This is a genomic window from Streptomyces sp. NPDC048171 (assembly GCF_043202655.1).
In the GTDB taxonomy this organism is placed as follows: domain Bacteria; phylum Actinomycetota; class Actinomycetes; order Streptomycetales; family Streptomycetaceae; genus Streptomyces.
This window is the reverse complement of sequence record NZ_JBIDAU010000009.1, coordinates 55,464-278,043: the sequence shown is the minus strand read 5'-3', so window position 1 is coordinate 278,043 and position 222,580 is coordinate 55,464. Positions and strand designations below refer to the sequence as shown.

The following is a 222,580-nucleotide window of genomic DNA, read 5'->3' as shown; positions in this document are numbered from 1 at the left end:
CCAGGCCCACCAGGTGCCACTGGACGAACTCGTCGGCGCCCCGCCGGTGGGCGACCCCCGCGTGCGGTCCGAGCCGATCGTCCGCCACGGCCGCACGCACTGGCCGCTCACCCGCCAGCCGGGCGGGCTCCAGGCGTTCAAGGTGCTGGAGCCCGCGCGCAAGGAGGAACCGGACCCGCGCACCCACGAGGGGTACGAGTGGCTCTACGTCCTCTCGGGGCGGCTCCGGCTCGTGCTCGGGGACCACGACGTGGTGCTGTCGGCGGGGGAGGCCGCCGAGTTCGACACCCGGGTGCCGCACTGGTTCGGGTCGACGGGGGAGGGGCCCGCCGAGTTCCTCAGCCTCTTCGGCCCGCAGGGCGAGCGGATGCACGTACGGGCACGGCCCGCCGCCCGCACGTGAGGGCTTGCCCGGCGCGTGGGCCGTGGTGCGTGACGTACGGGTGTGCCCGGACATGACGTACGGACGCGCCCGGGCTGTTCCCCGATCGGCAAGCGACCGCTTAGTATGCGAGTGACCGGTCGGACGACGCAGTCGGTGGAGGCCCCGCATGCAGGCATGGCAGGTGCACGAGAACGGCGAGCCGGGCGAGGTGATGCGCCTCGAGGACGTGGCCCCGCCCACGCCCGGCGACGGCCAGGTCCTGCTGAGGGTCCGCGCCGCCAACATCAACTTCCCGGACGCCCTGCTCTGCCGGGGCCAGTACCAGATCAGGCCGCCGCTGCCCTTCACGCCGGGCGTGGAGATCTGCGGCGAGACCGAGGACGGGCGCCGCGTCATCGCCAATCCCGCGCTGCCCCACGGCGGCTTCGCCGAGTACGCCCTCGCGGACGCCCGGGCCCTGCTGCCCGCGCCGGACGCGCTGGACGACGCCGAGGCCGCGGCCCTGCACATCGGCTACCAGACCGGCTGGTTCGGCCTGCACCGCCGGGCCCGGCTAGAGGCCGGCGAGACCCTGCTGGTGCATGCCGCCGCCGGAGGGGTCGGCAGCGCCGCCGTACAGCTCGGCAAGGCCGCCGGCGCCACCGTCATCGGTGTCGTGGGCGGCCCGGAGAAGGCGGCCGTCGCCCGGGAACAGGGCTGCGACGTGGTCGTCGACCGGCACGCCGAGGACGTCGTCGCCGCCGTCAAGGAGGCCACCGGCGGCCGGGGCGCGGACGTGATCTACGACCCGGTGGGCGGCCAGGCCTACACCCAGTCCGCCAAGACCGTCGCCTTCGAGGGACGGATCGTCGTCGTCGGCTTCGCGAGCGGCACCATCCCCAGCCCCGCGCTCAACCACGCCCTGGTGAAGAACTACGCGATCCTCGGCCTGCACTGGGGCCTCTACAACACCAAGGACCCCAAGCTGGTCCAGCACTGCCACGAACAGCTCACCGGCCTGGCCGCGCGGGGCGCGATCAAGCCGCTGGTGAGCGAACGGGTCCCGCTCGGCGGGGCGGCGGACGCCGTGCAGCGCGTCGCCGACGGCAGGACGACCGGCCGGGTGGCCGTCGTACCCCAGACGCTGGAGAAGGGAGCCACCGCATGACCGACGCGACCGAACTGCGCACCCGCACCAAGGAGTTGCTGGCCGCACATCCACCGGCCACCACGGAACGCCTGGACTTCCTGAGGGCCCGCTTCGACGCCGGACTCGCCTGGGTGCACTACCCGCAGGGCCTCGGCGGACTCGGCGTCCCCCGCTCCCTCCAGGCCGTCGTGGACGCCGAGTTGGCGGCGGCGGGCGCTCCCGACAACGACCCCCGGCGGATCGGCATCGGCCTCGGCATGGCCGCCCCGACGATCCTCCAGTACGGCACCGAGGAGCAGAAGCGCCGGCTGCTGCGCCCGCTGTGGACCGGCGAGGAGGTGTGGTGCCAGCTGTTCAGCGAACCGGGCGCCGGGTCCGACCTCGCCGCGCTCGGCACCCGGGCCGTCCGCGAGGGCGACCACTGGGTCGTCGACGGGCAGAAGGTGTGGACCTCCAGCGCGCACCTGGCCCGCTGGGCCATCCTCATCGCCCGCACCGACCCGGACCTGCCCAAGCACCGGGGTATCACCTACTTCGTCTGCGACATGACCGACCCCGGCGTCGAGGTCCGGCCGCTGCGCCAGATCACCGGCGAGGCCGAGTTCAACGAGGTGTTCCTCACCGGCGTCCGCATCCCCGACTCCCGGCGCCTCGGCGATGTCGGCGACGGCTGGCGGGTCGCGCAGACCACACTGAACAACGAGCGCGTCGCCATCGGCGGTACCCCGATCCCCCGCGAGGGCGGCATGATCGGCAAGATCGCCGGCACCTGGCGCGAACGCCCGGACCTGCGCACCCACGATCTGCACCAGCGGCTGCTCGGCCTGTGGGTCGAGGCCGAGGTCGCCCGGCTCACCGGCGTACGGCTGCGCCAGCAGCTGGTGGCCGGCCAGCCCGGACCCGAGGGCGCCGGCATGAAGCTGAACTTCGCCCGGCTCAACCAGGAGATCAGCGGTCTGGAGGTCGAACTCCTCGGCGAGGAGGGCCTGCTGTACGACGACTGGACGATGCGCCGCCCCGAGCTGGTGGACTTCACCGGCCGCGACGCCGGGTACCGCTACCTGCGCTCCAAGGGCAACAGCATCGAGGGCGGGACCAGCGAGGTCCTGCTCAACATCGTCGCCGAACGCGTCCTGGGCCTGCCCGCCGAGCCGCGCACCGACAAGGACGTCGCATGGAAGGACCTCGCCCGATGAGCGCACAGCCGGAACCCGCTCTGCTCTACTCGGAGGAGGAAGAGGCGCTGCGCGCCGCCGTCCGGGACCTGCTCACCGATCACTGCGACCCGGCCGGCGTCATCACCCGCACCGAATCGGCCACCCCGCAGGACCTGTCGCTGTGGAAGGCGCTCGCCGACTCCATGGGCCTCGCCGGCCTGCTGATCCCGGAGGAACTGGGCGGTCAGGGCGCCACCCACCGGGAAACCGCCGTGGTGCTGGAGGAGTTGGGGCGCGCGGTCGCGCCGGTGCCCTACCTGACGAGCGCCGTCGTCGCCACCGAGGCGCTGCTGGCCTGCGCGGCCGACGACCTGCTCACCGAGCTGGCGTCCGCGACCTCCGTCGCCGCGCTCGCCGTCGGACTGCACGTCGCACCGGGCGGCCCCGTGCCTGACGTGCGGCTCGAAGCGGGCACCCTGCACGGTGAACTGACCGGCATCGCCGACGCGGCCGTGGCCGACATCCTTCTGGTGCCCGCGGACGACGGGGGACTGTACGCGGTCCGCGCCGCCGACGTGACCGTCACCCCGCAGACCTCACTGGACCTCACCCGGCCCCTCGCCCGAGTCACCCTCGAAGGCGCCCCCGGTCGCCGGCTCGGCGACTCCGGACCCGCCGTGCGGCGCGCCCTGCGGGCCGGTGCCGGGCTGCTCGCCTCCGAGCAGCTGGGCCTCGCCGACTGGCTGCTCACCGAGACCGTCGGCTACCTGAAGGAACGCAAGCAGTTCAACCGCCAGGTCGGCGGCTTCCAGGCGCTCAAGCACCGGCTCGCCGGGCTGTGGCTGGAGGTGGCCGGGCTGCGCGCCGCGGCCCGCAACGCGGCCGACGCCCTGGCCACCGGCGAGGACACCGACGTGGCCGTCGCCGTGGCCCAGGCGTACGCGGCACGGGTGGCCGTCCACGCCGCCGAGGAGGCGTTGCAACTGCACGGCGGTATCGGCATGACCTGGGAGCACCCGGTCCACCTGTACCTGAAGCGGGCCAAGGCCGACTCGATCGCCTACGGCGCGGCGGGCACCCACCGGGCGGCCCTGGCCGACCTGGTCGACCTGCGAGCCCCCTGACGGCTCTCCGTCCCGCCCGCGCGTGCCCGTCCCCTCCGGGGGGGGGCGGGCACGTTCCGTGCGACCGGCTCCGTCGAGGTGAACGACCAGGGTCGGTCCGGCCAACTCCCCGCACGGATCTGCTCCCTGAGGGCACCGGGACCGCATACTCACAGGCGTCCCGTACGGCACATCCAGGGAGGCAGAGCATGGCCCTCACCACCCGACGCAGAGCCCTCACCACCCTCGGCGCCGCCTTCGCCGGCGCGGTCGCCCTGCCCGCAGCCAACGCGCTGGCGAGCGAAGGCGGGCGCGGGCCGCGCCCGTTGTGGCGCGCGCACGCCCACAACGACTACGAGCACCCCCGCCCACTCCTCGACGCCCTCGACCACCGCTTCGGCAGCGTCGAAGCGGACATCTACCTGGTCGACGGCCAACTCCTCGTCGCCCACGACCCCGAGGACCTCGACCCGGCCCGCACCCTGGAATCCCTCTACCTCGCCCCCCTCGCCGCCCGGGTCCGCGCCAACCACGGCCGTGTCTACCGGCAGGAGAGCCGCGCCCTGCAACTCCTCGTCGACATCAAGACCGAGGGTGCGTCGACGTACCTCGAACTCGACCGGCAGCTGCGCCGCCACCGGCACCTGTTCACCACCTACACCCACGGACGGGTCCTGCCCGGCGCGGTCACCGCGGTGGTCTCCGGCGACCGGGCGGCCCGCGCCCCCATGGAGGCCCAGCGCACCCGCCGCGCCTTCTACGACGGCCGGCTCACCGACCTCGGCACCCCCGCACCCGCCTCCTTCGTCCCGCTGATCAGCGACAACTGGACGCTCAACTTCACCTGGCAGGGCGTGGGCGCCTTCCCACCCGCCGAGCGGCGCAGACTGCGGGGCATCGTCGGCGCGGCGCACGCCTGCGGGCAGCGGGTCCGGTTCTGGGCCACGCCCGACATCGCGGGCCCCGCGAGGGACGCCGTGTGGACCGAACTGGTCGCCGCCGGCGTCGACCACCTCAACACCGACGACCTCGCGGGCCTGGAGGCGTTCCTCGACGCCCACCGGGGCGCGTAGGGCTCCGGCGGGAACACCACTCGTTCGGAGGACAGGTCAGCCGCCCGGACGAACCCTCCGCTACGCCACACTTGCGGCCGAACGCCGCGAAGTGGACGTGGCGGAGGAGGTTGACCATGGCCGTTTCCATCTCTGTGGTGCTGTTGCTGTTCGTCCTCGCGGTGATCTTCCTGCGCAACGGCGGGCTGAAGATCTCGCACGCGCTGGTGTGCCTGCTGCTCGGCTTCTACCTGGCGAGCACGAGCATCGCCCCGACCATCAACAGCGGCCTGACCGCGACGGCGGACATCGTGAGCAGCCTCAGACCGTAGACCGCAGGCCGTAGACCGGGCCGCGGGCGGGCTCAGGCCTCGACGACTCGTGAGCGGATGAGGAAGCGCACCCCCTCGGGCGCCTCCAGGGAGAAGCCGCTGCCGCGGCCCGCGACGACGTCCACGGTCAGCCGGGTGTGGCTCCAGACCTCGTACTGGCTGCGTGACATCCAGAACTCCACCGGCTCCCCGACGCCGTCGACCACCAGTTCGCCGAGCAGGACGTCCGAACCGCCGGTGCGGAACTCGCCCGCGGGGTAGCACATGGGGGCGCTGCCGTCGCAGCAGCCGCCGGACTGGTGGAACATCAGCGGGCCGTGTGCCTCGCGGAGGCGCCGCAGCAGTACGGCGGCCTCTGCGGTCAGCTCGACGCGGGGGGTCTCCTCGTATGTGTCGCCCATGGGGCGCATCCCAGCACGGGGAAGGTTGCGAGTGCGTTGCGCGGCTGGTGCCGCGGGCTCGGGCTTTGGTCTTTTGACATACCTATATGGCTATACCTATTATCCGCGGGTGACCGACTCCAGCACCCCCCGCCGGGACATCGACCGCGTGGCCTCCGGGCTCGCGGCGTGCCTTCCCGCGCTGCACCGGGCGCTGGACCGGCAGGTCGCCGCCGCATACCCGCGCCCCAAGCCCCCGGAGGGCCAGCTCGCCCTGCTGCGCTTCGTCGCGCAGCGCGAGGGCGCCACGGTGCGCGAGGCCGCCGAGGCCCTGCTGATGAAGCCGAACAACGTCAGCGCCCTGGTCTCCCAGCTCACCGAGCGGGGAGATCTGGAGCGCCGGCAGGACAGCGCGGACAAGCGGGTCGCCCACCTCCACCTCACGGCCACGGCCCGTCACCGGGTGTCCGAGGTGCGGGAACTCGAGACCGCGTTCATCCGCCAGGCCCTGACCTCCCTCACCGAGGGGCAGCAGGGCGCGCTCGGCTCCGCCCTCGACGCGCTCGACGCGTTGGCGCGCCACCTCCACCCCACCACCCGCTGACCGGGCGGAACCCGCGCGTTCCCGCAGGCCGCAGGCGCACCGTCGTGCCCGCGGCCGCTCCGCCCTGCTCCCGCGGACCGCCACGTCCTGGCGCACCACCCTCACGAACCTGGAAGCGAAGGCCCGTTCATGCCCTCCACCTCCGTGGCCGACCCCACCGCGCCCGCGGCCGAAACCGCCCCGCCGGCGGCCGCCGGTCGAGGGTCCAACCCGTGGCTGACCCTGCTCGCCGTCGCGTTCGGACTCTTCATGGTCCAGCTCGACGGCTCCGTCGTCGCCATCGCCAACCCCGCGATCGGCAGCGACCTGCACGCGTCGACTGCCCAACTCCAGTGGGTCACCAACGCCTACCTGCTCGCCCTGGCCGCCACCCTCATCCTGGGCGGCAGACTCGGCGACCGGTTCGGGCGGCGCACCTACTACCTCGTGGGCGTCGCCGGCTTCACCCTCACCTCCGTCGCCATCGGCCTCGCCGGCTCGGTCGAGGGCGTGGTCGCCTTCCGCGCGCTCCAGGGCGCCTTCGGCGGACTGCTGATGCCCAACACCCTCGGCCTGCTCCGCTCCGTGTTCCCGCCGAGGAAGTTCGGCATGGCCGTGGGCATCTGGGCCATGGTCTCCGCGGTGGCGACCGCCCTCGGGCCCATCGTCGGCGGGCTCCTCGTGGAGCACGTCGACTGGGAGTCCGTCTTCTACATCAACGCCCCCATAGGCGTCGCCGCCATCGTCTTCGGCGTCCTCGTCCTCCCGGAGAGCCGCGGGGCCGCCGGCCGGGAACGCTTCGACCTCCCCGGTCTCGTCCTGCTCGCCCTCGGTCTGCTGGCCGTGGTCTTCGGTGTCGTCAAGGGCGAGACCTGGGGCTGGACCTCCGCCGGAACGCTGGGCGCCGTCCCCGCCGGACTGGTCCTGCTGCTCGTGTTCGGGCGGCACGAGACCCGGACCGCGCACCCGCTGCTGCCGATGAGCCTGTTCCGCAGCCGGGCACTGACGATCGGCGCGATCATCACCGCGCTGAACTTCTTCGTCATGCTCGGAGTGATCTTCTTCGTGATGCTGTACCTCCAGAACGTGCGCGGCTTCACGCCGGTCGAGGCGGGCGTGCGCACGCTCCCGCTCAGTCTCGCCTCGCTGGTCGCCTCACCGCTGGGCGCGGCCCTGACCCAGCGCTTCGGGCCGCGGCTGACCATGCCGGTGGGCATGCTGCTCCAGGCGGCATCCTGCTTCGGCATGCTCAGCTGGCAGACCGACTCCGCCTACGCCGCGATGTGGCCGCCGTTCATCGCGCTCGGCCTCGGCGTCGGCATGGTGATGTCGGCCTCCTCGGACGCCATCGTGGGCAACGCCCCCGTCCGGTACGCCGGTGTGGCCGGCGGCCTCCAGGCGACCACCCTGCAGATCGGCGGGGCGCTCGGTACGTCCGTCCTGGTCTCGCTGATCAGCGCCAGGGTCGGCGCCACGCTCACCGGGGAGCTGACCGGTGCGGGTGCGCCGGCCGCCGTGGCCCACGGGTTGCGGGAGGCCGAGGACGCCGTGGAGATGGGCGTGGCACCCGTCTCCGGCGACCTGCCGGCCGGCCTGCGGGCCGCCGTGGTGGAGGGCAGCGGGCAGGCGTTCATGAACGGCGTCCACCTGGCCGTGGCCGTGACCGGCGTCCTCTGCCTGTTGGGCGCGGTCCTCGCCGCGGCCGGTGTCCGGCGCGCCCCGGAGGGCCCGGCGGACCACTGACGTCGGGACACGGCGGTGTTCCCACGGCGGGCGCACCGCCGTCGGCGTCCTCAGACCTCCTCGGCCACCGTGCGGGGCAGCACCGTGACCCGGCGGAAGTTGCACCCCGAGGGCGGGTCGCCGGCCGGACGGGACTGATGGGCCTTGAGCGCGATGCTCACCAGGCTCAGCAACAGATCGACGTCGGCGTCGCAGTCCAGGTGCACGGTCACCCAGCGTGAGCCGGCGACCAGCCGGATGGCGCTCGATCCGCTGAAGTCGTACTGGAAGCGCTGGATGGCCCGGTGGGTGAGGTGGAGGTCCACGTCCCGGTCCGAATGGAAGTGGACGATCTCGTCGCGGACGGAGCACAGCGCCCGTCCGGTTCCACAACTGGCCGAACCCGCGGTGAGGTCGGGCCAGGCTTGCAGCCGCTCAAAGGCGTGCTGGGCCGGAGTCATGCCCCCATCGTCGCCCGATCACCGCTTCGCAACCAGAGGTTGAGCGATTCGTAACCGGTACGTGAGGTCGGCGGGGCCCGGGGCGGGGCCACCGCCGACCTCACTCGAAAGGGGTCAGGGTGCGACGCAGCCGATCGTCCCCGAGGGGAAGTCGTTGCCCGTGGACGTGGCCGTGAAGCCGAAGCTCACGCTGGAGTCCGGTGGGATGACGCGGTTGTGGTCCACGTTCCGGACCGTCACCGTGCCGTCGCCACCTCTGGACACCGAACCGTTCCACACCCCGCCCAGCGTGGTCCCGCTGCCCGGCCGCCACTGCACCGCCCAGCCGTTGAGCGGCTCGCTGCTGTGGTTCATCACCTCCACGGAGCCTTGGAAGCCACCGCTCCAGGAGTTCTCCACGCTGTACACCGCCATGCAGGAACCGGAGTGCGTGGGCGGAGTCGTCGGGGTCGGCGTGGGCGTCGGGTCCGGGCCGGGAGTGCTTCCCGAACCGCGGATACCGGTGACCTCGCCGTTGCCGCCGTCGAAGACGACGTCCGAGCAGGAGAAGAAGTTCTCCTGGCTGTCCGAACGCACCCACTGCATGAAGATCAGCGCGTCGCCCGAGCGGCCCGAGGGCAGCGCGAGATCCCAGAAGTAGTGGCCGCCGTCGGTACCCGGCGAGCCCTGCTGCGGCGGATCGGTCACCGTCTCGATCAGCTCCAGGTCGTCCCAGCCCAGCTCGGACGTGGGCGACCAGCCCGGCTTGGTCAGATAGACCCGGAAGTCACCCGGGTGGGCCGCCCAGTTGCTGTACTGCACCTTGATCGTCTTGCCGGACGTCAGATGCGTCCGGGGCCAGTCCGCGCGGGCCGCGTTGTAGGCGGAGAAGTCGTACGGGGAACGGTCCCCGGCGCTGCACAGGGTGCCGTCCGGCACGTAACCCGCGCCGCGTCCGCCCGCGTTGGAGTCGAGTACGGCGAACCAGTTGTACAGCGGCGTCCCGCCGCTCTCGTCGAGGGCTGCCCGGCAGGCCGGGTTCGTCGGGTCGAGGGCGCCTGTGCCGGTCTTGGCGTCCAGTTGGCAGAGGTAGGTGCGGGAGCCGGGCATCATCGCCACGCCGTGCGCCTCGGCGCGCCCCTGCCCGAGCAGGAGGGTCACGCCGAGCGCGCTGAGCAGGGTGGCCAGCACCGCCGCGAGGGAGAGGAGTCTGCTGCGTCGAGCCATGGGGTCTCCTGATTCCACCGGGTTTCATGATCGGTTCATGACAATCGAGGTCGGTTCATGGCAATCAAGCAAGCGGGGGCGGGGGAGAGGAGGCGGGACGGTGGAGCCCCCGCCCGTCCGGGGGCGGGGTTTCGACCGGACGGGCGGGGGAGTGCTTACGCCGTGGTGCAGGCGGCGTCGTTCAGGCGGAAGCCGTCCGGCTCCGCGAACGTCCCGCCGTGCGCCCCCTGGAAGCCGAACGACAGGCTGCCGCCGGGAGCGATCCGGGCGTTGTGTGCCACGCCGGTGGCCGTGACCGTCCCCGAGGACGGGGTGACCGAGGCGTTCCAGGCGTTGGTGATCCGCTGACCGGAGGGCAGGGTGAAGGCGAGCCGCCAGCCGTCCACGGGCGCCGTTCCGGTGTTGGTGACGGTGACGTCCGCGGTGAAGCCGTTCTGCCAGACGTTCGTGCCGTACGACACCTCGCACGCCGTCCCGCCCGGCTCGCCGGGGTCGGGGTCCGGACCGGGGCCGGTGCCGGTCTGCACAGTGGAGGAGAAGGAGTTCACGGCCAGGCCCGCGCCGTTCTGCCAGGGCTCGAAGCCCGCCTGAACGCTCGTCAGGTACCAGTCGTCCTCGGCCAGACCGCGCGCGACGGTCGCCCGGACGAAGTCCATGACGTCGAAGCTCCAGCTGCTGATCGCCGACGGAGCCACGAAGGACAGCACGTCGTTGGAGCCGTTGCCGCCGCTCCACACCTCCCAGGTCCGGCCACCCACGGTGGCCGTGCCGACCGGGGAACCGATGGGCTGGATCGGGCCCACCCGGTTGAACCAGATCATGATCTCGGTCCGGTTGACGCCGTCGGTCCGGGGTGTCGGGTCCAGCCATATGTCGTAGGAGGCGTTGTAGACGGCGTCGCCCACGAAGCCGTACGAGATGCTGGACGGCGCGCTGGACACGGTGTTCAGCCGGGCGGGCAGGCTGGTGCCCGGCGAACAGGTGGTGTAGTGGCAGCCGTTGAAGACCGACGGATACGACTTCGGTGCCCCGTTGGTCGGCACCGCGCCGTCGGCCTGGGTGACCCGGAAGCCGCTGTCGGTCGCGGTGACGCACTGGGTGGCGCTGGAGCCCCAGCGGTTGTTCTGGACGACGTACCGTCCCTGGATCGTCGTCGTTCCGAAGGGTTCGCAGATCGTGGTGTCCGCCCGGGCCGGCGGGGCCGCGGTCACCAAGGCCGCGACGGCCGCGAAGCTCGCGAGCGTCGCGATCAGGGCCGACAAGAGGCCGCGTAAGGCGCGGACTTGGAGCGGTGGCGTTCGCATGGGGGGCCTCTCCGGGAGAGTGCGGGGGGAGGGCCGGAGCGGGAGCGCTCCCAACTCCCCACTGATGGGAGCGCTCCCAACTACCGGTTGACTGGGGACTGTAGGAGTCGTTCATGTTCCTGACAAGACTGTGCGCAACGGAGCCGTCGCACGAATCTCGAAGCCCCAGGTGAGAGCCGAGCCCTCACCGGGAGCGCTCCCGGCGACGGCCTCGGTCAGGCGGAGTCCCGGAGTACCAGCTCGGTACGGAGGATGACGTGCCGCCAGGCGACGGGCGACTCCTCCATCTCCTCCAGCAGCAGCCGCACCATGGTCCGGCCGATCTCCTCCAGCGGCTGTCGGACGGTCGTCAGCGGCGGGTCAGTGGGCCGGGCCGGCTGGAAGTCGTCGAAGCCGATCACCGCCACGTCCTGGGGCACCCGCCGGCCCGCGGCGCGCAGCGCGCCGAGTGCCCCGGCGGCCAGGGTGTCCGAGGCGGCGAAGACCGCGTCCAGCTCCGGGTGACGGCCGATCAGGCCGGTCATCGCCCGGCGCCCGCTCTCCTCCGTGAAGTCGGCGCCCTCGACGACCAGTGAGGGGTCCGGCGTCACCCCGGCCAGCTCCAGAGCCTCCCGGTATCCGCGCAGCCGGCACTGGGCGACGTACATGTCCAGCGGCCCGCTGATGGCCCCGATCGCCCTCCGGCCCCCGTCCAGCAGATACGTGACCGCGCCGCGCGCACCCCCGGCGTTGTCGGCGTCGACGTAGGTGACGCTCTCGTCGCCGGAACGCCGCCCGAGCATCACGGTGGGCAGCCCCGCCTTGGCCAGCATGTCCGGCAGCGGGTCCGCGGCGTGCACGGACATCAGCAGCACACCGTCGACCCGCCCGCCTCGCGCGTACTCCACGAACCGCCGGCGCTCGGTGTCCGTACGGACCAGCGTGAGCAGCAGCTGCACCGGTGTGTCGGTCAGGGCGTCGCCGACGGCATGCACGATCTCGGTGAAGAACGGCTCCCCGAACAGCCGCCAGTCCGTCTCCGTCATCACCAGCGCGACGGCGTCCGCACGGTGCCCCGCCAGCGAACGCGCCGCGAGGTTCGGGACGTACCCCAGCTCCGCGATGGCCCGCTGCACGGCGCGGCGCGTCGAGTCCCGCACGCCGGCCGCGTTGTTGATGACCCTTGAGACGGTGCCCCGCCCCACGCCGGCGAGGGCGGCCACCTCCTCCAGCGTCGGCGTACCGGGACGCTGTCTGCCCATGTCCGCCCGCCTTCCCCCACGAGATCATCCGATACTACGGCGACCCGCGCCGCTCAGCGGGCGGATCGGGTGGGTGGTGCCGCTGAGCGGGGCGCCTCACTGTCGTCCGGTCCTCGTGCCCGACCCCGGTGCCTGGTCCGTGGGCTTGGCCGGGGCGGCCCTGGGCGCGGATTCGTCCGGCCCGGAGGGGGCCGTGGTGGGGCTCGCGGTCTGGTCCGTGGTGGGGGCCGCGGCGGGGCTCGCGGTCTGGTCGGTGGTGGGGTCCGTGGTCTGGTTCGTGGTGGGGTCCGCGGTCTGGTCCGTGGTGGGGTCCGCGCCCCACGCGGCGGCGCACAGGGTGCGGTCGAGGGACTCCGTGTACACGGCGGCGCCGAGCCAGGCGCGGACGAAGCGGCCGGTGTCGGCCGGGAGCAGCCGGCCGAAGGAGTCGCGTGCGCGGTCCGCCGCGGTGGTGTGCAGTTCGGCGAGAAGCTCACCCGCGGTGCCCAGGCCGTACCGCCGCAGCCGTGCGACCTCGGCATCCCGGTCGCCGGGGAACGCCAGCACCCGGCGCCCTCCGGAGACGGCCTGCATGACCCGGCGTCGCAGCAGGTGGACCGGGGCGTCGTCGACGGCGGGCGGGGGTTCGTGAGGCGGGGGGTTGTGCGGGGGAGGGGGCGGGGGTGACGGCTCGTGCGACGGCTGATGCGACGGCTGGGTCTGCTGGAGCGGCACGGTGGGCAGGTCGGCGCGGCGGAGACGGTCCAGGCCGAGATCGACGCGTCTGCCGGAGTCGGTGGGATGGCTCACGGCCAGCAGCGTGGCGCGGGGGAGCGGGCCGGGGCTGAGCCGGGCGACGACGCGAAGCCGCATGCCCGGCACGGAGGCGAGGAGGCGCAGGTTCTCGCGGTGAGGCAGCGCCGGATGGTCGTGGGCGGCGGCGAGCCGGAGCCGGAGGCCGCCGCAGTCCGCGACCAGACACTCACCCGCCGCCTCCCGGACGGTGCCGACAAGTGTGACGTCGAGGAAGAGCAGGTCACGGTCTTCCCGCGCTTCCCTTCCGTCCGGGGCGTCCCTCAGGGAGCGGGAGATCTGCTCCGGCACAGGTACCGCCCACAGGCGGTCCAGGGGTTCGCTGTCCCAGCCGACGCCGGACGCGCGCACGGCCCTTACGCCCGCGCCCGCGCCGAGGCGGCCCGTCGGGGAGACGGTCGCCCCGGACACGGCGAGTCCCGCGCGGGAGAGCTCACGGTGCGTCAGGGCCGTGTCGCCGAGGCGCACGGCCCGGTCCGCCGCGCCCGTGGCCCGCTCGGCGCCGCCCGGCGCCACGTCCGAGACCGTGTAGAGACGGCCCGCAGCATCGGCGGTCCACGTGACCGCGCCCGCGTAGCCGGTCGCCGAGAGGACCGGCTCGGCGAAGACCCCGTACAGACGCAGGGAACCGTCCGGGCTGTACGGCTGCCGTACGCTGCCGCGCAGTGCGGCGAGTTCGGGACCGGTGGCGTCGGGGAGGCGGTGCGCGAGGGCGAGTACGTCGCGCAGGGCCGCCGTGAGATCGGTGAGCCGGTAGTCGGGGTCGCCGCCGCGCGCCGCGCGCAACGCCGTGACCACGGCGACGGCCCGGCTCGCGGCCCTGGGCAGCCCCGCGAGCCGCGCGGTGTGCGCAGCCCGCAGCAACTCGGCCTGGAGCACGGCACCGGCTCCGTCGGTACCGGCCTCCAGCACCGCGGCGGCCGCGTCGTGCAGGGCGGCCGAGGCCGTGCGCTGGGCTGGGGTGGCCGCTTCGGGAGGGGCGGAGTCCTGACTGGAGGGAGCGGGCTCCTTGAGGCCCGTCGCGGGGTTTTCCGTGGGGGGCGGGGCCGTGGGGTCGGCGACCGGGGCCACGGATGCCGCGGCGGCGCGGTGCAGGCAGTCGGGCGCGAGCAGGCACCCGCAGCGGATCCCCTCGGCGCTGGTCACGACCCCGTCGGGGGCGTGCAGCTCGAGGGCGGTGTCGTCGTCCAGGGCGATCCGCACCATGTCGCCCTCCCGGGCCACAGGCCGTGCCGCCACCTTCGCGGCACCCGCGTTCAGCCGCTTGCGCAGCCTGGGCGTCAGTGCCGCGACGAGCTGGGCCGTCACCGAGGGAGCGACCTTCGGAAGGTGGGCGTTCATCCGATCTTCTCCCCTACCCAGCCGGCGAGTTCGAGGGGGCTGAGGGCGGCGACCGGCATGCCCGCCGCGACGAGCTGCCCGGCGACCGCGGTGGAGTACCGGGGCCGGCCGGTGTCGTCGAGGCTCGCGCAGCCCAGGACGTGGCAGCCGCTCCCGGCCAGGGCGCGTACCTCGGCGAGCAGGCCACCGACGGGATAGCCCTCCTCGAAGTCGCTGATGACCACCACGAGTGTGCGGGACGGCACCGTGACTAGTTCGCGGGCGTGCCGCAGTCCCGCGGCGATGTGGGTGCCGCCGCCCACGCTCACCTCGAGCAGCAGGGACAGCGGGTCGTGGACGTGGTCCGTGAGGTCCATGACCTCCGTGGAGAAGGCCAGGAAATGCGTGGACAGGGTGGGCACTCCGGCCAGGACCGACGCGGTGAGGGCGGCCCAGACCGTGGACGCCTCCATCGACCCCGACACGTCCGTCACGAGGATCAGCCGCCAGTCGGAGGCCCTTCTGGCCCGGGTACGGAAGACGGGGTGTTCCGGAACGACCAGCACCTTGCCGTCCGGTCCACGGCGTGCGGAGGCCAGGTTGGCCCGCAGGGTGCGGGGCAGGTCGAGGCCGCCTCCCGGACGGCGGCTGGGCCGCGGCAGGACGGCGCCGTGCAGCGCGGGGCGCAGCCGCGTGGCCAACTGCCTGGTCAACGCCTCCACCAGACGCCGTACCAGTGGCCGCAGCGCGGCCAGCCGTGCCTCGGGCAGACCACCCGCGTGCCGCAGGACCGTGCGCAGCAGATCGACGGACGGCCGCACACTGTCCGGGTCGAGTTCCGCCAGGACGTCCGGTCGGCCCGCCGCCGCCAGCACCTCCTCGCGGACCCCCGGCCCGAACAGCGCCCTCAGCTCCTCCGACCATTCCCTCACGCTCGGATAGGAGACTTCCCGGCCGCCACCGCCGCCGTCGCGCCCGGGGCCGTTCAGCTCACCCCGGCTGCCCTCGCCCCGTCCGCTGCCGTACAACTCGTCGAGCGCGGTGGCCGGTGCGCCGGCCGACGGGGGCAACTTGTCGGTGCGGCGGCCGAGTACGAGCCGCCAGCGGTCGACGGGAGCGAGGTGGTGGAGCGCGGGGTCGTAGGTCTCGTCCGTCGGGGAAGGGGGCGGGGTCGGGGGCCGGATCGAGAGCGGGGTGGAAGTGCGGGCCGGCGTCGAGGCCGGCGCTGAGGGCCGGCGGGACGGCGGTGCCGGGTCCGCGGGCTGGGTGGGCGAGGGCAATAGGCCGAGGCCGCCCAGCGTGGCCCGCGCCGTGAGGTCCGCTCGGGTCCACACGGCGAGGGCGGCGGGGTCCATGCGACCCAGGTCGGCCAAGTGGCCCCGCTTCGCCCTGCCGGCCGGACCTTCGATGTCCAAGCGCTCCTCGACAGCCGAGAGAAGCCGGTCGCGGGCGGCCGGGCTCAGCGTGTCGAAGCCGCCGCGCAAGGCGGGCAGCCGGTGCAGGAAGTCCCGGTCGGACAGCCCGGACACCCGGTCGAGCAGCGGCTCCAGCGCCGGTGCCGCCGATTCCAGCAGGGTGCCCGCGGCCGTGAGCAGACCAGTGAGCCGCGCGGTGAGCGCGGAGCGGGACTCGCGGTCGGTCGCCGTGTCGACCCAGGAGGCGACCCGGCGGCCGAGGACGTCCGGGTCCTCGTGCCCCAGGAGGACCCGGACCGCACCCGCGGCGCCACGCATCAAGGGCGATCCCTCCCCCGCGAGCCGGGCAAGGGCGCCGGTCAGGCGGACACCGCCGAGGACGTCCGCGCGGTGCGCGAGTTGCAGCAGCGCGTGCGCGTCCGCCGGGTCCTCGGCACCGGCGAGACCGTCCACCTGGCGCACCGCGGCTGCGGTGAGGACATCGGCCACGGCATAGGCCCGGACGGCACGGTCCTTGTCGAGGCCGAGCCCCGCGACGTGCCCCGCGCGCAGACGGTCCAGCAGGCCCAGCCCGGTGAGGAGTTCGGGCAGCGTGGCCGAGGCGGGCAGCACGTCGGCGGCCTCCGCCAGGCGGGCGTCCGTCAGCTCGGGCAGGCCGCACTCCGCCGCCTGCCGGAGTCCGTCCAGCGTCTGCGCCGCCATGGGACCGCCCTCGTCGAGCTCCGTCCGCCGGCGCTCGCGCAGGACACCCTCGGCGGCCTGGGCGGGCGTGACGCCGTGCACACCGGCCGCTGACAGCACGGCCTCGGTCGCCGGGGTCCAACGCACCTCCCACCGCGTCGTCAATGCCTCGGCGCCGCCCGTACCGACGACGGCCCTCAGCTCGCCGTACGGTACCCCGCACACCGTCAGGCGCCGCAGCAGCAGGTCGCGGTCACGGTCGAGGTCGGAGCGCAGGGGATCCAGCCGCAGCTCCTTGGCTGTCGCATGCGGTCCACTCGTCCCACCGGTTGCCCCAGGGGCCGTACCACCGGGCCTCGGGCCGGGCAGTCCCAGTCTCGACAGCTCGGTCTCGACCGCCGGGGCGAGTCCGCTGCGCGGCGCGCCCGGCGCCGGACGTCCGCCGCGGTTGCCGACGAGGACGCGCTCCATCGCGCGGGCGACGGCCCGCCCCCTGCCGTACGGCTCGCCCTGCGCGAGCACCGTCTGCACCGCCTCGACCAGTTCGCCCCGGCCCGCCGCGGGCAGCCCTCGCAACCGGGCCAGGTCCGAGGCCAACCTCGTGATCTCGCGCGCGTCCGCGGGCCCCGACGGATGCCCGAGGCCGCGCAGCTCCGCGCACACCCGTACGGCCGCGCGCGTCAGCGCCTCCTCCAGCGCGTCCGGGTCGCCCGCCGCCCGCACCACCAGGTGCTGCCACTCGGGGTCCCGGATGCCCGCCGGGTACCCGGACCGTTCGTCCAGGAGGGCGTAGGTGTACGGGATCAGGGACGTGGTCCACTCGGACTGCTCGGCGTCGCCGGGAGCACCCGGCACGGCACCGGCAGCACCCGGCACGGCACCGGCCGCACCGGTCGCCTCGGCCGCACCGGTCACCTCGGCCTCACCGGCCGGGGACAGCAGCGCCGGGGCGTGGAAGGCGCCGACGACCACGGCGGCCCGCGCGCCGTCGGCGGTGGCGGCGCCCAGACGGGACCGCATCCAGCCCTCACGCCGCAGATCCAGTTCGGGCACCCCTCCCGAGGACACGGCCTCCTCGCGCAGTGCCCACCCCGTGAGGAGCGCGGCGCGACGCAGCGCCTCCGGCTCGGATCCCGGAGCGGTGGCCTCGACGAGACGGTCCCACAGGTCCTCACCGGGGCGACCGGTGAGCCGGGCCCGGAGGGCGGTGGTGAGCCCGGAGCAGGGGGCCTCCGGTGCCGTGGGTGAGGCAGGCGCGCCCGGCCGCCTCCCCGCACGCCACGCGCGGTCGGCCAACGGCAGGTCGCACGCGACGACCGGGACACCGCGCCGGTAGGCCCAGCGCACGGCGGCCAGTTCGGGTGAGAAGTCGGCGAACGGGTAGAAGGCCGGCCCTCCGCCCTCCCGCGGACCGGCGGCGGCGAGGGCCACCGGCGCCCGTGTCTCCTCGTGTCCCAGCCACGGCAGCCAGTCCTGCATCTCGGTGGGCAGCTCGACCAGGAGGATGTCCGGTGCGGCCGCGTCCAGCAGCGCGGGCACGGCCGCGGCCAGCGACGGCGCGTGGTGCCGTACGCCGATGAGGTAGGGCGCGTCCGGGCCGGTGAGCGCGGCCACCGCTTCGTCCGGGGACGGCGACGCGGCGAGCGGGGTGGGCGGAGAGACTGACACGGGTGTCAGCCCTCCAGAACCGTGCGCAGGTCCCACAGGGTGCGCCAAGTGGCCGAACCCTGCTCCGCGCGGCGCCGGACCGGACCGTCCCAGTAGCCGCGCAGCCGGGCCGCGTCGGCCGGGTCGTCCTTGCGGACCACTCCGAGGAGGTGTCCCGGGAGCAGCCCGAGCACGTCCCGGTCCCCGGGGAAGTAGGCCGCCGCCAACCCGAGCGCGCCCGCGACGGACACGGCCTCGGCGGTGCTCATCACGGTGGACGGCCGCTCGACCTCCCAGCCCTCCGCCGAACGGCCCTCACGCAGGTCACGGAAGGCGACGACAAGCGCCTCCAGGACGGCCTCGTCCACCTGGAACGGCGCTCCGGCACGCTCGACCGAGGCCCGCGCCTGACTGCGGACCAGCGCCGTCTCGGCGTCGAGGTCCGGAATGGGGCCGACCGTCTCGAAGTTGAACCGGCGCTTGAGGGCCGCCGACATCTCGGAGACTCCCTTGTCGCGCAGGTTGGCGGTGGCGATCAGGTTGAAACCGGGCGTGGCGTGCGCCAGGGCGTCGTCCGTGCCCGAGAGTTCGGGGACGGCGATGCGCCGTTCGGAGAGCAGGGAGACCAGGGCGTCCTGCACCTCCGGCAGGCAGCGGGTCACCTCCTCGACACGGGCGATGCCGCCCCGGGACATGGCGGTCAGGACGGGGGAGGGGACGAGGGCAGTGCGGCTGGGGCCCTGGGCCAGCAGCAAGGCGTAGTTCCAGCCGTACTTGAGCTGGTCCTCGGTCGTACCCGCCGTGCCCTGCACGACCAGCCCGCTCGTGCCGCAGACGGCCGCCGACAGCAACTCGGACAGCATGGACTTGGCGGTACCGGGCTCGCCCACCAGCAGCAGTCCGCGCTCCCCGGCGAGCGTGACGACACACCGCTCCACCAGGGCCCGGTCGCCGACGAACTTGCCCTCAACCACCAGCCGGCGGGGTACGCCCACGGGTGCCCGGGCGTCATCGGGCAGCCGCAGGGCACGGCCGTCGCTGCCCATGACGAACGTGACCACGGCCCGGGGCGTGAGCCGCCAGGCGGGCGGGCGCGGGCCGTCGTCGTAGGCGGCGAGGAAGGCCAGTTCGGTGGCGTACCGGTCCTCGGGCGGGACGATCTGGCGGGTGGTGTCCGGGGAGAGCGTGGCGGTCATCGAGGGGTCTTCCGGTGGGCTCGGACAGAGGGAGTGGAGCGGTCGCGTGGCGGGCGCGAGCACATCGCCGCTGCGGCTGCGGCCGCGGCTGCGGGCGCGGGGGTGGGTGCCTGGCCGGGCGCGTGCACGGTCGTCATCGGCGACGGCCCTTCCGCGTGGCACGGGTGGTCAGTTCCTCGTAGGCGGGCGCGTCCTGGGCCCGCACCCGGTCCCAGGCACGGGCGAACAGCTCGGGTACCGGGAGCGGCGGAACCGCCCGCAGCCCTTCGCGAACCGGGTAGAGACCCTCCTTCCACGTCTCCACCGGCAGGGCGGGCGCCTTGAGGTCGCGCCAGCCGCACGGCAGGAAGAGGGAACGGCCGGCCCGCGACCGCTTGGCCTCGACCACCAGCGCCGTGGCCGCGAGTTCGGCCCGGGCCTTCTTCATCCGGGCGGGCCGCCACCCGGTCCACCGGGCGACGTTGCGGTCCGTCGGGTCGGGCAGCGCGAGCAGTTGCAGGTACAGCGCCGCAGCGTCCTCGCTCAGGCCGTGCTCCGAGGCGACCTCCGCGACGAGCGCCGGAACGCTGACCGTGGGGTCCTGCGCGGGTCCGGCGGGCCCCGCGGGGTCCTGACCGGCGGACAGGGCCCGGGCCAGTTCCTCACCCAGGACGGCCCGCAAGGCCCGCGCACCGGAACCGCGCGCGGCACCCACCAGCCCCTCCAACAGCCCGAACACGGCGTCGTCCGGCCCGGTGAGGCCCGCCGGACGCACCAGCACGGTCTCGTTGTCGCCGTGCCAGGGGCGCAGGACGAGAGCCTCACCGACCCGCGTCGTCCCGTCCGCGTCGGCGCCTCCCGAGGTGGGCAGACCGTAGGCCTTCCGCAGCTCGGCGGCGGTGGTTCCGCCCTTCTCGGTCCACCCGACGTCCAGGTCGAGCAGCAGTCCCGGGTCGGCGAGGCGGCGGCGCAGCGCGGCCAGGCCCTCCGGCAGGGCCGCGCGCAGCGGATGGCCCCAGGGCAGGGCATAGGCGAGTGAGGTGAGGGATGCGACCGCACCGGTCAGGGCGTGGCGTCCGGGTACCGCGGCGGGGTCCTCCGCGACGAGCCGGCCGTCGTTGTCGGGGCGCTGGACCGTGGTGCGACTGAGCCACGCGGTGCGTGCCGGGTTGAGGACCGCCTCCGCGGATCCGGTCGGCAGACCGTCGAGCGCGGAAGCCAGGTCCTCGGGCACACGGACGAGGGAGCCGAGGCGCGCGGCCCACGTCCGGCCCGCGGCACCCGTGTCCGGCCCGGTCGTCCACAGCTCGGCCGGGTCGTCGGGCAGCAGGGCGCCGACGAGCGCGGCCCGCTCCGTGGCGGGGAGCGTGTTCAGCATGGCATTGCCCGCGTCCAGTTGACGGGGCTTGAGCCCTACCGCGGCCAGCGTCCCGGCGTCGAGCTTCTCCGGCTGTCCGGCGAGCAGGATCGTGGCCTGGAGCGGTCCCACCCCGGCGTGCGTCGACGTGGCCAGTGCGGTGGGTGCCTCCGGCTGCCAGGGCGCGGCCCCCTTGTCCCGGACCAACCGGGTGACGGCAGCGAGGGTGTCGGCTGTGAGCGCCGGAGTGTGCCGCGTCTCGCGCTCCAGCGTGAAGTGGGCGACGGCCCCGAACACGCCCGCCGGATCGTGGTCGAGAGCCAGCCAGTTGACCCGCTCGCGTCCGTAGTCGATGTTCTGGCAGCCGAGGACGACCACGGCCCGGCCGTCCCGGCGCAGTACCTGCCCGGCCCGCTCCCGCTGGCTGCGCTTGTCGTGCGGCTCGCTCAGGACGATCTCCCGGAGCCCGTGCCCGGGTGCGGCGAGCGGCCCTTCGCCGAGGGCCTCGAACAGCAGGAGCAGCGCCTCCCTTTCGGCCGTGGGGACGGTCGGCGCCGCCGCGCGGTAGGCCAGCGGTCGCAGCACGGTCAGCAGGGACGGCCACACCAGGCCGATGCGCGGGACGGTGTGCTCGTCGCTGTGCCAGCCGTCGCGGAGGGTGTCCAGACGGGTGCGCTCGGGCAACGGCCTGCCGTCGGCGGGATGTCCCGAGAGCACGTGGTTCACGGCGCGGATCTGGCGTAGTGCCGTCCACTGGTGGTCGCCGCCCCAGGCCCCCCACATGTGGGACAGGCCCCGGGTGGCCGTGCGCAGGGTGTGGTCGTCGCCGTGCTCGGGGCGGTAGTCCGCGAACATGCCCTCGGTCCGCTTCCGTTCCCGCTTCGGCTGTTCGACGGGAGGCGTCACGAACCGGTCGACCGTGTCGGCGATCTGGAGCGTCGTGCGGACCAGGGCCGTCACACCGGCCAGGATCCGCTCGTCCGTGAGGCCGGGCAGAGACCGGGAGACGGCCTGCCGCACGACCTCCTCGGCGGACGGCACGGTGGGCTTGACCGCGGTGGTGCCGCCGTCCGGCCCGTCGCCCTCGCCCGCGGCCTTCACCAGCGCCTGCCGGTCGACCAGTGCACGTGCCGCCTCGCTCAGTACCTGGGCGGCCTGCTCGTCGGTGCAGGCCCGCAGTACCCTCGACGCGCCCTCGTCCCGCGGGCGCAGGGCGTGCCAGAAGGCGACCGGCGGCACCAGCGGGGTACCGGCGGCGAACTCACCGCCGCGCTCGTGCGGTGTCACCCGGCCGAGTTCACCGGCCCGCGTACCTTCGTCCTGCGCGAACAGCGTGATCTGGCGTCGCGTCCGGGCGACGACGGGGGCGGCGCCACCGGGCAGCCGCAGCGCACCGAGCGGGACGAGACGTTCGCTGTGCCGGGCGGCGGTGAGCGTGACGGTGCGTCCGTCGGGTGTCCCCGTGGTCGTGCGCGCCTCGTCGGCCTCGTCCTCGGCACGCACCCAGCGGCCGAGTACGGTGCCATCGGTGCCGAACGGGCTCTGCTCCAAACCGGGTTGCAGGGGCAGCACCTCGCACCGGTCCTGCAACAGCGACGCGCCGTCCCGGATGCCGGAGCGCAGGAGGACGGGCAGGGACGCGCGCCCGTGTGAGCCCGTCGCCGGGTCGTACTCCAGCCACACGTGCTGCCGTCCGTGCCGGCCCTGGCGCCAGTACGAGGTGCCGTCCCCGATCACCGGACGGGTGGTGGGCAGGACGGTGTCCCCGGCGTGCAGGGTGCGACCGCCGGTGGCGCGGCCCCCACCGGGCAGCGGGACGGACGGGGCGACCGCGTCGTCGTTGCGCCACCAGTGCGAGATCCGCTCACCGGTGAGGGTGACCACCTCGGACGGCCGGTTGGACCAGTAGCCGCGCTGCTTGCCGTCGTGCCACCACACCACCAGCAGCTCGCCGTCGCTGTAGCGGAACTGCGGGCGTTGCCAGCGGTCCAGGTCGGCAGGGAGGCGCGCGTCGTGTTCGAGGAGAATCGCGTCCGGGCCCACGACGACCGCCTTGTGCCCGCGGCTGAGGATCAGGCAGGGCCACGCCTCGTTCACGATGAGCGTGTTGTCGCGATCCTTGCTCTGGCGGGTCTCGGTGTCGAGGATCCGCAGGGCTTCTTCGAGGGCGGGCCAGCCGAGTTCGTCGAGGATGCCGGCCCGCAGGGTACGGGCGAGCAGCGGGGCCGTCTCGCAGGCGGCGGCTCGGGCGACGGCTGCCGGGTTGACCCGGGGCGCGACCGGCCGGAAGGGGCTCAGCCGGTGCAGTGCCTCGCGGGCGCCGGGCAGTCCCCTCGCGTCGGCCAGTTGCCCGACCGCGCCGTCCAGCCACTCCCGCAGTACGTCGCGGAGTACGGGGTGGTCGGCGAGGTGCTCCAGTACCGAGCCCGACTGCCGGTGGTGGCTCGTGGCACCGACCGCCCTCAGCAGGAGGGGCCGAAGCCTCGGGTCCGCCGCGAGGGCTGCCAGATCGCGTCGTCCGGGATCGGTGTCGCGCACCCAGCGGTCCAGCCCGAGGTGGACCTCGGTGCCGGGATCCGGGAGCGCGAGAGGGATGTCCAACGCCACGCACAGGTCCAGCAGGCCGATGTCGGCACCCACCTGCCGACGGCCGGTGAAGAGGTCGACGGTCCGCCCGTCGGCCCTCAGCCGGGCCGCCATCCGGGAGACGAGAGCGAGCGTGGTGGGGGAGCTGTCGCACGTCGTGGCACCGTGCTTGCGATGGGCGGCCCAACGGCCGAGCCAGGCCGCGGCGTCAACGGCGACCGTCGTGTCCTCCCCGGTGAGCAGCCGGTCGGCGCCGCACTCGGTGAGCAGCGCCAGCCAGAACTCGTCGCTCTTGGCACCGCGATCGAGCCCGGCAGGCATGATCTCCAGCAGCCGCTCACGGACGGCCGGCCGCCGCTCGGCCAGGGCGGTCAGGGTCGTGCGGTAGGCGGTCCAGAAGGAGGCGGGTGCCCGGACGGCGGCGGGCGAGGCGACCAGGTCGGCGACGAGATCGCCCTCCGTCTCCACCTTGGGCAGTCCGGCCGCCTTGATCAGCACACGCGCGTCCTGCGGGAGAGACGCGTACGGCGGCATGCCGGCCGCGCAGCGCTCCACCGCCAACTGCCGGAACTGGGCCCACGCCTCGGCGGCGTCCAGCCGGTCGGCGAGATCCTTCACATGCTGCTTCAGCGCCTTGACCGTGAGCGCCCCGGCGAAGGCGAACTCCAGGAAGACCGCCCGCTGCCGGTCCTCGTCGACGGTGAGCGCGTGCACCCGCTCGGCGTCACGGGCCTTGCCGAAGAAGGCCGCGGCGTACGTGGTGTTGTCGTACTGGAGGAAGATCCGCGCGGCCTGCTCGTAGAAGGTGGGCAGGAAGTGGGGCACGGCCCGGCCGAGCCGTTCGCCGAGCTGCTCGAAGCCCTCCTTGGCGGTGCCGGGGCGGGACTTGGCCTGGCGCGCGAGCCGCTCGACGTCCTTGACCAGGGCGAGCGCGTGGTGCCCGTTGGCCGGGTCGTTGACCAGCGCCCAGGCGGGGAAGCCGAGGGTCTCCCGCCTGATCTGCCCGACCTCCTCGGTCTCCGCGTCCCGCACGAGTCCGAGGAAGTCCAGGGCGAGGTCCTCCGCCTCACCGAGGGTGCCGGGCACGAGCCGGACGACGCTCCGGTCGCCGAGCGCGGCATGGCTGTAGGTGCGCACAGTGAGCGTGTCGGCGTCCTCCCGCCGCGTACTGCCCGGCGGCAGGAGGGCCCCGGCGTCGAGCAGGCCGGCGATGGTGGCGTCGTCGTGGGCGGTGCCCCCATCCGCGGCGGTGCCCCCGCGTGCGGTGGTGTGGGCGTCGGCCGCCCCGGTGGCGTTCACGGTGTTCACGCGGCGCGCTCCTCGTCCTCGATGTCGCGGCCCGCGTACAGCGCGGCGGCCATGCGCATGCCCTCCGACCAGGCCACCGGCCCGATCCGGCCCAGCCTCAGCTCGCGTCCCGCGGCGTCGGCCCAGGTCAGCGGGCCCGTCTCGGTCTCCTCATAGCTGTCGTAGTCGCCGACCCACACCCGGGCCTCCACGCTCCGGCCGTCCTCCCAGGCGGAGCAGACGGCGTACCCGCCGCGCACGCGGTGGCCCAGCTGGGTGACCCGCCCGTGCAGGAAGCGCAGTTCCTTGAACGTGCCGCCCGCGTACTGCTCGACGGACGTGGCGTCGGCGTCCAGCGCCGCGGGGCGGTGCCACACCTCGCGGAAGAGCTGCTGGGCCCGCTGCTCGACGCCGAGTTCGACGGCGAACTCCCGCAGATCCTCCAGGTCTTCGAGGAGCACGGGGTGCGGCAGACGGACGAGGGAGGGGGAGATGCGCACCGTGTCCCCGTCGAGGTCGACGAGGCCGAGACCTCGCTCGGGGTCGGCGTCCCGCAGGAAGCCCGCGACCTCGCCGTCGGCGCCGGTGACGACGAGATCGCGCAGCGCGGACCGCCAGGCGGGGTCGGCCCACACCCGGGTGAGGACGTCGAGGGGAACGGGCAGCGACCGCACCATCCATCGCTCGACGTCGGTGAGGCACTGGCGTTCGTGCCGCTCCAGCCACTCGACGAGCTGCCGCAGCCCGACCACGGCCGGATCGTCCGCGAGCTTGGCCGGCACCGACTTCAGCCGTCGCCCCGCCGCGTTGTGGCAGACCACCTTCCCGTCGTCCAGGGCGACCTCGTAGTCCCCGGCCGTCACCCACCCCATGAGTGCCTCCCCGCACCGCAGTGATCAACTGCTGAAAACTGTAGGCGAGACCACTGACAACGCGGTCGGCGCAGGGGACGGCCGGGGCGGAGAGGCGGGCCTGGGCTGCCCTCAGTCGTCCAGGCGGACCGGCATCAGCAGCGAGAACGTGTCCTCCTCGTCGGTCCGCCGGATCGCGAGCGGCGCGGTGGGGGCGCCCAGCTCCAGCACGAGCTGGTCCCGCCCCGCGGCGGCGAGCGCGTCCAGCAGGAACCCGCGGTCCACGGCGACGACGTCCCGGCCCTCGTCGCCCTCCCCGCACACGGCCACGGTTCCGTCCTCGGCCACGTCGAGCACACTCATCTCCCGCGCGGTACCGCCCTCTTCGCGCACCTCACCGGCGCGGACGGGCCCGTCCTCCAGGGCCGTCCGGAAGGCGGCCACGTCGACGACGGCGCGCCGTCCGGCCGGCAGTCGCACCAGCCGCCGGTAGTCGGGGAAGTCGTACGCGAGGCGCGGCCCGGCCGCCTGGCGGTCCCCGGCCTCCACCGTGACCCGGTCACCCTGCACGCCCAGGTGGACGGGCCCGTCGCCGCCCAGCAGGGCGCGCATGGCGTCCACGAGCGGGGCGGGCACGATGACCTGGTCACGTGGCCCGCCGTGCCCGGTGGCACTCGTGCGCGCGACGGCCATCCGGTACCGGTCGGTGGCCACGACGTGCAGCGTGTCGCCCTCCATGTCGAACAGGACCCCGCCGAGCATCGGCAGCTCGGGGTCGGCGCCGACGGCGAACCGGACCGCGTCGAGCGCGGCGGCCAGCCCGTCGGCGGGGACGGACAGCCGGACGGTGTCGGTACGGGGCGAAGCGGTCATGGGATTCTCCCTCTGGTCGAGCAGGACTCGGAGTGCGGAGAACTCGCTGCGGGCATCGGCCAGCCCACGTTCGAGCCGGCGCAGGTGCGCCTGGAGGAGCCCGCGCACGAGGTCCGTGTCCGAGCCGGACCAGCCGGCCAGCACCAGCCGGATGTCCGCCAACGGCATCCCGGCCCGCCGCAGCCGCGCCAGCAGCCGGGCCTCCTCCAACTGCCCCGGCGCGTACCAGCGGTAGCCGCTCACCGGATCCACCCAGGCCGGCACCAGTACACCGGCGCGGTCGTAGAACCGCAGGGCGCTCACGCCCAGTCCGCTGTCGCGGGCCATCTCCCCAATGCTGCGCATCTCGCTCTCCACGTCCGGAACCCTGGGCCCTTGACCAGGTCGAGGGTCAATCCCGGACCGGATGCACCGGGCCCCCCTCAGGACGCGCCCTCGCGTCTGCCATTCTTGCGCCGTGCAGAAGCCCAGCGCCGTCACTCCCGACGCTCCCGCACCGATACGCATGCCACTCCTCACCCAGGAGTGGCTCGACCTCGCCTTCGTCCACTGGGCCGTGGATCCCGCCGACGTGGCGGGACTCATGCCGCGCGGCACCGTCCCCGACACGCACGACGGGCTCACGTACGTCGGGCTGGTCGCCTTCCGGATGCACAGGGTCGGCTGGTTCCGGTTGCCCGGGGTCCCGTACCTGGGCTCGTTCCCGGAGACCAACGTCCGCCTGTACAGCGTGGACGCCCATGGCCGTCGCGGCGTGGTCTTCCGGTCGATGGACGCCTCGCGGCTGATCCCGGTGGTGATGGGGCGCGTCGCCTTCCGGCTGCCCTACCTGTGGTCCCGGATGAGCGTCCGCACCGTCGGCGACACCGTGTCCTACACCAGCTCCCGCCGCTGGCCCGGCCCGCGTGGGGCCCACAGCCGGATCACCGTACGGCCCGGCGAACGCATCCACGAGCCGACCGCCCTGGAGCACTTCCTCACCGCCCGCTGGGGCATGCACAACATGTTCTTCGGCGGGGCGGCGTACCTGCCCAACCATCACCCCCGCTGGCCTCTGCACCGGGCCCGGCTCGTCAGGTGCGACGAGGACCTGGTCGCGGGCGCCGGGATCGAGCCCCCCACCGGTGCCCCGGTGAGCGTCCTGTACTCGCCCGGCGTCCCCGTCCGCCTGGGCCGCCCCGCCCTCGCGGCGAAATCGTGACCCCCACCGATTCCTACGTCGACGCGGGCGGGCCCGGGGAGCGGAGCACCAGCAGGGTGATCTCGCTGGGGGCGAAGACGCGGAACGGCGGGCCCCAGAAGCCGGTGCCGCGGCTGGTGTAGAGGAGCGTGCGGGAGCCGTGCTCACTGAGGCCGGCGAGGGCGGGCTGGTCGAGGCGGACGAGGTGGTGGAAGGGCCAGATCTGCCCGCCATGGGTGTGACCGGAGAGCTGGAGGTCGATGCCGGCGGCTGCCGCGCGGTCGACGAACTTGGGCTGGTGCGCCAGGAGCAGGACGGGCAGGTCGGGGTCGGCGCCGTCCAGGGCCCCGGCGAGGTGGGCGCGGTGGCCCGCCAGGCCGGAGGACTCGGCGGTGACGTCGTCCACCCCCGCGACCACGAGGGTGTCGCCTCCGCGTTCGAGCAGCACATGGCGGTTGCGCAGCGGCTCCCAGCCCAGCTCGTCCATCAGGTCGACCCAGCCCTGCGCCTCGCTGTAGTACTCGTGGTTGCCGGTGACGTAGACCCTGGCATGGGTTGCCCGGACGGTCCCGAGCGGGGCGGCCTGGGCGCGGCGGCGTTCGGCCGTGCCGTCCGCGATGTCACCGGTGTGGCAGACCAGGTCGGCCTCCAGGGTGTTCACCGTCTCGCACACCCGCGCCGACCAGCGGGCGCGATCGAGGGGACCGTAGTGCGTGTCGGTGATGAGGGCGACGCGAGTGCCGTCCAACCCGGTTCCCAGCCTGGGGAGTTGCACGTCGAGCCGGCGCACGCGTGGCACGCGGCGGGCCTCGGCGTACCCCCAGGCGAGCAGTACGGCGGTCACGCCGAGAACGGCCCAGGTGACGATGCGGGCCCGGTCCTGCCCCTCGCCGACGCCCGCCACGGTCAGGGCGAGCCGCAGGAGGACGCCGAGCAGGACGGACCACGTGAACAGAACCCAGCCGACGCCCAGCAGGGTGTCTCCGACGATCGCCGCCCGGTCCTGCTGACGCCGGCCGTGGCCGCGCGCCATCGCGAGCGGCATCCCGACGAGGCCGAGCACGAACAGTGCGCTGGCGACCAGCGTGACGGACAGCGGCCAGTGCTGCCCGGCGTACAGGAGCACCCAGCAGGGCACGGCCCACAGGAGAACGGGGGCGACCAGCGGGAGGTAGCGCATCAGGCGGTGCAGTCGGCTCTGCCGCGCAGTTCCCGCTTCGCTGTCGGCGGGTCGGGTGTCGCTGGTGTCGCTGGTGTCGGTCACGCTGCCCCTCTCTGACCATGGCGGCCGTCTCGCGCACTGTATCCGGTCGCCCTCGGGCAGACCGGACCGGCGGTGAGGGGCACCGCACGTCGGGAACCCGACCCCGGGCTCTGGAAGAATCCGAGTTTCCGAGCGCTGCAAGAACAGAGAAGGATCTTCGTCTGCCGGTGCGCGGCGGGCCCCGTGCTAGCGTTGAGCGTTTGCAGGGTCGCTGTGTCGGTACTCCGTCCGGTGTTCCTTGCTGTTGACCGCGTCCCCGCCGCGCCTTCCTCGGTACGGTCCCTTCGGAGGAAGGCTCTCTGTGAGCGAATCAGCACGTGTCGATGCCCGGCGGCAGGACAGTGTGTCCGAGGCGGCGAGCGCCGCTTCGACGCAGCCCACGGTGGCGTCCTTCGCACAGCTGGGGCTACCGGCCGAGCTTCTGCGGACGCTGGACGAGCACGGTGTGACTGTGCCCTTTCCCATCCAGGCGGCGGCGCTGCCGAACGCGCTCGCGGGACAGGACGTCCTGGGCCGGGGCCGTACAGGTTCCGGCAAGACACTCGCCTTCGGCCTGGGGATGCTCGCCCGGACGGCCGGGCAGCGCGCGCAGCCCAAGGAGCCGCTGGCGCTCGTTCTGGTGCCCACCAGGGAGCTGGCACAGCAGGTCGGTGAGGCACTCACCCCATACGCCGAGGCGCTGCGGCTACGGCTCGCGACCGTGGTGGGTGGAGTGTCCATCGGACGGCAGACCGCCGCGCTGCGGGACGGCGCCGAGATCGTCGTCGCAACGCCCGGCCGGCTGCACGACCTCATCGAGCGCAAGGGCTGCCGACTGGGACGAGTCCGCATCACGGTCCTGGACGAGGCCGACCAGATGTGTGACATGGGTTTCCTGCCGCAGGTCACCGAGATCCTGGACCAGGTGCGTTCCGACGGGCAGCGGATGCTGTTCTCCGCCACCCTCGACCATGACGTCGACCACCTGGTGCAGCAGTACCTGCGCGCCCCCGCCGTCCACTCCGTGGACCCCTCGTGCAGCGCGGTGTCCGCGATCGAGCACCACGTCTTCGTCGTGCACGACCCGGACCGGTACGCCGTGGCCACGGAGATCGCCGCCCGGGACGGGCGCGTCCTGATGTTCCTGGACACCAAGCACGGCGTCGACCAGCTCACGCGGCATCTCCGCGCCAGCGGCGTGGCCGCCGCCGCACTGCACAGCGGGAAGTCCCAGCCGCAGCGCACCCGGACCTTGGCCCAGTTCAGGAACGGGCAGGTCACCTCACTGGTGGCGACGAACGTCGCCGCACGCGGCCTGCACGTCGACGACCTCGACCTCGTGGTCAACGTCGACCCGGCCACCGACCCCAAGGACTATCTGCACCGCGCCGGCCGCACGGCTCGGGCCGGTCGCTTCGGCACCGTCGTGACACTCGTACTGTCGGGGCAGCGCCGCGAGACGAGCCAGGTCATGACGGACGCCGACGTCGCTCCCAAGGTCACCAAAGTGCGGTCGGGCGAGGCGGAACTGAGCCGGATCACCGGCGCAAGGGCTCCCTCCGGAGAGCCTCTCGACGGCGGGTCGCCTGCATCGCGCCCCAAGAACCACAACGCCCCGTTCCGCGGCCTGGGCAGCGCCAAGGACGCGAAGAGCGGATCCGGTGGCAGGTCGTCGCGCAAAAGCAGCGAGGCCCGCAAGCTCGCGGAGGCCCGCAAGGCGGCTCGGGTGCGGCGCGGCGGCTGAGCCCGGCTTCCCGGAGGCCGAGAGGTGTGTTCGTCTGCGCTGCTGGACGGACCTGCGGGACGGGATACCGGCCGGGGGATCAGCCGCAGTCGTCCCGCTTGTCGAGGGGACGGCCAGGCGAGGACACCGACCTTGCGCGGCGCACGGCCGGCGTCCTGGAAGCGCACCGACCTTGCGCGGCGCACGGTCGGCGTCCTGGAAGCGGTCCATGCCGGCTCGACCACGGACCAGCCCGGCTCGTGCTCCGGGCTGTGGCTCAGGCGTCGATGATGACCGGGATGATGAGGGGCTTTCGGCGGTGGGTGCGGAACGCCCAGTTCGCCACGGCGCGAGCGAGGAGCTGTTCGAGTTGGCGCGCGTCCCCGACGCCTTCCTCGGCCGCGGTCGCCAGGGTCTTCTCGATGACGGGGATGACCGGTTCGAAGGTGGTGTCGTCGTGGACGAAGCCGCGGGCCAGGAAGTCGGGGGCCTCGGCGAGGGCGCCGGTGTCCGCGTCGACGATCGCCACCACTGTGACGACGCCTTCCTCCGCGAGGGTGAGGCGGTCCTTGAGGGACGCCTCGGTGGCGCCGCCGACTTCCATGCCGTCCACGTAGACGTTGCCGGCGGGCACCTTGCCGGTGATGGAGGCCCGCCCGGCGACGAGGTCGACGACGACGCCGTCCTCGGCGATCACGACACGGTCGGGATCGACGCCGGTACGGACGGCGAGGTCGCCGTTGGCCTGCAGGTGGCGCCATTCGCCGTGCACGGGCATGACGTTGCGCGGTTTGACGATGTTGTAGCAGTAGACGAGTTCGCCGGCGCTGGCGTGCCCGGAGACGTGCACCTTGGCGTTGCCCTTGTGGACCACGTGGGCGCCCCACCGGGTGAGTCCGTTGATCACCCGGTAGATGGCGTTCTCGTTGCCGGGGATGAGGGAGCTGGCGAGCAGGACGGTATCGCCCTTGCCGATGCGGATCATGTGGTCGCGGTTTGCCATCCGTGACAGCGCGGCCATCGGTTCGCCCTGGGAGCCGGTACACACCAGAGTGATCTTGTGGTCCGGGAGCTTCTCCAGCTCCTTCGTGCTGACGACCAGACCGGACGGGACCTTCAGATAGCCCAGGTCGCGGGCGATTCCCATGTTGCGGACCATCGACCGGCCGACGAAGGCGACCTTGCGGCCGTGCTGGTGGGCGGCGTCCAGGACCTGCTGGATGCGGTGCACATGGCTGGCGAAGCTGGAGACGATGACCCGGCGCGGCGCGGTTCGCATCACCTGCTCGATCGCCGGGTTCAGCTCACGCTCAGAGGTGGTGAAGCCGGGTACTTCGGCATTGGTGGAGTCGGTGAGGAACAGATCGACGCCCTCCTCGCCGAGGCGGGCGAAGGCGCGCAGGTCGGTGATGCGGTCGTCGAGAGGGAACTGGTCCATCTTGAAGTCGCCGGTGTGCAGCACCATGCCGGCGCCGGTGCGGATCGCGACCGCGAGGCTGTCCGGGATGGAGTGGTTGACCGCCACGAACTCGAGGTCGAAGGGTCCGAAGCCGCGCCGGTCGCTCTCCCGCACCCGTTTTGTGCGCGGCCGGATGCCGTGTTCCTTGAGCTTGGCCTCCAGGAACGCGAGCGTCAGCTTGGAGCCGACGACGGGAATGTCGGACCGCTCGCGCAGCAGATACGGCAGACCGCCGATGTGGTCCTCGTGGCCGTGGGTGAGCACCACGGCCACGATGTCGTCCAGCCGGTCCCGAATCGAGGTGAAGTCCGGCAGGATCACGTCCACGCCTGGCTGGGTCTCCTCGGGGAACAGCACGCCGCAGTCTACAATGAGCAGCTTGCCGGCGTACTCGAACACGGTCATGTTGCGGCCGATCTCACCCAGGCCGCCCAGGGCGATGACCCGCAGCCCTCCTTCGGGAAGGGGCGGCGCGGCTTTCAGCTCGGGGTGTGGATGGCTCATACCTTGACGGTACCCGGAGAGCGGGACGAGGTGATCCATTGCCTGTGCGATCTCTCCGTCCCGCGGGGCGCGGCACCCTCACCGGCTGTCCCGGGACGACCGCGTCACGTCGGCAGCCGGTACAGCGACTGGTGAAGGCGGGACCGCCTTCCGTGGGTGAACCGGCGGGGCATCCGATCGCTGTCTCACCGAAAGGACCACTCGATGCGGAGCGGCAGCAGGATGGTCGAGCCTGTGCACCCGAGCGGTTCTGCGCGGAGGCCGCCCGCAGAGCGCGTGTCCGGGTCCTTCAGCGAGCGGTGCGGGCCAGGAGCCCGCGGCTGAACCGCCCCGAGGGGCGACGCGAAATCGTCCGATGCCTCGAACGATACGCTGCCCGGGAGGTCCTCCACCTGGTCAGGCCCGCGCAGCCATGCCCGACCTCAGGGGAACATTCTGACGGGACCGCGGTGCGGCATACTTTCCCGATGGGTTCACGCACTTCCCCGATCAGCGGGCCGATCACGATACGGAGGGCAGTCGCGCGGGATGCCAAACGGCTCACGCGGCTGGTACGTGGCTCCGGCGCCTACGAGGGCAAGTACGCGGCCGCAGTGGCGGGCTACCGGGTCGGTCCTGATTACATCGAAGCCCACCGCGCCTTCGTAGCCGTCGGTGCCGACGAGCATGAAGGCCGGGTCCTCGGGTTCTACTCGCTCGTCCTTGCACCGCCGGAGCTCGATCTGCTGTTCGTCGCCGACGAAGCGCAAGGCCGCGGTATTGGACGGCTGCTCGTCGAGCACATGCAGTCCGAGGCCCGTGCGGCCGGGATCGACCGTGTCAAGGTCGTGTCGCATCTTCCCGCCGAAGACTTCTACCACCGCGTGGGTGCGGTGCGGACCGGGACCGCGCGCGCGAACCCGCCCGCCGTGCCGTGGGATCGTCCCGAGTTCGAGTTCTGCCTTGCTTCGGCATGACGCGGTATGCCGGTTCGCGGAACACCGGCTTCGTCTGCATGGCTGCTGCCAGAGTTCGGCGCGCGGCTGCGGACCGTCATGACGACGCTGCCCAGGTCGATGTCGAACGCACACACGTCGTAGCCGGCGTGCGCCGGACGGCGGCACGAGGGTCGCGAAGCGCACCGCCTTGGCGCAGCCGTTCTCAAGTGCCGTCAGATCGGCGGGCGTGACCCCTACGTGGTCCACGAGCTCGCCCACGGACATCTTCCGTCTGGCCGACATCACGTTGATGTCGGCAGCGATCGGCATCAGATCACCTCGTTCAGCTCAGCCTGCATCTGCGACGCTTCGACGTCGCGCGCGACGGCCTGGGCGAGCAGCATCCGCAGCACGAGGACGATGAGCGCGACCCCCAGGATGGCCACACCGATCCCGCCCATGATGACGGTGACGCCCGGGTCGTCCCGTTGGCCCGGCGCATTGATGATCGTGACCGCGAACCACAGGAGGGCAGCCCCGACGAACGCGCCGATCACGCCGTCCACGTACCGGAAGGCGGCGTGGGAGAACACCGTTCCGCGTCTCACCATCGTCGCCAGCCGCCACAGGCAGATCAGGGCGACCTGGGCCGACAGCATGCCCAGGACCGTGATGACCCGCAGCGGGGTCAGCGGGAGTGACCCGTCCTCGGGGTCGCTCCCGCTGGCCAATGTCCACACCATCAGTGCCTGCACGAACACGGTGCCGACGAGCAACAGCACGAGCACGGCGCCCAGTGCACGCACGGCCAGCTTTCCCATGACCCACCTTCCCATCGAAACGCGATGGGAATCTATCGAAAGTCGATAGATGCAGCAAGAGCTGAGAAAGGTGAGCGGCACATCGCGCGACGACATGCCGTTGCCGCCCCCTGTGGTGTGGCGCGGTCGCACGAACCATCTTGATCTAACTCCGGGAGGGGCGTTGCTCGCCCACCGCGGATCCGACTGGGCGGCTTCGCCGCCCGTTCCTCGACCGTGCTTTTAGGGCAACTCAGCTATATAGGCGTTGACTTCGGCCCCCAGGGCCGTCGCAAGCATCCGCCGGCCCTCTCCCGGACGATCTAGAAGAAGCCCAGCTTCTTGGCCGAGTACGACACCAGCAGATTCTTCGTCTGCTGGTAGTGCTCCAGCATCATCTTGTGGTTCTCCCGGCCGATGCCCGACTGCTTGTACCCGCCGAAGGCGGCGTGCGCCGGGTACGCGTGGTAGCAGTTGGTCCACACGCGTCCCGCCTGGATCGCGCGTCCCGCGCGGTAGGCGGTGTTCATGTCGCGGGTCCACACCCCGGCGCCGAGGCCGTACAGCGTGTCGTTGGCGGTCTTGATCGCGTCGTCGAAGTCGTCGAAGGACGTGACCGAGACCACCGGGCCGAAGATCTCCTCCTGGAAGATCCGCATGCGGTTGTGGCCCTCGAAGATGGTCGGCTGGACGTAGTAGCCGCCCTTCAGCTCGCCGTCGTGCTCGATGCGCTCGCCGCCGGTGAGCACCTTGGCGCCCTCCTGCCGGCCGACGTCCAGGTAGGAAAGGATCTTCTCCAACTGGTCGTTGGACGCCTGCGCGCCGATCATCGTGTCCGTGTCCAGCGGGTGACCCGGCTTGATCGACCGGGTGCGGGCGACGGCGGCCTCCATGAACTCGGCGTAGTTGCCGCGCTGGATCAGGGCCCGGGACGGGCAGGTGCAGACCTCGCCCTGGTTGAGCGCGAACATCGTGAAGCCCTCGAGCGCCTTGTCGCGGAAGTCGTCGTCCCGCGCCCAGACGTCGTCGAAGAAGATGTTCGGCGACTTGCCGCCCAGCTCCAGCGTGACCGGCTTGATGTTCTCCGAGGCGTACTGCATGATCAGCCGCCCGGTGGTGGTCTCCCCGGTGAACGCCACCTTCGCCACCCGAGGGCTGGACGCGAGCGGTTTGCCCGCCTCCACGCCGAAGCCGTTGACGACGTTGAGGACACCGGGCGGCAGCAGGTCGGCCACCAGGCTCAGCCAGTAGTGGATCGACGCCGGGGTCTGCTCGGCGGGCTTGAGCACCACCGCGTTCCCGGCCGCGAGTGCGGGGGCGAGCTTCCAGGCCGCCATCAGGATCGGGAAGTTCCACGGGATGATCTGGGCGACGACACCGAGTGGCTCGTGGAAGTGGTACGCCACGGTGTCGTCGTCGACCTCGCTGAGCGAGCCCTCCTGGGCGCGGACCGCTCCGGCGAAGTAGCGGAAGTGGTCGATGGCCAGCGGGATGTCGGCCGCCAGTGTCTCGCGCACCGGCTTGCCGTTCTCCCAGCTCTCGGCGACCGCCAGACGCTCCAGATTCGCCTCCATGCGGTCGGCGATCTTCAGGAGGATGTCGGAACGCTCGGTCACCGAGGTGCGGCCCCAGCCCGGCGCGGCCTCGTGTGCCGCGTCGAGCGCCCGCTCCACGTCCTCCGCCGTTCCCCGCGCGATCTCCGTGAACGGCTGGCCGTTCACCGGTGACGGGTTCTCGAAGTACTGTCCGCGGGCCGGGGGCACGTACTCGCCGCCGATGAAGTGGTCGTAGCGGGACTGGTAGGAGACGATCGCGCCCTCGGTGCCGGGCGCCGTGTAACGGGTCATCCTGAATGCCTCCTCGTCGGGCGCTGCCCGCCGTTGGACAGCTCTGCGCTTGAGGCTAGGCAGCGGGACGTTGCAGTCACGTTGCGTCGGCGGCGGTCACCACGGGCCCGGCGCCGTCAAATCCGACTCCAGCGCGGCGAGCCGCGACCGGGTCGCCGCCGTGGGCCGGACCGTGGCGAGTGCGCGCCAGACGTCGAGATCGTCCTCACCCCACGCCGCGTGCGCCCAGTCGGCCAGCAGGTCGGGATCACGGCGGGCGATCAGCGCGGCCCGCAGCCCGTCGGCGAGGCGGCGCCGGAGCCGCACCACCGCCGGAGCCTGGGACCCGGGCAGCAGCGGACCGGCGTACGCCGTCGCCGCCCCGGTGACCGCTCCCGCCCGCAGACGACGCTCGACGACGGCCGCGTCGGACTCCACGGGCAGCGTGAGCCGGTACGGCCGGGACGCCAGCCGTCCCGGCCCCACGATGCCGCGCAGCCGGGCCAGCTCGGCCCGCAGGGTCACCGGCGGCACCGTCTCGTCCTCGTACAACGCGCACAGCAACTCGTCACCGGTCAGGCCCTCCGGATGCTGGGCCAGCAGCACGATGATCTCGCTGTGCCGTCGGCTCAGCCGGACCCTGCGACCGTCCGCGCTCAGCAGGGCCTCGTCACGGCCCAGCGCGGTCAGCTCGGCGGCCTCGCCCGCGGGTGCCTCCGGAGCGAGCAGCGCCAGCTGTGTCTCGGCGGCACGCGCCACCGCCTGTACGAAGCCCAGGCTGTGCGGGTGTGCCAGCCCGTCCCCGCCGGTGATGTCCACGGCGCCCAGTACCCGCCCGGTGCGCGGATCGTGGACCGGAGCCGCCGCGCACGTCCACGGCTGCACCCGGCGTATGAAGTGCTCGGCCGTGAAGACCTGGACCGGACGGCCCACCGATATCGCCGTGCCCGGCGCGTTCGTCCCGACCGCGGACTCCGCCCACCGGGCACCCGGCACGAAGTTCATCCGTCCCGCCCGGCGCCGAGTGGCCGGATGCCCTTCCACCCAGAGCAGTCTGCCGTGCGCGTCGCACACGGCGAGCAGATGCTCGCCGTCGGCGGCGAAGGTGCCCAGGAGTTCCCGGATCAGCGGCATCACGCGCGCCAGCGGATGCTCGGCACGGTAGGCACCGAGGTCGCCGTCCATCAGCTCCACGCTCGCCGTGCCGTCCGGCCCCACCCCCGCCCGCACCGACCGCCGCCAGGACTCCGCCACCACGGCGCGCACGGGTCGCGACACCGTGCCCGCCGCGGTGAACGTCTCGTGCGCGCGGCGCAGTGTCCGGGCACGTTCGGCGGGGTCGGCCCCCGGTTCCAGAGCGAGCCATGAATCAGTCAACTCGGCCTCCCCGGACAGTGATGGGATGGGTGACATCGTCACTCCGCCGATACGCGCCGACAACCTCTTCGACCGGCTCGATCAGCGCGACGTGGGATCTGCCGGGGTCGAGGCCAGGTTGACCAGTCTGATGTAGCGGGTCCAGTCCCAGTAGGGGCCCGGGTCCGTGTGGTCGCTGCCGGGAACCTCGTGGTGCGCGATGATGTGCGTGCGGTCCATGGGGATGCCGTACGTGCTGCAGATCGCCGCGGTGAGCCGGGCCGACTGCTCGTACATCGCGTCCGTGAAGTACGCCGGCTGGTCCACCCACCCCTCGTGTTCGATGCCGATGCTGCGGGTGTTGTAGTCCCAGTTGCCCGCGTGCCAGGCGATGTCCACCTCACGGACGCACTGCGCCACGTGTCCGTCGGCGGACCGGACGACGTAGTGCGCGGACACCTGCCTCTCGGGGTCGCGGAAGATGGAGAGTGTGTCGGCGTACGTTTCCTGCGTGACGTGGATGACGACGTAGTCGACGGGATAGGCCGTGGGCCTGCTGGACCGGCTGTAGTTGGATGTCGTCGCGGGCTGCCACTCGGCGGAGGGGTAGTCGACCGCCCGGGGCCGTGCGGCGGCCGGCGTACCGGAGAGCAGGGTGAACGGGACGGCGGCGAGCGCGGCGCCCATCAGAATCCGCCGCCTGGTCGGAACCGGAGCTGTCCTTTCCCTGTCCATGGATGCCCTTTCGTCGGTGGGCCCTGGAGCCCGGTGGGGGGAGTGGGTGCTCAGCTGTTCGGTCTTGCCGAGGAGAAGTCCGGCCCTGCCGAGGAATGCAACGCCGACGGTCCGTCCACCCCGTCTGCGGGGTGCGTCCGCGCAATCACCGTACGGGGGACGGGGATTGCGCAGAAGAACGCCGCGCCGTTCCGTGGACGGCCACCGCCTTGTGGACAACTCGGTCACTCGATCGAGTGAAAGAGGGGCGTGACTGGACCCCTCGCCGAGCCCCCTGAACGGCTCAGGCGCGCTCCGCCACCACCGCCGGGTCGTCCAGGACCGCCCGCACCACCGAGTGCGCCGCGCCGAGCAACGGCCCCTGCGGGCCCAGGTCCGACACCGAGACAGGGCATGCCGGGCCGGCCGTGCGCCGGGCCAGCTCGTCGCGCAACGACGGCAGCAGCCACGGCGCGAGCCCGGCCAGCGCGCCGCCCAGCACCACGCTCTCGGGATCCAGCAGGTTGACCGCCCCGGTCAGCGCGATGCCGAGCGCCGTGCCCGCCTCGCGCAGGGCGCGCCGCACGGCCTCGTCGCCCTCCGCGGCCCGTCCGGCGAGCAGCCCGACGCGGTCCTCGCCCGGCTCCACGCCGGCGGCGCGCAGCACCGCCTTCTCGCCCGCGTACTGCTCCAGACACCCGCGCCCGCCGCAGGGGCACGCCGGGCCGTCGGGCCGGACCGGCACATGCCCCAGCTCGCCCGCGAATCCGCGCGTACCGCGCAGCAGCCGTCCGTCGAAGACCACGCCCGCGCCGATGCCGATCTCGGCCGAGACGTGCAGGAAGTCGCGGGGCGTCCCGTCGCCGAGCCAGAGTTCGGCGAGCGCCCCGAAGTTGGCCTCGTTGTCCACGGTCAGCGGGAGGTCCGCCGGCAGCAGCGCGCCGAGGTCGGCGTCGTGCCAGTCCAGGTTCGGGGCGCGTACGACGGTACGGCCGTCGCGCGCCACGAGACCCGGCACGGCCACCGCCAGCCCCGCCGGCCACAGCCCTTCGGACTCGGCCTCCGCGACGACCTGCCGCACCAGAGCGGTGAGCCGTTCGGTCACCGGCTCGATGGAGCTGTCCCGGTTGCTGCCGTATCGCACGGCACGAGAGCGCACCCGGCCGCGCAGATCGACCGCACAGACCGCGAGGTGGTCGACGCCGACCTCCGCCCCGATGCCCGCCGGGCCCCGCGCGCTGACGGCGAGCGCCGACCCGGGCCGCCCCACCCGGCCCGGCCGCTCGGGACCCAGCTCTTCCAGCAGGCCCGAACGGATGAGCTCGTCGACGAGGGTCGAGACCGCCGCGCGTGTCAGCCCGATCCGTGAGGCGACGGCGGCCCGGGACAGCGGTCCCTCCGCGCTGACGGTGTGCATCACCCGGGCGAGATTCCGGCGGCGCATCCCCTGCTGGGTGTCCGGAAGCGTGCGCCCGTGCCGGGCCGGTTCGGCTTCGTGCGGCGGTGCGGTCATGCCTCCGTCATTCCTCGGTCGGTCGTCACCCGGGCCACCGCGTCCTCAGCGGGAATCCGTGGACCGCTCCAGCAGCGGTGCCGCGTCGGAGAGTACCCCGGTGATCCTCGCCAGCGTCGCCTCGTCCCGTTCCACGGCGTCGAGTACCGGTCCGGCCGCCGTGCCCCAGCGCCGGGCGACCGCGGCGGCGTCCTCGCCGGTCAGCAGGCCGGCGGCCTGTGCCGCGGCGCCGAGCGCGACCAGCTCCTTCGCCTCGGGGATCTGGACGGGACGCCCCGACAGCCGCCGTACCGTCTCCTGCCAGGCGCCCCCACGCGCCCCGCCGCCGATCAGGAGCAGCGGCGCCGACGGGTCGGCGTCGGCGTCGAGCACCAGGTCGAGGGCGTTGAGCAGCGAGTGGACGGCGCCGTCGTACGCGGACTGGAGCAGCTGGCCGGCGGTCGTGTCGTGCCGCAGTCCGTGCAGGAGGCCGGAGGAGTGCGGAAGATTCGGGGTGCGTTCGCCGTCCAGGAAGGGCAGGATCGTCGCCTCGGTGCCGGGTTCGACAGCCTCCCGGTCCAGACCCAGCAGGGACGCCACGCGGTCCACGGCGAGCGTGCAGTTCAGGGTGCAGGCGAGCGGCAGCCAGTCACCGCGCGCGTCGGCGAATCCCGCCACCGTGCCGGTCGGGTCGGCGGGGCGCTGCCGCGAGACGGCGTACACGGTGCCGGAGGTGCCGAGGCTCATCACCGGCACACCGGGAGGGAGCCCGAGTCCCAGAGCGGCCGCCGCGTTGTCACCGGTGCCCGCGGCGACCAGGGTGCCCTTCGTGAACGGCAGGCCGTGGCCGTCGCGGACGGTGCCGGCCACCTCGCCGGGCCGGACCACCCGGGGCAGCAGTGCCGGGTCGAGTCCCACGCGCGCGAGGATGTCCTCGTCGTACGCCTCCGTGCCGGACGCCCACCAGCCGGTGCCGGACGCGTCGCCCCGGTCGGTGGTCGCCTCGCCGGTGAGCCGCTCCGTGAGGTAGTCGTGCGGGAGGCGTACGGCCTTCGCCGCACGGACCGCGTCCGGCTCGTGTTCGGCCAGCCAGGCCCACTTGGTGACCGTGAAGGACGCGCTGGGCACGCTGCCCGTGCGCTCCGCCCAGGACTTGGGCCCGCCCAGCTCCTCGATCAGACGCCGGGCCTGCGGGGCGGAACGCACGTCGTTCCACAACAGCGCCGGGCGCACCGGCTCGCCCTGGGCGTCCAGGGTGACGAGCCCGTGCTGCTGCCCGCCGACCGACACCGCGGAGGCCTCGCGGGCGGCGTCGCCGCACTGGCGCAGCGCCTCACCCAGCGCGTCCCACCACTGGCGCGGGTCGCTCTCCCGGCCGGCTCCGGAGGACACGGTGTGGGGGGCCTGGCCGCTCGCCACGACCCGGCCGGTGGCCGCGTCGACGACCAAAGCCTTCGTGGACTGAGTGGATGTGTCCACACCGACGACGAGCGGACCCTCGGCTGCTGACATCGGTCTACTCCCTCTTCCCGGACTTCACTGCTTCGGGCACTGGCACACCTTGTCCCTTCCCAGGACCGTGTGTGCATACTAATTTGTAAAGCGCCATGACGAAATAGTCGGCAGCGAGTGATCGGCAGCGAGTGAGGAGCCGCGGAATGAACTACCAGCCCACTCCCGAGGACAGGTTCACGTTCGGTTTGTGGACGGTCGGCTGGCAGGGCCGTGATCCGTTCGGCGACGCCACCCGGCGAGCCCTGGACCCGGCTGAATCGGTGCGTCGCCTGGCCGAGCTGGGCGCCCACGGCGTCACGTTCCACGACGACGACCTGATCCCGTTCGGGTCGAGCGACTCGGAGCGGGAGGCGCACGTCAAGCGTTTCCGGCAGGCCCTGGACGCCACCGGCATGAAGGTGCCGATGGCGACGACGAACCTGTTCACGCACCCGGTGTTCAAGGACGGCGCCTTCACGGCGAACGACCGGGACGTGCGCCGGTACGCACTGCGCAAGACGATCCGCAACATCGACCTCGCGGTCGAGCTGGGCGCGAGCGTGTACGTCGCGTGGGGCGGCCGGGAGGGCGCGGAGTCCGGTGCGGCCAAGGACGTACGGGACGCTCTCGAGCGGATGAAGGAGGCCTTCGACCTGCTGGGCGAGTACGTCACCGAGCAGGGCTACGACCTGAGGTTCGCGATCGAACCGAAGCCCAACGAGCCCCGCGGTGACATCCTGCTGCCGACGGTGGGCCACGCGCTGGCGTTCATCGAGCGCCTCGAGCGGCCGGAGCTGTACGGCGTCAACCCGGAGGTCGGCCACGAGCAGATGGCGGGGCTGAACTTCCCGCACGGGATCGCGCAGGCGCTGTGGGCGGGCAAGCTGTTCCACATCGACCTCAACGGCCAGTCCGGCATCAAGTACGACCAGGACCTGCGGTTCGGCGCGGGCGACCTGCGGTCGGCGTTCTGGCTCGTCGACCTGCTGGAGCGGGCCGGATACGCGGGCCCGCGGCACTTCGACTTCAAGCCGCCCCGCACCGAGGACCTCGACGGCGTGTGGGCGTCCGCGGCCGGCTGCATGCGGAACTACCTGATCCTCAAGGACCGCGCGGCCTCCTTCCGCGCCGACCCGCAGGTGCGGGAGGCCCTCGCCGCGGCCCGCCTGGACGAGCTGGCCCGCCCGACCGCCGAGGACGGCCTGGCGGCACTGCTGGCCGACCCGACCGCGTACGACACCTTCGACGTGGACGCGGCCGCCGCACGCGGCATGGCGTTCGAGCACCTCGACCAGCTCGCCATGGATCACCTCCTCGGCGCCCGCTGAGGCACCACGGAGGGCCCGTCGCGTACAGGTCGGCTCCGGCCTCCCTCCGTGTGCCGGAAGGAGGCCGGAGCCCCGGCCCGTGAAGTGCCCCGCCGCGCGGGCCGGGACGTCAGGGCTGGTCCACCGTCCCCAGGGCGGCCGAGGCAAGCGCGGTAGCCGGGTCCTGGACCGGCCCGCCCACGGGCACCCAACGGCCACGCTCCTTGCGGTACGGCCACCAGCGGCCGCCGTGGTCCAGGCGGAGTTGCCGCGGTTGCCCGACGACGGTCCACCGGTTGGCCCGCGCCCGCAATGACGGGCGTTCGTCGTCCTCCCAGGCCGACTCGAGCGCGGCACGCGCGCGTGCGAGGGCCTCGCCCTCCGGCGCCCACTCCTCCTCGAGCACGGACAGAGCGGTCACGCCGCCGAGCCGCCACGCGCCTACGGCGACCGCCAGCGCCTCCGGTGTGCGTCCCGAACCCTCGCCGAGGCGTCGCAGCACATCGGGGCCCGGCTCGCCCACGGCCAGTCGTACCGCGTCCTGCGATGCCGTCGCCTCCCTGCCCGCGGCCTGCCGCTCGTGCCCGCCGCGCAGGGCCTCGGCGAGCAGGCGATGAGCGTCCGCGGCCGCCCTGGAGGCCAGATGGGTCACGGCGGACGGATCGATGCCGTACGGGGCTGCCGACTCGGTGTCCAAGGACGGCGGCGCACCTGGGCCGTCCCCGAGGCCGGGCGGCGCGGGCAGTGGAGGCAGTACGTCCCCCGCCGCGTACGCCTCGCCGGCGTCCACGCCCTCCCCTCGGGACGCGGACTCCCGCGTGGGTGCGCTGCCCTGCGCCTGGAGTGCTTCGAGCAGGGCGCCCTCCGCGCGGCCTCGCACCAGCAGCAGGATGAAGGGGTCCTGGTCCAGCAGCCTGGCCACCTGGTAGCAGAGGGCGGCGGTGTGCCCGCAGTGGTCCCAGGCGCCGCAGTCGCACTCCGGCTCCAAGTCGCCCATGCCGGGCAGCAGATCGATGCCGGCGGTCGCCGCGTCCTCCACCAGGTGCGGGGGCATGTCCCGGTCCAGCAGTGCCGCGACGTGCCCGGAGCGCTCGATCGCCATGTCGACAAAACGATCCCACTGCGCGTCGGACAGCTGCTCCAGGAGGACGTCGGCCCGATGTGGCGTGCGATCGCGGTCCTGGACGACGGCCGTGATGCGCCCCGGCCGCACCGACACGGCGCCGACCGCTCCCGCGCGCGCGAGACGGCGGCCCGACTTCACCTGGGCCGTGTCCATCGCCGCGTCCTCCAGCGCCTTCAGCCAGGCCAGGCCCCACCAGGTCTGGGCGAAGCCCCGCCCGTGCGCGGGTGGCAGCGCGGTGAACGTCCGCTCCGTGTCCTCGTCGTACCGGGTCATCGGGTACCCCCTCGCAGTTCGACCAGGTCGGCCAGTTGCGCGTCCGTCAGCTCCGTGAACGCCGCCTCGCCGGTGCCCAGTACCGCCTCGGCGAGTTCCCTCTTGCGGTGCAGCAGGGCGGCGATGCGGTCCTCGATCGTCCCCTCGGCGACCAGTCGGTGCACCTGCACGGGGCGGGTCTGGCCGATGCGGTAGGCGCGATCGGTGGCCTGCGCTTCGACCGCAGGATTCCACCAGCGGTCGTAGTGGACGACGTGCTCCGCGCGTGTCAGGTTCAGCCCGGTGCCCGCCGCCTTCAGTGACAGCAGGAAGACCGGCACCTCCCCCTCCTGGAACCGGCGGACCATCGACTCGCGGGCCGTGACGGACGTGCCGCCGTGCAGGAACAGCGACGTCACGCCGCGGGCGGCCAGGTGCCGTTCGAGGAGACGGGCCATCTGCACGTACTGCGTGAAGACCAGCACGCTCGCCTCTTCGGCGAGGATCGTGTCGAGCAACTCGTCGAGCAGTTCCAGCTTCCCCGACCGGCCGCCGATCCTCGGCCGGTCCTCCTTGAGGAACTGCGCCGGGTGGTTGCAGATCTGCTTGAGGCTTGTCAGCAGCTTCACGATCATGCCGCGTCGCGCCATGCTGTCGGCTCCGGCGATCTCCGCGAGCGCCTCGCGCACCACCGCCTCGTACAGGCCCGTCTGTTCCGCCGTCAGTGACACGGGACGGTCGGTCTCGGTCTTCGGCGGCAGCTCGGGTGCGATGCCCGGATCCGACTTGCGGCGTCGCAGCAGGAAGGGCCGCACGAGCCGGGCGAGTCGCTCCGCCGCGGCAGGGTCCTCCCCGCTCTCGACGGCCTGGGCGTACTGACGGCGGAAGGTGCCGAGCCGGCCCAGCAGGCCAGGGGTGGCCCAGTCGATGATCGCCCACAACTCCGAGAGGTTGTTCTCCACCGGAGTGCCGGTGAGCGCCACACGCGCGCGTGCGCCGAGGGAGCGCAGTTGGCGCGCGGTCTCCGAGTACGGGTTCTTCACGTGCTGGGCCTCGTCCGCCACGACCATGCCCCACGGCACGGCGGAGAGACGTTCGGTGTCCAGGCGCATGGTCCCGTAGGTGGTCAGCACGAACTCGCCGTCCGCGAGGCCGTTCAGGTCACGTCGGGTGCCGTGGAAGCGGCGAACCGGTGTGCCGGGCGCGAACCGCTCGACCTCCCGCTGCCAGTTGCCCATCAGGGAGGTCGGGCAGACCACCAGGGTGGGCCCGGCTGTGGCCGGGTCGGTCTGCCGGTGCAGGTGCAGCGCGATCAGCGTGATGGTCTTGCCGAGGCCCATGTCGTCGGCGAGGCAGCAGCCGAGGCCCAGTGACGTCATGCGGACCAGCCAGTTGAGCCCTCGCCGTTGGTAGTCGCGCAGTGTGGCGTCGAGCGCGGCGGGTTGCGGGACCGCCTCCTGGCCCTCGGGGTCGGCCAGCCGCTCCCGCAGCGTTGCCAGCCAGCCCGTGGGTCGTACCTCGACACGGTGGCCGTCGACGTCCGTCGAGCCGGTGAGAACGGCCGCGAGCGCGTCCACCGGTGCGACCTCGTGGTCCCGCCGGGCGCGGGCGCGGTGGACCTCCCCGGGGTCGACCAGCACCCATTGGTCACGCAGGCGCACGAGCGGCCGGCCTGCCTCGGCGAGCACGTCCAGCTCCTCGCGCGTGAGCCTCTTGTCGCCAAGGGCGAACGTCCAGTTGAAGGCGAGCAGCGCGTCGGCGGACAGCAGTGAAGGGCCGCCGTCTGTGGCAGTCGCGAGGGGCGCCCGCGTGTCGTCCGGCGGTCCGACCTCCGCGCGTGCGGTCAGATCGCGGGCCAGCTCCCTCGGCCAGTGCACGTCGACCCCCGCGCCCACGAGTGCCTTGGCCCCCGTGCCGAGCAACTCGGTCACGTCAGCGTCCGCGAGCTCGACGGCGTCCGGCACCGCGGCCGACAGCAGCGGCGTGAGTGCCGGCCAGGCCCGTGCCGCGCGGCGCAGGGCGAGCAGGGCGTCCATACGCGCGCGCGTGCCGAACGCCTCGCCCACCGTGCCCGCCCACACGTCGGCGGCGTCGGCGACGAGCGCGGGGTCGCTGACGCTGTGCACCTGGAGCACCGCCCGGAACGTCGGCTTCTCCTCAGCGGGAGCCTCGGCCGACAGGCCCCGCACCTCGACGCGCAGGGACAGCCGCACACCCGCGTCGTGTCCGGCGGCGACGTCGGCGGCCCACTCGCGCAGCTCGGGCATCCGCCGTGGTTCCCGCGAGGCGTAGGCGGGCCCGGCCGTCACCAGTGCGGCGGCGGGAGAGCGGGGCAACGTGTCCGCCACGGCGTCCAGGAAGGCGCGTACCAGCCGTTCCGGGTCGTGCAGCCGCGGTGGGCCGGTGGCGTCGACCGGGACCGCGTGCGCCTCTGGCGGCATGGCGGCGGCGAGATGGCGGACCCGCTCGGTGTCCTCCGCGCCCAGCGGGCCGGCCCGCCAGGCATCGTGGTCCGCCGAGGACAGGCCGGGCAGCAGCAGCCCGCGCGCGACCAGGTGCAGTGCCTCCACGGCGACGGCGCCCCAGAGCACCGACGACCGGTGGGCGTGCGCGGAGGTACGCGCGCGTGTCAGGACCGGCAGGGCCGCCCGCAGCGGCAGCACCACCGCGGGAACGCTCACCCGTCGCACACCGTCGCCGTCGGGCAGGACGACGGTCAGGTCCTCGGCGGTCGGGTTCTCCTGGCCGCCCGGGGTGATTCCGGGGGTGGCACCGTCGGGCCGCCAGAACGCCACGGCGCCGGTGCGGCCGGGGTCACCGGGCAGGAAGACAGCGCAGCAGCCGACGAGTGCGGAGATCTCGGAGGGGGTTTCCGGGAGAGCGGTCTGCACGGTGATGATGGATTCCTCAAATTTGACTAGTCGGTATGCGGCGGCCGACTGTACACCACTCCTGAGGTCGCGGGGTGTGGATGATCTGTGGCATGGGTCACTATTCAAGGGGAGAGGCTTTCTCTCCCCGGATGGACGGATGGATGAGCCGACGAGCGGGGCGGCCACGCCGGCGGGCCCCTCAGGGTTGTCGGGGTCCCGACTCAGGGACGTCTCAGGGTCGCGGTACGGAACCGCCGGGAGCGCGGGCCCGTTTTCAGGACAGAGAGCGGCAGTGGCCGCGAAGGAGGCGACACCATGTCGAAGAACGCCAAGGTCGCAGCAGGGGGTGTGGCGGTCGGGCTCATCCTGCTGATCTGGCTGCCCTGGTGGGCCGCCCTGCTGATAGTTCTGGGAGTCCCGGCCGCCGCTTACCTCACCCTGGACCCCTCCCAGCGGCGCAGGCTGCGTCGGACCACGCGCAGGGAGATAGGGCGCTGACGCGCCGGCGCCGCTGCGTGCCCGGCTAGCGCAAGGGGCAGGAGTCGATCACGTCGCCGTCCGCGGGTTCGCCGACCGTGTGGTCCGCGGGCGGCGGCGTGCCCCGCTCCACCCACGCGGTCAGGGCGTCGAAGGCCGACCGGAAGCAGGGCAGGATCGGCCGCAACCGGTCGGGATAGGTGTCGTACAGCCCGTCGACATGGGTCCCGCCCCGGACCGTGTAGTAGCGGTGCAGCACGCCCCGACCGCGCGCGTCGATCATGCGCGCGTACACGTCGGAGTCGGCGGCCTTGGGCAGTAGTGCGTCCAGATCGCCGTGCAGCGTGATCAACGGCTTCCCGATGCGTCCGGTCAGTGCCACCCGGTCCACCGCGCGATGGACGGAGGCAGGACGCGCGGCGTAGTCATAGGCGGCGTCGGAGGCGCACGGCGCGAGAACCTCCTCCAAGGAGGATCCTGCCGAACTGCCCGGGCAGCTCGGGTCGTACGACGGATCGAACTCGGCCCGGTAGATCTTCTGCGTCACGCCCCAGTAGGCGTTCTCGTGGTACGGCCAGAGAAACTCGGAGCCACGGGCGAACCCGGCCGCGTACAGGTCCTCGTCCCGGGCCGAGCCGAGTGCCCGGGCGACCGCGGTCGGCAGCGAAGTGAGCAGGTTGGGCCCGTCCGCCGTCCACAAGGCTCCCTCCCAGTCCACGCCGCCGTCGTAGAGACCGGGGTGGTTCTCCAACTGCCAGCGGGTGAGATAGCCGCCGTTGGAGATGCCGGTGATGTACGTGCGGCGTGGCGCGTGGCCGTAACGCTGGGCCGCCACCCGCTTGGCGGCCCGGGTCAGCTGGGTGGTGCGTGCGTTCCACTCGGCGACCGCGTCTCCGGGACGGACACCGTCCCGGTAGAAGTCGGTTCCGTTGTTCCCCTTGTCGGTCGCGGCGTACGCGTACCCCTGCGCGAGGACCCGGTCGGAGATCGCCTTGTCCGTGGCGTACTGCTTGCGGTTCCCGGGCGCTCCCGTCACGACCAGTCCACCGTTCCAGTGGTCCGGCAGCCGGATCACGAACTGCGCGTCGTGCCGCCAGCCGTGCGTCGTGTTGAAGCGGGAGGAGTCCGGGAAGTACCCGTCGATCTGGATGCCCGGAACGCCGGACGGCGTCCTGGTGCCGGCGGCCGTCAGTCCGGCCTGGTCGGCCGGGTCGGTGTACCGGGTGCCCGCCAGCCCGGTGGTGGTCAGATCCTCCAGGCAGGCGCCGCGCTGCAGGGCCGCACCCGGGACTCGCACGCGCTCCAGCCGGGCACAGTGTCCGCCCGTCTCCGCCGCGGCGGTGGCCGCTGGAGCCGGCCCGGTGAGCGTGACGGCAGTCAAGGCGGCGGCGAGGAACGGGACACCACGGGACAGACGCATCAGGGCCTCCGGGCACGACAGGGGAGTGAGGTCGAGGGCTGCCCCATGGTGCGGGTCGGTCACGACCCCTTCCATGGGCTGGAGCCACATGGAGAGGAGGCCGATCATGGAGGTTGAAGACAGTCGGGACCTCTGCGCCCCTGGTCAGCTCGGACGTACTGCCATCTTGTCGAGCGCCTCCAGGAGGCCGGGCAGCGACGGCCCCCGGCCCACCGGCAGGACCTCACCGGGTTCCTCGTCGAGCAGGATGAAGGCGATGTCGTCGGTCCGGGCGACGAGCGACCAACCGGGGCCGTCGGCCCGCAGCGTCCGCGCGTCCCCCGGCGCGAACGACGACCGGACCCGGCCGAGCGGCGGGGGAGTGTCGACGTAGGAGCGGGCCTCCGCGAGCACCCTCCGGACCCCGCCGTGCCCCGAGGAGGCCGAGTCGTCCGCGACGCCGGTCGAGGCCGGCGCTTCGTCGCGCGTGCCCTCCCCGGTACTCGGGTCGGCCTCCACGTCGCCGGAAGGCGTGTCGGACGAGGCGCGGGCACCACCCGCCGCCGGGAACTCCGCGTCGTCGATCTGCTCCCGCCACTGCGCCCACTGCAGGGCGATCTCGTCGGCCCCCAGGCGCCGCTGGGCCGGCCCCCACACCGTGGTGTCCGGCGGACACAGCGCGGGCTGGTCGGCGGACTCGGGCCCGGGGTCGTGCGGCGCGGGTACGCCGGGTGCCGCCACGGCGACCGCCAGGGGCCAGCCCGGCAGCGCCGCGACGACCGTGCGCTCGTCCGGCGACAGGTCGTACTCCATCCCGCAGTCCCAGGAGGCCACGGCCACGGCCACCAGCGACACGTCGTCGACGACGACGGTCCACCGGGCACCGTCGCCGTCCTGGCCGAGCACCAGTCCGTAGCCGTCGGCCAGTGGCGGGAGACCGAGTGCGGCGCACGCCTCCGGGTAGTCGTCGCCCAGCACACTCGGAAACTTCGCCGGCGTCAGCAGCACCGCCGTGAGCACATAGAGCGCGTCGTCCGCGGCGGCGACGGCGTCCTCATCCGTCCCGGCCATCCCAGCCTCCCCATCGGTTCGTCCAATGGCGCGCACCCTAGTGCGCCCGGGAACGCCTTGTCACGACTCCCAGACGCACCCGAGCTGCAGTTTTCCGGCTGGACGGGGGCGAATCGACCACGCCCCGGGGGGAACCGACGGTCAGGTCGCGGGCAGCCCCAGGAGCGCGCGGGCGACCTCCCGCGGCGACTGGTCGCGCTCCCGCGCGAGCGCGACCACGGCGCGGCACGCCAACTCGTTCACCCCGAACGACAGGGCCTCCGGCGACACCCACCCCGCCGCCTCGTCGATCCGGTCCTGATCGTCGTCCGCGCACGCGGAGACATACGCGGCCGCGGCCTCGAACAGATTGTGCGACCTCGGTTCCCTTCCCGCCTTGCCCTCCGTGCGCCGGGCGGCGCGAGATCTGTCCCAAGCCTCGAGGATCCTGCCGAACAAGCGGACCACCCTCCCCTGCCGATCACCATGGCCGATCGTGCATCTTCTGCTACTCAACGTAGAGTCGAAGCCTCGGCGGCAGAAGGGTATGGCCACGGTGAAGCGCTTCCAACGACTGGCAGAGATCCGGCGTATGGATCCCATCGAGGACGCCTCCGAGATCTACCGGCTGTCCTCGGCCTACGAGTTCCCCTGGGACTTCAGCCGCGCCCTCGAGCTGGCCCTCTTCCGCACCTACGCCGTACCGGCCATCGGCCGACTGCTGGCCGAGACTGCGGAGTTCACCGACCGGACGCAGAAGCGCTACGACGACACGGCACTGCTGCTCGACGCCGTCGTCGAGCACGGATTCGGCAGCGAGCAGGGCCGCACCGCCATCCGGAGCATCAACCGGATGCACCGCAGCTACGACATCGCCAACGACGACATGCGGTACGTCCTGTGCACGTTCGTCGTGACGCCGAAACGCTGGATCGACGCCTACGCATGGCGCAGGATGTCGCGGCACGAGACCGTCGCCTCCGCCGTCCACTACCGCACGCTGGGACGGCACATGGGGATCCGGGACATCCCCGGGTCCTACGAGGAGTTCGAAGACTGCCTCGACGCCTACGAGGCAGCCCACTTCGCCTGGGACGAGAGCGCCCGCAGGGTCTCCGACGCCACCCTCGACCTCATGGCCTCCTGGTACCCGCGCCCTCTCGCGCCCCTCCTGCGCGCCGGGACACTCGCCCTGCTCGACGAGCCCCTGCTGCGCGCCTTCCGGTACACCCCGCCGAACCCCACCACGCGTGCGATCGTGCGCCGCGCGGTGCGGCTGCGCGGGCGCGCCGTCAGGCTGATGCCCCCGAGGCGCGCCCCGCACCACGCCCGGCAGAACCGGGAGATCAAGGGCTACCCGAAGGGCTACCGGCTGGCCGAGTTGGGCACCCGCCCGGTCCCCGGCGTTCGGGGCTGCCCGGTGCGCCACATCGACACGTCGTCGGCCGAGTGAGCCGATCGACTCGCCCAGCGGGCCGAGGCCGATCCGGGAGACTCCCGAAACCGCGGGCGTGCGCGGCGGCTGTCAGCTCTCGCGCACGGCCAGGGCCAGGAAGCGGTCGTCCTCGTCGACGTACGACGTCATGCGCCACCCCGATCCGGCCAGTAGCGGCCGGAGGTTGGCCTGCGCGCGCAGGTCGTCCGGTGTGAGCCGCCGCCCCTGCCGTGCTGCGAGCGCCGCCCGGCCGATCGGATGGAACAGCGCCAGCACCCCGCCGGGACGCACGACGCGCGCCAGTTCCCGCAGGTTCTCGCCGGGCTCGGGGAGGTGTGCGACGAGGCCCGCCGCGAACACGGCGTCGAGCGACCGCGGGCGCAACGGCAGCGCGGCGACATCGGTCAGCACCAACCGTCCGTCACGGTCCCTCCCCGCCCTTACGGCGGCCTGGAGCATGGCCGGTGTCAGATCGGCCCCGAGGACCAGACCCGACGGCCCCACGGCCGCCCGCAGCGGCGGCAGGGCACGTCCGGTGCCGCAACCCGCGTCGAGCACCCGGTCACCCTCCCGCAACCCCATCGCGGCGACCGCGGCCGCGTAGGCGGGCCCGTCGTCGGGGAAGCGGCTGTCCCAGTCCGCCGCGCGGGCGCCGAAGAACTCCTGGACGTGCGTGTGGTCGTCGCTCATGGTCCGCATGATTCACCAAACGCGCGGGGGATGCCGAGGCGCACACGTTCGAGCGTGACGCGATCGTTCCAGCGCTTCTCTGTGTCAGATAGCAACACCTTTCGAAATGCGCCCCCGTTGTGCGCCCTGCCCGGTACTAGCGTCCCGGGGTCATGGGACACCTGGACCACGCCGCCCTCGGCTGGCTGACCCCCGCGCTGTCGTACGCGATGGCCTGCACCGGCGCGGCCCTCGGACTGCGCTGCACCGTGCGCGCCCTCGCCACCACCGGGCGTTCGCGCCGCAACTGGCTGCTGACCGCGGCCTCGGCCATCGGCACCGGCATCTGGACGATGCACTTCGTCGCCATGCTCGGCTTCCGGGTCAGCGGCACCGACATCCGCTACGACGTGGCGCTCACCCTCGCCAGCCTGCTCGTCGCGATGCTCGTCGTCTGCGCCGGCGTCTTCGCGGTCGGGTACGGCCGCGACCGCGCGCGGGCACTCCTGCTCGGCGGTCTCACCACCGGGATCGGCGTCGCGAGCATGCACTATCTGGGAATGGCGGCCGTGCGCCTGCACGGAGCCGTGAGCTACGACCCGGTACGCGTGGCACTCTCCGTCCTCATCGCCGTCGCCGCGGCCACCGCGGCACTCTGGGCCGCGCTCAACATCAGGTCGCCCCGAGCGGTCACCGTCGCCTCGCTGATCATGGGGGCGGCGGTGAGCAGCATGCACTACACCGGCATGCTCGCGGTGAGCGTGCGGGTCACACCCTCGGGCGAGACGCTTCCCGGGGCCACGGCGATGCAGTTCATCTTCCCCCTCGCCGTCGGCCTCGGGTCCTACCTCTTTCTGACCTCGGCCTTCGTCGCGCTGTCCCCGACGGCGGGGGAACGCGACGCGTCCGCCGCGGCCCGCCGCCCCGTCGGCAGCGCCGCCCGGTGACGGAGGACCCGCGCCAACGGCCCGGCGACCACGCCCCGATCCCCGTCCCGAGCGAGGAGGCCATGCGTACACCCCGTACGACCCCCGCAAACGGCGCCGACACGCCGTCCCGGCGACCCGCGCGCGGACGTCGCGCGCACGCCGGACCACCTGCCGACGAGGGCCCGACGGAGCCCATGGGCGAGGCACCCGAATCGGCCGCCACGCGCGCGTGGCGCGGCCGAGTCCAGCCCCGCACCGTGCGCGCCAGGATCGTCTGCCTGCTGATGGTGCCCGTCGTCTCCCTGCTGGCCCTGTGGGCGTACGCCACCGTCACCACCGCCCAGGACATCTCCCGCCTGAGGCAGGTGCAGCGCGTGGACGCCGGTGTCCGGGCCCCCGTCAGCGCGGCCGTGGCCGCCCTGCAGGCCGAGCGCCTCGCGGCCGTGCGCCACGCCACCGACCCGTCGGCGGTGCCGGACGCCGACTACCGCGAGCTGTCGGAGCGCACCGACCTCGCCGTGGCGAAGCTGCGGCTCGGCGACCGCCACACGGTCGCCGACGCCGAGGAACTGCCCGCCGGAGTGGCACGGCGGCTCGACGCGTTCGTGACCGGCGCCGAACGGCTGGGACCGCTGCGCACCGCCGTCCTGGACCGCCGCACCGGCTGGGAGGAGACCTACCACCGGTACACGACGGCCATCTCGGCCGCCTTCCGGGTGGGCGGCGCACTGAGCGGGATCCAGGACGCGGATCTGGGCTCCGACGCGCGCGTGCTGGTCGAGTTCGCCCGCGCGGGCGAGGCCCTGGCCCAGGAGAACACCCTGCTCGCCGCCGCTCGCCTCGCCGGCCGCCTCGACGGCGAGCGACTGCGCCTGTTCACCGGCGCCGTCGACACGCGACGGAGTCTCACCGAGTCCGCCGTCACCGACCTGCGCGGCACCGAACGCGCGGCCTGGCAGGACCTCGCCCGAGACGCCGCCCATACGACCGTGGGGAAGGCCGAGGACGGCCTCCTGGACTCCTCGGCACAGGACCGCCCGGTCGAGGCGGTGGCACCCCTCGCCGCCTGGGACGGGGCCCACGCGCGCCTGCGGGACGGCATGCGGACCATCGAGCGGGACGCCGCGCGGGGAGTGGCCGACCAGGCGGATCCGTTCACCCGCGGTGCGTTCACCCCGGCCGGGGCCGCGGTCCTCCTCGGACTTCTCGCCGTCGTCGCCTCGCTCGTCATCTCCGTCCGCATCGGCCGTGGCCTGGTGGTCGAGCTGGTGAACCTGCGCAACAGCGCCCTGGAGATCGCCCGGCACAAGCTCCCGGAAGCCATGCGCAGACTGCGTGCGGGGGAGGAGATCGACATCCGGTCCGAGGCGCCACCCGAACCGGCCGCCGAGGACGAGGCCGGCCAGGTGGCCGAAGCTCTGGGCACCGTGCACCGGGCGGCGCTGCGGGCCGCGGTGGAACGCGCCGAACTCGCCAGCGGCATCTCAGGCGTCTTCGTGAACCTCGCCCGCCGCAGCCAGGTCCTCGTCCACCGCCAACTGAGCCTCCTGGACAGCATGGAACGCCGCTCAGACGACCCGAACGAACTGAGCGACCTGTTCCGCCTCGACCACCTCACCACCCGCATGCGCCGCCACGCCGAGAGCCTGATCATCCTCTCCGGCGCGGCGCCCGGACGGGCCTGGCGGATGCCGGTCTCCCTCACCGACGTGATCCGTGCGGCAGTCTCCGAAGTGGAGGACTACGCGCGCGTGGAGGTACGGCAGCTCCCCGAGGCGTCCGTCGTCGGCGCGGCCGTCGCCGACCTCACGCACCTCTTGGCCGAGATCATCGAGAACGCCGCGCAGTTCTCCCCACCCCACACGCGCGTGCGTGTCACCGGAGAACCCGTCGGCAACGGCTACGCGATCGAGGTCGAGGACCGCGGTCTCGGCATGGGCAAGGACAGTCTCGCCGAGGCCAACCACCGCATCACCCGCTCCGAGGCACTCGACCTGTTCGACAGCGACCGGCTCGGCCTGTTCGTCGTCAGCCGTCTCGCCGCCCGGCAGGACATCAAGGTCCACCTCAAGACCTCTCCCTACGGCGGTACCACCGCCGTCGTCCTGTTGCCGACCGCGCTCCTGCACAGCGAAACCGCGGAACGCTCCCCAGGGGCGTCACACGAGGCTGCCCCGCCCGCGGAGCGCCTGTACGCGCGCGTGCCGCACGCCGCCGCAGACCGGGAGACCGTGCCCGCACCGTCCGGCCGCCCGGCACTGACGTCCGCCGCACCGGTGACTGTGGAGACGACGGCGCCGAACCGGCCCCCAGGAGCACCCGCCTTGCGACTGCACCGATCCCCCGACTTCCCGGACGACTCCGCCGACTCCACTGACGGCGACGGCGACGGCGTCGGACACGGCACACCGGATCCGGCCGAGGAGTCCGACAACCTGCCCCGGCGCGTACGCCAGGCCAGCCTCGCACCCCAACTGCGGGACGGGCGCCCCGCGGAAGCCGCTCGGCCACCCCAGGCGCGCGGCGACGAAGAGCGCACGCCCGAAGTGGTGCGGGACCGCATGACCGCCTACCGCGACGGCTGGACGCGCGGCGGTGGACGCCGGCCCGGCCACGCGGAGCAGCCGGCCCCGCCGGCCGGCCACAGCAGCGAAGGAGACCTCGCATGATCCACGACCCCGGCACGGGGACCGCCCGGCGGACCCGCGAACTCGACTGGCTGCTGGACGACCTCGTCGGCTGCGTACACGAAGTACGGCATGCCGTCGTCCTGTCGAACGACGGGCTCGCCGTGGGCGCGTCGGCCGGCCTCGGGCGGGAGGACGCCGAACATTTGGCCGCGGTCGCCTCCGGTTTCCACAGCCTGGCCAAGGGTGCGGGCCGTCACTTCGGCGCCGGGGGCGTGCGCCAGACCATGGTCGAGATGGACGACGGCTTCCTGTTCGTGGCCGCAGCGGGCGACGGCTCCTGCCTGGCCGTCCTCACCGCCGTGAGCGCCGACATCGGCCTCGTGGCTTACGAGATGGCGCGACTGGTCAGACGCGTCGGCGAGCACCTCCACACCGCGCCGCGCGCCGCCGCACGGCCACCCTTCGGCGGATGACCCGGAAGGGCCGCACGGATGACCGACGAGAGCACGGACGGCGGCCGGGAACAGCCGGGCAGCCAGTGGTACGACAACGAGGCGGGGCCCCTGGTCCGCCCCTACGCGATGACCGGCGGGCGCACCCGGCCCGGACCCACGGGCATGCGGTTCGACCTCATCGCCCTCGTGACGCGGGTCCCAGGCGCGCCGGGCAGCGACGTCACCGTGCTCGGACCGGAACACCGAACGCTGATCGAGCTGTGCCGCATCGAGACCCAGTCGGTCGCCGAACTCGCGGCGGACGCCGATCTCCCGGTGGGCGTCGTCAGGGTGCTCCTCGGAGACCTGGTGGAACTGGGCTGCGTGACCGTCAGCCGTCCGGTGCCGCCTGCCCAGTTGCCCGACGAACGGATTCTGCGCGAAGTGATCGACGGACTGCGCGCACTGTAGAGAAGGCCGACGACCGTGACCGGCACGCACGCGTGCGACCGCCCGGACCGAGAGAAGTGATCAATGGTCTCCGAACACGCCGAACACGCCGAACACGCCGAACGCACCGCACACTCCGATCCCACGGACGACGAGTCGGCCGCGCTGGCGCTGAAGATCCTCGTCGCCGGAGGATTCGGCGTGGGCAAGACCACCCTGGTGGGCGCGGTCAGCGAGATCAGGCCGCTGCGTACGGAAGAACTGCTCAGCGAGGCCGGTCGGTTGGTGGACGACACAGGCGGCATCGACCGCAAGGTCACCACCACCGTCGCGATGGACTTCGGGCGGATCACCATCCGGTCCGGCCTCTCGCTCTACCTCTTCGGCACACCGGGGCAGGACCGCTTCTGGTTCCTCTGGGACGAGTTGTCGCAGGGCGCGCTCGGGGCCGTCATCCTCGCGGACACCCGGCGACTGGCGGACTGCTTCCCGGCGGTCGACTACTTCGAGCACCGGCACATCCCGTTCGTGGTGGCCGTCAACTGCTTCACCGGAGCACGCCGGCACGAGGCCCAGGACGTACTGCGCGCCCTCGACCTGGACTCCGGAACACCCGTGGTGCTGTGCGACGCCCGGGACCGCGACTCGGGCAAGGAGGTCCTGATCCGCCTCGTCGAGTACGCCGGGCGGATGCACACCGCCCGGCTGCTCGACTCCGTGCGCTGACGTGCCTCAGTCCGCGACGGACTTCTGGGCGAGGACCTTGTCCACGGCGACACGGACGAGGAGTTCGCCCGGGACGCCGTTGCGCGCTCCGAACTCCTCGGCGCGTTCCTCACCCATGTACCGCGCCCCGATACGGCCGGCCCAGTGCCGGAGTTCGTCGAGATCCTCCGAGATCCGTGCACGCCCCTGCAGCACCACGAAGTGGAACGGCGGCCGGTCGTCGTCCACGCACAGGGCGATCCGGCCGTCGCGGGCCAGATTGCGCCCCTTCACCGTGTCCTTGCCGGTGTTGAACACGATGTCGTCGCCGTCCAGCAGGAACCAGATCGGCGCCACATGCGGACTGCCGTCCGCCCGCACGGTCGAGAGCTTTCCGGTGCGGGTGCCGTCCGAGACGAACGCCCGCCATTCCTCATCGGTCATCTTCTGTGCCATGCCCCCCATCCTCCTTGCCCGGAGCACGGGCGTGGGGAAGGCTGGCGGACAGATCCCCCGGCCAGGGGGAGGCAAGGCATACGGGGACGACACGGGGAGTTCGGATCAATGGTGCAGAACCAGGGACTCGGCTGGCTGCTGGACGACCTGACCGCGCGCGTCGAGCACGTCCGGCACGCGCTGGTCCTGTCCAACGACGGCCTGGTGACCGGAGCCAGTACGGGACTGCGACGCGAGGACGCCGAGCACCTCGCGGCCGTCTCGTCCGGGCTGCACAGTCTGGCCAAGGGCTCGGGCCGGCACTTCGGTGCCGGCCAGGTACGGCAGACGATGGTCGAGTTCGACGACGCCGTGCTGTTCGTGACGGCCGCGGGCTCGGGCAGTTGCCTGTGCGTGCTCAGCGGGGCGGAGGTCGACATCGGGCAGATCGCGTACGAGATGACTCTGCTCGTGAACCGGGTCGGCGAGCACCTCGACGTCGACGCACGGCAGCCGGGACGAATATCGCCCACAGACCTCTGACCTGCGCATTCAATACCGTCGTGGGGTGGGCGGCGGAGTTGTCCACAGGCCGGACGCGGATGCCGTCGCAGCGGCTACGGTCTTTCGTGTCAGGCAGGCACGCACGGTGCCGGCCGAACACTCCACGGGGGAGACGAGCATGTCCGGCAACACCGTCACGCGCGAATTCACAGCGGCCACCGAACAGACCGGCAGCACCCGAGACGCCCCTCTCGCGCCGGGGCGCGCGGCGCGAGTACTGGGCCTCAAACGAAGCGAGTTCGACCTCGCCGTCCACCTCGGCCGCGTCCGCACCGTGCCCGACGACGCTGGAGGTGGCGGGCGCGTCACCCGCGACGAGATCGAGCGAATCCGGGCGGCGGAGGGTTTCCCCGAGACCCTGAGGGCGGGTGTCCGGACCTTGGGGACCACGGAGGGCGCGGCCCTCATGGACGTGACCAAAGTCCGGTTCACCCGCCTCGCACGGCTGGGGCTGCTGGTCCCCGTGAAGTTCTACGTCAACCGGTATCGAGCCGTCGTCTGGTTGTACCTCGCCGACGAACTGCGGCAGTTCGCCGCCGACGAGCGGAACGTTCCACTTCTCAAGGGCCGCACGCCCGAGGGGCTGCGAGGCCAGCTGGGGGAGGGGCTGGACTTGCGCCCCCGCAACTGGCGGGGGCGGCACCTGGGATTTCTGCTCCGCCAGGCCGACGATCCCTGGGCCCGGGCGGCGGCCGTGGCGTCGCTGCTCGACGCGGCCGAGGTCGCCGAGGTCGTCAGGGATCCCTACGAGCGTTCGTACCTGCGCCGGTTCCACCCCGTGCGGCCGGCCCACGGCTCGCCCGGTTCCCCCACCGCACAACTCGCCGAGGAGATCATGACGGCGGCGGACCAGGACGAGATCGACTGGTTGCGCGCCGACCTGGCGGACGCGGTGGCGGCCGCCCGCGAGCAGCGCCCCGCGCCCGGACCGGCCCTTCGCACCGCTCCTGTCCCGCCGGGACCGGAGTCCACACCGGGCGACACCGAGGAGCCCGGGAGGCTGCGCGGACTGCTCGGCAGGCTGTGGCGAAGAGACGCCTGACCCGTGGCCTGCCCGATGACCTACAGGGCCCGGAAGAGCCCCTCCTGGACGACGGACACCAGCATGCGTCCTTCGGTGTCGTAGATCCGGCCGCGCGCCAGGCCCCGTCCGCCGGTCGCGATCGGTGACTCCTGGTCGTACAGGAACCACTCGTCCGCGCGGAACGGCCGGTGGAACCACATGGCGTGGTCCAGCGACGCCATGTCGAAGCCCCTGGGACCCCACAGCGGTTCCACCGGGATGCGTACGGCGTCCAGCAGGGTCATGTCGCTGGCGTAGGTCAGTGCACAGGTGTGCACGAGCGGATCGTCGCCGAGCGGCCCGACCGCCCGCATCCACACCGCACTGCGCGGCTCGGCGCCCTTGACCTCCTCGGCGCTCCACCGCAGCCGGTCGACGTAGCGGATGTCGAAGGGCTGGCGGCGGGCCATCCGCTCCAACTGCTCGGGCAGCTCGCCCAAGTGCTCCCGCACCTCGTCGGCCACCGTCGGCAGCGACTCCGGGTGCGGGACCTCACGGGCCGGCGGCAGCTGGTGCTCGAAACTCCCCTGTTCAGGCTTGTGGAAGGAGGCGGTGAGCGTGAAGATCGTGCGGCCCTGCTGTACGGCGGTGACCCGCCGGGTCGTGAAGGACCGTCCGTCCCTGTCCCGTTCGACCTGGTACACGATCGGCACGCCCGGACGTCCGGGACGCAGGAAGTACGCGTGCAGCGAGTGCACCAGGCGGTCGCCGTCCGTGGTGCGGCCGGCGGCGACCAGCGCCTGGCCCGCCACCTGTCCGCCGAAGACCCGCTGCAGCGACTCCTCGGGGCTGCGGCCACGAAAGATGTTGACCTCGATCTGCTCCAGGTCGAGCAGGGCGACGAGGCTCTCGGCCGGATTCGTCATGGGTGGGGTTCTCCTGTGCTCACAGCTGGCCGACATCGGTGACGCGGACGACAGCCCGGCCCTCCGCGTCGGAGGCCGTGAGGTCGACCTGAGCGCTGATGCCCCAGTCGTGGTCGTCATTCGGGTCGTCGAAGATCTGTCGCACGCGCCACAGACCGTTCTGCGGCTCCTCCTCGATCACCAGCAGCTTCGGGCCGCGGGCGTCGGGGCCGGTGCCGAGGTCGTCGTACTCGTCCCAGTACTTGTCCATCGCCTCGCCCCACGCGTCCGCGTCCCAGCCCGCCTCCGCGTCCATCTCGCCCAGCTCGTCGACATGGTCGAGGGCGGCGAGTTCGACCCGGCGGAACATGGCGTTGCGGACCAGGACCCGGAAGGCCCGCGCGTTGGCGGTGACCGGCCGCACCTGGTCGGCCTTCTCCTGCGCCTCCTCGGCGGTCATCTCCGCCGGGTTGGCGAGTTGCTCCCACTCGTCCAGCAGGCTGGAGTCGACCTGGCGCACCATCTCGCCGAGCCACTCGATCAGATCCTGAAGGTCCTCGGACTTCAGGTCGTCCGGGACGGTGTGGTCCAGGGCCTTGTAGGCGCTCGCCAGGTAGCGCAGCACGATGCCCTCGGTGCGTGCCAGTTCGTAGTGGGAGACCAGCTCCGTGAACGTCAGCGCCCGCTCGTACATGTCACGGATGACCGACTTGGGCGACAGCGGATGGTCACCGACCCAGGGGTGGCTCCTGCGGTACGTGTCGTAGGCGTGGAAGAGCAGCTCCTCCAGAGGCTTCGGGTACGTGATGTCCTGGAGGCGCTCCATGCGCTCCTCGTACTCGACACCGTCGGCCTTCATCGCGGCCACGGCCTCACCGCGCGCCTTGTTCTGCTGGGCGGCGAGGATCTGCCGCGGTTCGTCCAGCGTGGACTCCACGACGGACACCATGTCCAGCGCGTACGACGGCGATTCCGGGTCCAGCAGCTCGAAGGCCGCCAGGGCGAACGTGGACAGCGGCTGGTTCAGCGCGAAGTCCTGCTGGAGATCCACGGTGAGGCGCACGTCGCGCCCCTCGGCGTCCGGCCGGTCGAGCTTCTCGACGATGCCGCCGTCCAGCAGCGAGCGGTAGATGGCGATGGCCCGCCGGATGTGCCTCAGCTGCTGCTTGCGCGGCTCGTGATTGTCCTCCAGCAGGTGCCGCATCGCGGCGAAGGCATCACCCGGGCGGGCGATCACCGACAGCAGCATGGTGTGCGTGACCCGGAACCGGGACGTCAGCGGCTCCGGATCGGAGCCGATGAGCTTGTCGAACGTGCTCTCCGACCAGGCCACGAAGCCCTCGGGAGCCTTCTTGCGGACGACCTTCCGCCGCTTCTTCGGGTCCTCGCCGGCCTTGGCGAGCGCCTTCTCGTTCTCGACGACGTGCTCCGGCGCCTGGGCGACGACGAAACCCTCCGTGTCGAACCCGGCTCGGCCCGCCCGGCCCGCGATCTGGTGGAACTCCCGGGCCCGCAGCGTGCGCACCCGGGTGCCGTCGTACTTGGTCAGCGCCGTGAACAGCACCGTCCGGATGGGGACGTTGACACCCACACCCAGGGTGTCAGTCCCGCAGATCACCTTGAGCAGACCGGCCTGCGCGAGCTTCTCCACCAGCCGCCGGTACTTGGGCAGCATGCCGGCGTGGTGGACGCCGATGCCGTGCCGGACGTAGCGGGAGAGGTTGCGGCCGAACTTCGTGGTGAAGCGGAAGTTGCCGATCAGGTCGGCGATCCGTTCCTTCTCCTCCCGCGTGCACATGTTGATGCTCATCAGCGCCTGCGCCCGCTCCACGGCCTGCGCCTGCGTGAAGTGCACGATGTAGACGGGCGCCTGCCGGGCGGCCAGCAGTTCGGTGAGCGTCTCGGTCAGCGGCGTGTAGCGGTACTCGTAGGAGAGCGGCACCGGGCGGGTGGCCGAGCGGACCACCGCGGTGGGCCGGCCGGTGCGGCGGGCCAGGTCCTTCTCGAAGAAGGAGACGTCCCCGAGGGTTGCCGACATCAGGACGAACTGGGCCTGCGGCAGTTCCAGCAGCGGAATCTGCCAGGCCCAGCCGCGGTCCGGCTCCGCGTAGAAGTGGAACTCGTCCATGACGACCTGGCCGATGTCCGCGTGCTTCCCGTCGCGCAGCGCGATCGACGCCAGGACCTCGGCGGTGCAGCAGATGACGGGCGCGTCCGCGTTCACGGACGCGTCGCCGGTCAGCATGCCGACGTTCTCGGTACCGAAGATCTTGCACAGTTCGAAGAACTTCTCCGACACCAGTGCCTTGATCGGAGCCGTGTAGAAGGTGACCTCGTCCCGCGCCAGGGCCGCGAAGTGGGCACCCGCCGCGATCATGCTCTTGCCGGAGCCGGTGGGCGTCGACACGATCACGTTCGCCCCGGAGACCACCTCGATCAGCGCCTCCTCCTGATGAGGGTAGAGCGTGAGACCGCGCTCCTGGGCCCAGGCCTCGAAGGCTTCGTACAGGGCATCGGGGTCGGCGGTCCGCGGCAGCTGATCGATGAGGGTCACGCCCCCATCTTGCCTGCCCCGCGTCGCGATGGGGGAATCGGCTGTCCGCATGAAGATCACGAACGCTACGCTGGGTCGCCGACGAGGCATCAGTGGACCCGGACAACTGCACAGCGGCACACGAGGAATGGGGCGGGCAACGGCGATGATGGGACCAGCACACTCACTCTCGGGCGCCGCGGCGTGGCTCGGCGTCGGGGCGGCGGCGGCCGCCGCGGGACACCCGATGCCGTGGCCGGTGCTGCTCGCGGGGGCTCTCATCTGTGCGGGCGCGGCGCTGGCCCCGGACCTCGACCACAAGGCGGCCACCATCTCCCGGGCCTTCGGGCCGCTCTCCCGGGGGCTCTGCGAGATCGTGGACAAGCTGTCCTACGCCGTCTACAAGGCCACGAAGAAGCCGGCCGACCCGCGCCGCTCGGGCGGGCACCGCACCCTCACGCACACCTGGCTGTGGGCCGTCCTGATCGGCGCGGGCACGTCGGTGCTGGCCATCACGGGTGGCCGCTGGGCGCTCCTGGCGATCCTCTTCGTGCACATGGTGCTCGCCATCGAGGGCCTGCTGTGGAGGGCCACCCGGGGCTCCAGCAGCGATGTGCTGGTCTGGCTGCTGGCCGGGACGAGCGCGTGGATCATCGCCGGGATACTGGACAAGCCGGACGGCGGCGCGGACTGGCTGTTCACCGCGCCGGGCCAGGAGTACCTGTGGCTGGGGCTGCCGGTCGTCCTCGGTGCGCTGGTGCACGACATCGGGGACGCGCTGACCGTCTCGGGCTGCCCCATACTCTGGCCGATACCGGTGGGCCGGAAGCGCTGGTATCCGATCGGGCCGCCGAAGCCCATGCGGTTCCGGGCGGGAAGCTGGGTGGAGCTGAAGGTGCTCATGCCCGCGTTCATGCTGCTCGGGGGAGTGGGCTGCGCTTCGGCGCTCAACTTCATCTGAGGGAAGCGGGCCCTGTCACCTCAGCCGGAGGCCCCGGTGCCCTGCCCCTCGTCGACGCCCTCGCCACCGTAGCGCCGCTCGAAGCGGGCCACCCGCCCCTCCGAGTCCACGGTTCGCGCCTTGCCCGTGTAGAAGGGGTGGCTCTCCGAGGAGATCTCCACCTCCACCACCGGGTAGGTCTCCCCGTCGTCCCACGCGATGGTCTGGTCGCTGCTGGCGGTGGACCGGGTCAGGAAGGCGTAGCCGGCACTGCGGTCGCGGAAGACCACGGGCCGGTACTCGGGATGCTTGTCCTGCTGCATGGCTGCTCCTCGTGCCGCGCGGATCATGGAGCGGACGACGTGGATGTGCCGCCCCGGGGGGTGTCAGCCGGGCAGCGAGTCCTCGTCGACGACGTGCATCGCGGCCTCCTCGGCGGAGGCCGCCGCGCCGTCGATGCCCACGTCCAGGGCCACCAGTGCCGGCTCCTCGTCCTCGTGCGCCCCCTCGTCGGGTGCCACGAGCCGGCCGGAACGGTCGGCGCCCACCTCGCCGTCCAGCAGTTCTCCATCGGTGCCGTCGGCGTCCCCCAGCCCGTCGCCCTCGGGCGCGAGCACGTCGGGCCGCTCCTCGGCGAGCCGCTGGTCGAGGGTCTCGCCCTCATGACGTTCGGCTGCCGTCACGCCGGTGTGTTCCACCGCCCAGGGGCGCTCCGGCGGGGACCAGCCGCGATCGAGGGGATCGCCCACGCCGTCGTTCTCGAGCGTGTCCTCGCTGTCGAGCAGCCCGGTGTCCTCCCGCTGCTCCGATCCGTCCGGCTGGTAGACGTCGTCTCCCCATCCGTCGGCGCTGTTCACGGGTACCTCCAGGGGGTGGGGACCGGCCCCTTCTCGCCGCGCACCGCGGCGGGCCGCCGCTGCACGGGGCACAGGCTTCGCCCGTCGCGGAACCGCACGGTTCCCGGGCTCACCTCGAGCCGGTGCCTACCTCCAGCCTTCCACTCCGGTTCGGGACCGCGCAACGGCACGGACCCCGCCCGGGTGCCGGCCCTCCCCGTCCACCTCGCTCCTCGCCGCATCGCAGCTCTGTCCGGCACCCCCGTCTCGGTCCGGCCCGCGGCCACCCGGTCCGGCACGGGTGAGCCGCGGTCCTGGGACGAGGGGCTGCCCTCAAGCACCGAGGGGCTGCCCACGAGCACCCCCGAGGGCCGGCCGGGCCGGAGCGATGCCCCTGCCCGGCCGCACCCGAACCCGAATCCGCCCCCACCCCCGGAGGGCGCCGCGGGCTCACCCGTGCCAGGACCGCCACAGTGCCGCGTAGGCGCCGTCCGCCGCCACCAGCTCGTCGTGGCTGCCAAGCTCGCTGATCCTGCCGTTCTCAACCACGGCGATGACGTCCGCGTCATGGGCGGTGTGCAGCCGGTGGGCGATCGCGATCACCGTGCGACCGTCCAGGACCCGGGCCAGGGACCGTTCGAGATGACGTGCCGCCCGCGGGTCGAGCAGCGACGTCGCCTCGTCCAGGACCAGGGTGTGCGGGTCGGCCAGCACCAGCCGGGCCAGGGCGATCTGCTGGGCCTGCGCGGGAGTGAGAGCGAAGCCTCCCGAGCCGACCTCGGTGTCCAGGCCGTTGTCGAGCGCGCGGGACCAGTCGTCCGCGTCGACCGCGCCCAGCGCCGCCCACAGCTCGGCGTCGGTGGCGCCGGTCCTGGCCAGCCGGAGGTTGTCCCGCAGGGAACCCACGAAGACGTGGTGTTCCTGGTTGACGAGGGCGACGTGGGAACGGACCCGCTCCGCGGACATCCGGGACAGTTCGGCGCCACCCAGGGTGATCCGGCCGTCACGCGGGCCGTAGATGCCGGCGAGCAGCCTGCCCAGCGTGGACTTGCCGGCGCCCGAGGGCCCGACCAGGGCGAGCCTCGTGCCGGGGGCGACCTCCAGCGACACCTTGCGCAGGACGTCCACGCCCTCGACGTAGCCGAAGTGCACGCGGTCGGCGTGCACGTCCCGCCCCTCGGGGGACAGGGCGCCGTCACCGGCGTCCGGCTCGATGTCCCGCACGCCCACCAGCCGTGCCAGGGAGACCTGGGCCACCTGGAGCTCGTCGTACCAGCGCAGGATGAGGCCGACCGGGTCGACCAGCATCTGCGCGATCAGGGCGGCCGTGGTCATCTGCCCGACCCCGATCCAGCCCTGCAGGACGAACACACCCCCGACCAGCAGGACGGAGGCGAGCACGGTCACATGGGTGACGTTGATGACCGGGAAGAGCACCGACCGCAGCCAGAGCGTGTAGCGCTCCCAGGCCGTCCACTCCCTGATCCGCTGCTCCGACAGCTCGATGCGCCGGGCGTCCAGACGGTGCGACTCGACGGTGCGTCCGGCGTCCACCGTCTCGGCGAGCGCGGCGGCCACCGCGGCGTACCCGGCGGCCTCGGACCGGTAGGCGGAGGGCGCCCGCCGGAAGTACCAGCGGCAGCCGATCACCAGAAGCGGCACCGCGATCAGCACCACCGGTGCCAGCGGCGGAGCGGTGACCACCAGTCCGCCGAGCAGCAGCACCACCCACACGGCACCGATCGCCAGCTGGGGCACCGCCTCGCGCATGGCGTTGGCGAGCCGGTCGATGTCCGTGGTGATCCGGGAGAGCAGATCCCCGGTACCGGCCCGTTCCAGCACGCCGGGCGGCAGTCCGACCGACCGCACGAGGAAGTCCTCGCGCAGATCGGCCAGCATCCGTTCGCCGAGCATGGCCCCGCGCAGCCGCACCTCGCGGACGAACAGCGCCTGCACGGCGAGCGCGATCACGAAGAACGTGGCCGTGAGGCCGAGATGCAGCTCGCGGGCGCCGTCCGACACCCGTTCCACGAGCCCGCCCAGCAGGTAGGGGCCTGCCATCGAGGCGATCACGGCGACGGTGTTGACGGTGACGAGGAGCAGGAACGCCCGGCGGTGCCGGCGCAGCAGTTCGCCCGTGTAGGCGCGGACGGTCGCGGGAGCGCCGACGGGGAGGGTGTTCGCCGTCGTGGGGGCCGCCGGGTCGTACGACGGTGGTGCGACGCCGATCATGCCTTCTCCTCGATCTCTTCCAGTCGGTGCAGTACGTCGCCGTCGTGGCGCGGTACGTCGTCCGCGCCCAGGACGTCGTCGTCCGGGGTCTTCGCTGGGCGGCCGTCGGCCGTGCGCCCGCCGACCGCGGTCACGTCCGTGCGGGCCGTCGTCTCCTCGTCGGTCTCGCGGGTCACCACCGACCGGTACCGCGGCTCGGTGTGCAGCAGGTCCCGGTGCGTGCCGGTCGCGGCGACCTCGCCCTCGTGCAGGAACACGGTCCGGTCCGCGCGGTCCAGCAGCAGTGGCGACGAGGTGAACACCACCGTGGTGCGCCCCGCGCGCAGCGCCCGTACGCCTTCCGCGATCCGTGCCTCGGTGTGCGAGTCCACTGCGGAGGTCGGTTCGTCCAGGACGAGCGCTCCCGGGTCCGTGATCAGGGACCGGGCCAGGGCGAGCCGCTGGCGCTGGCCGCCCGACAGCGAGCGGCCCCGCTCGGTGATGCGAACGTCCATGGGGTCTTCCGCATCGAGCGAGCCCTGCGCGAGGGCGGCCAGCACGTCGCCGCACTGGGCGGCGGCCAGCGCGTCCTCCGCGCTCACCGCGCCGGAAGCGGGTACGTCGAGCAGTTCGCGCAGGGTGCCGGAGAGCAGCACCGGGTCCTTGTCCTGCACCAGGACGGCCGTGCGGGCTGATCCGAGGGGCAGCTCGTCGAGCGGCACCCCGCCCAGCAGGGCCGACGTGCCCTCCTCCGAGGGGTGTCCGCCGAGTCGTTCCGCCAGACGACCGGCCGTGTCCGGGTCGCCGCACACCACGGCGGTGAACCGGCCCGACAGGGCGAGGAGACCGGTGGCCGGGTCGTACAGATCACCGGTCGGGATCTCGGCGGCGCGCGTCCCCGCGGTGTCCGTGGCCCGTTCCAGCGCCAGCACCCGCGCGGCCCGCTTGGCCGAGGGCTTGGAGAAGGAGTACGCCATGGCGATCTCCTCGAAGTGCCGCAGCGGGTAGGTGAGGAGCATGACGGAGCTGTAGACGGTGACGAGTTCGCCGATGCCGATGCGGCCGTCCCGGGCGAGGTGGACGCCGTGCCAGACCACCGCGATCAGCAGCAGGCCCGGCAGCAGCACCTGGATCGCGGAGATCAGGGACCACATGCGCGCGCTGCGCACGGCCGCGTGGCGCACCTCCTGGGAGGCGCTCCGGTAGCGGTCGAGGAAGAGCGCCTCGCCGCCGATGCCGCGCAGCACACGCAGGCCGGCGACGGTGTCGGAGGCGAGTTCGGTGGCCCGGCCGGCCTTCTCGCGCTGGACGTCGGCCCGCCGGGTGGCCCGGGGCAGCAGCGGCAGTACCGCGAGGGCCAGCACCGGCAGGCCCACGATCACGACGACGCCGAGGGCCGGCTGGTAGACGACCAGCGCGACGCAGACCAGCACGATGGTGAGCGCGGCCGCGGTGAAGCGGGAGACGGCCTCCACGAACCAGCCGATCTTCTCGACGTCGCCGGTGGACACGGCCACGACCTCGCCGGCCGCGACGCGCCGGGTCAGTGCCGAGCCGAGCAGTGCGGCCTTCCGGGCGAGCAGTTGCTGGACTCGGGCCGCGGAGGTGATCCAGTTGGTGACGGCGGCGCGGTGCAGGAAGGTGTCGCCGAGCGCGTTGCCGGCGCAGCACAGCGCCATGAGGCCGCCCGCGAGGGCGAGCCGGCTGCCGGACCGGTCGACGACGGCCTGGATGGCGAACCCGACACAGAAGGGCAGGGCGGAGACGGAGGCGAAGTGCAGCATGCCCCAGGCCAGTGACTTGAGTTGGCCGCCCAGCTGGTTGCGGAACAGCCACCACAGGAAGCGAGAGCCCGAGCGTGCGTCCGGCACACCCGGGTCGGGATACGGAAGGTCTTGGATCTGCATGACGTCCCAGTGGCTCGTGTCAGGGGGTGCCGTTGCCACACGGCATCGAGAGGCTGCAAACCGTGAAAGGTTCGCGTCGCGGCATGCCCAAAATCAAGCGGTTTTCCGCGGTGGGGAACGGATCAGGCTGCTTCCGCCGCACTCGCGCCGGGCCTTGGGAACGCAGGTGTGGACGCTGGTGCGACCATGGACCGATGGGAAGTGGTGGCGCACGGCGTACGGCGGTCGCGATGGCGGCCCTGGGATCCCTCACGGTGGCGGCGCTGGCCGGCTGCGGTGGCCCTTCCGGGGGCGGCGCGGAGGACCGGGGGAGCCGACCGGCCGACGGGGCCGGGCACGCGAGTGCCACGGCCGACCCGACGCGGCTCCCCGGCGTCGGCGACCGGTACCAGCGGCTGGTGCCGGCCGGCTCCCGGCAGGTCGTGGCGGTGTACGGCGACGGCCCGGACTCCGCCGACGCCACCGTCGTGCTCTACACGAAGCAGGGCTCCGCCTGGCACCGCGCCCGCAGTTGGGCCGCGCACAACGGCACGAAGGGGTGGACGACCGACCACCGCGAGAACGACAAGCGCAGCCCCGTAGGCGTCTTCACGCTGAGCGATGCCGGCGGAGTGCTCCCGGACCCGGATCCCACTCCGGGTACCGGGCTGCCGTACACCCGTTCCGCGTCCTTCGCGGCGCCGAGGTGGTGGGCGAAGTCGTACTGGCACGACTTCGACTACGTGATCGCCATCGACTACAACCGCGTCAAGGGCACCTCACCGAACGATCCGACCCGTCCACAGGGCGCGTCCAAGGGTGGCGGGATCTGGCTGCACATGGACCACGGGAGCGGCACGTCGGCCTGTGTCAGCCTGCCCAAGCCGGCGATGGAGTACCTGCTGCGCACGCTGGATCCAAACGCACGTCCCGTGGTGGTGATGGGGGACAAGGCGCGGCTGAGGGCCTGACAGCGCCGGGGAGCGCCTCAGCTCCGGGGGGCGCCCCGGTCCGGTCCGCAGCCGGGGCCGTCGACCAGCGTGTCCAGCAGGCCGCCGAGCACCGCGCGTTGCTCGTCCGACAGCGGCGCGAGGATCTCGTCCGCGGCCGAGCGGCGGGCGCCGCGCAGTTCGCTGAGGGCCGTGCGTCCGTCGTCGGTGAGCTCGATCCGGATGACCCTGCGATTGGCCGGATCCGGGGCACGCCGCACCTTTCCGGCCGCCTCCAGCCCGTCGACCAGCGTCGTCACCGCACGGGGGACCACCTCGAGACGCTCGGCCAGGTCGGCCATGCGCGGCGGCGAGCCGTAGTGCGCCAGGGTGCGCAGGAGCCGGGACTGGGCCGGAGTGATGCCGAGGGCACGGTGCTCCAGGTGGCGCTTCTGGATGCGGTGCACCCGGCGGGTGAGCCGCAGCAACTGCTCGGCGAGCAGGCCGTCGGGATCGGGGGCGGTCATGCGGGAACAATATCAGGACAATATTCATTGTGAGTATAGGTAACAATGACCTATGCTCCGCAAGGCCGGCGATCCGAGGGATCCGCCGGCCCCCCACTGCCGACACCCGTAGGAGCCCATGCAACCCGAACGCGCGTCCGCCTGGACCGCACCCGCCGACGCCGAGGAACAGCCCCGGCAGGTGCGACGCATCCTGAAGCTGTTCCGTCCCTACCGGGGCCGCCTCGCGGTCGTCGGACTTCTGGTCGGTGCCGCCTCGCTCGTCTCGGTCGCCACACCCTTCCTCCTGAAGGAGATCCTGGATGTCGCGATCCCCGAGGGGCGCACCGGCCTGCTGAGCCTGCTCGCCCTCGGCATGATCCTGGGCGCCGTCCTCACCAGCGTCTTCGGCGTGCTGCAGACGCTGATCTCCACGACCGTGGGCCAGCGGGTCATGCACGACCTGCGCACCGCCGTCTACGGCCGGCTCCAGCAGATGTCCCTCGCCTTCTTCACCCGCACCCGCACGGGCGAGGTCCAGTCCCGCATCGCCAACGACATCGGCGGCATGCAGGCGACCGTCACCTCCACGGCGACCTCCCTGGTCTCCAACCTCACCAGCGTGGTCGCCACCGTCGCCGCCATGGTCGTCCTCGACTGGCGCCTGACCGTTGTCTCGCTGCTCCTGCTCCCGGTGTTCGTGTGGATCAGCCGCCGCGTCGGCAAGGAGCGCCGGAAGATCACCACCCGGCGCCAGAAGCAGATGGCCGCGATGGCCGCCACGGTCACCGAGTCGCTCTCCGTCAGCGGCATCCTGCTCGGCCGCACCATGGGCCGCTCGGACTCGCTCACCCGCGCCTTCGCGGACGAGTCCGAGGGGCTGGTCGACCTCGAGGTGCGGTCGAACATGGCGGGCCGCTGGCGGATGGCCGTCATCACCATCGTCATGGCCGCCATGCCGGCCGTCATCTACTGGACCGCCGGCATCGCCCTCCAGCTGGGCGGGCCGGAGGTCTCCCTCGGCACGATCGTCGCCTTCGTCTCGCTCCAGCAGGGCCTGTTCCGTCCGGCCGTGAGCCTGCTGTCGACCGGTGTCCAGATCCAGGCGTCGCTCGCGCTCTTCCAGCGCATCTTCGAGTACCTGGACCTGCCCATCGACATCACCGAACGCGACGAGCCCGTCCACCTCGACCACATCAAGGGCGAGCTCCGCTTCGAGGGCGTCGGGTTCCGCTACGACGGCAAGGGCTCCGCGGTTCTCGACGGCATCGACGTCACCGTCCCGGCGGGCAGCAGCCTCGCCGTCGTCGGCCCGACCGGCGCCGGCAAGTCCACCCTCGGCCACCTGGTGCCGCGCCTGTACGACGCGACGGACGGCCGGGTCACCCTCGACGGGGTCGACGTACGCGACCTGGACTTCGACACCCTCGCCCGGGGAATCGGCGTGGTCTCGCAGGAGACGTACCTCTTCCACGCCTCGGTCGCCGAGAACCTGCGCTTCGCCAAGCCGGACGCCACCGACGCCGAACTGGAGGCGGCCGCGCGGGCGGCCCAGATCCACGACCACATCGCCGCCCTGCCCGACGGCTACGACACGGTGGTCGGTGAACGCGGCCACCGCTTCTCCGGCGGGGAGAAGCAACGTCTGGCCATCGCGCGCACCATCCTGCGCGACCCGCCCGTCCTGGTCCTCGACGAGGCGACCAGCGCGCTGGACACCCGTACCGAGGCCGCCGTGCAGGACGCCATCGACGCGCTGTCCGCCAACCGCACCACGGTCACCATCGCCCACCGCCTGTCCACCGTCCGCGACGCCGACCGCATCGTCGTCCTCGACTCCGGGCGCCTGGCCGAACAGGGCACGCACGAGGAACTCCTGGAGCGGGACGGACGCTACGCGGCACTGGTCCGCAGGGACGCCCGACTGGAGCCGACAAGATGATGATATGCCGGGTTTGTGACCAAATTAGGGTTACCGTGCCCGCATGCAGACGAACACTCCGCGACGAAGCGCGAGGCGCGCGAGGAGCGCCAGCAGCACCAGGAGCCCGAGGAGCCCGAGGCGGACGATTCGGCTGACGCGCCGGGGCCGTGTCGCCCTGATCGCGGCCGGCGCCGTCGTGGCCGCCACCGCGGTGGCGGTGCCACTGCTGACGACGGACGAGGAGGGCGAGTCCCGCCCCACCTCGCTCGTGATCCCCGAGGGCTGGCGGGCGACGCAGGTCTACGCGGCCGTCGACAAGACGCTCGGCCTGCCGGCGGGCAGCACCAAGAAGTCCCTGGCCAAGGCCGACCTCAAGCTGCCGAACGACGCCGAGGGAAATCCCGAGGGCTATCTCTTCCCGGCGACCTATCCGCTCGGTGAGTCCCCGACGCCGGACAAGCTGCTGCAGGCCATGGTCGACGCGGCGAACAAGAAGTTCACCGGCGCGCCGGTCGCCGCGGGCGCCCAGCGCAACGCGCTGAACGTCTATCAGGCCGTCACCATCGCCAGCATCGTGCAGGCGGAGGCCGCCGCGAAGGAGGACATGGGCAAGGTGGCCCGGGTGGTCTTCAACCGGCTGGAGCGCGGGATGCCGCTCCAGATGGACTCCACCATCAACTACGCCCTGGGCCGTTCCACGCTGAACACCAGCACCAAGGACACCCGGATCGACAGCCCCTACAACTCGTACCAGCGCATGGGCCTGCCGCCCACGCCCATCGCCAACCCGGGCGACGTCGCGATGACCGCCGCGATCAATCCGACCCCCGGGGACTGGCTGTACTTCGTCACGGTCAAGCCGGGCGACACCCGCTTCACCGCCGACTACGCCGAACACCAGCGCAACGTCGCCGAGTTCAACCGGGTCCGGGAGAGCGCCTCGAAGACGGCCGGGGCCGGGTGACCGGGGGGGCGTCATGCGGCCACCGGTGCCTCCTCGGCCAGCAGTCGCCTGATGTCCCGCACAGCCGAGCGTCCCGCCCGGTTGGCGCCGATGGTGCTGGCAGACGGCCCGTAGCCGACGAGGTGGACCCGCGGATCGGCGAACGCGCGCGTCCCCTCGACCCGGATACCGCCGCCCGCCTCCCGCAGTCGCAGCGGCCGCAGATGATCGATGGCGGGCCGGAACCCGGTCGCCCACAGGATGACGTCCGCGGGCACGCGCCGCCCGTCGCCCCACTCGATCCCCTCGGGCGTGATCCGGTCGAACATGGGCTGCCGGTCCAGCACACCCGACTCCAGACCCGCCCGGATCGCGTCGTTGAGCGGCAGCCCCGTCACCGACACCACGCTCTTCGGCGGCAGCCCCTGACGCACCCGTTCCTCCACGAGCGCCACCGCCGCCCGGCCCGCCTCCTCGTCGAAGGGCCCCTCGCGGAAGACGGGGGGCCGCCTGGTCACCCAGGTGGTGGAAGCGGCGTACGAGGCGATCTCCAGCAGATGCTGAGTCCCCGAGGCACCGCCTCCCACCACGACCACGCGCTGTCCGGCGAACTCCTCGGGCCCCGCGTACTGGGCGGTGTGCAGTTGCCGGCCCCGGAAGGACTCCTGTCCGGGGTAGCGCGGCCAGAAGGGCCGGTCCCAGGTGCCGGTCGCGTTGATCAGGGCCCGCGTGGACCAGGGTCCGTCCGAGGTCTCCACGAGCAGCCGCCCGCCCGTCCCCTCGCGCACCGCGCGCACGTCGACGGGCCGCCGCACCCGCAGGTCGAAGGTCCGCTCGTAGTCGGCGAAGTACGCGCCCACCACCTCGGCGGACGGCCGCGCCGGATCCGCGCCGGTCAGCTCCATCCCCGGCAGCGAGTGCATGCCGTGCACCTTGCCGTACGTCAGTGACGGCCAGCGGAACTGCCAGGCGCCCCCGGGGCCGGGCGCGTGATCCAGCACCACGAAGTCGCGTTCCGGCTCGAAGCCGGTGCGCCGCAGGTGAAAGGCGGCGGCGAGTCCCGCCTGACCGGCCCCGATGACGACGACCTCGACCTCGCGTGTGTAGTTCACGCTTCTACCAACGGCGCCGGGGGTCCGGATCTTCCCGCGGTGTCAGGATGGTGCCATGTCAGATGCCTTCACCACCCGCGTCCTGAACCTCGCCACCGGCTCGGCGGAGCGTGTCGCCGACATCACCGGTGACTGCGAGTCCTTCCTGCGCGAGGCGGCGGCCGGCCGCGACGGCCTCCTCAACGTCTTCGTGCCGCACGCCACCGCCGGGATCGCGATCATCGAGACCGGCGCCGGCAGCGACGACGACCTGCTGGCCGCACTGCACGCCCTGCTCCCGGCCGACGACCGCTGGCAGCACCGCCACGGCAGCCCGGGCCACGGCCGCGACCACGTCCTGCCTGCCTTCGTACCCCCGCACGCGACCCTGCCGGTGATCGACGGCCGCCTGGAGCTGGGCACCTGGCAGTCGGTGTGCCTGGTGGACACCAACAGGGACAACCCCGACCGCCAGGTTCGGTTGAGCTTCGTCGGTGGGTGAGCCGATCTGGTTGCACGATAGGCGGGAAGTCCGGCCGCACTTACCAGTCGCTCGGACGGTGTATTCGAACCATGATCCGCTGGGTAATGATCGGCATCACGGTCCGGCGGCTCACGCGCACTGGCCCGCCACTCGGCCAGGGCCCCGACCGCTCACCCCAATCCTGGTATCGGGGCATACGACCGGCTCATAGGTGATCGGCTGGCTCAGTCCGCATCATTGCCGAGAAGGAGCGCCTCCAGCGCGAGCAGAACACCGTCATCGAGCTGCGGGACCGTCAAGCCGCTTGCCTGAGCATGTGCCGACGATCTTCTTGGCGCCGTATGTGCTCTGACTGGGCACGGGTACGTCGTGGAGGTTTTGATGCTCTGGGTGTCGATGAAGGAGCCCGTGGGTTCGGGCTTGGTGCGGTACCGGTCATGCAGTGGGCGAGTAGAGGCCAGACTCGGGTGCCGACGAGTAACCTGCCTCGCCCACCATCAGGAAAGATCACTCAAGGTACCGAAGCACTACTTGCGCAGAATGTCGGAGGCGACGTTCCACAGGCGCTCAGCGTTCGCAGGGTCGACGGCATATGCAGCCACTGCGTTCATGCCGAACTCGGTGGGTCGGGCGTCAACGATGGGCGCCTCATTGACATCCTCGAAGTAGCGGCCGCCGATGTCTTCGACCAGCGGGGAGGCGGCGAGGAACACAGAGGTCGCGGCGCCCTGCTCGATCGTCTTGCGGTAGGGCTCAGGGGTTCGCAGACCGCCGGTGTGCTTCTGAAGGCCCGTGGCGATGGCGCCGGGGTTGAGTGTGTAGGCCCTGATGCCGTCGCCGGCCCAGCGGCGGTCGGCCTCGACGGCAAGCAGAGCCTCGGCGGTCTTGGACTGCCCATACGCGGCCAGTGCGTCATAGGGGCGGAAGCGGAAATCGAGGTCGTCGAAAACGACCGGCGAGAACAGGTGGCCACTTGAAGAGACGGAGACCACGCGCGCGCCTTGGGCCTCAGCAAGTGCCGAGTGCAGACCAAGAGTTAGAGCGAAGTGACCCAAGTAGTTCGTAGCGAACTGCTGCTCCTGACCGCGGATGCCGCGCTCAAGCTCAGGCGGCATCATGATGCCGGCGTTGTTGACCAGAATATTCAGCGGTCCGTCCCATGAGGCGGAAAAGGAGTTCACCGAGTCGAGGTCCGCGACGTCGAGGTGCGCCGCCCGGACAGCATCGTTTCCCGTTTGCGTCCGCAGATCCGCTGCTATCTGTTCGCCCGCGTCCGGGCGCCGCACCGCCAGGGTCACCTCGGCGCCAGCGGCCAGAAGTGCCCGAGCTGTTTCCACTCCGATACCGGAAGTGGCCCCGGTGATAATTGCGCGCCTGCCGGAAAGATCCACGTCCTTGATCACGTCACTCGCAGTGGAGTCACTGTCGAAAGGGCTGCGGAAAAGCTGAGACATAGGTTTTTCCAATGCTCGATCCTTGTCCGCACTGACTTCGAAACCTGTATCCATACCTACTCCGGGCTCCTTCGAGCAAATTTCCATCTTTAGGGGTACGGGCGCGATCATGGGCGACTCGTCTTGAGGCGCGTGGACATCGACGGCGTGATCAACCGCGAGTCCGACGAACAGGGTCGATTCATCGGTGTCGCCGTCTCTATGGAGTCAGCTCAGAATTCTCGCCAAGGTCCTGATCCCACGAGGACCGCGCCCTCGGAGGGCGCGCGGCCGCTGAACTCCGATAACCTGGGCGCAACCCTGAAGCGGATCACTCTCGATCTAGAGGAGATCGCCGACGTCACAGGTGTAGCCCTGATCCACAACTGAATTTTGGAGAAATCACTTGAAAATCTCAGTCGCTGAGTGCCCAATACGTCAGCTTCATGGGATTCAGCATCATCCACACATTCGTGATGAAGTCATCACCCACGTCGAAAGTAACCACTCCATACATATGCTGCTCATTACGCAGAATATATCCTAGCCCGTCAGCTGTTGCGCGCCGCTCGAAGCGAAGGGCGGGCTGCTTGCGCATCACGCCCATGAGCCACCGACTTACGTGGTCGGGCCCACGAATGACCTGTGGTGCGGCATTGACGAAGCCACCTCCGTCTACTCGGAGTTCAATATTTGGAGCCAGTACGCGAAGTAGTTCCTCGATGTCGCCTCCGACAGCTGCATCAAGGAATGCCTGCACAACTCTGTCGTGCTGGTGCGTAGACACCTGCGCGTGCCTTCCTCGTCGGACGTGGCGGCGCGCGGACGCAGCCAGTTGCCTTGTCGCTGCGGCTGAACGGCCTACGATGTCCGCTATCTCGTCGAATGGGACACCGAATACGTCGTGCAGCACGAACGCGACTCGCTCTGCTGGTGTCATGGCTTCGAGAACCGTCAGCAACGCCATGCTGACTGAATCATCAAGCGTGATGCGATCGAGCGGATCAGTAGCGAGATCCGTTGAACCTAGTGGCGCCGTCGCTGTGCCTGCGAAGAGGTCGGCCGGGACGGGCTCCGGTAGCCATTGGCCGACGTAGCTTTCCCGCCGCGCCCGCGCGGAGCCCAGCAGGTCGAGTGAGATACGGCTCGCAACGCGCATCAGCCATGCTGCCGGTGCGGCGACTTTCTCACGCTCCTCAGACTCAAGCCGGTACCACCTAACGTATGTCTCTTGCACGACATCTTCGGCGTCGGCCAGGGTGCCCGTCATGCGAAAGGCAAGCGACAGCAGACGTTTTCGCTCCGCCATGACCAAGTCCGGAGGCCATGATTCATTGCACTCTGCTCTTGCGAGCTCTGTGGACTTGGCGGGAATATCTTCCGGCATGGGGCACCCTTCCGATTGGAGTGCAGAACGCCCGAGCTGACATCGCCTAGCACTCGGGCGCCGCATCGACCTTTCGCTACAGACTTCAGGCGCTGGGGATTCCTGAAGTCGGGTACTTTACGATTCCTGCCCGGTAGGTGCCGCGCGGAACCATTACGTCCCGTGCCTCCTGCGCGTCAACAGTTACAACCTCGCGATCGTCTCCGCGATCCGCCAAAGTCGCCCGGAAGAGGTCGTCGTGGTAGTAGCGGTCGGGTCCAGCGATCTCGATTTCGCTTCCCGGCTCCAGGGTTGTGACAGCCTCCGCGAGCAGGTCGATGACCTCGTCCAGATCGACGGGCTGGATGAGTGACCTCGGAGCGACTACCTTCCCCTCCACGGTGTGCTGGTCGATGAGGGTAGGAATATAGCTCTGGAACTGGGTCGCCCGGATGATCGTCGCGGGGATCGAAGCGGACCGCAGGGCCTTCTCCTGCGCCACCTTTCCGAGGTAGTACCCGATCTCGGATGCGTCCCCCTGCCCGACGCCTACGATGGAAAGCACGATGTGATGACGCACACCAGCCCGCTTGCCCTCGGTCGTCAGCCGATCGATCGATTTCTCGAAGAAGGAGATTGCCCCCTCCGCGTCGAAACGAGGGGTGTTCAGAACGTTGACGATGGTGTCGACTCCGACGAGAGCCTCAGCGAGGCCCCGGCCAGAGATCACGTCGATCCCGTCCTCGAGGCCTCCCGAAACGACCTCGATGTCGTGGGCAGTCAACCTGTCAGCAAGGCGCGACCCAACACGGCCACGACCACCAGCTATGAAAACCTTCATTTCCTCACTCCGTTCCGGGGCACGAGTCACCGCCCTCACCAACATGACGACGCAGGTCGGAAAAATGTGAGGTTGCAAAGCCAGACTCTCCGGCACCGCTCGGCAGCCTGGCGCGGGCAAGAGCGTCACCATCCTCCTCACGCCGGCTTCGCCTACCTCGTCCATGAACGGGACCTCGTCGCCAGCATCGCCGAACGGGTCGGCGCCCGCGCGCTGAGCTCCAGGACCGGATCGCCGGCCTGCTGGAGCGGTGAAGGCCGTCGGCCGGGAGAACGCCCGCCTCAAGCAGCAAGCCACCACCGCCCGGCCAGAGAGCTCGCCCAGACGGCCACCGACGTCGCCGACGTACAGGGCGTGACGGTCACCACCGAGGGCGCGGCCCAGGACGCCCGCGCGCTCGCCCTGGCCGTCCGTGACCGTCTGCCCGCCAGGCTGCCCGGCAAGGCCGCGGTCGGCACGAGCGCAGGCCTGGTCATCGCCCTCAACCCCGTAGCCGACGCGGGCCTGAACGCTGCGACGCTGCCCAAACAGTTCCTCGGCGGGCGCGGGGGCGGCAGCGCCAAGCTGGCCCAAGGCGGCGGGCTGACCGCGGATGCCATCGCCGGCGCACTCGCGGCCCTGCCTGCCGCGATCGGTGTAGGGCGTTGCAACGATCTTCCCCGGTGTCGCCAGCTCACCGCCGTGACGCTCATTTGACGCTCTGAGCCCTGTACGCCCCTTAGCCGGTTAGCGGAACGATGCCTGAGCTGCTGTTTCGTGCCCCGCAGTGCAGGTCGACACCATTCCGATGGCACATCACGTGGAGCCAGCGATCGGGGAGCGTGAAGGTTGCCTTAACGGAGTTTGGTGGACACCAACAGGGACAACCCCGACCGCCAGGTCAGGCTGAGCTTTCTGGGCTGAGCCGGATCGTCCTGGGTGCGGCCGCCTGTTCTCCGTACCGTGCGTGTCCGGAACGGCGGCGCGAGGACGTGCCGACCGCCGTCGCGTCCGCTGCCGTCGGTGCGATCGCGGCGCCGACCATCCCGCGGACCTACTGGTGCACGGCGACGGCGATCTTGCCACGTGGGCGCCTGCGGACCCCGCCGACGGAGCCGCCCTCCAGGAGTGTGTGCGCCTGTGCGACGTCGGCCAGCGGTAGCACCTCGCCAATCACCGGCCGGAGTCTGCCCTGGTCGACCAGGCGGCCGAGTGCCGCGAGCTTCGCCCGGCCGGGGCTGACGAACAGGAAGTGGTAGGTCGCGTTCACCCCCCACGCGGCGAGCAGATTCTGAGGTTCGGGCGTGTCCACGATGGACACCACCCGGCCTCGGTCGGCGAGGACCTCCGGGCTGCGGGCGAGCGTGTCCCCACCCACCGTGTCCAGCACGACGTCCACCCCGCCCAGCGCGCGGACCTGCGGCACGTAGTCACCGGCCGAGAAGTCGATCACGGTGCCGGCTCCCAGTCCGGTGACGAACTCGTGATCCCTTGCCCGCGCGGTGGTCACGACCTCGGCTCCCAGTGCGGCGGCGACCTGGATCGCGGCCGAGCCGACCCCGCCCGCTCCGCCGTGCACCAGGACCCGTTCCCCGGCCCGCACCCCGGCGCGTTCGACCAGCGCCTCCCACACCGTGACGCCCACCAGCGCGAGACCGGCGGCCTCGACGTGCGACAACCGGCTGGGCTTGCGGGCGGCCAGGGCCTGGTCGACCACGTGGAACTCGGCGTAGGTTCCCTGCCCGGCAAATACCGGTGCCAGGTACCAGACCTCGTCGCCCGGCTGGAAGTCGCCCGCCCCAGGGCCGCTCTCGACCACCACGCCGGACACGTCGTTGCCGATCACCACAGGCAGCGCCACCTGGTCCCGGTAGTCGCCGCGCCGGGTCTGCAGGTCGAGAGGGTTCACGGACGTGGCCTCCACGCGCACCAGCAACTGGCCGGGTCCGGGAGTGGGCATGGGCAGCTCTCGAATGGCGAACGCGGTGTCCGCGTCGCCGAAGCGGACGAGTTCCATCGCACGCATCAAAGTCGTCATGGGACAACAATAAATCGTAATATCGCGAATCGTCAATATGATCGTGCGTTACGATCACCGCATGTTCTCGGAGGCGGAGTTGCTGGCTGTGTTCCGGGCCCTGTCCAACCCGGCCCGCCGCCAGATGCTGGTGTGGCTCAAGGAGCCGATGAGTTTCCCTGGCCAGAAGCCCGAGGACGTCGAGATCGGTGTCTGCGTCACCGACATCCAGCGGCGCACGGGTCTGGGGCAGTCGACCACCTCGCAGTACCTCGCGATGCTGCGGCAAGCGGGGCTGGTGGTCGCCACCCGGCGGGGCAAGTGGACGTACTACCGCCGCGACGAGGCGAACATCGCCCGCCTCCTGGAGACCCTGCGCGACGTCTTCTAGATCCCCTCACCCATACGACCTCGAGAACCACAGCGCGTGAGGCGGAGTGGACCGTCCGTTACCCGTCAGTGCCCGCGGGTGGGTCGGCGAAGACGCCTTTCAGCATCCCGGTGGCCTGCCCCACCTCGATCAGGTAGCCGTCCGGGTCCCGCATGTAGCAACGCACCTCCGCCTTGCGGTCGATCGGCTCGGTCAGGAACCGCGCTCCCTTCGCGCTCGCATCCGCATGGAAGGCGGCGATGTCGGCCACCCGCACGTTGAGGAAGCCGGACACCCTCGCCGGCCCGCCCGTCGCCGGGTCCCCCGGCGGTTCCAGCGAGACGCCGGGCTTGTCGGGGGTGGGGCCGCCCCCGGGGTTCATGATGATCCAGCTGTTGGCGACCTTCACGATGGCCGGGTTCTCCTCGAGCACGATCTCCCCGCCCAGGACGTCGGCGTAGAAGCGCCGGGAGACCGCCACGTCGCGGACGGTCAGGAAGTGGGTGAGGAGCAGTCCCTGGGCCGGAGCCGGTAGGTCTTGCTGTGCCATCGTCCATACCTCCTGAACGGAGTGTGGGGATCGAACGGACGTGACCCGAGTGCCCGCCTCCGGCCGCGCCCAGGCATCCCGCACCCTGATCGACTCGTCCCCAGTGGGCGTGGCGGAGGCGGCAAACCCCCTGTGCCGACCTACGGTGCTGCTCGCGGCGCTCTCGAACTGCTCACCACGCACCCAAGGGGAACCGATCATGGCAGGACCCGTAACGGAAGCAGACGCGAGGTCCACAGAGGGGAACGGGCCCCGTTTCGACGGGCTGCGGGCGCTGTTCATCAACGCCACCCTCAAACGGTCGCCCGAGGTCAGCAACACCGGCGGCCTCATCGACCGCAGCGTGGAGATCATGCGGCACCACGGAGCGCAGGCCGACATCGTCCGGGCCGTCGACCACGACATCGCCACCGGCGTCTGGCCGGACATGACCGAGTACGGCGCCCCGCTGGACGAGTGGCCCCGGCTCTACCGTCGCGTGATGGACGCGGACATCCTGGTCCTGTGCGGCCCCGTCTGGCTCGGTGACAACAGCTCCGTCATGAAGCAGGTCATCGAGCGCCTGTACGCCTGCTCCAGCATGCTCAACGACGCGGGTCAGTATGCCTACTACGGCCGGGTCGCCGGCTGCCTGATCACCGGCAACGAAGACGGCGCCAAGCACTGTGCCATGAACGTCCTCTACAGCCTGCAGCACCTGGGCTACACCATTCCGCCGCAGGCCGACGCGGCCTGGGTGGGAGAGGCCGGGCCGGGACCGTCATATCTGGACGCCGGCTCCCGCGGGCCGGACAATGAGTTCACCAACCGCAACACCACATTCATGACGTACAACCTGCTCCACCTGGCGGCGATGCTGCGCGCAGCCGGAGGCATCCCGCCCCATGGCAACCTGCGCGCCGCATGGGACGCCGGCTGCCGCCCCGACTCCAGCAACCCGGAACACCGATAGCCGAAGCGGAGGTGGACGCCGTGAGCCTTCAGCACTCATCCACCGCATCCGAGTCCTCGCACCGGGCGGTCTGGCCCTCACTACGGGTGGCCGACTGGACCACAACCCGTGACACCCTGCACATGTGGACACAGATCGTGGGCAAGCTGCGGCTGGCCCACGCGCCCATGGTCAACCACTGGTGGCAGGTGACCCTCTACGTCACCCCGAGGGGCCTGACGACCAGCTCGGTGCCCTACGGCGACGGCGCCTTCGATGCGGAGTTCGACTTCGTCGAGCACCGGCTCGTCATCCGCAGCAGCATGGGCGCGAGCCGCGAAGTGGCCCTGAAGCCCAAGTCGGTCGCGGCTTTCTACACCGAGATCATGCAAGCCCTGAACGAGCTGGGCATCGAAGCTGCCTTCCAGCGGCGGCCCAACGAGGTGGAACCCTCCATCCCGTTCGCCGAGGACGAGCAGCACTGCTCCTACGACGCGACGGCAGCACACCTCTTCTGGCGCCAACTGCTGCAGGCCAACCGTGTCCTGGGCCGATTCCGCGCGGAGTTCGTCGGCAAGGTCAGCCCCGTCCACTTTTTCTGGGGCGCCATGGACCTGGCATGCACCCGCTTCTCCGGCCGGCCGGCCCCCACCCATCCGGGCGGCGCCCCGAACTGCGGCGACTGGGTGATGGTGGAAGGCTACTCGCAGGAACTCTCCAGCTGCGGATTCTGGCCCGGCGGCGGCGACGAGGGTGCCTTCTACTCCTACGCGTACCCCGAGCCGGACGGTTTCGCCGCCCACCCGGTGCGCCCCGAGGGCGCCTACTACAGCGCCGAGAACGGACAGTTCCTGCTGCCGTACGAGACCGTGCGCACCGCGCGCGATCCCGACCACGCACTGATGGAATTCCTGCACACCACCTACGAGGCTGCTGCCGAGCACGGCGACTGGGACCGCGCCACACTGGAGAGCGATCCGCGTCGTTGGGACCGGACTGCACCACGAGCAGAGCCGGGCTGAGTGTGTCGTCTTGCCCGACGAGCACGTACTCGGGCGCTGAGGCCGATATCCGGAAACGCCGCAGTCAGGCTTGACCTCAAGTTGAGTTGACGTTGCACGGTGGGTCTACTGCTGCGGATCTACCGGGAGGAACGGCTATGCGCGCCGTTGTACTGCACGAGTTCGGCCCCGCTGCGAACCTCCGCTACGAGACTGTCCCCGACCCCGTGCCCGGCCCGGGTGAGGTTCTCCTGCTGGTGAGGGCCGCGGGGGTGCATCAGATCGAGACGGCCATGCGGGAAGGGCTCGAGATCGGTCCGCCGCTCCCAGGACTTCCGGCGATTTTCGGGGGAGAGGTGGCCGGCGTCGTCAGGGCGGTCGGGCCGGCCGTGGACGAGTCCTGGATCGGCGCCGACGTGGTGACCGCGCACGGCAGACCCGGCGGCTACGCCGAGCTCGCCGCAGCCGACGTGTCGTCCCTGCACCGGATCCCGGCCGGACTGGGGCACGAGGCCGCCGTCACGATGGTCGTCACGGGCGCAACGACCATGGGCCTGCTCGACATCGCAGAACTCACCTCCGGCGACGTGGTCCTGGTCACCTCCGCGGCCGGTGGCATCGGCCGTCTGGTCGTCCAGTTCGCCGGCCGTCTCGGCGCGACGGTCATCGGAGCGGCAGGGGGAGCGGCCAAGATCGCCGCCTTGCGAGAACTGGGAGCGGACATCGCTGTCGACTACAACCTGCCGGACTGGGCGGGTACGGTCCGCGACGCGTTGGACGGGCGTGGCGTCACGGTCGTTCTGGACGGTGTCGAGGGCGACAAGGGACGGGCCGCCTTCGGCCTGCTGGCCGAAGGCGGTCGGTACATCACCATCGGCGCTGCCTCGCGGGAGGAGTTCCGGCCCGATGAGGCTGAGCTGAAGGAGCGCGGTGTGCACTTCACCGACGCACTGGCCCGGCTGCTGGAGGGCCAAGACGCGGTCGCCGACGAGGGCCGCGCGCTGGCGGCGGCCGCCGAGGGGAGCCTGGTGCCCGCCTTCCAGACCTTCCCCCTGTCGCAGGCGGCCGCGGCGCACGCCGCTCTGGAGGCCAGGGCGACAACGGGCAAGGTCGTCCTGGTCCCCGACGCACAGTCACCCGCACAGCGAGGCCTGTCGCGGTCCGAGGTTTCCCCGCAATGAGCGGCAGGATGCACCCGGTTCGCCGCACTCGAGGCAGAGTGCGCACGACTGGTCGCGCTCGGTGCGACCCACGTGCAAACGCTGTACGCCGACGAGGAGAACGACTCGTGCATCCCGATGCTGGACATCGCGGGCAACGAGTTCTGCGTCGACTGATCGCGGGCCCGTGGCGTCCCTCTTGATCGTCTTCTGAGCGGCGCCTAGGCTCCCATGCCCATGGAGACGGGGGAGTCGGACCGCGGGCGGCGGGGATGGCGCGACAGGCCGGTCGGACGTCGTATTGCCGCAGGCCTGCTCGCCGGAGCGGGTCTGGTCGTGCTGGGTGTGCTGTTCGTCGTGCTGCCGGGGGTGGTGGTCGACCACGACCTCGCCGGGGCGAGCGTCGCCGCGCAGGACCGGCTGAAGGCGGTGAACGACGTCCGTACGGCGCTTCTGCAGGTGGTCGGTGGCCTGGTCGTGCTTTTCGGCGCCTACGCCACGTGGCGGCAACTGCGGGTGAGCCAGGACGGATTGCGTGCCACCCAGGAAGGCTACGTCACCGACCGATTCAGCCGCGCCGTCGACCAGCTCGGCAGCGACAAGCTGGATGTGCGCATCGGCGGGTTGCACGCGCTGTGGCGGATCGCGGAGCAGTCCACCCGTGACCGGGAGGCCATCATCTCCCTCCAGGCCGCGTATCTGCGGACACACCTGACCTGGCCACCTGCGGGACCGGAATCACCGGGGCCGGACGTGCCCATCAACGACGTCGCACCGCTGGAGACCCGCGCCGCCGACGCCCAGGTGGCGCTGACCGCGCTCGGTGTGCTCTGCCAGCGCCGGGAGCAGTCCTGGGTCAATCTCAGCATCACCGATTTGCGCCGAGCAGACTGCGACGGGCTGTGGTTTCCCGAGGTCAACTTCGACCGCGCCTGCATGGAGGCGGCGAGTCTGTACCGCGTCAATCTGACACAGGCGTCCCTGGTCTCCGTCAACCTGCGGCACGCCGACCTCACGACCGGGGTTCTCCGCCGGGCTCGCTGCGTCCTTGCCGACCTGCGAGCCGCGAAGCTCGTCGAAACCGACTTGTGTGACGCCGACTTCACCGAGACCGACCTGCGCGAGGCGAACTTGCGCAAGGCCACCGCGCACGGTGCGGTCTTCCACCGCGCCGACCTCCGCATGGCTGACTTGCGCGGCACCGACTTGAGTACCGCCGACCTCGTCGAGGCACGACTGACCGGAGCCCTGGCCAGTGAGCACACCCGCTGGCCTGTCGGCTTCGACCGCACGGCCGCCGGGGTCGTCGACTCCGACGACCCCGGACCCGAGCCCTCGCCCCTGCCCCAGCCGCCAGGGGTGACGTGGCAGGCACCGTCGCTGAGGTCCGCCCCCTGAACACGGTTCCGGATGCGCTCACCGGGCTATGAGTTCTCGCGGCGCCGGGAGTCTCAACAGACGTGTGCCGGGTCGAGTGAAGGATGAACGCATGGGCAGCGAGGTTTGGCCGACGGTCCAAGCAGGCTCGCACTCCTGCGTCTTTCGGTGGGGCGAAGGAGCTGACGGCCGGTATCCGGCTCACGGCGGTGGACGCCGACCTGGCCATTGGGGACGGCCCGGAAGTCAGAGGTCCTGCGCTTTCGTTGCTGCTGGCTGTCTGCGGGCGGCGGGTGGCTCTGGAGGAGCTTGACGGACCGGGGACGGATTCCCTCGTGACACCGAGCCGGTGACGCCGGAGGGCGGCTCAGACCCCGGGGCGGCGAGGTCCCCGGCAAGGAGCCGTGCCGTGAGTTCCATGCACCGTGTCCGGGCCGCGGAGAATCCGTAGGGCATCTTGGTCACCGCTTCGAAGGCACTCATCCGGGTGTCCTCCTCGCCGCTCGACTCCGCGTCGTAGATCTCGAAGAGCCTCTCCTCGGCCACGTCCAGTCCGGCCGCTTCAATGGCCTGGTGCAGGGCCTTGTGGTGGGCGCAGTGCTGCGCGGCGAGTTCCTCGACCCGCGGGTCGTGGGGGGCGACGGTGTCATCGAGGGCGGCGTCGGCCGCGTCGAGGCGGTCTGCCTCGGCCCGTAGGCCGGGATGCGTCGCCAGCGTGATGAACACGCCGGCCTGGATCGCGGCTCCCAGCGGCCCGAAGATCCGTTCCGTGACCAGCAGGGCGTCCAGGTCGGAGGGGCGCAGTGCGCCAGGGGGCAGGTGGCTGAGCCGGTCCGTGACCAACGGTGAGAGCAAGCCCAGTGGGCTGCCCACGACCCGCAGGCGCTGGACTGCCGCGCGCTGACGCCTGATGGTGGCCTCCTGGGCGGCCAGCGCCTCCTCCAGCCGGCCCAGGACGTCCTCGACGTCCCGGGCTTCGTCGAAGGCGGCCCGCATGTCGTCCAGGCTGATACCGGCCTCGGACATCTTGCGGATCCACAGCAGGCGGATCATGTCGTCGTAGCCGTAGCGGCGGCGTCCGTCTCCGCCTCGCTCGGGCTCCGGCAGCAGACCGATCTGGTGGTAGTGACGAATGGCGCGCGGGGTGGTTCCGGCGAAGGCGGCGGCATCGCCGATTCTGACCTGGCGGGGAGGTGTGGCGGACGGGTACATCGCAGACGGGGCCTTTCGTGCTCTGGTGCCCTCGACGACACCACATGCCGTTACGGCATGTGCAACTACACACCATCCTTCTGGACCTGGTCGTAGGACGGGCACCGCGCTGGGCGCCCGCCCATCAGACCAAGGCCGTCTTCACGTCCGCCGAACCGGGGTGCAACGCCGGACGGTGAACCTCGAGGTCAGGGGAGGTTCCATTTCTGGTTGGGTCCGGTGTGGCAGGTCCACAGGTGGACCGGGGTTCCGTCGTTCCAGGTTCCGCCGGAGGCGTCGAGGCACTTGCCGGACTGGGGATTGCGTACCGTGCCGTCGGCCTGCGGCTGCCAGGACTGCGAGCCCGTACCGTTGCAGGTCCAGAGCTGGATGCGCGTGCCGTCCGCGCTGCCGCCGCCTGAGACGTCGAGGCACTTGCCCAGTGCCGTTACCGTGCCGTCTCCGGGCAGCGTCCACCTCTGCGCGGCCGTGCCGTTGCACGTCCACACCTGGACCTTCGTACCGTCGGCGGTCTGCGAGTTGTCGACGTCCAGGCACTTGCCGTTCACGCCCTTCACCTCACCCGTGCCGGAGATCGCGCCCGGCATCTTGTTGAGCGTGTACCAGGCCTCGGTGCTCCACAGTGCCTCGCCTCCCGCGGAACTGAAGGGACGCGGTGAGCGGACATGGACCACCCGGTCGGCCTTGAGACCGGGGATGGCCAGGGTGACCGTCCTGCCGTCGGCGGAGAGGGTGGCGGACTGGGCGGTGAGGGTCTCCTGGTCGACCTTGGGGCCGCCGTAGTCGGCGGTCGGGACGTAGCGCCACTGCTTGATCTTGTAGCGTCCGGCCAGGCCTGCCGCAGTCTCCTCGGAGAGCGGCTGGGTGTACTCCAGCTCGAAACCGCCGGGCACAGCCCGCATGGCGCGGATGTCGAAGGCGTCCGTGCCGTTCGGTGTCAGCTTCTGCAGGCCGTGGCTCAGTTTGCCCTCCTGGCCCCAGTTGCCGCCCGCGCCCAGGCCGCCCGCGTAGAGCGCTCCGTCCGGACCGATGCTGATCCGTGTGACGCCTGCCTCCAGGCCCTGGGTGAGGCGGAAGACGGCGCCCTGGTACTCACCGCCGACCTTCTCCAGGTAGCCGCGCTGGACGCCGCCGTAGGTGACGTCGCCGAAGAGCATCTGCCCTGCGAACGGTCCCTCGGTCAACTGCAGTGGTGTGCTGGGCGAGTTGCCGATCTCGTTCTGCGGCAGCCACAGCACCGGCTGGGTCACCGGCTTGTTGTCGAAGGGGCCGTCCGGGTTGGTGTAGTGGTTGAAGAAGCGGTCCTGCTTGATGTGGACCAGCTTCGACGAGGGCAGCCACCCGCCCTGGTTGTCGGTGACGAAGATCCCGCCCTCGGGGCCCCATCCGATGCCGTTGGGCGTCCGCAGCCCGCCGGCGACGTAGTCGACCTTCCCCGTCTCCTTGTTCACCTTGATGGTGGTGCCGCGGTTCTGGGCGGGCTGCGGGTCGGTCGTGGCGCCGCCGTAGTTGATGGAGACGGAGAGGTTCAGGTAGAAGGAGCCGTCCTTGTAGAGCAGGCCGAAGGCGAACTCGTGGAAGTTGCCGCCGAAGGGCCAGGACGCGACCCTGCGGTAGGTGTCGGTGACCTCGTCGCCGTTGGTGTCGTTCAGTTCGGTCAGCTCGTGCTTCTGGGAGACGTAGAGCTTGCCGTCGACGTACTTGATACCCATCGGCTCCTTGAGGCCCGAGGCCACCTTCTTCGCCGTCACCTTGTCCGGGCCGGTGCTTCCGGTGACGTTGTCCAGGAGATAGACCTCTCCCGTGGTGTTGTTGCTGCCGCCCCAGGTGGTGATGGCCAGCCGGCCGTCCGGCAGCCAGTCCATCGCGGAGACCTGCGGCTCGAACCCTGCGGGCCGCAGGTCGGTGAGGGTGTAGTTCGGATGCACTCCCGTGAGGGGCAGGCCGTCGCCCGGCGAGTCCGTGCCGCCCTCGCACTCCTTCTGGCCGGGCGCGGTCACCCGGACGACGTCGGCGTCCGTGCTGAGCGCCGAGTTGGGTACGACGGAGAACCCGGAGGCGCCCGGCGGCTTCCAGGCCAGGGTCAGCTGCTGGCCTCCGTCGCGCTCGAAGTGCTCGATGCGCAGTGAGTGGTACCCGGCGGTCAGCTCCGCGGTGCCGTCCTTCGGCTCCGGACCGTGCAGGCCGTCATGATCGATGACCAGTTGGTTGTCGATCCAGAGGCGGGAACCGTCGTCGCTCGTGAGGCGGAAGGCATAGCTGCCCGCGCCCGGGGCGTCGAGATTGCCGAGGGCGTGGGTGACGAAGCCGCTCTCCAGGCCGAAGTCGTCGACCGAGGACCAGTCGATCACCGGCATCAGCTTGTCGATGTTGGGCGTCTGGCCGGCCTTGAGGGTGCAGATCCCGCTCAACGGGGTCTGCACGTCGAAGACGCGCATGGTGACGCCCGGTTCCTGCGGGGGGAGATCGGCGGCGGCCGCGTCCTGCGCCGGGACGGGGGACGACGACAGCCCGACGGCCAGCAGGGAGGCGACGAGCACGCCGGCCAGGCGTCTGCCCAGGCGGTGGGGGTGCAGGTGTGGATACACGTGACCTCCTGACGGTCCCCCGGGGCGGGGGGACTCGGTCGGATGGGTGGGAGATGCACCGCGGCCGGGACGCGCCGTCGTCCCGGACTCGGCAGGGTGCGGACGGGGCCTGGAGCCGCCCCCTCTTCGGGCTCGGTGAGGTCTCACAGGACGGTGCGGTCTTCGTCGGGGACGGGTCCCCGGCGGGTTCCTCAGGGGAGGTTCCATTTCTGGTTGGGTCCGGTGTGGCAGGTCCACAGGTGGACCGGGGTTCCGTCGTTCCAGGTTCCGCCGGAGGCGTCGAGGCACTTGCCGGACTGGGGATTGCGTACCGTGCCGTCGGCCTGCGGCTGCCAGGACTGCGAGCCCGTACCGTTGCAGGTCCAGAGCTGGATGCGCGTGCCGTCCGCGCTGCCGCCGCCTGAGACGTCGAGGCACTTGCCCAGTGCCCTCACCGTGCCGTCTCCCTGCACCGTCCACCTCTGCGCGGCCGTGCCGTTGCACGTCCACACCTGGACCTTCGTACCGTCGGCGGTCTGCGAGTTGTCGACGTCCAGGCACTTGCCGTTCACGCCCTTCACCTCGCCAGCGGACGGCCCGGCGTTCAGTACCTTGGCGCGGATGTTGCGGAACGACACCGAGTCACCGTCGCCGTGGTTCTGGATGCCGATGTGTCCCTGGCGGAGGCTGCGGGCGGGGTCGGTGTTGGTGAAGTCGTTGATCCTGCGGCCGTTGAGGAAGATCTCCAGCCGTTCGCCGGTGACGCGGAGTTCGTAGGTGTTCCACTCCCCGGGCGGGTTGAGCGCGGCGTCCCGCGCGGCGATGTCCGCCGCCTGGAACCCGTACACGGAGCCCGTGGTGCGGTCCGGGGAGTCGGTGGCGTCGATCTGGATCTCGTAGCCGTTGTTGACCGCGGACCAGGGGTCGTCGGAGGCGGGGAAGCCGAGGAAGACACCGGAGTTGGAGTCGTCGTCCATCTTCCAGTCCAGCTTCACGGAATAGTCACCGGTGAACTCCTTGGCGGTGTACCACATCATGCCGAGGCCGCCGTACGACGTCAGGGAGTCGTCGGCGAGCGTGAATCCGCCGGGACCCGCCTGGCTCCAGCCGCTGGTGCCGGAGCCGTCGAAGAGGCTGGTGTAGCCGGTCTCCGGACGGCAGTCCGACTCGGTCATGCCGGCCGCCCACCGGACACCGCCCAGCAGGTGGCGGCGGAACTCGGCCTGCCCGTAGGACTCGTCGGTGTGGCCGCCACCGGTGTAGAAGGCACGGCCGCCTTCGTAGTCCTTGCACCAGGCGATCGGATGGTCGCCGGACATGGAACCGCCGGAATAGCTCGACTCGTCCAGCGAGGCCAGGACGCGGGCGGAGGCGCGCGGGTTGGTGCGGTAGTTGTACCACTCGTCGGTGCGCTGCCAGGCGCGGTCGAGATGGGCGGTGGCGTCGTGGGCCCGGTCCTCGACCTGCACGGTGGCGGACTGGACGGCGGGATGGGACTGGAAGAGGGCGCCGGCCAGACCCTCGTAGAACGGCCAGTCGTACTCGGTGTCCGCGGCCGCGTGCACGCCGACGTAGCCGCCGCCGTCGTTGATGTACTGCTCGAAGGCCGTCTGCTGGGCGTCGTTCAGGACGTCACCCGTGGTCGAGAGGAAGACCACCGCCTCGTAGGGGGCCAGTCCGGCGGTCGTGAAGGCTCCCGCGTCCTCGGTGGCGTCGACGGTGAAGTTGTTGGCCGTTCCCAGTTCGCGCAGGGCCGCCAGTCCGTCGTCGATCGAAGAGTGGCGGAATCCGGCCGTCTTGGAGAAGACCAGGATCTCGTAGTGGGGGTCGGCGGCTGCCTGTGCCGCCTGAGCGGCGGGCGCCGACGGCGGGGACGGTCTCTCGGGCGCAGCCGCGGCGGACGGCGTGGCACTCAGCGCTGCCGCCGCGATCAGGGCCAGGGCAGCGATCAGTTTTCTGGGCAAGACGGCGTCATCTCCTTCATTGAGAGGGGCCGGACTGCGGAGTTGCGGAGTGCGGGAGGTGCGGGAAGTGCCGTCGGACGGCACATTCCGAACGAGATGATGGGCGACTTGCCCCGGCGAAGCTCGCGTCGCGGACACTGGGCGTGGGACGGGGCCCGGAGATCCCTCCGTCAGACCTCGAAGTCCCGGCATGCTGAGCCGCGATGGGAAATGCACGACGCGGGAGTGTCCGCCCACGCCGTCGGCCAGAGGCGGTCGCTTTGCCGGCCGTGGGTGCCGCCGAGGCCGAGAAGAGGCGTCGAACGGGCCGCCGATGGCACGTGGGAGCGCCGGTGGCCTGGGGTTCTGCTTCCTGACGGTCGTTTCGTGCGCACAGGTGTCTCCCGAGGCTGTGAGGGGTTGAGGCATGCATGCCCGTCAGGTGGTTGCCTGTCAGGTGGCATGTGCTGGGAGTACTGGCGCGCGCCGTCGCGCCGATGTGCGGCTGCCGGCAGTTCATGACATGGCCGCAACAATGAAGCTAGCGGTCATCGGGTGAGTGCGTAAGACCTTCAGCGCGAAACACGGCTACTTTTCCCTTGATCGGGACAAAGGGGTTCTTGAGGGCCTTCGAGCCCTGCTGCCTCATCTCGTCCCACACTCAGCTGCACCCGGCTGGGCATAGGCCGCACGCGCCTCGGAGCTTCAGAACTGCCGGAACCGGGGAGCTACTCGGCCGCCGGGCTGCCGGGTATGCGCTCCAGTGCGGCCGCCACGTCCGTGTGGCGGGCGACCTCCAACAGGGCGCGAGCCAGTCGATTCCGCCGTGCGTCGCGTAGTACACGTAGGCGTAGCGGGTCGCGTACATCAGGTGCACGGTGGCCCAGGCCATGAAGACGCCGCAGAGGGCGACGGCGGCGCCGGCGCGTCCGGCGTGCCCAGGAGCAGCAGGAGCACGATGGCCACCAGGCCGCACAGGGCGACCGCCACCACGACGAGTTCGTCCGTGTGCGGCCGGAAATCCTCTCGTCCGGCATTCCGGCGCGTGGCGGACCCAGCACGACACCGGTTCCCCCCGCACCGCGACACCCACCACGGCTCCGACCGCAAGAGCACCGGACAGCCTCGGCACGGCGTCGACGGGGCAGGTCCCCCTGGCATCACCGTAGTGGCGTTCGCCCGGTTCGTCCTGGTGGGTCGGTGTGCTCACCCCCAGGTCTGGCCGGCCGGTTCCTTGATGGTGCGGTTGATCCTGTTGAAGAAGTTCGTCAGCGCGATCTCCAGGTTGATCGCGCCGATCTGCTCCTCCGTGAAGTGGGCGTTGGCCTCTTCCCAGATCTCGTCGGTGACTCCCTCCGCACCGTCCTGCAACCGGGTGGCGGCCTCGGCCAGTGCCAGTGCCGCACGCTCCGCACCGGTGTAGAACGGCGCCTCCCGCCAGGCCACGACGCTGTGCAGCCGCTCGTCGGTTTCACCGGCCTTCTTCCCTCCGGCGACCCCGGCGTGGACGCACGCCGAGCAGCTGTTGATCTGACTGACGCGCAGGTGGACCAGCGCGAGCAGCTTCGGGTCGACGCCCCCGGCTGCGATCGCCTTGTGCAGGTGTCCGACCGCCTTCCACACGTCGGGGTTGTCGGTGTTCTTGTTCTTCAGCCGGTTCTGCATGGCAGGGTGCTCTCCTTGGTCGGGGTTACCTTGCGGGGCTGGTGCCCGTCACCCCAATGACGGAGCAGCTACCAGGGAGGTAACACCATGTCCTGCGCCCATCCCGCCGATCCGGTGGCCGAGGCCTTCGAGACGCACCGCGCCCGGCTCACGGCCGTCGCCCACCGCGTACTCGGCTCGCACGCCGACGCGGACGACGCGGTCCAGGAGGCGTGGCTGCGGCTGTCCCGCCAGGACGCCGACGGCATCGACAATCTCGGCGGGTGGCTGACCACCGTGGTCGCCCGCATCAGCCTCGATCTCCTCCGCTCCGGCCGCACGCGCCCGACGGTGCCCCTCGACGACCAGCTGCCCGAACTCACCGTGACGCTCGACGACGGTTCGACGCCGGAAGAACTCGTGGCACTGGGCGACTCGGTGGGCCTGGCGCTGTTGACGGTCCTGGACTCGCTGCGCCCCGACGAGCGCCTCGCGTTCGTGCTGCACGACGTGTTCGCCGTGCCCCACGGGGAGATCGGCACCATCCTCGGCAGGTCGACCGACGCGACCAAGATGCTGACCAGTCGCGCCCGCCGCAAGGTGCGGGCCGCCCGGCGGTCGGCGAGCGACCGACAGCAGCAACGCGAGGTGGTAGGGGCGTTCTTGGCCGCGGCCCGCGAGGGCCGGTTCGAGCGGCTGCTGGAAGTACTCCATCCCGAGGTGGAGTTCACCGTCCACACCCCCGGCGGACGGTTCGTCACGATCGGAGCGACTGAGGTCGCGGGCCGGGCCCGAGTGGCCGGCGGCGCGGCACACGGACATGCCGTGACCGTCAACGGACGACCCGGAGTCATCGCCTGGAACGAGGACGGCATCCCGCTGTCCCTGCTCACGTTCACCGTCGCCGACGGCCGTATCACCGAGATCACCGCGGTCGTCGACCCGGCCGAACTCGCGCTGATGGACTTGCCGGACCCGGTGTGACCTTCCGCTCCGGGATCACCAGCCGGTGACGCGTGACCAGTTGGCCTGGATGACGGGGACGGCGCCGGTGGGCCGGGCGCTGTCAATGACGTGGTAGCAGGCGTGCTGGGCCGCGGTGGCGCAGGCGTGGTTGGGCAGGATGCGCAGTCGGGTTCCGATGGGAAGGTCGGGCAGACCGGCGCCGTCGCGGGTGGTCAGCGTGCCGTGTTCCTGGCTCGCCGCGCTCATGACCAGGTTCGGGACCGGGTCTCCGGCCAGGTCGAGGACGAGGCCGTAGCCCTGGTCCTGGGCCTGAACCGCTGTGCCGCGATCGCGGGACATGGCCATCCAGCCGCCGTCGGTGACGATCCAGCCGTACTCGGGACGGTGGCCGATCACCGTCACGACCACCGACAGGGCGAGGTCCTGCACACCGCAGACGGCCAGGCCGGCCATGACGAGGTCGAAGAAGACGTAGTTCCCGGCGCGCAGTTCGGTGACGCCCGTCAGGTCCTCGACCGCGAACGCGGTCGGCGTGGAGCCGACGCTGACGGTGCGGACCGGCAGGCCGACGGAGCGCAGTCGCTGCGCCGCGGTGACCGCGGTGTCGCGTTCGTTCCTGGCCGCCAGCCGCTGGTCTTCCAGGGTGTACGCGAAGTACGACTCGCCCGCGTGGGTCAGGACACCGTCGAGGCATCCGGCCTCGTGCAGGATGCGGCCGACCTCGGTGAGCTCGGGGGCGTCGGTCTTGAGGCCCCCTCGGTGGCCGTCGCAGTCGATCTCGATCTGCGCGGGGATCGCGAGGCCGGCCTCGCGGGCGGCGTCGGTGACGAAGGCGGCCTGTTCGCGGCTGTCGAGCAGCACGCGCAGGGTGACTCCGCGGCGCAGCAGGGCAACAACGCGGGGCAGCTTGTGCGGCTCGATGCCGACGGCATACGTGATGTCGGTGTAGCCGCCGTCGGCGAACGCCTCGGCCTCGGCCAGCGTGGAGACGGTGACGGGACAGGGGGCACCGCCGTGCATCAGCCCGGCGACGTCGAGGCTCTTGGCCGTCTTGATGTGCGGCCGCAGGGTGACCCCGAGCCGATCGACCCGGTCGGCCAGCCGTTCGATGTTGCGCAGGGCCTTGTGCACGTCGACGACGGCGAATGGGGTGTCGGGGTCGGCCAGCGTCTTCACGGCGGCGGCCGGTGGCGGAGCGGTGTTCACAGGGCTACGTCCCGTTTCTTCAGGAGGGCCAGGCATCGCCAAGGGCGGTGAGCTCGGTGTCATCGGGGGCGTGCCGGCTCCCGCCCCACGACAAGCGCCGCGCTGATGGGCCGCACGGGGCTGACGGCCCGGACCTCGTAGGCAGCCTGGGGTCCGGTACCGAAGCGCATCACTTCGTGTAGGAGTAGACGCTGGCCCGGGAGATGCCGAGGAGGTCGGCGATGCTCTGGGCGGCGTTGCGGGTGTCGAAGTAGCCGTCCTCGTGCAAGCGGCGCACAAGGTCCTTCTTCGCGTCCCGGGGCAGTGCCCGCGGGGTCGTGGAGCGCTCGGCGGCCACCGCTTCGATGACTTCACGCAGTTCCCGGCGGCTGCGGTCGCTCAGCTTCTCGAGCGGAGCTTCGCGGTTGTCGGGATCGGTCGCGACCAGGTTCGACAGCGTCAGCGTGAGGGGTGAGAGCGTGGAGATGTCCAGGTTCAGGCAGATGGCGGCGATGTACCGCCCGGCGGAGTTCTTGATCCCGATCGATGTGCTCTTCGCGGGACGTCCGTCGGGGAACTGATTGGCGTAGTTCTGGATGACGCTGGGGTAGTGCGGATTGCTGATCCGGGCCAGGCCCAACTCGGTGGCGGACTGCCCCACCTGGCGTCCGGACAGGTTGTTCTCGATGAAGCGGATGGCGTGATCCGGATCGCGCAGGTCGTGCAGTACCACCTCGCAGATGCCGGGGAACATGCGGCCCAGCGCTTGGGCGACTTTCTCGGCTTCGCCAAGGAGGTGCTCGTCCTCCGGCTCCCCGGACGAAATGGTGTCCTCGTCCTTCATCTCGTGCTCCCTGCTGCGGCCCGGTCGTCCAACCCCGTGTAGACAGTCTATCTGCATCTAGATTTTTCGTCCAGGAACTGCATCTGGCCAGGGCGTGATCGACCGGCCGGAGGCGGGCCGTCTCCGGCCCACTGACCGGGAGTGACCAGCAGGGCGGAGGTTGAGGGCGAGTGGACGAGCGTTGGTCAGCAGTCGGCTCAGGACATGGGCGGCGTTTCTGGCGGCGAGTTCGTGGTCAGCCGTCTCGCCCTGAACAGCGCGGCATCGGCTCCGGCACCCGGGACGAGGCCTTCGTACACCTGCGTGATCCGGGGTAGCGTCCTCGGCATGGACTTTCGTACCACCGTTGAGCGGGCTCAACTCCTCAAGCAACTGCACGCCCAGCACCAGCCGTTGGTGCTGCCGACCGTCTGGGACGTGTGGTCCGCGCGGACGGCGGCCGGCGCGGGGTTCCCCGCGCTGACCATCGGCAGCCATCCGCTCGCCGACTCCCGGGGGGCCGAGGACCAGGAGGGGCAGACGTTCGAGGAGGTGCTTGCCGCGGTCAGGCCGATCATCGCGGCGGTCGACGTCCCCGTCTCCGTGGACCTGGAGGCCGGGTACGGACAGAAACCCGCGGATCTCATCGCCGGGCTCACAGAGGTCGGCGGTGTCGGTCTCAACCTCGAGGACACCGTCCACTCGGAGGGCGGACGCGTGCGCAGTACGCAGGAGCACGCGAGCTACATCGCCGGCCTGCGCGCCGCGGCCGACGACGCGGGGATCCCCGTCTGGGTCAACGGGCGCACCGACCTCTTCCTGCACGCGGAGGACCCCTCCGGCGTCCTCGACGAGGCGATCGAGCGGCTGCGGGCGCTGGAGCAGGCCGGCGCCGACAGTGTCTACCCGGTGCGTATCCAGGACGACGACGACCTGCTCGCCGCGGTGACCGGCGCGGTCTCCATTCCCGTGAACTCCACGGCCCATCCGGTCAAGCACGATCTCGAGCGCTTCCGACGCCTCGGTGTCGGCCGGATCACGTACGGTCCGCTGCTGCAATTCGCGATGACGGACGCGATGAAGGACATGCTCGGGCCGTGGAAGCCCTGAAAGGCTGATCGAGCGACGGGCGCCCCCTGAGGAAGGGCGCCCCTGGCTCCGGCGGAGGCCGCCCTGACCGGACGACCGCACGCCCGTCAGTCGCGTTCGACCGCCATCTCACCCAGCAGCGACCAGTCGTCCTGGTCGAGCGATGCGTTCACGATGCGCGGCGTGCGGGCCAGGTAGCGCGGCAGCTGCTCCTGCGCGGCGCGGAAGTGCGCCGACTGGACGTGCGCCGCGCCTGCCTCGTCGTCGCGGAACGCCTCGACCAGGACATATTCCGCGGCGTCCTCAATGCTGCGGGACCAGTCGAACCAGAGACAGCCGGGTTCCGCCCGGGTGGCCCGGGTGAAGTCGCCGGAGATCTCCGGCCACCGGTCCGCGTGCTCCGGAAGGACCTGGAACTTCGCGGTGATGAAAATCATGGGACTCTCCTCTGTCGTGCGGATGCGGGTCCTGCCGGACGGAGCAGGACCCGTCTCCGGATCACGGTACGAGGATCCGGGGTCAGGCGTCGGCCCGCGTCCGTCCCCGGCCCGCCAGCCGCGCCAGCGGTCGCCTCAGCAGCGGCCAGGCCAGCAGCAGCACGATCACCGCGTACACCGTCACCGCGAACGGCGTGTTGACCAGGCCCGTCACGCTGCCGTCGCTGATCTGCAGGGCGCGGCGCAGCTGCTGCTCGGCGTTCGGGCCGAGGATGACGCCGATCACGGCGGGCAGAACGGGCAGGCCGTAGCGCCGCATGCCGAAGCCGACCAGGCCGATGATCAGCAGGATCACGAGGTCGACGACCTCACCGCCGACGGCGTACGCGCCGACCGCCGCGAAGAACATGATCCCCGCGTACAGGTACGGCCGCGGGATCCGCAGCAGCTTGGCCCACACGGGTGCCAGCGGCAGATTGAGCGCGAGCAGCAGCACCATGCCGACGAAGAGGGACGCGATGAGGCCCCAGACCAGCTCGGGTTCGCGCTCGAAGAGGAGCGGGCCGGGCTGGATGCCGTACTGCTGGAAGGCGGCCAGCATGACCGCGGCGACCGCCGTCGTCGGCAGGCCCAGGGTCAGCATGGACACCAGCGTCCCCGCAGCCGAGGCCGACGCCGCGGACTCCGGTCCGGCCACGCCCTCGATGGCGCCCTTGCCCCACTCGTCCTTGTGCTTGGACAGGCGCTTCTCCGTGACGTAGGAGAGGAAGGTGGGTATCTCCGCACCGCCCGCCGGGATCGCCCCGAACGGGAAGCCGATGAAGGGGCCGCGCAGCCACGACTTCCAGGTGCGGCGGACGTCCCCGCGGCCCAGCCAGGGCCGGCCCACCGGGATCGGCTCGGCAGCGCCGCGCCGCAGGTGCGCCGCCACCCACAGCGCCTCGCCGATCGCGAACAGACCGACCGCGACGATCACCACGTCGACGCCGTCGGCGAGTTGCAGCGAACCGAAGGTCAGCCGCTGCTGCCCCGTCATCTGGTCCAGGCCCACCAGGCCGATGGTCAGGCCGATCAGCAGCGAGGCCAGACCTCTGACCCGCGAGGAACCCAGCACCGACGTCACGGCGATGAACGCCAGCACCATGATGGCGAAGTAGTCCGGCGCACCGATGTCCACCGCCAGGTCGGCGACCGTCGGCGCCAGCGCCACCAGCAGGATCGTGCCGATCATGCCGCCCGCGAAGTGGCCGATGGCGGCGGCCGCCAGCGCCTGCGCACCGCGCCCCGCCTTGGCCATGGGGTTGCCCTCCATGGCCGCCACCACCGCGGCGCTCTCGCCGGGGGTGTTCAGCAGGATGGAGGTCGTCGAACCGCCGAACATCGCGCCGTAGTAGATGCCGGCGAACATGATGAACGCGGCGACCGGGTCGAGGCCGTACGTCACCGGCAGCAGCAGCGCCACCGCCATCGCCGGGCCGATGCCGGGCAGGACACCGATCGCCGTGCCGAGCAGCACACCCAGGGCGGCCCACAGGAGGTTGAGCGGGGACAGGGCCGTGCCGAACCCGTCCATGAGGGAGTTGAGGGCGTTCATGTCAGAGCACTCCCATCAGCGGACCGCCGGGCAGCGGCACACCGAGCAGCTTGTCGAAGACGACGTAGGTGAGCAGGGACAGCGCCGCGGCGATCAGCGGGTCGCGGTCCACGCGCCGGCTGCCCAGGGCGAAGGCGGCGCCCCAGAAGAGCAGGGCCCCGGCGACCGGGAAGCCGGCCGGCTCGATGAGCGCGGCGGCGCCCAGGAAGATCCCGGAGAGCAGCAGCACCGTGCGCCAGTCCGCCGGTTCGGACAGGTCGATGTCCTCGCCGCCCTCGGCCTCGCCCCGGCCGCCGCGCAGGACGTCCACGGCGAGCAGCGCGGCGATCACCAGCAGGCCGATGCCGACCACGACCGGCACGGTCTTCGGGCCGACCGGACCGCGCTGGGTGATGTCGACGTCCATGGTGAGCGCGTCGGTCAGGACGAGCACGCCCAGCGCCAGCAGCATGGCGCACACGCCGAGTTCGGAGTGGTCCCGCAGCCAGGAGCGCCGCTCGGGCGCCGAGGCGCCGGCCGCCTCCGGGGTGGGGGTGGAGTCGGTCGGTGTCGTCACAGTCCCAGCTCCTTCAGCACCGACACCACACGCTTGTCCTGGGCGTCCAGGAAGGTGCCGAACTTCTCACCGGTGAGGAACGCGTCGTCCCAGCCGTTCTTGTCCATCGACTCCCGCCACTCGGGCGAGTCGTGCAACTCCTCGACCAGGCGCGTCAGCTTGTTCCGCTCCGCCTCCGAGAGGCCGGGCGGGGCGACGATGCCGCGCCAGTTGGTGAAGTCCACGTCGTAGCCGGACTCCTTGAGCGTCGGCGCGTCCTTCAGGTCGTCCACCCGCTCCGGGCCGGTCACCGCGAGCACCCTCAGCTCGCCCGCCTTGATCTGGTCCAGGTACTCGCCGACGCCGGAGACGCCGAAGCCGACCTTGTTGCCGAGGATCGAGGCGAGCAGTTCGCCGCCGCCGTCGAAGGGGATGTAGTTGACCGACTTCGGGGCGATCCCGGCGGCCTGCGCCATCAGCATCGGCGCGAGGTGGTCGGGTCCGCCGGGCGACGAGCCACCGCCCACGGGGATCTTGCCGGGGTCCTTCTTCCAGGCGTCGATCAGCTCGTCGATCGTCCGGTACGGCGAGTCCTTGGCGACCACGACGACGTCCTGCTCCTCGGTGAGCCGCGCGATCGGCGTGGTGTCGGCGAGGGTCTTGGGCGCGTGGTTGGAGCGGGCGGCGCCGACGACGCCGAGGCCCATGGACATCGCGAGCTTGCCGTTGCCGTGTTCGCTCACCAGCCGGCTCAGACCCACGGTGCCGCCCGCGCCGGGCAGGTTGAACACCTCGATGTTGTGCGTGAGCCCGGCGTCCTCGGCGTTCTTCGCGGCCGTGCGGGCGGTGATGTCGTAACCGCCGCCGGGCGTGTTGGGAACCATGAAGCGCAGGCCGGGAATCTGCGTGCCGGAGTCGGAGTCGCCGCCGGAGGAGAGCAGCGGCGGTCCCGCGAGCACGAGCACGGCGGCCCCGAGCAGGGCAAGGGGGGTGCGCAGGCGCACGTATGACACCACCTGTCGGTTGGGTAGATCGGTACGGGGAGCCCTGTGGGGAAGGGTGACGTGGGCCACATGGTGCCCGCGCTCCGGCGGCGTGTCTTCCTTGCGGAACCAAGGGAGGTTGTGGTCATTGCGGTCGCCGCTTCATTGCGAAGACGGCACATCCCTTTCCTTCGCCGCAGGTGGGCGCCATGATGGCGACCCGGCACACCCGCCCGCCCCAGTCAGCCGAGATCGAGTCCGCCGTGGCACCCACCTTCCGCCGTCAGACCCTCGCGGGCGAGATGCTGGTTCTCCAGCTCGCCATCGTCGTGGTGGTCCTGTGCGCGGTCGCCGCCGTCTCGCTGGCCCAGTCCCGCGCCACCTTCAACCGCGTCGAGGGCCGCCGGGTCACCGCGCTGGCCGAACAGCTGGCCGCCACGCCGCTGGTCCGCAGCCAGCTGCTGCGCCCCGTGCCGCAGGAGGCCCTCGCCCCGCTGGTCAACTCCACCCAGACCCAGTCCGGCGTCACCTCCGTCACGATCGCCGGCGCCGACGGCAGCGTCGTCAGCTCCACCGACCCCACGCTGATCGGCGGCCGGCTGCCGCGCGTCGAGGGCGCCGCCGCGGGGCGCGGCTGGTCGGGGCCTCTGACCCTGCGGGGCAGCCGTGAACTCGTCGCCCAGGTCCCGGTACTCGGCGCCACCCGGGACACCCTCGGCCGGCATCTCGGCACGGTGATGGTCGGCGAGGCCGACCCGACGGTGTGGCAGCGACTGAGCGGCGCCTCCTCCTACCTCCTCGCCTACCTCGGCATCGCCAGCGGCCTCGGCGTGGCCGGCTCCTGGCTGCTGGCCCGGCGCGTGAAACGGCAGACGCTCGGCCTGGAGCCGCGCGAGATCGCGGGGCTCGCCGAGCACCGGGAAGCCATGCTGTACGGCATCGCCGAGGGCGTCGTCGCCCTCGATCCGCAGCACCGGCTCACCCTGGTCAACGAGATGGGCCGGCGCCTGCTCGACCTCCCCGCCGACTGCGTCGGCCAGAGCCTGGACGGCCTCGGCATCGAGGGGCGGCTGCGCGACGTACTGGCCGGGACCGCGCCGGACGCCGCCGAGCCCCGCGACGAGGTCGTCGTCCGGCACGGGCGGGTCCTGGTCATGAACCGCATGACCGTCACCAAGGACGGTCACCCGCTGGGCTCGGTCACCACCCTGCGCGACCGCACCGAACTGGCCCGCCTGGAGCGGGAGATCGGCTCCTTCCGCAGCACCTCCGAGCTGCTGCGCGCCCAGGCCCACGAGTTCGCCAACCAGTTGCACACCATCTCAGGGCTCATCCAGATAGGTGAGCAGGACGAGGTGGTGCGCTACATCCGCGCTCTCAACCAGCGCCGCCAGTCCCTGGACGTCACGCTCAGCCGCCGGGTCCGCGACACCGCCGTCGCCGCGCTGATCACGGCCAAGTCCTCGCTCGCCGCCGAGCGCAGGGTCGCGCTGCGGGTCTCGGACCGCACGGCGCTGGACCGGCTCGTCCCGCACGACGCCGCCGACGTGGCGACCGTCCTCGGCAACCTCGTCGACAACGCCGTGGACGCCGCGGCGGCGGGCGAGGACCACGACGCCTGGGTCGAGGTCGAGCTGCGGCAGGACGCCGCCAGCGTCGAGATCGTGGTCCGCGACTCGGGGCCCGGCGTGGCCCCCGAACTGGCCCGCGAGGTCTTCTCGCACGGCTTCACCACCAAGGCCGCCCGGCAGGGTGAGCGCGGCATCGGCCTGGCGCTGACCCGGCTCGTCTGCGAACGTCACGGCGGTGAGATCTCGGTGACCAACACCCCCGAGGGGGCCATGTTCACCGCACGCATGACCGTCAGCCACCTCACCGACGCGGTGGCGGAAGGAGCGACGCCATGACGGGTACGAGCGGCCCGCCCGACGCGACCGGTACGGCGGGGGCGCCGGCGTCCCACGGCCCCGGCGGCGCGATCGGCGTGCTCGTGGTCGACGACGACTTCATGGTGGCCCGCGTCCACCGCGCCTTCGTCGAACGCGTCGAGCCCTTCCGGGTCGTCGGCGTCGCCGGCACCGGCGAGGAGGCGCTCGCCGCCGTCGCCGAACTCCGCCCCGACCTCGTCCTCCTCGACCTCTACCTGCCGGACGTCTTCGGCCTGGACGTCATCCCGAGGCTGCGCGCCGCCGGGCACGACTGCGACGTCATGGTCATCAGCGCGGCACGGGAGGCGGACGCGGTGCGCGGCGCGGTCCGCCACGGCGTGGTCGACTACCTGCTCAAGCCCTTCGAGTTCGAGGACCTGCGGGTCCGGCTGGAGCGCTACGCCGTCCAGCGCGGGCGGCTGCTCGGCACGGTGGTGCGCAGCCAGGCCGACGTCGACCGCGTCCTTGCGGGCGCGGTACCGGCCGTGGCCGCACCGGCGCTGCCCAAGGGCATGAGCGTGGAGACCGCCGAGCTGGTCGAACGCACCCTTCGGGAGGCCGACGGCACGCTGTCCGCGAGCGAGTGCGCGGCACTGACCGGCGTCTCCCGGGTCAGTGCCCGCCGGTACCTGGAGCACTTCCACACCGTCGGCACCGCGGAGGTCTCGCTGCGCTACGGCGTGGCGGGCCGCCCGGAGCGCCGCTACCGCTTCCGGGGCGCGGTCACCGGCCTGGCGCTCCCGCCCGCAGCCCGTCCATGACGAGGTCGAGGAGCCGGGTGACCCTCGGCTGCCAGTCCTCGCTGGCGTCGACCTGCCAGAGGCCGCCGATGGCCAGGAAGAAGTCGTCCGCCGACACACCGGGCCGGATGGTGCCGGCCTCGTCGTTCGCGCGCAGCAGCAGTTCGGTCGCCTCCGTGACCGGGGCGGGTTCCGGTTTCGCCGGGCTGCCCGGTGCGCTGGTGACCAGCCGGATCGCGTCCGCCAGACCGACCTTGGTCAGGGCGAACCGGGCGAGCCGGTCCATCCACTCGCGCAGCGCCCGGTCGGGTTCCCGGGTGGCCAGCAGCTCCCTCGCGGCGTCCGCCACCTGCTGCATCTCGTAGCGGTAGACCTCGAGGACCAGCGCCTCGCGATGCGGGAAGTTGCGGTAGAACGTGCCCTGCCCGACGCCCGCCTTCTTGGCGATCGTGCTCAGCGGGGCGTTCGCGCAGCGCGTCAGCTCCTCCGTGGCGACGCGCAGGATGCGCTCGCGGTTGCGCTGCGCGTCGGAGCGCAGGGGCGCGTCCGTCCTGTCCTTCTTCGGCGGCGGCACTCCTCCTCCTTCCGGGTTCGTGGCCGAATCCCGTTCTTGCTAACCGGACAACTGTCCGTTACGTTTGCGTTCTCAGCGAGCGGACAGTTGTCCGGTTGTGAGTCCACTCTAACGGCGATCGGGGCCGGCGAGACCAGCCGGAGGTCCCGGCCGCGGATGATCTTCCCGCCTACAGCCCGTTTTCCAGTCGTCGGACACCCAAGAAGCTGTCACCAGAGACCAGAGAAGGCTGATCATGGCCCCAGCACCCTCGTCTACGACCAGCGCCGTCACTCTGAACATCAACGGCGAGAAGCACCAGCTGACCGTCGACCACCGCACCACCCTGCTCGACGCCCTGCGCGAGCGGCTCGATCTCACCGGCACCAAGAAGGGCTGTGACCAGGGACAGTGCGGCGCCTGCACCGTCCTGGTCGACGGGCGCCGCGCCGTCTCCTGCCTGAATCTCGCCGTTGCCGCCGAGGGGCGCGAGATCACCACCATCGAGGGCATGGCCGAGGGCGACCGGCTGCACCCGGTGCAGCAGGCCTTCCTCGACCTCGACGGCTACCAGTGCGGCTACTGCACGCCCGGCCAGATCTGCTCGGCGATCGCCGTCATCGAGGAGCACGCGGCCGGCTGGCCCAGTGCCGCCACCGACGACGTACGCCCCGAGGCCGGGCCGCCACCCCTGACACCGGACGAGATCCGCGAACGGATGAGCGGCAACCTGTGCCGCTGCGGCGCCTACGTCTCCATCGTTCAGGCCGTCACCCGCGCCGCCGAGGCCCACGAGGCCGAGGCCCGCGGCACCGACGGCGACCGCGACGCGCAGGAGGCGGCGGCATGAGGGAGTTCGGATACCAGCGCGCCGACGACGTCTCCGGCGCGGTCGCCCTGCTCGCCGCCGACCCGGACGCCCGCTTCCTCGGCGGCGGCACCAACCTCGTCGACCTGATGAAGACCGGCGTCGAACGCCCCGCCCGCCTCGTCGACGTCCGCGAACTCCCGCTGGACGGCATCGAACCGAACGCGGACGGCGGCCTACGCGTTGGCGCCACCGTCACCAACAGCGACCTCGCCGCCCACCCCGAGGTCCGCCGCCGCTACCCCGCGCTGACCCAGGCGGTCCTGGCCGGCGCCTCCGGGCAGCTGCGCAACATGGCCACCGTCGGCGGCAACCTGCTCCAGCGCACCCGCTGCGGCTACTTCGCCGACCTCGGCCGGCCCTGCAACAAGCGCGCACCCGGCAGCGGCTGCCCCGCCGTCACGGGCGAGCACCACAACCACGCGATCCTCGGCGCCTCCGACCACTGCGTGGCCACCAACCCGTCCGACATGGGCGTGGCACTCGCCGCCTTCGACGCCGTCGTCGGCTACGAGACCCTCGACGGTCCCGGCGAACTGCCGCTCGCCGACTTCTACCTCCCCGTCGGCGACACCCCCGACCGCGAGACCGCCCTGCCGCCCGGCGCGCTGATCACCGGCATCACCCTGCCGCCCGCCCCGGTCGCCGCCCACTCCCGCTACCGCAAGGTGCGCGAGCGTGCCTCGTACGCCTTCGCGATCGGCTCCGTCGCCGCGGCGCTCGACATCGAGGACGGCGTCGTGCGCGAGGCGCGCCTGGCCTTCGGCGCGGTGGCCTCGCGGCCCTGGCGGGCGCACGCGGCCGAGGCCGTGCTGACCGGCTCGCCCGCCGACGGCGAGACCTTCGCCGCCGCGGCCGACGCCGAACTCGCGGCCGCCAGGCCGCTGCCCGACAACGGATACAAGGTGACCCTCATGCGCAACCTCGTGGTGGCCGTGCTCACCGAACTCACCGAGGAGGCCGCCCGATGACCACCGCCACGACCGGCGGCCGTACGACGCTCAGGGGCGTCGTCGGCACCTCGCAGACCCGCGTCGAGGGCCGCGAGAAGGTCACCGGAGCCGCCCGCTACGCCGGTGAGATCCCCTTCGCCGACCTCGCGCACGGCTGGCTGGTGCTCTCCACCGTCACCCGCGGCCGCATCCGTTCGGTCGACACCGAACCCGTCCTCGCCATGCCCGGCGTCCTCGCCGTCCTGCACCACGGCAACGCGCCGCGCCTCGAAACCGACTACGTCGGCCTGCTGGGCATCCCGCCGGACCCGACCGCCGCCGTCTTCCAGAACGACCGGGTGGCGCACCTCGGCTGGCCGGTCGCCCTCGTCGTCGCCGAGAACTCCGAGCAGGCCCGCGAGGCCGCCGAGGCCCTGGTCGTCGCCTACGACGAGGAACCCCACGACACCCTGCTCACCGGTGCCCACCCCGACGCCTACCCGGCCGCCGGAGTGATGCCGGCCGAGACGGAGAAGGGCGACCTCGACGCCGGCCTCGCCGCGTCCCCCTTCGTGGTGGACGAGGCGTACACCACCCCCGAAGAGCACCACAGCATGATGGAGCCGCACGCCGCCACGGCCCTGTGGGACGGCGGCCGGCTGGAGGTCGTCGACTCCAACCAGGGCACCACCTGGATCCAGGGCGAACTGGCCAAGATGTTCTCCCTGGACGAGTCCGCGGTGCGGGTGCGCTCCGAGCACATCGGCGGCGGCTTCGGCAGCAAGGGCCTGCGCGCCCACCAGGTGTCCGCCGTGATGGCCGCGACCGTCCTCCAGCGCCCGGTGCGCGTCGTCATGACCCGGCGTCAGATGTTCTCCCTGGCCGGCTACCGCAGCCCCACCGCCCAGCGGGTCAGGCTCGGCGCCGACGCCGACGGGCGCCTGCTCGCCCTGGACCACCGCTCGGTGAGCCAGACGTCCACCGTCTACGAGTTCGTCGAGCCGAGCGCGGGCGTGGCCCGGGTCATGTACGACGCCGAGGCGCACCGCACGGCCAACGAGGTGGTCCGCCTCGACGTGCCCTCCCCGACGTTCATGCGCGCGCCGGGCGAGGCGCCGGGCTCCTTCGCCATCGAGTCGGCGCTCGACGAACTCGCCGAGCGCTGCGGCGTCGACCCGGTCGAACTGCGCCTGCGCAACGAACCCGAGACCGGCCCGGTCTCCGGACTGCCGTTCAGCAGCCGCAACCTGGAGGCCTGCTTCCGCGAGGGCGCCGGCCGCTTCGGCTGGGCCGAGCGGGACCCGCGCCCCGGAGTGCGCCGCGACGGGCGCTGGCTGCTGGGCACGGGCACGGCCGCGGCCTCCTTCGGCGCGGGCGCCGCACCCTCCACGGCGCTGCTCACCGCCGAGGCCGACGGCGACTTCACGGTGCGGATCTCCGCCGCCGACATCGGTACCGGCGCCCGCACCGCGCTCACGATGATCGCCGCCGACGCACTGGAGGTGGCTCCCGACCGGGTGCGCGTCCGGATCGGCGACAGCGACTTCGGACCCGCCATGATCGCGGGCGGTTCGATGGGCACCCGCTCCTGGGCCTGGGCGGTCACGGAGGCGGCCCGCGAACTGCGCGAGCGGCTGGCGCTGGGCACCACCGTCCCGCCCGAGGGCATCACCGTACGGTCCGACACCACCGCCGCCCTGGGCAGCCTCGCCCAGAAGGAACGGCACTCCTACGGCGCCCAGTTCGCCGAGGTCGCCGTGGACACCGCCACCGGCGAGGTGCGCGTACGCCGCATGCTCGGCATCTTCGCCGCGGGCCGGATCGTCAACCCGCTCACCGCCCGCAACCAGCTGGTCGGCGGCATGATCTGGGGCGTCTCCATGGCCCTGCACGAGGAGGCGGTACGAGACCGGGCGAGCGGCGGTCTCTACGCCCCCGACCTCGCCGGCTATCACGTCGCCACCCACGCCGACATCGGCGACATCGACGCGGACTGGGTGGACGACTCCGACCCGGAGGACCCGGTGGGCATCAAGGGCGTCGGAGAGATCGGCATCGTGGGCGCTGCGGCGGCCGTCGCCAACGCCGTCTGGCACGCGACCGGCGTCCGCCACCGGAACCTGCCGATCCGGCCGGACCGCGTCCTGTCGGCGGCGACCGCGAGCGGGGGAGAGGCCGGCACGGGCGGAGGAGCGGCGGATGCTTGACATCGCCGCCGAACTGAACCGCTGGCTCGACGAGGGCCGGGAGTTCGCCGTCGCCACGGTGGTCTCCGTGGGCGGCAGCGCACCGCGCGGTCCCGGCGCCGCCCTCGCCGTCGACAGCGAGGGCACGGCGATCGGCTCGGTGTCCGGCGGCTGTGTGGAGGGCGCGGTGTACGAGCTGTGCGCCGACGCCCTGCGCAGCGGCGAGACCGTGCGGGAGCGGTTCGGCTACAGCGACGAGGACGCCTTCGCGGTCGGGCTGACCTGCGGCGGGGTCATCGACATGATGGTCACTCCGGTCGGGGCGGACGCGCCGTCGCGGGAGCTGTTCCGGGCGGCGCTGGCGACCGCCGCCCGGGGCGGTACCGCCGCCCTCGCCCGGGTCGTCCAGGGCCCGTCCGACCTCCTGGGCCGGGCCCTGCTCGTCCGCCCGGACGGTACGTACGAGGGCGGTCTGGGCGGTCACCCGGACCTGGACCGCACGGCGGCGGCCGAGGCCCGTGCCCTGCTGGACAACGGCCGCACCGGAACGGTGGGTCTCTCGGAGGACGGCTCGCACTGCCCCGGTGGGCTCACCCTGCTCGTCGAGTCCAGCGTGCCGCCGCCCCGCATGATCGTCTTCGGGGCGATCGACTTCGCGGCGGCGCTCGTGCGGGCGGGGAAGTTCCTCGGATACCACGTCACCGTCTGCGACGCCCGGCCCGTCTTCGCCACTCAGGCGCGCTTCCCCGGGGCCGACGAGGTCGTCGTCGACTGGCCGCACCGCTACCTGCGGAGCACCTCCACCGACGCGCGGACCGTGCTGTGCGTGCTCACCCACGACGCCAAGTTCGACGTGCCCCTGCTGACGGAGGCACTGCGGATGCCGGTCGCGTTCGTCGGCGCGATGGGCTCGCGCCGCACCCACCGGGACCGGGACCGGCGCCTGCGCGAGGCCGGCCTGACCGAGCGCGAGCTCTCCCGGCTCCGCTCACCGATCGGCCTGGACCTCGGGGCACGCACACCCGAGGAGACCGCGCTGTCCATCGCGGCGGAGATCGTCGCGGCCCGACGCGGCGGTACGGGCGAACCCCTGACGGGCGGAGCGACCCCGATCCACCGGGACCTGACGGAGACGGCCGCCTGAGCCGAGCGCGCCGTCGCGCGGGCCGGCCGGTGCCCGAAGCGGTGACGTCGGCGTCATGGCACGGGCGCCGGTACCGGCCCGCCCCGCTCGGCCCCGGTGCCGGTGGCGGCGTCCGCACCGGGGATCCCGTGCTCGCCCAGCGGCCCCACCTCCAGCCCCGTCGCGCGGCAGTCCCGCACGAGGTCCGGCAGGGCGCCGAGCGCGGCCCGCCAGCTGCCCGCGGCGGAGGCGTGGTCGGTGTCGTGGAGGAGGATCGTGCCACCCCCGCCCAGGTCCGCCGCGACGGTCGCCCGCACCGACGCGGGTGTGGCGTCCGACCGCCAGTCCTTGCCCCAGGCGGTCCACAGCACCGGCCGCAGCCCGGCCCCGCGGGCGGCGGCCCAGCGCCCCGAGCTGAGGATGCCGTACGGCGGGCGGTACCAGAACGGCGCCCGCCCCGCGGCCTCGCCCACCACATGGGCGGCCCGCAGCAGCTCGCGCGTGTCACGCCCCGGCGACGGCAGCCAGGGCCGGTCGTGGGCCCAGCCGTGGACCGCGAGTTCGTGCCCCCGCCGGGCCAGCTCCCGGGCCGTCGCCGGGTGGCGCACGACGTTCTCGCCGAGCAGGAAGAACGTGGCGCGCACCCCGAGTCCGTCCAGCACGTCGAGGAAGCGCGGCGTGGTCACCGGGTCGGGGCCGTCGTCGAAGGTGAGGGCGACGTGACCGGGGCGGCCCTGCCCCGCAAGGCCCGGGAACCGGCGCCGGCGCAGCTCCGGCAGCCAGGTCACGGCCGGACCGATGTGGGCCAGCGCGACGACCACGGGCGCCACGGCGCAGACCGCCCGCCCGGTGTGAAACCCCTGACGCATCCCTGGTGCCTCCCGTCCGCTCGGCGCGACTCACGCCCCCCGCTGCTCCCCTCCCCGCCGCCCGGGACCGTCCCGCGCGGCCGGCGCCGTGTCCCACGCCCCGTGGACCGACGGCGCCCGCGCCAGTCCGACACTGCCGAGGCCGATCAGCGCCACGCCGATCAGCTCGGGCAGCACCCGCACGCCGAGCACGATCTCCTCACCGAACAGACCCCATCCGAGGCCGACGCTGGTCAGCGCGTCGCCGAGGGTCAGGGCCGGCTGCGACGCGGCCAGCGTCCCCGCCCGCAGGGCGCTCTGCAACAGCAGGAAGCTGACCACACCGACCGCCGCCGTGGCGTACGGCGGCCACTGGGACAGGACCGCGCCCACGCCCTGGGGCAGCCGCCCCGTGACCTCCTTCAGCAGCGCCGCCGTACCGCCGAACCCCACCGCCGCCGCAGATCCGAACAACGCGGCACGGGGCGCGCCCCGCACCAGACTGCCCGCCGAGGCGAGCGCCGTCACCAGGACCAGCAGCGCCAGCCCCGCCCAGCCCCACCGGCCCTCGACGGCGGTGTCCTCACCGGCCGAGGGAGCCGCCGCGCCCAGGAACAGCGCGAGCCCCAGGGCCAGGGCCGCGAAGGCCACCCACGTCCGCCCGTCGGGACGCCGGTGGAAGACCACGCTGCCGACCATCAGGGTGAACAGCAACTCGCTGGCCATCAGCGGCTGGACGACGGCCAGACTGCCCACCGCCAGCGCGGCCGCCTGCAGGACCGTCGTCACGGCCAGCAGCGCCGCGCCGGCCACCCAGTACCGGTCGCGCACCAGCCGCAGCAGGGAGCGCACCATCGTGTGCCGGGCGCCCGCCCGCTCCTCGTCCTGTGCCGCGGCCCGCCGCTGCAGGACCGACGCCGCGGCGTTGGCCAGCGCCGCGAACAGGGCCAGGACGACGGTGAGGACACTCACCGCCGCGCGTTCCCGCTCATCCGAACCGTGCCGCGAGGCGCCGGTACAGGCTCGGAGCCGCGCCACGGACCCGGCAGGGCAGCCGCAGCCAGGCGGGTACGTACACCTCGTCGCGGCCCCGCCGCACCGCGTCGCGCACCGCGTCGGCCACCCGCTCGGGGGGCACGGGGCGCGGCCTGGAGCGCCGGTAGGGAGCCCCGCGCCGCTCGAAGAACGGCGTGTCCACGACCCCGGGCACCACATGGGTGACGCCCACACCGGTGCCCCGCAACTCGTAGCGCAGCGCGTCGGCGAAGGCGCCGATCGCGGCCTTGGCGGCGGAGTACACCGCCTCGTCGCGGACCGCCACACTGCCGGCCAGCGAGCCGATGAGCACCACCCGGCCCGAGCCCGCGGCCACCATTCCCGGCAGCACCAGCCGCACCAGCCGCAGCGTGGCCAGCACGTTGATGTCGAGCACGTCGTCGACCGTGTGCGGGGGCATGTCCAGGAACTCCCCGGCCCAGCCCACCCCGGCACCAGCCACCAGCAGGTCCACGTGACCCACCGTGGCCAGGGCGAAGTCGGTCAGCTGCCGGTCGGCCCCGGGCAGGGTGAGGTCCGCGGCGAAGGCGGTGGCCGACGCGTCGTCGGCGACCTCCCGCAGCCGCACCGGGTCACGCCCGGTGAGCACCAGCCGCCAGCCGCCCTCGTCCGCCAGCCGGCGGGCCACGGCCGCGCCGATGCCGGAGGACGCCCCCGTCACCAGCGCCGTCCGGGTCCGCGTCTCCGGGGCGCCCGTGGGCTGCCGTCGGGTGCTCGCACGGTCCGCGTCGGGGGTGACGGCCCGCGGTCCGGGAGCGGACCGGGGGCGGGAGAACGCATGGACCATGGGGGACCACCTTGGCTCGGGGCGGACACCGGAGACGTGTGACCGGGCGGTCGGGCTCCGGCGGCCGGCCGGACGGGCGGTCACGGAGTATCCCTGTCAGCCTGCCCGAAACGCACCTGTGTGGGGTGGTTTGGAACATGCCGGGTGGGCAACTTGGTCCGCCGTGCATCCTCGCAGTTCATCGGCCGGCCCCCCGACGGGCTCCCCGGCGCCCCGGCCGGCGGCACCGCCCACCGCGCGGGAGGGCAGCCGGCTGCTGGTGGTCAGCGCGAGCATGGGCGCCGGCCACGACACCGTCGCCGCCGAACTGGTCCGCCGCGCCCGCGAGCGCGGCGGCGACGCCCTGGTCGTCGACATCCTCGCGCTCCTTCCCTACGGCCTCGGCGGCGCCCTGCGGCGCTTCTACCGCGGGTCGGTACGCCACTTCCCCTGGCTGTACGCCGCGGTCCACCGCGTCTTCCTGCGCCCCGGCGCGGGACGCCGCCCCGGTGGCACGCCCCTGGCCCGGCTGGCCGGCGGCAGGCTGCGCGAGCTGGCCGAGCGGTCCGGCGCGGACGTGGTCGTCCCCGTGTTCCACCTCGGCGCCCAGCTCACCGGACACCTGCGCGCCCGCGGTCTGCTGCCGGTGCCCAGCGTCGTCCTCGTGATCGACTTCGCCGTCCACCGGCAGTGGCTGCACCCGGGCAACGACCACTGCCTGTGCCTCACCGAGGACGCGGCACGCGAGGCGCGCGCGAGCACGGGTGGTTCCGCGGGGACCTGCGGTCCCGTGGTGGCCCCGGAGTTCTTCGCCGAGGCCCCCGGCGCGGCCGGGTGGCGGGCGCTGTTCGACCGGCTCGGTCCCGGACGGCCCCCCGTCGTGGTGTCCGCCGGCGCCTGGGGCGTCGGCTCCGACCTGGACGGCACCGTCCGGTTCCTGGCGGGCCACGGCTTCCTGCCGGTCGTGCTCTGCGGCGGCAACCAGCGGCTGCGCCGCACCCTGTCCGGCGCCCCGGGCGTCGTCGCCCTGGGCTGGGTGACCGACATGCCCGGCCTGCTGCACGCCGCCGACCTCCTGATCGACAACGCGGCCGGCCAGACGGCCGTACAGGCGCTCGCCGCCGGACTGCCGGTCGTGGGGTACCGCCCGATACCGGGCCACGGCGCGGACGGTGTCCGGCGGATGGCAGCGCTGGGTGTGTCGGAGGCCGCCGAGGACGACACCGCGCTGCTCGCCGCGGTACTGCGGCTCACCGCCCCGGGCCCGGCCCGCCGCGAGCGGATCGCCGCCGGACGCGCGCTGTTCACGGACGACGCCCTGACCCGGGTGACCGACCTCGCCGCCGCCGTGCGCGCCCGCGCCTGAGCGCGGACGCGGGCTGGTTTCCCCTCGCGGGCCGTGGGCACCCGGCCCCGAGCCGGAAGCGGCACAGGGAGGCGAGGACGTGCGGCTGGACGAATTCCTGACCCGGGTCCGCGACCTCGGCGAGTACCACAGCGACGACGAGGCCGAGCAGGTCAGCAGGGCCGTCCTCTGGGTGATCGGGTCCCGCGTCGCCCCCGGGGAGGCGGTCGCGCTCGCCGCGGACCTGCCCGCGCCCCTGGACGACGTGCTGCGCCCCGAGCGGGGGCGGCCCGAGTCCTTCGGACGCGACGAGTTCCTGCGGCGGGTGGCCCAGCAGACCGGCGCCCGGCCGCGCACCGCGGAGTGGGACGCGGGCGCCGTGCTCGCCACAGTGGCCGAAGCGGTGCCCCGCGAACGCGTCGAGCGGCTCCTGGCCGAGCTGCCCGCCGACTGTGCCGACCTCCTGGGCGGCCCGGGCGGGGCGCCGCGCTGAACCCCGCGCCAGCCCGGGACCGGCGTCAGGTCAGTCGCGGTCCGCGCGCTCGGCCCGCTCGGCGTGCAGCTTCTTCACCCGGGCCGTCTCCTTGCGGACGTCGGCCTGGACGGCCTGCTCCCGCTCCAGCCACTCCGGGCGTTCCTGCTTCAGCGTCTCGATCTGCTCCGTGGTGAGCGGCTCCGACACTCCGCCCCGGTGCAGGCCCGCGATGGACACCCCGAGCTTGGCCGCCACCACCGGTCGCGGGTGCGGGCCGTCGCGCCGCAGGTCACGCAGCCACGCGGGCGGTTCGGTCTGGAGCGCGTTCAGCTCGGCGCGCGTGACGACGCCCTCCCGGAACTCCGCGGGTGTGGCTTCGAGGTACACACCCAGCTTCTTCGCCGCGGTCGCGGGCTTCATGGACTGGGTGCTCTGGTGCGACGTCATGCCGTCAAGGGTATCGAGCATGTGAGCGGCCCCCGACCACGCCCGGTAACCTGGCCGGGTGACAGGCTCGGAAGATCGCCCCTCGTTCCGGCTCGCGTACGTCCCGGGGGTGACGCCCGACAAGTGGGCGCGCATCTGGAACGAACGGCTGCCGGACGTCCCGCTGACCCTGACCCAGGTTCCCGCGGCCGGCGCCGACGGCGTCCTGCTGGACGGTGACGCCGACGCCGGACTGGTCCGGCTCCCCGTCGACCGGACCCGCCTCAGCGCCATCCCCCTCTACACCGAGACCACGGTCGTGGTGATCCCCAAGGACCACCTCGTCACCGCGGCCGACGAGGTGACCGCCGAGGACCTCGCCGACGAGATCGTGCTGCACCCCCTGGACGACGTCCTCGGGTGGGAGGAGCGGCCGCCCGGCCGGCCCGCGCTCGAGCGTCCGGCCACCACCGCGGACGCCGTCGAACTCGTGGCGGCCGGGATCGGCGTGCTGCTCATGCCCCTGTCGCTGGCCCGGCTGCACCACCGCAAGGACCTCACCTACCGGACGGTCACCGACGCCCCCCAGTCGGGCGTGGCACTGTCCTGGCCGGAGGACGCGCACACGGACCGGGTCGAGGACTTCATCGGCATCGTCCGCGGCCGGACCGTCAACAGCACCCGGGGCAGGCAGCCCGACCCGGCGCCCGACCGACGGAAAGCGGCGGCCGGGAAGCAGCAGACCGGCAAGCAGCAGACAGGCAAGCAGCAGACCGGCGGAGCCCGGCGCGGCGGCGGCACCCCGCGCAAGAAGAGCGGCAGCGGCGGCGGGCGCGGCAAGCCACGCCGCCGCTGACCCGCCGGACCTCCGGACGCGTCAGCGGACCGTCGGACTCGGCGTCGGCGCCGAGGTGTTGACGTCGAGTCCGGGCGGCTGGGTGAGGGACAGCACCGGCTCACCCGGCTGCGGCGCGGGCGGTGTCAGCTGCACCTTGGGCAGGTTCGGCGGCGCCGTCTGCTGGAAGTTGACCTGGTCGAAGTTGACCAGCCCGGTCTTCTCCAGCACGGTGATGTGGTCCAGGACGGTGTCGTTGGCCTGATCCGCCAGCTGCCGCACCAGGGAGTTCTTGGTGTTGGCGCGGATCTTGGCGATGGCCGGGAAGATCTGGCCGTGCGTGATGCGCATGATGTTCACCGCGGTGGTGTCGAACTGCTTGCCCGTGGTCCCGTCCACGGTCGACACGAACTGCTGCTGCTGCGGGGACGCCAGGTTGGGCAGCGTGATGCCCAGCTCGGGAGCGATCTTGCGGCAGGTCGCGTCGAGCCGGGAGTGCCCGACGACCAGGTGCTCGCCGGCCTCCTTCATCTCCGGTGTCGTCCCCCGCTCGATCGCCATCAGCCCCAGCGGGTGCTCCCACAGCCCCGCGGCACGCACCTTGACCACGAAGTCCCGGTCCTGCTCGGTGAGCGGCCCGTACCGCGTGTTGGTGATGATCCTGGCCTGGTCACTGCCCGTGTTCTGCACCCCGAGCATGGTCGGGTAGGCGAGGGCGGTGAGGGTGAGGACCAGGGCACCGGCCACGAAGGCCGTCCCTGCCGTGGTGCGCGTGATGCGCATCGTGCCTCCTGGGGCGAAAACAGGCTCGGACACCAGGAGGTACGGATACGGGCCGTGCTCTGATCACCTCTCCGGGCAAAAACTTGTCCGCGCCCGTTCCGCGAGCCAGTCGTACGCCGCCCGCGCGGTGAACGCGTCCTGGCCCCCGCGCACCAGCAGTCCGGCGGTGGCGAACTCGGGCGCGTCCGCCTGTGCCGCGACGTACGGCACCGCGATGCAGCGCATCCCCGCCGCGTGCGCGGCGGCGGCCCCGGGGGCGGCGTCCTCAAGGACCACGCAGTCGGCCGGGTCCGCGCCGATCCTGCGGGCGGCCTCCAGGAAGACGTCGGGGGCCGGTTTGCCCCGCGCCACCTCGTCGGCCGAGACGACCGTGCGCAAGTGGGCGTCCAGGCCGGTGCGGGCCAGGATCACCCCGATGGCCTCGGGCGACGACCCGGAGGCGACCGCCAGCGGGACGCCCTCGCCGGCCAGCCACTCGACCAGCATCCGCATCTCGGGGTACGCGCGGGCCGAGGTGCGGGCCAGCTCCAGGTAGTGGCGGTTCTTGACGGCGAGCAACTCCTCCACGGGGGCCGTCAGCGCGTACCGCCGCCTCCAGTCGGCGACCGTCTCCTGTGTGCTGATGCCCACGTACGTCTCGTGGTCCGCCCAGGTGAAGTCCGGGACGCCGTACTCGGCGAGGGTCAGCCGGCCCGCTTCGTAGTAGTTCGGCTCGCTGTCCACGAGCGTTCCGTCGAGATCGAAGATGACCGAGATGCCGCCGAGAGTGCTCATGCGCTCCAGGATGCCAAGGATCACTTCCGCGCCGAGCGCCCGATCGACTCCACCAGCGGCAGCAGCCGGTGCGTGACGCGCTCGCGGAGGACCACCTCGCTGCGGGTGCGGACCACCCCGGGCAGGCTGATCAGCTTCTGGACCACGTCCTCCAGATGCGCGTTGTCGCGGGCCACGACCCGGGTCAGCAGGTCCCCGCCGCCCGTGATGGAGAATGCCTCCACGATCTCGGGCACGGCCGCCAGCGCCTCGCCCACCTCGTCGAGGTGGCCCTGGGTGACCTCGATGTGCACGAACGCGAGCACCGGGTGGCCCAGCGCGGCGGGGGAGAGGGACGGCGCGGTACCGGTGATCACGCCCTCGCGCTCCAGCCGGTCGAGCCGGGCCTGCAGCGTGCCGCGGGCGATGCCGAGGAGCCGGGCGTACTCGCGCACGCTGGTGCCCGGCTGTTCGAGGAGCAGGCGCAGGATGCGGGTGTCGAGTGCGTCGACGGCCATGACGGGCCGGGTCCTCCTTCGTCGGCCATTGGCTCTCGGGTGGCCGGGGGAATGCCACGACGACTGTACCAATGGCCCAGTCCGCAAGCGCTCGGTTGAGCCAGTGGTGGCAGGGATGCTCCTATAGGAGGGTCGATGGCGCTGCGGATCCCGCGGCGCCTTTTTCATGCCAGTACGTTCGGGCCGGTGCGAGGGGGCGGTAAGCAGTGCTGAAGAAGGTGTTCATGAGCCCGGATCCGGGGCGGGTACGGCTGCGGTTCGCCGCGCGCGCCGTCCTCGGTATCGGGGCGGCCGTCGTCGTGTGCGGGCTGGCCGGTGTCTCGCTGGTGGGTGCCGTCATCGGCGGGCTCGCCGCGCTGCTGGCGCTGTTCACCGTCACCGACGCGACCGTCCGCGGCCAGGTCGTCACCACCGCGCTGCTGCCATTGGCCGGACTGCCCGTGCTCGCCGCCGCGGCGGCTCTCCACGACCTCCCCGTGGCCCGCGACCTCACCTTCCTCGCCGTCGTCGGCGTCGGCGTCTACGCCCGGCGCTGGGGCCCGCGCGGGCACAGCCTCGGCGTGTTCGCGTTCATGACCTTCTTCATCGCCCAGTTCCTGCGGGCGACCACGGACCGGCTGCCCGAGATGTTCACCGCCGTCCTGCTGTCCGTGGCCACCGCCGCGGCGGTCCGCTTCGGCCTGTGGTGCTACGAGCGCCGCCTGCCCGCGCCCGCCGTCCCCGCGCCGCCCGGCGGCACCGGCCTGGCCCGGATCACCACCCGCCAGGCCGTCCAGGCCACCGCGGGAGCGGGCTTCGCGCTGGTCGTGGGCCAGCTGGTGTCGGGCGAACGCTGGTACTGGGCGGTCGGCGCCGCCTGGTGGGTGTTCGTCAACACCACCTCGCGCGGTGAGACCCTGGTCCGCGGCTTCCGCCGGGTCCTCGGCACCGTCGTCGGCATCGGCCTGGGCTTCCTGGTGGCCTTCCCGCTGGCCGGCTCCGTGGTGCCCACCGCCGTGCTCGCCGCCGCATGCGTCTTCGGGATCTTCTACACCGCGGCCGTCTCCTACACCTGGATGATGCTCTGCGTGACCCTTCTCGCCGAGCTGCTCTACGGCCTCCTGGGCGTCCTCAGCCCCGGCCTGCTCGCCCTGCGGATCGCCGAGACCGGCGTCGGTGCGCTCGGCGCCGTACTCGCCGTGCTCTTCCTCCTGCCGGTCACCACACACGCCGTCACCGACGCCTGGATCCAGCGCGCCCTGCGCTGCGTGCACGCCTGCACCGCGGAGGCCGCCGCCCGGCTCGCCGGAACCGAGGGCGCCGACCCCGCGCCGCGCGTGGCCGAACTGGAGCAGCTGCTCGGCCGGGTCCGGCTGTCGGTCGCCCCGCTCGTGCACCCGCTGAACCCGATGTCCGGCCGCAAGCAGCGCGCCCGGCGCGTGCTCGGCCTGCTCGACGACTGCGCCCGGGAGATCCGCGGCCTGGTCGCCGTCGCCGCCGACCCGGAGGCCTCGCACGACGCCCGGCTGGCCGCCGCCTGCTGGCGGGTCGAGACCGCCGTGGAGGCGCTCACCGGCGGGGGCGACGTGCCCGCCCACGCGGCCGGCCCCCGCGCCGTCGAACCGGCGCTGGCGCACCTCCACGACCTGGAGCGCGCCCTCGCCGAACTCGCCGCGCCCCTGCGCGCCCCCTCCGGGTCCCCGCTGGTCGGCGCCTGAGCCGGTCGGCGCCACCTCACCCGTTTGGTCTAGACCGCATGTGATCGACTGCTACCGTCGCTGCGGGGCGGACGAGCGGTCGGTACCGACCCGCGCGGGACGGCGTGCGACGAGTGACGCAGGACGAGAGGGGCAGCGGTGGCGGACGGTGGCAGGCGGCAGCGGCGGGCGTACATCGGGTCGTTCACGGCGGCCGGCGGCCCCGGCATCCTGACGGCGGACGTCGACCCCGACAGCGGCGCGCTCACCGTCGTGAGCGGCACGGACCGGCTGCCCGACCCGTCCTACCTCGCCCTGGCACCCGACGGAGCCACGCTCTACGCCGTCAGCGAGACGGCCGAGGGCGCGGTGGCCGCCTACCGGGTGACCGGGGACAAGCCCGAGCCCGCCGGCCGCCCGGTGCCCGTGGGCGGCGACGGACCGACCCACCTCAGCCTGTACGACGGCCATGTGCTCACCGCCAACTACGGCTCGGGCACCGTCTCCGCCGTGCCGGTCCGCTCCGACGGCAGCCTCGCCCGGTCCGCGTCCGGCGTCCTGCGGCACACCGGTTCCGGCCCCCATGCCCAGCGGCAGCAGGCGCCGCACGCGCACCAGGTGCGGCCCGACCCGAGCGGGCGGTGGGCGGTCAGCGTGGACCTGGGCACCGACTCGGTCCGGGTCTGCACCCTGACGGACGGCGCCCCGGCCGTGCACCGGGAGACCGCGCTGCGCCCCGGCTCGGGCCCGCGCCACCTGGCCTTCCACCCGGACGGCAGCCACGCCTACGTACTCAACGAACTGGCGCCCACCGTCACCGTCTGCCGCTGGGACGCGGCCGAGGGCGTCCTCCAGCCGCTCACCGAGGTGCCGGTGCTGACCGGGGCGCCGGCCGGGGACGCCTACCCGTCCGGCGTCGTGGTCTCGCCCGACGGCCGCTTCGTGTGGACCGCCACCCGCGGCGAGGACGTCCTGTCCGTCCTCGCCGTGGACCCGGACGGACTGCGCCTGACCGCGACCGTGCCCTGCGGCGGGCACTGGCCCCGGGAGATCGCCGAGTCGGGCGGCTTCCTGTACGCGGCCAACGAGCGCTCCGGGGACGTGACCTGGTTCGCCCTCGACCCGGACACCGGCGTGCCCCGCCGGGCCGGCTCACTGGCGGTGCCGGCGGCGTCCTGCGTGGTCTTCGGCTGACGTCGCCCGGGGTCCACGGCCGACCGCCGGGGGCCCTCTTCGCGCACGGCACGACCAAGGGCCCGCTCCCGTACCGGAGCGGGCCCTTCGGCTGCCCTGAGGTGCCGTGTCGCCGTGTCTCGTGCCGCCCGCGACCGCGTTCGTGGGGCGTCCGCGCGTCAGCGGACCGGAGTGCCCTGCGGCTGCTGGGGCGAGATGCCGAGCGCCGTCGTGTACTTGGCCAGCGCCAGCTTGCCGATCGCCGGGTACGGGCCGAGCGGCTCGGCGGTGGAGCAGCCCGCCTCCTTGGCGGCCTCCTCCAGCACGGACGCCTCGATCTCGGGGCCGATCAGGTACGGCGCGAGCGCCAGCTGCTGGGAGCCCGAGGAGCGCAGCTGCTCGGCCACGGACGCGATCGAGCCCTCCTCGTCCAGCGCGGCGGCGATCACCGGCACGGCGAGGCGCGCGGCGAGCAGCATGCCGGTGATCCCGGCCGCCTGCACCGCTTCGTCACCGCCCACGGAGGCGAGGATGATGCCGTCCGCGGCGGTGGCCACGGTGAACAGCCGGGCGCGGTCGGCGCGGGCCAGACCGGCCTCGGAGAGCCGCACGTGCAGGGCCTCGGCCAGCAGCGGGTGCGGCCCGAGCACGTCGGTCAGCTCGGCCGCGACCCTGCTGTCCATGACGGCCTGCCGGATCCGGCGCAGCAGCGCGTTGTCCGGGCCCGCCAGCAGCGGCACGACGACGGCGACGGGGCCGTCGGGGTCCTTCACCTCAAGGCCGGCGGCGCGCGCCTGCTCGAAGCGGGCGGTGCGCTCCTCGGCGGCGCTCACGAGCACGGCCGACAGCGAGGGGAACTCGGCGTCGTCCCCTTCGAGGTGTCCGACCCGGGCGTCGAGGCCGGGAAGCTCGGAGCGGGCGATGCTGATGACCTCGTCGGCGAGGCCCCGGGTGGCGCTACTGGGCGTGCCCGGGACCGCGAGGACAAGCGCGGGCGCGCCCTCGGGAGCCACCAGGGGCTCGGGGCGGCGGTGCCGTCCCGGCTGGCGGGGGCGCGGCATTCGTACTGGCAGGCCGGACGCGGGCCCAGTGGGGGAGCTCATGGCGCCGCATGTTACTGGTTTCCGGGGTTTCCCTGTTCGGGGAGGGTGCAGGTGAGCGGTATCCGTCCTGTTTTGTCTGATGAGTGATGTACGGATCGGACGACATCGGCACGATTCACCTCTCCGGCGGACCGGTTATCGGCCTTCCGTCACGGTCGTCACCCACAGCATCGTGTCATCACCCGGGAGGGTGAGCGTGCCGGTCGCCAGGTCGGTGGCGATGCGGACCGAGCCGTCCAGGGGATCACCCTCCGCGGCCGTCCGCCGCGCCTGCGGCAGCCGCTTCGCCAGCTCCTCCTCCAGCGGTGCGACGAGCGGGTCGCCCAGCTTCAGCAGGCCGCCGGTGACCGCGAGGCGGGGCTCGCCGTCGCGGGGGCAGACCGCGGCGGCCGAGTCGGCCATGTGCCGTGCGGCGGCGCGCAGGATCTCGACGGCCACGGGGTCGCCGGGCGCGCAGGCGGCCACGTCGGGCGCGAAGGAGGCGAGGACGGCGGGGCGGTCGGTCCGCGGATACAGCTGCCCCGGGATGCCCGCCGCCGGGCCGAAGCGCTCCCGGGCCCGGGCCAGCAGCGGCGCCGAGCCGCCCGCCCGCCCGTCGTGGGCGCGCAGCGCGGCCTCCAGGCCGGCCCGCCCGATCCACGCGCCGCCCCCGCAGTCGCCCAGCAGATGCCCCCAGCCGTCCGCCCGGTGCCAGCGGGCCAGGTCGGTGCCGGTCGCGATCAGGCCGGTCCCGGCGGCCACCACCGCTCCGGGCCGGGGTCCGAGGGCGCCGACGTAGGCGGTCACCGCGTCGGCGACCAGCGCGACCTTCCGCGCTCCCAACTCCCGGGCGAGTGCGCCCGGCAGTTCGGCGCGCAGGGCGTCGCCCAGGGTGGCCAGCCCGGCGGCCCCGACGACGACGGTGGCGAACCGGTCCACCCGCGTCTCGGTGGTCAACGTCCGCACCATGGGCAGCAGTTGGTCCATCAGGTGCGCCGGCTCGATGCCACGGGGCCCGGTGCGCACGGGCTCGCGCGACGCGCGGGTCCCGAGCGGGCCGCGCCCGTCGGCACCGGCGGTGCCCACAACCACCCGCAGACCTGAGCCGCCGGAGTCCACGGCCAGGAAGCCGCCGCTCACGGCAGCCGCCAGTCGACCGGCTGGCCCCCCAGCCGCACCAGCAGGTCGTTGGCCCTGCTGAACGGGCGGGAGCCGAAGAACCCGCGGTCGGCCGACATCGGGGACGGGTGCGCGGACTCCAGGGCCGGCAGGTCGCCGAGCAGCGGACGCAGGTTGCGGGCGTCGCGGCCCCACAGGATGGACACCATCGGCTTGCCGCGAGCCGCCAGGGCGCGTATCGCCTGCTCGGTGACCTCCTCCCAGCCCTTGCCGCGGTGGGCGGCGGGCTTGCGCGGGGCGGTGGTGAGCGCCCTGTTGAGCAGCAGCACGCCCTGCCGGGTCCACGGGGTCAGGTCGCCGTTGGAGGGCTGCGGCAGGTTCAGGTCGGTGTTGAGCTCCCGGAAGATGTTGAGGAGGCTGCCGGGCAGCGGACGCACCTCGGGCGCGACCGAGAACGACAGCCCCACGGCGTGCCCCGGGGTCGGATACGGGTCCTGCCCGACGATCAGTACCCGGACGTCGTCGAAGGGCTGCTGGAAGGCCCGCAGGACGTTGGCTCCGGCCGGGAGGTAGGTGCGTCCGGCGGCGATCTCCCCGCGCAGGAAGTCACCCATCGAGGTGATCCGCCCGGCGACGGGTTCCAGCGCCTTCGCCCAGCCCGCTTCGACGATTTCATTCAAGGGTCGTGGTGCCACGGGCGTCACCCTACTGCCGTACGGGTGACGCCGATCAAGCGGTGGCCAAGGCCGGATCCCCCCGCCCGGTTCACGCCAGGACCGCTGCCCGCACGCACAGCACGTCCGGCAGGTGGGAGGCCAACTGCCGCCAGCTGTCGCCGTCGTCGGCCGACGCGAACACCTCGCCGTTGCGATTGCCGAAGTACACGCCCGCGCGGTCCGCGTCGTCCGTGCACAGCGCGTCGCGCAGCACCGTGCCGTAGTGGTCCTCCTGGGGCAGGCCCGCCGACAGCGGTTCCCAGCTCTTGCCCGCGTCCGCGGTGCGGAAGACCCGGCACCGGTGGTCCGCGGGCACCCGGTCGGCGTCGGCGTTGATCGGGAAGACGTACGCCGTGTCGCCGCGGTGCGGGTGGGCGGCCACGGCGAACCCGAACGTGGACGGCAGCCCCTCGCCGATGTCCGTCCAGCGCCCGCCCGCGTCGTCGCTGCGGTACACCCCCCAGTGGTTCTGCAGGTACAGGCGGTCCGGGTCGGCCGCGTCCCGCGCGACCTTGTGCACGCACTGGCCGAACTCCGGGTCGGGGTCCGGCAGGAAGACCGCGGAGACACCGGAGTTGGACGGCGCCCAGGTCGAGCCGCCGTCGGTGGTGCGGAACACGCCCGCGGTCGACACGGCGACCGTCACCGAGTCGGGGTCCCGCCGGTCGGTGAGGACGGTGTGCAGCCCCTCCCCGCCGCCGCCCGGCACCCACTGCGACCGCGTGGGGTGCTCCCACAGGGGCCGGACCAGCTCGAAACTCTCGCCGCGGTCCTCCGAGCGGTACAGCGCCGCCGGTTCCGTGCCCGCGTAGACCACGTCCGGCTCGGCGGCGGCCGGGTGCAGCTGCCACACTCGCTCCAGCGAGGCTCCGGTGTCCTTGGGGAACTTGACGGCCGGAGCGCTCGGTTCGGTCCAGCTGCGGCCCAGGTCGTCGGAGTGGAACACCGACGGGCCCCAGTGCGCGCTGTCGCCGCCCGCCAGCAGGCGCGGGGTGTCGCCGCGGATGTCGAGGGCGACCGAGTAGACGGCCTGGGCGTTGAAATACGGACTCTCGTCGAACTCCCAGGTGCCACCCCGCCGGCGCCCGATGAACAGGCCCTTTCGGGTGCCCACGGCGAGCAGTACCTCGGTCATGCCGATCACCTCCGCGGCGTCCTCGTCGACGCCTTTGTCTCGGACACGGGCCAGTCTGCACCCAGCCACTGACAGTCACCTCTGGAGTCGGCGTCGTCGCAGCTCATCGCGGTGATGCGGAATGCTCGAGGAGTCGGGGGGAGGCGCGGCACGGGGTAGGACCCCGACCCCGCCCGCTCAGTCCGCCGTCGGCAGCGCCCGCGCCAGGATGCCGCCGAGTCCGGCCGTGGACGGCAGGGTGCCGAAGGCGTGTCCCCAGTCGCCGCCGAGCCGCGTGGCGCAGAAGGCGTCGGCGACGGCGGGCGGCGCGTGCCGGACCAGGAGGGAGCCCTGGAGGGTGAGGGCCATCAGCTCCACCAGCCGGCGGGCACCGGTCTCGGACGCCTCCGTCAGCCCCCGCTCCAGCCGGGCCACGGCGGCGTCCAGCCGGGCGTCCGCCCCGCGTGCGAGGGCGAGTTCCGCGAAGAGGGCGTGCGCGGTGGCGGGGGAGCGGCCCAGCGCGCGCAGGACGTCGAGGGCGTTGACGTTCCCCGAGCCCTCCCAGATCGACAGCAGCGGGGCCTCGCGGTAGTGGCGGGGCATGCCCGACTCCTCCACGTAGCCGTTGCCGCCGAGGCACTCCAGCGCCTCCGCGGTGAACGCGGGTCCCCGTTTGGTCACCCAGTACTTGCCGACGGCGGTGGCGATCCGCCGGAAGGCCGCCTCGGCGGTGTCCCCGCGCACCGCCCGGTCCGCCGCCCCGGCCAGCCGCAGGGTGAGCGCCGTCGCGGCCTCGGACTCCAGCGCCAGGTCCGCCAGCACGTTGCGCATCAGCGGCTGGTCGACGAGCCGGGCGCCGAACGCGCTGCGGTGCCGTGCGTGGTGGCCGGCCTCGACCAGCGTCTTGCGCATCAGCGTCGCCGAGGACATCACGCAGTCCAGCCGGGTGCAGTTGACCATCTCGATGATCGTCTTGACACCCTGCCCCTCGGGTCCGACCAGCCAGGCGACGGTGCCGTCGAACTCGGGTTCGGACGAGGCGTTGGACCGGTTGCCGAGCTTGTCCTTCAGCCGCTGGATGCGGAAGGTGTCGCGGGTGCCGTCCGGCAGCACGCGCGGCACCAGGAAGCAGGACAGGCCACCCTGCCCCCTGCCGGGCGCCACCTGGGCCAGCACCAGGAACACGTCGCACATCGGCGCCGACGTGAACCACTTGTGACCGCGCAGCGTGTACACGCCCGGCTCGGCGGTCGGGGTGGCCGTCGTCGTGTTCGTGCGGACGTCCGAGCCGCCCTGCTTCTCGGTCATGCCCATCCCGGCCAGCAGGCCGCGCTTCTCCGTGGGCGTCCGCAGCCCCGGCTCGTACTCCCTGCCGGTCAGCAGCGGCTCGTAGACCTCGGCCAGCTCCGGGGTGCCGCGCAGCGCCGGGACGGCCGCGTACGTCATCGACGTCGGGCACCCGTGCCCCGCCTCCGTGTGGCCCCACACCAGTCCGCCCGCGGTGCGCGCGACATGGGCGCCCGGCCGGTCGTCCGCCCAGGGCGCGCCCGCCAGGCCCTCCCCGACCGCCACCCGCAGCAGGTGGTGCCAGCTCGGGTGGTACTCCACCTCGTCGACCCGGTTGCCGTACCGGTCGTGGGTGCGCAGTACGGGTTCGTGGCGGTTGGCCAGGTCGCCCCAGTCCTGCGCCTGTGCGCTGCCGGCCCGCCGCCCGAGCCGGCGCAGCCCGTCCTCGGCCCACCCGGCGCCCTCCCGCCGCAGCCCTTCCAGCAGGGCCGTGTCGTCCGAGGCGTCGTAGGGGGCCAGGGGAGGGGGCTGGTTGGTGACGTCGTGCGTGGCGTACCCCTCCGGATGGCCCGCGGACTCCCCGTACTGCTCGTCCGGCTCCTGCGCGAGTGTCGTCATGACCCGAGTGTTGCACTGTCGCTGCGGCCGCAGCAATAGTGCAACACCTCGGGCGCACGTACAGTACGTGCTCATGTGGACGGACGACACGTGCCCGCGCGGATGAACGGTTCCGAGGCCCCCGGCGAGCCGCCGCTGCGCCCGCTGTCCGCGCGGTCGGTGGTTCTGAGCCTGCTGCTCGGCACGCATCCCCCCGAACTGCCGGTCCGGGAGCTGGTGCGGCTCGTGGAGGGTTTCGACGTCGGCGGGTCCACGGTGCGCGCAGCGCTCAGCCGGATGGCCGCCGCCGGGGACCTGCGGCGCACGGACACCGGCTACCGGCTCAGCGAGCGGCTGCTGGAACGTCAGCGGCGCCAGGACGAGGCCCTGCGCCCGCGCACGCGCGCGTGGGACGGCGACTGGGAGATGCTCGTGATCACCGCGACGGGCCGCGGACCCGCCGAACGCGCCGAACTGCGCACCCGGTTGACCGCGCTGCGCCTGGCCGAACTCCGGGAGGGCGTCTGGCTGCGCCCCGCCAACCTGCGCCGCCCGCTGCCCGCCGCTCTCGACGGCGTCGCCGAGCGCCTCGTCTCACGCCCCGGGCGCCCGGGCGCCGAACTGTCCGCGCGGCTGTGGCCGCTGGACACCTGGTCCCGTACCGCCCGGGACCTGCTCGCGCGGGTCGGCCGGGCCCGGCGGCCGGCCGACCGTCTCACCGCCTTCGCGGCCGTCGTGCGCCATCTGCTCGCCGACCCGGTGCTGCCCGCGGAACTGCTCCCGTCCGACTGGCCCGGGGCGGCCCTGCGGGACGCCTACACGGAGTATCAGCGGGAGCAGTCCGGACAGGTCCGGGCGGGCGGCACCCGGACCTGACACGTCACTTGTAGGTGATGTCGGAGGACGCGTACTTGCAGTAGGTGCCGTCGGCGCCCGAGCCGTTGGAGTCCGGCTCGTCGCCGTCGTCGTTGCCGATGTACTTCTGGCACGGCACGATCTTCTTGCTGCTGTCCCCGACGATGGTGATGTTGCGCAGGGTCGCGCTGTCGCCGTAGTTGGTGTTGATGCCGGCGATCCGGCCGCCCTTCCAGTTCACCTCGATGGTGTTGAGGTTGATCGTCCGCTTGTACTGCGACGAGCAGTTGCCGCAGGAGCGGATGAAGGTGCCGAAGTTCTTCACGGCGAAGTTGGAGACGTTCAGGGTGCCGGCGCCGTTGAACTGGAAGACCTTGTCACTGGCTTCCTTGGCGCCGCCTCCGGAGACGGTGTAGACGTTCGACGACGAGGAGCCCCGGAAGGTCGCCGCGTCCTCGCCGACGTCCTCCCACCAGACGTTCTGCAGCGTGCAGCTGCCCTCGCAGTGGACGCCGTCCGCGGCGGGGGCGCCGATGATCACGTTCTTGAGGACCGCGCCGGGTGCCAGTTCCAGGATCGGGCCCTGGTCCTCGTCCTGGCCGCCGGAGCCCAGGTCGCCGGTGCCGTACAGGCGCTTCATCCCGTAGTCCTTGGTGCCGGACACCGAGATGGTGGAGGAGACGCCTTGGCTGCCGTTGGGGGTGGGCCAGGTCGCGGCGTGCGCCGAGGTCGTCTGTATGGTCATGAGCATGCCAACCGAGAGGCCGAGTGCGGCCAACCCGCCGACGGCCGCGCGCCGCTGCGCGTGGGGGCGTGTCGCTGCGGTCATGTTCTGATCCCTTCCATAGGGAGTGGGGGTGGAACGGAACATGTACGTGAACGATGTGCGTCGACATGACTGCGATGCACGCGCGGTGGGGTGCAAGCGGGGCAATGAGTGTCCCACCGCACGCGTATCGGTCATGCTGATGAACGGACCGTAGAGGGTAAGCGCTTTCTGGTCAACGGGTCGCGCGAAACGCCACCTCACATGCCCCAGCCGTACTGGTCCGGCATCCGGACGTCCTCGCCCAGCTCCCGCGCCGCGTGCTGCGCCCAGGACGGGTTGCGCAGCAGTTCGCGACCCAGCAGTACCGCGTCGGCCTCACCGTTGGCCAGGATCTTCTCGGCCTGCGCCACCTCGGTGATCAGGCCGACGGCGGCGACCGGCACCTCCGCCCCGGCCCTCACCTGCGCGGCGAAGGGCACCTGGTAGCCGGGCCCGGTCGGGATCCGCACGCGCGGGACGTTGCCGCCGGTGGAGACGTCGAGGAGGTCGACGCCGTGCGCCTTGAGGTCGCCGGCCAGCCGGACGGTGTCCTCCCGCGTCCAGCCGCCCTCGTCGAGCCAGTCGGTCGCCGAGACGCGGAAGAACAGCGGCTTGTCGTCCGGCCACACCTCCCGTACGGCGTCGACGACCTCCAGGGCGAACCTGGTGCGGTTCTCGTACGAGCCGCCGTAGGCGTCGGTGCGGTGGTTGGAGTGCGGCGACAGGAACTCGTGGATCAGGTAGCCGTGGGCGCCGTGCAGCTCGACGATCTCGAAGCCGGCGGCGAGGGCCCGGCGCGCGGCGTCCGCGAACCGGCCGACCACCTCCTGGATCTGCGGGACCGTCAGCTCGGCCGGCACCGGGTGCCGTGCGTCGAACGCGAGCGCGCTCGGGGCCACCGGCTGCCAGCCGTGCGCGTCCGGCCCCACCGGGGCACCGCCCTTCCAGGGCTGCGCGGTCGACGCCTTGCGGCCCGCGTGGGCCAGCTGGACCGCGGGGACGGTGCCCTGGGAGCGCATGAAGTCCGTGATCCGGCGGAACGCCTCGACCTGCGTGTCGTTCCACAGCCCCAGATCCTGCGGGGAGATGCGGCCCTCGGGCGACACGCCGGTGGCCTCCACGACGATCAGGCCCGTGCCGCCGGCCGCGCGTGCGCCGTAGTGCGCGAAGTGCCAGTCGCCGGGGACGCCCGCCAACGGGCCCTGGGGTGCGGCGGAGTACTGGCACATCGGCGGCATCCAGACCCGGTTCGGGATCGTGGTGTCGCGCAGTTGCAGAGGCTGGAAGAGGGCACTCATGGCGGGCTGCTCCCTGGGGTGTGGCGGGTCGTGGCAGCTCGTACGATATCTCTCGTAGTACGGCAGGTGTCAAACTACGGTGGTCTTCGTACAATGGAGCCCCCGGACGAACTGGAGTCGCCGTGCCCCCCGCCGCCACCGCCGCAGGCGCCCGAGAGCTGCCGCACCCCGAGCGCGAGGAGATCCGGCTGGAGGGCGTGCTGCACGCCCTCTCCGATCCGGTGCGGCTGCGGATCGTGCGGGACCTCGCCGCCGACAGCGACGCGCTCTTCTCCTGCTCGCACTTCGATCTGCCGGTCACCAAGTCGACCACCACGCACCACTTCCGGGTGCTGCGCGAGAGCGGGGTGGTCCGGCAGACCTACCGGGGCACGGCCAAGATGAACGGCCTGCGCAGGGGCGACCTGGACGCGCTGTTCCCGGGGCTGCTCGACGCCCTGCTGTCCGCCGCCGCCCGCCAGGCCGCCGCCCTTGGTGGCAGCTGACCGCGTGTTCCATCCGCATGGAATGTGATCATTCGGTTACGTTGCGTATGTGCTCGAAGCATCCTTCTTTGATCGTTCTCTTCAGCTTTCCGATCGCTGTCCGGACGACGGTGAGATGTCCGTGCGGCACGCCTGGGTGGTGCGGGAGGGCGGTGCCACCGCCTCCTGGTTCGATGTCCGGCTGGATTTCGCCGACGGCGCCCGGGTGGACGCGCTCGCCGTCCTGTCCGGCCGGGAGGTGCGGGTCGAGGGCGTGCGGGCCGAACCGCCCCTGTCCCTCGACGACCTCGCCGTGCTCGCCGAGTGGCTGGAGAACCCGCTCTTCGCGGCCTGTGTGCGGGCGCCCGCACACGCGCTGCCGGCCGTGTCGCGCCGGGGCCGTCCCGCGTGGCCGCGCGGCAGGGAGGAGCGCCGGCTCGTGGCGCGGGAGTACCAGGAGGCCCGCGAGGAGGGGGCCGACCCCGTCCTCGCGGTGATGCGCGTGACCGGGCACAGCAGGCGCAAGTCCCTCAGGCTGATCGGCCAGGCGCGTGACGAGGGGCTCCTGGCGCCGCGTCGCGCCCGCCGCTGAGCCGCCGCCGCCCGAGGGTCACAGCATCTCGCGCATCCGCGAGATCTCGCTCGTCTGCTGGGCGGCCACGTCGTCGGCCATCTCCTCGACCTGCACGTTGTTGCCCTGCGACTTGACGTCCGTGGCCATGGTGATCGCGCCCTCGTGATGGGTGATCATCAGAGTGAGGAAGAGCTGGTCGAAGGCCTTACCCCGCGCCGCGCGCAGCTTCTCGAGCTGGGCCTCGGTCGCCATGCCGGGCATCGCGGCGTGCTCGTGCCCGCCGCCCGTCCCCTTCTCGTCCTTCTCCTTCTCGCCGTGGTTCTTCAGCCAGCCCCGCATCGCCTCGATCTCCGGGCCCTGTGCGGCGGAGATCCGTTCGGCGAGCTTCTTGATCTTGCCCGACTCGGCCTGCTCCGGCACGAGTTCGGTCATCTTCAGCGCCTGGGCGTGGTGCTGGATCATCATCCGCGCGTAGGAGACGTCCGCCGAGTTGGGGGAGTCGTCGTCGGCCCGCTGCTTCTCGGCGTCCTCGGCGGACAGCGTCCGGTTGTCCTCGCCCGGCCGGCCGGGGGCGATCACCGAGGGCCCGGTCCTGGCGGCCGTCCCGGTGTCCGGGTCCGAGTCGCAGGCGCTCAGGCCGAGAACGGCCAGGGCGGTCAGCGAGGCCGTGACGAGCGACGCGCCGGACATCGCGGAGCGAAAGGGCACAACAACCTCCTGTGGCAGGCGGAATGCGGAGCACCTCGTGGGTGCGATGACCGTCCTAGCACGCTTCCGCGCGTCACTGATCAAAAAACTTCATTGCGTGTTTGTTGCCCCCTGTTGGTATGAGCATGGCGAAGACGATACTGCGTGGTGCGTGAACCGTTCCGTCGGGAACGGACCTAGGGAGGAAACAGTGACCCTGTTGAACGACCCGCGAACGCGGCGCAGACGCCTGGGAGTCGCGGCGGTCGCCGCCGGACTGCTCTCCGCGCTGCTCACCGCCGGTCCGGCCGTGGCGACCCCAGACCCCGGGGACAGCCCGGCCACGTCGAAGGAGGTGTCGAAGAGCGCGCGCGCCGAGGTGCGCGAGGCGATAGAGAGCGGCGAGATACCCGGCCAGGACGAGATAGTCCACTCGGACAACATCGAGCACCTGACGAACATCCCCAAGGACGCACTCCCGGGCACCAATTCGGACCTGGCCTTCCAGGGCCAGTACGCCTTCGCCGGCAACTACGACGGCTTCCGCATCTTCGACATCAAGAACCCGAAGAAGCCGAGGACCGTCGCCCAGGTGCTGTGTCCCGGTTCGCAGAACGACATCTCCGTCTCCGGTGACCTGCTGTTCCTGTCGACCGACTCCTCGCGCAGCGACAGCAGTTGCAACAGCACCACGCAGCCGGCGACCGAGAAGTCCTCCTGGGAGGGCATGAAGGTCTTCGACATCAGCGACAAGCGGAACCCGAAGTACGTCGCCGCCGTCGAGACCGCCTGCGGCTCGCACACCCACACGCTGGTGCCCGAGCGCAAGAACGTCTACGTCTACGTCTCCTCGTACTCGCCGAGCGCCTCGTACCCCGACTGCCAGCCGCCGCACGACGGGATCTCCGTCATCAAGGTGCCGCGCAAGGCGCCCGAGCGGGCGGCGGTCGTGGACTTCCCGGTGCTGTTCCCCGGTGAGGGCCCCGACGGTGGCGGCAACCCGGGCGGACCGACCAACCCGGGCGTCTCCAAGACCACCGGCTGCCACGACATCACCGTGCTGCCCTCCGAGGACCTCGCGGCGGGCGCCTGCATGGGTGACGGCATCCTGTTCTCCATCAAGGACCCCGAGCGCCCGAAGGTCATCGACCGCGTCCAGGACAACGTGAACTTCGCGTTCTGGCACTCGGCGACCTTCAACCAGAAGGCCAACAAGGTCGTCTTCACCGACGAGCTGGGCGGCGGCGGCGCGGCCACCTGCAACGCGGAGATCGGCCCGAACCGGGGCGCCGACGGCATCTACGACCTCGTCGGCCGGGGCGACCACCGCAAGCTGGTCTTCCGCAGCTACTTCAAGATCCCCCGCCACCAGGCGGACACCGAGAACTGCGTCGCCCACAACGGCTCGCTGATCCCGGTCAAGGGCCGCGACATCATGGTGCAGGCCTGGTACCAGGGCGGCGTCTCCGTCTGGGAGTTCACCGACTCCAAGCGTCCCAAGGAGATCGCCTACTTCGAACGCGGACCGCTGACCACCGACGGCATGACCACGGGCGGTTCCTGGTCGGCGTACTACTACAACGGCTACATCTACTCGAACGACATCGCCAAGGGCTTCGACGTCCTCAAGCTCGACGACCGGCGCACCGACCCGGCCAAGCGGGTTCACCTGCGTGAGCTGAACACGCAGACGCAGCCGGACTACTTCGACTGAGCCTGGTCGTCGGGCCCGCCTGTTGCGAAGAACCGCGACAGGTCCGTGTCGCACACGGTCCCGCCGGACGCCTCGGTGTCCGGCGGGACACCCGTCTCCCACTCCAGCCGGTATCGCTTGAACAACTCGGCGCGCAGCACCGGCACGGGCATCGGAACGCCCGGCACCAGGGCCGCGAAGACGGCTCCCATCAGCAGCGCGCGCAGCATCGGGTAGTCGCGGTCGACGTCCCGCGAGCCGTGCCGGGCGACGGTGTCCCGCAGGAGTTCCGCCAGCCTCCGCTGCTCGGGGCACGGCACGAAACCCACCTCGGCCTGGAGCAGGCCCGCCATGTGCTGGCGCATGAGCACCGGCCGGTCCCTGGCGAGGCCCAGGATCGCGTCGATGGCCCGCGCCATCCGCTCGGGCCCGTCGGCGGTGCGGGGTTCGCGCTCCAGGGCCTCCTCCAGCGTGCGGTGCATCAGCCGGTGCACGGCGGACTGCACCAGTTGGCGTTTGCCGGGGAAGTAGTACGAGACCAGGCCGCGTGCCGAGCCCGCGCGGTCGGCGATGGCGCCCAGCGTGGTCGCCTCGTACCCGTGCTCGCCCACCAGCTCCACGGCGGCCTGCAGAAGCCGCTCCTTCGAACGCCGCCGCAACTCTTCATTGACCGAGGCGCTGCGCGGGGACATGCTGTACTCCTGCGTTGACTGGCTGCCAGCCAACTATACTCGGCGCAGGCGGGCCGGCCCTTCAGGGGTCCGGTCCGGTCATGTCCGTCCCGGGCGACACGGGGGATCGTCCGGGACGGACGAATCAGCCCCGCTGGTTGCCTCGGGCTATGACCATCGGCGGGGGCGTCTCGATCCGGTCAGCCCGTGATCTCGCCTTCGAACTTGGGAAACTCAAGGTCGAAGTCCTCACTGCTCCGCTGCATGGTCACCGCTAGAGGGCGTTGTCGTTGCGTGTGGGGTGCCTCGGTCTCGGTCTCTCGCCTGATGGGTCTGACAGTGCGTGCGGCAGCGCCTGTCGTCTCGGCTGCCGCCGCGGTGCGTCGGTGCTCAGCTCTCGTGGATGTGGGCGAGGCTGCCGTCGTGTTGTTCGTAGTGGGAGAGGGCGATGCCGATGCCGATGAAGGTGGGCGCCCATTCGCCTACGAAGATGCCCCATCGGTCGGCGCGTTCGATGCCGGCGGCTTCGGCTTTGAGGCTGCCGATCCAGGAGGCGACGCTGAGGCCGATGGAGGCGATGCCGGCGAGGTAGGCGTGTTCGCTTCTGATGCCGATGTCGTGCATCTTTTTGATGATCACGGCGGGTCCTCTCTGTGGGGTTGGGGTCGGAGTTCCACATCCGCTACGTCCTATTCGTGCCGTATTGGCGGGTAGGTGCAATCTGCGGAGTTGGCGGTGGAAGGCTCGCCGCCGCGGCCACATGGAAAGAGCAGCGGGGCGGACGGGCTCCACTGGCGTTTGCGAAGAAGCAGCCGGCAGAGAAGGCGCGGCGGGCTGCACCCCGCAGCGCTTCCTAGCTGTCCAGAAGTCCAAGGGCGCTGTCGGGCCGGCACACGTCGCAGGGTTTGACGCCCTCGGTGACAGCGCGACGCGCATCGTCGAGGCTGATGCCGCGAGTGCGCTTGCCCCGGTTCCAGCAGTCGCCTTGGTGGACTTGGACGGGCGGGCTGTTCCGGTTGAGGCCGGTTTCGAGGAGCCAGTCGGGTGGCCGGGGCCGGTCCTGGATGCCGCGCTGCCGCTCTGCCTCCCGCTGCTCTGCCTGCCGGATGGCGGCCCGCACCTCGTTGAGGGTGTAGGCGAGCCAGGTCTCCAGGGTGCGGAGTCGCGGCAGGTCGGGCGGGAGGTCGGTCACGTCTCCAGCTTGCACCAAAATTCGAACAAGATTTCTACTGGGGTCATGGTCAGACGCAAGGTCGAGTACCTCACCGACACCCAGGAGCGGATCCTCGGCGCCATCCGCGCGGCCATCACGGACCAGGGCGACGCCCCCACCGTGGCCGAGATCGCCACCACCGTGGATATGCGGCCGTCATCGGTGCACTATCAGCTGCGCGAGCTGGAAGCGAAGGGTGCCATCGCCCGCGAGCCGCGCCGGCCGCGAGGAATCCGACTCGCATGATGGCGGGTACGGCCGCCGGGCGCTTCCACCTGACCGTGGTCGCCGATGGCAGGGAGCTGCTGCGGCCCCCCGGCACTCGCCCGCCGTCTCGACCGCGACACAGGCAGGTACGGGGAGTCTGGGCTCGCGGCGGCCGCGCTCAGCCTGGATCGTCTTTCTGCTTGGCGGGATGGGGCGAGCTGCTCACAGGCGCGACGCCCCTGCGCTGTCAGTGGCACCTCGTAGGCTCGTCCTATCGATCCGACGAGCAAGTCGGGTTTGTTGTGGCTGAGGGCCCCGTCTGGTCACGCAGGCGGGGTCTGCCGCTGCCCGGGTGCATCCGTCGGGAGGGTGCTACGGGAAGGTGACTGAGAGGGCTCATCCTCGGGACCCTCGCCGCCCCCGGTGCCTCCGGCGGAATCACCACCGGGGGCGGCCTCACCGCGCAAGCTCCTTGTGTCGGACGACCTTCCTTGCGGCCATCTCCGCGTCGACGCGAGGCTCGCCTTCCGCGGGGCGGGGTCTGCTGTCGGCGGCGACAGCACGTGCCCGCGCTCGGCCGGTGATGCGATGCGGGTCAGGGCAACCCGGAGGGACACCCACGGCACCCGAAGCCCGCCTGGCTGTAGGCGCCTCACCAGGAGATACGCCGCAACACGGCAGGTCGACAGGGCGCCCCGACAGTGTCCCGGGCGACACGGGCAAGTCGGTCGGGGTGGATGAAATCCGCCCCGCTGTTTGCCTCGGGTTACGCGCCCGGCCGCCTGGCGCGCACCAGGTCGAGCACCGGCCGCAGTCCGGCCGGGCGCTCGGTCACCGGCAGGTGGTCCACGAAGTGCACTCCGCAGCCGAAGGCCGCGGCGCCGCCGTCCGCCCGCCGGTCGTCGCCCACCATCAGGGTCCGCCCCGGCTCGGCGCCGAGCGCCTCGCAGGCCAGCGCGAAGAGCCGGGGGTCGGGCTTGCGGATGCCGTGCTCGTAGGACAGGGCGTACGTGTCCACGTACCGGTCGAGGCCGTGTGCGCGGAAGACGGGCCGCAGGTCCCAGCCGATGTTGCTGACCACGCCCACGGCGACGCCCTGCCCGCGCAGCGTCTCCAGCACCTCGGCGGCGTCGGGGTAGGGACGCCAGGCGTCCGGCGTCATGTGCCGCTCGTACAGCGCGTCGTGCAGCCCGGGATCCGGCAGCGGCACCCGCCTGGACAGCCCGGTGTAGGCGGTCCGGTGCAGCGCGGAGCTCTGGTCGCGGATCTCCCACACCCCGGCCAGCTCCTCCGGCACCCGCGACGGCGGTGCGCCACCGGGCAGCGCCCCCGCGGCCTCCAGGGCCCGTGCCGTCTCCGTCAGCTCCGGACCGGACAGGGGCACCCCGGCACCGTCGAGCACGGCACGCAGCCAGTCCTCGGACGATTCGATGCGGAACAGGGTCCCGGAGAAGTCGAACAGCACGGCGGTCATGGGCGGATCCTATGAGGCGGGGCGGCGGTCGGTGCCGGAGTCAGGGATGCCGGCGCCGGTGCACCAGGACCGCCAGCGCCGTGACCAGGACGCCCAGGAGCCAGCCGCCCGCCACGTCCGTGGCCCAGTGCACGCCCAGCCACACCCGGGTCACACCGACGCCCGCCACGGAGATCACCGCCACGGCCCAGGCGGCGCGGCGCAGGGCGGGGGAGGCGCCGTAGTAGTGGACGAGCCACAGCAGGAGGCCGCACACGAAGGTCGCCGTCATGGCGTGGCCGGACGGGAAGGCCGCGTAGTGGGCCGAGTCGACGGGGTCGGGCCAGACCGGGCGGGGACGGTCCACCGCGGCCTTCAGGACCTGTTGGAGGAGGCTGCCCAGCAGGCAGGTGGCCCCCAGCCAGACGGCCGTCCACCGGTCCCCGCGCCGGAACCAGAGCCACAGCACGACCGCGGCGCACAGGAGTCGCATCGTCCACGTGTCCCACACCCAGTCGGTGAGGACCCGCATGACCTGCGTGACGTCGGGTTCGTCGACGGCCCAACGGTGCGTCGTGGTGGCGATGTCGTCGTCGAGGCGGATCAACGGCCCCCACTCGACCGCCACCAGCGTGAGCAGCAGCGCCGAGCACACGGCCAGCGTCCAGGTGAGGCCGAGAGCAGTGCGGGGGCGCGGTGGAGTGGGCGGGGAGTCGACGGGCGGCGTCTGCATGCTGCGATACTCGCCGACCGGATGGCCCGGAGGCGAATTCCCGTAGTCGGAGCGCCTGCGGGCCGGCTAGCCCAGCGCCCGCAGCCCCGGCGCGAACGCCACGAGTACAGGTACCGCCGGCACCAGCGCGGCCGCCGCCGTCAGCCGCAGCCTCCGCGCCGCCGTGAGCCGGTCGGGCGGGGTGAGCAACCGGTGCACTCGCTGCGGGACCTGGGCCTGCGGGGTCGGGCACGGACCGAACACGCCGCGGTCCTCGTTGAGTTCGACCAGCGCCAGCGCGGTCGTCAGGCGGCCGAAGCGGCGGGACGCCACGTCGTCCGCGGCGAGTTCGACCAGGCGGTGCATCTCGTCGCGGAACGCGGCGAAGACCGGAACCTGCGGGAACCCGTCCGCCAGCGCGGCCGAACAGTGCAGCAGCCAGTCGTGCCGTGCCTGTGCGTGCCCCTTCTCGTGGGCGAGGACGGCGTCCAGCTGACGGCCCTTGAGGCGGCTCAGCGCGGCGGTGGTGACGACCAGTTGCGGGGGAGTGCCGGGCAGCCACCAGGCGTCCGGCCGTTCGCCCTCCAGGACGACGAGCCGGTCCGGTCCCGGTACCTCGCCGGGCAACAGCGGGGCGCGGTGCAGGAGTTCCGCACGGCGCACCCGACGCCGGGACCGGGCCCGTAGGACCTCCCTGGCGAGCATCGCGGCGCTCCACAATCCGGCACAGGCCAGGGTGAGGGCGGTGGTGTCCGCCCAGAGGCCGGAGGTGCCGAGCGCGTAGGCCTCGACCACGGGGCCCGGTGCCGTCGCGAAGACGGGCCCGCCCACCGCGTGCCAGGCCGCCGCCGCGCTGAACGTCATCGACAGCGCGCAGCACACCAGCACGGCCGCCACCACGCACTGCCACACCCACAGGGCGACCACCGGTTCGCGGTCCGGCCAGTCGGCCCGGGCGAGCAGTCTCGGGGCGAGCACGGCCGTCAGGGCGCCGAGCAGCAGCAGTGCCGCGGGGAGAATCATGGGGGCAGCCTATGAGCGCGGCGCCGCCCGCAGTACGGGCCGAGACGCAAAGTGACGCAGGCAACGATTGCGCGCGGCGAACACCGGGCACGGCCGGCGGCGCGGTCACGGGGCCGCGTCACACGGCCCAGGCGCACCGCCGCATCACACGGCCCCGGCGCACCGCCGGGGTCACATGGCCGCCAGCATGGCCAGCATCGCGATGCCCATGGAGAGGCGGCAGGCCCGGGCCAGCTCCGGCCGGTCCCCCCACCCGGCCGTCGGACCGCCGCCCCCGCCCCCGGCGACGGCGACGACCGGCAGCAGGCGTACGCCGGACAGCAGCACGTATCCGGTGAAGTAGAGCAGCAGCGCACCCGTCGCCGCGGGCGGGCCCGACACGCCGTGCCCGTGCCCGTGGCCGTGGGCGGGCGCACCGGCCATCACCACCGCCATGTAGACCATGGCCGCGGCTCCGACGAGGTGGTGCAGATGGTGGCCCCCGTACCGCGCCGCCGCCCACAGGGCGCGCAGCCCGGCGGCGCCGAACACCACCACGTATCCGGCCCACGCCCACACCGGCGGGGTGAACGCCGCCGCGGGCACGGCCATGGCGGCCATGCCGAACCCCATCAGCGCCTCGCCGCCCGCGGCGCGTCGCTGTTCCCCCTCGTGGCTGCGCATCCGCAGCAGGCAGTACGCGCCGGTCGCCGCGCACAGCGCGACCAGCAGCCATCCGGGCGACACCGGTCCGTGCACACGCACCTCCCCGTTCGGCGGTCCACGGTCGGTCAAGGCCTGCCCCGGACACGCGGCGCGCACGCGAGCGCAAGGGAGTACGCAGGGGGTATCCGGGGGAGCGCGGAGATTATTTTTCACGAGTAAAACACCTGCTAAAGTAATCCCATGAGCAGTGCGCCCCCCTCCATCCCCGGCACCTCACCGGGCCGACGTCTGTCCCTGGCCGGCGTGCTGCGCCTGCGCCGGCCCTCCGAGATCTGGTTCAAGCCCGCCCTGAGTTCGGTCGCCGCCGTCGCCCCGCCCAACCTGCTCCTGCTGGCGCTGAGCCGGCTCGACCTGGCGATGTACACGATGGCCGGGTCCCTGTGCGCGCTCTACGCCCACAACCGCCCCTACGCCGCCCGGGCCCGCGCCCTCGCGTGGGTGGTGCTCGGCATGCTCGGCGGCGTCGCCGTCGCCCTGGTCACCGCCTCGCTCACCCGGAACGCCGTCGTCCTGGTCACCGTCGGGGCCCTGCTGGCCGCCGTACAGAAGGCACTGTGCGACGCCACCCGCATCGGCCCGCCGGGCAACGTGGTCCTGACCTTCATCAGCTCCGCGGCCCTCTTCGTCCCGCACGCCCTCGACCGGATCCCCGCCCACCTGGCCCTGGGCGCCGCCGCCGGGGCCTGGGCCTGGCTGGTGTGCATGGCACCCGTCCTGGTCCGACCGCACGGCCCGGAACGCCGGGCCACCGCCCAGGCCCTGAACGCCGCCGCCGCGTACGCCGAAACCGCGCATGCCGACCCTGGCGGCACGGGCGACGCCCACGCAGCCGCCCGTGCCGCCGGGTACGCCGCGGTGCAGCAGGCCTGGCAGACGCTGCTGTCCCTCCCGGCCACCGGCGCCCGCGCCACCACCCGGCATGCCCTCGAACGCCTCGTCGTCCGCGCCGAGGTCGCGCTGGCCGCCCCCGCCGACACCGAACCCGAGCCGCTGCGCACCTGGGCCCGCGCCCTGCGCGGCACCGGCCGCGTCCCCCGCACCGACGACGGCCCGGCCGTCACCGACGAACTCCTCGGCGTCGACGCCGAACTCACCGCTCGCCCCGACCCCCTGTGGCACCGGCTGGGCTCGTCGGCCCCGGTCGCGGTACGCACCGCCCTGGGCTGCGCACTGGCCGGCTACGCCTCCCTGGCGCTGGGCGTCGGCCGCCCCTACTGGGCGCTGGTCACCGCCGCCGCGCTCTACCAGGCCAACCTGACCCTCACCTGGAGCCGGGCCGTGCAGCGCGTGGTCGGCAACCTCGCCGGTGTGCTGCTCTTCGCCGCCATAACCCCGCTCGCGCACCTCGGCCAGGCACCGCTCGTCCTGCTCTGCCTCGCCCTCAACTTCGGCGCCGAGGCCCTCATCACCCGCAACTACTGGCTCGGCAGCGTCTGCGTGACCCCGATGGCGCTGCTCATCACCGAGTTCGCCGGGTATCAGGAACCGGGTTCGCTGATCACCGAGCGGGTGGTGGACACCCTCGTCGGCGCCCTGGTCGGCTTCCTGGCCGCCGTCGCCGTCACCGACCGAAGCGCCGGGAACCGCGTCGAGCGGGCGCTGCGGGCCGCCGACCGGGCCCGGGAGCACACCGCCCGCGTCCTGGCGGAGCCCGATCCGGCGCCCGGCGCCCTGGAGACCGCCCGCCGGTCCCTGGCCGCCGCGCTGACCGACCTGCGGTCCACCGTGGACGGGGCGGCCGGTGAATGGTGGGGACGCGCACTGCCGCAGGAGAGGGTCGTGCTTGCCGAGCAGTCCGGACACCGTACGCTCGCCGCAGCGGTGCGACGCGGGGCAGCGCGTCGGGACCGGGACACGGGTACGAGAGCGGAGGACGTACGGCCATGACCGCAACCGACGGGGGCTCGGCGACCGGGGGCGACGGGAGAGGGGGGCCGGGCGGCGACACCGTGGCCGCGGTCGTGCGGCAGTGGCGGGCCGTCCATCCGGACCTCGACACCGGGCCGATGGAGATCATCGGCCGGATCAACCGCTGCGCCGCCCTCCTCCAGCAGGCCGAGGACGCGCCACTGCGCCGGGCGGGCCTGAGCCGGGCCGAGTTCGACCTGCTCGGCGCGCTGCGCCGCACCGGCCACGAGCTGACCCCGGGCGACCTCGCCCGCGAGACCTTCTCCTCCGGCGCCGCCGTCACCAAGCGCCTCAAGCAGCTCACCGAGCGCGGCCTGGTGGAGCGGCGTGGCGACACCCGGGACCGCCGCGTCGCGCACGTCCGCCTCACGGACACCGGACGCGAGCTCGTCGACGGCATCCTGCCCGAACAGCTCGCCTACGAGGCCGCAGTGCTGTCGGGCGTCGACGAGCCCAGGCAGGGGGAGCTGGCGGCACTTCTCGGCGGACTGCTGGGCCAGCTGGAGGGCCGCCTGGACGCGCTGCGGGTCTGAAGCGGCCCCCGAAGACCGGGCTGAGCCGGCCACGGCGGCTGTCACACGCCGCCCCGGCGCCGTCACACGCCGCCCCGGGAGGCTCAGCGCTCGTCCCCCGCCCGGTACACGCCGAACATCGCGCCCCGGGGATCGCGCAGCACCGCGATCCGGGGTCCGTCGGGCGGCGAGACGGGCTCCATCAGCACGGTGCCGCCGCCGTCGGTCGTGCCGGCCGCCGCCGTGTCCACGTCCGTCACCGCGAAGTAGGGCAGCCAGTGCGCCGGCACCTCGTGCGGGAACTTGTCGTCCATCGTCACCATGCCCCCGAAGTCCGCCCCGCCGATGCCCCACTGCGGGTAGTACTCGGAGGCGGTCAGGCTCCAGCCGAACACCGTGGTGTAGAAGTCGGCGGCCAGGTCGGGCTCGCGGGTCAGCAGTTCGACCCAGCCCAGCGAGCCGTGCGCGTTGAACAGCCCGGCACCGGCGAACGAGCCGGGCTGCCACAGCTGGAACAGCGCCCCGGTGGGGTCCACTACCACCGCGAAGCGGCCGTGGCCGGGGACGTCCGTGGGCCCCTCCGGCACCGTGCCGCCGGCCGCCGTCACCTGCCGGACGGCGGTGTCCGCGTCGCGCACGGCGAACACCACGTCCCACGCGACCGGCTGCTGCGCCCGCGACAGGGGCGCCAGCCCGGCGACCGCGTCGCCGCCGAGCCGGGCGATCGTGTGGCCGCTCGCCCGCTGCCTCGGGTCCGTCTCGGGGCGCCGGCCGAACAGCCCGCTGTAGAACCGCTCGGCCACCGCCAGGTCGTCGGTCCCCAGCTCCGCCCAGCAGGGTCCGCCGGTCACCGGTTCATGGAGCTTCATAGAGGGGCCTCCTTGCGCCGGGCCATGGGCCGTCCGCCCCCTTCCAGCACGTTAAGGCCGCCCCGGTGCCGGGGCCATCCGGCACGCACCGCCCCGGCGGCCCGGACGCCTCAGATCCCCGGCCGGTAACGCAGCGGATGCTCCGCGGGCACCTCCACCAGCACGATCCGGGTGCCGTCCGGATCCGCGATCCACATCTCCACCAGCCCCCACGGCTCCTCGACCGGCGGCCGCACGATCTCGACGCCCTTGGCGCGCAGTTCGTCGTGGGCCGCCGCCGCGTCCTCGACCTGGAGCCACACCTTGAGCGCGGGGGAGAGCGGGCCCTCGGAGCGGCCGGAGACCTCCAGGAAGCCGCCGCCGAGGAAGTAGACGGTGCCCCGTTCCGGACCGGTGCCGAACTCCCGGTGGACGGCGAGGCCGAGCTGGTCGCCGTAGAAGGCGCGGGAGCGTTCGGGGTCGGTGGGACGGAGCAGGATCCGGCTGCTGAGTACATGCACCATGCGTCCCGACCCTACTGGCGGCGTTACCCTCATCGATGCCCCCGCCGCGCCCGAGAGAGAACCGGAGACGCCCCACATGGACACCACCGCCGGCCGACTGATCTACCGCGATGCCACCGACGCCGACGTGGACGGGATCGTGGCGCTCATAGAGTCGGCCTACCGGGGCGACTCCAGCCGGGTCGGGTGGACCACCGAGGCGGACATCCTCCAGGGGCAGCGCACGGACCCGCAGGGCGTGCTGGACGTCGTGAAGTCGCCGGACAGCCGGCTGCTGACGGTCGAGCGGGACGGCCGGATCGTGGCCTGCTGCCAGCTGGAGCACCGCGGGGAGCACGCGTACTTCGGGATGTTCGCCGTCAGTCCCGTGCTCCAGGGCGAGGGCCTCGGCAGGACGATCATCGCGGAGGCGGAGCGGCAGGCCCGTGAGACGTGGGGCGTCACGGAGATGCACATGACCGTGATCTCCGTACGCGAGGACCTCATCGCCTGGTACGAGCGCCGCGGCTACCGCCGTACGGGAGAGATGACGCCCTTCCCGTACGGCGACGAGCGCTTCGGCATTCCGCAGCGGGACGACCTGCAGTTCGAGCTGCTGGTCAAGCCGCTGGGCTGAGCCCTTGCGCGGTACTCAGGCGGTGAAGCGGCCGGTGCGCTTGATCTCCGGGTAGTCGGTCGTGGCGCCGTCGAGGCCCAGGGCACGCACCAGCCGCAGCTGGTCCTGGGTGTTGACGGTCCAGGAGAAGACCCGCAGGCCCGCCTTGCGGGCCCGTTCCACGATCTCCAGGGTGATCCGGTTGATGTCCAGACACAGGGTCCCGGCGCCCGCCTCCACGGCCCGGTCCACGACTTCCTTGCCGTAGTACTGCGCGACCAGCGCGGTGCGCACTCCCGGCACCAGTCGCGCGATCTCGACGATGGCCTCGGCGTGGAACGAGATCACCTCCACCCGGTCCACCAGGTCCCGGCGGAGCATCACCTCGGAGAGCGTCCGGGCGGCCGCCGCGTCCTTGATCTCGGCCTGCAACGGCACCGCGACGGCATCCAGCACCTCCTCGAAGACGGGGATGCGCTCCCCGCGGCCCGCGTCCAGCGCGCGCAGCTCCTCGAGGGTCTTGTCGGCGATGGCGCCGGTGCCGTCGGTGGTGCGGTCCACCTCCGCGTCGTGCATGACGACGAGCGCGCCGTCCTTGCTCAGGTGCAGGTCGAGTTCGACGACGTCGAGGCCGGCCTGCTCGGCGGCGACGAAGGAACGCAGGGTGTTCTCGGGTTCGACACCCATCGCTCCGCGGTGACCGATGGTGAGGAAGTTCAAGGCTCGACTCGCTTCCGTCGACGTCGGCGATGGCAGGGCGGCAGCCTAACGGCCCTGCGGGACCGTTTCCCCTCTGCCGCGCCTGGTATACGAGCCGAGGCGTCCCGCAGGAAAAAATGCGGTGAAGGCCCGGGTGGGGCAGGATAATTTACGGGGGCTCCCCTTGCTGGGAGAAACCTCGTATGCATACGGTGTCCTGACGCAAGCTTCTCTCGTAGAGGATGGGACATGACGGAAATTCTTGTGCAGGTGGGTGCGGAGGAGAACATTCCTCCGGCGAGCAGGGTGGTTGAGCACCCGGCGTGGCCCGCGCTCAAGGATGCCGTGGAGCGGATCCGGCCATGGCAGTCCAAGGACGGGTCGATCGACTTCGACGCCGAGGGCGCGCCCGGGCGGACCGACGCCGAGGACGCCGTGCGCCGGGTCGTCGCGGCGGTCCGCGAGCTGTCCCCGCTCCTCCCGCACGACCACGCGTACCACGAGGCCCTGGTGGCGGACCTCGGCCGCTGGGCCGACGGCGGCTTCGAGGTGCCCGACTTCCTCGACTCGCTGCTGGCCTTCCAGCCCGCCGCGAACCGCGCGGACGGCCTCCAGCACCTGGTCGTCTTCCCGATGTACACGCAGAACGGCAACCCGGACCGCAACTTCGAAGCGGTCGTGCTGCGCATGGTCTGGCCCGACTGGCTGGCCGAGCTGGAGCGCACCCGCTACGACAACCCGTTGTTCTGCGGCATCACCTTCGAGGACTTCACGGCCGGCTACGACACCAACTCGGCCGTCCTCTTCCCGGAGACCATCGCCGTGCGCGAGGCCCCCGAGCGCTTCTCCTGGGGCGGCATCTTCTGCGACCGCGAGGCCGCCCGCTTCCGCCGTGTCACCGACGCCGCCGTGGGCATCCTGGGCCTGGAGCTGCCCGAGGACGTCGCCGCGCTGGTGGACGACCAGAAGCGCTGCGAGGAGGCCTTCGTCCTGTGGGACATGGTCCACGACCGCACCCACAGCCACGGCGACTTGCCCTTCGACCCGTTCATGATCAAGCAGCGCCAGCCGTTCTGGATGTACGGCCTCGAGGAGCTGCGCTGCGACCTGACCGCCTTCAGGGAGGCCGTACGCCTGGAGGCCGACGGGGTCCCGCAGGCCCGTGACGTGCAGTACGCGGTCCTCTTCGACCGCATGTTCCGCTTCCCGGTCACCGGTGAGCGCGTGCGCAACTACGACGGGCTCGGCGGCCAGCTCCTCTTCGCCTACCTGCACAAGCACGACGTCGTGCGCTGGACCGACAACAAGCTCTTCATCGACTGGCAGCGCGCACCCGAGGTCACCAACCAGCTGTGCGCCGAGATCGAGACGCTCTACCGGGACGGCATCGACCGCCCGAAGATCGTCCACTGGTTCGCCGGCTACGACCTCGTCTCCACCTACCTCGCCCCGCACCCGGGCTCGAAGTGGGCGAAGGGTCCCGACGCCCTGGACCTCACCCTGCCCCCGCGCAAGCTGGTCGACGACGTGCTTCCGGACGAGTTTCCGCTGAGCATGTTCTACGAGGCGCTGTCCAAGAAACTCAAGAAGGTGATTGCCTCGACCCGGGGCATCACCGCGGACGGCACCGAACGGGCCGCCGCGTGAGCGACGGCACGGGCGGTCAGGCACAACAGCGGCAGGCACAGGCTCGGGAGGCGAGGACCATGGGGAACGGGGCGCTCGACGGCGCGGTGATCGCGGTGGCCGGAGCGGGCGGACCCGCCGGACGGGCCGCGCTGCTGCGGCTCGCCGAGGCGGGTGCGACGGTCGTCGGCTCGGACAACGACCCGGAGCGGCTGGCGGAGGCGGTGGACGCGGCTCGCTACGCGCACGGCGGCGCCAGTGTCACCGGCGAGACCGTGGACCTGCTCGACCGGGACGCCGCCCAGGCCTGGGCCGACCGCACCGAGCAGGAGTTCGGGCGGGTCGACGGCCTCGTCCACCTCGTCGGCGGCTGGCGCGGCAGCCAGAGCTTCACCAAGACCAACCTCGACGACTGGGACCTGCTGGAGCTGCTGCTGATCCGCACGGTGCAGCACACCTCCCTCGCCTTCCACGAGGCGCTCCAGCGCAGCGACCGCGGCCGGTACCTCCTGATCAGCGCCGCGGGCGCGAGCAACCCGACCGCGGGCAACGCGGCCTACTCGGCCGCCAAGGCCGCGGCCGAGGCCTGGACCCTGGCGATGGCGGACTACTTCCGCAAGGCGGGGGGCGAGCAGGGGCCGACGTCGGCGGCTGCGATCCTGGTGGTGAAGGCGTTGGTGCACGACGCGATGCGCGCCGAGCGGCCCAACGCGAAGTTCGCGGGCTTCACGGACGTGCGTGACCTCGCCGAGGCCGTCGCCGGAGTCTGGGACAAGCCCGCCGCGGAAGTGAACGGAAACCGTCTGTGGCTGACCGAGAAGCCGTGAACCCCCCGAAGACCGACGCGCGTCGCCATCACGACCCCGAGGTCCGCGGTTTCGCCAGTGACAACTACGCCGGGGCCCACCCCGAGGTGCTCGCCGCGCTGGCGCTGGCCAACGGCGGGCACCAGGTCGCGTACGGCGAGGACGAGTACACCGAGAACCTCCAGCGGGTGATCCGCGGCCACTTCGGCTCCGGCGCCGAGGCCTTCCCGGTCTTCAACGGCACCGGCGCCAACGTCGTCGCGCTCCAGGCGGTCACCGACCGCTGGGGCGCGGTGATCTGCGCCGAGAGCGCGCACATCAACGTCGACGAGGGCGGCGCCCCCGAGCGCATGGGCGGGCTGAAACTGCTCACCGTGCCCACGCCCGACGGCAAGCTCACCCCCGACCTCATCGACCGGCAGGCGTACGGCTGGGACGACGAGCACCGCGCGATGCCGCAGGTCGTGTCGATCACCCAGAGCACCGAGCTGGGCACGCTCTACACACCCGACGAGGTCCGGGCCATCTGCGAACACGCCCACGCGCACGGCATGAAGGTGCACCTGGACGGCTCCCGGATAGCCAACGCCGCCGCCTCCCTGGACGTGCCCATGCGGACGTTCACCAACGCCGTCGGCGTCGACCTGCTCTCGCTCGGCGGCACCAAGAACGGCGCCCTGTTCGGCGAGGCCGTCGTGGTCCTCAACCAGGACGCCGTCCGCCACATGAAGCACCTGCGCAAGCTCTCCATGCAGCTCGCCTCCAAGATGCGCTTCGTGTCGGTGCAGCTGGAAGCGCTGCTCGCCAAGGACCTGTGGCTGCGCAACGCCCGGCACGGCAACGAGATGGCGCAGCGCCTCGCCGACGGCGTGCGTGCCGTGCACGGTGTGGAGATCCTCTACCCGGTGCAGGCCAACGCGGTCTTCGCCCGCCTGCCGCACGAGGTGAGCGAGCGCCTGCAGAAGCGGTTCCGGTTCTACTTCTGGGACGAGGCCGCCGGCGACGTGCGCTGGATGTGCGCCTTCGACACCACCGAGGACGACGTCGACACCTTCGTGGCGGCGCTCAAGGAGGAGATGGCGCGCTGAGCCGCGAGGCTCACCCGATGCATAGATATGCGGTCACCTGAAAAGTCATTGACTGACGGGTGATCGCGTTTCTATGCTCTGCGGGCATGGAGCTGATCCAGAAGACCCCCGACCTGTCCGCCTATCTGGCTGCCGACGAGGTCATTGACCATGACCACCCCCGTGTACGGGAGGTGGCCGGCAAACTCGCCAAAGAGGCGGACGACTCGTATGCCTATGCGCGACTGGCCTTCGAGTTCGTGCGGGACACCATCCCGCACTCGCAGGACTCCGGAGACCCGCGCGTCACCTGGCGGGCCTCCGACGTCCTGGAGCGGCGCACCGGCATCTGCTACGCCAAGGCCCACGCGCTGGCCGCCCTGCTGCGGGCCGAGGACATCCCGACCGCCCTGTGCTACCAGCGGTTCGACGTGGTGCACGGACTGGTCGCGGTGCGCTTCAACGGCGCCTGGCACCGGCAGGACCCCCGCGGGAACAAGCCCGGCGTGAACGCGCAATTCTCCCTGGAGGGGGAGCGGCTGGCCTTCACGCCGGACCGCGAGGCCGGGGAGGCGGACTACCCGGAGCTGTACGCCGCGCCGCACCCGGCCGTGGTGGACGTCCTGAAGGCGGCCACCGACCGGCCGCACCTGTGGGCGACCCTTCCCGCGGCGCTCTGAGGCGCCCGGCTCAGAGCGCCTGGGGCGCGCGCAGCTGCTCCTGCGTCGGCGCGGTGCCGCCGAGGTGGGCCGGCATCCACCAGGTGTCGTCTGCGCCCTTGGGGCGTACCGGGTAGGCGCGCTGCGCGGCCTCCAGCAGCTCCTGCACGCGCTCGCGCAGGCGGCGGGTGATCGCGCCCGCGTACTGCTCGCGGGAGGCCTCCATCGCCTCGCCGACCCGGATCGTGATCGGGGTGTGGCTGCGCTTGAAGTTGCGCGGGTGTCCCTTGGTCCACAGGCGCTGGGTGCCCCACAGCGCCATCGGGATCAGCGGGACGCCCGCCTCCTGCGCCAGGCGCGCGGCGCCCGACTTGAAGCTCTTCAGCGTGAACGACTCGGAGATCGTCGCCTCCGGGAAGACCCCGATGATCTCGCCGGCCCGCAGCGAGTCCAGGGCGTGCGCGTACGCCGCCTCGCCCTGCTTGCGGTCCACCGGGATGTGCTTCATGTTGCGCATCAGCGGGCCGGAGACCTTGTGCCGGAAGACCGACTCCTTCGCCATGAAGCGCACCAGCCGCTTCTGGGGCAGCGCCGCCAGGCCGTCGAAGATGAAGTCCAGGTAGCTGATGTGGTTGCTCACCAGCACGGCGCCGCCCGCGCGCGGGATGTTCTCCGAACCCTGGCAGTCGATCTTGAGGTCCCACACCTTGAACAGGGTGCGGGCGAGACCGATGGCCGGGCGGTAGGCGAGTTCTGCCATGGGCGGGTCGGACCCTTCCTTGTCAGCCTGGGAAGGGGGCTCCCAGTCGAAAGTTACGCAGCCGTAGGTTTACGGCTTGTCGCAGATCGTGCCCCAAGAACGGCCCATGTACCAGCCTTGGTGCCCGTACGCGGCGAGATCCTCATCACTCGCCCGTCCATCGGGTGGCCGGAAGACGATGGTGGAGCGGGAATCTCCACGCCGCCGCGAGTGCTGCACCTGGGGACGACCGGACCGGTGGCGCGCTGCTCAGGCGTGCCCATGAGTGCCGCGGACGCGGCGGAACGGGGGCGCGCTGGTGCGCGGGCAGGGTGACGACGGCGGGCCCGGGACTCCGGGCCCGCCCCTCGACGCGTCCGACCTCGGGGCGGAACTCGGCGGCCGCGCGACGCTCGTGCAGTTCTCCAGCGCCTTCTGCGCCCCCTGCCGTGCCACCCGGCGGGTCCTCGGCGAGGTGGCCCGCATGGTCCCCGGCGTCGCCCACGTCGAGATCGACGCCGAGGCCCGCCTGGAACTCGTCCGCGCACTCGGCGTCCACAAGACCCCGACCGTGCTGGTGCTCGACGGCGGCGGCCGCGTCGTGCGGCGTGCCGTCGGGCAGCCGCGCAAGGCGGACGTGATCGCCGCCCTGGGCGAGGCGGTGTGATCAGCGCCACGCCGGGGGTGAGGCGTCCTCCACAGCTTCCGCGCCCCGGGACGCATTTGACTGTGTGTGCCACCTGTCGTCAGCCTGCCCGAAGGCCCCGCTCCCCGGTGCCGGGACCGAGGCACAACGCAGAAGGACACCCCGTATGACGGCCACACCCGACGTCGCCGCGGCGCGGCTCGCCACCGACGACCTGCTGCGGTCCGTCTTCCGGCGGCACGCGGCGGGAGTCGCCGTGATCACCGCGTCCGGTGCCGCCGGTCCGGCCGGCTTCACGGCCACCTCCCTCACGTCCGTGTCCGCCCGGCCGCCGCTGCTCTCCTTCGGCATCGGCACCGGCTCCTCCAGCTGGCCCGCGGTCTCCGCGGCCGAGTACGTCGGGGTGCACGTCCTGGGCGAGCACCAGCAGGAGCTGGCCGCCACCTTCGCCCGCAGCGGCGCCGACCGCTTCGCGGCGCCCACCGCCTGGCGGGAGGGTCCGCACGGCGTCCCCCTGCTGGACGGGGTCCTCGCCTGGCTCGTGGGCCGTGTGGTCGGCCGGGTGCCCGCGGGGGACCACCGCATCGTGCTGGCCGAGGTGCTGACCGGCGACCCCTCGGGCACCGGCGGTCCGCTGCTGTACCACCGGGGCGGCTACACCGGCCTGCGCGACTGAGCGGTACCGGCCCCCCGGCACCGGCTGCTTCTGCGGAGGCGTCGAGTTCCGGTTACGCTGCGTTGCGAAGGTCACAGTTCAAAGCGCTTGCTTAGCGGGAAAGAACTGGGTGTACTGACGAGTAATATTCCGGTGCGAAGCGCAGGTCGCCCCGCCCGGGATCGGCCGCTTGGGGCGCCTATGCTGCCTGCAAGAGGCAGCACTGAAATGTCGACGCAGTAGGAGAGCCGGCGTGAGCTTGAGGATCGTTGTCACTGTGAAGTACGTGCCCGACGCCACTGGCGACCGGCACTTCGCCGATGACCTGACCGTCGACCGGGACGACGTGGACGGTCTGCTCTCCGAGCTGGACGAGTACGCGGTCGAGCAGGCGCTGCAGATCTCCGAGAATTCCGACGACGACGTGGAGATCACCGTCCTGACGGTGGGCCCCGAGGACGCGAAGGACGCGCTGCGCAAGGCGCTGTCCATGGGCGCGGACAAGGCGATCCACGTCGAGGACGACGACCTGCACGGCACCGACGCCGTCGGCACCTCCCTGGTCCTGGCCAAGGCGATCGAGAAGGCCGGCTACGACCTGGTCGTCTCCGGCATGGCCTCCACCGACGGCACCATGGGCGTCGTACCGGCGCTGCTCGCCGAGCGCCTGGGCGTGCCGCAGGTGACGCTGCTGTCCGAGGTCTCCGTCGAGGGCGGCACGGTCAAGGGCCGCCGGGACGGCGACACCGCCACCGAGCAGCTGGAGGCCTCCCTCCCGGCCGTCGTGTCCGTCACCGACCAGTCGGGCGAGGCGCGATACCCGTCCTTCAAGGGCATCATGGCGGCCAAGAAGAAGCCGGTCGAGTCCTGGGACCTCTCCGACCTCGACATCGACGAGGACGAGGTCGGCCTGGAGAACGCCTGGACCGCGGTCGACTCCGCGGCCGAGCGCCCGGCGCGCACCGCGGGCACCATCGTCAAGGACGAGGGCGAGGGCGGCAAGCAGCTCGCCGAGTTCCTCGCGGGCCAGAAGTTCATCTGAGCCCCGCTCCGCCGACCGCCCCTCATCTTTCGCAAGCAGGAGAGAAGAAGTCCCATGGCTGAAGTTCTCGTCTACGTCGATCACGTGGACGGTGCCGTCCGCAAGCCGACCCTGGAACTGCTGACCCTCGCCCGCCGCATCGGCGAGCCGGTCGCCGTCGCACTGGGCAACGGCGCCGCCGACACCGCCGCAGCCCTCGCCGAGCACGGCGCGGTGAAGGTCCTCACCCACGAGGCCGCCGAGTACGCCGACTACCTGGTCGTGCCGAAGGTGGACGCCCTCCAGGCCGCCGTCGAGGCCGTGTCCCCGGCCGCCGTGCTGGTCCCGTCCTCCGCCGAGGGCAAGGAGATCGCCGCCCGCCTGGCGCTGCGCCTGGGCTCGGGCGTCATCACCGACGCCGTCGACCTGGAGGCAGGCGACCAGGGCCCGGTGGCCACCCAGTCGGTGTTCGCCGCCGCCTTCACCACCAAGTCCCGCGTCTCCAAGGGCACCCCGGTCATCACGGTCAAGCCCAACAGCGCCGCCGTCGAGCCCGCCGCTGCCGCCGGTGCCGTCGAGGCCCTGTCGGTCACCTTCTCCGCCCAGGCCACGGGCACCAAGGTCACCGCGCGCACGCCGCGCGAGTCGACCGGCCGCCCCGAGCTGACCGAGGCCGCGATCGTCGTCTCCGGCGGCCGTGGCGTCAACGGCGCGGAGAACTTCGCGATCATCGAGGCGCTCGCCGACTCCCTCGGCGCGGCCGTCGGTGCCTCGCGCGCCGCGGTGGACGCGGGCTGGTACCCGCACACCAACCAGGTCGGCCAGACCGGCAAGTCCGTCTCGCCGCAGCTGTACATCGCCTCCGGCATCTCCGGCGCGATCCAGCACCGCGCGGGCATGCAGACCTCGAAGACGATCGTGGCGATCAACAAGGACGCCGAGGCCCCGATCTTCGACCTGGTCGACTACGGCGTCGTCGGCGACCTCTTCGACGTGGTCCCGCAGCTCACCGAGGAAGTGAAGTCCCGCAAGGGCTGAGCGCCCTCCCGGCATTTCGGCCGAGGCCCCCGCGACCGTCGTCCTGGTCGCGGGGGCCTCGGTGTCTGCGCAGGATGGTGTTGACCGGCGACGAAGCGCCGGATAACTTCGCTCTACGGATTATTGATTCCGGTCAGCGGAAAAGTGGATGCCAGGAGGGTGTCGGATGGGTCAGCAGGAGAAGGTGGCAACGAGCCTCGCGGGCGCCGTCGGCGAGGAGATCAGTGCCTCCCTCGCACCGGTCGACGCGGAGCTGGAGCGCCGCTACCCCGGAGACCCGGGCACCCGCCAGCCCGTCCACACCGTGTACGTCCCCGGTGACGTCTTCGCCGCCGACACCATCCGCTCCTGGGGCGACCAGGCGCTCGCCGCCCTCGACGAACACGCCCCGGACGCCGCCTCCTTCGCCGCCGTCCTCGGCCTCACCGACGACCTCGCCGAGCCCGTGTACACGCGCGTGCGCGCCAAACTGGAGCGCGAGCCGATCGAAGACCTCCGGGTCGACTTCGAGGACGGGTACGGCAACCGGTCGGACGCCGAGGAGGACGAGGCCGCCGCCCGTGCCGCCCGCCTCATCGCCGAGGCGTACGAACAGGGCACGGCGGCCCCGTACATGGGCATCCGGATGAAGTGCATGGAGGCCCCGGTGCGGGCCCGCGGCATCCGCACCCTCGACGTCTTCCTCAGCGGCCTGATGGAGGCCGGCGGCCTGCCCGAGGGGCTCGTCCTCACGCTGCCGAAGGTGACCTACCCCGAGCAGGTCACCGCCATGGTGCGGCTCCTGGAGGCGTTCGAGAAGGCGCGCGGGCTGACGCCGGGCCGGATCGGCTTCGAGATCCAGATCGAGACCAGCCAGTCCATCCTCGCCACCGACGGCACCGCCGCCGTCGCCCGCATGATCCAGGCCGCCGAGGGCCGCGCCACCGGACTGCACTACGGCACCTTCGACTACAGCGCCTGCCTCGGCGTCTCCGCCGCCCACCAGGCCAGCGACCACCCCGCCGCCGACCACGCCAAGGCGGTCATGCAGGTCGCCGCCGCGGGCACCGGCGTACGCGTCTCGGACGGCTCCACCAACGTGCTGCCGGTCGGCCCCACCGCCAAGGTGCACGACGCCTGGCGCCTGCACTACGGCCTCACCCGCCGCGCCCTCGCCCGCGCCTACTACCAGGGCTGGGACATGCACCCCGGCCACATCCCCACCCGGTACGCGGCCGTCTTCGCCTTCTACCGCGAGGGCTTCGAGCAGGCCGCCGCCCGCCTCGCCCGCTACGTGAACCGGACGGGCGGCGACGTCATGGACGAGCCCGCCACCGCCAAGGCCCTCAGCGGCTACCTCCTGCGCGGCCTGGACTGCGGCGCCCTCGACATCGGCGAGGTCGCCCGCCTCACCGGCCTGACCCGCACCGACCTGGAGGGCTTCTCCGCACCCCGACGCGGCGACCTCACGGCATCGGCGCAGTAGGCGGCGGCCGGTTCCCGTTGCGGGGGTCCTCGGGCCGGTCGGGGCGCACGTACCGCTCCAGGCCCGATGCCGTCACCCGGCGCTCCTCGGCGAACAGCCGCGTGCCCCGGTCGCACAGGGAGCGGTCGGTCCGGGCCCGGGCGCAGAACTCCTCGGGTGTCGTGCCGAAGAGCGCCCGCAACCGGGCCGATCCGCGCAGCAGGTCGGTGATCAGGGGCCGTTGCTCGCCCGGATGCCGCCGTGGCGTACCGGAGCCGTCGTGCAGGACGCCGTGACGGTTGACGTAGACGTACGCGCCGCGCAGCACCGTGCCGTCCGGCGGCTCGACGCGTACCTCGGGCGCGGGGAGCCAGGCCCGGTCGAAGTTGCCGTGGGCCATGGGCACGCCCTCGCTCGCGTCGATCACGGCGAGCTGCTCGGGGTCCAGCCACAGGACGAACAGCTCCCGCACGACGCCCGGGGCGCCCACCGGCGAGGCGGACACATAGCCCATGCGGCTCACATGGGCGGAGACCCCGATGTCCAGGCCGGTGACCCGGGTCCTGACCATCGGGATCGGCGAGTCGATGCCGAACTCGGCCATCTTGTGGCGCAGCTGGCCCGGGCTCGCGTTGGAACCGATCGCCAGCACCGGGACCCGGTCGCCCCCGTCCTCGGTGACCGGCCGGTCCAGCGGCAGCAGCCGGTCGCCGTCGAGCAGCCCCGACTCCCGGGGCCACGCGCCCGGGTACAGCAGCGGCTCCTCACGGGGCACCCCGGCCAGACCGAGCGCCTCCAGCGTCCGGTCGTCGCCGTCGGCCCGTACGGCCGCGCGGGAGCCCTCGGGAGGCCGCGGCGCGGAGCCTTCGCCCGCCGGCTTCGGCACGCCCGCCTCAGCCCGCCGGCGGCAGCTCGCCGGAGCCGCGGGTGACGAGCCTGGTCGGCAGTTCGATGCGGTCCGGCGCGAGAAGGGTGCCGTCCAGCTGCCGGAACAGGCGCTCGGCGGCGGTGCGGCCGAGGGCGGCCGCGTCCTGCGCGACCACGGTGACGCCCGGCTGGAGCAGGTCGGCCAGCTCGATGTCGTCGAAGCCGACGAGCGCGACGCCCGGCGTGTGCCCGGCCAGGACGCGGATGACGGTGACGGTCACCCGGTTGTTGCCGGTGAAGATCGCGGTGACCGGCTCCGGGTCCGCGAGCATGTCCTCGGCCGCCCTGCGCACCCGCTCGGGGTCGGTGACCCCCAGGGACATCCAGGCGTCCTTCACCGGGATGCCCGCGTCCTCCATGGCGGCCCGGTAGCCGCGCAGCCGCTCGGCGGCCGTGTGGATGCGGGGCATGTCACCGATGAAGCCGATCCTGCGGTGCCCGTGCGCGATGAGGTGGGCCACGCCGTCCCGGGCGCCGCCGAAGTTGTCGGACACCACCACGTCCGCGTCGATCTGCCCCGCCGGGCGGTCCACGAACACCGTCGCGACGCCCGCCTTCAGCTCGGGCTCCAGGTACCGGTGGTCGTCCCCGGCCGGAATGACCACGAGGCCGTCGACGCGCCGCGCGCACAGCGCCAGCACCAGCTCCTGCTCACGGTCCGGGTCCTCCGCGCTGGACCCGTTGATCAGCAGCGCGCCGTGCGCCCGGGCCACCTCCTCCACGGCGCGGCTGAGCGGCCCGTAGAACGGGTCGGCCAGATCCTCCAGGACGAGGCCGATGCTCGCGGTCCGTCCCTTGCGGAGGACCCGCGCGCTGTCGTTGCGGCGGAAGCCGAGGGCGTCGATGGCCTCCTGGACGCGGCGCTCGGTCTCCGGGGTGACGCCGGGCTCCCCGTTGACCACCCGGGAGACGGTCTTCAGGCCGACCCCGGCGCGCGCCGCGACGTCCTTCATGGTGGGGCGATTGCCGTAGCGGTTCCCGGGGAGGCGGTCTGCGCGGCGGGTCGTGTCGGGCACGATGCGGTGTCCTGTCCTGTCGTCCACGGGAGTGCGTCGGCTCCTGTCGTCCACGGGGGATGTGTCGGTCATGCGTTTGTATGAGGATGTGGCGTCGAGCATAGAGCCTGGACAACGTTGTCAGATGCGGGAGACACTGTCCATCGCACTCTCCGGTCCTCGTCCCCACCTGGGACCGGTCCACGGTGCGCACTTGTGTTCGCCTTTTTCGCTTTCTTTTTTCGTTTTCGGTCCGACGGGGAGATCCGACTCTGATGCACACCGACCTCGTGGCAGCGCTGGACATCGGCGGCACCAAGATCGCCGGTGCGCTGGTGGACGGCGACGGCCGCATCCACGCGCGCGCCCAGCGTGCGACGCCTGCCCGGGAGGACGGCGACACCGTGATGGGGGCGGTCGAGGCCGTGCTCGCGGAGCTGACGGCGTCGGCGCTGTGGGGGCGGGTCACGGCCGTCGGGATCGGCAGCGCGGGCCCGGTGGACGCCTCCGCCGGCACCGTGAGTCCGGTGAACGTGCCCGGCTGGCGCGACTACCCGCTGGTCCGACGGGTCCGGGACGCCGTCGGCGACCTGCCCGTCGAGCTGATCGGCGACGGGGTGGCCATCACGGCGGCCGAACACTGGCAGGGCGCCGCGCGGGGGCACGACAACGCGCTGTGCATGGTGGTCTCGACGGGTGTCGGCGGCGGACTGGTGCTGGGCGGCCGGCTGCACCCCGGCCCGACGGGCAACTCCGGCCACATCGGTCACATCAGCGTGGACCTGGACGGGGATCCCTGCCCGTGCGGTGCCCGCGGCTGCGTCGAGCGCATAGCGAGCGGCCCCAACATCGCCCGGCGCGCCCTGGACGGCGGCTGGCGGCCCGGCCCGGACGGTGACACCTCCGCCGCCGCGGTCGCCGCCGCCGCCCGCCTGGGCGACCCCGTCGCGGTCGCCTCCTTCGAGCGCGCCGCGCAGGCACTGGCCGCCGGTATCGCCGCCACCGCGACCCTGGTCGAGATCGACATCGCCGTGGTGGGCGGCGGCGTGGGCAAGGCGGGCGACGTCCTCTTCACCCCTCTGCGCAAGGCCCTGACCGACTACGCGACCCTCTCCTTCGTCCAGCGCCTGGTGGTCGTCCCCGCCCAGATGGGCACGGACGCGGGCCTCGTGGGGGCGGCTTCGGCGGCGCTGACCAGGGTGACCGGGGTGACGGCGGCGCACGTCTGAGCCGGCGCCGCACCGAGGCGACGGAGGAGTTGCCGGTCGCCCCTGGTCGACGACGGCAGGGGCGGGCCGGGGCGACGCTTCCCGGGGCGTACCCGTGACCACGGCGTCGCCCCGTAGTTGAACGGGGCATGAAGAAGCGCAGCATGCTCGCCCTCGCGTCCCTCGCCACCGGCTTCGTCGTCGCGGCCGTCACTCCGTCCCACTCCGAGCCGAGCGACCTCCCGCTCGGCCTCGACGCCGAGGGCGCCGTCAGCACCGCCCAGGACACGGTGGCCACCGAGAGCCTGACCCCGGACGACGACGCCCTGGGACAGCTGGGCTGACCCCGCGCGGGCCCTCCGCACTCACGGCGCCGGCACCCCTTTCCCCGGGGGCGCCGGCGCCGCTGTCGTACGCCCTCAACTGGGCCTGGTTTCCGTGGCAGGGTGGAGCGGGCAAGCCACAGGGGGCCAACAGAAGAGGGGGACCTGTGACCGTCGTCTGGATCAACGGCGCGTTCGGTGCGGGGAAGACCACCACCGCACGGGAACTGATCGAACTGATCCCGAACAGCACGCTCTTCGACCCCGAGATCATCGGCGGGGCACTCGCACACCTGCTGCCGCCCAAACGCCTGGCCGAGGCGGGCGACTTCCAGGACCTGCCGATCTGGCGCCGCCTGGTGATCGACACGGCGGCCGCGATGCTCGCCGAGCTCGGCGGGCACCTCGTGGTCCCGATGACCCTGCTCCGCCAGGAGTACCGGGACGAGATCTTCGGCGGGCTCGCCGCCCGCCGGATCGAGGTCAGGCACGTCCTGCTGGCCCCGGCCGAAACGATCCTGCGGGAGCGGATAGCGCGCCGTGAGATACCGGAGGGCCTGCCCGACGGCGAGATACGCGTGCGGCAGTGGTCGTACGACAACATCGAGCCCTACCGCTCCGCCCTCGCCTCCTGGCTCACGGCCGACGCCCACCCGGTCGACACCGGCGCCCTCACCCCGTACGAGGCCGCCGCCCGGGTCGCCGAGGCCGTCGGCACCGGCGCAGCCCCGGCCTGCGAGATCGTGCAGACTCCGGAGCCCACGGGCGAGACCGTCGCCGCCGGTGTCCTGCTCTTCGACGAGCGGGACCGCGTGCTGCTGGTCGACCCCACCTACAAGCCGGGCTGGGAGTTCCCCGGCGGGGTCGTCGAACCCGGCGAGGCGCCCGCCCGCGCGGGCATGCGCGAGGTCCACGAGGAGACCGGCATCCGCCTCGCCGACGTACCCGCACTGCTGGTCGTCGACTGGGAACGGCCCGCACCCCCGGCATACGGCGGTCTGCGGCTCCTCTTCGACGGCGGACGGCTCGCATCCGCCGACGCCGGCCGGGTGCTGCTCCCCGGTCAGGAACTGCGCGACTGGCGCTTCGTCACCGAGGACGAGGCGGCCGGCCTGCTGCCCCCGGTCCGCTACGAGCGGCTGCGCTGGGCACTGCGGGCCCGGGAACGCGGAGCCGCCCTCTACCTGGAGGCGGGCATCCCCGTCGGCTGACGTCACAGGGCCGCCCCGTGGCTCCGTGCCGACTCCCGCAGCGTCGGCCCGGCCTCAATCGGTGTGGAACACGCCGAGGATCACCCTGCCGTCGTCCGGCGACGAGACAACGGCGAACGTCGCCGTCGGACACCTCTGTCACCCGCGTCGGCCGGTCGAAGCCGCCCGTTGGAAGCAGCCGCAGCGCGTTCTCGTGCGGCGGAGGCTCCCAGCCTCGTACACGAGCGGCGGACCCGACGACCCCGGGCAGGGCCCCACGCGGAGGCGAGGCCCCTCTGCTCTGCCGACGGCAGAACCCGGGCAGTCCTCGCTCAGCTCGCCGCGTAGTTGCGCAGGAACAGCGCCTCGGCGACCGACAGCCGCTCCAGCTCCTGCGGGGACACGCTCTCGTTCACCGCGTGGATCTGCGCCTCCGGCTCGCTCAGGCCGATCAGCAGGATCTCGGCCTCCGGGTACAGCGCCGCCAGGGTGTTGCACAGCGGGATGGAGCCACCCTGACCGGCGTACTGCATCTCCTCGCCGGGGTACGCCACCGCCATCGCGTCCGCCATGGCCTGGTACGCCGGGCTGGTGGTGTCGGCGCGGAACGCCTGGCCCTGGCCGATCTGTTCGACGCCGACCCGGGCGCCCCACGGCGTGCGCGCCTCCAGATGCGCCTGGAGCAGCTTGGTGGCCTCGGCGGCGTCCACGCCCGGCGGCACCCTGAGGCTCACCAGCGCGCGGGCGCCGGCCTGCACCGACGGGGTGGCGCCGACGACCGGCGGGCAGTCGATGCCGAGCACGGTGACGGCCGGCCGGGCCCAGATCCGGTCCGCGACCGAACCGGAGCCGATCAGCTCCACGCCCTCCAGCACCCGCGCGTCCCGGCGGAACTGCTCCTCGTCGTACGCCAGGCCCTCCCACGCGCTGTCCGCCGCCAGCCCGTCGACGGTCGTGGAGCCGTCCTCGGCGCGCAGCGAGTCCAGTACGCGGATCAGGGCGGCCAGCGCGTCGGGCGCCGCACCGCCGAACTGGCCGGAGTGCAGGTTGCCTTCCAGGGTGTCCACGCGCACGCGTACCAGGGTCATGCCGCGCAGCGTCGAGGTGACCGTCGGCATGCCGACCCGGAAGTTGCCCGCGTCGCCGATGACGATGGTGTCGGCGGCCAGCAGCTCCGGGTGCGCCTCGGCGTACCGCTCCAGACCGCCCGTGCCCTGCTCCTCCGAACCCTCGGCGATCACCTTGACGTGCACCGGCACGCCGCCGTTCGCCTTGAGCGCGCGCAGCGCCAGCAGGTGCATCAGCACACCGCCCTTGCAGTCGGCAGCGCCGCGCCCGTACCAGCGGCCGTTGCGCTCGGTCAGCTCGAACGGCGGCGTGACCCAGCCGGCCTCGTCCAGCGGCGGCTGCACGTCGTAGTGCGCGTAGAGCAGCACCGTCTTGGCGCCCTCGGGCCCGGGCAGGTACCCGTACACCGACTGTGTGCCGTCCGGTGTGTCGAGCAGGTCCACGTCCTGGAATCCCTCGGCGCGCAGGGCGGACGCTATCCAGTTGGCGGCGCCGACGCTCTCGCTGCGCGGGAACTGGTCGAAGTCCGCCACCGATTTGAAGGCCACCAGCGCGGCGAGTTCCTCCTTCGCGCGGGGCAGCAGGGAGGAGACGGTCTCGGCGACCGGATTCGACGACATGGGCACGCTCCTTGTGGGTGCGACGTTGTACCAAGGAGTACTTGGATTGATGGGCCGATCCTCCCACAGTGGCCTGCGGCGATGGCCGCCGTAGGATGCGGGGGTCAGGTGCGGCATGCGGTTTGATCGGAGCAGTAGACCATCGTGAGCAGCGAGAACTCTTCGGCGGACGACGCGCGTCAGGTCTGGGACGTCGTCGTGGTGGGCGCGGGACCGGCAGGGGCCTCGGCCGCCTACGCGGCGGCGGTCGCGGGGCGCCGCGTGCTGGTGCTGGAGAAGGCGGAGCTGCCCCGCTACAAGACGTGCGGCGGCGGCATCATCGGTCCCTCGCGGGACACCCTTCCGCCGGGCTTCGAGCTGCCCTTCCGGGACCGGGTGCACGCGGTGACGTTCTCGAACAACGGACGCTTCACCCGGACCCGGCGCTCCCGGCAGATGCTGTTCGGGCTGATCAACCGGCCCGAGTTCGACCAGCAGCTCGTCGAGCACGCGCAGAAGGCGGGCGCCGAGGTGCGCACCGGGGCGACGGTGGCCCGGGTGGAGCAGCACGGGTCGGCGGTCCCGGACCGGCGCACCGTCGCGGTCGTCCTCCAGGGCGGGGAGACCGTGCTGGCACGCGCGGTCGTCGGCGCGGACGGCAGCGCCAGCCGGATAGGCGCGCACGTCGGGGTGAAGCTGGACCAGGTGGACCTCGGCCTGGAGGCGGAGATCCCGGTGCCGGACACGGTCGCCGAGGACTGGAAGGGCCGCGTCCTCATCGACTGGGGGCCGATGCCCGGCAGTTACGGCTGGGTCTTCCCCAAGGGCGACACGCTCACCGTCGGGGTGATCTCGGCGCGGGGCGAGGGCGCGGCGACCAAGCGGTACCTTGAGGACTTCGTCGGCCGGCTCGGACTCGCCGGCTTCGAGCCGAGCATTTCCTCCGGCCATCTGACCCGCTGCCGCGCGGACGACTCGCCGCTCTCCCGCGGCCGGGTCCTGGTCTGCGGCGACGCGGCGGGCCTCCTGGAGCCGTGGACCCGCGAGGGCATCTCCTTCGCGCTGCGGTCGGGCCGGCTCGCGGGGGAGTGGGCGGTGCGGATCTCGGAGGCGCACGACGCGGTGGACGCGCGCAGGCAGGCGCTCAACTACGCCTTCGCCATCAAGGCGGGCCTCGGCGTGGAGATGAGCGTCGGCAAGCGGATGCTGACGGTGTTCGAGCGCCGTCCCGGTCTCTTCCACGCGGCCCTGACCGGCTTCCGCCCGGCCTGGAAGGCGTTCAAGGACATCACCCAGGGATCGACCTCCCTGGGCGAACTGGTCCGCGGCCACCCGCTGGCCCAGCGCGCCCTGACGGCCATGGACCGGCGCCCCACCGACGCCTCGGCGAACGAGGGGGTCGATTCCTGACCCGCCCGGCCTGTGCACCGTCGCCCTCGCACTCCTGGAGACGCGTCGCCCGGACCCACCCAGGGGCGCGGGGAACCGTGTGCCCGGGCCACCACGCGCCTGCCCGGCCACTGTCAGAAGTTCCCTGGAGCCCTTGAACGGACGCCGCGCTGACCTACCCAGGGGCGCGGGGTACGGCGTGTCCGGGCCACCACGCGCCTGCCCGGCCACTGTCAGAAGTTCCCTGGAGCCCTTGAACGGACGCCGCGCTGACCCACCCAGGGGCGCGGGGAACGGCGCGCCCAGCCACCACGCGCCCGCAGCCGACCACCGGCAGAAGCCCCCGCTCACGGCCGGGCCGTCCCACTGCCGGAGCCCGCCGTACTTCCCCGGGAGTACCCGTGATCACCACGCCCGGCTGACGCCGCCGGAGGCACACGGCGTCTAGCGTGGCCGCATGGACGGACAGCGCGAGCGCCGCGGCGGGCCACCGCAGTGGTGGCGGCTCGGACCCCCGTGGTGGGACCGGCGGGACGACGAGCACCGCCGACCCCGCTGGCCCTGGCGTTCCACCGCGCTGATCACGGCGTTCGTGCTGATCGGCTCCAACTTCGCCGCGCACGCCCAGGCGGGGGAGCGGGCCGGCCTGGACCCCTTCGCGCGGGCACTGCTGTTCGTCACCGGGGCCGCCCTGCTGTGGCGGCAGCGCCACCCGGTGCCCGTGGTGTTCGGCACGGCGGCCGCCACGCTGCTCTACCTGGGTTCGGGATACCCGTACGGGCCGGTGTTCGTGGCCGTCGCGGTGGCCTGCTTCAGTGCCGTCGTCACCGGGCACCGCCGGGCCGCGTGGACGGCGATGGCCACGCTGTGGGCCGGGCACGCCCTGGTGTCGCACTGGCTCTACAGCCGGCTGCCGCCGTCCGGGGACTCCGCCGCCTCCTGGGGAGAGGAGATCGTGATCGCCACCTGGGTGGTTGCGATCGTGGCGCTGTCGGAGCTGGCCCGGACCCGGCGCGAGCAGTGGGCGCGGGAACGGGCCGAACGGGCCCAGGCGGCGAAGCGCCGCGCGGACGAGGAGCGGCTCCGGATCGCCCGTGAGCTGCACGACGTACTCGCGCACAGCATCTCCGTGATCAACGTGCAGGCGGGCGTCGGACTCGCCCTCCTCGACTCCGACCCGGAGCAGGCGCGCACCGCGCTCACCACCATCAAGGACCAGAGCAAGGAGGCGCTCGGCGAGGTGCGGCAGGTCCTCGACGCCCTGCGTACCCCCGGAGACGCGCCGCGCGCACCGGCCCCCGGCCTCGACCGGCTGCCCGAACTGGTCGAGCAGGCGGCGAGCGCGGGCCTCACCGTCGAGGTCGAGGGGGAGTCGCCGCGACTGTCGCCCGGTACCGACCTGGCGGCGTTCCGCATCGTCCAGGAGGCGCTCACCAACGTGGTGCGGCACTCGGGTTCGCGGCACGCGCGCGTGCGCCTCGACCGGGACGGCCGCACGCTGCGGCTGCGCGTCGACGACGACGGACCAGCGACGCACGCCGACGCGGGCGGCAGCGGCAACGGGCTGGCCGGGATGCGGGAGCGGGCGGCCGCGCTGGGTGGCACCATCGAGGCGGGCCCGCGCGCCGACGGTGGCTTCCGCGTGCTCGCCGCGCTGCCGATCGACGTGGCGCACACGAAGGAGGAGGACCGGTGATCCGCGTACTACTCGCCGACGACCAGTCACTGGTACGGGCCGGATTCCGGGCCCTCCTGGACGCCCAGGCGGACATCGAGGTGGTCGCCGAGGCCGCCGACGGCGAGGAGGCGGTGCGCGTGATCCGCGAACTGCGCCCCGACGTCGTCCTGATGGACATCCGCATGCCCCTGCTCGACGGCCTGGCCGCGACCCGCCGGATCACCGGGGACGCCGGCCTTCGGGAGGTGAGGGTCGTCATGCTCACCACCTTCGAACTCGACGAGTACGTCTTCGAGGCCATCCGCTCGGGCGCCTCCGGCTTCCTGGTCAAGGACACCGAACCCGAGGAACTCCTGCGCGCCGTGCGCGCGGTGGTGGACGGCGACGCGCTGCTGTCGCCCGGCGTGACCCGGCGCCTGATCGCCGAGTTCGCCGCCCGGTCCAAGGAGCCCGCGGCGGCGGGCGAGCTGGCCCGGCTGACCGAGCGGGAACGGGAGGTGATGGCCCTGGTCGGCATCGGCCTGTCCAACGAGGAGATCGCCCGCAGACTGGTCGTCAGCCCGCTCACCGCCAAGACCCACGTCAGCCGCACCATGGTCAAGCTGGGCGCCCGCGACCGCGCCCAACTGGTCGTGCTCGCCTACGAGTCGGGGTTGGTACGGCCGGGCTGGCTGGGCTGACCCCCGCGACCGAACCGCACCAGCACACTCACCACCCGCACCAGGAACACCGCGACGGCCAGTACGGCTCCCGCGGTCACGAGCACACCCCGCGAACCGGCCGGCAGGGCGAAGAGATACGCGGGTCCCGCCACGGCCCCGAACAGCACGGCCGCCGCGAACGCCGCGCTGCACAGCGCGTAGCCGATCTCGACCGTCATCGCGTCCCGCTCGCCCTGCGTCCGCCGTCCCCCGTATGTCTCCATGCCGGCAAGTCTGGCAGGACGGGGCCGGTCCGGCGACCGGTCTTCCGCGCCGCGTGGGCTCTGCTACGGTGCGGCCATGGCGGGGGACAGGTCCGAACAGGCGCTCGTCGCGCGGTGGCGCGGCATGCTGGCACTGCACGCCAGGACCCAGTGCGAACTCGACCGCGCGCTGCACCGACACGGGCTCTGCGGCAGCGACTTCGAGGTGCTCGACATCCTGGCGGGCTCGCCGGACGCCGACGGCGCCTGCGGCTACCGGGTGCAGCAGATCTCCGAGCGGGTCCATCTGAGCCAGAGCGCGCTGTCCCGGCTGGTCGCCCGCCTGGAGAAGGACGGCCTCGTCGAGCGCTCCCTGTGCCCGGAGGACCGGCGGGGCGTCCGGGTGGCGCTCACCGCCGAGGGGCGGGCCCGGCACGGCGCGGCGCTCCCGGTGCAGCGGGCCGTGCTGAACCGGATGCTGGTGCGCTGACCGTTTCCGCCCCTCAGCTCTCCACCGCCGCGCGCCGGGTCGCCACCGCGACGAGCACCGCGACCGCCGCGAGCACGGCCACACTGGTGAGCGCGGCCGGCAGGGAGAACCAGTCGGCCATGAAGCCGATCGCGGGCGGCCCGAGCAGCATGCCGCCGTATCCCAGCGTGGACGCGGTCGCCACCCCGCTCGGTCCGCCCAGGGCGCCGGCCCGTTCGACGGCGACCGGGAAGATGTTGGCGAGTCCGAGCCCGGTGATCGCGAAGCCGAACAGGGCCGCCCACACCGACGGGGCGAGCGAGCCGAGCAGCATCCCGGCCACGGCGGTGGTGCCGCCCGCCACCACCGTGGTGGTCCGGCCCAGCCGTTCCAGCAGGGTCGTTCCGGTCAGCCGGCCGACGGTCATGGCGAGGGCGAAGCAGGAGTAGCCGGCCGCGGCCAGACCCGGCGAGGCGTCCAGGTCCTGCTCCAGGTGCAGGGCGCCCCAGTCGGCCATGGCGCCCTCGCCGTACGCCGTGCACAGCGCGATCAGGCCGAAGGTGACGACCAGGCGGCGGGTCCGGCGGTCGAGGCGGCGTGGGGAGCCGTCGTCCCCGGCCGGGCGGTCGGGCGGCGCGGCGGGCTCGCAGCGCAGCAGGGCGCGGCCCGCGACGAGGGTGACCAGCAGTCCGAGCACTGTGAGGCCGAGCAGGTGCCGCGTCGGGGACAGCGATCCGGCGACCAGCCCGCCGAGTCCGGCGCCGACCATGCCGCCGAGACTGAACGCCGCGTGGAAGCTCGGCATGATCGGCCGCCGCAGCACGGCCACCAGATCGACGGCGGCGCTGTTGAAGGCGACGTTGATCCCGCCGTACGCGCTGCCGAAGACCAGAAGGACGGCGCCCAGGGCGAGCGCCGAGTGGGTGAGCGGGGGCAGGGCGATGCTCAGGCAGAGCAGGACCGCGCAGGCGACGGTGACGGGATGGCTGCCGTAGCGGCGGACCAGCCGGCCGGTGAGCGTCATGGTGACGACGGCACCGGCCGAGACACCGAGCAGGGCCAGCCCCAGGGCGCTGGCGGAGGCACCGGTCTGCTCCTTGATGGCGGGGATGCGCACCACCCAGCCGGCGAAGACGAAGCCGTCGAGGGCGAAGAAGGCGGTCAGGGCGATGCGCAGGCGGGTGAGATCGTCGCGGGGACCCGGCACGGCGCTGTGCGATCGGGTTTTGTTTATTAGCGGCACAAAGTCAGGCTAGGTGCCGGACGGGGACCGCGGCAAGGCACCGTTGTCCGCCCGCGTCATTTGACGGAGCCGCCGGTGATCCCGGCGGCGATGTACTTCTGGGCGAGGACGAGCAGGATCGCCGCCGGTACCGCGGAGAGAACGGAGGCGGCCATGACCGAGCCCCAGTCGCCGACGTGCGCGCCGATGTACTGGTAGATGCCCAGGGTGACGGGCTTGACCTCGTCGGTCGTGTTCAGGGTCAGCGCGAACATGAAGTCGCTCCACGCGAACAGGAACGCGAACAGTCCCGAGGTGATCAACGAGTTGCGGCTCATCGGCAGCACCACCTTCGCGAACGTCCGAACCGGCCCGGCCCCGTCGATCTGTGCGGCCTCGATCACCTCGCCCGGTATCGACACCATGAAGGAGCGCATCAACACGATGGAGAACGGGATGCCCAGCGAGGCGTCCGCGAGCATCAGGCCGAAGTAGGAGTTGACCAGGCCCAGGTCCACGTACGAGTTGTAGAGCGCGTTGGCGATGACGATGCCCGGCACCATCTGGGTGATCAGGGTGCCGAACACGATGGTGCGCGAGCCGCGCAGCCCGAACCGCGCGAGCCCGTACGCCGCCGGCGCCGAGATCGCCAGGCAGAGGGCGACCGCGCCGAGCGACACGGCCAGTGAGGTCAGCAGGTGCCCGCCCTGGTCGCGGATCGCCTTGGAGAAGCCGGACAGGTCGAGGCCGCCCGGCACCGGGTCGACCCGGAGCAGCCCCGACTCGGGCTGGAGCGCGGTGTTGAGCATCCAGTACAGCGGGAAGAGCATCACGCCGAGGACGAGCACACCGGCGACGGTGGAGCCCCAGCGGCGCCGGGACGCGGTGGGCGTGTGGGTGGCCATCGTCGGTCACTTCCCCTCGGTGCGGTTGGCCCGCAGATAGAACACCGCGAACACGGCGGAGATCAGGATGAGTACGTTGCCGACCACGGCGCCCGCGCCGAAGTCCAGCTGGACGAAGGAGTTCTGGTACGTCAGCGTGCCGAGCGTCTGCGTGGCGTCGGCCGGTCCGCCGTCGGTCAGGGCGAGGATCAGGTCGAGGATCTTCACCGTCGACATGAACCCGAGCACCAGCACGACCGTGACGACCGGCCTGAGCACCGGCAGTGTGACGGAGCGGAAGGTCCGCCACGCCGACGCGCCGTCCAGGGCGGCCGCCTCGTGCAGTTCCCTCGGGATCTCCTGGAGGCCGCCGTACAGGATGACCATGTTGAACGGGATGCCGATCCAGACGTTGACCAGCACGACCGACAGCAGGGCAAGGTCCGGGCTGGTCAGCCAGGGGGCGTGGCCGCCGGCCCCGAGGGTGTCCAGGAACGAGTTCAGCACGCCCGTGTCCTGGTCGAGGATGCGCCGCCACACGATGCCGGAGACCACCATGGGCACCAGCCAGGGCAGCAGGATCAGCGAACGCAGCACGCCGTTCAGCGGGAAGCGGCGGCTGAAGAAGACCGCGAGCGCCAGCCCGATGCAGAACTGCCCGAGCAGCGACCCGGCGGTGAACACCAGCGTGTGCCACAGCGCCTTGCCGAACAGCGCGTCCTGGAACACGTTGGACCAGTTGTCGGCCCCGTTGAAGGGGGCCTCCCCGGTGAAGAAGGTCTTCGGCGTGTAGTGCTGGAAGCTCATCACGACGTTGCGGACCAGCGGATAGCCGAAGAACAGCAGCATGAAGACGACGGCGGGGGCGACGAACCCCCACTGCGCGAGCCGGCGCCGGGTCCGGGCGGTGACGGTGGGCGTGGTCATGGGGGCGTACCTCAGTTCCCGCTCGTGGCCCGCTGCTGGGCGCGCTTCAGGGCGGACTCACTGGACTGGCCGGTCAGGGCGGACTGGAAGGCGCTCTGCAGCGCGAGCGACACACTCGACCAGCCGGCGCCGAGCTGCGCCGTCCGGGACCGGGCGACGGCCACTTGCCCGGCGAGGGAGTCCAGTTCGGGCACCCGTTCGCGCCAGGCGGCGGCCGCCCGGGCGTTGGCCGGGACCATCCAGCTGTTGAGCGCGTAGGTGAGTTGCTCCTCCTCGCTCGACAGACAGGCCACGATCTTCCCAGCCGTCCTCTCCCGCGCCTCGTCACCGGTGTTGGGCACGGTGAGCACGGCGCCGCCCAGGGGACCCACCGAGTCGTCACCGGCTCGGGGGACCGGGATCGGCGCGATGCCCCAGTGCAGCGACTCGTCGCTGTTGAGGGTCTCCACCTGCCACGGCCCGTTGATCATCATCGCCGCGTTGCCGGCCATGAACTGGTCGTTGACGTCCGCCTGTGTCCAGTTGACCGTCGACTTCGAGAGCGAACCGTCACTCAGCAGGCCCTTCCAGTAGTCGAGGGCCTCGACCACCTTCGGACCGTCCAAGTCGGTCTCGTCGCCGCCGTTGGACCACATGAACGGCATGAACTGGAAGACGCCGTCCTCCGCGCCGCCCGCGCTGAGCGCCACTCCGTACCGCCCGCCCCGGGTGAGCTGCTTCGCGGTCTCCCGCAACTGGGCCCAGGTGGTGGGCACTCGCACGCCCGCCTCGTCGAGGACGTCCTTGTCGTAGAACAGGGCGAGCGTGTTCACGGACCGGGCAGCGCCGTAGTACGTCCCTTTGTACGAGCCGAAGTCGACGATGCCGTCGGGTATGCCGTCGGTGCTCAGCCCGAGGGTCCCGAGGTCGACCAGACCGCCCGCCTCGGCGAACGTCGGCATCTCGGACGCGTCGAACTGCACGATGTCCGGCAGTGACTTGGACGACGCCATGCGCAGTGCCTTCGTCATCACCTGCGCCGCCGGAACGCTCTGCTGCTCGATGGTGACCCCCAGCCTCTCCCCGCAGCGGGCCATCGCCTCGGCGTCCCAGCGGTGGTAGGACTCGTCGGTCGAGGAATTCATCACGGTGTACACGCCGGCGTCGCGCTGCTGCCCGCAGCCGGCCAGCGCCGCCCCGGCGACCAGCACGGAAGCGGTGACGAGCGAGGTGAAGCGCTTCGACATGGTGCGGCCCTTGCTGTCGTCCCGTCCGGCTACCCCGCCGGACCGTTTTGTTTGATGGGATGACTAATACGTCAAGGACCCGCTCCCGCGCTAGACCGAAGCAGCCGCGGCCTCTTCACTCCGTGCGGTGACGGTGCTGTTGTTTTTGGTGATCACGCCTGTTCAAAGCGGTTGGGTTGACGTGAACGCCTCGGCACGGGGAGGGGTTCTGTGTACGATCAACAAGCTGTGCGACGGCTTGTGCGCTCCCCATCCGACAGCTTCCGCCCCACCCGAGGAAGATCATGAAGTTCACCGACGGCTTCTGGCTCATCCGTGAGGGTGTGCATCTCTCGTACGCCACCGAGATACGCGATGTACGCCCGGAATCGAAGCGCTTCACTGCCTATGCCGCCGTGAAGAAGGTGGCGCGGAGGGGGGACACGCTCAACGCGCCGCTGCTCACGGTCGAATGCTTCTCGCCCGCCGAGGGGGTCATCGGCGTCCGCGTCACCCATCACGCCGGAAAGCGCGGGCCCGGCCCCGACTTCGCCCTCGCCGGCCCGGCCGACGGCGCCGGCGCGGTGCGCCAGGACGGCACCGTCACCGAGCTGACCAGCGGCCCGCTCACGCTCCGGCTGGACCGCGCCGGTCCCTGGGGCCTGACCTTCCACGACGCGGACGGACGCGAGCTGACCCGGGCGAACGCCAAGGGCACCGCCTTCGCCACCACCGGCGACGGCGCCCACCACATGGTGAGCCGGCTCTCGCTCGGCGTCGGCGAGCAGGTCTACGGCCTCGGCGAACGCTTCACCCCGTTCGTCAAGAACGGCCAGGTCGTGGACATGTGGCAGGCCGACGGCGGCACCAGCAGTGAGCAGGCCTACAAGAACATCCCGTTCTACCTCTCCTCGCGCGGCTACGGCGTCTTCGTCAACCACCCCGGCGCGGTCTCCTTCGAGGTCGGCTCCGAGTCCGTGGGCCAGGTGCAGTTCAGCGTCGAGGACCAGACGCTGGAGTACTACGTCGTCGCCGGGCCCACCCCCAAGGACGTCCTCACCCGCTACACCGCCCTCACCGGCCGCCCCGCCCTCCCCCCGGCCTGGTCCTTCGGCCTCTGGCTCACGACGTCCTTCACCACGTCGTACGACGAGCGGACCGTGACGTCCTTCGTGGACGGCATGGCCGAACGCGGCATACCGCTGACCGTCTTCCACTTCGACTGCTTCTGGATGCGCGAGTACCAGTGGTGCGACTTCCAGTGGGACCCGGACGTCTTCCCCGATCCGGAGGGCATGCTCGCCCGGCTCAAGGCGAAGGGACTGAAGGTCAGCGTCTGGATCAACCCCTACATCGCCCAGAAGTCCCCGCTCTTCGACGAGGCCGCCGCCCTCGGGCACCTGGTCCGCAGGCCGGACGGCGACGTGTGGCAGTGGGACCTGTGGCAGGCCGGGATGGGCCTGGTCGACTTCACCGACCCCGCCGCCCGCGACTGGTTCGCCGGGAAGCTCAAACCCCTGCTCGACCAGGGCGTGGACTCCTTCAAGACCGACTTCGGCGAGCGCGTCCCCACCGACGTCGTCTGGCACGACGGCTCCGACCCGGAGCGCATGCACAACTACTACACCCACCTCTTCAACCGCACCGTCTTCGAACTCCTGGAGAAGGAGCGCGGCCAGGGCGAGGCGGTCCTCTTCGCCCGCTCGGCGACCGCGGGCGGGCAGCAGTACCCCGTCCACTGGGGCGGTGACTGCTGGTCGTCCTTCGAGGCGATGGCCGAGTCGCTGCGGGGCGGACTGTCGCTCTCCCTGAGCGGCTTCGGCTTCTGGAGCCACGACATCGGGGGCTTCGAGGGCACGCCCGACGCATCGGTCTTCACCCGCTGGCTGGCCTTCGGCCTGCTCTCCTCGCACAGCAGGCTGCACGGCTCCTCGTCGTACCGGGTGCCCTGGGAGTTCGGCGAGGAGGCGGTCGACGTGGCCCGCCGGTTCACCCTCCTCAAGCACCGCCTGATGCCCTACCTGTACGGCGTCGCCGCCGAGGCCCACCGCACCGGCGTGCCGATGATGCGTCCGATGCTCCTGGAGTTCCCCCAAGATCCCGGCTGCCGCCCGCTGGACCGCCAGTACATGCTCGGCCCGGACCTCCTGGTCGCCCCGGTCTTCACCGAGGACGGCGAGGTGGAGGTCTACCTCCCCGAGGGCACCTGGACCCACCTCCTGACCGGCGAGCCCGTCACGGGCCCGGCCTGGCGCACCGAACGGCACGCCTTCGACAGCCTGCCGCTGTACGTCCGCGAGGGCGCGGTCCTGCCGCTGGCCCTGGACGACCGGCGCCCTGACGGCGACTGGCTGGACGACCCGACCCTGCTGGTCCACCCGCCCGCCGGCGCGGACTACGCGACCGAGGTCACCGTGCCCGACCTGCTGGGCACCCCGGCCGCCACCTTCCGCGTGCGCCGCGACGGCGACGTCCTGCGGGTCACCGCCACCGGCACCGACCGGCCGTTCACCGTGCGGGTCGCGGGCGGCGGGAGCGCGCGCGGCGCGGGTGAGGTGACGGTGCCGCTGGGGTGAGCCCGGACGCCGGGACTCCCGGTCAGCCGGTGGTGAGAGCGGCGAGGGCCGTCAGGAGGCGGTCCACGTCGTCGGCACTGGTGTAGGGCGCGAGGCCGACGCGGACCGCGCCCTCGTCGCCCAGGCCGAGGTGGCGCGAGGCCTCCAGTGCGTAGAAGGTGCCGGCGGGCGCGTCGACCCCGCGCTCGGCGAGCTGCCGGTACACCTCGGCCGGGCTCAGGCCCGCCACGGTGAACAGCAGGGTGGGCGTGCGCCGCGCGGCGCGGGAGTGGACGGTGATCTTGCCGAGGTCCGCCAGCCCTGCCTCGATCCGCCGGCGCAACGCGTCCTCGTGCGTCTCCAGGGCGGCGAAGGAGGCGACGAGCCGCTCCCTGCGGCCGCCGTGCGCCTCCGGTTCCAGACCGGCGAGGAAGTCCACCGCGGCACGGGTGCCGGCCAGCAGTTCGTACGGCAGCGTGCCCAGCTCGAACCGCTCGGGGACGGCGTCGCTGGACGGCAGCAGCTTGTCCGGGCGCAGTGACTCCAGGAACTCGGGCCGCGCCGCCAGCACGCCCAGGTGCGGACCGAGGAACTTGTACGGAGAGCAGACCAGTGTGTCCGCGCCGAGCGCCGCCGGGGCGACGACCGCGTGCGAGGCGTAGTGCACGGCGTCCACGTGCAGCAGCGCGCCGACTCCGTGCGCCAGTCGGGCGATGGCAGGCAGGTCGGGCATGGTGCCGATCAGGTTGGAGGCGGCCGTCACGGCGACCAGCCGGGTCCGCGGGGAGAGCACCGCCTCGATGTGCTCGGGACGCAGTTCCCCGGTGGCCGGGTCGAAGTCCGCCCACCGCACGCTCGCGCCCACCGCCTCGGCCGCCTGGATCCAGGGCCGGATGTTGGAGTCGTGGTCGAGGCGGGTGACGATCACCTCGTCGCCGGGCCCCCACGCCTTGGCGAGCGTCCGAGAGAGGTCGTAGGCGAGCTGGGTGGCGCTGCGGCCGAGGACGATCCCCCGCGGCTCGGTGCCCAGCAGGTCGCCGAGCGCGCTGCGGGCGTCCGCGACGATGCCGTCCGCGTTGCGCTCGCCCTCGGTCGTCCGGCCCCGGTTGGCCAGTGGGTTGGCCAGCGCCTCGCCGATGGCGTCGATCACCGGCTGCGGGGTCTGGGTGCCGCCCGGCGCGTCGAAACGGGCGGAGCCGGACTTCAGGGCGGGTATCTGCGCGCGGATCGCGTCGACGTCGAGGGCCATGTGCACTCCAACCAACCGAGGGCGGAAACTCCGTCCTCATGATCGCAGCCGGGCCGCGTTCGGAACAGACGGGGCGGTCGGGCGTCGGCCCCGCTCGCCCGCGTTGCGGGCCGCCCGCCGGCGGGGGAGAACGGCGGGCCCCGGTCCGTCCGGTCCGTCCGGGCGCGGTCAAAGTACGAGCGTGACCGTCCTGCCGGGCAGCGGCCCGGCGCCGGCCGTTCCCGTGCACGGCGGCCGGCTCGGCCACCGGGCGGCCGGCCCGGTCACCGGGCGGCGCGGGGCGCCGCCCCGACCTCGGAGACGGCCGGTACACCCTGGCCACCCTGGCCGACGCCGGCCGTCAGAAGCTCGTCGAGTGGGCCTGGGGGTCGCGCTCACCCGTATCGCCGCGACCCGGCGCGAGGAACTCGGATGAGGCCCGGGGCGCCGCCTCCTCAGGACGCCTCCTCCGCCACCGGCTCCTTCTCGCGCCCGCCCGGGTGTCGGTGACGCCAGATCCAGAAGACCGCGCAGGACAACAGGGCCCATCCGCCCAGTACCAGGAACGGGAACACGTGCTGATGGCCCTGGAAGTACACCGCCGTGTGCTGCGCGTTGACCGAGGCGCCCGGCGGCAGCCACTGGCCGATCACGCCCAGCGGGGACGGCAGCAGCGGCCAGGACACCGCGCCGCCGGACGAGGGATTGCCGAGGAGCACCATCAGCCCCCAGGTCGGCAGCATCGCCCAGCGCCCGAACAGGGTGTTGAACATGGAGAAGACCATGCCGGAGGTGAACAGGGTGAGCGCCAGGATCGCCCACGACTCCGCGAACGGCAGGTCGAGCGCGTCCAGCAGCCAGTCCACCGTCGCGGCGATGGCGAAGCCGCCGAGCAGCGCGTAGGCCATCGTGAACAGGATGCGCTCGAAGGGGACCAGCGACCGCGCGTGCACGCTGAGCTGGATCGCCCCGACGAAACCGATGATCACCGCGGCCAGGGAGATGTAGAAGATCGCCAGCCCGCGCGGGTCGCCCTCCTGGAGGGGGTTGATGTCCCGGACGGTGACCTGGACGCCCGTCTTCCGGCCCACGGCGGGTGCCGCGTCGGACAGAACCTCGGCGACCGAGGCGCCCGACGCGCTGGACAGGTCGAGGACGGCGGTCCGTCCCCCTTCGTGCAACTCGAAGATCGCGAAGACCTCCTGGTCCTCCAGCGCCCCGACCGCCGCGGACCGGGTGTCGTAGGTGTGCACCTTCACCGAGGCGTTCAGCGCCTGCTCAAGCCCGTCCAGAAAGGCCCGGCTGCGGGCCTCGTCGTACGAGCCGACCACCGCTGTCGGGATCGAACGCGGCGTCGGGTCCGCCATCGAGTAGGTGTACGAGCCCGCGAAGAGACCGGCGGCGGCGGCGAGGATCAGCACCAGCACCGTGGCCGGCCAGAAGGGCGACTGCCGGAACGCGGACCAGCGCCGCCCACGGGCCGGGGGTCTGCCGTGGGCGCCGTGGGACATGTGGGCCATGATCCGGACGTTTCCACAGCCGGACGGAAAGGGCACCAGGAGCGCCCTCGCCCGGGGGTGCACGGAGCGTGAGGGCCGTGGCCCCGGCACCAGCGAGGGGCTTCGCCGGCCGGGGGCCCCGGGTTCGGGCCGCCGCGCCGTGGCACTCCGTCGGGTTCCGGCCCCCCGGCGACTACCGGGGGCCGACGGCGGTCTGCGGCGCCGTCGGCGCCGAGTAGACCGACCGCACGCCCGGCACCGGGGCGGCGGCCGCCGCGGCCAGCGCCGCCGCCGCGCTGGCGATGCCCACGACGGCGCCCGCGGCGACGTCGCCGGGATAGTGGACGCCGGTGTGGACCCGGGAGTAGCCGACGGCGCTCGCCAGTGCGCCCAGCGGGACGGCGGCGGCGGGCAGCACGACGCCGACGGCCGTGGCGAACGCGACCGCCGCGGCCGTGTGGCCCGACGGGAAGGACGCCGACGCGGGCATGGGCACGTACCGGTCCACCGTCACCCGCGCCGACTCCCGGTCCGGCCGCGCCCTGCGCACCAGCCGCTTGCCCAGCAGGTTCGTCGACGCCGAGGCCACGGCGACCGCCCCGGCCCCGACGAGCGCGGCCCTGCGCGCCCGCGCACCGCTCAGGGCGAGGGCGGCGGCGATCCCGAGGGAGACCTTCGAATGGTCCGCGGCGTGGGAGAGGCGGCGCAGCGCCCGGTCGAGCGTGGGCGTGGAGGTGGCGGCGACCGCCGCGTACAGCGCGCCGTCGACGGCACGCAGGTCACCGAGCACGGCGCCGAGGGCCCGACCGGGGGGCCGTCGCGGGGCGGGCGGCGGGCCCGGCGGGCCGCCGGTGTCGTCGTCCCCGTCGGCTCTGGTCGGTTCGTTCATCGGCTCCTGCTCCGTGGGCCGGCCGGTGTACGTGGCGTGGTCCCTCGCCGCACCATCCTGGTCCGCCCCGGTGCCCGAGGCGCGTCGGCAGGGCCCGTCCGGGGGACGTGGTCCGCCCGTGGACGGGGCCGGGCGGGCGTGCTCGGCCGGCATCGCGCTCGGCCGAGCACGTCCGCCCGGCGTGCCGGTGGCCGCTCAGCCCGCGGCCCGGAAGGACCGCAGGCGCAGCGAGTTGGCGACGACGAAGACCGAGGAGAAGGCCATGGCCGCACCGGCGATCATCGGGTTGAGGAGTCCGGCCGCGGCGAGCGGCAGCGCGGCGACGTTGTAGGCGAAGGCCCAGAACAGATTGGACCTGATCGTGCCCAGCGTCCTGCGGGCCAGCCGGATCGCGTCGGCGGCGGCGCGCAGGTCGCCGCGGACCAGGGTGAGGTCTCCGGCCTCGATGGCGGCGTCGGTGCCGGTGCCCATGGCGAGCCCCAGGTCGGCCTGGGCGAGCGCGGCGGCGTCGTTGACGCCGTCGCCGACCATCGCGACCGAACGCCCCTCGCGCTGAAGGCGCTTGACCACGTCGACCTTGTCCTGCGGCAGCACCTCGGCGAAGACGGCCCCGGGGTCGATGCCGACCTCGCGGGCGACGGAGGCGGCCACGGCACGGTTGTCCCCGGTCAGCAGCACCGGCGTCAGCCCCAGGGCGCGCAGTCGGCCGATCGCCTCGGCGCTGGTCTCCTTCACCGCGTCCGCGACCTCGAGGACCGCCCGCGCCTCCCCGTCCCACGCGACGACGACCGCGGTCCGCCCGGACGTCTCCGCCTCGCCCTTGGCACGGGCCAGGTCCGCCGGAAGGGTCATCGCCCACTCGGCGAGCAGCCGCTCCCGGCCGACGAGGACCGCGTGGCCGTCGACGACGCCCTGCACGCCGAGCCCCGGGACGTTGGCGAAGTCCTCGGGGGTGGGCAGGGCGCCGCCCAGCCGCTCCAGCGCCCCGTCGGCGACCGCGCGGGCGACCGGGTGCTCCGAGGCGTGCTCCAGGGCACCGGCCAGGCGCAGTACGTCGTCCTCCTCGGTGTCACCGGCGGTGTGCACGGCGAGCAGGGTCATCCGGCCGGTGGTGACGGTGCCGGTCTTGTCGAGGACGACGGTGTCGACCCTGCGGGTGGACTCCAGCACCTCGGGTCCCTTGATGAGGATGCCGAGCTGGGCGCCCCGGCCGGTGCCGACCATGAGGGCGGTGGGAGTGGCCAGCCCCAGGGCACAGGGGCACGCGATGATCAGTACGGCGACGGCGGCCGTGAACGCGGCGGTGGGTCCCGACCCGTTGCCGAGCCAGAAGCCCAGGGTGGCCAGCGCCAGGGCGATGACGACGGGGACGAAGACACCGGAGACGCGGTCGGCCAGGCGCTGGGCGGCGGCCTTGCCGTTCTGCGCGTCCTCGACCAGCCTCGCCATCCGGGCCAGCTGCGTGTCGGCGCCGACACGGGTCGCCTCGACCACCAGCCGGCCGCCCGCGTTCAGGGTCGCGCCCGTGACGCCGTCGCCCACGCCGACCTCGACGGGGACCGACTCGCCGGTGAGCATCGAGGCGTCCACCGCGGAGGAGCCCTCCAGGACCGTGCCGTCGGTGGCGATCTTCTCGCCGGGGCGGACCAGGAAGCGGTCGCCCACCGCCAACTCGGCCGTGGGAACCGTCCGTTCCCGGCCGTCGGGGCCCAGGACCGTGACCTCCCTCGCGCCCAGTTCCAGCAGGGCCTTCAGCGCGGCGCCGGCCTTGCGCTTGGCGCGTGCCTCGAAGTAGCGCCCGGCGAGGAGGAAGGCGGTCACCCCGGCGGCCGCCTCCAGGTAGATGTTCCCGGAGCCGTCACCGCGCGCGATGGTCAGCTCGAACGGGTGGGTCATGCCGGGCGTGCCCGCGGTGCCGAGGAACAGGGCCCACAGCGACCACAGGAACGCCGCCGAGGTGCCCACCGAGATCAGTGTGTCCATGGTGGCCGCGCCGTGCCTGGCGTTGGTGAGGGCCGCCCGGTGGAAGGGCCACGCGCCGTAGGTCACCACGGGCGCCGCGAGAGTCAGCGACAGCCACTGCCAGTACTCGAACTGCAGCGCCGGCACCATCGCCATCGCGACGACGGGGAGGGCGAGCAGTACGGCGGTGACCAGCCGCTGCCGCAGGGGCCGCAGCGCGTCGCCGTCCCCGGGGGGAGCGGCCGGCCCGGTGCCGGGCGGGGGCTCGGCGCGCACCGGCTCGGGCTCGCGGGCCGTGTATCCCGTTGCCTCGACCGTGGCGATCAGGTCCGGTACGGACACCTCGCCCCCGTAACTGACCTTGGCCTTCTCCGTCGCGTAGTTGACGGTGGCGCTGACCCCGTCCATCCGGTTGAGCTTCTTCTCGATCCGGGCGGCACATGAGGCGCAGGTCATGCCGCCGATGGCGAGCTCCACCTCGGCCGGTGCTCTGGTCGTGCTGGTGGTCATGGCTGCTCCTGACGCGTGCGCGGCGTGCGCTGGGTGTCATATACGGGGTGGGGGTATATCCGCTCCGGATTCCTGTATACCCGTAGGGGGTATCGAACGCAAGCGTTCACCCCGCTTGACTAGGTACCCCCTAGGGGTATTGTGAAATGCAAGAAGTGTCCTCCACTCGCCGTCGAGCCGGAGGCCCGGAACCCGAGGAGACGACCGTCATGCGCACCGGACTGAGGATCACCGCCTTCGCCGCCGCACTAGCCGCGACCTTCGGCACCGCGTACGGCGTCGGCATGGGAGTGGACCCCGTCGTGGAGGAGAGCGCGCCGCCCGCGCCCCACGACGAGCACGGCGGGCCGGCGCCCCGGGAGCCGGAGGGCGACGGCCATGAGGGGCATGAGAGCACCCCGCCAGGTGGGCTCCAGGTCTCTGAAAAGGGCTACACCCTCGACCTCGCCACCCCGCGCGTCAGCGCCGGTGAGCGTGAAGAGCTGCGCTTCACGGTGCGGGACGCGAGCGGCGGGGCCGTCACCGCGTACCAACGCGAGCACGACAAGGAACTCCACCTCATCGTGGCCTCACGCGACCTGGTCACCTACCGCCACCTGCACCCCACGCGCGCGGCCGACGGCACCTGGAGCACGCCCGTCGACCTGCCCCGCGCGGGCGGCTACCGCGTCTTCGCCGACTTCACCCCGGCCGGGAAGGGCGCCGAGAACCTCACGCTCGGCGCCGACCTCGCCGCCTCCGGCCGCTACGAGCCCGCGCGCATGCCCGCCGTCAACAGTACTGCCAGCACCGACGGTTACCAGGTCGAGCTCGCCGGATCCCTGCGCCCCGGCAAGGCGAGCGAGCTGAAGTTCGAGGTGTCCCGCGACGGCGAACCCGTCAACGACCTCCAGCCCTACCTCGGCGCCTACGGCCACCTCGTCGCCCTGCGCTCCGGTGACCTCGCCTACCTGCATGTCCACCCCAACGGTGAGCCCGGCGACGGGACCACCAAGCCCGGCCCGGGCATCTCCTTCACGGCCACCGCGCCCAGCGACGGCACTTACCGCCTCTTCCTGGACTTCCGGCACCGGGGCGAGGTCCACACCGCCGCCTTCACGGTGCGGGCCGGAGCGGCGCCGGACGCGTCGGAACCGGCCCCCTCCTCGCCGGCCGAACACGGCGACGATCACGGCGACGGACACGGCGACGGGCACGGGCACTGACGCTCCGGCGAACCGCTGCTACGCGCCGGCCGTGACGACCCGGACCCCCGCCTCCTCGAACTGTCGCACCAGCTCGGGGTCGGCGGAGGCGTCCGTGACCAGCGTGTCCACCGACTCGGTCGCGCAGATCCGGGCGAACGCCCGCCGGCCCAGCTTGCTGGAGTCGGCGGCCACCACCACACGCTCGGCGCGCTCGCACAGCACCCGGTTGATCGCCGCCTCCGCCTCGTCGTGCGCCGCCGCACCGTGCGCGGCGTCGAAGGCGACGACACCCAGCACCGCCACGTCGAGCGTCACCTGGCCCAGCACGCCGTCCGCGAGCGGCCCGATCAACTCGTACGACTGCGCCCGGGCCACCCCGCCGGTCACCACGATCTTGAACTGCGGCCGCACGGCCAGCTCGTTGGCGATGTTGAGCGCGTTGGTGACCACCGTCAGCGCGGGCGTCCCGGCCGCCAGGTCGGCGCGCACGGCCAGGGCGCGCGCCACCTCCGTGGTGGTCGTCCCCCCGGTCAGCCCCACCGCCTCCCCGGGCGCCACCAGGGCCGCGACCGCCTGCGCGACGTGCTGCTTCTCCGAGGCGCGGCGGGCGGTCTTGTAGCGCAGCGGCAGCTCGTACGACACCCCGTGCACGACCGCGCCACCGCGCGTGCGCACGAGCATCTGCTGCTCCGCGAGCCGGTCGAAGTCACGGCGGATCGTCGCGGCCGAGACCTCCAGCTCGGTCGCCGCCTCCTCGACGTCCAGCCGGCCCCGCTCCACGAGCAGTTCCAGCAGCGCCTTCCAGCGGGCGTCGCGCGACATCCGCGCCTCCGTTCCTCGATCTCCCGCCGACCCTAGCGCACGGTCCACTTCCTCGGATTGCTTGATTGTGCTCGAAAGGTCGCTATATCTTGCAGGAACAATCAGATCGATCGATCGGGGAGTGTGCCGCATGACGCATGTCGAGGACGAACTCAACAGCCAGCCCGAGTGCTGGACGCGCGCCGCCGCGGAGGCGGCGGGGCACACGGCGGCGCTGCCCGCGGCGGGCGAGCGGGTGGCCGTCGTCGGCTGCGGCACCTCGTACTTCATGGCGCAGTCGGTGGCGGCGCTGCGCGAGGGCGCCGGCCAGGGCGAGACGGACGCGTTCGCCGCCTCGGAATTCCCGCGGGGACGCGCGTACGACCGGGTCGTCGCCCTCACCCGCTCCGGCACCACCACCGAAGTGCTCGAGCTGCTCACGGAGTTGAAGGGCAGTACCCGAACCGTCGCGATCACCGCGGACCCGGAGACGCCGGTCATGGCGGCCGCCGACGACGTGGTCGTCCTCGACTTCGCCGACGAACGGTCGGTCGTCCAGACCCGGTTCGCGACCACCGCCCTCACCCTGCTCCGCGCCCACCTGGGCCTGCACACCGACACGGTCGTCGCCGACGCCCGCACGGCGCTCGCCGCCGCGCTGCCCGAAGGGCTGGTCGAGCGCACCCAGTTCACCTTCCTCGGCCGGGACTGGACCGTCGGACTGGCCAACGAGGCCGGACTCAAGATGCGCGAGGCGTCCCTCTCCTGGACCGAGGCATACCCGGCGATGGAGTACCGACACGGGCCCATCAGCATCAGCACCGCCGGCACGGCCACATGGATGTTCGGCGAGGCCCCCGAGGGACTGGCCGACCAGGTCCGGGACACCGGCGCGATGTGGGTGCCGGGGGAGCTGGACCCGCTCGCCGAACTGGTCCGTGCCCAGCGGCTCGCGGTCGCCGTCGCCGCCGCCCGCGGCCTCGACCCGGACCGCCCGCGCCACCTCACCCGCTCGGTGATCCTCGCCCCCTGACGCCGCCGCGCCCACCCGGCGCGCACCCGTCGCCCGTCCCCGAGACCGCCCCCGACACCCGTGCCCAGACGCCCGGGAAGGGAGAGACCGTGCCCCTCGCCAGCACCGGCGACCTGGTCGGCCGCGCCGCGGCCGCACGCTCCGCCGTAGCCGCCTTCAACGTCATCACCCTGGAACACATCGAGGCCGTCGTCGCCGGCGCCGAGTCCGTGCGCATGCCCGTCGTGCTCCAGGTCAGCGAGAACGCCGTGAAGTACCGCTACGGCCGCCTGCTGCCCCTGGCCGCCGCGGCCGTCGCCGCCGCCGAGGGCGCTGCCGTGCCCGTCGCCCTGCACCTCGACCACGTCCAGAGCGACGGCCTGCTGCGCCAGGCACGGGACGCCGGGTTCAGCTCCGTGATGTACGACGCCTCCCGGCTGACGTACGCGGAGAACCTCGCGGCCACCCGGGCCGCCGTCGACTGGGCGCACGCCCAGGGGATCTGGATCGAGGCCGAACTGGGGGAGGTCGGCGGCAAGAACGGCGCGGCGCCCCTCGACGCCCACGCCCCGGGCGCCCGCACCAACCCCGCCGAGGCCCGCGCCTTCGTCGCCGAGTCCGGCGTGGACGCCCTGGCCGTCGCCGTCGGCAGCTCGCACGCCATGACCAGCCGCACCGCCGCCCTCGACCACGACCTGCTGAAGGCACTGTCGAGCACGCTGGACGTACCTCTCGTCCTGCACGGCTCCTCAGGCGTCCCGGACGCCGAACTCGCCGCGGCCGTCGCGGGCGGCATCGCCAAGGTCAACGTTGGCACCGCCCTCAACATCGCCATGACCGGCGCGATCCGGGAGCACCTGGCCGCCCGCCCCGACGCGGTCGACTCGCGCGGCTACCTCACCGCCGGCAGGGAGGCCATGGCGCGGGCGGTGGCCACGATCATCGAGGTGGTCGGCGCTACGTCCTGACGGCCCTCAGCACCACGAATCGGCTGTCGCTCGCCACCAGGTCACTGTTGCCGAACAGGCGCTTCAGCTTGAGGTGGTAGCCCAGGTGCCGGTTGCCGACCACCCACAGCTCGCCGCCGGGGCGCAGCACGCGCCGCGCCCCGGTGAACATCCGCCACGCGGTGGCGTCGGTGGTCGCCTGGTGGGAGTGGAAGGGCGGGTTGTTGAGGACCAGGTCGACGCTGCCGTCGGGCACCCCGGCCAGCCCGTCGCCCACCCGGAACTCCGCCTGCCCGGTCGCCCCGTTCGCCCTGTACGTCGCCTCCGCGGACGCCGCGGCCTGGAACGACTCGTCGGTGAACAGCACCTCAGCCCCGGGGTCGGCCAGCGCCATCGCCGTACCGACCACACCGTTGCCGCAGCCCAGGTCCACCACCCGGCGGGCGCCACCGGCCGTCGGCAGGTGCTGGAGGAAGAACCGGGTGCCGACGTCCAGCCGGTCGGCGCAGAACACGCCGGCGTGGTTGACGACGGCCCGGCCGGAGAGCAGCGGTCCTACGTCGTCGGGGAGCCGGTAGGTGAGCGGCCACGGGTTGGCCGGCCGCCGCAGGCCGGGGTCGGGCGTGGCGAAGATCAGCCGGGCCTTCTTCACGGCCAGCGAGGTCCTGGTCGGGCCCACGATCCGTTCGAACAGCCGGAGCGTCGAGGTGTGGATCTCCTTGACCATCCCGGCGCCGACGACGACCGTGCCCTCGTGCAGCGCGGGTGCCAGCCGCAGCAACTGGTCCTCCAGCAGCGCCAGGCTCTTGGGCACCCGCACCAGCAGCACGTCGACGCGGTCCGGCGGAGGGTCCTGCGTGGTCAGCAGGCGCACGGAGCCCGGCTCCGCGCCGGCCCGTTCCAGGTTGACGCGAGCGGCCTCCCGGCCGAGGTGGGAGTCGGTGATCTGCACCGGCCGGTGCCCCGCAAGCGCCGTCACCAGCGCCCCCCAGCGGTCCCCGAGCACCACCACCGTGCCGGTCAGCGGCACCTCCCGCTCCGCGAGGTGCCCGAGCAGGTACTCGTCGGAGGCGTCCCAGGCCCGGAGCCGGTCGCGCGGGTCCTCGGGAAAGCGGGTCAGCACCTGCTCGCCCCATGGCGTCGTCATACGGTCACTGCGGTCGTTCATCGTGCGCCCAGGCTAACCGAGCCGCAGCTCAGGCCCCCTCGCGCGGACCGGACGGCGTCGCGGGCAGGATGGGGACATGGACTCCGAGCTGTTCCCCAGGAGCCGTACCGAGACCGCGCCCGGTGCCGTCCACGTGCCGGACTGGCTGACGCCCGGACGGCAGCGCGAGCTGCTGCGTGCCTGCCGCGAGTGGGCCCGTCCCCCGGCCGGGCTGCGCACGGTCCGCACTCCCGGCGGCGGCACCATGACCGCCCGGCAGGTCTGCCTCGGCTGGCACTGGCACCCGTACGCCTACGCCCGCACCGTCGTCGACGGCGACGGCGCGCCGGTGAAGCCCTTCCCGGCCTGGCTGGGCGAGCTGGGCCGCGGCGCGGTGACCGACGCGCTGGGCGCCGACGCCGCGGCGGACGCGGCGTACGACATCGCCCTGGTCAACTTCTACGACGCCGACGCCCGCATGGGCATGCACCGCGACGCCGACGAGCGCTCCGACGCGCCCGTGGTCTCCCTGAGCCTCGGCGACACCTGCGTCTTCCGCTTCGGCAACCCGGAGACCCGGACCCGCCCCTACACCGACGTCGAACTGCGCAGCGGCGACCTGTTCGTCTTCGGCGGGCCCTCCCGGCTCGCGTACCACGGTGTGCCGAGGGTGCACCCGGGCACGGCACCGCCCGAGTTGGGGGTCACCGGGCGGCTCAACATCACGCTCCGGGTCAGCGGCCTCTAGACACTCCACACGTGCGGATCATGGGAGACTCCCCTCCATGAGCGGCAAGGCGGACCCCCGGGCGGCGGGGGAAGGGACCACCTCGAGGACGCGGCTGGAGCGAGGGCGCGGTGCGCTCGGACCCGCGTTGGAGCTCGTGCACACCGGACGCGCCCCCACCAGGGCCGTCCTCACCGCGGAACTCGGCGTGACCCGGGCCACGGCAGGCGCCGTCGCCGCCGAACTGGAGGCGCTCGGCCTGATCCGGGTCGACGCCAGGCCCGGCGCGGCGGCCGGTTCGCAGGGCCGCCCCTCGCACCGCCTCGCGGTCGCCGAGGACGGCCCCGTCGCGCTAGCCGCGCAGGTCCACGCCGACGGCTTCCGCGCGGCCCTGGTCGGTCTCGGCGGCCGGATCGTCGCCACCGCACCCGGCTGCGAGGTCGTCGACGCCGATCCGGCGAAGGTGCTTGCCTCCGTCGTCGAGACGGGCACGGAGCTGCTGCGGGAGACCGGGCGGCGCTGCGTCGGCGCGGGGCTCGCCGTGCCGTCCGCGGTAGCGGAACCGGAGGGCCTGGCCCTGAACCCGCTGCACCTGGCCTGGCCCGCGGGCGCGCCCGTGCGTCGGATCTTCGCCGAGCAGGTGCGCGCCGCCGGTATCGAGGGGCCCGCGTTCGCCGCGAACGACGTCAACCTCGCGGCCCTCGCCGAACACCGGCACGGCGCCGGGCGCGGAGCGCGCGACCTGCTGTGCGTGGCCACCGGGCACCGCGGCGTCGGCGGTGCCCTGGTCCTCGACGGCCGCCTGCACATGGGCAGTTCGGGTCTCGCCCTGGAGGTCGGCCACCTCGCCGTCAACCCCGAGGGCCGCCCCTGCCACTGCGGCAGCCGCGGCTGCCTCGACGTGGAGGCCGACCCGCTGGCCTTCCTCACGGCGGCCGGCCGCGAGCCGGGTCCCGAGGTCTCCCTGCTCCAGCAGTCCTACGACCTGATCCGCGACCACTACACCGACCCGGCCGTCCGCACCGCCACCGAGGCCCTCATCGACCGCCTCGGCCTGGGCCTCGCGGGCCTGGTGAACATCCTCAACCCGGACCGCATCATCCTCGGCGGCCTCCACCGCGCCCTCCTCGACGCCGACCCCGAGCGGCTGCGCGCGGTCGTCGCCGACCGCAGCCTGTGGGGCCAGAGCGGCGGCGTACCGATCCTGCCGTGCAGCCTGGACCACAACAGCCTGGTCGGCGCGGCCGAGTTGGCCTGGCAGCCGGTCCTGGACGACCCGCTGGGCGCGCTGGCCTAGGGTTCAGTGCGCCGGCCGGGCGCCCCCGCTGGGGGCGTTGCTCAGGTCGACCACACAGAAGACGTTGCCGTCCGGGTCCGCGAGGACGACGAAGTCGGGGTCGGGCGGGTAGCGGTCCCAGTCGACCTCCCGCGCGCCGAGGCCGACCAGCCGCCGCACCTCCGCCCGCTGTTCCTCCGTGGAGTCCGTGTAGAGGTCCAGGTGGACGCGTGGGTGCGGCTCGGCCGGCGACTCGCTGCGCATCAGGCCGAGCGCGCGACCGGAGCCGTCGGCGTGGTGCAGCGTGCGCCAGGTCTCGCTCCGCCACTCGTCCGTGGCGACCAGACCGAGCGCCGCGGTCCAGAACGCCTCCGCGCGGGGCACGTCCGTGACGCCGATGACGGGGACACCGAGTCTCAACATGGTCCGAGCCTACGTACCGTGCGTCGCGTACTGCGCGATCCCGTGGCCGAGCGACCAGTCCGCGGAGGTGTTCTCGGTCAGGGTGACGAAGACGTTCCGGGGTTCGGTGCCCGCGTAGGTCTCGGCGAGTTCGGCGATCCGGCGGTACAGCGCCCGCTTGCGCTCGCTCGTCCGGCCCGCTCGGAGGGTGATCGCCACGAAGACGATGCCCTCGTCCCGGTGCACCCCGAGGTAGTCGTCGCACCGCAGCGCGCTGCGGGTGCCGTCGTGTCCGGTGAGGACCTGGAACCGGTCGTCGTGCGGGATGCCGAGCGTCTCGACCAAGGCGTCGTGGACGGCCCGGCCGAGCGCGTCGAGACGGTCGGCGTCGGTGCCGTGAGCGTCTATGCGGACGAAGGGCATGCGGGCATCTCCCGTTCGGACGGCTGCGGTTCGGGGTTCAAGGGTTCGGAGGGTCGGACGTCGGTGGATCGGACGTCGGCGGGTCGTCGGTGGGTGGCGTGGCGGACCCGAGACGGCCCGTCGAAGGACGGAGCATCGACCGGGAGCCCGGGGCCGGCGAAGAACGGGTCGTCGTGCCTGTCGCATACGCGGACGGCGCTCACCACTGGCGCCCCCGGGGCAGCCGCTCCCGCTCCGGCGCCGACACGTGCAGCACCTGGAAGACCTCGCCCGTCACCCCGTCCGGCGCCTCGTCGGCATGCAGTGAGAAGTGGACCAGTTCCCATCGGCCGGTGTCCACGACCGCCGCCGCGAGCAACGCGCCGTCCACGGCCGCCAGCCGCCCGGTCTCCCGCACCGCCTCCGCCGCCCACTGCGACAGGGGCACCCCCTCCGGCACCGGCCGCCGGTGTCGGAGAGCCACCCGCGCGGGAGAGCGGGCGGCGCCGCCTTCCTCGTAGGCCAGGCCCGTCCACTGCCGGACCGCGGGCCGGCCGAAGTCGTCGGTGGGCCGCTGGAAAGCGCCCTCCCAGAGGAAGGAGTTCATGCCCTCCACGGTGCGCCACAGGTAGAACGGCGCGTACTGGTTGACCGGCGAGCCGTGCACCCCGCGCTCCCGCATCAGGTACGCCTTGGCGCCGAGACCGGGCCAGTCGTCCAGGAGGTGCCCGGTGCGGGCGACCCGTTCCCGGACGGCGTCCATCGCGTAGTCGGCGGGCAGGGTGAACTCGTACTGCATGGCGTGCATCGGCGGGGCTCCTTACCGGGTGGGGGCGTCGTGCGGGGCCAGCAGGGCCAGCAGTCCCCGGACCGCGGCGTCGAACGCGGTGGGGGAGCCGGACGCGCGGGCGAGGACGTAACCGCCCTGGACCGTCGCGACGACGGCCGCCGCGATCTCCTCGCCGTCCAGTGAGGGTGCGAACTCGCCCCGCTCCCTGCCCTCCTCGACGATCCGGGCGATGCGCGCCCTGAGCCAGTCGAGCGTCTCGTCGACGGGTGCGCGCAGGGCGTCGTCGGCGATCACGTCCGGGTCCATGGTCAGCCGCCCCACCGGGCAGCCGCGCAGCACCTCGCGCTCGCGCCGCAGATAGCCCGCGATCCGCTCGTACGGCGTGCCCGGACCGTCCAGCACCCCCTCGGCGGTGGCCCGCATCTCCTCGGCGGTCCGCCGGATCGCGGCCAGCGCGAGATCGGGCTTGCCCTTGAAGTGGTGGTACATGCTGCCCTGTCCGGCGCCGGCCCGCTCCAGGATCGCCTTGGGGCTGGTCCCCACGTATCCCCGCTCCCACAACAGCTCGCGGGTGGACTCGATCAGCCGCTCCGAGGTGCTCATGCATCCAGTGTACATACTAGTAGTTACAGAGATCGAGGCGGAGGACATCCGAAGTCCGGCGGGGGGGGGAGGAAGCAGGCCCGGACGGCGTACGTACTCCCCGCGGGGTACGCACAGTGCCGCTGGCGGTACGACGACCGGGACCCGCCTCGGGGGCGACGCTCGGAAGCGACACGAAGGACATCGCCACCGAGGAGTTGGACGACATGGAGACCCTGGCACACTTCGGCGACGGCGGGCCCGGCCCCTGGATCCTGCTCTTCCCGCTGATCTGGGCGCTGGTCATCGGCGCCGGCGTCACCCTGCTCCGCCGCACCGTATGGCGCGGGCGCCGCGGATCCGGACGGCCCACCGTCGAGGACAACTCGCCCATCGCCGTCCTCGGTCACCGTTTCGCCTCCGGCGAGATCGACGAGGACGAGTACTGGCGCCGGCTCTCCGTGCTGGACGAGCAGTTCGGCCGGACCCGCAAGGGCGGTGCGACATGACCACGACGACCCGGCGGCCGCTTCACGGCGATCACGGGACGCGTGGGCCACGGCAACCCACCCTGATGCACTGCGCCGCCGCTCTTGAGTCGAGGCGTCGCGGAAGCCGACGGCGAGGGACGGGCGTTGACCGTCACGGACCCGGTCGGCGGCACCGCCTTCGCCTTCGCCGTGCCGCCCGTCGACTCGCGGTGGCGGCCGTCGTCGGCCTCACGGCGGTCTCCCTCGCCTGCCTCCGCCCGGCCCGGCGCGCGGCCCGCCGGGCCGTACTGCGCGCCGCGGCCACGGAGCAGCGACCCGCCCCCGCCGGGGGACTCCCTGCGGGCACACGCCCGGGGTGCTCCGAGCGCCTGCCCGCGGTGGGCGTCCCCCTTGTGGGCATGGGCGGCAGGCGTCCCCACGGCGCGCACGCCCGGCAGGGGCGTCCTCCTTGCCGGGCACGCGTGTTGGGGGACTCCGCGCGCGCACGCGCCGGACGTACTCCTTGCGGGGCACGCTCTCCGCGGGCACGGGGCGCGGGGTCATGCACGGGCACGGGGTCATGCACGGGCACGGGAACCCGCACCCGCACCCCCACCCCCACCGAACCCACCGGGTACCGGATCCACACCGCACGGCCCCCGGCAGCGAGGGGTCACCGCCCGGTCAGCCGGCAACGGCCGACCGGGCGGGAGCGGGTTGGGGGCTGCCCAGATCGACCGCGTGCTCGGTCTCCGCGAACACGGCGGCCGGCACCTCCTCGACCAGGCGGCGCGGCGGGCAGGCGGTGACCGGGGCCAGGGCGCCGCACGTCGGCAGCGTGAACCAGACGACCTTGCCGGACTCGCCGTCCGGCCGGGCGCCCCAGCTCTCGCTCATCGCCGCCACCATGGCGAGCCCTCGCCCGCAGGTGGCGAGGGGCTCGGCGTCGTCCACCACGGGCAGGCGCGGATCGTGGTCCCGCACCGAGACGGTGAGCCGCTCCAGCAGCAGCTCTATCTCCACGGTGCACGTCTTGTCCGGCCGGGCGTGCAGGTGGACGTTGGTCAGCAGCTCCGTCACGCCGAGCGAGGCCCGGTCGATCAGGGAGTGCATATGCCAGTAGCGCAATTGCGCAGATACGATTCTGCGGACCTGGCCGATCCGCGACGGCAGGGCTTGCAGCTCCACCGTGCAGTGTCTGCTTGGGTGACTGATCACGGCTGCGACTCCCCGACAAAGAGGTCCGGAAGAACACGGAGTTCGGATCCAGCAGGGCGCACGCGGCGCGCCGCCGCCTGCTGTCATGGCCGGCGGGCTGGTTCGCAGCGTTATCGCCGGTAAACCCAGAGTGACGTGAGACCAGCGTGACGCAAGGGGTGAGGCACCGCAACTTACGGACATCTCAACGGTGATGTCCGGCCGCCCTGTGCACGGCCTCGATGAAACGGCGGGCCGCGGGCGGGCCCGGCTCACCCGGCGCGGGGTCCCGCTCGCCGAGCGTCAGCAGGTACCGCTTGCCGTTGAGGTCGGCGAGGGCCCGGTCGTGCGGGCCGAACCAGGGGCGCGAGGCCCGTACCGCCTGCACCGGCGCGCTGTCGATCTCACTGCCGTAGCTGGTGAGCAACTCGACCCTGCCACCGCTGATCCGGACCGTCCCGGCCCGGGTGAGTGAGCGCAGCCGTTTACCGATCCGCACTCCCGTGGCCCTGAACTCCGGGTCCGCCATGCCGTCGCCCCCTCGCGCGCGTCGGTCGTCCCACCCGCTGGCAGTCTGCCCGCACCGCGCGTCCAGCACCAGTACGCACCCTCTCTTTCCGGGGTCGTCCGGAGCACTCGCGCGAATGCGCCCCCACCGTGCGTGCCGACGCGCCCCAGGGGTGCCTTTGAGGCGCCCAAAGGTGTGTTTATGCAGGTGAGAAGCGTGTGGAAGATGTCTATGATCGAGGCGTCGGCCGCCCGGCACGCCGTCGGAGCGCAGCGTAAGGAGCCTCCTCGTGAGCACCACCCCGCAGACCCGCACCGGCGCCACCCTGGACGTCGACCACAGCGACGCCGACTACCGGGCATGGCTGAAAGAGGCCGTGCGCAAGGTCCAGGCCGACGCGAACCGCTCGGCCGACACCCACCTGCTCCTCTTCCCGCTCCCCGAGCGGTGGGGCATCGACCTCTACCTCAAGGACGAGTCGACCCACCCGACCGGCAGCCTCAAGCACCGCCTCGCCCGCTCACTCTTCCTCTACGGCCTGTGCAACGGCTGGATCCGCCCGGACCGCCCGGTGATCGAGGCGTCCAGCGGCTCCACGGCCGTCTCCGAGGCGTACTTCGCGAAACTGGTCGGCGTGCCCTTCGTCGCCGTGATGCCGCGCACCACGAGCACGGAGAAGATCCGCCTGATCGAGTTCCACGGCGGACGGTGCCACTTCGTGGACGACTCCCGCCGGATGTACGAGGAGTCCGCACGCCTCGCGGCCGAGACCGGCGGCCACTACATGGACCAGTTCACCTACGCCGAACGTGCCACCGACTGGCGCGGCAACAACAACATCGCCGAGTCGATCTTCCGGCAGCTGCGGCTGGAACGGTTCCCCGAACCGGCGTGGATCGTCGCCACGGCCGGCACCGGAGGCACCTCGGCGACGCTCGCGCGCTATGTGCACTACATGCAGTACGACACCCGGGTCTGTGTCGCCGATCCGGAGAACTCCTGCTTCTTCGAGGGCTGGACCACCGGCGATCCGGACGTCGCCTGCGACCGCGGCTCACGGATCGAGGGCATCGGCAGGCCCCGGATGGAACCGAGCTTCGTGCCCGGCGCCATCGACCGCATGATGAAGGTCCCGGACGCGGCGAGCGTCGCGGCCGTCCGCGCCCTGGAGCAGGCCATCGGCCGCAAGGCGGGCGGTTCCACGGGCACCGGGCTGTGGAGCGCGCTGAAGATCGTCGCCGAGATGGTGGCCGCGGGACGCCGGGGCAGCGTCGTGACGCTGCTGTGCGACCCGGGGGACCGGTACCTCGACAAGTACTACTCGGACACCTGGCTCGCCGAACAGGGCCTCGACATCGGCCCCTACACGACCGCGATCGAGACGCTGCTGCGCACGGGCACCTGGCCCGACTCACCCGGCAGCCCCCGCCGGACAGGCCCTAGGGACGGGTCAGGCGCCGGTCCAACGCGGTGACCGCGCCACGGAACGACCGCCCAAGACCCGGGCGGGCCCGGCCCAGCACGAAGCGGAACAGGGCCGTACCGTCGGCCGCGAAGGTCCACTGCACGCGCGTGCCCGTCCCGGCCGGCGCCAGCCGCCACTCCTCGGCCATCGCCCGGGCGCCGGGCGTGTTGGTGACGTCCACGCGATAGGCGTACACCTCGGGCCGCTCGGCCGTCAGGACCGTCTCGACGAAGCGCGTCCCGCCCCGGAGCCGGACCTCGCGCCCCGCGTCCTCACCGATGGGCCGGGCGAACGTCACCGCCGAGAACCACGTGGGCCAGCCGGCCACGTCCTCGGCGAGCGCGCGGAAGACCGCGTCCGGAGCGGCGGAGATCTCCCGCGCGAAGACCAGGCGCACCGGCGCCGTCTCGACGAAGTCGAGACCCACCGGACGCAGACGGTGAGCCATGGACACAACCCCCTTGTACGCGGCGGCGCATGCGGACGATCGGCCGAGTGGCGCCACGATAGCCGGGGGCGCGTGCGGTGTCAGCGGGGCCTCACGGGACGGACGGCGCACGCGGGGCACGGGGCGCCATGGACGCCGGGGCGGGAATCGCCGCGCCGGCGTCCGCGTACCCGGATCAGTCGGTCGTCGGCTCGGGCTCGCCCGCCACGACCAGCCCGAGGTGCTCGGCGACCTCCGCGCGGGCGTCGGCCGACAGGCCGCCGTCGGTCACCAGCGTGTCCACCTGCTCCAGCGTCGCGAAGGAACTCAGGCCCACGACACCCCACTTGGTGTGGTCCGCGACCACCACGACACGCCGCGCGGACTGCACCAGCCGCCGGTTGGTCTCGGCCTCCGCCAGGTTCGGCGTGGACAGGCCGGCCTCGGCCGATATCCCGTGCACACCGAGGAACAGCACGTCGAAGTGGAGCGTGGCGATCGCCTGGTCGGCCACCGGGCCCACCAGCGAGTCCGAGGGCGTGCGCACCCCGCCGGTGAGCACCACCGTCGCCGTGCCCGGCCGGGTCCCCGACGTGCGCTGCGCCACGTGGAACACGTCGGCCACCCGCACCGAGTTCGTGACCACCGTCAGGTCCGGCACGTCCACCAGCCGGTGTGCGAGCGCGTACGTCGTCGTACCGCCGGACAGGGCGATCGCGGCACCCGGCGCGACCAGCTCGGCCGCGGCCCGCGCGATCTCCTCCTTGGCCGTCGGCTCCAGACCCGACTTGGCCTCGAAGCCCGGCTCGTGCGTGCTCGCCTCCGCCACCGGGACCGCGCCGCCGTGCACCTTCTCCAGCACACCCTGCCGGGCCAGCGCGTCCAGGTCACGACGGACCGTCATGTCCGACACGCCGAGCTTGCGGGTCAGTTCGTTGACCCGGACCCCGCCCCGGCGGCGCACCTCGTCGAGGATCAGGGCGCGCCGCTGCTCCGCGAGGAGGTTCGGATTCTCACTCACGTACGCTTCGGTCCTTTCGCCGCAAACCGTCCGACCCGCCGCCGCACTCGCTCTGATGAGGACTTCTCCCCGCACCCGTGCGCGGCCGTCTCATCCTCGCACGCCGCACCGCCGGCCGCGCCACCACCCGTCCGTCGCGCACATGTCACCCGTGTCTCGTCATGGCATCACTCGTCACACGGTTCGGGGAGATTCCGTGCCGAAGGGTGTGCGGAGCCCGTCGAACGGAGATCCTTGTGCCCGCACGGACAGAGCCGACGGCGCGTCACGGGGGAGTGCGGACAGTGGAACAGGCCGAGCAGCGGGACGGGAGATCCGGCACCGCCCTGGAACTCCTGGTGCACGGAGTGGGCGGCACCACGCCCGCGGAGATGCTGGACGACCCGCGGACCGTGCGGGTCACCGGCGACCACGTCGCGGCCGTCTTCCGGCGCGCGGAGGACGTCGACGCGGAGTCCCGGCCCGAGGACTACCGCGGTCGGCCGGTGCCCGAGGCCTACGTCTGGTGCAACCTCACCTCCGGCAACGGCACCCGCGCCCTGTGGCTGCTGCTCCTGCCGTTCATGGTGGTCAACCTCGCCCACTGGATGCGGCCCGCCGCGAACGGCCGGATCCGCACGGTACGGCTGTACGGGCTGCTGGTGCGGCTCGCGGGGCTCACCCTGACGGTGCTGCTGGTCGCCGCCGCCTGCGAGGTCGCGCTCGACCTCGTGGCCTGGCAGTGCGCCGGCACGCGCGTGTGCGCAGAGCGCCACTCCTGGGTGGGCTTCCTGTCGCCGGTGGTCTCCGACGGCGGCTGGTGGAGCGCGCCGGGCCGCAGGCTCGCCCTCGCGGCCGCGGTACCCGCCGCCCTCACCGGTCTGCTGTGGTACCTGTCGCTGCGCACCTGGCGGGCGTACGAGTCGCAGCAGCCGATGGACCGCGAGTCCGACCCCGAGGAGGGCCCCGGGCACACCGCCCTCGGCCGGCCGGGCTTCTGGTACGGCCGCCGCCTGGTGGCCCGGCTGCGCGCCGCGCACACCGCCGCCGGGCTGCTGACCATCGCGGTGGCGGTCGGCGCACCCGCGGCCCGCTTCGACCGCCGGCCGGGCGGTCCCGCGGCACTGGACACGCTGGGATGGCTCCTCCAGATCGCACTGGCCGCCGGTGCCGTCGCCGTGGTCGTGGTGGTCTGCCGCCGGGGCCGCAGCGAGAACCGCCTCGACCGGCGCCTCGACCGCCACCTCGTACGGCGTCTGCCGCTCGCCGCCCTCGTCCTGTTCGTCCTCGCCCTGCTCTACGGCGGCTGGGACCGCCCGGGATGGGCGTCGGCCGGCCGGCTCTCCGGTGACCTGGCCTTCGGCGGCATCGCCCTGACGCAGGGCCTGCTGGTCATCGCCCTCGCCGTGGTCGCGCACCTGCTCCACCGCAGCCTCCCCGACGCCCGCGCGGCGATCCGCGGCCTGGGCGGACCCGCCGTCGTCATGCTGGCCTGCGCCCTGGGCGGCTTCATGTCCGGCGGCGTCGCCCAGCGCGTCTCCGACTGGATGGACGGCACGGGCACCTTCCTGGACGGCCCGCCCGTCCTGCTGACCTGGCAGGCGTCCGTCATCCCGCCGCTCCTCGTCATCGTGCTGCTGCTGTGCGCCGCGCTGGCCCGGCACACCTGGAGCCTCGCCCGCGCGGAACGGGACGCCGTGGAGGGCGACCACGCGGGGGAGGCCGGGGACCCCGGACGCACCCGGCGCATCGCGCTGGCCCGCGCGACGGCCACCCTCACCGACCGGGCGCCGCTCCTCGTCGCCATCACCTCCGCCGCCACCCTGCTGCTGGGCGCCGGAGCGCTGGTGGGCGCCCTGACGACCGACCAGGTGCCCGGTGAGGCGGCGCGCGGCACGTACGCCGTCGTGCACGGTGCCGCGCAGACCGCGCAGGCACTGGGCTCCTGGCTGATCGGCCTCGGCTTCATACTGTTCGTGACGTGGGGCAGGCGCGCCTACAAGGACGCCTCCGCGCGGCGCACCATCGGCATCCTGTGGGACGTCGGCACCTTCTGGCCGCGCGCCGCCCACCCCTTCGCACCGCCCTGCTACGCCGAGCGCGCCGTACCCGACCTGACCTGGCGGATGGCGACCTGGACCCGCGCCACCGGCGGACGGCTGGTCATCTCCGGGCACTCGCAGGGCAGCGTCCTCGCCGCCGCCGCGTCCTGGCAGCTGGAGCCGGCCGCCCGCAGGCGGGTCGCCCTGCTCACCTACGGTTCACCGCTGGAGCGGCTGTACGGCCGCTGGTTCCCGGCCCACTTCGGACCGGAGGCGCTCGCCTCGCTGCACCGGGAGGTCGACTGCTGGCGCAATCTGTACCGTCACACCGACCCCATCGGCGGACCGGTGCGGCTGCCCGGCGACCCGGGCCCCGCGGTGGACCGCGCACCCCTCAAGGACCCGCTGACGTACGGCCGCACCGAACTCCATCCGCTGCCCGCGCCGGTCCTCGGCCACTCCGACTACCAGGCCGACCCGGTCTTCGCCGAGGAGCGCGGGCGGCTGCTGGCCCGGCTCCGACCGGAGGTGCCGGCGCCCCGCCACACCGGGGGCCCCGAGCCCGTTCCGGCGGCGGACGACGCCACCGGGGCCTGCTAGCGCTCCCTCGGCCGCCCGGGCGCCGGGTCCGTCACGGCAGTTCGGGCAGGTCGTCGGCGTACAACAGGGTGAGGTCGTCCGTGCTGGGATCGGCCAGCTGGGCCACCCGGCTCGCGTGCCGTTCCACCATGGCCTCGAAGGTCTGGCGGGCGGTGCGGCCGTTGCCGAAGGCGGGGCCCTTGGGGATCGCCGTGAAGTACTTCGTCAGCGCCTCGGCCGTGCCGGGGGCCAGCCGGTACTCGTGCTCGTCGGCCTGCTGCTCCACGATCCGCAGCAGCTCGTCGGGGCCGTAGTCGCCGAAGGTGATGGTCCGTGAGAAACGGGAGGCCACACCCGGGTTGACCGACAGGAAGCGCTCCATCTCGGCCGTGTAGCCCGCGACGATCACGACGACCGAGTCGCGCTGGTCCTCCATGAGCTTGACCAGCGTGTCGATGGCCTCCTTGCCGAAGTCCCGGCCCGCGTCCTCGGGGGAGAGCGCGTACGCCTCGTCGATGAACAGCACCCCGCCGTGCGCCCGCTGGAACGCCTCCTGGGTGCGGATCGCCGTGGAGCCGATGTGCTCGCCGACCAGGTCCACCCGGGAGACCTCGACCAGGTGCCCCTTGTCCAGCACACCGAGGGAGGCGAGGATCTCGCCGTACAGCCGGGCGACCGTCGTCTTGCCGGTGCCCGGGGAGCCGGTGAAGACCAGGTGCCGCTTGACCGACGCGGCCTTCAGGCCCGCCTGCTGCCGGCGCCGGCCCACCTCGATCATGTCGGTCAGGGCCCGCACCTCGCGCTTGACGCTGTCCAGGCCGACCAGGGCGTCCAGTTCGCCGAGCACCGCCTTCGAGGTCCGCGCGGGCTCCTGCGGGGCGACGGCCGCGATCAGGGGCTCCTGCTCGGTGGTGCGCTGCCCGGGGATCGAGCCCAGCAGCCCGGGGGACTGGTTCACCGTCTGCACGACCGGATCCGCCGGGGCGGTCGCCGCCGCGCCGCCGCTCTCGTCGCTGGTGCAGTCCTCGACGAGCGGACCGGAGTCGTACGCGCTGTCCGGGCCGCCCTCCGCGAACTCGTACCCGCCGCGCGCGCACCGCTCCGTGCGGCACTTCCTGAGCGTCGTACGGCAGCCGTCGATCACATGGAAGCCGTAGCCCGCGCTGCCGGTCACCCGGCAGTTCAGGAAGCTGCCGCGGCCGCCGGCCGACACGTAGACACCGGCCTCCGAGGGGGAGTCGACCGTGCAGCGCTCGATCGTGGGGTCGGCGCCCTTGGTGACTATGACGCCGGTGCGGTTGCCGTCCAGGGTGCAGTTGTTGAGGGTGCCGCCACTGCCGTGGTCGCGGAACCACGCGCCCGTGGCGGCGTCCCGGATGCGGCAGTCGTCGAGCTGGGCGGTGGCGCCGTCGCTCACCGAGACCGCCGTGTTGCGCACCTGGGACAGGTCGCTGTCGACGACGTCCGCGCGGGAGCCGCGGTCGAGGACGAACAGCGCGTCCGGTACGTCGTGCACCCGGCAGGAGTCGAGCACCGCGGTGGCGCCGTCGCTGACCCACACGGCCGGGTAGTCGCCCGTGCTGTCGAAGATCTCGCACTGGTTGGCGTCCACCCGCGTGCCCGGGTCCCACACCGACAGGCCGTTGCGGCCGAACTGCCGCACGGTGGTGCGGGTCAGGGTGAGGACGGAACGGGAACGAAGGTCGACCGCGTTCTCCGGGATGTCGTGGATGCGGCAGTCGGCGAGGGTGAGCACGGCGTCCGTGTCCAGGGTGACGCCGTCGCCGGTGGTGCGGTGCACGTCGCAGTCGGTCAGGTGCGCGGTGGCCCGGCCCGTGACCTGCACTCCGCTGCCCCGTACCTCGTACACCTCGCAGCCCACGGCCTCCAGCGCGGAGCCCTCGCCCGTCGCGGTCAGCCCGGAACCGGCGGCATGGTGCACGCGGCAGCGTTCCAGCCGGGGATGCGCGCCGGAGCGCACCGCGACGCCCGCCTGTCCGGCCGAGACGACCTCGCACTCCTCGAACACGCCGCCCCCGCCGTCCAGGACGGCGATGCCGACACCGGCCGGATTGTCGACGACACAGCGCCGCACCGTGGGCCGCGCGCCGCCGCGCACCTCTATCCCGGAGGCGGAACGCGCGACCACTCTCAGGCCCAGCAGCTCCGGCGTACCGTCCTCGACGAGCACCGCGGGCGCCGCCGCGTCCTGGCCCTCCACGTGCAGGTCCTGGATCACCGCCGAGGCGCGCACGGTCAGCGGGACGCCGTCGACGGGCGCGATGCGCACCGAACCCTGGCCGCCCTCGGGCCCGCGCAGGGTCACCGCCCGCTGGACGACGAGGTTCTCCCGGTAGGTCCCCGGGGCGACGGTGAGGACGTCACCCTCGGCCGCGGCCTCCAGGGCGGCGGCGAGCGTTGCGTACTCACCCGTGCGGCGCCGCCACCGCGAGGTGCCGGTGTGCGTCACCTGGACCGTGCCCTGTGCCATGGCGTTGCTGTGCCCCCACCTCGTCGTACGCGGGTTGTCGCCGATTCGCTTCGGCCGGTCCACCGTAGCGTGCGCGCAGGTGGTGAGTTGACCGGAGCCGGAAGCCCGTCAGCTGCCCGTGCCGGTCCTGCCCCAGTCCGGGCCCGCCCGCTCCCACTCCCGCTCCCAACGCGCGTACCGGCCGCGGACCATGCGCCAGACGGCCATGCGCCGGCCCGCCTCGACCAGGGCCGCCGCCGCCACCGCGGCGCCGATCCCGGCGAGCACGGCGTGCGTGGCCGCCGTCGCGCCGTCCAGCGGGCGGGCCACCGCGCTTCCCCGCTCGTCCGTCCACAGCCCGAAGCGGTCGCCGGGATCCGGGTCGTCGATGCGGACCGTGACGGAGCCTTCGTGCCGGGAGCCGTCCGGACCGGTCCAGTCGGCGAGGACGCGGCTGCGCAGGCTCTCACCGGCGCCCTCCGGATCGACGGCCAGGGTGGAGCGCTCCAGGGGACGCACCACGGTGGCCGTCACCCGGTGCCGGGACTCGTGCTGTTCGCGCACCGACCGCTGGAGGGTGTCCTGGGCGGCGCCGCCCGCGAGTACCCCGAGCAACGGCGCCACGGACAGGATCAGCAACAGACCCGCCAGTGCCACCCATGCCTCGGCCAGGTCGGTCGCGCGGCACAGCGGATTGCGCCGCCAGCGCCACAGCCCCCGGATCGCCCGCACGTCCGCCCCCCTTCCTGCTCCCCGCCACCCCCCGGCCGGCCCGTCCCGGCCCGTTTCTCATGAACGTCTCACAAAGCCCAACGCCCGGACCGGGGAGCGGGTTCCCGGCTCCGGGCCGGTGTCCTGATCCCGCCTCCGGGGCGTGGCACGTCAGTCGATGATCCGTACCGGGTCGCCGACCCGGACCGTGCCGCGGCGGGCCGGGACCAGGTTCTGCCCGAAGACCAGCTTGCCGTCGACGCGGCGGTGCCGTCCGAGGGTGTGCAGGGGCTCCGCGCCGCGTCCGGCGGTGGCCTGGTCGGTGGTGGTCACGACACAGCGCCCGCAGGCCTTGGCGACCCGCAGGACGACCTCGCCGACGGCGACGCGGGACCAGCCGTCCTCGGCCCACGGCTCGGTGCCGGAGACGACCAGGTTCGGCCGGAAGCGGTTCATGGGCAGGGGGCCGTCGGCGGCGTGCGGGCCGCCCGCGATCAGGGAGTTGAGGGCGTCCAGGGAGGCCGTTGTCGTGAGCAGCAGCGGAAAGCCGTCGGCGAAGGTGACGGTCTCGCCCGGCAGCGCGTACCGGGGGTCCACGGGCCGGCGGGTCGCGGGATCGTCCAGGTGCACCAGCCGGACCTCCGCCCCGAGGAAGGCGCTGCACCAGTCGTGCGCGGCCGCGTCGTCCGCGGGCAGGGCCTCGACCTTGTCACGGAAGAGCTGCGCCGGGACGGTGACCGCCCCGCGCGGCACCGGCACCGTCAGCGGCTCCCTGCCGGGTGCGGACAGCCGGACGCCGCCGCCGGGCAGAAGCTCGGCGGCGGCCAGGGCGAGGCGCGGCTGCTTGCGTTGCGTGACGACCTTTCCCCCGTCGTCGATCAGCATCCAGCGTCGGTCTCCGGCCGGCCCCCAGGGCTCCACGACGACCTCCCGGAGCGACAGGCTCCGGAACGCCTTGACCGGATGGACGTGGATCGACTGCAGTCGCGCGTTCCCCATGACGCCATCGTGCCAGGTGGCACGGGCGTTCCCGGGGACGGCTCAGTAGCCGCGGTACTGCTGCTGGTTGTACGGGTCCTGGTACGGCGCGGGGGCCGGCCGGGGAGTCGCGGGGCGCATCGCCTCGTAACCCGCGGGGCCGGGCGCCGCCGGGCGGGGCTGCTGCTGGTACTGGGGACCGGGGTACCCGCGCGGCGCGGTCGCCTGCTGGGGGATGTACGCGGCCGGGGCCTGCTGCAGGGGCGCGGGCTGCGGCGCCTGCTGCGGGTAGCCGTAGGAGGACTGGGAGGGACCCGCCGGGAGGGCGGGCAGGGCGGACGGGAGCGCGGGCAGATGACTGCTCGGCACGTCGTACGCCGCGGGGACCCGGATCGGGGCGATCTGCGGGGTGCCCCGTTCGGCCACGAGCGAGTCGTAGATCGGGGTGTCCGGGAAGGAGGCGGAGTAGTAGCCGCCGCCATAAGTGGAGCGGGGGGAGGTCATGGCCATAAGTTAAGCCCACGATGTGCTGGTTGGGGAGACCGATAAGAGGGTTGTTTTCCGTGTCCGCACTGACCCGGTGTCCCCAATGCGAGCGAACTTGGCAAAATAGGGCGTCAGGCCGTGTGCTTTTGAGGTAAAGGCCGTGTTCCCAGCGGGTTACCGGCGGTTGGCCGAACCTCTCGTCGCACTCCGCGCGTGGGACGGACGGCCGGGAGAATAGGTTGGGCGCCAAGAACGCGACGAAGCGCCGGGACGCGGCCCGGTGACACCTGATGGGGGCGGACATGACAATGACGAAAGGATCGAACACCCCGGTGCCGACGACGGCGCTGCGGGTCGAACTGGGCTGGCGATCGGGCCCCTCGGTCCCCGACGCGGACGCGTCCGCCCTGCTCCTCGTGGGCGGGAAGGTGCGTTCCGACGCGGACTTCGTCTTCTACAACCAGCCCGCGCACTCCTCCGGCGCGGTCCGGCACGAGGGCAAGCGGGACGCCGGAGGGCGGGTGACCGACAGCCTCCACGTAGACCTCGCGCGCGTGGAGCCCGCCATCGAGACCGTCATCCTCGCCGCCTCCTCGGACGGCGGCTCGTTCGGACGGGTCCCGGACCTCTACGTCGAGGTGCGCGACGCGGCGCGGAACACCGTGGTGGCCCGCTTCGACAACCCGGGCGCGACCGTGGAGACGGCCTTCGTGCTCGGCGAGTTCTACCGCCGCCAGGGCGCCTGGAAGTTCCGCGCCGTCGGCCAGGGCTACGACAGCGGGCTCGAAGGTCTGGCCACGGACTACGGCATCTCGGTGGACGAGCCCCAGCAGGCACCCGCGCCCACTCCACCGGCGCCCGCGGTCACGCCGCCCCCACCGCCCCCCGCGGCACCTCCCGCTCCTCCGGTCACCCCTCCCGCCGTCACCACCCAGCCCCCGGCCGCGCCGCCTTCCGCCGCGCCGGTCCGGCTGACCAAGGTCACGCTCACCAAGGCGGCGCCCTCGGTCTCGCTGACCAAGCAGGGCGGCACCTCGGGTGCGCTGCGCGTCAACCTCAACTGGCAGGTGCGCAAGCAGTTCTCCGGCTGGGCCCGCAAACTGGGCCGCCCGGTCGCCATGCACGACGACCTCGACCTCGACCTGTGCGCGCTGTACGAACTGAGCGACGGCAGCAAGGGCGTGGTCCAGGCACTCGGCAACGCCTTCGGAGCCCTCGACCGGCCGCCGTTCGTCCACCTCGACGGCGACGACCGCACCGGCGCCGTCTCCACCGGCGAGAACCTCACGGTCAGCCTCGACCACAGGCAGTACTTCCGGCGCATCCTCGTCTTCGTGACCATCTACCAGGGGGCCCGCTCCTTCGCCGACCTGCACGCCACGGTCACCCTCCAGCCGCAGTACGGCGCCCCGGTCGACTTCTCGCTCGACGAGTGCACCGTGCCCTCCACGGTGTGCGCCCTCGCGCTGATCACCAACACCGGCGGCGACCTCGTCGTACAGCGCGAGGCCCGGTACCTGGTGCCGGAACGCGGCGTGAGTCCGCAGCGCACCGTCGACCACGCCTACGGATGGGGCATGAACTGGACTCCCGGCCGCAAGTGAACGGACCCCGTCCGGCCCGTCAGCCCTCGTCGGGCACGACGTCCGGACGGGCGTAGGTGCGGCCCTTCCACGCCGCGCCCCGCCCCCGGTAGTGCTGCACCGCCGAGTCGACCGTCATCAGGAGATAGAGGAACGCGGTGAACGGCAACAGGGGAGCGAGCCACAGCGGCTGACGGTAGTGGCGCAGCATCGGCGCGTACGTCCCCGCCATCACCAGCCACGCGGCGCCCCCCAGGACAGCCGCCGCCGTCTCGCCCCGCGCCGCGCCGACGACCACCGCGAACGGCGGCACCAGGTACACGAGGGCCAGACCTGCCACCGTGCCGGTGAGCACCAGCGGGTGGTGCCGCAGCTGTGCGTACGCGCTGCGCGAGACCATGCGCCACAGGTCGCGCAGCCGCGGATAGGGGCGCACGCTGTCCACCCGCTCCGCCAGGCCCAGCCAGACGCGGCCGCCGGAGCCCTTGACCGCGCGGGCGAGGGCCACGTCGTCGATGACGGCGTGCCGGATGGCGTCCGGAATCCGCGCCCGTTCGGCCGCCCCGGTCCGCAGCAGCACACAGCCGCCGGCCGCCGCCGCGGTCCTCCCCTCGCGCCCGATCCACCGGAACGGATAGAGCTGCGCGAAGAAGTACACGAAGGCGGGCACCACGAGCCGCTCCCACGCGCTCGCCACGCGCAGCCGCGCCATCTGGGAGACGACGTCGAAACCGCCGGTGCCGGCCGCCGCCACCAGAGCGCGCAGACTGTCCGGCGCGTGCGCGATGTCGGCGTCGGTCAGCAGCAGGTACTCGGGCTCACGCCCGCGTGCCAGGGCGATGCCGTGCCGCACCGCCCACAGCTTGCCCGTCCAGCCCGCCGGCGGCTCCCCGGGCGAGGCCACGGTCAGCGGCAGCCCCTCGTGCCGCCGGGCCAGCTCGCACGCCAGCTCACCGGTGCCGTCGGTGCTCCCGTCGTCGATCAGGAAGACCTCGGCCCGCCCCGGATAGTCCTGGGCGAGCAGCGACGGCAGGCTCGCGGGCAGCACCGCCGCCTCGTCGCGGGCCGGGACGACGACGCACACCGAGGGCCAGACACCGGTTTCCTCCCGGGGCGGCAGTCCGACGTCCGTACGCCAGAAGAAGCCCCGCGCGAAAAGCAGCCACAGCCAGGCCGCGAGGGACAGTGCGGATACGACGGTCACCGGGGTCATCCACGCGTCGGCGCTCACGTGCGCAGTCTGCCCCACGCCACCGGCCCTCGACCGCGCATCGACTATGGTGGCCGGGTGAAGATCGCGCTCATGGACTCCGGAATCGGTCTGCTGGCGGCAACCGCCGCGGTACGGCGCCTGCGACCGGACGCCGATCTCATCCTCTCCCTCGATCCCGACGGCATGCCCTGGGGTCCCCGCACCCCCGAGGACCTCACCGCGCGGGCTCTCGCGGTGGCCGAGGCCGCCGCCGCGCACCGACCCGACGCGCTGATCGTCGGCTGCAACACCGCCACCGTGCACGCGCTGCCCACCCTGCGCGCCAAGCTGGAGCCCACGCTGCCCGTCGTCGGCACCGTACCGGCGATCAAGCCCGCCGCGGCCGGTGGCGGCCCCGTGGCGATCTGGGCGACCCCCGCCACCACCGGCAGCCCCTACCAGCGCGGCCTCATCGCGGACTTCGGCGGCGACGCGACCGTCACCGAGGTGCCGTGCCCCGGGCTGGCCGAAGCCGTCGAGCACGCGGACGAGGCGGCCATCACCGCGACCGTCGCCGCCGCGGCGGCCCTCACCCCCGACGACGTAACGACCGTCGTCCTGGGCTGCACCCATTACGAACTGGTCGCCGAGCGCATCCGTGCCGCCGTACAGCGCCCCGGCGCCCCGCGGCTCGTGCTGCACGGATCGGCGGGCGCGGTCGCCGCCCAGGCGCTGCGCCGGATCGGCGCCCACCCCGACCCCGGCGCCCCGGCCGAGGGCACCCTCACCGTGCTGCTCAGCGGACGCGAGGGCACACTGCCCGCGCCCGCGCTGGCCTACGCCGAGGGCAGGCTGCTGCGCGCGGTCACGCCGGCCCGCTGACGGCCCGACCGCTCGGACGGCCCAGTCACCCAGCGCGACGAGGTACCCGCGCAGCGAAACATGAGTAACCTCATATCCATGAGGCATCGCCACGGCGAGACCACCCCGCAGCCGGACATCTGGACCGGACGTGCCACCAACCGGGTCCAGTGGTTCCTGGCGCTCATCGGCGCGGCCTGCATGGCGCTCGGCATCGCCCTGGCCGTCGACTCCGCCTGGGAGTCCGGCGTCGTCCCGCTCACCATGGCGGTCGTCGGCTGCATCGCGGCGGGACTGCTGGTGCTCTTCGGCACGCTCGCCTTCGTACACGTCGCGCTGCGGGTCGACGAGGACTGCCTCGAAGTGCGCTGCGGCCACATCGGCCTGCCGCGCCGGCGCATCCCCCTGTCCCACGTCGTCGGGGCCGAGTTCGCCCCGCACGTCACCCCGCGCCACTGGGGCGGCTGGGGCTACCGCTGGCGGCCCGAGAAGGGCACCGCCGTGGTCGTGCGGCGCGGCGAGGGCCTCATCCTCAAGCTGGGCGACGGGCACACCTTCACGGTCACCGTCGACGACGCGGAAGCGGCCGTCCAGGTCATCACGGACCGGCTGCGTCCGAAGGCACCCGAGCAGCCCGCGCACTGAGCGCACCGTCATCGGCGAGCGGGCGGGACGTGGCCAGCCCCGCGAGAAGCCCCGCGCCCACCGACACCGCCGTGAAGCTCAGCGCGTTGCCGACGGCGGCGATCACGGCCAGCGCGGTGAGAGCCGCACCGGCGGTGAGGACGACCGGCGTGGGCCGCGGCGAGCGCCACAGCCGGTACAGCACCCATCCGAAGGCCGCGCCCAGCAGCACCACGCCCACGACGCCCTGTTCGGCGGCCTGCTGCCACAGCGCCGAGTGCGGCCTGCCGTCGGGCACCGGCGCCCCGGCGGCGGCCCGACTCAGCGCGCCGAAGCGCCCCGGGCCCGCGCCCCACACCACGTCCGCGCGCAGCAGCTCCAGCGCGTCGCGCCACAACTGCACGCGATGGGCGGTCAGCCGACCCTCCAGGGAGGCGGCGAGACCATCGGGCACGCACGGGCTCAGGACCAGCCACCCCAGGCCGGCCACCACCCCCGCGGCCGCACCCAGCCCGGCGATCCCCACTCCGCGGGGCATCCGGCCGGCGGCGAGGGAACACGCCAGCACCACCGCGCACGCGACGCAGCCCACGGCCGAACCGATCGCCGCCGCGGCCACGGCGATCCCCACGGCCAGCAGCCTCAGCGCCACCCGCACGACGGCCGCGCGGGTGGCCCATGCCCCGCAGCACGCGGCGCCCGCCGACAGCGCGAGCAGCGCGGCGGTCGCACCCGCGTGCCCGAGCGGCGCGGTGATCCGCGGTCCCGGCGCGAGATGCGGGACCGCCACCGTGAGGGCCACCCCGGCCAGCGCCGCGGCCGAGGGGGCGGCGACCGGGAGCAGCGCCCCGCAGATCCGCCCCGCGGCGTAGCCGGCGGCCACGGCCAGCACGGCGAGCAGCACGCCCTCCGGGCGCCCGTCGCGCGCCGCCGCCGTGATCAGCGACCAGGACGCGCACGCCCCGAGGATCACCACCCCCGCGGTGTCGGCACCGCCGCGTCTGCCGCCGCCGGCGTCAGCCGTCCTCGCGGCGTCCGCGGACGCCGTCCCCCTCGAACCCACCGTGTCCCCCGCCGCCGTCGCCCCCGACCTGACGGGCCCCGCCGCCCGCCCGGCGACCGAGGCTCCGGCACACCGTAACGGCCGGTCGGCGAATTGTGGACGGCTCGGCACCCGGTTGTGCCGAAACGACACCGCATCGGTCGCCGGCCGCCCGTCGCCCCCTGCGGGCCGTACGCCCGCCGCCGCCTACCGTGCTGTCGGCGGGTCGGTCACCCGCCGTACACTCCGGGGGGTGACAGCCACCGCAACCTCCGTCGGCGAGCCGGACCGGACGCAGCCGCAGCCCGCACCCGCCTCCCGGCTCACCGCACGGCTCCTGCGCCTCCTCCCGGCCGCCGCGGCCGCGCTCTCCGGAGTACTGCTCTACGTCAGCTTCCCGCCGCGCACCCTGTGGTGGCTGGCCCTGCCCGCCTTCGCCGTCCTCGGCGGGGTGCTGCGCGGCCGCGGCTGGAAGGCGGGCCTCGGCCTCGGCTACCTCTTCGGCCTCGGGTTCCTGCTGCCGCTGCTGGTGTGGACCGGTGTGGAGGTCGGCCCCGGTCCCTGGCTCGCCCTGGTGGCGATCGAGGCGCTCTTCGTCGCGCTGGTCGGCGCGGGTGTCGCGGCGGTGTCGAAGCTGCCGGGATGGCCCGTGTGGGCGGCGGCGCTGTGGATCGCGGGGGAGGCCGCACGCGCGCGTGTGCCCTTCGAGGGGTTCCCCTGGGGCAAGATCGCGTTCGGCCAGGCGGACGGCGTGTTCCTGCCCCTCGCCGCGCTCGGCGGTACGCCGGTGCTCGGATTCGCGGTCGTCCTGTGCGGCTTCGGCCTCGGCGAGGCGGTGCGTCTGGCAGTCCGGGCACGCCGGGACGGCGAGGTACGGCGTGGCGCGGCGGCGGTGGCCCTCGTCGCCGTGACCGTCCCTGTCGTGGCCGCCGTCGCCGCCCGCCCGCTGGTCAGCGACGAGGCGGAGGACGGCACCGCGACCGTGGCGGTGATCCAGGGCAACGTGCCGCGCGCGGGCCTCGACTTCAACTCGCAGCGGCGGGCCGTACTCGACTATCACGCGCGGGAGACGGAACGCCTCGCCGCCGAGGTGAGGGCGGGCCGGGTGGAACGCCCCGACTTCGTGCTCTGGCCGGAGAACTCCTCGGACATCGACCCCTTCGCCAACACCGACGCGCGCATGGTCATCGACCGGGCCGCCAAGGCGATCGGCGCGCCCGTCTCGGTCGGCGGCGTCGTCGAACGGGACGGCAAGCTCCTCAACGAGCAGATCCTCTGGGACCCCGACAAGGGACCCGTCGACACCTACGACAAGCGGCAGATCCAGCCCTTCGGCGAGTACCTGCCGCTGCGCTCGCTCATCGGGGCGATCAACGACGACTGGACCTCCATGGTCAGCCGGGACTTCAGCAGGGGCAGCGAGCCCGGCGTGTTCTCCATGGCGGGCACCGAGGTCGGTCTGGTCACCTGCTACGAAGCCGCCTTCGACTGGGCCGTGCGCTCCGAGGTCACCGACGGCGCCCAGATGATCTCCGTGCCCAGCAACAACGCGACCTTCGACCGCAGCGAGATGACCTACCAGCAGCTCGCCATGTCCCGCGTCCGGGCGGTCGAGCACAGCCGGACCGTCACGGTCCCGGTGACCAGCGGCGTCAGCGCGATCATCATGCCGGACGGCCGGATCACCCAGAGGACCGGCATGTTCGTCGCGGACTCCCTGGTCCAGGAGGTGCCCCTGCGCTCCTCCGAGACCCCGGCCACCCGGCTGGGCGTACTCCCCGAGATCGCACTCGTGCTGGTCGCGGCGGGCGCGCTGGGCTGGGCCGTCGGCGCCGGTGTGCGCGGGCGACGCGCCCGTGACGTGTAGCCGTACGCCCGTCGCACGCCCCGTGACACCGCCGGGAGTGGCCGGCCCGGCCCGTTAGGGTCGTCCGCATGGCTACTCCCGACTTCATCCGCGACCTGCGCGTCACCGCCGGACAGCAACTTCTCTGGCTCCCCGGAGTCACCGCCGTCGTCTTCGACGACGAGGGGCGGGTATTGCTGGGCCGACGGTCCGACAACGGGCGATGGTCACTGATCGGAGGCATCCCCGAGCCCGGCGAGCAGCCCGCCGCCTGCGCGATGCGCGAGGTGGAGGAGGAGACCGCCGTTCGGTGCGTCGTCGAGCGGCTGGTCCTCGTCCAGGCGCTGAGTCCGGTCACTTACGACAACGGGGACGTCTGCCAGTTCATGGACGTCACCTTCCGCTGCCGTGCCGTGGGCGGTGAGGCCCGGGTCAACGACGACGAGTCGCTGGAGGTGGGCTGGTTCGCCGTGGACGCGCTGCCGGAGCTGGGGGAGTTCGGGCAGGTCAGGATCAAGCAGGCGCTGTCCGACGCACCCACATGGTTCGACCCCACTGCCCCCTACTGAAGTATGGGGCGTGCCCACATGGGGAGCGGGGCGGGCGCTGCCTAGGGTCGGGGACATGACCTCGCCCAGCGTCCTCCCGGCCCCCCACGCCTCCACGCTCGACCTCGACGGCCGCACCGCCCTCGTCACCGGCGCCGCCGGGGGCATCGGCCGTGCCTGCGCCCTGCGCCTGGCCGCAGCCGGGGCCCGGGTCAGAGCGGTCGACCGGGACGAGGCCGGACTGGACGCGCTCGCCGAGAGCAGCACCGACCTCGCGGGCAGCGTCCTGCCCCAGGTCCTGGACCTGACCGACCTGGACGCCGCCGAACGCGCCGCCGCCGGCACCGACCTCCTCGTCAACAACGCCGGGATCCAGCTGGTGCGGCCCATCGAGGAGTTCCCCCCGGACGTCTTCCACACGGTGCTCACCGTGATGCTGGAGGCGCCCTTCAGGCTGATCCGCGGCGCCCTGCCCCACATGTACGGGCAGGGCTGGGGCCGCATCGTCAACATCTCCTCCGTGCACGGCCTGCGCGCCTCCGCCTACAAGTCGGCCTATGTCGCCGCCAAGCACGGCCTGGAGGGCCTGTCCAAGACCGCGGCTCTCGAGGGCGCTGCCCACGGCGTCACCTCGAACTGCGTGAACCCCTCCTACGTGCGCACCCCGCTCGTCGAGCGGCAGATCGCCGACCAGGCCCGGGCCCACGGCGTCCCCGAGGAGCAGGTGCTCACCGACGTGCTGCTCCAGGACAGCGCGGTGCGGCGGCTGATCGAACCGGACGAGGTCGCCGAGGCGGTCGCGTACCTGTGCGGGCCGCAGGCGTCCTTCGTCACCGGCACCTCACTCGTGCTGGACGGCGGCTGGACGGCGCACTGAGCCGGGACCCGGTCCTCACACCGGCCGGCCCGGCGGCGGCCCCTGTGGACGGGGTTGTCCACAGGGCTGCCGGGACGATGGCGCGATGGGGAATCCTGTGAGCATGTCCCGCGATCACCTGCAGTCCACCGAGCGCCCGGCCGCCGAAGCCGGAGCGCTGGCCGGCGACGCCGACGTCCCGGTGTCCGCCGCCGTCGAGACGCCGTTCCTGGAGCTGCTGGCCCGGGGCGCGTCCGCCGAGGCATACGAGCAGCCCGTACTGCTCGCCCGCGCCGAGGGAGGACCGGCCGGCCGGATCGACGCGCTCGACCGGGCCAAGCAGCTCGCGCTGCGCGTGCGCTCCGAGCTGGAGGGCCGGCGCAGGCGGGAGGCGGAGCTGTCCGCGCTGTTCGAGACGGCCCACGACCTCGCCGGGCTGCGCGACCTGGACGCGGTGCTGCGGGCGATCGTGCAGCGGGCCCGCTCCCTGCTCGGCACCGACGTGACCTACCTCAGCCTCCACGACGCGGACCGCGGCGACACCTACATGCGGGTCACCGAGGGCTCGGTCGCCGCCCGCTTCCAGCAGTTGCGGCTCGGCATGGGGGAAGGGCTCGGCGGCCTCGTCGCCCAGACCGCCCGGCCCTACGTCACCGACGACTACTTCAAGGACGCCCGCTTCCAGCACACCCGCACGATCGACGCGGGCGTGAGCGACGAGGGCCTGGTCGCCATCCTCGGCGTGCCCCTCATGCTCGGCCACCACGTCATCGGCGTGCTCTTCGCCGCGGACCGGCGGGCCCGGGTCTTCGAGCGGGAGCAGATCGCCCTGCTCGGTTCCTTCGCCGCCCTCGCGGCAGCCGCGATCGACACCGCCAACCTGCTCGCCGAGACCCGCTCGGCCCTGGCCGGCCTGGAGCGGGCCAACGAGATCATCGGGGACCGCAGCGCCGTCATCGAGCGCGCCTCCGACGTCCACGACCGGCTCACCGAGCTGGTCCTGCGCGGCGGCGGGGTGCACGACGTGGCCGCCGCCGTCTCCCAGGTCCTGGACGGCACCGTCGAGTTCACCGAGGCCGTCTCGGCACCGGCGGGCGCCCTGGAGGTGTCCCGCGCCGAGGGACACGCGGTACGGCACGAGGACGACTGGATCGCCGCCGTCGCCGCCGGTGACGAATTGCTCGGCGCCCTCGTCCTGCGCGGCCACCCCGGACTCGACCCCGTCGACCAGCTCACCCTGGAACGTGCCGCGACGGTCACCTCGCTGCTGCTGCTCGCCCGGCGCTCCGCCGCCGAGGCCGAGCAGCGCGTCCGGGGCGAGCTGCTCGACGACCTGCTCGACGCCCGCGACCGCGACCCGCGCCTGCTGGGCGACCGCGCGCGGCGGCTCCGCGCCGACCTGGCCGCCACCCACGTCGTGCTCGCCGCCCGGCTCGACACCGCGGCGTCCGACGCCGACCAGGAGGCGGACGCGCGCAGGCGCCTGTGGGCCGCCGCCTCCCACCTCGCGGCGACCCGGCACGGCCTGGCCGCCGCCCGGGACGGCGGCACGGTGCTCCTGCTGCCGCTCGACGCCGGTGACGGGGCCACGGACCTGGCCCGCCGCACCGCCCGGCATCTCGGCCGGGCCGTCCACGAGAGCGTCACCGTCGGCGCCTCCGCACCCGTGGAGGACCTCGCCGCCCGCCCCGCCGCCGTCGCCGCCGCCTACACCGAGGCCCGGCGCTGCCTCGACGCCCTGGGCCTGCTGGGCCGCTTCGGGGACGGCGCCGCCGCCGAGGACTTCGGCTTCCTCGGCCTGCTGCTGGCCGGCGAGCAGAACGTTCCGGGTTTCGTCGAGCGCACCATCGGCCAGGTCGTCGCCTACGACGAGCGGCGCGGCACCGAGCTGCTGCACACCCTCGACGCCTACTTCGCCTGCGGCATGAGCCCGGCCCGCACCAAGGACGAGCTCCACGTCCACGTGAACACGGTCGCCCAGCGTCTGGAGCGCGTGGGCCGCCTCCTCGGCGACGACTGGCAGAGCCCCGACCGCGCACTGGAGATACAACTGGCCCTCAGACTCCACCGGCTGTCCCTCCCGGCACGGCAGTGACCCCGCACGCACGGGCGTACGGGGCCGGTACCGGACGGGCGGGACGGGCTCAGATCGAGCGCGCCCCCTGCGCACGGGAGGCCTTGACCGGCCCGTCCTCGTCCTCGGAGGACGACATGGGCTCCGCGAGGTCCCGGTTGCGCGTCTCCTTGGCCACGCCCACCGCGACCAGGGTCAGCAGGACGGAGGCGATCACATAGAGGGAGATCGGGGTGGAGCTGTCGTACTCGGAGAGCAGCGCGGTGGCGATCAGCGGCGCCGGAGCACCGGCCGCGACGGAGGCGAACTGAGCGCCGATCGACGCCCCGGAGTACCGCATCCGGGTCGCGAACATCTCGGAGAAGAAGGCGGCCTGGGGCGCGTACATGGCGCCGTGCAGCACCAGCCCCACGGTCACCGCGAGCAGCAGACTGCCGAAGGCGCCGTGGTCGATCAGCATGAAGAACGGGAACATCCACAACCCCACGCCGGCCGCGCCCAGCAGGTACACGGGCCGTCGGCCGATGCGGTCCGACAGCGCGCCCCAGGCCGGGATGACCGCGAAGTGCACTGCCGACGCGATCAGGACCGCGTTGAGCGCGGTCTGCTTGGAGAGGTCGGCCGCGGTGGTGGCGTAGACGAGGATGAAGGCGGTGATGACGTAGTAGCTGATGTTCTCCGCCATGCGCGCGCCCATCGCGATCAGCACGTCGCGCCAGTGGTGCCGCAGCACGGCGACGATCGGCATCGGCTCGGCCTTCGCCCTGCGCGACTCGGCCTGCGCCAACGCCTGCTTGAAGACCGGTGATTCGTCGACGGACAGCCGGATCCACAGACCGACCATGACCAGTACGCCGGAGAGCAGGAACGGTATCCGCCAGCCCCAGCTGTTGAACGCGGAGTCCGACAGCACGGCGGTCAGCAGCGACAGCACACCCGTGGCCAGCAGCTGCCCCGCCGGCGCCCCGGTCTGCGGCCAGGACGCCCAGAATCCGCGCCGCCGCGCGTCCCCGTGTTCGGACACCAGCAGCACGGCGCCGCCCCATTCACCGCCGAGGGCGAATCCCTGCACGAGCCGCAACACGGTCAGCAGCACGGGAGCGGCCGTGCCGATCGTCGCGTGGGTGGGGAGCAGCCCGATCGCGAAGGTCGCACCGCCCATCATCAACAGGCTCAGGACCAGCAGCTTCTTGCGCCCGAGCCGGTCACCGTAGTGACCGAAGACCAGGGCACCCAGCGGCCGCGCGGCGAAGCCGACGGCGTACGTCAGGAACGAGAGCAGCGTGCCGACCAGCGGGTCGGAGTCCGGGAAGAACAGCTTGTTGAAGACGAGGGCGGCGGCGGAGCCGTAGAGGAAGAAGTCGTACCACTCGATGGTGGTGCCGATGAGGGACGCGGCGACGATGCGCTTGAGGTTGTTCGGGGCTGGTGGAGCGCTTGCTGGCGACGACATCGGCACCACTTCCTGGGGATGTGCGGGGACGATTGGTTGTCGCCATACCGTAGGAATCTGCAGGTCAGGCGCACATGTGGCCGGGCAACATAGTTCGAGGGTCAGCTATGCGCGTGGCCACCATGTCGACTATGGAGAGGGCGGTTCAGGGTGCTCAAGGCGGTTGCACCGAGCATCGTCCAGGACGCGTAGTTCAGAGTGATTTGACGGTGCGGTGCTGACTCCTGTGCTGGTTGAAGGCCCACGTCATCACCCCCTCCCGCGCTGACTTGGTGCTGACTACGCCGCGTTGAAGTCCGTCATCTGGGGCGGATCGGACAGCTGCTGCCGCCTGGTCCACCATGGAGCTGGGGCCTGTGGACCCGAGGATAGGGCTCTGCGACGGACGGAACGGCCGGCCTGCGCTTGTGGACATCCCACACGAGTCACGATGCCGCCGTTGACCGGAGGAGGCCGTCACTCAGTCCGATCCGTGGACGCTGCGCTGGTTGCTGGGCCGACTTGGCCCGCACCTGGCCTGGATCGTGGTCCATGATCTGTGGTGTCGGCGCGTGCGAGTCCTGCGGCACGACATGGACACGCTGCGCGACCAGTTGGCCCCCGCACAGACCGCCCAGGCGGAACAACGCGAGTTCCAACTGCGCGACGGCCGACGTTTGCAGGCCCCCCAGGCCACGGAGGAACCCTGCTCTCGAACGTCAGGGAGCGAGTCCGTGGGGAAGAATGACTCGGCTCCGGTCACCTCGTAGGGCAGTTGGTCCCGGAACGGGCTGTCCCCGGCCGCATTCCCGTGAAACCAGTCGCGGTTGTACAAGGTGATGGGGCCGAAGGCGGGCCTCATGCCTCATTGAGTCATGCCTCTCTCTTCGGTGACACCTCGCCGCTGAGCCGGACGGTCGATGCTCATCCCGCACGGCGCCGCGACGCTCGCCGGATCAGGTCGTCGCTCCGATAGAATTCGTGGACGAATGACCTGGCGGAGCGGTACTTCCCGGCGAAGGCGGACATGGTGCCTGACATCGCGCCCTTGCGGGGACGACACGGCGAGTTGGCTCAACTGGAAGCGCTGGTGAGCCGTGCCCGGGGAGGCCGCGCCGGTGCCCTGGTCGTCTCCGGCGAGGCCGGTGTCGGCAAGACCGCGCTCCTGGACCACCTCACGGCACGGGCCGCGGCACAGGTCCGCACCGAGCGCGTCGTCGCCTCCCAGTCCGAGATGGAACTTGCCTACGCCGGCCTCCAGCAGCTCTGCGGACACATGATGGGTTCCGCCGCCCGGTTGCCGGTCCCGCAGCAGGAAGCGATCGAGGTGGCGTTCGGCCTGCGCAGCGCGGCCGCCCCGAGCCCGTTCCTCGTGGGCCTGGCTCTGCTGGGGCTGCTCACCGAGGCTGCCGAGGAGCAGGCACTGCTGTGCGTCGTCGACGACGCACAGTGGCTCGACCAGGCGTCCGCGCGAGCCCTCGCCTTCGCCGCCCGGCGTCTGGACGCGGAGGGCATCGCCTTGGTGCTCGCCATGCGGCAGGTCGACCCGGTGTTCGCGGGCCTGCCCCACATGATCGTCGAAGGGCTCGGTCACGAGGACGCGTACGCACTGCTGCGCCTGGCCGTACCCGGTGGTCTCGACCTGCGGGTACGCGACCAGTTGATCGCGGAGGCCCGCGGCAATCCCCTCGCCCTGCGCGAACTGCCCCGGGCCCTGAGCCCGGCCCAGATCGCCGGCGGGTTCACCCTGACAAGTTCCCTGCCGCTGGAAAGCCGCATCGAGCAGAGCCTCGTCGTCCAACTCGCCCCGCTGCCCGAGGCGGCACGGCTCCTGCTGCTGCTGGCAGCCGCCGAGCCCACCGGTGACCCGGCGCTGCTGTGGCGGGCGAGCGCCGTGCTGGGACTGGGGCCGGAGGCCTTCGACGCGGCCAAGGACGCCGAGGCGTTCGTCGTCGGTACCCGTGTCGGCTTCCGTCATCCGCTGGTGCGGTCGGCCGTGTACCGGGCGGCGACACCGGGGGACCGGCGTCGGGTCCACGCCGCTCTGGCGGACGTCACCAGCGCCGAGCACGACCCGGACCGCCGGGCCTGGCACCGCGCCAATGCCACCCTGCAACCGGACGAGGAGGTCGCCGCCGATCTCGAGAAGTCCGCCGTGCGTGCGCGAACCCGCGGTGGCGCGGCGGCCGCCGGCGCGTTCCTGGAGCGGGCGGCGGAGCTCACGCCCTCGCCGTTCCACCGCGGGCAGCGGCTCATCGCGGCCGCCGAGGCCAAGCACGACGCGGGCGCGTCGGAAGCGGCCCTGCGTCTGCTCGGGTCCGCCCGCGTCCTTCCGCTCACCGCGCTGCAGGAGGCGCTCGTGGTGCGGCTGCGCGCGCGGGCCGGATACGCGCTACGGCGTGACCACAGCGGGGCGCAGCACCTGCTCGACGCGGCACGGGGACTCGAAGGGCTCGACCCGGTTCTCGCCCGCGACACCTACATCGAAGCCCTCGCGGCGGCGACCTACGGCGGCAGGCTCGCTGACGCCGAGCAGGTGACGGCCGTCGCACACGCGATCCTCGGCGCCACGTCCGCCGCCGACGAGACCGACCGGGCACGGGACCTGATCCTGCGCGGGCAGGCGCTGCTCGCTACCGAAGGGCAGACGGCGGCCCTCCCCACCCTGCGACGGGCCCAGCGTGCCTTCCTCGAGCAGGCGCCGGACTCCCTCGAACTGCACTGGATGTGGTTCGCCTCCCGCGCCGCTCAGGACCTGTGGGACCCCGCCGGGCTGCGTGCGCTCGCCGACCGGCAGGTCGAACTCGCCCGTGCCGAAGGCCTCGTCACCGTCCTGCCGATCGCCCTGAGCCTGCTGATGCTGGTGCAGATGACCGACGGTGACCTGGACGGGGCGGAGGCCTCCTGCGACGAGATCGACGCCATCAAGGAGGTCACCGGCAATCCGCTGCCGCCGTACGGGCGGCTCCTCCTCGCCGCGTACCGGGGGCAGGCCGACGAGGCGGAGCGCCTGGCCGAGCAGGTCCGGGCCGACGGGCTCGCCCGTGGCGAGGGACACGCGCTGAGCGCGGTCAACCTCTCCGAGGCGGTCCTCTACAACGGCCTGGGTCGCTTCACCGAGGCGGTGGCCAGCGGCCGGCGCGAACTGCCGTACACCCGCGAACTGAACCTCGCGATGCGCACACTGCTCGAACTGGTGGAAGCGGCCGCGCACACCGGTGAGCGCGCGCTCGCCGAGCAGGCACTGGAGCAGTTGGCGGGCGTAACGCGGCCGGTGGGCACGAGCTACGCGCTGGCCGTCCTGGCGATGGCCGAGGCGCAACTGCGTGCGGGGGACGACGCCGAGCAGCTCTTCCTGGACGCGATCAAGCGGTTTGAGCACGAGCGGATCCCGATCTGGGCGGGGCGTTGTCGCCTGCTGTACGGCGAGGCACTCAACCGTCAGGGGCGGTCCGCCGAAGCGCGCGAACAGCTCCGCACCGCGCACAGGGTGCTGTCAGCCCGTGGACTGAACGGATTCGCTCAGCGCGCCGCGGACGAACTGCGCGCGAGCGGTGAGACCTTGCGGGTCCACACCCGAGAGTCGGCGGCGCGGCTCACCGAGCAGGAACTGAACGTGGCGCGCCTGGCCCGCGAGGGGCTGACGAACCGGGAGATCGGCGCCCGGCTGTTCATCAGCGCGCACACCGTCGAGTACCACCTGCGGAAGGTCTTCGTGAAGCTCGGCATCAAGCGGCGCACCGAGCTGAAGCCCGCCCTCGCCGGACTCACCGCGAGCGCGTCGAGCGCATGAAGGCCCGGGCCCAAGGGCCATAGGACTCCTCGCCCGCTTCCGTACACCGGCGACGGCCCGCGTCACGCGCCGCGAGCCGTCGCCCGCCCGCTCACTGCCCGGCGGCCGGCGCTGCTACTTGCTGAGCCACAGGTCGGGGCCGAACACCTCGTAGTGGATGGCCCTGGGGCTCAGCCCATGGGCGATCAGGTCGGTGCGGACGGCCTTCATGAAGGACAGCGGCCCGCACAGGAACGCGGTGGTGCCGGGGGACGGGGACAGACCGGAGAGGTCGGCCCAGCCCTCGTTGACGTGGTCCGCCGAGGCGTCCGGGTGGTTCGCGGTGTCCTCGTACCACAGGTGCAGTGAGGCACGGGGCAGTCGCTCGACGAGCGCAGTGAGTTCCAGCCGGTGCGCGTGGTGAGCGGGGGAGCGGTCGGCGTGGACGACGGTCACCGGCCGCTCGGGCGCCGTGGTGGCCAGATGCTCCAGCATGGCGAGCATGGGGGTGACGCCGATGCCCGCGGAGGCCAGCAGCAGCGGACCGTCGCCCTCGGGCAGCAGGAGGTCACCGAAGGGCAGGGACACCCGTAGGACATCACCGGGGCGGGCGTGGGTGTGCAGCCACGTGGACACCTCCCCGTCCGGCACCTGTCCGTCCACGGAGCGCTCGCGCTTCACGGTGAAGCGCCAGGTCCCGCCACCGGGGGCGCTGGAGAGGCTGTACTGCCGTATCTGGTGTGCTCCGTCGGGCAGTTCGGCCCGCACGCTGATGTACTGGCCGGGGACGAACGGACGGGTGGGTGTGCCGTCGGCGGGGCGCAGGACGAAGGAGGACGTGTCCGGGGTCTCCTCGTGGCGTTCGACGATCTCCATGCTCTGCCAGACGGAACCGTCCTCGACGTCGGCCCGGGCGTACAGACGCGCCTCCATGGCGATGAGGGCGTTCGCCATCAGCCAGTACACCTCGTCCCAGGCGGCGGCCACCGCCGGGGTCACGGCATCGCCGAGGACCTCCGCGACGGCCGCGAGGAGGTGGCGGCCGACCAGGGTGTACTGGTCGGACGTGATACCGAGGGACGCGTGCTTGTTCGCGATGCGGCCGAGTACGGCGTCGGGGCGTTCGTCCGGGTGTTCCACGAGTGCGGTCGCGAAGGCGGCGACGGCACCGGCCAGTGCCTCGCGCTGGACGCCGCTGGCCTGGTTCGCGCGGTTGAACAGGCCGCGCAAGAGCTCGGGACGTTCCTCGAACATGCGGCGGTAGAACAGGTCGGTGATCGTGCCGAGGGAGGCTCCGACGGCGGGGAGCGTGTCGCGGACGATCAGGGCCGACTGACTGGAGAGCATGCCTACTCCAAACTGGGATCTCAGATGCTTGTTATGTGACGTGCCGCCAACCGTCTGTGTGGCCCGTCTTCTCAGTGAGACCGGACAGCGGCCAGACTTGTGACGCCAAGTCAGGAACCGACCGCTGACGGACGACGGTCAAGCCGTAGACCGGCTGCCGGAGCTATGCGTTCCGAGGTTCGCGGACGACTCCCTGGGCATGGAGGAACGCGAGGACGGAGGCGTCGAACCGTGTGGGCTGCTCGAGGTGCGCGAGGTGCCCGGCCTCCTCCAGGACCGTCAACTCGGAGTTGCACAGGCCCTCGTGCAGCAGGGCGGCCCATCGTGGCCCGCAGATGAAGTCGTGACGCCCCGCCAGGACCAGAGCCGGTGGGGCGAGGAGGGGGAGTTCGTCCCGGACGTCGAAGGGGGACTCCTCCCCGAGGGAGGGGGCCGCGTACATGCGCAGCGTCCGACGAGCGGGCGCGAACTCGGATTCCCTGCCCCAGTAGTCGTGGAGATAGGCCGGCATCAGTGTGCGCAGGACGGCGGTGGCGCCGTCGTCGTCCAGCAGACCGAGGCGCGTAGTGAGGGTAGCGGCGTAGTCCGCGACCTCCGGATGGTGCTCGACGTGGTCCTTCGCGAACCGTTCCATGGCGGTGACTGCCGCCGACCAGAATTCCATGTCCGCGACCGGTGAGGTGTCGTAGAGAACGAGGGCGGTGACCTGTGCGGGGTGGTCGAGGGCGTACCGCTGGGCCACGAAGCCACCGTGGGAGTGACCGAGCAGGGCGAACCGTGGCACGTTCAGGTGCTGGGCGACGGCGTGCAGAAAGTGCGCGTACGTGGCCACGGTGTACTCGCGCGGATCCGGGAGCCGGCCGGAGTCGCCCGTGCCGACCGGTTCGACGTAGACCATGGTCAAGGAGTCCTCGAGACCGGGCATGCGCAGGTAATCCCAGCCGATGCCCGGTCCGCCCGAATGAGCGAGGCACACGGGGCCCGAGCCTGCGACGTGGTAGCGCAGTGCCACGCGGGCGGGACCGTGCGGCACCGTGATCGTGTGCGTGCCGGGAGACAGGGGGGCGGAGGGATCTTCGGGTGTACGCGGGAGAGTTCCCGGCCGATGCGTGTGCTTCACGTCGTCCCATGATCCGTGAGGGTCGGAAACCTCGCAAGGAAGAACACAACGAGTGATCACACTGTTATGCACTCCGTCACGACCGAGTGGCGCCTCGCCGTCCCCTCTCTCGCGAGCGAGAGATACGATGGTGTGACACGATCTGCCGCTCGCCGGGGCGTCACCACGGTGGCTTCCCTCGAGGGGTGGCCGCGGCGTCGTGGGCATGAGGCGGCGCACCTATGGCTGGAGCACGGAATGGATGCGAAGGACGAGGCCGAGCGCGGCCTGACGGTCATTCAGGACTACCTGTACTGGGACTCCCACCGCCGGGCCGCTCACCACCGCGCGGTGGAGTTCGCCGCACACGTGCCCGGACTCAGCGAAGAACAGAAGGCCGACCTGGAGTGGTGGTACGTCGAGGAGCAGATCAGGGTCTCCCGCGCCATCGCCCATCACCTCACCGAGCAGATCACGATGGTGGAGGCGCGGCACACCAGACGTTACGCCCGGCTGCGCCGGATGTCCCGCGTGGCGCTGGCCGTACTCGCGGCGACCGCGATCGTTCTGCTCGTCTCCCTCGTCCTGGTGGCGGCTGGCTGAGCGGCTGGGCCCCACCGCTTCCGCCGGCTCACTCCGACGCCTCGAGGACGAGCAGCAGTTTGCGCAGCGCGCCGACGACGACGACGCGCTCCCGCGCGTTGAGCACGGACAGCAGCTCACGCTCCACCGCCAGGTGACCCTCCAGCCGTCGGTCGAACTCCTGCCGCCCCTGCACCGTCAGCCTGACCAGCGAGCGCCGCCGATCGTCGGGTGATGCGGTCCGGACGATCCAGCCGTCACGCTCCAGCCGGTTGAGGCGGCCGCTGAGACCGGCCGAGGAGACCACGAGGTGCCGCATCAGCTGCCCCGGTGTCAGGGCGTGCCCGGGAGCCGCCCGGCGCAGGGTCTGCAGCAGGTCGAAGTCCCCGACATTGGCGATGGTCCTGCCGGGCTGACGGCGCAGCCGCTCCTCGAACAGTTCCTCGGCCAGGCGAGCCGCGCGCAGCAGTCGCGCGAGTACCTCGCTGGAGGAGACGTCCACGTCCGGTCGGCGTTCCTCCCACTCGCGCAGCATGGAATCCACACTGTCCCCACGATCCGGGCACGGTTCGACCGCGGATCGCGACGCCGGATCCTCCGCTGAGGGGGAGAGGTCGGGAGACACGCACCGGTCGTTCACGACTACCAGTATGGAGCGCCGGAGGGGCCTTTGCGTCCAGTGCGTCCAGCCGGTGAGCCACTCGAACTCACACCGTTATGGAGGAAGATCGAGACGGCCATGACGGTGTCTTCGGATCGTGTGAGTTGCGGTAGACTCGTCACAGTGTTCACGGCGTTGGGTTGGGCACCCCACACACGACGCCGGGAATGCTCCCCTGCCACTTAGAGCCTGGCGGGGGTACTGTGCCCCGGGCGCCCACCGATCCCCCGCGAGTCGGCGTCCGGGGCCAGTCTCGTCGGCCGGAGGGCAGCCGAGATCATCCGGCGCGGTAGAGGCCTCGACCGCTGCGCCGGACACGCGAGGTGCCGACGAGCCGGTCGAGTGTGCTGCGGACGGCGTTGATGCTGCCGCTGTCGGTGGCACGCCCCAAGGCCACCGCCACGTCCCGGGCGCGCACGTCGGCGTCGCCGACCTGTGCGAAGTACTCCAGGATCTGTTCGGTCAGTCTGCCGTACGAGCGCTCCGTGCCGGCTCTCGGCCGGGGCGCGGCCTGAGCCGGACCTGGGACTCGGCGCCGAGCAGCGCCGCCGGCGGTCTCGGCTCCGTCCTCCGAGGCCGGAGCTTCCGAGGCCGGAGCCTCCGAGGACGGAGCCGCCGAGGGGGACGCCATGGCGACTTCCAGAGCCCCGAGGGCCCGTTGAACGGTGTCGAGATGAGCGACGACGGCGGCCAGCTCCCTCTCCAACGCCCGCCTCTGCAGCTCCAGACGGCCGAGATCTGCCTGGAGACTCTCAGCCGTCACTTCGATGCCGCGTGTCGAGCGAGATGCCGGAACCATGTTTTCCTTCAAGGAGTGCTGGAACGTCATCATCGGGTGGGTCCCATTGTCGCTGTGATGAAGATGTGGTGGCGATTTGATGGAAGCCCGCCTGCCAATTGTTGCCACTGACACGCGGAAGCGCAACGGGTGAGCACACAGTGGGCACCGAGTTCCCGACCGTCGACGCCCTCGGGCGGCCTCCTCACAGGTGCCGGACCGCTCCGTGTCCGTCGGCGGGCGGGCGGGGGCGGTTCCACCCGCGCAGCTTGTCCGGGTTCAGAACGGCCCACACGTGTGTGACGCGCTGGTCGGTGACGTCGAAGCTGATGACGGCGGCGACCCGGTCGTGGTGACGCACGACGATCGCGGTGCGACCGTTGGCCGCCTGGAGGTGGAGGACGGTGCCGGGGCGGGGGGCGAGGAGGGTGAGGAGGGTCCGGGCGACGTGCCGGTCGCCGTGCACCGGCCTGGTCAGAGCCCGGATCTTGCCTCCGCCGTCGAAGAACGCGACGGCGTGCCGGGACATCAGGGCCACCAGATGCCGCGTGTCGTTGAGTACGCAGGCCTGCCGGACGGCGTGGACGATTCTGTCGTGCTGGTCCGACGGGGTGGGACGCGCACCGTCGGCACGCAGGCTTCGGCGGGCGCTCTCGGCCAGCTCGGCGCACTCGTGCGGGGTCCGCCCGACGATGTCGGCGACCGTCCGAGGGGGCATGGCGAAGACGTCGTTCAGCACGAAGACCGCCCGCTCGGACGGGGAGAGGGCGTCCAGGGCGCTGAGCAGGACGTCGCTGACCTCCTCCGACAGAGCCCGGTCGGGCTCGATGCCGATGCCGATGCCGTCGCCCGCCCCGCCCGGGCCCGGCAGTTGGCCTGCGGGTGCGGACAGGCGCGCCAGACAGATGATGCCCGTGCTCTTGGTCAGCCAGGCACGAGGATCGCCGATGCCGGATCGCTGGGCGTCGGTCAGGCCGAACCACCGCCGGTAGGTCTCGGTGACGGCTTCTTCGGCCGTCGTCCCGGCGCCCAGCATCCAGCGAGCGACGTCGATCAGATGCTGTCGCTCCTCCAGCAGCTCCGCGAGCGGCGTCGTGTCACCGGTTCCACCCATGAGGTGTCCTTCCTCTACCGGCACCACAACGCCACCACCGCGGTCGGCTGGCCGTGCCCTCGGCAGAGCAGACCGCCCAAGCACGGATCATGTGACAACAGGAGACTGCGACGGAGGCGAAAGCGGAGGCGGTGACGGGGACGAAAGGGCGACACAATCGTGTGACACGATGTGACGTCGCCGACCGAAGGCGATCTCGTCGCCCACCGAAGAAAGGTCCACCATGCCCGCGATCCTGATCCACGGCGTTCCCGACACCCACCACGTGTGGGACGGAGTGCGCAGTCATCTGACCAGATCCGACGTGGAAGCCTGGGACCTGCCCGGCTTCGGCGCCGAGCGCCCCGCCGAGTTCGGTTCCACCAAGGAGGAGTACGTCGACTGGCTCGTGCGGCGACTGGAGCGGGTCGGTGAGCCGGTGGACCTGGTCGGGCACGACTGGGGTTGCATCCTCACCCTCCGCGTCGCCTCCCTGCGCCCCGACCTCGTGCGTACCTGGGCCGGAGGCAACGGGCCGGTCAACGCCGGGTATGTCTGGCACCCATTGGCCAGGATCTGGCAGGACCCGGTCCAGGGCGACCGGTACATGGCCGAACTGCGTGCCGAGCCCTTCGCACAGGAGGTGGCGGCCGGCTTCGACGTACCCCTCCACCAGGCTAGGGAGATGGCGAGCCGCGTGGACGAGCCGATGAAGGACGCGGTGCTCAGGCTGTACAGGTCGGCGCTCACCATGGGAGCGGAGTGGGAGCCGGAGCTGTCCGGGGTGTCCGCGCCGTGCGTCGTTTTCTGGGGAGCCCGGGACCCCGCCTGCCAGATCGAGTTCGGGCGCCGGCTGGGGGACTCCCTGCACTCCAGTGAGGTGGTGGAGATGGACTGCAACCACTGGCCGGTGCTCCAGCGCCCGGCGGAGGTCGCGGAGATCCTGGAGAAGCACTGGAGCGCGCACGCCGCCACGTGATCGCAGGGCGGGGACGCCGGCACCGCCCCGTGCTGTCACACGGGACGGTGCCGGCCGGTCTTGAAGGGTGAAGCCAAGAGAAACAGAGGACACCGTGCGTGAGATCGTGATCGTGGGCGGCGGTTACGCGGGTTTCTACACCGCGTGGGGCCTGGAGAAGAAGTTGCGGCGGGACGAGGCCCGGGTCACCGTCGTCGACCCGCGCCCTTACATGACGTACCAGCCGTTCCTGCCCGAGGTGGTCGCAGGGTCGGTGGAGGCCCGTCATGCCGCGGTCTCGCTCCGGCGGCACCTGCACCGCACCCGCCTGATCGCGGGTGCGGTCACCGAGATCCGCAACAGCGCGCACACGGTGACGGTCCGGCCGCAGTCCGGGCCGGAGTTCGACCTCCACTACGACATCTTGGTGATGACCGCGGGGGCCGTCACACGCACCTTCCCGATCCCGGGACTGAGTGACCAGGCGTACGGGCTCAAGCACGTCGAGGAGGCCGTGGCGATCCGCGACCGGCTGCTCACCTCCTTCGACCGCGCGGCGACCCTGCCGCACGGGCCCGAACGCCGTCGGCTGCTCACCGCCACCGTCGTCGGTGGTGGCTTCTCCGGGGTCGAGGGGTTCGGCGAACTGCTGAGCCTGGCCACCGCGTTGCTCAAGCACTATCCCGAGATCGGTGCGGAGGAACTCGCCTTCCACCTGGTCGAGGCACGGGGGCGCATCCTGCCCGAGGTCACCGACGGGCCGGGGGAGTGGGTGGTGCGCTCGTTGGAGAAGCGGGGTGCGCGGGTGCATCTGAACACCCAGCTCGTCTCAGCGAAGGACGGTCGCGTTGTGCTGTCGGACGGATCGGAGTTCGACTCCGAGCTGCTCGTGTGGACGGCGGGCAACGCCGCCAACCCGATCGTGCACAACCACACCGACCTCCCCGTCGACGCACGAGGTCTGCTGATGGTGCGCGCGGATCTCCGCGTCGGGACGGAGAGCGAGGTCGTGGCGGACGTGTGGGCGGCCGGTGACGACGCCTCCGTGCCCGATCTCGCCGCTGGCCGGCCGGACGCCCGCACGGTGCCCAACGCCCAGCACGCCGTCCGACAGGGCAAGCGGCTGGCGAAGAACATCCTGGCGTCACTGCGCGGTCGGCCCGCCAAGGACTACGTGCACCGCAGTCTCGGCGTGGTGGCCACCCTCGGGCTGGGCCGTGGCATCTTCCAGTATCGGCGTCTGGTCATCAAGGGATTCCCGGCGTGGCTGATGCACCGTGGTTACCACGTGTTGGCCGTACCGAGCTGGGAGCGCAAGGTAAGAGTGTTCACCGTCTGGGTGACTGCCGCCTTCTTCGGCCGCGACGTCATCTCCCTCGCCTCGGTCCAGCACCCGAGGGAGGCCTTCGTCTCCAGCGGTGACCCCCGGCGAGGCGAGAAGTCGACGGACGCGGACGCCGTCGCCGGATGACCCCCCGCGGGCTCCGTGGAGCCCGGGGACACGGCAGGGCGGCTCAGCGCTTGGCGGCGCGGTACAGACCGCGGCCCACCCGGCGGACACGGGACTGGCCGACCAGACGGTCGAGCGTGCTCCGGACCGCGTTGATGGTGCCGCTGTCGGTGTCCCGGCCCAGTGCGGACGCCACGTCCCTGGCACGGACATCGGTGTTTCCGGCGTCCGCGAAGTAGGTCAGGATCTGTTCGGTCAGCTTCCCGTACGACTTCGAGCCGTCGGCGTCACCGGCGCCGGAGGCGTCCTCCGCACGGTCACCGTCACCGTCACCGGCACCGTCCTCAGCCTCGTCGGCGGACGGCACGGGTGCGGGTGCCACCGTCGTCGGCACCTCCGCGGCCACGTCCGCCGGACGGGCCGCGGGGGCCGGGGGAACGGACTCCGGCATCAGGGCCTGCAGGGCGCTGAGGGCCCGTTGCACGGATCCGAGGTGAGCGGTGACCGCGGCCAGTTCCCGCTCCAGTGCCTGCTTCTGGATCTCCAGACGCGTCAGGTCCTCCTGGAGGCCCTCGGCGGTGATCTCGATGTTGCGAGCCTTGGGGGTCACGGAGACCATGCGTTCCTCTCGTTCTCACCCCTGGGTCTGGCGGGGCCGCCCGATGCGGGCTCCGTCACTCGGCCCGCCACCGGGGGAGGATACCCGTACCGCCGGGAAACGGCTCACGTCGGGCGGCGAGCGCGGTGGGCCGGAGGCACGACGACCATGTCCGTCACAACGCGCCACCGGGCCCGCCCGTCCGCTGTGTCAGGCACGCCCCCGCTTCGAGTGGTCGGGCCCGGTGTCGCTCGCCTGCTCCTCGGGCGTCTCTCCGTCGGTGGGCCCGGTCGTCGGGCGCTGCAGTCGCCGCAGGGTCTCGGAGACCGCGTCGATGCGTGCGTCCACCGAGTCGATCGCCTCTCGGAGCAGGCTCAACCGCCCTTCGAGCAGGGCGGCCTCCGCCGCCAGTGACGCGGTGGCGGCGGCGGGATCGGTCTGTCGGTCAGTGCTTCGGGACATCCCTCGTCCTTCCTCAGCTCGTGCCGTCGGCTCGTGGACCGTCGACATCGCATTGACCGAACAGTGGCGAGCGCTGTGACAGCCCTGTGCGAGGTCCGCGCGTGACCGTGGTGGGCAGCCGGCGGGGCCGACGACGTGGGCTCCGGCGGCTGCGGCACGCGTCGTGTGGGGCATGCTGAGTCCTTTCGGGAAAGGGGTGTGTGAGTGGGTGCCACGGGTAGGAGGACCGCATGGCTTGCCCGTACGACACAACACGCTGTACTGCCCCGGATGCAACGTCGGACAGAGTGTGACCGTGTGAAGATGTGTGGTGTTGTGTGGGAGGAAGATTTCCGCGCAGCCCCCGGGGGACATGGATGCGGCCGTTGCGGTACCGCAGGTAACGTAGTCAGGCGCGCTGTGCGGGAACCGCATGCAGAAGGCGAGTCGTCACGAGGACGAGTCGTTCAGGAGGAGGAGACGGTATGGAGCCGGAGATCGACACCATGCCGATCGGGGAGCTGCTCGACGAGCGGCGGCACCTGCTGGACGTCGCGCACTGGATGCTGGGCAGCGGCACCGTCGCCGAGCACGTGACCGACGAGGCGTACCGGGAGTGGTACGCGCTCTCCGAGCACCAGCGGGAGGGCATAGGCGTCCCGCGGGCCTGGCTGACCCGTGTCGTGGGCAGCATCTCCCTGGCACGACTGACCCTGTCCGGTCGCGGCCAGGACCCGAGGGCTCCCGTGGGCATGGGGAGCCTCGGAGTGTCCGACCCGGC

203 protein-coding genes and 4 pseudogenes (2 of these 207 only partly in view) are annotated in these 222,580 nt (G+C 72.5%); 93 read left to right on the top strand and 114 right to left on the bottom strand.

The window, feature by feature from the left end; all coding sequences use genetic code 11:
- From ACGF3J_RS26190 to ACGF3J_RS26165, 6 genes are all read left to right on the top strand, one after another.
- Positions 1 to 403: the 3' portion of a helix-turn-helix domain-containing protein gene (locus tag ACGF3J_RS26190; protein WP_125490831.1), read on the top strand. Its footprint begins 173 nt before the window's first position; 403 of the gene's 576 nt are visible here — the last part of the coding sequence; the start codon falls outside the window, past its left edge; its stop codon occupies positions 401 to 403.
- Between the two features lie 148 nt (positions 404 to 551).
- Positions 552 to 1,532: an NADPH:quinone oxidoreductase family protein gene (locus ACGF3J_RS26185; RefSeq protein WP_393854940.1), complete on the top strand. Its 981-nt coding sequence runs from the start codon at positions 552 to 554 to the stop codon at positions 1,530 to 1,532.
- On the top strand, positions 1,529 to 2,710 hold the full coding sequence (locus ACGF3J_RS26180; protein WP_161331265.1) for an acyl-CoA dehydrogenase family protein: 1,182 nt from the start codon (positions 1,529 to 1,531) through the stop codon (positions 2,708 to 2,710). Before ACGF3J_RS26185 ends, ACGF3J_RS26180 begins: the two co-directional genes overlap by 4 nt.
- Positions 2,707 to 3,795: an acyl-CoA dehydrogenase family protein gene (locus ACGF3J_RS26175; protein WP_161331266.1), complete on the top strand. Its 1,089-nt coding sequence runs from the start codon at positions 2,707 to 2,709 to the stop codon at positions 3,793 to 3,795. The genes ACGF3J_RS26180 and ACGF3J_RS26175 overlap by 4 nt, the downstream gene beginning before the upstream one ends.
- 188 nt (positions 3,796 to 3,983) lie before the next feature.
- Entirely contained in the window at positions 3,984 to 4,847 is an 864-nt protein-coding gene (locus ACGF3J_RS26170; RefSeq protein ID WP_161326461.1) for a phosphatidylinositol-specific phospholipase C/glycerophosphodiester phosphodiesterase family protein, read from the top strand.
- A 116-nt stretch (positions 4,848 to 4,963) separates the two neighbouring features.
- Complete coding sequence (locus ACGF3J_RS26165; RefSeq protein WP_122620880.1) at positions 4,964 to 5,158, top strand: hypothetical protein; 195 nt, start codon at positions 4,964 to 4,966, stop codon at positions 5,156 to 5,158.
- Positions 5,159 to 5,190: 32 nt separating this feature from the next.
- Here ACGF3J_RS26165 and ACGF3J_RS26160 read toward each other — a convergent pair whose 3' ends face one another.
- Positions 5,191 to 5,559: a DUF779 domain-containing protein gene (locus ACGF3J_RS26160; RefSeq protein WP_161326460.1), complete on the bottom strand. Its 369-nt coding sequence runs from the start codon at positions 5,557 to 5,559 to the stop codon at positions 5,191 to 5,193.
- Positions 5,560 to 5,668: 109 nt separating this feature from the next.
- Between ACGF3J_RS26160 and ACGF3J_RS26155 the strand changes: the two genes are divergently transcribed.
- Entirely contained in the window at positions 5,669 to 6,142 is a 474-nt protein-coding gene (locus tag ACGF3J_RS26155; RefSeq protein ID WP_161326459.1) for a MarR family transcriptional regulator, read from the top strand.
- A 129-nt stretch (positions 6,143 to 6,271) separates the two neighbouring features.
- On the top strand, positions 6,272 to 7,864 hold the full coding sequence (locus ACGF3J_RS26150) for an MFS transporter (protein ID WP_161326458.1): 1,593 nt from the start codon (positions 6,272 to 6,274) through the stop codon (positions 7,862 to 7,864).
- A gap of 50 nt (positions 7,865 to 7,914) precedes the next feature.
- Here the strand turns inward: ACGF3J_RS26150 and ACGF3J_RS26145 are convergent, their stop codons facing one another.
- The 10 genes from ACGF3J_RS26145 to ACGF3J_RS26100 all read right to left on the bottom strand — a co-directional run bounded on the left by ACGF3J_RS26145 (position 7,915) and on the right by ACGF3J_RS26100 (position 26,384).
- The gene (locus ACGF3J_RS26145; RefSeq protein ID WP_161326457.1) at positions 7,915 to 8,304 is read right to left on the bottom strand and encodes a luciferase family protein; all 390 of its coding nucleotides are present in this window, start codon (positions 8,302 to 8,304) and stop codon (positions 7,915 to 7,917) included.
- A 114-nt stretch (positions 8,305 to 8,418) separates the two neighbouring features.
- On the bottom strand, positions 8,419 to 9,510 hold the full coding sequence (locus ACGF3J_RS26140) for a lytic polysaccharide monooxygenase (RefSeq protein WP_161326456.1): 1,092 nt from the start codon (positions 9,508 to 9,510) through the stop codon (positions 8,419 to 8,421).
- 155 nt (positions 9,511 to 9,665) lie between these two features.
- Positions 9,666 to 10,814 (bottom strand): cellulose binding domain-containing protein, encoded by a 1,149-nt coding sequence (locus ACGF3J_RS26135; RefSeq protein ID WP_161326455.1) that lies wholly within the window; start codon positions 10,812 to 10,814, stop codon positions 9,666 to 9,668.
- A gap of 215 nt (positions 10,815 to 11,029) precedes the next feature.
- Positions 11,030 to 12,055 (bottom strand): LacI family DNA-binding transcriptional regulator, encoded by a 1,026-nt coding sequence (locus ACGF3J_RS26130; protein WP_161326454.1) that lies wholly within the window; start codon positions 12,053 to 12,055, stop codon positions 11,030 to 11,032.
- Between the two features lie 96 nt (positions 12,056 to 12,151).
- Positions 12,152 to 14,188 (bottom strand): hypothetical protein, encoded by a 2,037-nt coding sequence (locus ACGF3J_RS26125; protein ID WP_393854939.1) that lies wholly within the window; start codon positions 14,186 to 14,188, stop codon positions 12,152 to 12,154.
- The gene (locus ACGF3J_RS26120; protein WP_393854938.1) at positions 14,185 to 17,931 is read right to left on the bottom strand and encodes a DUF5682 family protein; all 3,747 of its coding nucleotides are present in this window, start codon (positions 17,929 to 17,931) and stop codon (positions 14,185 to 14,187) included. Before ACGF3J_RS26120 ends, ACGF3J_RS26125 begins: the two co-directional genes overlap by 4 nt.
- A gap of 5 nt (positions 17,932 to 17,936) precedes the next feature.
- On the bottom strand, positions 17,937 to 19,106 hold the full coding sequence (locus ACGF3J_RS26115; RefSeq protein ID WP_393854937.1) for an AAA family ATPase: 1,170 nt from the start codon (positions 19,104 to 19,106) through the stop codon (positions 17,937 to 17,939).
- Positions 19,107 to 19,239: 133 nt separating this feature from the next.
- On the bottom strand, positions 19,240 to 24,327 hold the full coding sequence (locus tag ACGF3J_RS26110) for a hypothetical protein (RefSeq protein WP_393854973.1): 5,088 nt from the start codon (positions 24,325 to 24,327) through the stop codon (positions 19,240 to 19,242).
- Positions 24,328 to 24,332: 5 nt separating this feature from the next.
- Positions 24,333 to 25,187: a DUF4132 domain-containing protein gene (locus tag ACGF3J_RS26105; protein ID WP_393854936.1), complete on the bottom strand. Its 855-nt coding sequence runs from the start codon at positions 25,185 to 25,187 to the stop codon at positions 24,333 to 24,335.
- A 111-nt stretch (positions 25,188 to 25,298) separates the two neighbouring features.
- On the bottom strand, positions 25,299 to 26,384 hold the full coding sequence (locus tag ACGF3J_RS26100; RefSeq protein ID WP_393854935.1) for a MerR family transcriptional regulator: 1,086 nt from the start codon (positions 26,382 to 26,384) through the stop codon (positions 25,299 to 25,301).
- A gap of 160 nt (positions 26,385 to 26,544) precedes the next feature.
- On the opposite strand from ACGF3J_RS26100, the gene ACGF3J_RS26095 reads away from it, so the two are divergent.
- On the top strand, positions 26,545 to 27,240 hold the full coding sequence (locus ACGF3J_RS26095; protein ID WP_393854972.1) for a YqjF family protein: 696 nt from the start codon (positions 26,545 to 26,547) through the stop codon (positions 27,238 to 27,240).
- 13 nt (positions 27,241 to 27,253) lie between these two features.
- Here the strand turns inward: ACGF3J_RS26095 and ACGF3J_RS26090 are convergent, their stop codons facing one another.
- Positions 27,254 to 28,483 (bottom strand): metallophosphoesterase, encoded by a 1,230-nt coding sequence (locus ACGF3J_RS26090; RefSeq protein ID WP_393854934.1) that lies wholly within the window; start codon positions 28,481 to 28,483, stop codon positions 27,254 to 27,256.
- A 301-nt stretch (positions 28,484 to 28,784) separates the two neighbouring features.
- On the opposite strand from ACGF3J_RS26090, the gene ACGF3J_RS26085 reads away from it, so the two are divergent.
- Positions 28,785 to 30,206, top strand: a complete 1,422-nt coding sequence (locus ACGF3J_RS26085) for a DEAD/DEAH box helicase (protein WP_161329886.1) — start codon at positions 28,785 to 28,787, stop codon at positions 30,204 to 30,206.
- A 256-nt stretch (positions 30,207 to 30,462) separates the two neighbouring features.
- On the opposite strand, the gene ACGF3J_RS26080 is transcribed toward ACGF3J_RS26085, so the two are convergent.
- Positions 30,463 to 32,148 carry a ribonuclease J gene (locus ACGF3J_RS26080; RefSeq protein WP_161329885.1) on the bottom strand — a complete coding sequence of 562 codons (1,686 nt, stop codon included), beginning with the start codon at positions 32,146 to 32,148 and terminating at the stop codon, positions 30,463 to 30,465.
- 467 nt (positions 32,149 to 32,615) lie between these two features.
- On the opposite strand from ACGF3J_RS26080, the gene ACGF3J_RS26075 reads away from it, so the two are divergent.
- Positions 32,616 to 33,104 (top strand): GNAT family N-acetyltransferase, encoded by a 489-nt coding sequence (locus ACGF3J_RS26075; protein WP_161329884.1) that lies wholly within the window; start codon positions 32,616 to 32,618, stop codon positions 33,102 to 33,104.
- 147 nt (positions 33,105 to 33,251) lie between these two features.
- On the opposite strand, the pseudogene ACGF3J_RS26070 reads toward ACGF3J_RS26075, so the two are convergent.
- From ACGF3J_RS26070 to xylB, 7 genes and pseudogenes are all read right to left on the bottom strand, one after another.
- Positions 33,252 to 33,395, bottom strand: a pseudogene (locus ACGF3J_RS26070) (helix-turn-helix domain-containing protein); the annotation flags it as partial.
- The gene (locus tag ACGF3J_RS26065; protein WP_161329883.1) at positions 33,395 to 33,886 is read right to left on the bottom strand and encodes a DUF2975 domain-containing protein; all 492 of its coding nucleotides are present in this window, start codon (positions 33,884 to 33,886) and stop codon (positions 33,395 to 33,397) included. The pseudogene ACGF3J_RS26070 and the gene ACGF3J_RS26065, both read right to left, overlap by 1 nt.
- Positions 33,887 to 34,188: 302 nt before the next feature.
- Positions 34,189 to 35,712, bottom strand: coding sequence for an aldehyde dehydrogenase family protein (locus tag ACGF3J_RS26060; protein ID WP_161329882.1), 1,524 nt, complete (start codon positions 35,710 to 35,712; stop codon positions 34,189 to 34,191).
- A gap of 96 nt (positions 35,713 to 35,808) precedes the next feature.
- Complete coding sequence (locus tag ACGF3J_RS26055) at positions 35,809 to 37,068, bottom strand: GAF domain-containing protein (RefSeq protein ID WP_393854933.1); 1,260 nt, start codon at positions 37,066 to 37,068, stop codon at positions 35,809 to 35,811.
- Positions 37,069 to 37,149: 81 nt separating this feature from the next.
- A complete protein-coding gene (locus tag ACGF3J_RS26050; protein ID WP_161332088.1) occupies positions 37,150 to 37,782 on the bottom strand; it encodes an N-acetylmuramoyl-L-alanine amidase in 633 nt (210 codons plus the stop codon).
- A 283-nt stretch (positions 37,783 to 38,065) separates the two neighbouring features.
- The gene (locus tag ACGF3J_RS26045; RefSeq protein WP_393854932.1) at positions 38,066 to 39,274 is read right to left on the bottom strand and encodes an ROK family protein; all 1,209 of its coding nucleotides are present in this window, start codon (positions 39,272 to 39,274) and stop codon (positions 38,066 to 38,068) included.
- Positions 39,275 to 39,319: 45 nt separating this feature from the next.
- Positions 39,320 to 40,765: a xylulokinase gene (xylB, locus tag ACGF3J_RS26040; protein WP_161327796.1), complete on the bottom strand. Its 1,446-nt coding sequence runs from the start codon at positions 40,763 to 40,765 to the stop codon at positions 39,320 to 39,322.
- A gap of 146 nt (positions 40,766 to 40,911) precedes the next feature.
- On the opposite strand from xylB, the gene xylA reads away from it, so the two are divergent.
- Entirely contained in the window at positions 40,912 to 42,075 is a 1,164-nt protein-coding gene (gene xylA, locus ACGF3J_RS26035) for a xylose isomerase (protein ID WP_161327797.1), read from the top strand.
- A gap of 109 nt (positions 42,076 to 42,184) precedes the next feature.
- Here the strand turns inward: xylA and ACGF3J_RS26030 are convergent, their stop codons facing one another.
- Together ACGF3J_RS26030 and ACGF3J_RS26025 are read right to left on the bottom strand one after the other, a co-directional pair.
- Positions 42,185 to 43,453, bottom strand: a complete 1,269-nt coding sequence (locus ACGF3J_RS26030; protein ID WP_393854931.1) for an SWF or SNF family helicase — start codon at positions 43,451 to 43,453, stop codon at positions 42,185 to 42,187.
- Positions 43,450 to 46,323 (bottom strand): DEAD/DEAH box helicase, encoded by a 2,874-nt coding sequence (locus ACGF3J_RS26025; protein WP_393854930.1) that lies wholly within the window; start codon positions 46,321 to 46,323, stop codon positions 43,450 to 43,452. Before ACGF3J_RS26025 ends, ACGF3J_RS26030 begins: the two co-directional genes overlap by 4 nt.
- 297 nt (positions 46,324 to 46,620) lie before the next feature.
- Here ACGF3J_RS26025 and ACGF3J_RS26020 point away from each other — a divergent pair, with 297 nt between their 5' ends.
- The gene (locus ACGF3J_RS26020; RefSeq protein ID WP_122620855.1) at positions 46,621 to 46,803 is read left to right on the top strand and encodes a hypothetical protein; all 183 of its coding nucleotides are present in this window, start codon (positions 46,621 to 46,623) and stop codon (positions 46,801 to 46,803) included.
- Positions 46,804 to 46,828: 25 nt separating this feature from the next.
- Here the strand turns inward: ACGF3J_RS26020 and ACGF3J_RS26015 are convergent, their stop codons facing one another.
- The 3 genes from ACGF3J_RS26015 to ACGF3J_RS26005 form a co-directional block, all read right to left on the bottom strand.
- A complete protein-coding gene (locus tag ACGF3J_RS26015) occupies positions 46,829 to 48,202 on the bottom strand; it encodes a tannase/feruloyl esterase family alpha/beta hydrolase (protein WP_161328279.1) in 1,374 nt (457 codons plus the stop codon).
- Between the two features lie 144 nt (positions 48,203 to 48,346).
- Positions 48,347 to 49,252 (bottom strand): hypothetical protein, encoded by a 906-nt coding sequence (locus tag ACGF3J_RS26010; RefSeq protein ID WP_161328268.1) that lies wholly within the window; start codon positions 49,250 to 49,252, stop codon positions 48,347 to 48,349.
- 141 nt (positions 49,253 to 49,393) lie between these two features.
- Complete coding sequence (locus tag ACGF3J_RS26005) at positions 49,394 to 49,690, bottom strand: hypothetical protein (protein ID WP_202557951.1); 297 nt, start codon at positions 49,688 to 49,690, stop codon at positions 49,394 to 49,396.
- A 133-nt stretch (positions 49,691 to 49,823) separates the two neighbouring features.
- Between ACGF3J_RS26005 and ACGF3J_RS26000 the strand changes: the two genes are divergently transcribed.
- The gene (locus ACGF3J_RS26000; RefSeq protein ID WP_237552477.1) at positions 49,824 to 50,684 is read left to right on the top strand and encodes an oxygenase MpaB family protein; all 861 of its coding nucleotides are present in this window, start codon (positions 49,824 to 49,826) and stop codon (positions 50,682 to 50,684) included.
- A gap of 72 nt (positions 50,685 to 50,756) precedes the next feature.
- On the opposite strand, the gene ACGF3J_RS25995 is transcribed toward ACGF3J_RS26000, so the two are convergent.
- A complete protein-coding gene (locus tag ACGF3J_RS25995; RefSeq protein ID WP_161328267.1) occupies positions 50,757 to 51,356 on the bottom strand; it encodes a class I SAM-dependent methyltransferase in 600 nt (199 codons plus the stop codon).
- Positions 51,357 to 51,508: 152 nt separating this feature from the next.
- Here ACGF3J_RS25995 and ACGF3J_RS25990 point away from each other — a divergent pair, with 152 nt between their 5' ends.
- The 5 genes from ACGF3J_RS25990 to ACGF3J_RS25970 all read left to right on the top strand — a co-directional run bounded on the left by ACGF3J_RS25990 (position 51,509) and on the right by ACGF3J_RS25970 (position 56,504).
- Positions 51,509 to 52,282 (top strand): MHYT domain-containing protein, encoded by a 774-nt coding sequence (locus ACGF3J_RS25990; protein WP_161328266.1) that lies wholly within the window; start codon positions 51,509 to 51,511, stop codon positions 52,280 to 52,282.
- 62 nt (positions 52,283 to 52,344) lie between these two features.
- On the top strand, positions 52,345 to 54,933 hold the full coding sequence (locus ACGF3J_RS25985) for a nitrate- and nitrite sensing domain-containing protein (protein ID WP_161328265.1): 2,589 nt from the start codon (positions 52,345 to 52,347) through the stop codon (positions 54,931 to 54,933).
- Positions 54,930 to 55,367 (top strand): roadblock/LC7 domain-containing protein, encoded by a 438-nt coding sequence (locus ACGF3J_RS25980; protein WP_161328264.1) that lies wholly within the window; start codon positions 54,930 to 54,932, stop codon positions 55,365 to 55,367. Before ACGF3J_RS25985 ends, ACGF3J_RS25980 begins: the two co-directional genes overlap by 4 nt.
- An 18-nt stretch (positions 55,368 to 55,385) precedes the next feature.
- Entirely contained in the window at positions 55,386 to 55,799 is a 414-nt protein-coding gene (locus tag ACGF3J_RS25975) for a DUF742 domain-containing protein (RefSeq protein ID WP_161328263.1), read from the top strand.
- Between the two features lie 63 nt (positions 55,800 to 55,862).
- Positions 55,863 to 56,504 carry an ATP/GTP-binding protein gene (locus tag ACGF3J_RS25970; protein ID WP_161328262.1) on the top strand — a complete coding sequence of 214 codons (642 nt, stop codon included), beginning with the start codon at positions 55,863 to 55,865 and terminating at the stop codon, positions 56,502 to 56,504.
- Between the two features lie 6 nt (positions 56,505 to 56,510).
- Here ACGF3J_RS25970 and ACGF3J_RS25965 read toward each other — a convergent pair whose 3' ends face one another.
- Positions 56,511 to 56,939, bottom strand: a complete 429-nt coding sequence (locus ACGF3J_RS25965; protein WP_161328261.1) for a PPOX class F420-dependent oxidoreductase — start codon at positions 56,937 to 56,939, stop codon at positions 56,511 to 56,513.
- A 108-nt stretch (positions 56,940 to 57,047) separates the two neighbouring features.
- Here ACGF3J_RS25965 and ACGF3J_RS25960 point away from each other — a divergent pair, with 108 nt between their 5' ends.
- A complete protein-coding gene (locus tag ACGF3J_RS25960; protein WP_122620844.1) occupies positions 57,048 to 57,461 on the top strand; it encodes a roadblock/LC7 domain-containing protein in 414 nt (137 codons plus the stop codon).
- A gap of 139 nt (positions 57,462 to 57,600) precedes the next feature.
- On the top strand, positions 57,601 to 58,524 hold the full coding sequence (locus ACGF3J_RS25955) for a DUF6397 family protein (RefSeq protein ID WP_161328260.1): 924 nt from the start codon (positions 57,601 to 57,603) through the stop codon (positions 58,522 to 58,524).
- Positions 58,525 to 58,544: 20 nt separating this feature from the next.
- Here ACGF3J_RS25955 and ACGF3J_RS25950 read toward each other — a convergent pair whose 3' ends face one another.
- On the bottom strand, positions 58,545 to 59,411 hold the full coding sequence (locus ACGF3J_RS25950; protein ID WP_161328259.1) for an acyl-CoA thioesterase II: 867 nt from the start codon (positions 59,409 to 59,411) through the stop codon (positions 58,545 to 58,547).
- Between the two features lie 19 nt (positions 59,412 to 59,430).
- On the bottom strand, positions 59,431 to 61,944 hold the full coding sequence (locus ACGF3J_RS25945) for a DEAD/DEAH box helicase (protein WP_161328258.1): 2,514 nt from the start codon (positions 61,942 to 61,944) through the stop codon (positions 59,431 to 59,433).
- 145 nt (positions 61,945 to 62,089) lie between these two features.
- On the opposite strand from ACGF3J_RS25945, the gene ACGF3J_RS25940 reads away from it, so the two are divergent.
- Positions 62,090 to 62,884, top strand: coding sequence for a metal-dependent hydrolase (locus tag ACGF3J_RS25940; protein ID WP_161328257.1), 795 nt, complete (start codon positions 62,090 to 62,092; stop codon positions 62,882 to 62,884).
- Between the two features lie 20 nt (positions 62,885 to 62,904).
- Here the strand turns inward: ACGF3J_RS25940 and ACGF3J_RS25935 are convergent, their stop codons facing one another.
- From ACGF3J_RS25935 to ACGF3J_RS25920, 4 genes are all read right to left on the bottom strand, one after another.
- Positions 62,905 to 63,186, bottom strand: a complete 282-nt coding sequence (locus tag ACGF3J_RS25935; RefSeq protein WP_161328256.1) for a type B 50S ribosomal protein L31 — start codon at positions 63,184 to 63,186, stop codon at positions 62,905 to 62,907.
- 63 nt (positions 63,187 to 63,249) lie between these two features.
- The gene (locus tag ACGF3J_RS25930; RefSeq protein WP_161328255.1) at positions 63,250 to 63,720 is read right to left on the bottom strand and encodes a DUF5709 domain-containing protein; all 471 of its coding nucleotides are present in this window, start codon (positions 63,718 to 63,720) and stop codon (positions 63,250 to 63,252) included.
- A gap of 429 nt (positions 63,721 to 64,149) precedes the next feature.
- Positions 64,150 to 65,931, bottom strand: a complete 1,782-nt coding sequence (locus ACGF3J_RS25925; protein WP_161328254.1) for an ABC transporter ATP-binding protein — start codon at positions 65,929 to 65,931, stop codon at positions 64,150 to 64,152.
- Positions 65,928 to 67,817: an ABC transporter ATP-binding protein gene (locus ACGF3J_RS25920; RefSeq protein ID WP_161328253.1), complete on the bottom strand. Its 1,890-nt coding sequence runs from the start codon at positions 67,815 to 67,817 to the stop codon at positions 65,928 to 65,930. Before ACGF3J_RS25920 ends, ACGF3J_RS25925 begins: the two co-directional genes overlap by 4 nt.
- Before the next feature lie 194 nt (positions 67,818 to 68,011).
- On the opposite strand from ACGF3J_RS25920, the gene ACGF3J_RS25915 reads away from it, so the two are divergent.
- On the top strand, positions 68,012 to 68,767 hold the full coding sequence (locus tag ACGF3J_RS25915; protein ID WP_161328252.1) for a L,D-transpeptidase family protein: 756 nt from the start codon (positions 68,012 to 68,014) through the stop codon (positions 68,765 to 68,767).
- 17 nt (positions 68,768 to 68,784) lie between these two features.
- Here the strand turns inward: ACGF3J_RS25915 and ACGF3J_RS25910 are convergent, their stop codons facing one another.
- Positions 68,785 to 69,252, bottom strand: coding sequence for a MarR family winged helix-turn-helix transcriptional regulator (locus tag ACGF3J_RS25910; protein WP_161328251.1), 468 nt, complete (start codon positions 69,250 to 69,252; stop codon positions 68,785 to 68,787).
- A 118-nt stretch (positions 69,253 to 69,370) separates the two neighbouring features.
- Here ACGF3J_RS25910 and ACGF3J_RS25905 point away from each other — a divergent pair, with 118 nt between their 5' ends.
- The gene (locus tag ACGF3J_RS25905; protein WP_161328250.1) at positions 69,371 to 71,173 is read left to right on the top strand and encodes an ABC transporter ATP-binding protein; all 1,803 of its coding nucleotides are present in this window, start codon (positions 69,371 to 69,373) and stop codon (positions 71,171 to 71,173) included.
- A gap of 43 nt (positions 71,174 to 71,216) precedes the next feature.
- Positions 71,217 to 72,119 (top strand): endolytic transglycosylase MltG, encoded by a 903-nt coding sequence (gene mltG, locus ACGF3J_RS25900; protein ID WP_237552476.1) that lies wholly within the window; start codon positions 71,217 to 71,219, stop codon positions 72,117 to 72,119.
- Between the two features lie 11 nt (positions 72,120 to 72,130).
- Here mltG and ACGF3J_RS25895 read toward each other — a convergent pair whose 3' ends face one another.
- Positions 72,131 to 73,210, bottom strand: coding sequence for an NAD(P)-binding domain-containing protein (locus ACGF3J_RS25895; protein ID WP_161328249.1), 1,080 nt, complete (start codon positions 73,208 to 73,210; stop codon positions 72,131 to 72,133).
- 55 nt (positions 73,211 to 73,265) lie between these two features.
- On the opposite strand from ACGF3J_RS25895, the gene ACGF3J_RS25890 reads away from it, so the two are divergent.
- A complete protein-coding gene (locus ACGF3J_RS25890) occupies positions 73,266 to 73,691 on the top strand; it encodes a secondary thiamine-phosphate synthase enzyme YjbQ (RefSeq protein WP_161328248.1) in 426 nt (141 codons plus the stop codon).
- A gap of 509 nt (positions 73,692 to 74,200) precedes the next feature.
- On the opposite strand, the gene ACGF3J_RS25885 is transcribed toward ACGF3J_RS25890, so the two are convergent.
- Positions 74,201 to 75,127 carry an SDR family NAD(P)-dependent oxidoreductase gene (locus ACGF3J_RS25885; RefSeq protein ID WP_161328275.1) on the bottom strand — a complete coding sequence of 309 codons (927 nt, stop codon included), beginning with the start codon at positions 75,125 to 75,127 and terminating at the stop codon, positions 74,201 to 74,203.
- 132 nt (positions 75,128 to 75,259) lie between these two features.
- Between ACGF3J_RS25885 and ACGF3J_RS25880 the strand changes: the two genes are divergently transcribed.
- A complete protein-coding gene (locus ACGF3J_RS25880; protein WP_161328247.1) occupies positions 75,260 to 75,496 on the top strand; it encodes a hypothetical protein in 237 nt (78 codons plus the stop codon).
- Positions 75,497 to 75,521: 25 nt separating this feature from the next.
- On the opposite strand, the gene sigJ is transcribed toward ACGF3J_RS25880, so the two are convergent.
- Together sigJ and ACGF3J_RS25870 are read right to left on the bottom strand one after the other, a co-directional pair.
- Positions 75,522 to 76,493 carry an RNA polymerase sigma factor SigJ gene (gene sigJ / locus ACGF3J_RS25875; protein WP_161328246.1) on the bottom strand — a complete coding sequence of 324 codons (972 nt, stop codon included), beginning with the start codon at positions 76,491 to 76,493 and terminating at the stop codon, positions 75,522 to 75,524.
- An 85-nt stretch (positions 76,494 to 76,578) separates the two neighbouring features.
- On the bottom strand, positions 76,579 to 77,313 hold the full coding sequence (locus ACGF3J_RS25870) for an SDR family oxidoreductase (protein WP_393854929.1): 735 nt from the start codon (positions 77,311 to 77,313) through the stop codon (positions 76,579 to 76,581).
- A gap of 72 nt (positions 77,314 to 77,385) precedes the next feature.
- Between ACGF3J_RS25870 and ACGF3J_RS25865 the strand changes: the two genes are divergently transcribed.
- Positions 77,386 to 78,009 carry a hypothetical protein gene (locus ACGF3J_RS25865; protein WP_393854928.1) on the top strand — a complete coding sequence of 208 codons (624 nt, stop codon included), beginning with the start codon at positions 77,386 to 77,388 and terminating at the stop codon, positions 78,007 to 78,009.
- 337 nt (positions 78,010 to 78,346) lie between these two features.
- Here the strand turns inward: ACGF3J_RS25865 and ACGF3J_RS25860 are convergent, their stop codons facing one another.
- A complete protein-coding gene (locus ACGF3J_RS25860) occupies positions 78,347 to 79,330 on the bottom strand; it encodes a zinc-binding dehydrogenase (protein ID WP_161328244.1) in 984 nt (327 codons plus the stop codon).
- A 61-nt stretch (positions 79,331 to 79,391) separates the two neighbouring features.
- On the opposite strand from ACGF3J_RS25860, the gene ACGF3J_RS25855 reads away from it, so the two are divergent.
- Positions 79,392 to 79,700 carry a helix-turn-helix transcriptional regulator gene (locus tag ACGF3J_RS25855; RefSeq protein ID WP_161328243.1) on the top strand — a complete coding sequence of 103 codons (309 nt, stop codon included), beginning with the start codon at positions 79,392 to 79,394 and terminating at the stop codon, positions 79,698 to 79,700.
- 58 nt (positions 79,701 to 79,758) lie between these two features.
- Here ACGF3J_RS25855 and ACGF3J_RS25850 read toward each other — a convergent pair whose 3' ends face one another.
- A complete protein-coding gene (locus ACGF3J_RS25850) occupies positions 79,759 to 80,229 on the bottom strand; it encodes a VOC family protein (protein ID WP_161328242.1) in 471 nt (156 codons plus the stop codon).
- A gap of 199 nt (positions 80,230 to 80,428) precedes the next feature.
- On the opposite strand from ACGF3J_RS25850, the gene ACGF3J_RS25845 reads away from it, so the two are divergent.
- The 6 genes and pseudogenes from ACGF3J_RS25845 to ACGF3J_RS25820 all read left to right on the top strand — a co-directional run.
- The gene (locus tag ACGF3J_RS25845) at positions 80,429 to 81,181 is read left to right on the top strand and encodes a flavodoxin family protein (RefSeq protein WP_161328241.1); all 753 of its coding nucleotides are present in this window, start codon (positions 80,429 to 80,431) and stop codon (positions 81,179 to 81,181) included.
- A 20-nt stretch (positions 81,182 to 81,201) separates the two neighbouring features.
- Positions 81,202 to 82,182, top strand: a complete 981-nt coding sequence (locus ACGF3J_RS25840; RefSeq protein ID WP_161328240.1) for a DUF5996 family protein — start codon at positions 81,202 to 81,204, stop codon at positions 82,180 to 82,182.
- Between the two features lie 137 nt (positions 82,183 to 82,319).
- Positions 82,320 to 83,342, top strand: a complete 1,023-nt coding sequence (locus tag ACGF3J_RS25835) for a zinc-binding dehydrogenase (RefSeq protein ID WP_161328239.1) — start codon at positions 82,320 to 82,322, stop codon at positions 83,340 to 83,342.
- Between the two features lie 6 nt (positions 83,343 to 83,348).
- Positions 83,349 to 83,498, top strand: a pseudogene (locus ACGF3J_RS25830) (VOC family protein); the annotation flags it as partial.
- A 60-nt stretch (positions 83,499 to 83,558) separates the two neighbouring features.
- Positions 83,559 to 84,719 carry a pentapeptide repeat-containing protein gene (locus ACGF3J_RS25825; RefSeq protein WP_237552478.1) on the top strand — a complete coding sequence of 387 codons (1,161 nt, stop codon included), beginning with the start codon at positions 83,559 to 83,561 and terminating at the stop codon, positions 84,717 to 84,719.
- 122 nt (positions 84,720 to 84,841) lie between these two features.
- Positions 84,842 to 85,033, top strand: a pseudogene (locus tag ACGF3J_RS25820) (hypothetical protein); the annotation flags it as partial.
- On the opposite strand, the gene ACGF3J_RS25815 reads toward ACGF3J_RS25820, so the two are convergent.
- The 5 genes and pseudogenes from ACGF3J_RS25815 to ACGF3J_RS25795 all read right to left on the bottom strand — a co-directional run bounded on the left by ACGF3J_RS25815 (position 84,945) and on the right by ACGF3J_RS25795 (position 92,085).
- Complete coding sequence (locus ACGF3J_RS25815) at positions 84,945 to 85,910, bottom strand: MerR family transcriptional regulator (RefSeq protein ID WP_237552474.1); 966 nt, start codon at positions 85,908 to 85,910, stop codon at positions 84,945 to 84,947. The pseudogene ACGF3J_RS25820 and the gene ACGF3J_RS25815 overlap by 89 nt on opposite strands.
- A gap of 188 nt (positions 85,911 to 86,098) precedes the next feature.
- Entirely contained in the window at positions 86,099 to 88,498 is a 2,400-nt protein-coding gene (locus ACGF3J_RS25810; protein WP_393854927.1) for a ricin-type beta-trefoil lectin domain protein, read from the bottom strand.
- A gap of 191 nt (positions 88,499 to 88,689) precedes the next feature.
- Positions 88,690 to 90,441, bottom strand: coding sequence for a lectin (locus ACGF3J_RS25805; RefSeq protein WP_393854926.1), 1,752 nt, complete (start codon positions 90,439 to 90,441; stop codon positions 88,690 to 88,692).
- 790 nt (positions 90,442 to 91,231) lie between these two features.
- Positions 91,232 to 91,470 (bottom strand): annotated as a pseudogene (locus tag ACGF3J_RS25800) (DUF1345 domain-containing protein); the annotation flags it as partial.
- 156 nt (positions 91,471 to 91,626) lie between these two features.
- Entirely contained in the window at positions 91,627 to 92,085 is a 459-nt protein-coding gene (locus tag ACGF3J_RS25795) for a carboxymuconolactone decarboxylase family protein (RefSeq protein ID WP_393854925.1), read from the bottom strand.
- 87 nt (positions 92,086 to 92,172) lie between these two features.
- Between ACGF3J_RS25795 and ACGF3J_RS25790 the strand changes: the two genes are divergently transcribed.
- Positions 92,173 to 93,048, top strand: coding sequence for a sigma-70 family RNA polymerase sigma factor (locus ACGF3J_RS25790; RefSeq protein WP_393854924.1), 876 nt, complete (start codon positions 92,173 to 92,175; stop codon positions 93,046 to 93,048).
- 15 nt (positions 93,049 to 93,063) lie between these two features.
- Here the strand turns inward: ACGF3J_RS25790 and ACGF3J_RS25785 are convergent, their stop codons facing one another.
- Positions 93,064 to 94,236, bottom strand: a complete 1,173-nt coding sequence (locus ACGF3J_RS25785; RefSeq protein ID WP_393854923.1) for a DSD1 family PLP-dependent enzyme — start codon at positions 94,234 to 94,236, stop codon at positions 93,064 to 93,066.
- Between the two features lie 169 nt (positions 94,237 to 94,405).
- Entirely contained in the window at positions 94,406 to 95,059 is a 654-nt protein-coding gene (locus ACGF3J_RS25780; protein ID WP_161328234.1) for a transcriptional regulator, read from the bottom strand.
- Positions 95,060 to 95,386: 327 nt separating this feature from the next.
- Here ACGF3J_RS25780 and ACGF3J_RS25775 point away from each other — a divergent pair, with 327 nt between their 5' ends.
- Positions 95,387 to 96,148 carry an isocitrate lyase/phosphoenolpyruvate mutase family protein gene (locus ACGF3J_RS25775; RefSeq protein WP_393854922.1) on the top strand — a complete coding sequence of 254 codons (762 nt, stop codon included), beginning with the start codon at positions 95,387 to 95,389 and terminating at the stop codon, positions 96,146 to 96,148.
- Between the two features lie 86 nt (positions 96,149 to 96,234).
- Here the strand turns inward: ACGF3J_RS25775 and ACGF3J_RS25770 are convergent, their stop codons facing one another.
- The 4 genes from ACGF3J_RS25770 to ACGF3J_RS25755 all read right to left on the bottom strand — a co-directional run bounded on the left by ACGF3J_RS25770 (position 96,235) and on the right by ACGF3J_RS25755 (position 99,697).
- Positions 96,235 to 96,564, bottom strand: a complete 330-nt coding sequence (locus tag ACGF3J_RS25770; protein ID WP_393854921.1) for a putative quinol monooxygenase — start codon at positions 96,562 to 96,564, stop codon at positions 96,235 to 96,237.
- Between the two features lie 82 nt (positions 96,565 to 96,646).
- The gene (locus ACGF3J_RS25765; RefSeq protein WP_161328231.1) at positions 96,647 to 98,158 is read right to left on the bottom strand and encodes a tripartite tricarboxylate transporter permease; all 1,512 of its coding nucleotides are present in this window, start codon (positions 98,156 to 98,158) and stop codon (positions 96,647 to 96,649) included.
- Position 98,159: 1 nt separating this feature from the next.
- The gene (locus tag ACGF3J_RS25760) at positions 98,160 to 98,714 is read right to left on the bottom strand and encodes a tripartite tricarboxylate transporter TctB family protein (RefSeq protein ID WP_161328230.1); all 555 of its coding nucleotides are present in this window, start codon (positions 98,712 to 98,714) and stop codon (positions 98,160 to 98,162) included.
- A complete protein-coding gene (locus ACGF3J_RS25755; RefSeq protein ID WP_161328229.1) occupies positions 98,711 to 99,697 on the bottom strand; it encodes a tripartite tricarboxylate transporter substrate binding protein in 987 nt (328 codons plus the stop codon). The genes ACGF3J_RS25760 and ACGF3J_RS25755 overlap by 4 nt, the downstream gene beginning before the upstream one ends.
- Positions 99,698 to 99,939: 242 nt before the next feature.
- On the opposite strand from ACGF3J_RS25755, the gene ACGF3J_RS25750 reads away from it, so the two are divergent.
- Both ACGF3J_RS25750 and ACGF3J_RS25745 read left to right on the top strand, forming a co-directional pair.
- Complete coding sequence (locus ACGF3J_RS25750; RefSeq protein ID WP_161328271.1) at positions 99,940 to 101,583, top strand: ATP-binding protein; 1,644 nt, start codon at positions 99,940 to 99,942, stop codon at positions 101,581 to 101,583.
- The gene (locus ACGF3J_RS25745; RefSeq protein ID WP_161328228.1) at positions 101,580 to 102,365 is read left to right on the top strand and encodes a response regulator; all 786 of its coding nucleotides are present in this window, start codon (positions 101,580 to 101,582) and stop codon (positions 102,363 to 102,365) included. Before ACGF3J_RS25750 ends, ACGF3J_RS25745 begins: the two co-directional genes overlap by 4 nt.
- Here ACGF3J_RS25745 and ACGF3J_RS25740 read toward each other — a convergent pair.
- Positions 102,328 to 102,918 (bottom strand): TetR/AcrR family transcriptional regulator, encoded by a 591-nt coding sequence (locus ACGF3J_RS25740; protein WP_161328227.1) that lies wholly within the window; start codon positions 102,916 to 102,918, stop codon positions 102,328 to 102,330. The genes ACGF3J_RS25745 and ACGF3J_RS25740 overlap by 38 nt on opposite strands.
- A gap of 235 nt (positions 102,919 to 103,153) precedes the next feature.
- Here ACGF3J_RS25740 and ACGF3J_RS25735 point away from each other — a divergent pair, with 235 nt between their 5' ends.
- From ACGF3J_RS25735 to ACGF3J_RS25720, 4 genes are read left to right on the top strand one after another with little or no spacing between them, the layout of a single operon-like run.
- Positions 103,154 to 103,747 (top strand): 2Fe-2S iron-sulfur cluster-binding protein, encoded by a 594-nt coding sequence (locus ACGF3J_RS25735; protein WP_064726584.1) that lies wholly within the window; start codon positions 103,154 to 103,156, stop codon positions 103,745 to 103,747.
- Positions 103,744 to 104,736 carry a xanthine dehydrogenase family protein subunit M gene (locus ACGF3J_RS25730; protein ID WP_161328226.1) on the top strand — a complete coding sequence of 331 codons (993 nt, stop codon included), beginning with the start codon at positions 103,744 to 103,746 and terminating at the stop codon, positions 104,734 to 104,736. Before ACGF3J_RS25735 ends, ACGF3J_RS25730 begins: the two co-directional genes overlap by 4 nt.
- Entirely contained in the window at positions 104,733 to 106,904 is a 2,172-nt protein-coding gene (locus ACGF3J_RS25725) for a xanthine dehydrogenase family protein molybdopterin-binding subunit (protein WP_393854920.1), read from the top strand. Before ACGF3J_RS25730 ends, ACGF3J_RS25725 begins: the two co-directional genes overlap by 4 nt.
- The gene (locus ACGF3J_RS25720; protein WP_393854919.1) at positions 106,897 to 108,027 is read left to right on the top strand and encodes an XdhC family protein; all 1,131 of its coding nucleotides are present in this window, start codon (positions 106,897 to 106,899) and stop codon (positions 108,025 to 108,027) included. The genes ACGF3J_RS25725 and ACGF3J_RS25720 overlap by 8 nt, the downstream gene beginning before the upstream one ends.
- Before the next feature lie 53 nt (positions 108,028 to 108,080).
- Here the strand turns inward: ACGF3J_RS25720 and ACGF3J_RS25715 are convergent, their stop codons facing one another.
- From ACGF3J_RS25715 to ACGF3J_RS25705, 3 genes are read right to left on the bottom strand one after another with little or no spacing between them, the layout of a single operon-like run.
- Positions 108,081 to 108,875 (bottom strand): polysaccharide deacetylase family protein, encoded by a 795-nt coding sequence (locus ACGF3J_RS25715; protein ID WP_393854918.1) that lies wholly within the window; start codon positions 108,873 to 108,875, stop codon positions 108,081 to 108,083.
- 30 nt (positions 108,876 to 108,905) lie between these two features.
- Positions 108,906 to 109,826: a DMT family transporter gene (locus ACGF3J_RS25710; protein ID WP_161331597.1), complete on the bottom strand. Its 921-nt coding sequence runs from the start codon at positions 109,824 to 109,826 to the stop codon at positions 108,906 to 108,908.
- A gap of 16 nt (positions 109,827 to 109,842) precedes the next feature.
- Entirely contained in the window at positions 109,843 to 110,697 is an 855-nt protein-coding gene (locus ACGF3J_RS25705; protein WP_393854917.1) for an SDR family NAD(P)-dependent oxidoreductase, read from the bottom strand.
- A 274-nt stretch (positions 110,698 to 110,971) separates the two neighbouring features.
- Here ACGF3J_RS25705 and ACGF3J_RS25700 point away from each other — a divergent pair, with 274 nt between their 5' ends.
- Both ACGF3J_RS25700 and ACGF3J_RS25695 read left to right on the top strand, forming a co-directional pair.
- Positions 110,972 to 112,042, top strand: coding sequence for a galactosyldiacylglycerol synthase (locus ACGF3J_RS25700; RefSeq protein ID WP_393854971.1), 1,071 nt, complete (start codon positions 110,972 to 110,974; stop codon positions 112,040 to 112,042).
- A gap of 79 nt (positions 112,043 to 112,121) precedes the next feature.
- The gene (locus tag ACGF3J_RS25695) at positions 112,122 to 112,514 is read left to right on the top strand and encodes a DUF2267 domain-containing protein (RefSeq protein ID WP_393854916.1); all 393 of its coding nucleotides are present in this window, start codon (positions 112,122 to 112,124) and stop codon (positions 112,512 to 112,514) included.
- A 30-nt stretch (positions 112,515 to 112,544) separates the two neighbouring features.
- Here ACGF3J_RS25695 and ACGF3J_RS25690 read toward each other — a convergent pair whose 3' ends face one another.
- Complete coding sequence (locus ACGF3J_RS25690) at positions 112,545 to 112,943, bottom strand: DUF5997 family protein (protein ID WP_161331477.1); 399 nt, start codon at positions 112,941 to 112,943, stop codon at positions 112,545 to 112,547.
- 58 nt (positions 112,944 to 113,001) lie between these two features.
- Here ACGF3J_RS25690 and ACGF3J_RS25685 point away from each other — a divergent pair, with 58 nt between their 5' ends.
- Positions 113,002 to 113,778 carry a LysR substrate-binding domain-containing protein gene (locus tag ACGF3J_RS25685; RefSeq protein WP_161331478.1) on the top strand — a complete coding sequence of 259 codons (777 nt, stop codon included), beginning with the start codon at positions 113,002 to 113,004 and terminating at the stop codon, positions 113,776 to 113,778.
- A 21-nt stretch (positions 113,779 to 113,799) separates the two neighbouring features.
- Here ACGF3J_RS25685 and ACGF3J_RS25680 read toward each other — a convergent pair whose 3' ends face one another.
- The 3 genes from ACGF3J_RS25680 to ACGF3J_RS25670 form a co-directional block, all read right to left on the bottom strand.
- Positions 113,800 to 114,540, bottom strand: a complete 741-nt coding sequence (locus tag ACGF3J_RS25680; RefSeq protein ID WP_161331479.1) for a DUF4142 domain-containing protein — start codon at positions 114,538 to 114,540, stop codon at positions 113,800 to 113,802.
- Positions 114,541 to 114,603: 63 nt separating this feature from the next.
- Complete coding sequence (locus tag ACGF3J_RS25675) at positions 114,604 to 115,314, bottom strand: HAD family phosphatase (protein WP_161331480.1); 711 nt, start codon at positions 115,312 to 115,314, stop codon at positions 114,604 to 114,606.
- A 20-nt stretch (positions 115,315 to 115,334) separates the two neighbouring features.
- The gene (locus ACGF3J_RS25670) at positions 115,335 to 115,811 is read right to left on the bottom strand and encodes an Lrp/AsnC family transcriptional regulator (RefSeq protein ID WP_125489566.1); all 477 of its coding nucleotides are present in this window, start codon (positions 115,809 to 115,811) and stop codon (positions 115,335 to 115,337) included.
- Positions 115,812 to 116,017: 206 nt separating this feature from the next.
- On the opposite strand from ACGF3J_RS25670, the gene ACGF3J_RS25665 reads away from it, so the two are divergent.
- Together ACGF3J_RS25665 and ACGF3J_RS25660 are read left to right on the top strand one after the other, a co-directional pair.
- Complete coding sequence (locus ACGF3J_RS25665) at positions 116,018 to 117,508, top strand: FUSC family protein (protein ID WP_393854915.1); 1,491 nt, start codon at positions 116,018 to 116,020, stop codon at positions 117,506 to 117,508.
- Between the two features lie 138 nt (positions 117,509 to 117,646).
- Positions 117,647 to 118,681: a lactonase family protein gene (locus ACGF3J_RS25660; protein WP_393854914.1), complete on the top strand. Its 1,035-nt coding sequence runs from the start codon at positions 117,647 to 117,649 to the stop codon at positions 118,679 to 118,681.
- A gap of 158 nt (positions 118,682 to 118,839) precedes the next feature.
- Here ACGF3J_RS25660 and ACGF3J_RS25655 read toward each other — a convergent pair whose 3' ends face one another.
- The 5 genes from ACGF3J_RS25655 to ACGF3J_RS25635 form a co-directional block, all read right to left on the bottom strand.
- Positions 118,840 to 119,763 (bottom strand): sirohydrochlorin chelatase, encoded by a 924-nt coding sequence (locus ACGF3J_RS25655; RefSeq protein ID WP_161326529.1) that lies wholly within the window; start codon positions 119,761 to 119,763, stop codon positions 118,840 to 118,842.
- A 135-nt stretch (positions 119,764 to 119,898) separates the two neighbouring features.
- Complete coding sequence (locus tag ACGF3J_RS25650; protein WP_393854913.1) at positions 119,899 to 120,882, bottom strand: N-acetylglucosamine kinase; 984 nt, start codon at positions 120,880 to 120,882, stop codon at positions 119,899 to 119,901.
- A complete protein-coding gene (locus tag ACGF3J_RS25645) occupies positions 120,879 to 121,556 on the bottom strand; it encodes a uracil-DNA glycosylase (protein WP_122620777.1) in 678 nt (225 codons plus the stop codon). The genes ACGF3J_RS25650 and ACGF3J_RS25645 overlap by 4 nt, the downstream gene beginning before the upstream one ends.
- Before the next feature lie 70 nt (positions 121,557 to 121,626).
- The gene (locus ACGF3J_RS25640; RefSeq protein WP_393854912.1) at positions 121,627 to 122,781 is read right to left on the bottom strand and encodes a WD40/YVTN/BNR-like repeat-containing protein; all 1,155 of its coding nucleotides are present in this window, start codon (positions 122,779 to 122,781) and stop codon (positions 121,627 to 121,629) included.
- Positions 122,782 to 122,889: 108 nt separating this feature from the next.
- Positions 122,890 to 124,596 carry an acyl-CoA dehydrogenase family protein gene (locus tag ACGF3J_RS25635; protein WP_393854911.1) on the bottom strand — a complete coding sequence of 569 codons (1,707 nt, stop codon included), beginning with the start codon at positions 124,594 to 124,596 and terminating at the stop codon, positions 122,890 to 122,892.
- Positions 124,597 to 124,698: 102 nt separating this feature from the next.
- Here ACGF3J_RS25635 and ACGF3J_RS25630 point away from each other — a divergent pair, with 102 nt between their 5' ends.
- Positions 124,699 to 125,451, top strand: a complete 753-nt coding sequence (locus ACGF3J_RS25630; RefSeq protein ID WP_393854970.1) for a PaaX family transcriptional regulator C-terminal domain-containing protein — start codon at positions 124,699 to 124,701, stop codon at positions 125,449 to 125,451.
- Between the two features lie 4 nt (positions 125,452 to 125,455).
- Here ACGF3J_RS25630 and ACGF3J_RS25625 read toward each other — a convergent pair whose 3' ends face one another.
- Positions 125,456 to 126,259 carry a pectate lyase gene (locus ACGF3J_RS25625; protein ID WP_393854910.1) on the bottom strand — a complete coding sequence of 268 codons (804 nt, stop codon included), beginning with the start codon at positions 126,257 to 126,259 and terminating at the stop codon, positions 125,456 to 125,458.
- A 197-nt stretch (positions 126,260 to 126,456) separates the two neighbouring features.
- Complete coding sequence (locus ACGF3J_RS25620) at positions 126,457 to 127,536, bottom strand: NADH:flavin oxidoreductase/NADH oxidase (protein WP_161332229.1); 1,080 nt, start codon at positions 127,534 to 127,536, stop codon at positions 126,457 to 126,459.
- 122 nt (positions 127,537 to 127,658) lie between these two features.
- On the opposite strand from ACGF3J_RS25620, the gene ACGF3J_RS25615 reads away from it, so the two are divergent.
- A complete protein-coding gene (locus tag ACGF3J_RS25615) occupies positions 127,659 to 128,021 on the top strand; it encodes a helix-turn-helix transcriptional regulator (protein ID WP_161332230.1) in 363 nt (120 codons plus the stop codon).
- 115 nt (positions 128,022 to 128,136) lie between these two features.
- A complete protein-coding gene (locus ACGF3J_RS25610; RefSeq protein ID WP_393854909.1) occupies positions 128,137 to 128,592 on the top strand; it encodes a DUF6214 family protein in 456 nt (151 codons plus the stop codon).
- A gap of 18 nt (positions 128,593 to 128,610) precedes the next feature.
- On the opposite strand, the gene ACGF3J_RS25605 is transcribed toward ACGF3J_RS25610, so the two are convergent.
- Entirely contained in the window at positions 128,611 to 129,264 is a 654-nt protein-coding gene (locus tag ACGF3J_RS25605) for a DUF305 domain-containing protein (protein WP_202558996.1), read from the bottom strand.
- 208 nt (positions 129,265 to 129,472) lie between these two features.
- On the opposite strand from ACGF3J_RS25605, the gene ACGF3J_RS25600 reads away from it, so the two are divergent.
- Positions 129,473 to 130,975 carry a hypothetical protein gene (locus ACGF3J_RS25600; protein WP_161332233.1) on the top strand — a complete coding sequence of 501 codons (1,503 nt, stop codon included), beginning with the start codon at positions 129,473 to 129,475 and terminating at the stop codon, positions 130,973 to 130,975.
- Here ACGF3J_RS25600 and ACGF3J_RS25595 read toward each other — a convergent pair.
- The 3 genes from ACGF3J_RS25595 to ACGF3J_RS25585 form a co-directional block, all read right to left on the bottom strand.
- Positions 130,963 to 131,646 (bottom strand): TetR/AcrR family transcriptional regulator, encoded by a 684-nt coding sequence (locus ACGF3J_RS25595; RefSeq protein ID WP_393854908.1) that lies wholly within the window; start codon positions 131,644 to 131,646, stop codon positions 130,963 to 130,965. The genes ACGF3J_RS25600 and ACGF3J_RS25595 overlap by 13 nt on opposite strands.
- Before the next feature lie 369 nt (positions 131,647 to 132,015).
- On the bottom strand, positions 132,016 to 132,264 hold the full coding sequence (locus ACGF3J_RS25590) for a hypothetical protein (protein WP_241000106.1): 249 nt from the start codon (positions 132,262 to 132,264) through the stop codon (positions 132,016 to 132,018).
- 214 nt (positions 132,265 to 132,478) lie between these two features.
- Positions 132,479 to 132,817: a DUF6233 domain-containing protein gene (locus tag ACGF3J_RS25585; RefSeq protein WP_393854907.1), complete on the bottom strand. Its 339-nt coding sequence runs from the start codon at positions 132,815 to 132,817 to the stop codon at positions 132,479 to 132,481.
- A 45-nt stretch (positions 132,818 to 132,862) separates the two neighbouring features.
- Here ACGF3J_RS25585 and ACGF3J_RS25580 point away from each other — a divergent pair, with 45 nt between their 5' ends.
- Positions 132,863 to 133,084 (top strand): LexA family transcriptional regulator, encoded by a 222-nt coding sequence (locus tag ACGF3J_RS25580; RefSeq protein WP_161332236.1) that lies wholly within the window; start codon positions 132,863 to 132,865, stop codon positions 133,082 to 133,084.
- 727 nt (positions 133,085 to 133,811) lie between these two features.
- Here the strand turns inward: ACGF3J_RS25580 and ACGF3J_RS25575 are convergent.
- The 4 genes from ACGF3J_RS25575 to ACGF3J_RS25560 form a co-directional block, all read right to left on the bottom strand.
- Entirely contained in the window at positions 133,812 to 134,519 is a 708-nt protein-coding gene (locus ACGF3J_RS25575) for an HAD family hydrolase (RefSeq protein WP_393854906.1), read from the bottom strand.
- A 40-nt stretch (positions 134,520 to 134,559) separates the two neighbouring features.
- Positions 134,560 to 135,231 (bottom strand): phosphatase PAP2 family protein, encoded by a 672-nt coding sequence (locus ACGF3J_RS25570; protein ID WP_393854905.1) that lies wholly within the window; start codon positions 135,229 to 135,231, stop codon positions 134,560 to 134,562.
- A 66-nt stretch (positions 135,232 to 135,297) separates the two neighbouring features.
- Positions 135,298 to 136,233 carry a M56 family metallopeptidase gene (locus ACGF3J_RS25565; protein ID WP_393854904.1) on the bottom strand — a complete coding sequence of 312 codons (936 nt, stop codon included), beginning with the start codon at positions 136,231 to 136,233 and terminating at the stop codon, positions 135,298 to 135,300.
- 171 nt (positions 136,234 to 136,404) lie between these two features.
- Complete coding sequence (locus ACGF3J_RS25560) at positions 136,405 to 136,971, bottom strand: DUF5134 domain-containing protein (protein ID WP_393854903.1); 567 nt, start codon at positions 136,969 to 136,971, stop codon at positions 136,405 to 136,407.
- Positions 136,972 to 137,118: 147 nt separating this feature from the next.
- Here ACGF3J_RS25560 and ACGF3J_RS25555 point away from each other — a divergent pair, with 147 nt between their 5' ends.
- A complete protein-coding gene (locus ACGF3J_RS25555) occupies positions 137,119 to 138,825 on the top strand; it encodes an FUSC family protein (protein ID WP_393854902.1) in 1,707 nt (568 codons plus the stop codon).
- Positions 138,822 to 139,379 carry a MarR family winged helix-turn-helix transcriptional regulator gene (locus ACGF3J_RS25550; RefSeq protein WP_161332242.1) on the top strand — a complete coding sequence of 186 codons (558 nt, stop codon included), beginning with the start codon at positions 138,822 to 138,824 and terminating at the stop codon, positions 139,377 to 139,379. The genes ACGF3J_RS25555 and ACGF3J_RS25550 overlap by 4 nt, the downstream gene beginning before the upstream one ends.
- Positions 139,380 to 139,462: 83 nt before the next feature.
- On the opposite strand, the gene ACGF3J_RS25545 is transcribed toward ACGF3J_RS25550, so the two are convergent.
- Both ACGF3J_RS25545 and ACGF3J_RS25540 read right to left on the bottom strand, forming a co-directional pair.
- A complete protein-coding gene (locus tag ACGF3J_RS25545) occupies positions 139,463 to 140,227 on the bottom strand; it encodes a VOC family protein (RefSeq protein WP_393854901.1) in 765 nt (254 codons plus the stop codon).
- A gap of 110 nt (positions 140,228 to 140,337) precedes the next feature.
- Positions 140,338 to 140,730, bottom strand: a complete 393-nt coding sequence (locus ACGF3J_RS25540; protein ID WP_393854900.1) for a VOC family protein — start codon at positions 140,728 to 140,730, stop codon at positions 140,338 to 140,340.
- Positions 140,731 to 140,806: 76 nt separating this feature from the next.
- Here ACGF3J_RS25540 and ACGF3J_RS25535 point away from each other — a divergent pair, with 76 nt between their 5' ends.
- On the top strand, positions 140,807 to 141,346 hold the full coding sequence (locus ACGF3J_RS25535) for a GNAT family N-acetyltransferase (RefSeq protein ID WP_393854899.1): 540 nt from the start codon (positions 140,807 to 140,809) through the stop codon (positions 141,344 to 141,346).
- A gap of 15 nt (positions 141,347 to 141,361) precedes the next feature.
- Here ACGF3J_RS25535 and ACGF3J_RS25530 read toward each other — a convergent pair whose 3' ends face one another.
- Positions 141,362 to 142,045 (bottom strand): glycerophosphodiester phosphodiesterase family protein, encoded by a 684-nt coding sequence (locus ACGF3J_RS25530; protein WP_161329980.1) that lies wholly within the window; start codon positions 142,043 to 142,045, stop codon positions 141,362 to 141,364.
- A 228-nt stretch (positions 142,046 to 142,273) separates the two neighbouring features.
- On the opposite strand from ACGF3J_RS25530, the gene ACGF3J_RS25525 reads away from it, so the two are divergent.
- The 4 genes from ACGF3J_RS25525 to ACGF3J_RS25510 all read left to right on the top strand — a co-directional run bounded on the left by ACGF3J_RS25525 (position 142,274) and on the right by ACGF3J_RS25510 (position 146,203).
- Positions 142,274 to 143,671 (top strand): DUF6421 family protein, encoded by a 1,398-nt coding sequence (locus ACGF3J_RS25525; protein ID WP_393854898.1) that lies wholly within the window; start codon positions 142,274 to 142,276, stop codon positions 143,669 to 143,671.
- Between the two features lie 59 nt (positions 143,672 to 143,730).
- The gene (locus ACGF3J_RS25520) at positions 143,731 to 144,477 is read left to right on the top strand and encodes an SDR family NAD(P)-dependent oxidoreductase (RefSeq protein WP_161329982.1); all 747 of its coding nucleotides are present in this window, start codon (positions 143,731 to 143,733) and stop codon (positions 144,475 to 144,477) included.
- Positions 144,474 to 145,544 carry a low specificity L-threonine aldolase gene (locus ACGF3J_RS25515; protein ID WP_161329984.1) on the top strand — a complete coding sequence of 357 codons (1,071 nt, stop codon included), beginning with the start codon at positions 144,474 to 144,476 and terminating at the stop codon, positions 145,542 to 145,544. Before ACGF3J_RS25520 ends, ACGF3J_RS25515 begins: the two co-directional genes overlap by 4 nt.
- Before the next feature lie 86 nt (positions 145,545 to 145,630).
- Positions 145,631 to 146,203 carry a transglutaminase domain-containing protein gene (locus ACGF3J_RS25510; protein WP_393854897.1) on the top strand — a complete coding sequence of 191 codons (573 nt, stop codon included), beginning with the start codon at positions 145,631 to 145,633 and terminating at the stop codon, positions 146,201 to 146,203.
- Between the two features lie 10 nt (positions 146,204 to 146,213).
- Here the strand turns inward: ACGF3J_RS25510 and ACGF3J_RS25505 are convergent, their stop codons facing one another.
- Positions 146,214 to 146,942 (bottom strand): lysophospholipid acyltransferase family protein, encoded by a 729-nt coding sequence (locus ACGF3J_RS25505; protein ID WP_393854896.1) that lies wholly within the window; start codon positions 146,940 to 146,942, stop codon positions 146,214 to 146,216.
- Positions 146,943 to 147,207: 265 nt separating this feature from the next.
- Between ACGF3J_RS25505 and ACGF3J_RS25500 the strand changes: the two genes are divergently transcribed.
- The 5 genes from ACGF3J_RS25500 to ACGF3J_RS25480 all read left to right on the top strand — a co-directional run bounded on the left by ACGF3J_RS25500 (position 147,208) and on the right by ACGF3J_RS25480 (position 151,746).
- The gene (locus tag ACGF3J_RS25500; protein WP_393854895.1) at positions 147,208 to 147,588 is read left to right on the top strand and encodes a TlpA family protein disulfide reductase; all 381 of its coding nucleotides are present in this window, start codon (positions 147,208 to 147,210) and stop codon (positions 147,586 to 147,588) included.
- Positions 147,589 to 147,733: 145 nt separating this feature from the next.
- The gene (locus ACGF3J_RS25495; protein WP_161329989.1) at positions 147,734 to 148,243 is read left to right on the top strand and encodes a flavin reductase family protein; all 510 of its coding nucleotides are present in this window, start codon (positions 147,734 to 147,736) and stop codon (positions 148,241 to 148,243) included.
- Between the two features lie 232 nt (positions 148,244 to 148,475).
- A complete protein-coding gene (locus ACGF3J_RS25490) occupies positions 148,476 to 149,264 on the top strand; it encodes an electron transfer flavoprotein subunit beta/FixA family protein (protein ID WP_161329991.1) in 789 nt (262 codons plus the stop codon).
- Between the two features lie 54 nt (positions 149,265 to 149,318).
- Positions 149,319 to 150,281, top strand: a complete 963-nt coding sequence (locus ACGF3J_RS25485) for an electron transfer flavoprotein subunit alpha/FixB family protein (protein ID WP_161329992.1) — start codon at positions 149,319 to 149,321, stop codon at positions 150,279 to 150,281.
- A gap of 166 nt (positions 150,282 to 150,447) precedes the next feature.
- Complete coding sequence (locus ACGF3J_RS25480; RefSeq protein WP_161329994.1) at positions 150,448 to 151,746, top strand: DUF6986 family protein; 1,299 nt, start codon at positions 150,448 to 150,450, stop codon at positions 151,744 to 151,746.
- Here the strand turns inward: ACGF3J_RS25480 and ACGF3J_RS25475 are convergent.
- Together ACGF3J_RS25475 and ACGF3J_RS25470 are read right to left on the bottom strand one after the other, a co-directional pair.
- Positions 151,727 to 152,524: a hypothetical protein gene (locus ACGF3J_RS25475; protein ID WP_393854969.1), complete on the bottom strand. Its 798-nt coding sequence runs from the start codon at positions 152,522 to 152,524 to the stop codon at positions 151,727 to 151,729. The two genes, ACGF3J_RS25480 and ACGF3J_RS25475, sit on opposite strands and share 20 nt — an antisense overlap.
- 94 nt (positions 152,525 to 152,618) lie before the next feature.
- The gene (locus ACGF3J_RS25470; protein ID WP_161329996.1) at positions 152,619 to 153,695 is read right to left on the bottom strand and encodes a LacI family DNA-binding transcriptional regulator; all 1,077 of its coding nucleotides are present in this window, start codon (positions 153,693 to 153,695) and stop codon (positions 152,619 to 152,621) included.
- A gap of 227 nt (positions 153,696 to 153,922) precedes the next feature.
- Between ACGF3J_RS25470 and ACGF3J_RS25465 the strand changes: the two genes are divergently transcribed.
- The 3 genes from ACGF3J_RS25465 (at position 153,923) to ACGF3J_RS25455 (ending at position 156,389) form a co-directional block, all read left to right on the top strand.
- A complete protein-coding gene (locus ACGF3J_RS25465; protein ID WP_393854894.1) occupies positions 153,923 to 154,876 on the top strand; it encodes an ROK family protein in 954 nt (317 codons plus the stop codon).
- 128 nt (positions 154,877 to 155,004) lie between these two features.
- Positions 155,005 to 155,199, top strand: coding sequence for a hypothetical protein (locus tag ACGF3J_RS25460; protein ID WP_161328620.1), 195 nt, complete (start codon positions 155,005 to 155,007; stop codon positions 155,197 to 155,199).
- Between the two features lie 146 nt (positions 155,200 to 155,345).
- A complete protein-coding gene (locus ACGF3J_RS25455) occupies positions 155,346 to 156,389 on the top strand; it encodes an NUDIX domain-containing protein (protein ID WP_393854893.1) in 1,044 nt (347 codons plus the stop codon).
- A gap of 311 nt (positions 156,390 to 156,700) precedes the next feature.
- On the opposite strand, the gene ACGF3J_RS25450 is transcribed toward ACGF3J_RS25455, so the two are convergent.
- Positions 156,701 to 158,056: a dipeptidase gene (locus tag ACGF3J_RS25450; RefSeq protein WP_161328622.1), complete on the bottom strand. Its 1,356-nt coding sequence runs from the start codon at positions 158,054 to 158,056 to the stop codon at positions 156,701 to 156,703.
- 144 nt (positions 158,057 to 158,200) lie between these two features.
- Here ACGF3J_RS25450 and ACGF3J_RS25445 point away from each other — a divergent pair, with 144 nt between their 5' ends.
- From ACGF3J_RS25445 to ACGF3J_RS25435, 3 genes are all read left to right on the top strand, one after another.
- The gene (locus tag ACGF3J_RS25445; protein ID WP_161328623.1) at positions 158,201 to 159,445 is read left to right on the top strand and encodes a geranylgeranyl reductase family protein; all 1,245 of its coding nucleotides are present in this window, start codon (positions 158,201 to 158,203) and stop codon (positions 159,443 to 159,445) included.
- Positions 159,446 to 159,881: 436 nt separating this feature from the next.
- Positions 159,882 to 161,120, top strand: a complete 1,239-nt coding sequence (locus ACGF3J_RS25440) for a sensor histidine kinase (protein ID WP_393854892.1) — start codon at positions 159,882 to 159,884, stop codon at positions 161,118 to 161,120.
- Positions 161,117 to 161,782 carry a response regulator transcription factor gene (locus ACGF3J_RS25435; RefSeq protein WP_125489608.1) on the top strand — a complete coding sequence of 222 codons (666 nt, stop codon included), beginning with the start codon at positions 161,117 to 161,119 and terminating at the stop codon, positions 161,780 to 161,782. The genes ACGF3J_RS25440 and ACGF3J_RS25435 overlap by 4 nt, the downstream gene beginning before the upstream one ends.
- Here ACGF3J_RS25435 and ACGF3J_RS25430 read toward each other — a convergent pair.
- Positions 161,743 to 162,027 carry a DUF6332 family protein gene (locus ACGF3J_RS25430; RefSeq protein WP_125489609.1) on the bottom strand — a complete coding sequence of 95 codons (285 nt, stop codon included), beginning with the start codon at positions 162,025 to 162,027 and terminating at the stop codon, positions 161,743 to 161,745. The genes ACGF3J_RS25435 and ACGF3J_RS25430 overlap by 40 nt on opposite strands.
- Before the next feature lie 76 nt (positions 162,028 to 162,103).
- Here ACGF3J_RS25430 and ACGF3J_RS25425 point away from each other — a divergent pair, with 76 nt between their 5' ends.
- The gene (locus ACGF3J_RS25425) at positions 162,104 to 162,496 is read left to right on the top strand and encodes a MarR family winged helix-turn-helix transcriptional regulator (RefSeq protein ID WP_161328625.1); all 393 of its coding nucleotides are present in this window, start codon (positions 162,104 to 162,106) and stop codon (positions 162,494 to 162,496) included.
- Between the two features lie 13 nt (positions 162,497 to 162,509).
- Here the strand turns inward: ACGF3J_RS25425 and ACGF3J_RS25420 are convergent, their stop codons facing one another.
- From ACGF3J_RS25420 to ACGF3J_RS25405, 4 genes are all read right to left on the bottom strand, one after another.
- On the bottom strand, positions 162,510 to 163,682 hold the full coding sequence (locus ACGF3J_RS25420) for an MFS transporter (RefSeq protein WP_393854891.1): 1,173 nt from the start codon (positions 163,680 to 163,682) through the stop codon (positions 162,510 to 162,512).
- Positions 163,683 to 163,774: 92 nt separating this feature from the next.
- On the bottom strand, positions 163,775 to 164,602 hold the full coding sequence (locus tag ACGF3J_RS25415; protein ID WP_393854890.1) for a carbohydrate ABC transporter permease: 828 nt from the start codon (positions 164,600 to 164,602) through the stop codon (positions 163,775 to 163,777).
- Positions 164,603 to 164,608: 6 nt separating this feature from the next.
- The gene (locus ACGF3J_RS25410; RefSeq protein ID WP_393854889.1) at positions 164,609 to 165,508 is read right to left on the bottom strand and encodes a carbohydrate ABC transporter permease; all 900 of its coding nucleotides are present in this window, start codon (positions 165,506 to 165,508) and stop codon (positions 164,609 to 164,611) included.
- A gap of 11 nt (positions 165,509 to 165,519) precedes the next feature.
- The gene (locus ACGF3J_RS25405; protein WP_393854888.1) at positions 165,520 to 166,734 is read right to left on the bottom strand and encodes an ABC transporter substrate-binding protein; all 1,215 of its coding nucleotides are present in this window, start codon (positions 166,732 to 166,734) and stop codon (positions 165,520 to 165,522) included.
- A 284-nt stretch (positions 166,735 to 167,018) separates the two neighbouring features.
- Between ACGF3J_RS25405 and yicI the strand changes: the two genes are divergently transcribed.
- Complete coding sequence (gene yicI / locus ACGF3J_RS25400) at positions 167,019 to 169,289, top strand: alpha-xylosidase (protein WP_393854887.1); 2,271 nt, start codon at positions 167,019 to 167,021, stop codon at positions 169,287 to 169,289.
- A gap of 22 nt (positions 169,290 to 169,311) precedes the next feature.
- Here the strand turns inward: yicI and ACGF3J_RS25395 are convergent, their stop codons facing one another.
- From ACGF3J_RS25395 to ACGF3J_RS25380, 4 genes are all read right to left on the bottom strand, one after another.
- Complete coding sequence (locus tag ACGF3J_RS25395) at positions 169,312 to 170,517, bottom strand: cysteine desulfurase-like protein (RefSeq protein ID WP_393854886.1); 1,206 nt, start codon at positions 170,515 to 170,517, stop codon at positions 169,312 to 169,314.
- Positions 170,518 to 170,951: 434 nt separating this feature from the next.
- Positions 170,952 to 172,016 (bottom strand): ABC transporter permease, encoded by a 1,065-nt coding sequence (locus ACGF3J_RS25390; RefSeq protein ID WP_393854885.1) that lies wholly within the window; start codon positions 172,014 to 172,016, stop codon positions 170,952 to 170,954.
- Positions 172,017 to 172,188: 172 nt separating this feature from the next.
- Entirely contained in the window at positions 172,189 to 172,884 is a 696-nt protein-coding gene (locus tag ACGF3J_RS25385) for a phosphatase PAP2 family protein (protein WP_393854884.1), read from the bottom strand.
- 195 nt (positions 172,885 to 173,079) lie between these two features.
- A complete protein-coding gene (locus ACGF3J_RS25380; protein WP_393854883.1) occupies positions 173,080 to 175,356 on the bottom strand; it encodes a heavy metal translocating P-type ATPase in 2,277 nt (758 codons plus the stop codon).
- A gap of 209 nt (positions 175,357 to 175,565) precedes the next feature.
- Between ACGF3J_RS25380 and ACGF3J_RS25375 the strand changes: the two genes are divergently transcribed.
- On the top strand, positions 175,566 to 176,561 hold the full coding sequence (locus tag ACGF3J_RS25375; RefSeq protein ID WP_393854882.1) for a hypothetical protein: 996 nt from the start codon (positions 175,566 to 175,568) through the stop codon (positions 176,559 to 176,561).
- A gap of 18 nt (positions 176,562 to 176,579) precedes the next feature.
- Here ACGF3J_RS25375 and ACGF3J_RS25370 read toward each other — a convergent pair whose 3' ends face one another.
- The gene (locus ACGF3J_RS25370; protein ID WP_161330417.1) at positions 176,580 to 177,365 is read right to left on the bottom strand and encodes a DeoR/GlpR family DNA-binding transcription regulator; all 786 of its coding nucleotides are present in this window, start codon (positions 177,363 to 177,365) and stop codon (positions 176,580 to 176,582) included.
- Between the two features lie 130 nt (positions 177,366 to 177,495).
- Here ACGF3J_RS25370 and ACGF3J_RS25365 point away from each other — a divergent pair, with 130 nt between their 5' ends.
- Together ACGF3J_RS25365 and ACGF3J_RS25360 are read left to right on the top strand one after the other, a co-directional pair.
- Entirely contained in the window at positions 177,496 to 178,377 is an 882-nt protein-coding gene (locus tag ACGF3J_RS25365) for an SIS domain-containing protein (RefSeq protein ID WP_393854881.1), read from the top strand.
- 89 nt (positions 178,378 to 178,466) lie between these two features.
- Positions 178,467 to 179,324 carry a class II fructose-bisphosphate aldolase gene (locus tag ACGF3J_RS25360; protein WP_161330419.1) on the top strand — a complete coding sequence of 286 codons (858 nt, stop codon included), beginning with the start codon at positions 178,467 to 178,469 and terminating at the stop codon, positions 179,322 to 179,324.
- Here the strand turns inward: ACGF3J_RS25360 and ACGF3J_RS25355 are convergent.
- On the bottom strand, positions 179,314 to 180,450 hold the full coding sequence (locus tag ACGF3J_RS25355) for a methyltransferase (RefSeq protein WP_393854968.1): 1,137 nt from the start codon (positions 180,448 to 180,450) through the stop codon (positions 179,314 to 179,316). The two genes, ACGF3J_RS25360 and ACGF3J_RS25355, sit on opposite strands and share 11 nt — an antisense overlap.
- Before the next feature lie 97 nt (positions 180,451 to 180,547).
- Here ACGF3J_RS25355 and ACGF3J_RS25350 point away from each other — a divergent pair, with 97 nt between their 5' ends.
- Together ACGF3J_RS25350 and ACGF3J_RS25345 are read left to right on the top strand one after the other, a co-directional pair.
- A complete protein-coding gene (locus tag ACGF3J_RS25350; RefSeq protein WP_161330421.1) occupies positions 180,548 to 181,198 on the top strand; it encodes an alpha-ketoglutarate-dependent dioxygenase AlkB in 651 nt (216 codons plus the stop codon).
- Between the two features lie 37 nt (positions 181,199 to 181,235).
- Positions 181,236 to 182,474, top strand: a complete 1,239-nt coding sequence (locus ACGF3J_RS25345; RefSeq protein WP_161330422.1) for an ROK family protein — start codon at positions 181,236 to 181,238, stop codon at positions 182,472 to 182,474.
- Between the two features lie 3 nt (positions 182,475 to 182,477).
- Here ACGF3J_RS25345 and ACGF3J_RS25340 read toward each other — a convergent pair whose 3' ends face one another.
- The 4 genes from ACGF3J_RS25340 to ACGF3J_RS25325 all read right to left on the bottom strand — a co-directional run bounded on the left by ACGF3J_RS25340 (position 182,478) and on the right by ACGF3J_RS25325 (position 184,650).
- A complete protein-coding gene (locus tag ACGF3J_RS25340) occupies positions 182,478 to 182,876 on the bottom strand; it encodes a VOC family protein (RefSeq protein WP_161330423.1) in 399 nt (132 codons plus the stop codon).
- A 9-nt stretch (positions 182,877 to 182,885) separates the two neighbouring features.
- Positions 182,886 to 183,278 carry a tautomerase family protein gene (locus ACGF3J_RS25335; protein ID WP_161330424.1) on the bottom strand — a complete coding sequence of 131 codons (393 nt, stop codon included), beginning with the start codon at positions 183,276 to 183,278 and terminating at the stop codon, positions 182,886 to 182,888.
- Between the two features lie 199 nt (positions 183,279 to 183,477).
- Positions 183,478 to 184,065, bottom strand: a complete 588-nt coding sequence (locus ACGF3J_RS25330) for a DUF4865 family protein (protein WP_161330425.1) — start codon at positions 184,063 to 184,065, stop codon at positions 183,478 to 183,480.
- Between the two features lie 12 nt (positions 184,066 to 184,077).
- A complete protein-coding gene (locus ACGF3J_RS25325; protein ID WP_161330426.1) occupies positions 184,078 to 184,650 on the bottom strand; it encodes a TetR/AcrR family transcriptional regulator in 573 nt (190 codons plus the stop codon).
- 206 nt (positions 184,651 to 184,856) lie between these two features.
- On the opposite strand from ACGF3J_RS25325, the gene ACGF3J_RS25320 reads away from it, so the two are divergent.
- Positions 184,857 to 185,138, top strand: coding sequence for an SHOCT domain-containing protein (locus tag ACGF3J_RS25320; protein ID WP_161330427.1), 282 nt, complete (start codon positions 184,857 to 184,859; stop codon positions 185,136 to 185,138).
- A gap of 645 nt (positions 185,139 to 185,783) precedes the next feature.
- On the opposite strand, the gene ACGF3J_RS25315 is transcribed toward ACGF3J_RS25320, so the two are convergent.
- Entirely contained in the window at positions 185,784 to 186,317 is a 534-nt protein-coding gene (locus ACGF3J_RS25315; RefSeq protein ID WP_346346196.1) for an ATP-binding protein, read from the bottom strand.
- Between the two features lie 184 nt (positions 186,318 to 186,501).
- A complete protein-coding gene (locus tag ACGF3J_RS25310; protein ID WP_122620713.1) occupies positions 186,502 to 186,825 on the bottom strand; it encodes a hypothetical protein in 324 nt (107 codons plus the stop codon).
- 268 nt (positions 186,826 to 187,093) lie between these two features.
- Here ACGF3J_RS25310 and ACGF3J_RS25305 point away from each other — a divergent pair, with 268 nt between their 5' ends.
- Entirely contained in the window at positions 187,094 to 188,278 is a 1,185-nt protein-coding gene (locus ACGF3J_RS25305) for a PLP-dependent cysteine synthase family protein (protein ID WP_346346197.1), read from the top strand.
- On the opposite strand, the gene ACGF3J_RS25300 is transcribed toward ACGF3J_RS25305, so the two are convergent.
- Together ACGF3J_RS25300 and ACGF3J_RS25295 are read right to left on the bottom strand one after the other, a co-directional pair.
- Positions 188,244 to 188,717, bottom strand: a complete 474-nt coding sequence (locus tag ACGF3J_RS25300; protein WP_161330428.1) for an SRPBCC family protein — start codon at positions 188,715 to 188,717, stop codon at positions 188,244 to 188,246. The genes ACGF3J_RS25305 and ACGF3J_RS25300 overlap by 35 nt on opposite strands.
- Before the next feature lie 175 nt (positions 188,718 to 188,892).
- Positions 188,893 to 189,717 carry a DeoR/GlpR family DNA-binding transcription regulator gene (locus ACGF3J_RS25295; protein WP_161331048.1) on the bottom strand — a complete coding sequence of 275 codons (825 nt, stop codon included), beginning with the start codon at positions 189,715 to 189,717 and terminating at the stop codon, positions 188,893 to 188,895.
- A gap of 371 nt (positions 189,718 to 190,088) precedes the next feature.
- Here ACGF3J_RS25295 and ACGF3J_RS25290 point away from each other — a divergent pair, with 371 nt between their 5' ends.
- On the top strand, positions 190,089 to 192,338 hold the full coding sequence (locus ACGF3J_RS25290) for a hypothetical protein (RefSeq protein WP_237552725.1): 2,250 nt from the start codon (positions 190,089 to 190,091) through the stop codon (positions 192,336 to 192,338).
- Positions 192,339 to 192,369: 31 nt separating this feature from the next.
- Here ACGF3J_RS25290 and ACGF3J_RS25285 read toward each other — a convergent pair whose 3' ends face one another.
- The 4 genes from ACGF3J_RS25285 to ACGF3J_RS25270 all read right to left on the bottom strand — a co-directional run bounded on the left by ACGF3J_RS25285 (position 192,370) and on the right by ACGF3J_RS25270 (position 196,980).
- Complete coding sequence (locus ACGF3J_RS25285; RefSeq protein ID WP_161331046.1) at positions 192,370 to 194,808, bottom strand: right-handed parallel beta-helix repeat-containing protein; 2,439 nt, start codon at positions 194,806 to 194,808, stop codon at positions 192,370 to 192,372.
- Positions 194,809 to 194,916: 108 nt separating this feature from the next.
- Positions 194,917 to 195,519 carry a hypothetical protein gene (locus tag ACGF3J_RS25280; RefSeq protein ID WP_393854880.1) on the bottom strand — a complete coding sequence of 201 codons (603 nt, stop codon included), beginning with the start codon at positions 195,517 to 195,519 and terminating at the stop codon, positions 194,917 to 194,919.
- A gap of 150 nt (positions 195,520 to 195,669) precedes the next feature.
- Entirely contained in the window at positions 195,670 to 196,497 is an 828-nt protein-coding gene (locus tag ACGF3J_RS25275) for an MOSC domain-containing protein (RefSeq protein ID WP_161328454.1), read from the bottom strand.
- 42 nt (positions 196,498 to 196,539) lie between these two features.
- A complete protein-coding gene (locus tag ACGF3J_RS25270; protein WP_161328455.1) occupies positions 196,540 to 196,980 on the bottom strand; it encodes a DUF6643 family protein in 441 nt (146 codons plus the stop codon).
- A gap of 290 nt (positions 196,981 to 197,270) precedes the next feature.
- Between ACGF3J_RS25270 and ACGF3J_RS25265 the strand changes: the two genes are divergently transcribed.
- Complete coding sequence (locus ACGF3J_RS25265; RefSeq protein ID WP_161328456.1) at positions 197,271 to 198,566, top strand: TerD family protein; 1,296 nt, start codon at positions 197,271 to 197,273, stop codon at positions 198,564 to 198,566.
- 19 nt (positions 198,567 to 198,585) lie between these two features.
- On the opposite strand, the gene ACGF3J_RS25260 is transcribed toward ACGF3J_RS25265, so the two are convergent.
- A complete protein-coding gene (locus ACGF3J_RS25260; RefSeq protein ID WP_393854967.1) occupies positions 198,586 to 199,758 on the bottom strand; it encodes a glycosyltransferase in 1,173 nt (390 codons plus the stop codon).
- A 75-nt stretch (positions 199,759 to 199,833) separates the two neighbouring features.
- On the opposite strand from ACGF3J_RS25260, the gene ACGF3J_RS25255 reads away from it, so the two are divergent.
- Positions 199,834 to 200,619 carry an aspartate/glutamate racemase family protein gene (locus tag ACGF3J_RS25255; RefSeq protein WP_161328457.1) on the top strand — a complete coding sequence of 262 codons (786 nt, stop codon included), beginning with the start codon at positions 199,834 to 199,836 and terminating at the stop codon, positions 200,617 to 200,619.
- Between the two features lie 78 nt (positions 200,620 to 200,697).
- Positions 200,698 to 201,243 carry a hypothetical protein gene (locus ACGF3J_RS25250; RefSeq protein WP_125495733.1) on the top strand — a complete coding sequence of 182 codons (546 nt, stop codon included), beginning with the start codon at positions 200,698 to 200,700 and terminating at the stop codon, positions 201,241 to 201,243.
- Here the strand turns inward: ACGF3J_RS25250 and ACGF3J_RS25245 are convergent.
- The gene (locus ACGF3J_RS25245) at positions 201,197 to 202,198 is read right to left on the bottom strand and encodes an O-antigen ligase family protein (RefSeq protein ID WP_393854966.1); all 1,002 of its coding nucleotides are present in this window, start codon (positions 202,196 to 202,198) and stop codon (positions 201,197 to 201,199) included. The genes ACGF3J_RS25250 and ACGF3J_RS25245 overlap by 47 nt on opposite strands.
- Positions 202,199 to 202,517: 319 nt before the next feature.
- Here ACGF3J_RS25245 and lnt point away from each other — a divergent pair, with 319 nt between their 5' ends.
- The 4 genes from lnt to ACGF3J_RS25225 all read left to right on the top strand — a co-directional run bounded on the left by lnt (position 202,518) and on the right by ACGF3J_RS25225 (position 207,609).
- The gene (gene lnt, locus ACGF3J_RS25240) at positions 202,518 to 204,131 is read left to right on the top strand and encodes an apolipoprotein N-acyltransferase (RefSeq protein WP_161327047.1); all 1,614 of its coding nucleotides are present in this window, start codon (positions 202,518 to 202,520) and stop codon (positions 204,129 to 204,131) included.
- A gap of 68 nt (positions 204,132 to 204,199) precedes the next feature.
- Positions 204,200 to 204,679 carry an NUDIX domain-containing protein gene (locus ACGF3J_RS25235; RefSeq protein ID WP_161327050.1) on the top strand — a complete coding sequence of 160 codons (480 nt, stop codon included), beginning with the start codon at positions 204,200 to 204,202 and terminating at the stop codon, positions 204,677 to 204,679.
- 55 nt (positions 204,680 to 204,734) lie between these two features.
- On the top strand, positions 204,735 to 205,535 hold the full coding sequence (locus ACGF3J_RS25230) for a 3-hydroxybutyrate dehydrogenase (RefSeq protein ID WP_393854879.1): 801 nt from the start codon (positions 204,735 to 204,737) through the stop codon (positions 205,533 to 205,535).
- Between the two features lie 103 nt (positions 205,536 to 205,638).
- Positions 205,639 to 207,609 (top strand): helix-turn-helix domain-containing protein, encoded by a 1,971-nt coding sequence (locus ACGF3J_RS25225; protein WP_393854878.1) that lies wholly within the window; start codon positions 205,639 to 205,641, stop codon positions 207,607 to 207,609.
- A 49-nt stretch (positions 207,610 to 207,658) separates the two neighbouring features.
- On the opposite strand, the gene ACGF3J_RS25220 is transcribed toward ACGF3J_RS25225, so the two are convergent.
- On the bottom strand, positions 207,659 to 209,041 hold the full coding sequence (locus tag ACGF3J_RS25220) for an MFS transporter (protein WP_161328112.1): 1,383 nt from the start codon (positions 209,039 to 209,041) through the stop codon (positions 207,659 to 207,661).
- 1,006 nt (positions 209,042 to 210,047) lie between these two features.
- On the opposite strand from ACGF3J_RS25220, the gene ACGF3J_RS25215 reads away from it, so the two are divergent.
- Positions 210,048 to 212,813: an AAA family ATPase gene (locus ACGF3J_RS25215; protein ID WP_237552468.1), complete on the top strand. Its 2,766-nt coding sequence runs from the start codon at positions 210,048 to 210,050 to the stop codon at positions 212,811 to 212,813.
- Between the two features lie 114 nt (positions 212,814 to 212,927).
- On the opposite strand, the gene ACGF3J_RS25210 is transcribed toward ACGF3J_RS25215, so the two are convergent.
- Together ACGF3J_RS25210 and ACGF3J_RS25205 are read right to left on the bottom strand one after the other, a co-directional pair.
- A complete protein-coding gene (locus ACGF3J_RS25210; protein WP_161328113.1) occupies positions 212,928 to 214,139 on the bottom strand; it encodes a globin domain-containing protein in 1,212 nt (403 codons plus the stop codon).
- A gap of 163 nt (positions 214,140 to 214,302) precedes the next feature.
- Positions 214,303 to 215,172 carry an alpha/beta fold hydrolase gene (locus ACGF3J_RS25205; RefSeq protein ID WP_393854877.1) on the bottom strand — a complete coding sequence of 290 codons (870 nt, stop codon included), beginning with the start codon at positions 215,170 to 215,172 and terminating at the stop codon, positions 214,303 to 214,305.
- Positions 215,173 to 215,496: 324 nt separating this feature from the next.
- On the opposite strand from ACGF3J_RS25205, the gene ACGF3J_RS25200 reads away from it, so the two are divergent.
- Positions 215,497 to 215,841 (top strand): hypothetical protein, encoded by a 345-nt coding sequence (locus tag ACGF3J_RS25200; RefSeq protein WP_161328115.1) that lies wholly within the window; start codon positions 215,497 to 215,499, stop codon positions 215,839 to 215,841.
- Between the two features lie 28 nt (positions 215,842 to 215,869).
- Here ACGF3J_RS25200 and ACGF3J_RS25195 read toward each other — a convergent pair whose 3' ends face one another.
- From ACGF3J_RS25195 to ACGF3J_RS25185, 3 genes are all read right to left on the bottom strand, one after another.
- Entirely contained in the window at positions 215,870 to 216,355 is a 486-nt protein-coding gene (locus ACGF3J_RS25195) for a MarR family winged helix-turn-helix transcriptional regulator (RefSeq protein ID WP_237552470.1), read from the bottom strand.
- A gap of 403 nt (positions 216,356 to 216,758) precedes the next feature.
- Positions 216,759 to 217,280: a hypothetical protein gene (locus tag ACGF3J_RS25190; protein WP_393854876.1), complete on the bottom strand. Its 522-nt coding sequence runs from the start codon at positions 217,278 to 217,280 to the stop codon at positions 216,759 to 216,761.
- Positions 217,281 to 217,464: 184 nt separating this feature from the next.
- A complete protein-coding gene (locus ACGF3J_RS25185; protein WP_161328118.1) occupies positions 217,465 to 218,373 on the bottom strand; it encodes an RNA polymerase subunit sigma in 909 nt (302 codons plus the stop codon).
- 223 nt (positions 218,374 to 218,596) lie between these two features.
- On the opposite strand from ACGF3J_RS25185, the gene ACGF3J_RS25180 reads away from it, so the two are divergent.
- Positions 218,597 to 219,331 carry an alpha/beta fold hydrolase gene (locus ACGF3J_RS25180; RefSeq protein ID WP_161328119.1) on the top strand — a complete coding sequence of 245 codons (735 nt, stop codon included), beginning with the start codon at positions 218,597 to 218,599 and terminating at the stop codon, positions 219,329 to 219,331.
- 94 nt (positions 219,332 to 219,425) lie between these two features.
- Entirely contained in the window at positions 219,426 to 220,781 is a 1,356-nt protein-coding gene (locus ACGF3J_RS25175) for an NAD(P)/FAD-dependent oxidoreductase (protein ID WP_161328120.1), read from the top strand.
- Between the two features lie 43 nt (positions 220,782 to 220,824).
- Here ACGF3J_RS25175 and ACGF3J_RS25170 read toward each other — a convergent pair whose 3' ends face one another.
- Positions 220,825 to 221,379 carry a hypothetical protein gene (locus ACGF3J_RS25170; RefSeq protein WP_161328121.1) on the bottom strand — a complete coding sequence of 185 codons (555 nt, stop codon included), beginning with the start codon at positions 221,377 to 221,379 and terminating at the stop codon, positions 220,825 to 220,827.
- 189 nt (positions 221,380 to 221,568) lie between these two features.
- Positions 221,569 to 221,820, bottom strand: coding sequence for a hypothetical protein (locus tag ACGF3J_RS25165; protein WP_161328122.1), 252 nt, complete (start codon positions 221,818 to 221,820; stop codon positions 221,569 to 221,571).
- A 464-nt stretch (positions 221,821 to 222,284) separates the two neighbouring features.
- On the opposite strand from ACGF3J_RS25165, the gene ACGF3J_RS25160 reads away from it, so the two are divergent.
- On the top strand, positions 222,285 to 222,580 hold the start of the coding sequence (locus tag ACGF3J_RS25160; protein ID WP_161328123.1) for an RNA polymerase subunit sigma. 589 nt of this gene lie beyond the right edge of the window; only the first 296 of its 885 coding nucleotides appear in the window; it begins with the start codon at positions 222,285 to 222,287; its stop codon lies off the right edge, out of view.

What these genes read in the sequence shown, in the direction of transcription:
- ACGF3J_RS26185 (WP_393854940.1), top strand. Translation starts at nt 552, where the DNA reads ATGCAGGCATGGCAGGTGCACGAGAACGGCGAGCCGGGCGAGGTGATG.
- ACGF3J_RS26180 (WP_161331265.1), top strand. Translation starts at nt 1,529, where the DNA reads ATGACCGACGCGACCGAACTGCGCACCCGCACCAAGGAGTTGCTGGCC.
- ACGF3J_RS26175 (WP_161331266.1), top strand. Translation starts at nt 2,707, where the DNA reads ATGAGCGCACAGCCGGAACCCGCTCTGCTCTACTCGGAGGAGGAAGAG.
- ACGF3J_RS26170 (WP_161326461.1), top strand. Translation starts at nt 3,984, where the DNA reads ATGGCCCTCACCACCCGACGCAGAGCCCTCACCACCCTCGGCGCCGCC.
- ACGF3J_RS26165 (WP_122620880.1), top strand. Translation starts at nt 4,964, where the DNA reads ATGGCCGTTTCCATCTCTGTGGTGCTGTTGCTGTTCGTCCTCGCGGTG.
- ACGF3J_RS26160 (WP_161326460.1), bottom strand. Translation starts at nt 5,559, where the DNA reads ATGGGCGACACATACGAGGAGACCCCCCGCGTCGAGCTGACCGCAGAG.
- ACGF3J_RS26150 (WP_161326458.1), top strand. Translation starts at nt 6,272, where the DNA reads ATGCCCTCCACCTCCGTGGCCGACCCCACCGCGCCCGCGGCCGAAACC.
- ACGF3J_RS26145 (WP_161326457.1), bottom strand. Translation starts at nt 8,304, where the DNA reads ATGACTCCGGCCCAGCACGCCTTTGAGCGGCTGCAAGCCTGGCCCGAC.
- ACGF3J_RS26140 (WP_161326456.1), bottom strand. Translation starts at nt 9,510, where the DNA reads ATGGCTCGACGCAGCAGACTCCTCTCCCTCGCGGCGGTGCTGGCCACC.
- ACGF3J_RS26135 (WP_161326455.1), bottom strand. Translation starts at nt 10,814, where the DNA reads ATGCGAACGCCACCGCTCCAAGTCCGCGCCTTACGCGGCCTCTTGTCG.
- ACGF3J_RS26130 (WP_161326454.1), bottom strand. Translation starts at nt 12,055, where the DNA reads ATGGGCAGACAGCGTCCCGGTACGCCGACGCTGGAGGAGGTGGCCGCC.
- ACGF3J_RS26125 (WP_393854939.1), bottom strand. Translation starts at nt 14,188, where the DNA reads ATGAACGCCCACCTTCCGAAGGTCGCTCCCTCGGTGACGGCCCAGCTC.
- ACGF3J_RS26115 (WP_393854937.1), bottom strand. Translation starts at nt 19,106, where the DNA reads ATGACCGCCACGCTCTCCCCGGACACCACCCGCCAGATCGTCCCGCCC.
- ACGF3J_RS26105 (WP_393854936.1), bottom strand. Translation starts at nt 25,187, where the DNA reads ATGGGGTGGGTGACGGCCGGGGACTACGAGGTCGCCCTGGACGACGGG.
- ACGF3J_RS26100 (WP_393854935.1), bottom strand. Translation starts at nt 26,384, where the DNA reads ATGCGCAGCATTGGGGAGATGGCCCGCGACAGCGGACTGGGCGTGAGC.
- ACGF3J_RS26095 (WP_393854972.1), top strand. Translation starts at nt 26,545, where the DNA reads ATGCCACTCCTCACCCAGGAGTGGCTCGACCTCGCCTTCGTCCACTGG.
- ACGF3J_RS26080 (WP_161329885.1), bottom strand. Translation starts at nt 32,148, where the DNA reads ATGAGCCATCCACACCCCGAGCTGAAAGCCGCGCCGCCCCTTCCCGAA.
- ACGF3J_RS26075 (WP_161329884.1), top strand. Translation starts at nt 32,616, where the DNA reads ATGGGTTCACGCACTTCCCCGATCAGCGGGCCGATCACGATACGGAGG.
- ACGF3J_RS26065 (WP_161329883.1), bottom strand. Translation starts at nt 33,886, where the DNA reads ATGGGAAAGCTGGCCGTGCGTGCACTGGGCGCCGTGCTCGTGCTGTTG.
- ACGF3J_RS26060 (WP_161329882.1), bottom strand. Translation starts at nt 35,712, where the DNA reads ATGACCCGTTACACGGCGCCCGGCACCGAGGGCGCGATCGTCTCCTAC.
- ACGF3J_RS26050 (WP_161332088.1), bottom strand. Translation starts at nt 37,782, where the DNA reads ATGGACAGGGAAAGGACAGCTCCGGTTCCGACCAGGCGGCGGATTCTG.
- ACGF3J_RS26045 (WP_393854932.1), bottom strand. Translation starts at nt 39,274, where the DNA reads ATGACCGCACCGCCGCACGAAGCCGAACCGGCCCGGCACGGGCGCACG.
- xylB (WP_161327796.1), bottom strand. Translation starts at nt 40,765, where the DNA reads ATGTCAGCAGCCGAGGGTCCGCTCGTCGTCGGTGTGGACACATCCACT.
- xylA (WP_161327797.1), top strand. Translation starts at nt 40,912, where the DNA reads ATGAACTACCAGCCCACTCCCGAGGACAGGTTCACGTTCGGTTTGTGG.
- ACGF3J_RS26030 (WP_393854931.1), bottom strand. Translation starts at nt 43,453, where the DNA reads ATGACCCGGTACGACGAGGACACGGAGCGGACGTTCACCGCGCTGCCA.
- ACGF3J_RS26020 (WP_122620855.1), top strand. Translation starts at nt 46,621, where the DNA reads ATGTCGAAGAACGCCAAGGTCGCAGCAGGGGGTGTGGCGGTCGGGCTC.
- ACGF3J_RS26015 (WP_161328279.1), bottom strand. Translation starts at nt 48,202, where the DNA reads ATGCGTCTGTCCCGTGGTGTCCCGTTCCTCGCCGCCGCCTTGACTGCC.
- ACGF3J_RS26010 (WP_161328268.1), bottom strand. Translation starts at nt 49,252, where the DNA reads ATGGCCGGGACGGATGAGGACGCCGTCGCCGCCGCGGACGACGCGCTC.
- ACGF3J_RS26000 (WP_237552477.1), top strand. Translation starts at nt 49,824, where the DNA reads ATGGATCCCATCGAGGACGCCTCCGAGATCTACCGGCTGTCCTCGGCC.
- ACGF3J_RS25995 (WP_161328267.1), bottom strand. Translation starts at nt 51,356, where the DNA reads ATGAGCGACGACCACACGCACGTCCAGGAGTTCTTCGGCGCCCGCGCG.
- ACGF3J_RS25990 (WP_161328266.1), top strand. Translation starts at nt 51,509, where the DNA reads ATGGGACACCTGGACCACGCCGCCCTCGGCTGGCTGACCCCCGCGCTG.
- ACGF3J_RS25985 (WP_161328265.1), top strand. Translation starts at nt 52,345, where the DNA reads ATGCGTACACCCCGTACGACCCCCGCAAACGGCGCCGACACGCCGTCC.
- ACGF3J_RS25980 (WP_161328264.1), top strand. Translation starts at nt 54,930, where the DNA reads ATGATCCACGACCCCGGCACGGGGACCGCCCGGCGGACCCGCGAACTC.
- ACGF3J_RS25975 (WP_161328263.1), top strand. Translation starts at nt 55,386, where the DNA reads ATGACCGACGAGAGCACGGACGGCGGCCGGGAACAGCCGGGCAGCCAG.
- ACGF3J_RS25970 (WP_161328262.1), top strand. Translation starts at nt 55,863, where the DNA reads ATGGTCTCCGAACACGCCGAACACGCCGAACACGCCGAACGCACCGCA.
- ACGF3J_RS25965 (WP_161328261.1), bottom strand. Translation starts at nt 56,939, where the DNA reads ATGGCACAGAAGATGACCGATGAGGAATGGCGGGCGTTCGTCTCGGAC.
- ACGF3J_RS25960 (WP_122620844.1), top strand. Translation starts at nt 57,048, where the DNA reads ATGGTGCAGAACCAGGGACTCGGCTGGCTGCTGGACGACCTGACCGCG.
- ACGF3J_RS25955 (WP_161328260.1), top strand. Translation starts at nt 57,601, where the DNA reads ATGTCCGGCAACACCGTCACGCGCGAATTCACAGCGGCCACCGAACAG.
- ACGF3J_RS25950 (WP_161328259.1), bottom strand. Translation starts at nt 59,411, where the DNA reads ATGACGAATCCGGCCGAGAGCCTCGTCGCCCTGCTCGACCTGGAGCAG.
- ACGF3J_RS25940 (WP_161328257.1), top strand. Translation starts at nt 62,090, where the DNA reads ATGATGGGACCAGCACACTCACTCTCGGGCGCCGCGGCGTGGCTCGGC.
- ACGF3J_RS25935 (WP_161328256.1), bottom strand. Translation starts at nt 63,186, where the DNA reads ATGCAGCAGGACAAGCATCCCGAGTACCGGCCCGTGGTCTTCCGCGAC.
- ACGF3J_RS25925 (WP_161328254.1), bottom strand. Translation starts at nt 65,931, where the DNA reads ATGATCGGCGTCGCACCACCGTCGTACGACCCGGCGGCCCCCACGACG.
- ACGF3J_RS25920 (WP_161328253.1), bottom strand. Translation starts at nt 67,817, where the DNA reads ATGCAGATCCAAGACCTTCCGTATCCCGACCCGGGTGTGCCGGACGCA.
- ACGF3J_RS25915 (WP_161328252.1), top strand. Translation starts at nt 68,012, where the DNA reads ATGGGAAGTGGTGGCGCACGGCGTACGGCGGTCGCGATGGCGGCCCTG.
- ACGF3J_RS25910 (WP_161328251.1), bottom strand. Translation starts at nt 69,252, where the DNA reads ATGACCGCCCCCGATCCCGACGGCCTGCTCGCCGAGCAGTTGCTGCGG.
- ACGF3J_RS25905 (WP_161328250.1), top strand. Translation starts at nt 69,371, where the DNA reads ATGCAACCCGAACGCGCGTCCGCCTGGACCGCACCCGCCGACGCCGAG.
- mltG (WP_237552476.1), top strand. Translation starts at nt 71,217, where the DNA reads ATGCAGACGAACACTCCGCGACGAAGCGCGAGGCGCGCGAGGAGCGCC.
- ACGF3J_RS25890 (WP_161328248.1), top strand. Translation starts at nt 73,266, where the DNA reads ATGTCAGATGCCTTCACCACCCGCGTCCTGAACCTCGCCACCGGCTCG.
- ACGF3J_RS25885 (WP_161328275.1), bottom strand. Translation starts at nt 75,127, where the DNA reads ATGTCTCAGCTTTTCCGCAGCCCTTTCGACAGTGACTCCACTGCGAGT.
- sigJ (WP_161328246.1), bottom strand. Translation starts at nt 76,493, where the DNA reads ATGCCGGAAGATATTCCCGCCAAGTCCACAGAGCTCGCAAGAGCAGAG.
- ACGF3J_RS25870 (WP_393854929.1), bottom strand. Translation starts at nt 77,313, where the DNA reads ATGAAGGTTTTCATAGCTGGTGGTCGTGGCCGTGTTGGGTCGCGCCTT.
- ACGF3J_RS25860 (WP_161328244.1), bottom strand. Translation starts at nt 79,330, where the DNA reads ATGACGACTTTGATGCGTGCGATGGAACTCGTCCGCTTCGGCGACGCG.
- ACGF3J_RS25855 (WP_161328243.1), top strand. Translation starts at nt 79,392, where the DNA reads ATGTTCTCGGAGGCGGAGTTGCTGGCTGTGTTCCGGGCCCTGTCCAAC.
- ACGF3J_RS25850 (WP_161328242.1), bottom strand. Translation starts at nt 80,229, where the DNA reads ATGGCACAGCAAGACCTACCGGCTCCGGCCCAGGGACTGCTCCTCACC.
- ACGF3J_RS25845 (WP_161328241.1), top strand. Translation starts at nt 80,429, where the DNA reads ATGGCAGGACCCGTAACGGAAGCAGACGCGAGGTCCACAGAGGGGAAC.
- ACGF3J_RS25835 (WP_161328239.1), top strand. Translation starts at nt 82,320, where the DNA reads ATGCGCGCCGTTGTACTGCACGAGTTCGGCCCCGCTGCGAACCTCCGC.
- ACGF3J_RS25825 (WP_237552478.1), top strand. Translation starts at nt 83,559, where the DNA reads ATGGAGACGGGGGAGTCGGACCGCGGGCGGCGGGGATGGCGCGACAGG.
- ACGF3J_RS25815 (WP_237552474.1), bottom strand. Translation starts at nt 85,910, where the DNA reads ATGTACCCGTCCGCCACACCTCCCCGCCAGGTCAGAATCGGCGATGCC.
- ACGF3J_RS25795 (WP_393854925.1), bottom strand. Translation starts at nt 92,085, where the DNA reads ATGCAGAACCGGCTGAAGAACAAGAACACCGACAACCCCGACGTGTGG.
- ACGF3J_RS25790 (WP_393854924.1), top strand. Translation starts at nt 92,173, where the DNA reads ATGTCCTGCGCCCATCCCGCCGATCCGGTGGCCGAGGCCTTCGAGACG.
- ACGF3J_RS25780 (WP_161328234.1), bottom strand. Translation starts at nt 95,059, where the DNA reads ATGAAGGACGAGGACACCATTTCGTCCGGGGAGCCGGAGGACGAGCAC.
- ACGF3J_RS25775 (WP_393854922.1), top strand. Translation starts at nt 95,387, where the DNA reads ATGGACTTTCGTACCACCGTTGAGCGGGCTCAACTCCTCAAGCAACTG.
- ACGF3J_RS25770 (WP_393854921.1), bottom strand. Translation starts at nt 96,564, where the DNA reads ATGATTTTCATCACCGCGAAGTTCCAGGTCCTTCCGGAGCACGCGGAC.
- ACGF3J_RS25765 (WP_161328231.1), bottom strand. Translation starts at nt 98,158, where the DNA reads ATGAACGCCCTCAACTCCCTCATGGACGGGTTCGGCACGGCCCTGTCC.
- ACGF3J_RS25745 (WP_161328228.1), top strand. Translation starts at nt 101,580, where the DNA reads ATGACGGGTACGAGCGGCCCGCCCGACGCGACCGGTACGGCGGGGGCG.
- ACGF3J_RS25735 (WP_064726584.1), top strand. Translation starts at nt 103,154, where the DNA reads ATGGCCCCAGCACCCTCGTCTACGACCAGCGCCGTCACTCTGAACATC.
- ACGF3J_RS25730 (WP_161328226.1), top strand. Translation starts at nt 103,744, where the DNA reads ATGAGGGAGTTCGGATACCAGCGCGCCGACGACGTCTCCGGCGCGGTC.
- ACGF3J_RS25725 (WP_393854920.1), top strand. Translation starts at nt 104,733, where the DNA reads ATGACCACCGCCACGACCGGCGGCCGTACGACGCTCAGGGGCGTCGTC.
- ACGF3J_RS25720 (WP_393854919.1), top strand. Translation starts at nt 106,897, where the DNA reads ATGCTTGACATCGCCGCCGAACTGAACCGCTGGCTCGACGAGGGCCGG.
- ACGF3J_RS25715 (WP_393854918.1), bottom strand. Translation starts at nt 108,875, where the DNA reads ATGCGTCAGGGGTTTCACACCGGGCGGGCGGTCTGCGCCGTGGCGCCC.
- ACGF3J_RS25705 (WP_393854917.1), bottom strand. Translation starts at nt 110,697, where the DNA reads ATGGTCCATGCGTTCTCCCGCCCCCGGTCCGCTCCCGGACCGCGGGCC.
- ACGF3J_RS25700 (WP_393854971.1), top strand. Translation starts at nt 110,972, where the DNA reads ATGGGCGCCGGCCACGACACCGTCGCCGCCGAACTGGTCCGCCGCGCC.
- ACGF3J_RS25690 (WP_161331477.1), bottom strand. Translation starts at nt 112,943, where the DNA reads ATGACGTCGCACCAGAGCACCCAGTCCATGAAGCCCGCGACCGCGGCG.
- ACGF3J_RS25680 (WP_161331479.1), bottom strand. Translation starts at nt 114,540, where the DNA reads ATGCGCATCACGCGCACCACGGCAGGGACGGCCTTCGTGGCCGGTGCC.
- ACGF3J_RS25675 (WP_161331480.1), bottom strand. Translation starts at nt 115,314, where the DNA reads ATGAGCACTCTCGGCGGCATCTCGGTCATCTTCGATCTCGACGGAACG.
- ACGF3J_RS25670 (WP_125489566.1), bottom strand. Translation starts at nt 115,811, where the DNA reads ATGGCCGTCGACGCACTCGACACCCGCATCCTGCGCCTGCTCCTCGAA.
- ACGF3J_RS25655 (WP_161326529.1), bottom strand. Translation starts at nt 119,763, where the DNA reads ATGAGCTCCCCCACTGGGCCCGCGTCCGGCCTGCCAGTACGAATGCCG.
- ACGF3J_RS25635 (WP_393854911.1), bottom strand. Translation starts at nt 124,596, where the DNA reads ATGACGACACTCGCGCAGGAGCCGGACGAGCAGTACGGGGAGTCCGCG.
- ACGF3J_RS25630 (WP_393854970.1), top strand. Translation starts at nt 124,699, where the DNA reads ATGAACGGTTCCGAGGCCCCCGGCGAGCCGCCGCTGCGCCCGCTGTCC.
- ACGF3J_RS25625 (WP_393854910.1), bottom strand. Translation starts at nt 126,259, where the DNA reads ATGACCGCAGCGACACGCCCCCACGCGCAGCGGCGCGCGGCCGTCGGC.
- ACGF3J_RS25620 (WP_161332229.1), bottom strand. Translation starts at nt 127,536, where the DNA reads ATGAGTGCCCTCTTCCAGCCTCTGCAACTGCGCGACACCACGATCCCG.
- ACGF3J_RS25610 (WP_393854909.1), top strand. Translation starts at nt 128,137, where the DNA reads ATGTCCGTGCGGCACGCCTGGGTGGTGCGGGAGGGCGGTGCCACCGCC.
- ACGF3J_RS25605 (WP_202558996.1), bottom strand. Translation starts at nt 129,264, where the DNA reads ATGTCCGGCGCGTCGCTCGTCACGGCCTCGCTGACCGCCCTGGCCGTT.
- ACGF3J_RS25595 (WP_393854908.1), bottom strand. Translation starts at nt 131,646, where the DNA reads ATGTCCCCGCGCAGCGCCTCGGTCAATGAAGAGTTGCGGCGGCGTTCG.
- ACGF3J_RS25580 (WP_161332236.1), top strand. Translation starts at nt 132,863, where the DNA reads ATGGTCAGACGCAAGGTCGAGTACCTCACCGACACCCAGGAGCGGATC.
- ACGF3J_RS25575 (WP_393854906.1), bottom strand. Translation starts at nt 134,519, where the DNA reads ATGACCGCCGTGCTGTTCGACTTCTCCGGGACCCTGTTCCGCATCGAA.
- ACGF3J_RS25570 (WP_393854905.1), bottom strand. Translation starts at nt 135,231, where the DNA reads ATGCAGACGCCGCCCGTCGACTCCCCGCCCACTCCACCGCGCCCCCGC.
- ACGF3J_RS25565 (WP_393854904.1), bottom strand. Translation starts at nt 136,233, where the DNA reads ATGATTCTCCCCGCGGCACTGCTGCTGCTCGGCGCCCTGACGGCCGTG.
- ACGF3J_RS25555 (WP_393854902.1), top strand. Translation starts at nt 137,119, where the DNA reads ATGAGCAGTGCGCCCCCCTCCATCCCCGGCACCTCACCGGGCCGACGT.
- ACGF3J_RS25550 (WP_161332242.1), top strand. Translation starts at nt 138,822, where the DNA reads ATGACCGCAACCGACGGGGGCTCGGCGACCGGGGGCGACGGGAGAGGG.
- ACGF3J_RS25545 (WP_393854901.1), bottom strand. Translation starts at nt 140,227, where the DNA reads ATGAAGCTCCATGAACCGGTGACCGGCGGACCCTGCTGGGCGGAGCTG.
- ACGF3J_RS25540 (WP_393854900.1), bottom strand. Translation starts at nt 140,730, where the DNA reads ATGGTGCATGTACTCAGCAGCCGGATCCTGCTCCGTCCCACCGACCCC.
- ACGF3J_RS25535 (WP_393854899.1), top strand. Translation starts at nt 140,807, where the DNA reads ATGGACACCACCGCCGGCCGACTGATCTACCGCGATGCCACCGACGCC.
- ACGF3J_RS25525 (WP_393854898.1), top strand. Translation starts at nt 142,274, where the DNA reads ATGACGGAAATTCTTGTGCAGGTGGGTGCGGAGGAGAACATTCCTCCG.
- ACGF3J_RS25520 (WP_161329982.1), top strand. Translation starts at nt 143,731, where the DNA reads ATGGGGAACGGGGCGCTCGACGGCGCGGTGATCGCGGTGGCCGGAGCG.
- ACGF3J_RS25510 (WP_393854897.1), top strand. Translation starts at nt 145,631, where the DNA reads ATGGAGCTGATCCAGAAGACCCCCGACCTGTCCGCCTATCTGGCTGCC.
- ACGF3J_RS25505 (WP_393854896.1), bottom strand. Translation starts at nt 146,942, where the DNA reads ATGGCAGAACTCGCCTACCGCCCGGCCATCGGTCTCGCCCGCACCCTG.
- ACGF3J_RS25495 (WP_161329989.1), top strand. Translation starts at nt 147,734, where the DNA reads ATGACGGCCACACCCGACGTCGCCGCGGCGCGGCTCGCCACCGACGAC.
- ACGF3J_RS25485 (WP_161329992.1), top strand. Translation starts at nt 149,319, where the DNA reads ATGGCTGAAGTTCTCGTCTACGTCGATCACGTGGACGGTGCCGTCCGC.
- ACGF3J_RS25480 (WP_161329994.1), top strand. Translation starts at nt 150,448, where the DNA reads ATGGGTCAGCAGGAGAAGGTGGCAACGAGCCTCGCGGGCGCCGTCGGC.
- ACGF3J_RS25465 (WP_393854894.1), top strand. Translation starts at nt 153,923, where the DNA reads ATGCACACCGACCTCGTGGCAGCGCTGGACATCGGCGGCACCAAGATC.
- ACGF3J_RS25460 (WP_161328620.1), top strand. Translation starts at nt 155,005, where the DNA reads ATGAAGAAGCGCAGCATGCTCGCCCTCGCGTCCCTCGCCACCGGCTTC.
- ACGF3J_RS25450 (WP_161328622.1), bottom strand. Translation starts at nt 158,056, where the DNA reads ATGTCGTCGAATCCGGTCGCCGAGACCGTCTCCTCCCTGCTGCCCCGC.
- ACGF3J_RS25440 (WP_393854892.1), top strand. Translation starts at nt 159,882, where the DNA reads ATGGACGGACAGCGCGAGCGCCGCGGCGGGCCACCGCAGTGGTGGCGG.
- ACGF3J_RS25430 (WP_125489609.1), bottom strand. Translation starts at nt 162,027, where the DNA reads ATGGAGACATACGGGGGACGGCGGACGCAGGGCGAGCGGGACGCGATG.
- ACGF3J_RS25425 (WP_161328625.1), top strand. Translation starts at nt 162,104, where the DNA reads ATGGCGGGGGACAGGTCCGAACAGGCGCTCGTCGCGCGGTGGCGCGGC.
- ACGF3J_RS25415 (WP_393854890.1), bottom strand. Translation starts at nt 164,602, where the DNA reads ATGGCCACCCACACGCCCACCGCGTCCCGGCGCCGCTGGGGCTCCACC.
- ACGF3J_RS25410 (WP_393854889.1), bottom strand. Translation starts at nt 165,508, where the DNA reads ATGACCACGCCCACCGTCACCGCCCGGACCCGGCGCCGGCTCGCGCAG.
- ACGF3J_RS25405 (WP_393854888.1), bottom strand. Translation starts at nt 166,734, where the DNA reads ATGTCGAAGCGCTTCACCTCGCTCGTCACCGCTTCCGTGCTGGTCGCC.
- yicI (WP_393854887.1), top strand. Translation starts at nt 167,019, where the DNA reads ATGAAGTTCACCGACGGCTTCTGGCTCATCCGTGAGGGTGTGCATCTC.
- ACGF3J_RS25395 (WP_393854886.1), bottom strand. Translation starts at nt 170,517, where the DNA reads ATGGCCCTCGACGTCGACGCGATCCGCGCGCAGATACCCGCCCTGAAG.
- ACGF3J_RS25390 (WP_393854885.1), bottom strand. Translation starts at nt 172,016, where the DNA reads ATGGCCCACATGTCCCACGGCGCCCACGGCAGACCCCCGGCCCGTGGG.
- ACGF3J_RS25385 (WP_393854884.1), bottom strand. Translation starts at nt 172,884, where the DNA reads ATGAACGAACCGACCAGAGCCGACGGGGACGACGACACCGGCGGCCCG.
- ACGF3J_RS25380 (WP_393854883.1), bottom strand. Translation starts at nt 175,356, where the DNA reads ATGACCACCAGCACGACCAGAGCACCGGCCGAGGTGGAGCTCGCCATC.
- ACGF3J_RS25375 (WP_393854882.1), top strand. Translation starts at nt 175,566, where the DNA reads ATGCGCACCGGACTGAGGATCACCGCCTTCGCCGCCGCACTAGCCGCG.
- ACGF3J_RS25370 (WP_161330417.1), bottom strand. Translation starts at nt 177,365, where the DNA reads ATGTCGCGCGACGCCCGCTGGAAGGCGCTGCTGGAACTGCTCGTGGAG.
- ACGF3J_RS25365 (WP_393854881.1), top strand. Translation starts at nt 177,496, where the DNA reads ATGACGCATGTCGAGGACGAACTCAACAGCCAGCCCGAGTGCTGGACG.
- ACGF3J_RS25355 (WP_393854968.1), bottom strand. Translation starts at nt 180,450, where the DNA reads ATGACGACGCCATGGGGCGAGCAGGTGCTGACCCGCTTTCCCGAGGAC.
- ACGF3J_RS25350 (WP_161330421.1), top strand. Translation starts at nt 180,548, where the DNA reads ATGGACTCCGAGCTGTTCCCCAGGAGCCGTACCGAGACCGCGCCCGGT.
- ACGF3J_RS25345 (WP_161330422.1), top strand. Translation starts at nt 181,236, where the DNA reads ATGAGCGGCAAGGCGGACCCCCGGGCGGCGGGGGAAGGGACCACCTCG.
- ACGF3J_RS25340 (WP_161330423.1), bottom strand. Translation starts at nt 182,876, where the DNA reads ATGTTGAGACTCGGTGTCCCCGTCATCGGCGTCACGGACGTGCCCCGC.
- ACGF3J_RS25335 (WP_161330424.1), bottom strand. Translation starts at nt 183,278, where the DNA reads ATGCCCTTCGTCCGCATAGACGCTCACGGCACCGACGCCGACCGTCTC.
- ACGF3J_RS25330 (WP_161330425.1), bottom strand. Translation starts at nt 184,065, where the DNA reads ATGCACGCCATGCAGTACGAGTTCACCCTGCCCGCCGACTACGCGATG.
- ACGF3J_RS25325 (WP_161330426.1), bottom strand. Translation starts at nt 184,650, where the DNA reads ATGAGCACCTCGGAGCGGCTGATCGAGTCCACCCGCGAGCTGTTGTGG.
- ACGF3J_RS25320 (WP_161330427.1), top strand. Translation starts at nt 184,857, where the DNA reads ATGGAGACCCTGGCACACTTCGGCGACGGCGGGCCCGGCCCCTGGATC.
- ACGF3J_RS25310 (WP_122620713.1), bottom strand. Translation starts at nt 186,825, where the DNA reads ATGGCGGACCCGGAGTTCAGGGCCACGGGAGTGCGGATCGGTAAACGG.
- ACGF3J_RS25300 (WP_161330428.1), bottom strand. Translation starts at nt 188,717, where the DNA reads ATGGCTCACCGTCTGCGTCCGGTGGGTCTCGACTTCGTCGAGACGGCG.
- ACGF3J_RS25290 (WP_237552725.1), top strand. Translation starts at nt 190,089, where the DNA reads ATGCTGGACGACCCGCGGACCGTGCGGGTCACCGGCGACCACGTCGCG.
- ACGF3J_RS25285 (WP_161331046.1), bottom strand. Translation starts at nt 194,808, where the DNA reads ATGGCACAGGGCACGGTCCAGGTGACGCACACCGGCACCTCGCGGTGG.
- ACGF3J_RS25275 (WP_161328454.1), bottom strand. Translation starts at nt 196,497, where the DNA reads ATGGGGAACGCGCGACTGCAGTCGATCCACGTCCATCCGGTCAAGGCG.
- ACGF3J_RS25270 (WP_161328455.1), bottom strand. Translation starts at nt 196,980, where the DNA reads ATGACCTCCCCCCGCTCCACTTATGGCGGCGGCTACTACTCCGCCTCC.
- ACGF3J_RS25265 (WP_161328456.1), top strand. Translation starts at nt 197,271, where the DNA reads ATGACGAAAGGATCGAACACCCCGGTGCCGACGACGGCGCTGCGGGTC.
- ACGF3J_RS25260 (WP_393854967.1), bottom strand. Translation starts at nt 199,758, where the DNA reads ATGACCCCGGTGACCGTCGTATCCGCACTGTCCCTCGCGGCCTGGCTG.
- ACGF3J_RS25250 (WP_125495733.1), top strand. Translation starts at nt 200,698, where the DNA reads ATGAGGCATCGCCACGGCGAGACCACCCCGCAGCCGGACATCTGGACC.
- ACGF3J_RS25235 (WP_161327050.1), top strand. Translation starts at nt 204,200, where the DNA reads ATGGCTACTCCCGACTTCATCCGCGACCTGCGCGTCACCGCCGGACAG.
- ACGF3J_RS25230 (WP_393854879.1), top strand. Translation starts at nt 204,735, where the DNA reads ATGACCTCGCCCAGCGTCCTCCCGGCCCCCCACGCCTCCACGCTCGAC.
- ACGF3J_RS25225 (WP_393854878.1), top strand. Translation starts at nt 205,639, where the DNA reads ATGTCCCGCGATCACCTGCAGTCCACCGAGCGCCCGGCCGCCGAAGCC.
- ACGF3J_RS25220 (WP_161328112.1), bottom strand. Translation starts at nt 209,041, where the DNA reads ATGTCGTCGCCAGCAAGCGCTCCACCAGCCCCGAACAACCTCAAGCGC.
- ACGF3J_RS25215 (WP_237552468.1), top strand. Translation starts at nt 210,048, where the DNA reads ATGGTGCCTGACATCGCGCCCTTGCGGGGACGACACGGCGAGTTGGCT.
- ACGF3J_RS25210 (WP_161328113.1), bottom strand. Translation starts at nt 214,139, where the DNA reads ATGCTCTCCAGTCAGTCGGCCCTGATCGTCCGCGACACGCTCCCCGCC.
- ACGF3J_RS25200 (WP_161328115.1), top strand. Translation starts at nt 215,497, where the DNA reads ATGGATGCGAAGGACGAGGCCGAGCGCGGCCTGACGGTCATTCAGGAC.
- ACGF3J_RS25195 (WP_237552470.1), bottom strand. Translation starts at nt 216,355, where the DNA reads ATGCTGCGCGAGTGGGAGGAACGCCGACCGGACGTGGACGTCTCCTCC.
- ACGF3J_RS25190 (WP_393854876.1), bottom strand. Translation starts at nt 217,280, where the DNA reads ATGGTTCCGGCATCTCGCTCGACACGCGGCATCGAAGTGACGGCTGAG.
- ACGF3J_RS25185 (WP_161328118.1), bottom strand. Translation starts at nt 218,373, where the DNA reads ATGGGTGGAACCGGTGACACGACGCCGCTCGCGGAGCTGCTGGAGGAG.
- ACGF3J_RS25180 (WP_161328119.1), top strand. Translation starts at nt 218,597, where the DNA reads ATGCCCGCGATCCTGATCCACGGCGTTCCCGACACCCACCACGTGTGG.
- ACGF3J_RS25170 (WP_161328121.1), bottom strand. Translation starts at nt 221,379, where the DNA reads ATGGTCTCCGTGACCCCCAAGGCTCGCAACATCGAGATCACCGCCGAG.
- ACGF3J_RS25165 (WP_161328122.1), bottom strand. Translation starts at nt 221,820, where the DNA reads ATGTCCCGAAGCACTGACCGACAGACCGATCCCGCCGCCGCCACCGCG.